At 37.8% G+C, this 230,686-nt stretch carries 212 protein-coding genes, 3 tRNA genes and 2 riboswitches (2 of these 217 cut by a window edge); of the genes, 117 read left to right on the top strand and 98 right to left on the bottom strand.

Annotation, left to right across the window (positions count from 1 at the left end; translation table 11 throughout):
- The 5 genes from N0B48_RS14920 to N0B48_RS14900 all read right to left on the bottom strand — a co-directional run.
- Nucleotides 1–81, bottom strand: partial view of an MFS transporter gene (locus N0B48_RS14920; RefSeq protein WP_259839555.1) — the beginning only. The gene continues 1,155 nt to the left of window position 1, outside the view; only the first 81 of its 1,236 coding nucleotides appear in the window; the start codon lies at nt 79–81; its stop codon lies off the left edge, out of view.
- Nucleotides 82–174: 93 nt separating this feature from the next.
- Nucleotides 175–537, bottom strand: a complete 363-nt coding sequence (locus N0B48_RS14915; RefSeq protein ID WP_259839554.1) for a hypothetical protein — start codon at nt 535–537, stop codon at nt 175–177.
- A gap of 69 nt (nt 538–606) precedes the next feature.
- Entirely contained in the window at nt 607–2,106 is a 1,500-nt protein-coding gene (locus N0B48_RS14910; RefSeq protein WP_259839553.1) for a GH3 auxin-responsive promoter family protein, read from the bottom strand.
- 128 nt (nt 2,107–2,234) lie between these two features.
- Nucleotides 2,235–2,516 carry a hypothetical protein gene (locus N0B48_RS14905; RefSeq protein WP_259839552.1) on the bottom strand — a complete coding sequence of 94 codons (282 nt, stop codon included), beginning with the start codon at nt 2,514–2,516 and terminating at the stop codon, nt 2,235–2,237.
- 182 nt (nt 2,517–2,698) lie between these two features.
- Nucleotides 2,699–3,091, bottom strand: coding sequence for a hypothetical protein (locus N0B48_RS14900; protein ID WP_259839551.1), 393 nt, complete (start codon nt 3,089–3,091; stop codon nt 2,699–2,701).
- 256 nt (nt 3,092–3,347) lie between these two features.
- Here N0B48_RS14900 and mfd point away from each other — a divergent pair, with 256 nt between their 5' ends.
- The 7 genes from mfd to pth all read left to right on the top strand — a co-directional run bounded on the left by mfd (nt 3,348) and on the right by pth (nt 12,707).
- Nucleotides 3,348–6,716 (top strand): transcription-repair coupling factor, encoded by a 3,369-nt coding sequence (mfd, locus tag N0B48_RS14895; RefSeq protein WP_259839550.1) that lies wholly within the window; start codon nt 3,348–3,350, stop codon nt 6,714–6,716.
- Nucleotides 6,717–7,409: 693 nt separating this feature from the next.
- Nucleotides 7,410–8,231, top strand: a complete 822-nt coding sequence (locus tag N0B48_RS14890; RefSeq protein WP_259839549.1) for a hypothetical protein — start codon at nt 7,410–7,412, stop codon at nt 8,229–8,231.
- A gap of 3 nt (nt 8,232–8,234) precedes the next feature.
- A complete protein-coding gene (locus tag N0B48_RS14885; protein WP_259839548.1) occupies nt 8,235–9,050 on the top strand; it encodes a hypothetical protein in 816 nt (271 codons plus the stop codon).
- A gap of 7 nt (nt 9,051–9,057) precedes the next feature.
- Nucleotides 9,058–9,801, top strand: coding sequence for a hypothetical protein (locus N0B48_RS14880; protein ID WP_259839547.1), 744 nt, complete (start codon nt 9,058–9,060; stop codon nt 9,799–9,801).
- 350 nt (nt 9,802–10,151) lie between these two features.
- Nucleotides 10,152–11,027 (top strand): hypothetical protein, encoded by an 876-nt coding sequence (locus tag N0B48_RS14875; protein WP_259839546.1) that lies wholly within the window; start codon nt 10,152–10,154, stop codon nt 11,025–11,027.
- Between the two features lie 98 nt (nt 11,028–11,125).
- Nucleotides 11,126–12,058: a hypothetical protein gene (locus N0B48_RS14870; RefSeq protein WP_259839545.1), complete on the top strand. Its 933-nt coding sequence runs from the start codon at nt 11,126–11,128 to the stop codon at nt 12,056–12,058.
- An 85-nt stretch (nt 12,059–12,143) separates the two neighbouring features.
- Complete coding sequence (pth, locus tag N0B48_RS14865) at nt 12,144–12,707, top strand: aminoacyl-tRNA hydrolase (protein WP_259839544.1); 564 nt, start codon at nt 12,144–12,146, stop codon at nt 12,705–12,707.
- 131 nt (nt 12,708–12,838) lie between these two features.
- Here pth and N0B48_RS14860 read toward each other — a convergent pair whose 3' ends face one another.
- The 8 genes from N0B48_RS14860 to N0B48_RS14825 all read right to left on the bottom strand — a co-directional run bounded on the left by N0B48_RS14860 (nt 12,839) and on the right by N0B48_RS14825 (nt 24,297).
- Nucleotides 12,839–13,474, bottom strand: coding sequence for a carbonic anhydrase (locus N0B48_RS14860; protein ID WP_259839543.1), 636 nt, complete (start codon nt 13,472–13,474; stop codon nt 12,839–12,841).
- Between the two features lie 48 nt (nt 13,475–13,522).
- Complete coding sequence (locus tag N0B48_RS14855) at nt 13,523–15,115, bottom strand: SulP family inorganic anion transporter (RefSeq protein WP_259839542.1); 1,593 nt, start codon at nt 15,113–15,115, stop codon at nt 13,523–13,525.
- 146 nt (nt 15,116–15,261) lie between these two features.
- Complete coding sequence (locus N0B48_RS14850) at nt 15,262–15,561, bottom strand: hypothetical protein (protein WP_259839541.1); 300 nt, start codon at nt 15,559–15,561, stop codon at nt 15,262–15,264.
- Between the two features lie 22 nt (nt 15,562–15,583).
- The gene (locus tag N0B48_RS14845) at nt 15,584–16,252 is read right to left on the bottom strand and encodes a carbonic anhydrase (protein WP_259839540.1); all 669 of its coding nucleotides are present in this window, start codon (nt 16,250–16,252) and stop codon (nt 15,584–15,586) included.
- Nucleotides 16,253–16,593: 341 nt separating this feature from the next.
- Nucleotides 16,594–21,558 carry a T9SS type A sorting domain-containing protein gene (locus N0B48_RS14840; RefSeq protein WP_259839539.1) on the bottom strand — a complete coding sequence of 1,655 codons (4,965 nt, stop codon included), beginning with the start codon at nt 21,556–21,558 and terminating at the stop codon, nt 16,594–16,596.
- 461 nt (nt 21,559–22,019) lie between these two features.
- Entirely contained in the window at nt 22,020–22,571 is a 552-nt protein-coding gene (locus N0B48_RS14835; RefSeq protein ID WP_259839537.1) for a serine O-acetyltransferase, read from the bottom strand.
- A gap of 11 nt (nt 22,572–22,582) precedes the next feature.
- Nucleotides 22,583–23,734, bottom strand: coding sequence for a glycosyltransferase (locus tag N0B48_RS14830; protein WP_259839536.1), 1,152 nt, complete (start codon nt 23,732–23,734; stop codon nt 22,583–22,585).
- The gene (locus tag N0B48_RS14825) at nt 23,734–24,297 is read right to left on the bottom strand and encodes an acyltransferase (protein ID WP_259839535.1); all 564 of its coding nucleotides are present in this window, start codon (nt 24,295–24,297) and stop codon (nt 23,734–23,736) included. Before N0B48_RS14825 ends, N0B48_RS14830 begins: the two co-directional genes overlap by 1 nt.
- Before the next feature lie 50 nt (nt 24,298–24,347).
- On the opposite strand from N0B48_RS14825, the gene N0B48_RS14820 reads away from it, so the two are divergent.
- The 3 genes from N0B48_RS14820 (at nt 24,348) to N0B48_RS14810 (ending at nt 26,552) form a co-directional block, all read left to right on the top strand.
- Nucleotides 24,348–25,322: a 3-oxoacyl-ACP synthase III family protein gene (locus N0B48_RS14820; RefSeq protein WP_259839534.1), complete on the top strand. Its 975-nt coding sequence runs from the start codon at nt 24,348–24,350 to the stop codon at nt 25,320–25,322.
- 238 nt (nt 25,323–25,560) lie between these two features.
- Complete coding sequence (locus N0B48_RS14815) at nt 25,561–25,794, top strand: phosphopantetheine-binding protein (protein WP_259839533.1); 234 nt, start codon at nt 25,561–25,563, stop codon at nt 25,792–25,794.
- Nucleotides 25,794–26,552 carry an SDR family NAD(P)-dependent oxidoreductase gene (locus N0B48_RS14810; RefSeq protein WP_259839532.1) on the top strand — a complete coding sequence of 253 codons (759 nt, stop codon included), beginning with the start codon at nt 25,794–25,796 and terminating at the stop codon, nt 26,550–26,552. The genes N0B48_RS14815 and N0B48_RS14810 overlap by 1 nt, the downstream gene beginning before the upstream one ends.
- Here N0B48_RS14810 and N0B48_RS14805 read toward each other — a convergent pair.
- Both N0B48_RS14805 and N0B48_RS14800 read right to left on the bottom strand, forming a co-directional pair.
- Complete coding sequence (locus tag N0B48_RS14805; RefSeq protein WP_259839531.1) at nt 26,549–27,709, bottom strand: glycosyltransferase; 1,161 nt, start codon at nt 27,707–27,709, stop codon at nt 26,549–26,551. The two genes, N0B48_RS14810 and N0B48_RS14805, sit on opposite strands and share 4 nt — an antisense overlap.
- A 2-nt stretch (nt 27,710–27,711) precedes the next feature.
- Complete coding sequence (locus tag N0B48_RS14800) at nt 27,712–28,551, bottom strand: glycosyltransferase family 2 protein (RefSeq protein WP_259839530.1); 840 nt, start codon at nt 28,549–28,551, stop codon at nt 27,712–27,714.
- A gap of 97 nt (nt 28,552–28,648) precedes the next feature.
- Between N0B48_RS14800 and N0B48_RS14795 the strand changes: the two genes are divergently transcribed.
- From N0B48_RS14795 to N0B48_RS14750, 10 genes are all read left to right on the top strand, one after another.
- Nucleotides 28,649–29,419, top strand: coding sequence for a class I SAM-dependent methyltransferase (locus N0B48_RS14795; protein WP_259839529.1), 771 nt, complete (start codon nt 28,649–28,651; stop codon nt 29,417–29,419).
- Between the two features lie 31 nt (nt 29,420–29,450).
- Nucleotides 29,451–30,884, top strand: coding sequence for an MBOAT family O-acyltransferase (locus tag N0B48_RS14790; RefSeq protein WP_259839528.1), 1,434 nt, complete (start codon nt 29,451–29,453; stop codon nt 30,882–30,884).
- Nucleotides 30,885–31,850 (top strand): hypothetical protein, encoded by a 966-nt coding sequence (locus tag N0B48_RS14785; RefSeq protein ID WP_259839527.1) that lies wholly within the window; start codon nt 30,885–30,887, stop codon nt 31,848–31,850. It abuts the gene before it with no gap.
- A 38-nt stretch (nt 31,851–31,888) separates the two neighbouring features.
- The gene (locus tag N0B48_RS14780) at nt 31,889–32,917 is read left to right on the top strand and encodes an acyltransferase family protein (RefSeq protein WP_259839526.1); all 1,029 of its coding nucleotides are present in this window, start codon (nt 31,889–31,891) and stop codon (nt 32,915–32,917) included.
- Nucleotides 32,918–33,084: 167 nt separating this feature from the next.
- The gene (locus N0B48_RS14775; RefSeq protein WP_259839525.1) at nt 33,085–34,812 is read left to right on the top strand and encodes an HAD-IIIC family phosphatase; all 1,728 of its coding nucleotides are present in this window, start codon (nt 33,085–33,087) and stop codon (nt 34,810–34,812) included.
- Complete coding sequence (locus tag N0B48_RS14770; protein WP_259839524.1) at nt 34,809–35,714, top strand: class I SAM-dependent methyltransferase; 906 nt, start codon at nt 34,809–34,811, stop codon at nt 35,712–35,714. Before N0B48_RS14775 ends, N0B48_RS14770 begins: the two co-directional genes overlap by 4 nt.
- Before the next feature lie 5 nt (nt 35,715–35,719).
- Nucleotides 35,720–35,959 carry an acyl carrier protein gene (locus N0B48_RS14765; protein WP_047450687.1) on the top strand — a complete coding sequence of 80 codons (240 nt, stop codon included), beginning with the start codon at nt 35,720–35,722 and terminating at the stop codon, nt 35,957–35,959.
- Entirely contained in the window at nt 35,959–36,339 is a 381-nt protein-coding gene (locus N0B48_RS14760; RefSeq protein WP_259839523.1) for a VOC family protein, read from the top strand. Before N0B48_RS14765 ends, N0B48_RS14760 begins: the two co-directional genes overlap by 1 nt.
- A 2-nt stretch (nt 36,340–36,341) precedes the next feature.
- On the top strand, nt 36,342–37,754 hold the full coding sequence (locus N0B48_RS14755) for an MBOAT family O-acyltransferase (protein ID WP_259839522.1): 1,413 nt from the start codon (nt 36,342–36,344) through the stop codon (nt 37,752–37,754).
- Nucleotide 37,755: 1 nt separating this feature from the next.
- Nucleotides 37,756–38,679, top strand: coding sequence for a hypothetical protein (locus N0B48_RS14750; protein ID WP_259839521.1), 924 nt, complete (start codon nt 37,756–37,758; stop codon nt 38,677–38,679).
- On the opposite strand, the gene N0B48_RS14745 is transcribed toward N0B48_RS14750, so the two are convergent.
- From N0B48_RS14745 to N0B48_RS14610, 28 genes are all read right to left on the bottom strand, one after another.
- Nucleotides 38,671–39,612 (bottom strand): glycosyltransferase family 2 protein, encoded by a 942-nt coding sequence (locus N0B48_RS14745; RefSeq protein WP_259839520.1) that lies wholly within the window; start codon nt 39,610–39,612, stop codon nt 38,671–38,673. The genes N0B48_RS14750 and N0B48_RS14745 overlap by 9 nt on opposite strands.
- A gap of 87 nt (nt 39,613–39,699) precedes the next feature.
- Complete coding sequence (locus tag N0B48_RS14740; RefSeq protein WP_259839519.1) at nt 39,700–40,644, bottom strand: glycosyltransferase family 2 protein; 945 nt, start codon at nt 40,642–40,644, stop codon at nt 39,700–39,702.
- A 48-nt stretch (nt 40,645–40,692) separates the two neighbouring features.
- Nucleotides 40,693–41,691, bottom strand: a complete 999-nt coding sequence (locus tag N0B48_RS14735; RefSeq protein WP_259839518.1) for an acyltransferase family protein — start codon at nt 41,689–41,691, stop codon at nt 40,693–40,695.
- Entirely contained in the window at nt 41,678–42,622 is a 945-nt protein-coding gene (locus tag N0B48_RS14730) for a glycosyltransferase family 2 protein (protein ID WP_259839517.1), read from the bottom strand. Before N0B48_RS14730 ends, N0B48_RS14735 begins: the two co-directional genes overlap by 14 nt.
- Before the next feature lie 2 nt (nt 42,623–42,624).
- Nucleotides 42,625–43,563, bottom strand: coding sequence for a glycosyltransferase family 2 protein (locus N0B48_RS14725; protein ID WP_259839516.1), 939 nt, complete (start codon nt 43,561–43,563; stop codon nt 42,625–42,627).
- A gap of 8 nt (nt 43,564–43,571) precedes the next feature.
- Entirely contained in the window at nt 43,572–45,368 is a 1,797-nt protein-coding gene (asnB, locus tag N0B48_RS14720; protein WP_259839515.1) for an asparagine synthase (glutamine-hydrolyzing), read from the bottom strand.
- Between the two features lie 47 nt (nt 45,369–45,415).
- On the bottom strand, nt 45,416–46,345 hold the full coding sequence (locus N0B48_RS14715) for a glycosyltransferase family 2 protein (protein ID WP_259839514.1): 930 nt from the start codon (nt 46,343–46,345) through the stop codon (nt 45,416–45,418).
- A 7-nt stretch (nt 46,346–46,352) separates the two neighbouring features.
- On the bottom strand, nt 46,353–47,492 hold the full coding sequence (locus N0B48_RS14710; protein ID WP_259839513.1) for a hypothetical protein: 1,140 nt from the start codon (nt 47,490–47,492) through the stop codon (nt 46,353–46,355).
- Complete coding sequence (locus N0B48_RS14705; RefSeq protein WP_259839512.1) at nt 47,489–48,622, bottom strand: hypothetical protein; 1,134 nt, start codon at nt 48,620–48,622, stop codon at nt 47,489–47,491. The genes N0B48_RS14710 and N0B48_RS14705 overlap by 4 nt, the downstream gene beginning before the upstream one ends.
- Nucleotides 48,623–48,625: 3 nt before the next feature.
- A complete protein-coding gene (locus N0B48_RS14700) occupies nt 48,626–49,588 on the bottom strand; it encodes a glycosyltransferase family protein (RefSeq protein WP_259839511.1) in 963 nt (320 codons plus the stop codon).
- 10 nt (nt 49,589–49,598) lie between these two features.
- Nucleotides 49,599–50,387, bottom strand: coding sequence for a glycosyltransferase family 2 protein (locus tag N0B48_RS14695; RefSeq protein WP_259839510.1), 789 nt, complete (start codon nt 50,385–50,387; stop codon nt 49,599–49,601).
- A gap of 9 nt (nt 50,388–50,396) precedes the next feature.
- Nucleotides 50,397–51,347, bottom strand: coding sequence for a glycosyltransferase family 2 protein (locus N0B48_RS14690; RefSeq protein ID WP_259839509.1), 951 nt, complete (start codon nt 51,345–51,347; stop codon nt 50,397–50,399).
- A gap of 7 nt (nt 51,348–51,354) precedes the next feature.
- The gene (locus N0B48_RS14685; RefSeq protein ID WP_259839508.1) at nt 51,355–52,023 is read right to left on the bottom strand and encodes an NAD-dependent epimerase/dehydratase family protein; all 669 of its coding nucleotides are present in this window, start codon (nt 52,021–52,023) and stop codon (nt 51,355–51,357) included.
- A 5-nt stretch (nt 52,024–52,028) separates the two neighbouring features.
- Complete coding sequence (locus N0B48_RS14680) at nt 52,029–52,907, bottom strand: glycosyltransferase (RefSeq protein WP_259839507.1); 879 nt, start codon at nt 52,905–52,907, stop codon at nt 52,029–52,031.
- Between the two features lies 1 nt (nt 52,908).
- The gene (locus tag N0B48_RS14675; RefSeq protein WP_259839506.1) at nt 52,909–53,730 is read right to left on the bottom strand and encodes a glycosyltransferase family 2 protein; all 822 of its coding nucleotides are present in this window, start codon (nt 53,728–53,730) and stop codon (nt 52,909–52,911) included.
- Nucleotide 53,731: 1 nt separating this feature from the next.
- Nucleotides 53,732–54,628, bottom strand: coding sequence for a glycosyltransferase family 2 protein (locus N0B48_RS14670; RefSeq protein ID WP_259839505.1), 897 nt, complete (start codon nt 54,626–54,628; stop codon nt 53,732–53,734).
- A 16-nt stretch (nt 54,629–54,644) separates the two neighbouring features.
- Entirely contained in the window at nt 54,645–55,622 is a 978-nt protein-coding gene (locus tag N0B48_RS14665; RefSeq protein WP_259839504.1) for a hypothetical protein, read from the bottom strand.
- Between the two features lie 52 nt (nt 55,623–55,674).
- The gene (locus N0B48_RS14660) at nt 55,675–56,931 is read right to left on the bottom strand and encodes an ABC transporter ATP-binding protein (RefSeq protein ID WP_259839503.1); all 1,257 of its coding nucleotides are present in this window, start codon (nt 56,929–56,931) and stop codon (nt 55,675–55,677) included.
- A gap of 15 nt (nt 56,932–56,946) precedes the next feature.
- On the bottom strand, nt 56,947–57,795 hold the full coding sequence (locus N0B48_RS14655; RefSeq protein ID WP_259839502.1) for an ABC transporter permease: 849 nt from the start codon (nt 57,793–57,795) through the stop codon (nt 56,947–56,949).
- Between the two features lie 266 nt (nt 57,796–58,061).
- Nucleotides 58,062–59,162, bottom strand: a complete 1,101-nt coding sequence (locus tag N0B48_RS14650) for a DegT/DnrJ/EryC1/StrS family aminotransferase (protein ID WP_259839501.1) — start codon at nt 59,160–59,162, stop codon at nt 58,062–58,064.
- Nucleotides 59,163–59,186: 24 nt separating this feature from the next.
- Nucleotides 59,187–60,155: a ketoacyl-ACP synthase III gene (locus N0B48_RS14645; RefSeq protein WP_259839500.1), complete on the bottom strand. Its 969-nt coding sequence runs from the start codon at nt 60,153–60,155 to the stop codon at nt 59,187–59,189.
- Between the two features lie 10 nt (nt 60,156–60,165).
- On the bottom strand, nt 60,166–60,396 hold the full coding sequence (locus N0B48_RS14640) for an acyl carrier protein (RefSeq protein ID WP_259839499.1): 231 nt from the start codon (nt 60,394–60,396) through the stop codon (nt 60,166–60,168).
- Nucleotides 60,397–60,400: 4 nt separating this feature from the next.
- Nucleotides 60,401–60,928: a GNAT family N-acetyltransferase gene (locus tag N0B48_RS14635; protein WP_259839497.1), complete on the bottom strand. Its 528-nt coding sequence runs from the start codon at nt 60,926–60,928 to the stop codon at nt 60,401–60,403.
- Nucleotides 60,929–60,984: 56 nt separating this feature from the next.
- The gene (locus tag N0B48_RS14630; protein WP_259839496.1) at nt 60,985–61,398 is read right to left on the bottom strand and encodes a sugar 3,4-ketoisomerase; all 414 of its coding nucleotides are present in this window, start codon (nt 61,396–61,398) and stop codon (nt 60,985–60,987) included.
- A gap of 204 nt (nt 61,399–61,602) precedes the next feature.
- Entirely contained in the window at nt 61,603–62,466 is an 864-nt protein-coding gene (rfbA, locus tag N0B48_RS14625) for a glucose-1-phosphate thymidylyltransferase RfbA (protein WP_259839495.1), read from the bottom strand.
- Between the two features lie 3 nt (nt 62,467–62,469).
- Nucleotides 62,470–62,922, bottom strand: coding sequence for a hypothetical protein (locus N0B48_RS14620; protein ID WP_259839493.1), 453 nt, complete (start codon nt 62,920–62,922; stop codon nt 62,470–62,472).
- 7 nt (nt 62,923–62,929) lie between these two features.
- A complete protein-coding gene (gene rfbB / locus N0B48_RS14615; RefSeq protein WP_259839492.1) occupies nt 62,930–64,009 on the bottom strand; it encodes a dTDP-glucose 4,6-dehydratase in 1,080 nt (359 codons plus the stop codon).
- Nucleotides 64,010–65,326 carry a UDP-glucose dehydrogenase family protein gene (locus N0B48_RS14610; RefSeq protein WP_259839491.1) on the bottom strand — a complete coding sequence of 439 codons (1,317 nt, stop codon included), beginning with the start codon at nt 65,324–65,326 and terminating at the stop codon, nt 64,010–64,012.
- Nucleotides 65,327–65,892: 566 nt separating this feature from the next.
- Between N0B48_RS14610 and rimP the strand changes: the two genes are divergently transcribed.
- The 12 genes from rimP (at nt 65,893) to pckA (ending at nt 85,590) form a co-directional block, all read left to right on the top strand.
- Entirely contained in the window at nt 65,893–66,360 is a 468-nt protein-coding gene (gene rimP / locus N0B48_RS14605; RefSeq protein ID WP_090025090.1) for a ribosome assembly cofactor RimP, read from the top strand.
- A gap of 15 nt (nt 66,361–66,375) precedes the next feature.
- On the top strand, nt 66,376–67,611 hold the full coding sequence (nusA, locus tag N0B48_RS14600) for a transcription termination factor NusA (protein ID WP_034723922.1): 1,236 nt from the start codon (nt 66,376–66,378) through the stop codon (nt 67,609–67,611).
- 80 nt (nt 67,612–67,691) lie between these two features.
- The gene (gene infB, locus N0B48_RS14595; protein ID WP_259839489.1) at nt 67,692–70,664 is read left to right on the top strand and encodes a translation initiation factor IF-2; all 2,973 of its coding nucleotides are present in this window, start codon (nt 67,692–67,694) and stop codon (nt 70,662–70,664) included.
- A 656-nt stretch (nt 70,665–71,320) separates the two neighbouring features.
- Complete coding sequence (locus tag N0B48_RS14590) at nt 71,321–74,158, top strand: SusC/RagA family TonB-linked outer membrane protein (protein WP_259839487.1); 2,838 nt, start codon at nt 71,321–71,323, stop codon at nt 74,156–74,158.
- A 37-nt stretch (nt 74,159–74,195) separates the two neighbouring features.
- Nucleotides 74,196–75,587, top strand: coding sequence for a RagB/SusD family nutrient uptake outer membrane protein (locus N0B48_RS14585; RefSeq protein WP_259839486.1), 1,392 nt, complete (start codon nt 74,196–74,198; stop codon nt 75,585–75,587).
- A 64-nt stretch (nt 75,588–75,651) separates the two neighbouring features.
- Nucleotides 75,652–76,329, top strand: coding sequence for a hypothetical protein (locus N0B48_RS14580; RefSeq protein WP_259839485.1), 678 nt, complete (start codon nt 75,652–75,654; stop codon nt 76,327–76,329).
- A gap of 126 nt (nt 76,330–76,455) precedes the next feature.
- Nucleotides 76,456–78,393 carry a putative porin gene (locus N0B48_RS14575; RefSeq protein WP_259839484.1) on the top strand — a complete coding sequence of 646 codons (1,938 nt, stop codon included), beginning with the start codon at nt 76,456–76,458 and terminating at the stop codon, nt 78,391–78,393.
- Nucleotides 78,394–78,406: 13 nt separating this feature from the next.
- Nucleotides 78,407–79,993: a bacillithiol biosynthesis cysteine-adding enzyme BshC gene (gene bshC / locus N0B48_RS14570; protein ID WP_259839482.1), complete on the top strand. Its 1,587-nt coding sequence runs from the start codon at nt 78,407–78,409 to the stop codon at nt 79,991–79,993.
- Between the two features lie 38 nt (nt 79,994–80,031).
- A complete protein-coding gene (locus N0B48_RS14565) occupies nt 80,032–81,984 on the top strand; it encodes a LysM peptidoglycan-binding domain-containing protein (RefSeq protein ID WP_259839481.1) in 1,953 nt (650 codons plus the stop codon).
- Between the two features lie 70 nt (nt 81,985–82,054).
- Nucleotides 82,055–82,930, top strand: a complete 876-nt coding sequence (gene fabD / locus N0B48_RS14560; protein WP_259839480.1) for an ACP S-malonyltransferase — start codon at nt 82,055–82,057, stop codon at nt 82,928–82,930.
- 10 nt (nt 82,931–82,940) lie between these two features.
- On the top strand, nt 82,941–83,846 hold the full coding sequence (locus N0B48_RS14555) for a GYDIA family GHMP kinase (protein WP_259839479.1): 906 nt from the start codon (nt 82,941–82,943) through the stop codon (nt 83,844–83,846).
- Nucleotides 83,847–83,973: 127 nt separating this feature from the next.
- Nucleotides 83,974–85,590 carry a phosphoenolpyruvate carboxykinase (ATP) gene (pckA, locus tag N0B48_RS14550; RefSeq protein ID WP_259839478.1) on the top strand — a complete coding sequence of 539 codons (1,617 nt, stop codon included), beginning with the start codon at nt 83,974–83,976 and terminating at the stop codon, nt 85,588–85,590.
- Between the two features lie 334 nt (nt 85,591–85,924).
- Here pckA and N0B48_RS14545 read toward each other — a convergent pair whose 3' ends face one another.
- Nucleotides 85,925–86,332: a type II 3-dehydroquinate dehydratase gene (locus N0B48_RS14545; protein WP_259839477.1), complete on the bottom strand. Its 408-nt coding sequence runs from the start codon at nt 86,330–86,332 to the stop codon at nt 85,925–85,927.
- A gap of 234 nt (nt 86,333–86,566) precedes the next feature.
- Nucleotides 86,567–86,664, top strand: a riboswitch (SAM riboswitch).
- An 83-nt stretch (nt 86,665–86,747) separates the two neighbouring features.
- On the opposite strand from N0B48_RS14545, the gene N0B48_RS14540 reads away from it, so the two are divergent.
- A complete protein-coding gene (locus N0B48_RS14540; RefSeq protein WP_259839476.1) occupies nt 86,748–89,681 on the top strand; it encodes a SusC/RagA family TonB-linked outer membrane protein in 2,934 nt (977 codons plus the stop codon).
- Between the two features lie 18 nt (nt 89,682–89,699).
- Nucleotides 89,700–91,193, top strand: a complete 1,494-nt coding sequence (locus N0B48_RS14535) for a RagB/SusD family nutrient uptake outer membrane protein (protein ID WP_259839475.1) — start codon at nt 89,700–89,702, stop codon at nt 91,191–91,193.
- Nucleotides 91,194–91,460: 267 nt separating this feature from the next.
- Here the strand turns inward: N0B48_RS14535 and N0B48_RS14530 are convergent, their stop codons facing one another.
- From N0B48_RS14530 to N0B48_RS14500, 7 genes are all read right to left on the bottom strand, one after another.
- The gene (locus tag N0B48_RS14530; protein WP_259839474.1) at nt 91,461–91,751 is read right to left on the bottom strand and encodes a hypothetical protein; all 291 of its coding nucleotides are present in this window, start codon (nt 91,749–91,751) and stop codon (nt 91,461–91,463) included.
- A gap of 429 nt (nt 91,752–92,180) precedes the next feature.
- A complete protein-coding gene (locus tag N0B48_RS14525) occupies nt 92,181–99,011 on the bottom strand; it encodes an RHS repeat-associated core domain-containing protein (RefSeq protein WP_259839473.1) in 6,831 nt (2,276 codons plus the stop codon).
- 50 nt (nt 99,012–99,061) lie between these two features.
- The gene (locus N0B48_RS14520) at nt 99,062–99,532 is read right to left on the bottom strand and encodes a T9SS type A sorting domain-containing protein (protein ID WP_259839472.1); all 471 of its coding nucleotides are present in this window, start codon (nt 99,530–99,532) and stop codon (nt 99,062–99,064) included.
- Nucleotides 99,533–99,539: 7 nt separating this feature from the next.
- Nucleotides 99,540–100,463, bottom strand: a complete 924-nt coding sequence (locus N0B48_RS14515; RefSeq protein ID WP_259839471.1) for a hypothetical protein — start codon at nt 100,461–100,463, stop codon at nt 99,540–99,542.
- Between the two features lie 704 nt (nt 100,464–101,167).
- Nucleotides 101,168–101,584 carry a hypothetical protein gene (locus tag N0B48_RS14510; protein ID WP_259839470.1) on the bottom strand — a complete coding sequence of 139 codons (417 nt, stop codon included), beginning with the start codon at nt 101,582–101,584 and terminating at the stop codon, nt 101,168–101,170.
- Nucleotides 101,585–101,650: 66 nt separating this feature from the next.
- Complete coding sequence (locus tag N0B48_RS14505) at nt 101,651–102,142, bottom strand: hypothetical protein (RefSeq protein WP_259839469.1); 492 nt, start codon at nt 102,140–102,142, stop codon at nt 101,651–101,653.
- 2 nt (nt 102,143–102,144) lie between these two features.
- Nucleotides 102,145–102,621 (bottom strand): hypothetical protein, encoded by a 477-nt coding sequence (locus N0B48_RS14500; RefSeq protein ID WP_259839468.1) that lies wholly within the window; start codon nt 102,619–102,621, stop codon nt 102,145–102,147.
- Nucleotides 102,622–102,756: 135 nt separating this feature from the next.
- Between N0B48_RS14500 and N0B48_RS14495 the strand changes: the two genes are divergently transcribed.
- From N0B48_RS14495 to N0B48_RS14405, 19 genes are all read left to right on the top strand, one after another.
- Nucleotides 102,757–103,080, top strand: coding sequence for a DUF6660 family protein (locus N0B48_RS14495; protein WP_034723892.1), 324 nt, complete (start codon nt 102,757–102,759; stop codon nt 103,078–103,080).
- Nucleotides 103,081–103,215: 135 nt separating this feature from the next.
- On the top strand, nt 103,216–107,577 hold the full coding sequence (locus N0B48_RS14490) for a CusA/CzcA family heavy metal efflux RND transporter (RefSeq protein WP_259839467.1): 4,362 nt from the start codon (nt 103,216–103,218) through the stop codon (nt 107,575–107,577).
- Between the two features lies 1 nt (nt 107,578).
- Entirely contained in the window at nt 107,579–108,844 is a 1,266-nt protein-coding gene (locus N0B48_RS14485) for an efflux RND transporter periplasmic adaptor subunit (protein ID WP_259839466.1), read from the top strand.
- A gap of 130 nt (nt 108,845–108,974) precedes the next feature.
- Complete coding sequence (locus tag N0B48_RS14480; protein WP_259839644.1) at nt 108,975–109,856, top strand: bestrophin family protein; 882 nt, start codon at nt 108,975–108,977, stop codon at nt 109,854–109,856.
- Nucleotides 109,857–109,878: 22 nt separating this feature from the next.
- Nucleotides 109,879–110,775 carry a cation diffusion facilitator family transporter gene (locus N0B48_RS14475; RefSeq protein WP_259839465.1) on the top strand — a complete coding sequence of 299 codons (897 nt, stop codon included), beginning with the start codon at nt 109,879–109,881 and terminating at the stop codon, nt 110,773–110,775.
- 15 nt (nt 110,776–110,790) lie between these two features.
- On the top strand, nt 110,791–111,210 hold the full coding sequence (locus N0B48_RS14470; RefSeq protein ID WP_259839464.1) for a Fur family transcriptional regulator: 420 nt from the start codon (nt 110,791–110,793) through the stop codon (nt 111,208–111,210).
- Between the two features lie 44 nt (nt 111,211–111,254).
- Nucleotides 111,255–113,219 (top strand): heavy metal translocating P-type ATPase, encoded by a 1,965-nt coding sequence (locus N0B48_RS14465; RefSeq protein WP_259839463.1) that lies wholly within the window; start codon nt 111,255–111,257, stop codon nt 113,217–113,219.
- 679 nt (nt 113,220–113,898) lie between these two features.
- Nucleotides 113,899–114,261 carry a hypothetical protein gene (locus tag N0B48_RS14460; protein ID WP_259839462.1) on the top strand — a complete coding sequence of 121 codons (363 nt, stop codon included), beginning with the start codon at nt 113,899–113,901 and terminating at the stop codon, nt 114,259–114,261.
- A gap of 155 nt (nt 114,262–114,416) precedes the next feature.
- On the top strand, nt 114,417–114,692 hold the full coding sequence (locus tag N0B48_RS14455; RefSeq protein WP_259839461.1) for a YHS domain-containing protein: 276 nt from the start codon (nt 114,417–114,419) through the stop codon (nt 114,690–114,692).
- A complete protein-coding gene (locus N0B48_RS14450; RefSeq protein WP_259839460.1) occupies nt 114,679–115,362 on the top strand; it encodes an SCO family protein in 684 nt (227 codons plus the stop codon). The genes N0B48_RS14455 and N0B48_RS14450 overlap by 14 nt, the downstream gene beginning before the upstream one ends.
- A 281-nt stretch (nt 115,363–115,643) precedes the next feature.
- A complete protein-coding gene (locus tag N0B48_RS14445; RefSeq protein WP_259839459.1) occupies nt 115,644–116,318 on the top strand; it encodes a superoxide dismutase in 675 nt (224 codons plus the stop codon).
- A gap of 3 nt (nt 116,319–116,321) precedes the next feature.
- Nucleotides 116,322–116,690 carry a hypothetical protein gene (locus N0B48_RS14440; RefSeq protein WP_259839458.1) on the top strand — a complete coding sequence of 123 codons (369 nt, stop codon included), beginning with the start codon at nt 116,322–116,324 and terminating at the stop codon, nt 116,688–116,690.
- Between the two features lie 379 nt (nt 116,691–117,069).
- On the top strand, nt 117,070–117,897 hold the full coding sequence (locus tag N0B48_RS14435; RefSeq protein ID WP_259839457.1) for an MbnP family protein: 828 nt from the start codon (nt 117,070–117,072) through the stop codon (nt 117,895–117,897).
- Entirely contained in the window at nt 117,890–118,936 is a 1,047-nt protein-coding gene (locus N0B48_RS14430) for a cytochrome-c peroxidase (protein ID WP_259839456.1), read from the top strand. Before N0B48_RS14435 ends, N0B48_RS14430 begins: the two co-directional genes overlap by 8 nt.
- 11 nt (nt 118,937–118,947) lie before the next feature.
- Nucleotides 118,948–119,889 carry a transporter gene (locus tag N0B48_RS14425; protein WP_259839455.1) on the top strand — a complete coding sequence of 314 codons (942 nt, stop codon included), beginning with the start codon at nt 118,948–118,950 and terminating at the stop codon, nt 119,887–119,889.
- A gap of 269 nt (nt 119,890–120,158) precedes the next feature.
- A riboswitch (cobalamin riboswitch) is annotated at nt 120,159–120,343 on the top strand.
- Nucleotides 120,344–120,452: 109 nt separating this feature from the next.
- Nucleotides 120,453–122,483: a TonB-dependent receptor plug domain-containing protein gene (locus N0B48_RS14420; protein ID WP_259839454.1), complete on the top strand. Its 2,031-nt coding sequence runs from the start codon at nt 120,453–120,455 to the stop codon at nt 122,481–122,483.
- On the top strand, nt 122,480–123,613 hold the full coding sequence (locus N0B48_RS14415; RefSeq protein ID WP_259839453.1) for a YncE family protein: 1,134 nt from the start codon (nt 122,480–122,482) through the stop codon (nt 123,611–123,613). The genes N0B48_RS14420 and N0B48_RS14415 overlap by 4 nt, the downstream gene beginning before the upstream one ends.
- Before the next feature lie 14 nt (nt 123,614–123,627).
- Complete coding sequence (locus N0B48_RS14410) at nt 123,628–124,836, top strand: cell surface protein (protein ID WP_259839452.1); 1,209 nt, start codon at nt 123,628–123,630, stop codon at nt 124,834–124,836.
- A 39-nt stretch (nt 124,837–124,875) separates the two neighbouring features.
- The gene (locus tag N0B48_RS14405; protein WP_259839451.1) at nt 124,876–127,155 is read left to right on the top strand and encodes a DUF5074 domain-containing protein; all 2,280 of its coding nucleotides are present in this window, start codon (nt 124,876–124,878) and stop codon (nt 127,153–127,155) included.
- 128 nt (nt 127,156–127,283) lie between these two features.
- Here N0B48_RS14405 and N0B48_RS14400 read toward each other — a convergent pair whose 3' ends face one another.
- From N0B48_RS14400 to N0B48_RS14350, 11 genes are all read right to left on the bottom strand, one after another.
- Nucleotides 127,284–128,057 carry a T9SS type A sorting domain-containing protein gene (locus tag N0B48_RS14400; protein WP_259839450.1) on the bottom strand — a complete coding sequence of 258 codons (774 nt, stop codon included), beginning with the start codon at nt 128,055–128,057 and terminating at the stop codon, nt 127,284–127,286.
- A 189-nt stretch (nt 128,058–128,246) separates the two neighbouring features.
- Nucleotides 128,247–129,452 (bottom strand): MFS transporter, encoded by a 1,206-nt coding sequence (locus tag N0B48_RS14395; protein WP_259839449.1) that lies wholly within the window; start codon nt 129,450–129,452, stop codon nt 128,247–128,249.
- Nucleotides 129,453–129,507: 55 nt separating this feature from the next.
- On the bottom strand, nt 129,508–130,164 hold the full coding sequence (locus N0B48_RS14390) for a FadR/GntR family transcriptional regulator (protein WP_259839448.1): 657 nt from the start codon (nt 130,162–130,164) through the stop codon (nt 129,508–129,510).
- Nucleotides 130,165–130,352: 188 nt separating this feature from the next.
- Complete coding sequence (locus tag N0B48_RS14385) at nt 130,353–132,005, bottom strand: serine hydrolase domain-containing protein (RefSeq protein ID WP_259839447.1); 1,653 nt, start codon at nt 132,003–132,005, stop codon at nt 130,353–130,355.
- A gap of 120 nt (nt 132,006–132,125) precedes the next feature.
- A complete protein-coding gene (locus tag N0B48_RS14380) occupies nt 132,126–133,163 on the bottom strand; it encodes a helix-turn-helix domain-containing protein (protein WP_259839446.1) in 1,038 nt (345 codons plus the stop codon).
- A 274-nt stretch (nt 133,164–133,437) separates the two neighbouring features.
- A tRNA-Glu gene (locus N0B48_RS14375) sits at nt 133,438–133,509 on the bottom strand.
- A 100-nt stretch (nt 133,510–133,609) separates the two neighbouring features.
- Nucleotides 133,610–133,681: transfer RNA gene (locus N0B48_RS14370), tRNA-Glu, on the bottom strand.
- 10 nt (nt 133,682–133,691) lie between these two features.
- The gene (gene rpsT, locus N0B48_RS14365) at nt 133,692–133,946 is read right to left on the bottom strand and encodes a 30S ribosomal protein S20 (protein ID WP_034738887.1); all 255 of its coding nucleotides are present in this window, start codon (nt 133,944–133,946) and stop codon (nt 133,692–133,694) included.
- Between the two features lie 67 nt (nt 133,947–134,013).
- Entirely contained in the window at nt 134,014–134,334 is a 321-nt protein-coding gene (locus N0B48_RS14360; RefSeq protein WP_047454243.1) for a hypothetical protein, read from the bottom strand.
- A gap of 11 nt (nt 134,335–134,345) precedes the next feature.
- Nucleotides 134,346–134,420 (bottom strand) — tRNA-Glu (locus N0B48_RS14355).
- A 58-nt stretch (nt 134,421–134,478) separates the two neighbouring features.
- Nucleotides 134,479–135,765 (bottom strand): N-acetylmuramoyl-L-alanine amidase family protein, encoded by a 1,287-nt coding sequence (locus N0B48_RS14350; RefSeq protein ID WP_259839445.1) that lies wholly within the window; start codon nt 135,763–135,765, stop codon nt 134,479–134,481.
- 54 nt (nt 135,766–135,819) lie between these two features.
- Between N0B48_RS14350 and N0B48_RS14345 the strand changes: the two genes are divergently transcribed.
- The 3 genes from N0B48_RS14345 (at nt 135,820) to N0B48_RS14335 (ending at nt 139,382) form a co-directional block, all read left to right on the top strand.
- The gene (locus N0B48_RS14345) at nt 135,820–138,405 is read left to right on the top strand and encodes a putative LPS assembly protein LptD (protein ID WP_371830621.1); all 2,586 of its coding nucleotides are present in this window, start codon (nt 135,820–135,822) and stop codon (nt 138,403–138,405) included.
- A gap of 141 nt (nt 138,406–138,546) precedes the next feature.
- On the top strand, nt 138,547–138,927 hold the full coding sequence (locus N0B48_RS14340) for a RidA family protein (protein WP_099764939.1): 381 nt from the start codon (nt 138,547–138,549) through the stop codon (nt 138,925–138,927).
- A complete protein-coding gene (locus N0B48_RS14335; protein ID WP_034726085.1) occupies nt 138,927–139,382 on the top strand; it encodes a hypothetical protein in 456 nt (151 codons plus the stop codon). The genes N0B48_RS14340 and N0B48_RS14335 overlap by 1 nt, the downstream gene beginning before the upstream one ends.
- A 62-nt stretch (nt 139,383–139,444) precedes the next feature.
- Here N0B48_RS14335 and N0B48_RS14330 read toward each other — a convergent pair whose 3' ends face one another.
- A complete protein-coding gene (locus N0B48_RS14330; RefSeq protein ID WP_259839442.1) occupies nt 139,445–140,971 on the bottom strand; it encodes a trypsin-like peptidase domain-containing protein in 1,527 nt (508 codons plus the stop codon).
- A gap of 391 nt (nt 140,972–141,362) precedes the next feature.
- On the opposite strand from N0B48_RS14330, the gene trhO reads away from it, so the two are divergent.
- Nucleotides 141,363–142,733, top strand: a complete 1,371-nt coding sequence (gene trhO, locus N0B48_RS14325) for an oxygen-dependent tRNA uridine(34) hydroxylase TrhO (protein WP_259839441.1) — start codon at nt 141,363–141,365, stop codon at nt 142,731–142,733.
- Between the two features lie 12 nt (nt 142,734–142,745).
- Complete coding sequence (locus N0B48_RS14320; protein ID WP_259839439.1) at nt 142,746–143,321, top strand: 5-formyltetrahydrofolate cyclo-ligase; 576 nt, start codon at nt 142,746–142,748, stop codon at nt 143,319–143,321.
- On the opposite strand, the gene N0B48_RS14315 is transcribed toward N0B48_RS14320, so the two are convergent.
- Together N0B48_RS14315 and N0B48_RS14310 are read right to left on the bottom strand one after the other, a co-directional pair.
- Nucleotides 143,270–143,851 carry a hypothetical protein gene (locus N0B48_RS14315; protein WP_223608866.1) on the bottom strand — a complete coding sequence of 194 codons (582 nt, stop codon included), beginning with the start codon at nt 143,849–143,851 and terminating at the stop codon, nt 143,270–143,272. The genes N0B48_RS14320 and N0B48_RS14315 overlap by 52 nt on opposite strands.
- Nucleotides 143,835–145,016: a hypothetical protein gene (locus N0B48_RS14310; RefSeq protein WP_259839438.1), complete on the bottom strand. Its 1,182-nt coding sequence runs from the start codon at nt 145,014–145,016 to the stop codon at nt 143,835–143,837. Before N0B48_RS14310 ends, N0B48_RS14315 begins: the two co-directional genes overlap by 17 nt.
- Before the next feature lie 182 nt (nt 145,017–145,198).
- Here N0B48_RS14310 and N0B48_RS14305 point away from each other — a divergent pair, with 182 nt between their 5' ends.
- Nucleotides 145,199–145,540 (top strand): hypothetical protein, encoded by a 342-nt coding sequence (locus N0B48_RS14305; protein WP_223608864.1) that lies wholly within the window; start codon nt 145,199–145,201, stop codon nt 145,538–145,540.
- Nucleotides 145,541–145,659: 119 nt separating this feature from the next.
- Here N0B48_RS14305 and N0B48_RS14300 read toward each other — a convergent pair whose 3' ends face one another.
- From N0B48_RS14300 to N0B48_RS14240, 13 genes are all read right to left on the bottom strand, one after another.
- Complete coding sequence (locus tag N0B48_RS14300; RefSeq protein WP_259839437.1) at nt 145,660–146,427, bottom strand: TrmH family RNA methyltransferase; 768 nt, start codon at nt 146,425–146,427, stop codon at nt 145,660–145,662.
- 26 nt (nt 146,428–146,453) lie between these two features.
- Nucleotides 146,454–147,239 carry a CPBP family intramembrane glutamic endopeptidase gene (locus N0B48_RS14295; protein ID WP_259839436.1) on the bottom strand — a complete coding sequence of 262 codons (786 nt, stop codon included), beginning with the start codon at nt 147,237–147,239 and terminating at the stop codon, nt 146,454–146,456.
- 91 nt (nt 147,240–147,330) lie between these two features.
- Nucleotides 147,331–148,179, bottom strand: coding sequence for a LytTR family DNA-binding domain-containing protein (locus tag N0B48_RS14290; protein ID WP_259839435.1), 849 nt, complete (start codon nt 148,177–148,179; stop codon nt 147,331–147,333).
- 18 nt (nt 148,180–148,197) lie between these two features.
- Entirely contained in the window at nt 148,198–148,623 is a 426-nt protein-coding gene (locus tag N0B48_RS14285) for a hypothetical protein (RefSeq protein WP_259839434.1), read from the bottom strand.
- A gap of 4 nt (nt 148,624–148,627) precedes the next feature.
- Nucleotides 148,628–150,124, bottom strand: coding sequence for a DNA recombination protein RmuC (locus tag N0B48_RS14280; RefSeq protein ID WP_259839433.1), 1,497 nt, complete (start codon nt 150,122–150,124; stop codon nt 148,628–148,630).
- Between the two features lie 134 nt (nt 150,125–150,258).
- Nucleotides 150,259–151,014 (bottom strand): DUF5995 family protein, encoded by a 756-nt coding sequence (locus tag N0B48_RS14275; protein WP_259839432.1) that lies wholly within the window; start codon nt 151,012–151,014, stop codon nt 150,259–150,261.
- A 130-nt stretch (nt 151,015–151,144) separates the two neighbouring features.
- Nucleotides 151,145–151,381 carry a hypothetical protein gene (locus N0B48_RS14270; protein ID WP_259839431.1) on the bottom strand — a complete coding sequence of 79 codons (237 nt, stop codon included), beginning with the start codon at nt 151,379–151,381 and terminating at the stop codon, nt 151,145–151,147.
- Between the two features lie 138 nt (nt 151,382–151,519).
- Nucleotides 151,520–152,086, bottom strand: coding sequence for a cysteine hydrolase family protein (locus N0B48_RS14265; RefSeq protein ID WP_259839430.1), 567 nt, complete (start codon nt 152,084–152,086; stop codon nt 151,520–151,522).
- Between the two features lie 51 nt (nt 152,087–152,137).
- Complete coding sequence (locus tag N0B48_RS14260; RefSeq protein WP_259839429.1) at nt 152,138–152,602, bottom strand: hypothetical protein; 465 nt, start codon at nt 152,600–152,602, stop codon at nt 152,138–152,140.
- 30 nt (nt 152,603–152,632) lie between these two features.
- Nucleotides 152,633–153,229, bottom strand: coding sequence for a hypothetical protein (locus tag N0B48_RS14255; RefSeq protein WP_259839428.1), 597 nt, complete (start codon nt 153,227–153,229; stop codon nt 152,633–152,635).
- Between the two features lie 2 nt (nt 153,230–153,231).
- Nucleotides 153,232–153,702, bottom strand: a complete 471-nt coding sequence (locus tag N0B48_RS14250; RefSeq protein WP_259839427.1) for a YciI family protein — start codon at nt 153,700–153,702, stop codon at nt 153,232–153,234.
- Nucleotides 153,703–153,779: 77 nt separating this feature from the next.
- Entirely contained in the window at nt 153,780–154,958 is a 1,179-nt protein-coding gene (gene pncB / locus N0B48_RS14245; RefSeq protein ID WP_259839426.1) for a nicotinate phosphoribosyltransferase, read from the bottom strand.
- A gap of 93 nt (nt 154,959–155,051) precedes the next feature.
- Complete coding sequence (locus tag N0B48_RS14240; RefSeq protein ID WP_259839425.1) at nt 155,052–155,528, bottom strand: Dps family protein; 477 nt, start codon at nt 155,526–155,528, stop codon at nt 155,052–155,054.
- Nucleotides 155,529–155,993: 465 nt separating this feature from the next.
- On the opposite strand from N0B48_RS14240, the gene rpsL reads away from it, so the two are divergent.
- The 8 genes from rpsL (at nt 155,994) to N0B48_RS14200 (ending at nt 164,870) form a co-directional block, all read left to right on the top strand.
- The gene (gene rpsL / locus N0B48_RS14235) at nt 155,994–156,407 is read left to right on the top strand and encodes a 30S ribosomal protein S12 (RefSeq protein WP_002983146.1); all 414 of its coding nucleotides are present in this window, start codon (nt 155,994–155,996) and stop codon (nt 156,405–156,407) included.
- A 23-nt stretch (nt 156,408–156,430) separates the two neighbouring features.
- The gene (gene rpsG / locus N0B48_RS14230) at nt 156,431–156,907 is read left to right on the top strand and encodes a 30S ribosomal protein S7 (RefSeq protein WP_034726018.1); all 477 of its coding nucleotides are present in this window, start codon (nt 156,431–156,433) and stop codon (nt 156,905–156,907) included.
- Between the two features lie 6 nt (nt 156,908–156,913).
- Nucleotides 156,914–159,031 (top strand): elongation factor G, encoded by a 2,118-nt coding sequence (gene fusA / locus N0B48_RS14225; protein ID WP_259839424.1) that lies wholly within the window; start codon nt 156,914–156,916, stop codon nt 159,029–159,031.
- 16 nt (nt 159,032–159,047) lie between these two features.
- The gene (gene rpsJ / locus N0B48_RS14220; protein WP_002661363.1) at nt 159,048–159,353 is read left to right on the top strand and encodes a 30S ribosomal protein S10; all 306 of its coding nucleotides are present in this window, start codon (nt 159,048–159,050) and stop codon (nt 159,351–159,353) included.
- 472 nt (nt 159,354–159,825) lie between these two features.
- A complete protein-coding gene (locus N0B48_RS14215; protein ID WP_259839423.1) occupies nt 159,826–162,000 on the top strand; it encodes a TonB-dependent siderophore receptor in 2,175 nt (724 codons plus the stop codon).
- 18 nt (nt 162,001–162,018) lie between these two features.
- A complete protein-coding gene (locus tag N0B48_RS14210; protein WP_259839422.1) occupies nt 162,019–162,636 on the top strand; it encodes a hypothetical protein in 618 nt (205 codons plus the stop codon).
- 321 nt (nt 162,637–162,957) lie between these two features.
- Nucleotides 162,958–164,172, top strand: coding sequence for a PepSY-associated TM helix domain-containing protein (locus N0B48_RS14205; RefSeq protein ID WP_259839421.1), 1,215 nt, complete (start codon nt 162,958–162,960; stop codon nt 164,170–164,172).
- A gap of 200 nt (nt 164,173–164,372) precedes the next feature.
- Nucleotides 164,373–164,870: a low affinity iron permease family protein gene (locus N0B48_RS14200; protein ID WP_259839420.1), complete on the top strand. Its 498-nt coding sequence runs from the start codon at nt 164,373–164,375 to the stop codon at nt 164,868–164,870.
- 244 nt (nt 164,871–165,114) lie between these two features.
- Here the strand turns inward: N0B48_RS14200 and N0B48_RS14195 are convergent, their stop codons facing one another.
- From N0B48_RS14195 to N0B48_RS14160, 8 genes are all read right to left on the bottom strand, one after another.
- Nucleotides 165,115–165,573: a hypothetical protein gene (locus tag N0B48_RS14195; protein WP_259839419.1), complete on the bottom strand. Its 459-nt coding sequence runs from the start codon at nt 165,571–165,573 to the stop codon at nt 165,115–165,117.
- Between the two features lie 95 nt (nt 165,574–165,668).
- Entirely contained in the window at nt 165,669–168,401 is a 2,733-nt protein-coding gene (locus tag N0B48_RS14190) for a hypothetical protein (protein ID WP_259839418.1), read from the bottom strand.
- 112 nt (nt 168,402–168,513) lie between these two features.
- Nucleotides 168,514–169,485 (bottom strand): hypothetical protein, encoded by a 972-nt coding sequence (locus N0B48_RS14185; RefSeq protein WP_259839417.1) that lies wholly within the window; start codon nt 169,483–169,485, stop codon nt 168,514–168,516.
- Nucleotides 169,482–169,901: a hypothetical protein gene (locus N0B48_RS14180; protein ID WP_259839416.1), complete on the bottom strand. Its 420-nt coding sequence runs from the start codon at nt 169,899–169,901 to the stop codon at nt 169,482–169,484. Before N0B48_RS14180 ends, N0B48_RS14185 begins: the two co-directional genes overlap by 4 nt.
- Before the next feature lie 520 nt (nt 169,902–170,421).
- Nucleotides 170,422–171,222: a hypothetical protein gene (locus N0B48_RS14175; RefSeq protein ID WP_072924834.1), complete on the bottom strand. Its 801-nt coding sequence runs from the start codon at nt 171,220–171,222 to the stop codon at nt 170,422–170,424.
- A gap of 8 nt (nt 171,223–171,230) precedes the next feature.
- On the bottom strand, nt 171,231–171,962 hold the full coding sequence (locus N0B48_RS14170) for an MIP/aquaporin family protein (protein ID WP_259839415.1): 732 nt from the start codon (nt 171,960–171,962) through the stop codon (nt 171,231–171,233).
- A gap of 24 nt (nt 171,963–171,986) precedes the next feature.
- Nucleotides 171,987–173,483: a glycerol kinase GlpK gene (gene glpK, locus N0B48_RS14165; protein WP_259839414.1), complete on the bottom strand. Its 1,497-nt coding sequence runs from the start codon at nt 173,481–173,483 to the stop codon at nt 171,987–171,989.
- Between the two features lie 11 nt (nt 173,484–173,494).
- Entirely contained in the window at nt 173,495–175,093 is a 1,599-nt protein-coding gene (locus tag N0B48_RS14160; protein WP_259839413.1) for a glycerol-3-phosphate dehydrogenase/oxidase, read from the bottom strand.
- Between the two features lie 117 nt (nt 175,094–175,210).
- Between N0B48_RS14160 and N0B48_RS14155 the strand changes: the two genes are divergently transcribed.
- From N0B48_RS14155 to rplQ, 29 genes are all read left to right on the top strand, one after another.
- Nucleotides 175,211–175,975 carry a DeoR/GlpR family DNA-binding transcription regulator gene (locus N0B48_RS14155; RefSeq protein ID WP_259839412.1) on the top strand — a complete coding sequence of 255 codons (765 nt, stop codon included), beginning with the start codon at nt 175,211–175,213 and terminating at the stop codon, nt 175,973–175,975.
- A gap of 247 nt (nt 175,976–176,222) precedes the next feature.
- Nucleotides 176,223–176,849: a 50S ribosomal protein L3 gene (gene rplC, locus N0B48_RS14150; RefSeq protein WP_034725991.1), complete on the top strand. Its 627-nt coding sequence runs from the start codon at nt 176,223–176,225 to the stop codon at nt 176,847–176,849.
- On the top strand, nt 176,840–177,469 hold the full coding sequence (gene rplD / locus N0B48_RS14145) for a 50S ribosomal protein L4 (protein WP_047454297.1): 630 nt from the start codon (nt 176,840–176,842) through the stop codon (nt 177,467–177,469). Before rplC ends, rplD begins: the two co-directional genes overlap by 10 nt.
- A gap of 3 nt (nt 177,470–177,472) precedes the next feature.
- On the top strand, nt 177,473–177,763 hold the full coding sequence (gene rplW, locus N0B48_RS14140) for a 50S ribosomal protein L23 (RefSeq protein ID WP_034702844.1): 291 nt from the start codon (nt 177,473–177,475) through the stop codon (nt 177,761–177,763).
- 22 nt (nt 177,764–177,785) lie between these two features.
- Entirely contained in the window at nt 177,786–178,607 is an 822-nt protein-coding gene (gene rplB / locus N0B48_RS14135) for a 50S ribosomal protein L2 (RefSeq protein ID WP_034702846.1), read from the top strand.
- A gap of 2 nt (nt 178,608–178,609) precedes the next feature.
- Nucleotides 178,610–178,888, top strand: coding sequence for a 30S ribosomal protein S19 (gene rpsS / locus N0B48_RS14130; RefSeq protein ID WP_034702850.1), 279 nt, complete (start codon nt 178,610–178,612; stop codon nt 178,886–178,888).
- 2 nt (nt 178,889–178,890) lie between these two features.
- On the top strand, nt 178,891–179,289 hold the full coding sequence (rplV, locus tag N0B48_RS14125; RefSeq protein WP_034702853.1) for a 50S ribosomal protein L22: 399 nt from the start codon (nt 178,891–178,893) through the stop codon (nt 179,287–179,289).
- A gap of 7 nt (nt 179,290–179,296) precedes the next feature.
- Nucleotides 179,297–180,049 (top strand): 30S ribosomal protein S3, encoded by a 753-nt coding sequence (gene rpsC / locus N0B48_RS14120; protein WP_034702856.1) that lies wholly within the window; start codon nt 179,297–179,299, stop codon nt 180,047–180,049.
- A gap of 98 nt (nt 180,050–180,147) precedes the next feature.
- Nucleotides 180,148–180,573, top strand: coding sequence for a 50S ribosomal protein L16 (gene rplP / locus N0B48_RS14115; RefSeq protein WP_047454300.1), 426 nt, complete (start codon nt 180,148–180,150; stop codon nt 180,571–180,573).
- A gap of 11 nt (nt 180,574–180,584) precedes the next feature.
- Entirely contained in the window at nt 180,585–180,773 is a 189-nt protein-coding gene (gene rpmC / locus N0B48_RS14110) for a 50S ribosomal protein L29 (protein ID WP_034725985.1), read from the top strand.
- 11 nt (nt 180,774–180,784) lie between these two features.
- Entirely contained in the window at nt 180,785–181,042 is a 258-nt protein-coding gene (rpsQ, locus tag N0B48_RS14105) for a 30S ribosomal protein S17 (RefSeq protein WP_053073319.1), read from the top strand.
- A gap of 2 nt (nt 181,043–181,044) precedes the next feature.
- The gene (rplN, locus tag N0B48_RS14100; RefSeq protein WP_007839504.1) at nt 181,045–181,413 is read left to right on the top strand and encodes a 50S ribosomal protein L14; all 369 of its coding nucleotides are present in this window, start codon (nt 181,045–181,047) and stop codon (nt 181,411–181,413) included.
- A 22-nt stretch (nt 181,414–181,435) separates the two neighbouring features.
- The gene (gene rplX / locus N0B48_RS14095) at nt 181,436–181,762 is read left to right on the top strand and encodes a 50S ribosomal protein L24 (RefSeq protein ID WP_047454302.1); all 327 of its coding nucleotides are present in this window, start codon (nt 181,436–181,438) and stop codon (nt 181,760–181,762) included.
- 13 nt (nt 181,763–181,775) lie between these two features.
- A complete protein-coding gene (rplE, locus tag N0B48_RS14090) occupies nt 181,776–182,327 on the top strand; it encodes a 50S ribosomal protein L5 (RefSeq protein ID WP_047454303.1) in 552 nt (183 codons plus the stop codon).
- A 3-nt stretch (nt 182,328–182,330) separates the two neighbouring features.
- Entirely contained in the window at nt 182,331–182,600 is a 270-nt protein-coding gene (gene rpsN / locus N0B48_RS14085) for a 30S ribosomal protein S14 (RefSeq protein WP_034702868.1), read from the top strand.
- Nucleotides 182,601–182,744: 144 nt separating this feature from the next.
- Nucleotides 182,745–183,143 carry a 30S ribosomal protein S8 gene (rpsH, locus tag N0B48_RS14080; protein WP_034725979.1) on the top strand — a complete coding sequence of 133 codons (399 nt, stop codon included), beginning with the start codon at nt 182,745–182,747 and terminating at the stop codon, nt 183,141–183,143.
- A gap of 17 nt (nt 183,144–183,160) precedes the next feature.
- On the top strand, nt 183,161–183,706 hold the full coding sequence (gene rplF / locus N0B48_RS14075) for a 50S ribosomal protein L6 (RefSeq protein WP_259839411.1): 546 nt from the start codon (nt 183,161–183,163) through the stop codon (nt 183,704–183,706).
- A gap of 15 nt (nt 183,707–183,721) precedes the next feature.
- Complete coding sequence (gene rplR, locus N0B48_RS14070) at nt 183,722–184,075, top strand: 50S ribosomal protein L18 (RefSeq protein ID WP_047454305.1); 354 nt, start codon at nt 183,722–183,724, stop codon at nt 184,073–184,075.
- 19 nt (nt 184,076–184,094) lie between these two features.
- Nucleotides 184,095–184,616 carry a 30S ribosomal protein S5 gene (rpsE, locus tag N0B48_RS14065; RefSeq protein WP_034703137.1) on the top strand — a complete coding sequence of 174 codons (522 nt, stop codon included), beginning with the start codon at nt 184,095–184,097 and terminating at the stop codon, nt 184,614–184,616.
- Between the two features lie 10 nt (nt 184,617–184,626).
- A complete protein-coding gene (gene rpmD, locus N0B48_RS14060; RefSeq protein WP_007839493.1) occupies nt 184,627–184,803 on the top strand; it encodes a 50S ribosomal protein L30 in 177 nt (58 codons plus the stop codon).
- A gap of 19 nt (nt 184,804–184,822) precedes the next feature.
- Nucleotides 184,823–185,272 (top strand): 50S ribosomal protein L15, encoded by a 450-nt coding sequence (gene rplO / locus N0B48_RS14055; RefSeq protein ID WP_259839410.1) that lies wholly within the window; start codon nt 184,823–184,825, stop codon nt 185,270–185,272.
- A 9-nt stretch (nt 185,273–185,281) separates the two neighbouring features.
- Nucleotides 185,282–186,661 (top strand): preprotein translocase subunit SecY, encoded by a 1,380-nt coding sequence (gene secY / locus N0B48_RS14050; protein ID WP_034725974.1) that lies wholly within the window; start codon nt 185,282–185,284, stop codon nt 186,659–186,661.
- Nucleotides 186,662–186,664: 3 nt separating this feature from the next.
- Complete coding sequence (infA, locus tag N0B48_RS14045) at nt 186,665–186,880, top strand: translation initiation factor IF-1 (RefSeq protein ID WP_027381317.1); 216 nt, start codon at nt 186,665–186,667, stop codon at nt 186,878–186,880.
- A 63-nt stretch (nt 186,881–186,943) separates the two neighbouring features.
- Complete coding sequence (rpmJ, locus tag N0B48_RS14040; RefSeq protein ID WP_007839480.1) at nt 186,944–187,060, top strand: 50S ribosomal protein L36; 117 nt, start codon at nt 186,944–186,946, stop codon at nt 187,058–187,060.
- 9 nt (nt 187,061–187,069) lie between these two features.
- Nucleotides 187,070–187,447: a 30S ribosomal protein S13 gene (gene rpsM, locus N0B48_RS14035; protein WP_034738759.1), complete on the top strand. Its 378-nt coding sequence runs from the start codon at nt 187,070–187,072 to the stop codon at nt 187,445–187,447.
- Between the two features lie 12 nt (nt 187,448–187,459).
- Nucleotides 187,460–187,849: a 30S ribosomal protein S11 gene (rpsK, locus tag N0B48_RS14030; RefSeq protein WP_034702879.1), complete on the top strand. Its 390-nt coding sequence runs from the start codon at nt 187,460–187,462 to the stop codon at nt 187,847–187,849.
- A gap of 19 nt (nt 187,850–187,868) precedes the next feature.
- Nucleotides 187,869–188,477 (top strand): 30S ribosomal protein S4, encoded by a 609-nt coding sequence (rpsD, locus tag N0B48_RS14025; RefSeq protein ID WP_259839409.1) that lies wholly within the window; start codon nt 187,869–187,871, stop codon nt 188,475–188,477.
- Nucleotides 188,478–188,510: 33 nt separating this feature from the next.
- Nucleotides 188,511–189,506 (top strand): DNA-directed RNA polymerase subunit alpha, encoded by a 996-nt coding sequence (locus tag N0B48_RS14020; RefSeq protein ID WP_034725969.1) that lies wholly within the window; start codon nt 188,511–188,513, stop codon nt 189,504–189,506.
- 6 nt (nt 189,507–189,512) lie between these two features.
- Nucleotides 189,513–190,040: a 50S ribosomal protein L17 gene (gene rplQ / locus N0B48_RS14015; RefSeq protein ID WP_223608834.1), complete on the top strand. Its 528-nt coding sequence runs from the start codon at nt 189,513–189,515 to the stop codon at nt 190,038–190,040.
- Between the two features lie 108 nt (nt 190,041–190,148).
- Here the strand turns inward: rplQ and N0B48_RS14010 are convergent, their stop codons facing one another.
- Nucleotides 190,149–190,583: a hypothetical protein gene (locus N0B48_RS14010; RefSeq protein ID WP_259839408.1), complete on the bottom strand. Its 435-nt coding sequence runs from the start codon at nt 190,581–190,583 to the stop codon at nt 190,149–190,151.
- Nucleotides 190,584–190,760: 177 nt separating this feature from the next.
- On the opposite strand from N0B48_RS14010, the gene N0B48_RS14005 reads away from it, so the two are divergent.
- From N0B48_RS14005 to N0B48_RS13965, 9 genes are all read left to right on the top strand, one after another.
- The gene (locus N0B48_RS14005) at nt 190,761–191,393 is read left to right on the top strand and encodes a response regulator (RefSeq protein WP_223608832.1); all 633 of its coding nucleotides are present in this window, start codon (nt 190,761–190,763) and stop codon (nt 191,391–191,393) included.
- Between the two features lie 5 nt (nt 191,394–191,398).
- Nucleotides 191,399–192,121 carry a hypothetical protein gene (locus N0B48_RS14000; protein ID WP_259839407.1) on the top strand — a complete coding sequence of 241 codons (723 nt, stop codon included), beginning with the start codon at nt 191,399–191,401 and terminating at the stop codon, nt 192,119–192,121.
- Nucleotides 192,122–192,754: 633 nt separating this feature from the next.
- Nucleotides 192,755–193,534: a sensor histidine kinase gene (locus tag N0B48_RS13995; RefSeq protein WP_259839406.1), complete on the top strand. Its 780-nt coding sequence runs from the start codon at nt 192,755–192,757 to the stop codon at nt 193,532–193,534.
- Nucleotides 193,535–193,631: 97 nt separating this feature from the next.
- Nucleotides 193,632–194,486 (top strand): trypsin-like serine peptidase, encoded by an 855-nt coding sequence (locus N0B48_RS13990; protein WP_259839405.1) that lies wholly within the window; start codon nt 193,632–193,634, stop codon nt 194,484–194,486.
- 79 nt (nt 194,487–194,565) lie between these two features.
- The gene (locus N0B48_RS13985; protein ID WP_259839404.1) at nt 194,566–195,621 is read left to right on the top strand and encodes a YEATS-associated helix-containing protein; all 1,056 of its coding nucleotides are present in this window, start codon (nt 194,566–194,568) and stop codon (nt 195,619–195,621) included.
- Between the two features lie 192 nt (nt 195,622–195,813).
- Nucleotides 195,814–197,106 (top strand): phosphopyruvate hydratase, encoded by a 1,293-nt coding sequence (gene eno / locus N0B48_RS13980; RefSeq protein WP_259839403.1) that lies wholly within the window; start codon nt 195,814–195,816, stop codon nt 197,104–197,106.
- A gap of 85 nt (nt 197,107–197,191) precedes the next feature.
- Nucleotides 197,192–198,478, top strand: a complete 1,287-nt coding sequence (locus tag N0B48_RS13975; protein ID WP_169236356.1) for a citrate synthase — start codon at nt 197,192–197,194, stop codon at nt 198,476–198,478.
- Between the two features lie 266 nt (nt 198,479–198,744).
- Nucleotides 198,745–199,806, top strand: coding sequence for a helix-turn-helix domain-containing protein (locus tag N0B48_RS13970; RefSeq protein ID WP_259839402.1), 1,062 nt, complete (start codon nt 198,745–198,747; stop codon nt 199,804–199,806).
- Between the two features lie 80 nt (nt 199,807–199,886).
- Nucleotides 199,887–202,250, top strand: a complete 2,364-nt coding sequence (locus N0B48_RS13965; protein ID WP_259839401.1) for a TonB-dependent receptor domain-containing protein — start codon at nt 199,887–199,889, stop codon at nt 202,248–202,250.
- 42 nt (nt 202,251–202,292) lie between these two features.
- Here N0B48_RS13965 and N0B48_RS13960 read toward each other — a convergent pair whose 3' ends face one another.
- Nucleotides 202,293–202,460, bottom strand: coding sequence for a hypothetical protein (locus tag N0B48_RS13960; protein WP_153397679.1), 168 nt, complete (start codon nt 202,458–202,460; stop codon nt 202,293–202,295).
- A gap of 314 nt (nt 202,461–202,774) precedes the next feature.
- Between N0B48_RS13960 and N0B48_RS13955 the strand changes: the two genes are divergently transcribed.
- The 4 genes from N0B48_RS13955 (at nt 202,775) to N0B48_RS13940 (ending at nt 207,035) form a co-directional block, all read left to right on the top strand.
- Entirely contained in the window at nt 202,775–203,689 is a 915-nt protein-coding gene (locus N0B48_RS13955; RefSeq protein ID WP_259839400.1) for a dimethylarginine dimethylaminohydrolase family protein, read from the top strand.
- 68 nt (nt 203,690–203,757) lie between these two features.
- Nucleotides 203,758–204,174, top strand: coding sequence for a four helix bundle protein (locus tag N0B48_RS13950; RefSeq protein WP_259839398.1), 417 nt, complete (start codon nt 203,758–203,760; stop codon nt 204,172–204,174).
- A 46-nt stretch (nt 204,175–204,220) separates the two neighbouring features.
- Nucleotides 204,221–205,144 carry a citrulline utilization hydrolase CtlX gene (gene ctlX, locus N0B48_RS13945; RefSeq protein ID WP_259839397.1) on the top strand — a complete coding sequence of 308 codons (924 nt, stop codon included), beginning with the start codon at nt 204,221–204,223 and terminating at the stop codon, nt 205,142–205,144.
- A 136-nt stretch (nt 205,145–205,280) separates the two neighbouring features.
- Nucleotides 205,281–207,035, top strand: coding sequence for a discoidin domain-containing protein (locus N0B48_RS13940; RefSeq protein WP_259839396.1), 1,755 nt, complete (start codon nt 205,281–205,283; stop codon nt 207,033–207,035).
- 452 nt (nt 207,036–207,487) lie between these two features.
- Here the strand turns inward: N0B48_RS13940 and N0B48_RS13935 are convergent, their stop codons facing one another.
- Nucleotides 207,488–208,159 carry a hypothetical protein gene (locus N0B48_RS13935; protein WP_259839395.1) on the bottom strand — a complete coding sequence of 224 codons (672 nt, stop codon included), beginning with the start codon at nt 208,157–208,159 and terminating at the stop codon, nt 207,488–207,490.
- Nucleotides 208,160–208,489: 330 nt separating this feature from the next.
- A complete protein-coding gene (locus tag N0B48_RS13930; RefSeq protein WP_259839394.1) occupies nt 208,490–209,350 on the bottom strand; it encodes an alpha/beta hydrolase in 861 nt (286 codons plus the stop codon).
- A 229-nt stretch (nt 209,351–209,579) separates the two neighbouring features.
- Here N0B48_RS13930 and N0B48_RS13925 point away from each other — a divergent pair, with 229 nt between their 5' ends.
- The gene (locus N0B48_RS13925) at nt 209,580–211,913 is read left to right on the top strand and encodes a TonB-dependent siderophore receptor (RefSeq protein ID WP_259839393.1); all 2,334 of its coding nucleotides are present in this window, start codon (nt 209,580–209,582) and stop codon (nt 211,911–211,913) included.
- Nucleotides 211,914–212,458: 545 nt separating this feature from the next.
- On the opposite strand, the gene N0B48_RS13920 is transcribed toward N0B48_RS13925, so the two are convergent.
- On the bottom strand, nt 212,459–214,714 hold the full coding sequence (locus N0B48_RS13920; protein ID WP_259839392.1) for a TonB-dependent receptor domain-containing protein: 2,256 nt from the start codon (nt 214,712–214,714) through the stop codon (nt 212,459–212,461).
- Between the two features lie 72 nt (nt 214,715–214,786).
- Complete coding sequence (locus N0B48_RS13915; RefSeq protein ID WP_259839391.1) at nt 214,787–217,042, bottom strand: outer membrane beta-barrel family protein; 2,256 nt, start codon at nt 217,040–217,042, stop codon at nt 214,787–214,789.
- A gap of 326 nt (nt 217,043–217,368) precedes the next feature.
- Here N0B48_RS13915 and N0B48_RS13910 point away from each other — a divergent pair, with 326 nt between their 5' ends.
- Nucleotides 217,369–219,147 carry a carboxypeptidase-like regulatory domain-containing protein gene (locus N0B48_RS13910; protein ID WP_259839390.1) on the top strand — a complete coding sequence of 593 codons (1,779 nt, stop codon included), beginning with the start codon at nt 217,369–217,371 and terminating at the stop codon, nt 219,145–219,147.
- 59 nt (nt 219,148–219,206) lie between these two features.
- On the opposite strand, the gene N0B48_RS13905 is transcribed toward N0B48_RS13910, so the two are convergent.
- From N0B48_RS13905 to recJ, 3 genes are all read right to left on the bottom strand, one after another.
- Nucleotides 219,207–219,545 (bottom strand): DUF3817 domain-containing protein, encoded by a 339-nt coding sequence (locus N0B48_RS13905; RefSeq protein ID WP_259839389.1) that lies wholly within the window; start codon nt 219,543–219,545, stop codon nt 219,207–219,209.
- An 83-nt stretch (nt 219,546–219,628) separates the two neighbouring features.
- A complete protein-coding gene (gene nadD, locus N0B48_RS13900; RefSeq protein ID WP_259839387.1) occupies nt 219,629–220,213 on the bottom strand; it encodes a nicotinate (nicotinamide) nucleotide adenylyltransferase in 585 nt (194 codons plus the stop codon).
- Nucleotides 220,214–220,264: 51 nt separating this feature from the next.
- Nucleotides 220,265–221,977 (bottom strand): single-stranded-DNA-specific exonuclease RecJ, encoded by a 1,713-nt coding sequence (gene recJ / locus N0B48_RS13895; RefSeq protein WP_259839385.1) that lies wholly within the window; start codon nt 221,975–221,977, stop codon nt 220,265–220,267.
- Between the two features lie 110 nt (nt 221,978–222,087).
- Between recJ and N0B48_RS13890 the strand changes: the two genes are divergently transcribed.
- Complete coding sequence (locus N0B48_RS13890) at nt 222,088–222,900, top strand: M48 family metallopeptidase (protein WP_259839383.1); 813 nt, start codon at nt 222,088–222,090, stop codon at nt 222,898–222,900.
- Nucleotides 222,901–222,983: 83 nt separating this feature from the next.
- Here N0B48_RS13890 and N0B48_RS13885 read toward each other — a convergent pair whose 3' ends face one another.
- Nucleotides 222,984–224,606, bottom strand: coding sequence for an ABC-F family ATP-binding cassette domain-containing protein (locus N0B48_RS13885; RefSeq protein WP_259839381.1), 1,623 nt, complete (start codon nt 224,604–224,606; stop codon nt 222,984–222,986).
- A gap of 222 nt (nt 224,607–224,828) precedes the next feature.
- On the opposite strand from N0B48_RS13885, the gene smpB reads away from it, so the two are divergent.
- The 5 genes from smpB (at nt 224,829) to N0B48_RS13860 (ending at nt 229,559) form a co-directional block, all read left to right on the top strand.
- A complete protein-coding gene (gene smpB / locus N0B48_RS13880) occupies nt 224,829–225,287 on the top strand; it encodes an SsrA-binding protein SmpB (protein WP_034725913.1) in 459 nt (152 codons plus the stop codon).
- Nucleotides 225,288–225,364: 77 nt separating this feature from the next.
- Nucleotides 225,365–226,867 (top strand): OmpA family protein, encoded by a 1,503-nt coding sequence (locus N0B48_RS13875; protein WP_259839380.1) that lies wholly within the window; start codon nt 225,365–225,367, stop codon nt 226,865–226,867.
- A gap of 94 nt (nt 226,868–226,961) precedes the next feature.
- Nucleotides 226,962–227,702 (top strand): YebC/PmpR family DNA-binding transcriptional regulator, encoded by a 741-nt coding sequence (locus N0B48_RS13870; protein ID WP_259839379.1) that lies wholly within the window; start codon nt 226,962–226,964, stop codon nt 227,700–227,702.
- Nucleotides 227,703–227,759: 57 nt separating this feature from the next.
- Complete coding sequence (locus N0B48_RS13865) at nt 227,760–228,587, top strand: UDP-2,3-diacylglucosamine diphosphatase (RefSeq protein WP_223608800.1); 828 nt, start codon at nt 227,760–227,762, stop codon at nt 228,585–228,587.
- Entirely contained in the window at nt 228,588–229,559 is a 972-nt protein-coding gene (locus N0B48_RS13860) for a glycosyltransferase family protein (RefSeq protein WP_259839378.1), read from the top strand.
- Here the strand turns inward: N0B48_RS13860 and N0B48_RS13855 are convergent.
- Nucleotides 229,548–229,838: a GNAT family N-acetyltransferase gene (locus N0B48_RS13855; RefSeq protein WP_090025208.1), complete on the bottom strand. Its 291-nt coding sequence runs from the start codon at nt 229,836–229,838 to the stop codon at nt 229,548–229,550. The two genes, N0B48_RS13860 and N0B48_RS13855, sit on opposite strands and share 12 nt — an antisense overlap.
- Before the next feature lie 334 nt (nt 229,839–230,172).
- On the bottom strand, nt 230,173–230,686 hold the 3' portion of the coding sequence (locus tag N0B48_RS13850) for an RDD family protein (RefSeq protein WP_259839377.1). 236 nt of this gene lie beyond the right edge of the window; only the last 514 of its 750 coding nucleotides appear in the window; its start codon lies off the right edge, out of view — the gene reads right to left on this strand; the stop codon is at nt 230,173–230,175.

The raw sequence follows: 230,686 nt of genomic DNA, 5'->3' as shown, positions 1-230,686 counted from the left end.
TAAAACAATAAAAAATCTTCCCGTAAGAAGATTCCTGAATTCAATATTTTGCAATGTTTTTAACGGGGTAAAGGAAATCATGCACAAAAATAGCCCTAAATATTTATTTAAGGCTGTTTATATGCTGTTTTTTTAAATGATAAATCAAATAGGTCCCGAAAGATAAAATCTATTTTAGTCCGCTCTCAGTGAACTGATAACGATGGCTGCAACACCCGCTGCTCCAATCACGGTAGCACCCGCTGTCACTCTTGCTTTGCTTCTGTCTTTTACCGCAGCAACATTAGATTTAGGAATGATCACCTCTGTACTGTCCTTTTTACCGGCAGTTCCGATAAGGTTTTCAGCATCAGTGTTTCGGAATAGCATCTTCTGTTTTTTGGAACCATCTTTCATGGTAACAACATAAACTTTTCCAGCTTGAAGATTAGAATAATTATTTTTTGAAATGTCCTCGCTGTACTTTGTCGTAGCGCAGGATGAAATCACAAATAAAGATGTTAGTAAAGATGATTTTAAAAGTACAGATGCTCTCATTATTATTTTTTATTTTTCCAAATTTATAATTTTTTTCGAATATATGTTTTTTGAATTGAAAAAATATCTTTAAAGTTTGTAAATTTCCAATAGATCTGCAATTTTTCTGTCATTGGCCAGTCTTGGTGTTTTGTTCTGCCCGCCGAGTTTACCCTGAGATTTTGCATATTCATGGAACGCATTTTTTTTCAGCAGACGAATATGGAGCGGCTGAAGAATATTTCCGGTAATAAGATCATCGTAGTACGTATTTCGCTTCCGGAGCTCAGTATCCAATTGATTTCTGAATAATTCTAAATGATCCGGTTCTTTTTCAAACTCAATCAGCCATTCGTGATAAGGAAGTCCCTCGGCAGGATTTACCTGTGGAGCAAGATGAAACTCCGTGATCTGGGCAGGATGTTTTTCCAAAGCAGCTTTCATAGCTTCCTCCACCTCAAATGCGATCACGTGTTCCCCGAAAGCAGAAGTGAAATGTTTCGTTCGTCCGCTTACCAGAATTCTGTACGGATCCTTATCGATAAATCTTACCACATCACCTATTGAATACGCCCATAAACCTGAATTGGTCGTTAGGATCAGTGCATAATCCTTATTAAGTTCAATCTCTTTAAGCGTTAATCTTCTGGCATTCGGTTTACCATATTCTTCCAATGGAATAAATTCATAGAAAATCCCATGATTGGTTAAAAGAAGCAGCCCTTCTTTGGTGTAGTCGTCCTGAAAAGCAAAAAAACCTTCAGAGGCAGGAAATGTCTGAATAATATCTACTTTTCCGCCCAGCAGATCCTCCATTTTATCGCGGTAAGGTTCATAATTGACGCCTCCCGTCACCAGAAGCTGCAGATTAGGGAAAAGCTGTTTGATCTTTTTACCGTGTTTTTCGCTAAGTTTTTCAAAATACATGATCAGCCAGGGTGGAATTCCTGAGATCAAGGTCATGTTTTCATGTTCCGTTTCTTCAATGATCTTGTCTACTTTCGCTTCCCAGTCTTCCATGATATTCGTGTTCCAGCTTGGTAAACGGTTTTTCTGAAGATAGGTCGGGATGTGATGGGCGACAATTCCTGAAAGTCTTCCGGTTTTTATACCGAAAACTTCTTCCATTTCGGGACTTCCCTGAAGAAAAATCATTTTTCCATTCACGAAATCGGCGTTGTCTTTCTGTGCGATATAATGGAAAAGCGCGCTTTGGGCACCGGCAATCTGAAATGGCATTCCTTCTTTTGAAATAGGAATGTATTTTGAGCCTGAAGTGGTTCCCGAGGTTTTTGCAAAATATTCCGGAGTGTCTGTCCAGAGGATATTAGCCTGTCCTTTTTTTACCCTTTCGATATATGGTTTAAGATCTTCATAGTCGGCAACAGGAACTTTTTCCTGAAATTCCCGGATGGAGTGGATATTCTCAAAATCATGTTCCCTTCCGAAAAGAGTTTTCTGAGCCGTCTTTACAAGAGACAGTAAAAGAACTTCCTGATTTTTCTCTGAGTTTTTTTTGAATTCCCCGGTTTTCTGAACATGCTTTTTTGCCCAGACAAGTGCCGCGTTTTTCTTGAAGAAATTTAACATGCCTCAAATTTATAAATAAGTATAGAATATGAAATCATTTTCATACGATATAGCATAAAAAAACCGGCGAATGAGTTTCACCGGTTCTTCGAAATTTGATTATGAAAATAACAACTATATGTTAAAGTTTACTTGTTGGCTTTGTACCTCTTATCCGGAGTGCCGTCTTTTTTAAGGTTTTTGTTTTCTTTATACCTTTTGTCCGGCGTTCCATCTTTTTTCATTTTAGCTGCAGGTTGAGCAGGTTGAGCTGGTTTGGCCGTTGCTGCTGGCTGAGCTGTTTTAGCTGCCGGAGCTTTTACGGTTTTAGTTGTGTGATGTGGAGCTGCGGTAGTGGCAGGAGCCGTTTGCTGTGCGGTTGCAAATCCTAGTCCTAGTGCTAGTGACATTGCTGTTAATAATTTTTTCATGAGGGTGTATTGTTTATTTTTCTTGAGTAAAGATATACAAAAAACGGGCTGGAAAAACTGCGATTCAGAACCTTAACTAAAGTTTATTACTGCTTAAAAAAAACTTAAAGTAGTCGTTTTAAACATAAAATAAGCCTGCTTTCATGACGAAAACAGGCTCAATTGTAAATATGAATGTTGATTTATCGTGTACAGTTGGCAGTCCAGGTTTTACCATCCTTGATATACAAGATTTTCAATTCATTATTGTCAATTCTTATATAAGAAGTAGCATTGGCTCCCACCATCACAAGGGTATGATCACCCGACTGTTGGAATTCCACTCCGTTAAGATCCGGAATACCATTCGAGAATCCGAAATTATACTTTGTACCACTGGCGATTTTTGTTACAAAAACACTTCCGTTATCGGTACTGTTGTTAGTTGATCCATCATTATAAGAGATGCTTCCCTTATAAGTTCCTGCGAAGAAATCATTGTTTACAGGATCGTCGTCACTGCTGCAAGAGGCAAAAGATAATGTAGCCACAAATACCAGCATAAACACGCCTAAGATTCTGATTGCTTTTTTCATAATATTATTTCTTTAAGAGTTTGATAAGATGAAAAGGCCAAACACCATGCCATGCAACAAAACATGGTTTTTTTTAACTTTTTATTAGACAAGTTTGTAAAAAATTAAGATTTGGGTATGTATTTTATGATTTTAATTCAGTTTTAGAAATTCTTTCGTGGTCATCTGAAGAAAAAATTATCCTTACCTTTGTGAAGTATAAACGGTTTCGGAACACTCCCGAAATCGCTTTTGTCGTTTTATACCATTACTATTTATGCAGCTAAAACCTATTCACGAAAAATTTCTTCCCGACCTTCTTCAGAAAGAATTTGGAAAAGAAATCTTTACTCAGCTAGAAAGCAGCCAGCATATTTCCGTGAAGGGAAGTGCAGGTTCATCGGTTTCTATTTTTGTTGCCGAACTTTTTTTAACGCAGAAGAAAACCGTTCTCTATCTGGTAGATGACAAAGAAGATGCCCTGTACGCCAATACGGAAATGGAGGATCTGCTTGGAAAAGAAAAGGTTTTGTATTTTCCGGCAACCCATCTTGAACCTTATCAGGTGGAGAAAACGCAGAATGCCAATCTCGTCCTTAGAACAGAGGTTTTAAATAAAATCAATTCCGGGAGATCACCCAAAGTGATTGTGGCTTACGCAGGAGCATTATCTGAAAAGGTATTAAAGAAAGAAGATTTTAAAGCAATCTCGCATCATATAAAAGTAGGAGACCAGCTGGACTTTGATTTTGTGGATGAACTGCTAAATCATTACAACTTCCAGCAGGCGGATTTCGTTTCCGAACCTGGAGAATTTTCTGTAAGAGGTGGAATCGTCGATGTATTTTCTTATTCATATGAAAAGCCGTACCGTCTTACCTTCTTTGGAAATGAAGTGGAAAATATCAAGACCTTTGATATTGAAACTCAACTGTCCATAGATAAGGTGAAAGATTTTCAGTTGGTTTCCAATATGAATTTTTCCGTGACGGGAACCAGAGTTTCGCTGCTTCAGCTGCTGCATGAAGAAAGTTTTGTGGTATGCAAAAACGGAGCGGTTGGTATGCAGAAGATCAGGACGTTTTACGAGAGATCACTGGAAAAATATGAAACATTAAATAAAGATATTGCCCACAGAAGGCCTCAGGAGCTTTTTATTTCAGATCAGGAATTTCTGTTCGATTTTAAAAAATTTAAAACCATTGATTTCGCAAGTATTTCTATGGAAGGAATTAAAGAGATCACTGAGATAAAAGTGGAACAGATTCCGCAGCCTTCTTTCCATAAAAACTTTGAACTCCTGATTGATGATCTGGAAGAAAAGCAGAACGAAGGTTTTGATACCTGGATCTCTTTTTCCACTGAAAAGCAAAAAGAAAGACTGGAGTCCATATTTGAAGAACTGGAAAATGAACTTCCTTTTAAAAGCTTCAGATCAGAACTGCATGAAGGTTTTGTAGATCATGTACACAAAATTCTGGTGTATACCGATCACCAGATTTTTGACCGTTACCAGAGATATAAAGCCAAAAATACCTTTGCAAAATCCGAGCAGCTTACCCTGAAAGATCTCATGTCCCTGAAAATCGGAGATTATATTGCTCACATCGATCATGGAATCGGAAAATTCATGGGACTGGTTAAGGTAAATAATGACGGGAAGATTCAGGAATGTTTTAAGCTGACCTATAAAAACGGGGACTTATTATATGTAAGTATTCATTCACTTCATAAGATTTCAAAATATAATGGTCCGGACGGAAAAGAAATTGTTCTGAGCAAACTTGGTTCGCCAGCCTGGAAATCATTAAAACAGAAAACAAAAGCCAAAGTAAAACAGATTGCTTTTGACCTTATAAGACTGTACGCCGAAAGAAAAACGGCAAAAGGTTTTTCATATACTCCCGATTCTTACCTGCAGAATGAACTGGAGGCCAGCTTTATTTATGAAGATACTCCGGATCAGGAAAAGGCAACCATTGACGTAAAAAGAGACATGGAAGCGGATACGGTGATGGACCGGTTGGTCTGTGGAGACGTTGGTTTCGGTAAGACCGAGGTGGCGATTCGTGCAGCATTTAAAGCGGCAACAGACGGAAAGCAAGTTGCAGTGCTGGTTCCAACGACCATTCTGGCGTTCCAGCATTTCAGAAGTTTCAAAGAAAGACTGAAAGATTTTCCGGTGAATGTGGCTTATGTCAACAGATTTAGAACAGCCAAGCAGAAAACAGAAGCTTTAGACGGGCTTAAAAACGGAAAAGTAGATATCATTATAGGAACCCATCAATTAGTAAGCAGCTCTGTTAAGTTTAAAGACCTTGGATTGTTGATTATTGATGAGGAACATAAATTCGGTGTATCTGTGAAAGATAAACTGAAAACACTGAAAAATAATGTAGATACACTTACCTTAACGGCTACCCCGATTCCGAGAACGCTTCAGTTTTCACTCATGGCGGCGAGAGATCTTTCGGTGATCAAAACACCACCACCGAACAGGCAGCCTGTAGACACACAACTGATCGGATTTAGTGAAGAAATTCTGAGAGATGCTGTTTCTTATGAGCTTCAGAGAGACGGACAGGTTTATTTTATCAATAACAGGGTGGAGAACCTTAAAGATATAGCAGGACTTATCCAGAGACTGGTTCCGGATGCCAGAGTGATTACGGGCCACGGACAGATGGAAGGCAGGCAGCTGGAAAAAAATGTCCTTGATTTCATGGAAGGAAAATATGACGTTCTTGTGGCTACCACCATTGTTGAAAGTGGTGTAGACGTTCCCAATGCCAATACCATATTTATCAATGATGCCCAAAGATTCGGGATGGCAGATCTTCACCAGATGAGAGGAAGGGTAGGACGAAGCAACAGAAAAGCATTCTGTTACCTGATCACGCCTCCGTATGATATGATCACTTCTGATGCAAGAAAACGTCTCGAAGCTATCGAGCAGTTTTCTGATCTCGGAAGCGGTTTCCAGATTGCGATGAAGGATCTTGAGATCCGTGGTGCAGGAGATCTTCTGGGTGCGGAGCAAAGTGGATTTATCAATGAGATGGGCTTTGAAACGTATCAGAAACTAATGCAGGAAGCTCTTGAGGAATTAAAAGATGATGCAGACTTTGAAAACCTGTTCGATAATGAAGAAGACAGGCAAAAGCTATTCAAATCTGTAAAAGATGTGAATATTGATACTGATCTGGAGCTGATGCTTCCTGATTTCTATATTTCAAATACAGAAGAAAGGCTTTTACTGTATCAGAAAATTGCAGAAATTGATAATGAGAAGGATCTTTATCAATTCGAACTTGAACTGATCGACCGATTTGGGGCACTGCCGAAAGAGGCTGTCAATTTATTAAAAAGTGTTGCCCTGAAATGGCTGGCTTCAGAAATAGGATTTGAGAAGATCGTCATGAAGAATGGGGTCTTTTTAGGATATTTCCCGGCTAATCCTCAGGATAAATTTTATCAGACGGACAGATTCAGACATATAATCAATTATTTAACGCAAAATCCTGCAGAAGCCCAGCTGAAAGAAAAAATCGGGAAAGAAGGAAACCTATTGATGATGAGAAAAGAAAAAGTAAAAAATGTAGATGAGGTGAATGCTCTTTTAAAGACCATTATCGGACATCAGTAAGCAAAGATTTGGGTTGTGGGTTTGAAGGTCGGAGAGTTTCAGGGTTTGAGAGTTTCGAGTTTCGAGGTGCGGGTTTATGGAATTCGGGGTTGTGGGTTTGAAGGTCGGAGAGTTTCAGGGTTTGAGAGTTTCGCGATTCGAGGTACGGGTTTACGGAATTCGGGGTTGAGCGTTTGAGAGTAGGGGATTAAGGATTTGATTGTTCTCTAATAATCATCTTAATCTCAGTCTGAATCTTTCTCTCAGCCTCATGTCTAAAATCTACCCCAAAATTCACCATTCACTTGCGAAGCAAAATTCACCATTCATATTTCTTCATCTGAAATCTAAGGTTAATTAGAACAAACGGACCACATTTTTTACCGATCCATTAAAAAGAGATCTGAAATTGAATTTTTCAGGTCTTTTTTTCAAAAAAAGTTTGACTTAAAGACCATAAAAAATAGGGGAGCAGGCATGTTTTAATGCAATTTAAAATCACAATATAATGATAAAAAATAGAGCTGTATCTACCATTGTTACGGACTTTGGGGAAGACGGGTCTTTTAAAAGATAAAAAAAAGTGCTGCTTTGTAGTAATAATTCTACTTTTATGTGCGATTAATTCTACATCGTAATCGCTTTATTTCTACATGTTTATGATGGAGTAAATGGTTTTTTATGAATTAAATTCATACCTTTGCAGCCCATATTATGAAAAAAATTATCTATTGTTGCGCAACCGTGCTTTTATCGGTTTGTGTCAACGCGCAGGTGGGAATTGGGACAACTTCTCCTAAATCTACTCTCGATGTCAACGGGAAGATCACCTTAAGAAAAGAACTTAGAGTAGGCGGCACTTCAAGTCAGGCAGGAAATGCAGGATTGAACGGCCAGGTTTTGGTTTCACAGGGAGAAGGTTTATCTCCTGTCTGGAAATCATTGAATGTTTCCTTCATGGAGGAAGGTCAGTACAAATTGATTAATTCGTACTTGTCATCAGATCAAACGGGTATTACAGCACTTTCAAACGGTATCGCAGCAGATGATGTTTACAAAAACAATGTAGGCGATGACATCACCGATGTGTCAAAAGGGAAGTGGTCTAAAATAGCCGGCCTTGAAAATAATTTTATCATTAAAAACGGGAGAAACAGGCTTACTTACCAGTTTCAGACGGGTATAGAGATGAAAGCTCCGGCTTCGGATGTTTCTCAGTCTGTCACCTTCACCTGTGGTGTTTTCAGAAACGGAAAACTGGTGGCGGTACGTCCGGATAAGGTTGTTTCAAACAATAATACAGAGAAATCCGGTATTCAGGATTATATTTTTACATTAAACTATACCGAGCAGAATGTTCCTGTAGGAGCACAGAAGCTTGAGGTGGCGTGTAGAAAGATCAACTCCTCCAATTCAAACTCACAGTTTACCGTCGGACGTAATGTTTCCGATACCAATACGGTTTCCAATGCATTTACCCTTGAGTCTATCATGAAAATAGATGTGATTGAATACGTTACTTATAAAAGCAATTAATTGATGAAAAATATTATATCAATCCTGTTTCTTATAGCAGGACTGTCTCTTTCTGCCCAGGTGGGAGTCAATACAGGCTCGCCGAAATCCAAACTGGACGTCAATGGTGATGTCAATTTAAGAAATAAAATCGTAGTTCTGAATGCTCCGGACAATACGCTTTCTCATGGGAATAATGACCAGATCCTTGTTTCTCAGGGTGAAGGCTATCCACCGATCTGGAAAAGTCTCCGTATTCCGGAATACGAACCGAATAAATTCTATCTGATATTCAATAACTCCTTTTCAGACAGAACCGGAGTGAAGTTTACCAGTTCAGAACAATCTGCTATTGCTGCAAAGAATACAGCTTTCACGAAAGGAGCTGATATTTCCAGTCTTCCGGGATTTAAGAAGATCTCAGGTCTGTCACAGCCTATCAGTGTATTCAGTACGGACAGCAAGACTTATTTTCAGTTTGAAACCGTAGTACAGGCCAATCTTCCTTCCAATGGAACGACAGATATTTCTATAGATTACGCATGTGGTATTTTTGTGGATGACAAGCTGGTAAATCTCAGACAGAGAAACCTGAAAGCAAGTAGCGCAAGCAGTACTTTCATTACTCATAATCAGATTGGGGTTGTTGCTAATCTTTCCAAAGGACAGCATACGGTAAGTGTTGCCTGTTCAAGATTAGGATCTTACAGAACGACAAGTGATGTTGTATTGGCTATAGGAATCAATGCAGAAACGAACATTAACAGCTTTATTGCACAGTCTTCCCTAAAAGTGGATGTGTACGAGATTCCTCAGGTATTTAACCCTATTATAAATTAATCCAGTCATGAAAAAAATTATTATCGTAAAATCTTTGTTATGGGCTGTTTTGGCTAATGCGCAGGTGGGAATTAACACCCCAAACCCTGTTAATATGCTGGATGTAAACGGGGATATCAATGTAAGAAAAGAGTTCAGAACCGGAGGAACGAATCTGTTGAGAGGATCAGCAGGAGCGGCCGGAACCATTCTTCATAACAATTCTGAAATGAATGCAAATGACTGGAAAAGTATAAAAATAGCAGACGGACAGGGAAGTATGTCAGTATTCTCATTGAATACGGTGGCGGATCAGAGCGGTGCTGTATTTTCTTCTCCAAACGGAGCTACCACTCCTTATACGGAAGGGACGACCATCACAAGTGCATGGACTGTTCTTCCCGGAACCAGTGATACTTTTTCCATCACCAATGCTGTAAATAAAGTAGCTTTTACTTTCCAGACTACAGCACAGAAAACCGGAAATACGAATGCTTCTTCGGGTTTTGCATGTGGTATTTTTGTAGATAATACCCTGCGAGCAGTAAGAACGGATGTGTTAATCGGTTCTGATGGCAGTTATAAGATTTTTAATCTGAATGCTACCCTTACCAATCTTACGCCCAAAAACAATTATGCTGTAAAGGTGGCCTGTACAAAGAGGAATCTGAATTCAGGGACGCTGGGAATCGGAACGGCGGTAAACACGGAATTTCTAAATAATGAAATGTCACAGTCTGTTTTAACCACTTCGGTACTGCAGCCTTATTAATACAATAAAAATAAATACCTGAATTCGGAACAGGTTGGAGGAGGTCAGGAATTCTGACGTCGCAAAGAGAAGTCATGAGGTAAGAAGGATCAGCTGCAATTGTATTTCGTCAAATTTTACAATCTGCAATCAATTGGGAAGTCAATTATAACTTCCAAAGTCGATTTTTCATCTTTCTGGCTTTTCACTTTAATTTTCTTAATCCGGACTCAGATCAGATAACACCTAAAAACATCATGTTTTTAGGTTTTTTTTGAAAAAAGATATAGATTATTACGGATTTGTTGAATAAGTAAATGTTTTCATCGAAAAAATGAATTATATTTGTAAACTCACTAAAATATTTTTTCATGGGAAAAAACTATCTTTTTAAAGTTATTACCGGAGTGTTTTTCGGACTTCTGGTTTCATGTGACAACTCTTCTTCAGACCAATTCGAACCGAGTGCGAATAATGGAGGAAATAACGGGAATACAACACCGCCGCCTGCCAGAGTACTGGAAAAGATCACTTCTAACTCTACCATTCTGGAAGAATATACCATGAATGGGACTGCTTTTCAGAAAGGAATGCTAAAAGACGGAAGTACTAATAATTATTATACAGGTACCGCAACCTACATCAATAACAAGATCGGGAAAATAAAATTTATCGGAAGCATTACCGGCAGTATGGTGTATGACTTCAGTGTAAGTGAAAACAGCAAGGGCAATGTGTATAGTGCTACATGTACTGCTACCGCTGCTGTGGCCCTGGATTCTTTTATAAGTGATTATATTTTTACTTACGATGCAGACGGTAAGAAACTTGTGAAAATCCTGGAGAAAAGAAAAGTAGCCGGAAATTCAGCGTACAGCTTATTTACAGAAAGTACTTTTACCTATATAGGAGACAATATCTTCAAGGCAGATTGTGCGAAAGGAACGCTTACAGGAACAGGAGATCCCAATATGGTTACGGCTAAGAGAACGGTTTACAGCTACCAGAACTATGATTCAAAGATCAATCCGTACTCTACGCTTCCAAAATCATTCTTTACGGCATGGAGTCTGATTCGTCCTGAGAACTTCTACAGAATCTCTCCGAATAACCCTACATCGGTATTTGTAATGCCTCCGGCTCCCGCGCCTGGTGTAGATACTCCGATGACGTATCTGTATGATGCATTTAATTATCCTGTGTCTGATAAGAATCAGGTGCTTAAATATGCGTACAGAACTTTATAAACCGTATTTGATTATCGGTTTTATTTGAATATAAATAAAAACATAACTTTTATTCAGAAAAAAGTTATATTTGTCAAAAAATAAACAATCACCTGGAAATGAAACGACTTTTCTACTTTATTTTATTAATAGCAGGGTTTTCTTCAATACATTCCTGCAAAGACATGTTAGACGAAGACGGAGATCCATTATTGGATCTGAATGATACTGGAGGATTAAATGGTCCAAGAGCATTATACAGAGAAATTACAAATAAAGATACATTAGCGGAATATCACTACAGTGGACTTTTGGTAACGAAAGTGATCACAGACAGTGCTTCCATCACGGATATCGCATACAGCGGAAACAAAGTAAGCCAGGTTACATTCAACGGATTTTTGGATCTTGATGCTAACGGAAAACTGGATAAAGACAGTGTGTCTTACAGCCAGTTATTTACTTACGGACCTAATGACAGACTGGAAACAGTTTCTGAAAACAGAACGGTTTTCAGAAGACCTCCGCCTGTACCGCCTGCAACCAATCCTGGACCTCAGACGCTTTTAAGAAAAACAAAGACCCTTTACAATATAAAGTATAGCGCGTCTACTGCCAAGATGGATTCCATCATTATGAGAAACGGTCCTGATGTGTCAGGAACACCTTTCGCTTACACAGATTATTCCAAAACAGGATATACCTACCTTGGAGACAATGTTTCTAAAGTGGTAAGACATTACGGACCTATTGCCGGAGGTGCGTTTGGAAGACCGATTAATAAATATGCTTACGAGTTCTTTAATTATGATACCGAGATCAGTCCATTTACACTGCTTCCTTCAGTATACAAAATTTCAAGACTTTTATCAACGGAAATCAATGACAGAGAAAGTCATATCTTATCTCCGAACAACCCTAAAAAAGCATCTGTAACAGATCTTTTACCTCCGATACCTTCACCGGTTATCAGAACAACCAATTACAACTACGATCCTCAGACGTATATGACAAGAGGGTTTGGTGTAAACTACATTTATAAGCCTTTCTAAAAGAATCTTTATAATATACAGGCCCAATCTTCACAAGATTGGGCTTTTTTATTTTTTATCTCTTAATTTTGCAAAAAATTTCTCAATGAAATATTTAATAGTCGGTCTAGGAAACAAAGGCCCGGAATATGAAAATACACGCCACAATATAGGATTCAAAGTAGCGGAGAAAATAGCGGAAACGCTGGGAACTTCATTTAATACCACCAATTTCGGATGGATGGCAGAAGGAAAGTACAAAGGAAGAAAAGTGTTGATTCTGAAGCCGGATACCTACATGAATCTTTCCGGAAATGCCGTGAGATTCTGGATGCAGAAAGAGAATATTCCCTTGGAAAATGTGCTGATCATTACCGATGATCTTGTCCTTCCGTTCGGTACTCTGAGAATGAAAATGAAAGGTTCTGATGCGGGTCATAACGGATTGAAAAGCATCAATGAAATGCTGCAGACCCAGAATTATGCAAGACTTCGTTTCGGAATCTCTGCCGATTTTTCAGAAGGTCGTCAGGCAGATTATGTGTTGGGAACATGGAATGAAGAAGAAAATGAAAAGCTGGGCGAAAGAATTGAAAAGTTCTCTAAAGCCAGCCTGTCATTTGTTTTTGCCGGAATCGGGAATACGATGTCTGCGTTTAATGGAAAATAATTACATACCAGTATAAAGCAAAGACCACCGATATTCCGGTGGTCTTTTTGTGCTTAAAAAATCAATTTCCAATCTAACTATAACATGATTTTTTTATGTATGTGTAATAAAAATGTGTAAACTGATAGCTCTTATAACCAGGTTACAGCTCCGGTTTCAACATTATAATTGGCTCCAACGATTTTAATCTTACCTTCGTCTTCCAGCTTTTTAAGGGTTGAGCTTTGTGTACGGATATCTTCAATGGCACTTTTTACGTTTTGCTGATTCAATCTTTCCAAAAGCGCCCCGTTTTTTGATGAACGTTCTTCGCCTTCTTCGATGATTTCGTTGATGATCGGGTCGAAATGATTGATCAGATGATTAAGATTATCCATTCCCATACCCTGAATTTGTGCTGCGTCCAGACCACCTTTTAATGCACCGCATTTTGTGTGTCCTAAAACGACAACAAGTTTGGAACCTGCAACGTTACAGCCAAATTCCATTGAACCTAAAATATCCTGATTTACAAAATTACCGGCAATTCTAATACTGAAAACATCTCCTAATCCCTGATCGAAGATTAATTCTGCAGAAGTACGGCTGTCTATACAGCTTAGCACTACTGCAAAAGGCCATTGACCTTCACGTGTTGCGTTGACTTGTTCTAAAAGATCTCTGTTTGCCTTTAGATTATTGACAAATCTTTGGTTTCCGTCTTTTAAAAAAGTTAATGCTTTTTCAGGGGTGATCGTAGATTGAGTTTCGTGTGTATGTGCTTTCATATGATTGATTTATTCTTGTTAAAATTAAAAAAAATAATTGTAATGAGCTTACATGGCTCGTCTGTGCGTGATCAGGATGTGAGAATCTTCATCAGTTTCGTAGTCTTTGTACGAAGTTTTGAAGCCTAATAGTTCTACATTAATGTCTTCTTCTTTTGCTCTGATGTTAGCGAAATCCTGGATCATCTCCAGTACGTCGGTGGCAATATATGAAGTTCCTCTCGCATCAATGGTCACGGTAGAGTTAGATTTGATGTTTTTCAATGTCTTTTTGATCGCTGCCTTATTTAAGAAAGAAACTTCCTCGGCAAGCTTAATATTAATTCCGTCAGCATCATCCAGTTTTTCTCTGCTTAGATAATAAGCCCGTTTCATATTTCCCTGAAGGATATAGAATACAGAGATCGCCAGACCGATACCTACCCCTTTCAGAAGGTCAGTTGCTACTACAGCTACTACAGTCGCAACAAACGGAATGAACTGGAATTTGCCCAAATGCCAGAAATGCTTGAAGGTCGCTGGTTTTGCCAGTTTATAACCTACAAGAATCAGTACTGCGGCAAGGGTAGCCAATGGTATAAGATTAAGTATAAATGGAATAGTCAGAACGCAGACCAATAGAAGTACTCCATGGATCATCGCAGAAAGCTTTGAAGTCGCTCCAGCGTTAGCATTGGCAGAACTTCTTACCACTACAGAAGTCATTGGCAGTCCTCCAATAAATGAGCTGATCAGGTTTCCGATTCCCTGTGCTTTAAGCTCAAGGTTGGTATCTGTAATTCTTCTCTGCTTATCCAGTCGGTCGGAAGCTTCGATACAAAGCAGGGTTTCAATAGAAGCTACAATGGCAATTGTTGCTCCTACTATCCATACTTTAGGATTAGTGAATCCTCCAAAATCAGGCATCGTAACAAGATTTTTGAAGTCATCCAATGATTTGGGCACGGGTAGTGAAACCAGATGCTGTGTACCGATTGCCAATGAACTTCCGGACAGTTTGAACAGTTCATTAAGAAGTATTCCTGCTGCTACTGCCACCAGGGCTCCCGGAAGCATTTTCATTCTTTTTAAAGCCGGAATTTTATCCCAGGCAATAAGAATACCTACCGAAACCAGTGTTACCACAATAGCTCCCGTATGTATTGCTCCGAATAATTCTGTAAAATATCCGAAATTCAGTCCGTTGTCAAATATAGATTCATGCCCTTCGTAATCCTTATCGAATCCCATGGCATGAGGAATTTGTTTTAAAATAATGATGATACCAATGGCGGCAAGCATTCCCTCGATGACGTTGTTCGGGAAATAATTGGATATACTTCCTGCTCTGACAAATCCTAAAATTAACTGGATAAGTCCCGCAATGATTCCTGCGCAAAGGAAAAGTTCGAAAGCGCCAAGATCTGTGATCGCTGTTAAAACGATAGCGGTAAGACCGGCTGCCGGACCTGATACTGATATATTTGAGTTACTTAGAAACCCTACGACTAATCCTCCTACGATACCGGAGATTACTCCAGATAAGGGCGGTGCTCCTGATGCTAAAGCGATTCCGAGACATAATGGAAGCGCGACTAAGAATACAACGAGTCCGGAAGGGAAATTCTCCTTGATTCCTCCTATGAATGATGTTTTTTTCATAATGTTTATTGAAAAATACTATAACTGGCTGATCTGTAATTAGATAATCAGTTATGAAAGATTGGAAATTTAAATTTAAAAGCACGCGTATCCGATATCAGTTTTTGATATGAATACTATTAAAAAAATCTAACTATACTTTAAATTTAAGCTTCCGGAGGCGGAGAAAATATGGTAAGTAAAGGCGACAGATGAAAGGAATCATCTATCAGTTCAAAAGATACGCCCTGAAGATCAGGCTCGGAAAACTTCACGTAGTCGAATACGTCCAGAGTTTTCGGAAGCGTCTTTTCATAAACAATAAAAGTTGATGGGTGAGAATGTGGTTCTTCTTCATTGATGATTACATTGGTCCTTACGAGATCCCAACCAGCTATCGCAGCAATGCCAGGCAGTGCTGTGAAGTTGAGAAAGAAGGTCAATACAATAATACTCCAGAATTTCATCTTACATTCATTTTTAGAAAAACTATGTCGTTTTTCTACTCATTACCCAATCAGAACTTGTAAGGTTGTATATTTTTTGGATGTCTTTCAGAATTTTCTCGAAATCTATATCCAAATCTATAATTTTACCGGTTCTAAGGTCAAAAACCCAGCCGTGAACAGTAGGATACTCTTCTAAAATATATCTTTCCTGTACGCAAGCCATTTTGATCACGTTGATGCACTGCTCCTGAACATTAAGTTCAACAAGTCGGTCATAGCGTTTTCCCTGATCTTCAATAGAATCTAATTCAGCCTGGTGAATTCTGTAAACATCACGAATGTTTCTCAACCATGGATTCAGTAATCCTAAATCCTGAGGAGTCATCGCTGCTTTTACGCCACCGCAGTTGTAATGTCCGCATACGATAATGTGTTTTACTTTAAGATGTTCTACGGCATATTGAATAACCGCTGTGGAACTCATGTCTAAAGTGTTGACTACATTAGCAATATTTCTGTGGACAAAAACATCTCCCGGCTTTGCTCCCATGATTTCTTCCGCTGTAACCCTGCTATCCGAACATCCTATATAAAGATAATCGGGGTTTTGAGTTTTTGAAAGCTCATGGAAAAATTCAGGATCTTTTGAAATTTTAGATTCTACCCATTGTCTGTTGTTTTCGAAAATATCTTTATACGATTGTGACATAATTTTAAATACTAAAGGTGTATAATTATTTATTTCGTTTAAATTATTTTCAAATTCAATAGATCAAATCAATAATCATGCAAAAATATAATTTTTACGGAAAATGCAATCACTTTTAACAATATTTAATATTAAAATATGCTTAAAATCATGTTTAAAACGACTGATACATGCAGTTTCCGGATGAATTGACCTGAAAAATTAATAATCTAAACTCAAAAATGCTATATAAATTTACAAACTATAAACGATAAAATTAAAAATGTAGATTAAAATATTATTAATTCTACAAAAAAACCGCCTCAAAAACTGAGACGGTTCAAATTTTACTTTGTTTTATATTATTCCTTGATAATTTTCACTATCGTTTCAGAATTGTTGATTCTTACTAGATAAGCGCCCGATATCAAAGAAGAGAGATCCGTACGGTCATTTTCAAACTTCCCGGACTTCACAAGCTGGCCGGACAGGTTATAAATCTGATAGTAATAGTCTTTTGCTCTGTCATTTCCTTTGATATACAAAACACTTTTCACAGGATTAGGGAAGAACTCAAGCTTGTTCTGAGCTACTTTTTCCTCAATCACTGCTTTTGCAAGGACGCCTTTTGCTTTTGCCAAAGCATTTTTAGGAACCGGAATAGCGAAAGGTTCATATCTTCCGATCTCGTTTCCATTGGCGTCATACTTGATTTCTGCACAACGGCATGACATCGCTGCCTGCGGACGAAAACCGAATGTTGGTGTTAAATAATACAATTTATCCGTAGCCCCAACAGTTTGGGTGATCACTGCATTAAAGAACATTCCTAAAGAAGAACCGGCACCACCCTGATTGGCGGCAGTCCAGATTCCGGACTTCATAAAGGTATCCGGATTTCCTCCCAGTTTGGAAGCGTCTAACGTATTTCCTCCGTTAAATCCTCTTATTCCGTTGTTCGGGAATGTTCCGATATTGTATTCAGGTCTGTTTAAAATAAATCCATATCTGAATGAGCCTGTACCTGCGGCATTTCCATACACAAAACCGCCCAGATAATTCATTTTATTGATGTCATAAGCCTCATTGCTTACATAGGTATTATCCTTACCCGGATCAATCCCGTAAGAATTCGTGAATTTTGCATTGTAAAACCACGGCGTATTTCCTTTTGAAATAAGGTTTCCAAGGATGACACCGGTAGATACACTTTCCATATCCACGATTCTCCAGCCTGCCGGACAAGGATCATAAGCCGATTTTTCAGTGGCATGTCCCCATCTTTCAGGCATATTGCCGTTTTCGTCTGAAACCCAGTCTGTTTTTGTACCATCAGACTGATACAGATAACTTAAAGGATTGGTAACGGAATACTTCACGACTTTCTTCAGTTTATCAGCTTTAGAATCCGATGGTGAAACATTTGCTGTTGCAGAATAAGTGGCGTAAGGTTGGGTATAGCTCGTTAAATACTCAGGTTCCAGCATATTATTCGCATACGGAATAGCTCCTGTAGTAGCATTGGCAGGATTATTCTGTCTGTACACAAAATAGTCATTGAATGGTCTTTTACCGCTCACGAAATGATTATAAAACATTCCCGGATTATAAAATACAGGCAACGGATCTTTTCTTCCCCATTGGAAATGAAGGCCACCGCTGTCATGCATTTGATCCAATCTGGCCACTGCAGCCGGATTATTATTGTTGTAAGAACCTAACGGACCTGTATAAGCTGCTGTATTGTATCCGTAAATATGCTCACTGATAAAAGGGAGTTTTGCTCCTAAATCCCTGTCCATAAAGGTAGTTTTCATAGGAACACCCGCACTGGTCATTGGGTCTACAAACTGATCATTGGCAGGAATAACTCCGCCGTTGGTCGCATTTTCCGGATCAAATGTGTAGGTTTCAATAACTGATCTTGGCGCCCAAATATGCCAACTCCATAATACCGGATCATTGTGCTTATTAGCTGTCCATGTGCCGCTGCCTACGTGAAGAGCAACCACGGCATTCCCTGTAGCATTAGGATTTAAAGTAACCTTTAAGATGGCAGTGTCTATCGGGCCATCTACAATTTCCATCTTTTGGATCAGGCTCGTATTGCTGGTCCAAACCACAGAAGAAGACTTTGTGCTTTCTGCCGGGAAAGAAAAATCGGTGCTTAAATGCAGCTTGTGCATAGCGTAAGCTTTTCTTATTGGAATTTCAATAATTCTGTCATTATCCTTATTGGAATCTACTTTATTTCCATTCGGATTAGGAGTTACCAAAGCAGGATTGGTATATTCTACATAGCTGTTGGGTAGTTTAGTCCATGATTCTACAGTTTCCGGAGAATAGGTTTCCGTAGTGGAAGCGACAAATTCCGTTTCAAAAGCTGCCGGCATAAAAGCACTGTTAGGATCGTATATACAACGGACACCACCGCTGCTGGTGTAAGCACTTGTTGAGAATCTGTGCCATCCCGGTTTTGGCTTGGAACCGCTTAACGGATCTGAAATTAAAGTTAAACCTGCAGCACCAAATGAAGGATATCTTACCTGGTTGATCACTTCAGTTGCCGTCATAAATGTAGCCGTTAATAGCCCTCCATCTGCACTCTGATCCTGGAAATTGACCACAGGAGTGATCCATCCTGTTCCGTATTTTAACGGACTTGTACCATTTGGATAGTTTTCATAATTTCCGTTGATAGGGAATTTACCCAGATTCATTCCGGATACGCCTGAAAAATCAAATCCGAACTGAGGATAAACCTTGATCCCCGGATAATCACCATTTAAAGCCGTAGCATTGAATTCAGGATCAACCGTATTTCCCGTGTGTTTTCCCCATGGGCTGTATCTGTTTTCATTAGGCATTGGAGTGCCGGAATTTCTTCCTCCTGAAAAATAACTTGAAGGAACTCTCCAGTTACAAGGACAAGGGTCATACGGAGATTTCAAAGCGTATCTTGAACTGGCTTCTCCCACCACAGCATCATCAATATCTGAATAATTCCCCTGACGTGTATCTCCCCAAAGATCCCACGCTGCTATATTTTCGCGGTAAGGAGGAAGGTATTTCTTGTATTTTTCTTTTGAAAACCACGTGGTGATACCGACCTGTGTCCAGCTGTTGTTGTCATTCTGTTTTAAGAAATCTTCACCGTCATTTGATAGAGCTTCGCCTTTTTTAGCGACAAATACCGGTGTTGCAATAAAGTTAATTGGGTTTTGTATCGAAAATCTGATATTTCCGTTTGGCGTATCTGTCCCCGTATTGACTTGAGCAGAATACTTATTTCCCCTTACTTTTATAAATTTAGACTGAAAAGCAGGATCTGTGTAAGACAAATTGATCTCCCCATTGATCGGGTAGAGGCTTAAGTCCTTGAGACCAAACGATGGGAACGGGTCTTTTCTTCCCCACTGGTATTGAAGCCCGGCAGATTTATGCCAGTCATTGCCTACAAAATTCGCGCTGGTGGCACCCAGGTTTCTGTCCATCCATTTCCAGTTGGTAACAGGATTGCCGTCTTTATCTTTTTCGAAACCGTGATGGTAAGTGCTTCCGTTTACAGACGGATCATCTGTTGCCCATACGTGCCATGTCCAGTAGATCTGATCATTGACTTTGTAGGATACTACAGCGTTACCTTCTTTTATTTTATTGATCAGAACTTTAATCTTAGCATTTTCTCCGGTTCCTTCCAGAGTAACGGATTTGATAAGCCCCGGCTCATCTTCCCAGTATAATCCTGCTTTAGCGATGCCATCAGGGATTTTGGTGTAAGTTCCGTTATCATTCTTCATGAAATCACCACCTTTAGCCCACATTTCGTATGCTTTTTTAACAGGGATATACAAACCGTCTACCTGACTTCCGTTTTTATCCTTTCCTGTGAAAACATAACTGTTTGGCGCTTTGGTCCAATCTGTAACAAGCGTTGGCTGTGCTCCCGGATTAATGGTATAGCAGTTGACAGAGCATTCCGATGCTTCATTTTGATACGCTGTAGTATTTCCAAAAATACCGGTATACTTAATGAACTTTGAAATCTCCCTTTCGATATCCTGTAATGATCTTTTGGTTTGATAGGAGATATTCACATCATTTCTTAGTGCTCCTACGCCATACAATGTCATTTCAGAGGTGTCGGAAATCATTAAATTTTCAGATCCAGGCCCTCTGCGAATTCCCAAACCATTGGTATAGCCAAAATAAGGACCGCCATAATTGCTGGTTGTATTTGGATTTAAGTCAATATAGGTTCCATCATTTTTATAAACTCTTAAACCTGTCGCAAGACTTGATACAATCACTACTGGCTCCTGATCAGGAATGATTTCAGATAAGTTCTTCCATGTTCTGTTATAAAGATTGAAATATCTGCTTTCTAAACGAGTCGGATCTTTGAAATTGAAATATCCCGGACCGTCAGCATCTCCCGGCCATTGACTGAATTTCATGAAAAATCCATTGGCTGAAAATTTACCGGCAAAAATATACACCGGATCATCATAGCTGTACAGATATGGAATCGGGTGTCCGGCTGCTTCATTGTAGATAAATTCGGGAGTAGATCCTAGCGCGTTGGTAATGGCTCCTGTATTAATCAGTTTTACAGATTTGGTATCACTGGCTTCCGTTATAATGTCTGAGGGATTGGTTGGAGAAAAAACAACATCGTTTTTTTTATTATCCATTAAAACATTACTCAGTTTATTCCAGGAATAGGCTGAAGTTACCCTGTCTTTGATTCCTGTAACTTTTCCATTAACATCGGTGATTAATGTGCCTGCTTTTTTAGGGGTTAAAAGCATGGTGTATTCATTTTCGTCCAGCTCACAATTGCCAATAGCATAATCTCCCTGCTTGTAATGGTTTACTGTTTTTCCCCAGACTACACTGCTGAAATTGGCCGTACCTGAATCAGAGCTTAGTTCAACCTTTACATTGTAATTAGGATTTACCGAAGCGGGCAATTCAAAAGTGGCTTTTAAATTTTCGTTATACTGGTTGTACGAGTATAATGTTTTACACCAAACGGTCACCCATTCTCCCTGAGTATTCTGATACATAATCGAAAGGAGGATATTACTGTCGGTAAAGGGTTTGGAGAGCTGGCCGTTCATGACGACCAGTCCTTTTTCATTCACATTTTGTGAAATGATTAGGAGTGGATCCAGATCATAAATGCTGGGTGGTGTTGGCGTTTTAAGTCTGGACCCACTGGGTTTCTCATCAGGTTTCGGGATAGGGATAGTCCTCGAAAATGCATGAGACGATGCAATACAAAAGACTGCAGCAAAAATCTTAAATGTTGATTTTTTTTTCATACGTATTAAAATTAAAAGTGTTTTTACGGAAAGTAAGGCACTGTAAATAGTTAACAATCAGTAGATAAAAAGCAGTAAAAATTTCTATAATCAATATTGGTTTTAATCCCAACCTGAGTAATGGAAGATGGAAATTTTACAACTAAAAAGCTATTGCTGTTTCTTAAATTAAAATAAATCAGTGACTTGATGGGATTTCTGAAATAGTGATGTTTCCAGTATTGAGGGAAAAGGAGGCATCATAGAAGAATGCGTGATCCTTAGGAAGTAATCTTTTTTTCATGGGATGTGTTTTTAAGTTATTGTGTTTTGTTTTTAAATGATTAAAAATTTTAACCAGAAAGTTTAATTTTCAAAAATTCTCTAACAAAAATCGACAAAAAAACTTTTTCCCACAATAGGGACATTGATTTTTTAAGTGAAAAATTACCTATATCGATATAAATCTATAGAAAGATGTTTTAGACCTTATGATTGATATAAGCTTCTGTAGCTCTTTCGTTTGGATAAATAGTTCCAGGATTTCCCATGACTACAGAATTGGCAGGGACATCAAAATTTACGTATGAATTGGGGGCAATCAACACATTGCTTCCGACTGTAATTCCACCTACAATAACAGCATTGGCGCCAATCCAGACTTCATCACCGATGGTCGGAATGCCCTGAAGTTTACCACGGTTCTGCTGCCCGATAGTTACCCCTTGAGCAATATTGCAGTTTTTCCCGATTTTAACCTTAGGATTGATGACCAGGCTTCCCCAATGTCCCAAATAAAAACCTTCCCCGATTTCAGTTTCAGGATAGATCTGGTACCCGTATTTAATTTGATAATGTCTGAGAACCAATTTCCAGAATATTCCCAAAACAGGCTTGTTGTGATATTTCTGGGCTTTTCTTAAAACATATACAAAATGCAGATTGGGATTGATACATTTCTTCCAGATCTCAAATGAAGAGAGCCATTTTCCGCTTTCCCTGTAAAAATCTTTTTGTATAAGTGTATAACCCATTCTTAAGCTATTTATAATTCATCAATAATTTCCTGAAGCTGTGCCACAGACTTCTCCAGTACAAAAGGCAGATCTGCTGCTTTAATTTCGTTTTCGTAACGGCTGACAAGTTCCCTGTCTATAAGAAACTTCTTCATCCCCTCGTAGATTCCGTCCTCCGAATTAGGGCTGATCAATCCTAATTTTCCATCTTGCAAGAGATCTTTAATTCCGGAAACGTCGGTAGATACCACCGGTTTATTCAGGATCAGTGCTTCAGCAATGATGGTAGGAAAACCTTCATGTCGGGAGGACATCACATAAAAATCAGCCTTTTTTAAATAAGGATAAGGATTGCTTCTGAATCCCAGCATTTTTACCGTTTCCTGAAGTCCGAGCTCGTTGAGCTGGGTTTGGGTTTTCTCATATTCAAAACCGTCACCAATGATGATGATCTGATGTTTCAATCCTTCATCGATCAGTTTTTTATGAACATCCAAAAGTCTGTCGTAGCCTTTCTGTGGATAAACCGTTCCAATGGTGATAAACGTGGGAATATCATTGGAAAAAGGATAATCATCAATGGCAGTATTTGCCTTTTTTAATGTGTCCTGTTTATCAATCGGATTGAAGATTTTCACAACAGCATGCTTCTCTCTGTCGTTTTGTGCGACTTTCTGCATTTCTTCTTTCAGTTTATTGGAAATAACCAGTATTCTGTCGAATTGAAAAAGCTGTCGGATGACATCAGGAGTATATTCTTTAAGATTGAAAATGTCATTTTGAATCCATATAATTTTCTTCGAATCCTTCTGCGGGCTGGATAACAGTTCTCTGTACATCCCGTGGATGGCACCAATTTCTACGTCGTATTTTTTATCTTTTAGAACAAATTTATAAAGCAGTGAAGGAAACCAGAGAAACATTTTCTGATACAATACCCTGAATGCTTTCACCGGAATTTCGTGAGGCTTGTTCGTGGTAATCATTTCGCCTTTCAAAAGATAATGAAGTTTCACCCATGACGGAACTTCTTTGATGTACATGCCTGTATAAAGGTTGATCAGTAAATCAACTTCGTATTTATCTTCCGGAAGGTTTTTGAGAAAATTGATCAAAACTTTTTCTGCACCACCATGTCGGAGTGAACCGATGCGTATTAGGATTTTCTTTTTTGCAGCCATTATCTTACAGGTTTATAACTGTGTGGAAGATGTTCCCTGATGTAGGCCTCCAATTTTGGACGGTCTAATTCAAGTTCCCGCGGATACATGACATTATTTTTAAGGGCCTTGTCCCCATATTCTTCAATAGTACAGATGAATTTTGCAGGAACTCCCGCAAAAACAGAGCCTGCAGGCATAGAATTGGTCAGGATAGAACCAGCACCTAAAACACAGTTATCACCCATTTCCACGCCTAGCATAATAATTGTATCTGCCCCAATTAAGCATTGCTTGCCGATTTTTATTCTTCCAAACGCTCTTACATCTTTATATTTTTCAAAAAAATGAAGGGCGTTGTAACCTCCGTCATGATTAATAAATCTCACATTATTTGAAAATGTGGTTTCGTCACCTATTTCAATTAAAAAAGGTTCGGTTCCGAATTCCGGGACATCTACAAAACGTACATTTTTTCCTACTTTCAATCCTTTTGCAATATTGAGTTTAAGGTAGATTTTTTGTATCATCAGCTGATAAGTAGTGTGGATTTTTAATATAATCCGGAATAGGAAAATCATCATTTGAGTAATCTGCTTTTTTATTTTTACTTTTACAAAGAAAAAGAATTTCTATGATAAAAGTTTCCAAAATAGAATATTATTTGCCGGACAATGTTCTGACCAATGAGGATCTTGAAAAAGAATTTCCGGAATGGAGCTCCGATAGAATTCATGAAAAAATAGGGATTAAACAGCGCCATATTTCCTCAGATAGCGAGACCGTACTGGAGCTTGCTGTAAAGTCTTCCGAAAAGCTTTTCGAAAATTACGACAGAAGCAAAGTAGATTTTATTCTGTTCTGTACCCAAAGTCCGGATTATTTCCTTCCTACGACTGCCTGTATTCTGCAGGACCGGTTGGGACTCAGAAGGAATATCGGAGCTACAGATTTTAATTTAGGGTGCTCCGGATTCGTTTATGGACTGGCTTTTGCTAAAGGATTAATCATGTCCGGGATTGCGAAAAGTATTTTACTGATCACGTCGGAAACGTATTCGAAGCACATCAACCCGAAAGATAAAGCGAACCGGAGCATATTCGGGGACGCATCGGCCTCTGTGATTGTAGAGAAAGATGAAAATGCCAGGGAGTATCAGTTTTGTCTTGGAACAGACGGAAGCGGTGCCGAGAATCTTATTGTAAAGAAAGGAGCTTTCAAAACAGATTTTGAACTGAATCCTGAAAATGAGTTTGAACCTGAAAATCTGTACATGAACGGACCGGAAATTTTTAATTTCACGATTGAAAATATTCCCGGGCTGGTAAAAGAAACTCTGGAAAAGAATGGTTTAACCATGGACGATATCGATCATTTTGTTTTTCATCAGGCTAATTCTTTTATGCTGAATTACTTAAGGAAAAAGATTAAAATTCCGGCAGAAAAGTTTTACATTGATATGGAAAACACAGGGAATACGGTATCTGCAACCATTCCGATCGCATTGAAAAATATGATGGATAAAGGGATGCTGAAAGAAGGAGACCGCGTATTAATGGCCGGTTTTGGAGTAGGCTATTCATGGGGAGCCACTGTGCTGGACATTTGATTTATGGGTTTGGGATACGAGTTACAGGTTTTAGCGTCGGAGAGTTTGAGGGTTTGAGAATTTCGGGATGTGAGTTTGAGGTAGGAGACTTATAGAGTTGATGGCCGTGAATAAAGAAATATTCAATAAACGACAAGTATCTGGTGGCTGAGGCACTCGAAGCCACCAGTAACGATATCACTGGTTTATCTCGCTTTCAATTTAATAAATAATATAAAAGCCATAAAATAAAAGAGATATGAAGACATCCGTTTTTTTAGAGAAATTACAGGAAGAATTAGAAGAAGATGAAACGCTTACAGTGGACACCAATTTAAAGAGTCTGGAAAGCTATGACTCCATAAGTCTGCTTTCAGTGATTGCATTTGTTGATGAAAATTTCGATAAGAAAATCGATACGAGACACTTTAAAGATATAGAAACCGTTTCTGATCTTATGAATGTAATTGGTAAAGAAAATTTTGCGAATTAATGAATCAGTTTTCTTTAAAAGATAAAACAATTCTTATTACAGGGGCTTCTTCCGGAATCGGGAGAAGCTGTTCTGTAGAATGCAGCAGGAGCGGAGCCAGTCTTATTCTTGTGGCAAGAAACGAAGACGAACTTCAGAAAACAGTATCTATGCTGAATCCTGATACCAAAGCAGAAACCATTATTGCCGATATCACCACAGCTGAAAACCTTGAAGAGCTGATCGCTGAAAAAGTGGCTGTTTTAGGAAAGATCTCTGGATTTATTCATTGCGCAGGCATAGAAAAGACATTGCCGTTGAAAAAGCATACTCCTCAGCTGTACAACGATATTTTTGCAGTCAATGTGATTTCAGGTTTTGAAATTGCTAAGATTTTATCCCTTAAAAAATATAAAACCGAAACTTCCAGTTTTGTCTTTATTTCCTCAGTAGCAGGAATGGTGGGCGAAATAGGAAAAGCAGCTTATTCAGCGAGTAAAGGAGCCGTAGTTTCAGGCGCACGTTCTCTGGCTATGGAACTTTCAAGAAGTGGAATCAGGGTGAACAGTGTGAGCCCGGCCATGGTCAATACACCGATCCTGGAAAAAATGTTTGAAAACATTGGAGAAGAAGCTGCCGAAGAAATCCTTAAAAAACATCCGCTCGGAATCGGGCAGCCTGAAGATGTGGCCAATGCATGCATTTTCCTGCTTTCAGATGGAGCTAAGTGGATTACGGGATCTAATCTTGTGGTAGACGGAGGATATTCCGCCCATTAATTTTTTTGGTAAAGGTCTTCCAGAATTCCTTCCACCGCATCAAATATTTTCTGATTGTCAAACTGGTCCTCTATGGTTTCCAGGTTTTTTCTGATTCTTGCAATAAGCTCAGGATCCGTAAGAAAAGTTTTCATAGCAGAATACATTTCCTCCGTTTCATAATTGATGAGGTAACCGGTTTCGCGGTCTTTGATCATCACTCCTACATCTCCCGTATCGGTAGCAATAATAGGTTTCTGAAGGATTAATGCTTCAGCGATGACCAGTGGCCAGGCTTCAGATTCAGAAGGGAGAATGAAATAATCAGCATTTTTAACATACGGATAAGGATTCATTTTGTTACCGGCTAAAATAAAGGTCTCCTGAACATTATTCTGACGGATCTGTTCGGTAAGGTTTTTCAGTTCTTCACCGCTTCCTAAAATCATAATCGTGTGGTGGAACCCTTCATCAATCAGTTTTTTGTGGGCATCAATCAGTTTGTGGTATCCTTTTCTGTCGTGAAGACGTCCCACAGAAACGAAAACCGGCCCCTCAGGAAGAGCTTCTATTTTTTCCTCTGCTTTTCTTTTGATCTCGTCAATAGGGATAGCATTGATCACTACACTTTCCTGTGGATAGTTTAGTTTAGGGTAATATTGATGCATCATATCCTTGATTTTCTGAGAACAGTAGATCATATGATCAAATTGTGGAAAATTTTTAAGGATATCCGGAACCAGTGGCTGTAATTTAGGAACATTGATTTCAGAGTGAAACCAGCCTATTTTTTTGGAAGCAGCATTGCTTGAATTGATAACAGATGAAAATGTCGAATAGCTGGGAGCAATTTCAATATCAAATTTTTTATTTCCTAAAAGACGGTCAGAAATCTTATGGTCTTTCTGGGCACGGGAAAGCTTAAGTCTCCTGCGTAACAGCTGCAGTTTATGGATCAGAGGATTTTTAGAAAAATCTTCTTTACCATCTGTGATATAAACTTTTTTAATGTGCTTCGGGAATTCGTTTCTCAGCTCACCCTGATTCAGATTCAGACAAACTGTAATGTCAAATTTTTCAGGATTGAGATTATTGAGGATACTGAGAATTACTTTTTCCACGCCACCCATCTCCATGGAACGGTGTCTGAAAAGGACATTGATTTTATTATTCTTCATCGTTAACTAAAGATTTGTTGTGCAAATATTTTTAGCTTTTTCTTTATCCTGAAAGATATAGAACTCTGATATTCCAGTAAACTATAAATTTCGGCAGAGTTGTGATACTCAGTCGGAACAGGCTTCCCATTTACCGTTTTAAGATTTCTGCGATGCATGGCATTGAAAATAACCTTTGCAAAATACTCACGGGATTTCGGTCTGTTTTCATTCTGAGAAATTCCTCCGGAATGGGTTCTGTAAAGATAGTTGGCTTCATTGATAAATTGGACTTTACCTTTTTCGTACATTTTTAAGTACAGATCCTGATCTTCGGCAATTCTCATTACCGTATTGATCTTTTCAGTCTGCTCATAAACGCTTTTTCTGAAGCTGACAAAATGGACAATATGAACGGGACAATTAAAAAAATAAGGATCATGGTTCGGAACACTCATAGTCAACTTGGGAATGTCTATCGGAACAAGGTTTTCGTCACATTTTACGAATTTAGAATAGGTAAGGACTACCTCTTTGTTTTTTTCGAAAATCTCAATGCTTGAGAGCAGCGCATTGGGAGTAATGGCATCATCGGGATCTACAAAACCACAGATATCTCCGGTGGCGAACTCAATAAGTTTGCTTTTTGTAACCCCTACACCGCTGTTTTCTACGTTCTCGTATATTTTGAAGCGGGAATCATTTCCTATGATCGTTTTTATGACTTCCAGAGAATCGTCAGCAGAGGAATCATCAAGAATGACAGCTTCCCAATTGTCATAAGTTTGTGCAATAATGGAATCATAACAGGTTTTGAAAAATTTACCATTATTGTAATTGGCAATCAGGATAGAAAACTTCATTGGACATATTGGTGTTTTTTGATAAATAAATTTTCACAAAGATAAAAATTAAACATTACAGAAAAATAATTATTTTTGTGAACTAAACTTTAACACAGTGAGTGAAATAGCAAGAGTTCTCAAAACTTTTATCGGGTATCTGAAAAGGCCTGATCTCTATCCGGAGCTTGGCCGGAAAATCATCAAAAACACAATAAACAGAAGCAATTCTTTTAAAGGAAAAGATAAAACCAACTCATGGGCTGCAGCAAGGTCTGTCTCCCAAAAGGAAGCCGTTTCAAAGCTGTTCGATCTTGAAATAGACGAGTTCCGTAAGGACTACGCAGATGTTCTGAAAACGTCTGAACAAAAAGAAAAAGCATGTCCTGTAAAAATGGGCGGTCCCGGAGCTCTGGAACTCATGTATTATGCATGTGAATTTACCAATGCGCAAAACGTTGTAGAAACTGGTGTGGCTTATGGATGGTCTTCACTGGCTTCTTTGTTGTCTCTGTCAAAAAGAGACGGAACACTGTACAGTTCAGATATGCCATATCTGGCACAGGACGGTGATCAGTATGTAGGTTATGTAGTGCCGGAAAGTTTGAAACCCAACTGGAAATTATACCGTTTTGCGGATAAAGAATCTTTGCCGAAGATTTTTGCTGAAAATTCAGTTTTTGATGTTCTGCATTATGATTCGGATAAGAGTTACAACGGAAGGATGTGGGCATACAATGAGTTGTACAAACATCTTAAAAAAGGAGGCGTATTCATCAGTGATGATATTGGTGATAACTCTGCTTATCAGGATTTCTGTGAAAAAAATACTATAGAAACAACAGTAGTGGAGTATGAAGGAAAATACATTGGAGTTTTTATAAAGTAATTTCTGTACTTATTCCATTAAAGAAAACTCTATGCTCTTTAATTCTATTGCCTTTCTCATTTTTCTACCCATAATTTTTATTTTATACTGGTGTGTATTTAATAAGAATTATAAATTTCAGAATATGCTTTTACTGGCAGCCAGTTTTTATTTTTACGGCTGTTGGGACTGGCGCTTTCTGTTTCTTCTCGTGTTTTCCATTTTGTTGGATTATTTTTCAGGAATTCAGATTGAAAACAGTAAAACTAAAAAGCAGGCCACCTTCTGGCTTGTCTTAAGTATCGGGATCAATCTCGGATTTCTGGGATTCTTTAAATATTACAATTTCTTCATTGAGAATTTTGCTGAATTATTGAAAACATTCGGGTTCGGGGTCAATATGTGGATGCTAAAAGTGATTTTACCGGTGGGTATTTCCTTCTATACATTCCATGGCTTGTCTTACGTTATTGATGTGTATAAAAAAAGAATTCCTGCAGAGAGAAACTATGTAGATTATGCGGTTTTTGTAAGCTATTTCCCGTTATTGGTTGCTGGACCTATTGAAAGGGCCACACACCTTCTTCCCCAGATCCAGCGTAAAAGATCTTTTGATTATGAAAGAGCAAAAGACGGGATGGCGCAGATTCTTTGGGGATTTTTTAAGAAGATGGTGATTGCTGATAACTGTGCTCCGATTGTCAACGAAATATTTACCAATTACCATACGGAAAGTGCCAGCAATCTTGTGCTGGGAGCGGTTCTTTTTGCATTCCAGATTTATGGGGATTTCTCTGGATATTCAGATATTGCGTTGGGAACCTCCAGATTATTTGGTATTGAATTATTAAAAAACTTTTCTTATCCGTATTTTTCGAGAGACATTGCGGAGTTCTGGAGAAGATGGCATATTTCACTTTCTTCATGGTTCAGAGATTATCTGTATATCCCTTTAGGAGGAAGCAAGGGTGGATTGTGGATGAAGATCAGAAATACTTTTATCATCTTTCTCGTAAGCGGTTTCTGGCATGGCGCCAACTGGACTTTCATTATTTGGGGCGGTTTGAACGCTCTGTTTTTCCTTCCGTTACTGATAGCTGAAAAAAACAGACATCATCTGGAAGTAGTAGCGATGGGTAAGATCATTCCCTCGTTCAGGGAGGTTTTCAGCATTCTGATCACTTTTGCACTGACCTGCTTTGCCTGGATTTTCTTCCGCGCAGCCAGTGTTTCGGACGCGATAGGATATATTAAAGGAATTTTCAGTCAAAGTTTATTTTCGTTTCCCACTGCATTTCACCCTGTTTTAGCAGGATTGATTATTTTTATGCTTGGAATGGAATGGATGAACCGAACCCACGATTACGGATTGAAAATTCAGGAAAGGAAATGGTGGATTCAGGCGGTTATTTATATTGTAGTAGCCTATCTTACTTTGAATTTTGCCAATTTCGGGAGTAATGAATTTATATATTTTCAGTTTTAAATGAAAAGATTTCTTTCCATATTGTCTTTGTTTGTCGCCATACTATTTGTTATTGGCCTGATAAAGCTTGCTCTGAGCCCAAACAGCAATTATTCCTATCCGTTTTTAAACGCGAAAAAAGAATATTTAAAAAAACATCCGGAATACAATCTTTATTTCATCGGAAGCTCAAAGATCAATAACCAGATCGACTGCCAGTTGATTGATGAACACATTCAAGGTTTAAAATCCTACAATTTAGGCGCTAATGCAAGCTTCAATCTGGAAAATTTCCAAACCCTTACATCTGTACTTGAAGATCCTTCTTTTAAACCGAAATATATTGTTCTTGAACTTCAGGATAAAATCAATATCACCAAGCTGAATCTGAAAACAGAACGGAGTTTTGGTGCTTTTAATTATGAAAATACTCTTTTTGCAGCTCAATTTCAGGCAGACAATGGCAACTACAAACAGGTGGGTCTGGCGTGGGCTTCATTTGTTCTGAATGTTTTTCGTTTTAATAAGCATTGTGACGAAAAAGCTGTTGAGGACAACTACAATAGCTCTATCTACAAAAACCAGGGTTTTTCAGCATTGGAATACAGTAAAGTTCCAAGAACAGAAGAAAAGACACTTAAAAACGTCATTAAAGACAGATTGAATCGCTATTATGCAGATGATAAAAAACACAGCCCGAATAAAGCTTTGGTTGAAAAAATCAATGAACTTGCCGATCAGTGTACAAAAAGAAATATTGAGCTGATCATGTTGATTCCCGGACCAGCGGAACCTGATGCTAAAAAGCTTCTGGCCTACCGGAACGCATTCAAAGTTCCAGTTATAAGTCTTGTCGATCCGGAAGAATACCCTGAGTTTTATCTGTATGAAAACCGATGGGATTATGGACATTTAAATGAAAAAGGATCAAAAATTCTTTCAACGGAATTAGTTCCTCTTCTGAAAAATGTGTTGGAAAAAAAATAGAAGCTAAAACGATAAACGCTGTTGAACAGCTTTGATGAATGAAGATCAACCAGATTACCTTTACCCGATTTCTTGCAGCCATCGCCATTGTTATTTCTCATTTTAACAAAGATATGTTCGTTTATAAAACAGACTATATCGCAGATATCTTTTTGAAAGCGAATGTGGGGGTAAGTTACTTTTTTATCCTTTCGGGATTTATCATGATTGTGGCTTATCACAAGAAAGAAAAGATCGGTTATCTTGAGTATTACAGAAATAGATTTGCGCGGATCTATCCGCTCTATGTGCTGGGATTGCTGCTTTATCTGGTGACCAGATATTCAAATTTCAGTATCGACAAAGGCTTTCTGTATCTGTTCGGCCTGCAAAGCTGGATTCCAGGGAAAGCGATGATCTTAAATTTTCCGGGATGGTCTATCTCTGTAGAGTTTCTGTTTTATCTGATCTTTCCGTTGCTTTATAATTATTTCTATTCCAAAAAAAATAAAAGTATCTGGGTGGCTGGTATTGCTTTATGGATCCTTACGCAGGTATTTTCCCATCTTTATGTCGGTTCACCTTCTTATAAAGGACCTCACACAGAAAGCCACGAGTTTCTGTATTATTTCCCGCTGATGCATGTGAGTGAATTTTTAGTAGGAAACCTTGCCGGACTGTTTTTTGTGAAGCGTTTTAAGCAGAAAAACTACGACATTCCGGTGATTCTGATCTTTGCAGCCATCATGTTCGCCCTGATCTTTGTTCCTCTTTTTTATCACAACGGATTGATGGCAGTACTGTTTATTCCGCTTATTATTTTACTTTCATGGAATAACGGATTGGTGACCCGGCTGTTTTCATTAAAACCGCTGGAATATTTGGGCGAAGCGAGCTATGCAGTTTATATTACCCATATTCCTGTCCTGTATATCCTCAGAGAAGTTCTTAAAGGGCAGAATTATAAGTTGGATATTAACAGCGTATTCTGGATTTATCTGGTCGTTTTGATTATTACTTCGATGGTGTTTTATCAATTTATCGAAAAACCGCTCAGAGATTATCTTAAAAAAGTAAATATCAGATAAAATCTTTATTTTTGTAACCAAACAACACAAAGAAAAAATGACAAACGTTCCCACTACTTATAGAGACAGTGAAAATCCCGGACTTCGGGAGACCTGTAAAACGAACAATAAACAACTGACAGAATTGGAAGGCGGTACATTCATATTTTAATAAAATAAAAGAATCTATGTACAAAACGTTTTCGGAACTGAAAAAAGTACTCCGCAGAGAAATTCCTCAGCTTAAGAAGATCAAAATCGCATTACTGGGCGACACCGCCACACAGTTTCTCAATGTAGCTTTGAGAGGAACCGCTGTGCATGAAGGTTTTGAATTTGAAATTTTTGAGGCAGATTTCGGACAAATTTCAAGACAGATCTTAGATCCTTCCTCAGAGTATTATGAGTTCAATGCAGATTATACCATCGTCTTTGAATCTACTCATAAATTATTAAGTCAATATTATAAATCATACGATTCACAGATTGCTTTCGCAGAACAGAAAATCTCCTATATTGAGGATCTGTACCGCACGATTCAAAACAGAACCAAAAGTAGAGTGGTCTACTGTAATTTTCCGGGAATAGACAATCAGGTTTTTGGAAACTTTGCCTGTAAGGTAGAATCTTCCTTTGTTTTCCAACTGAATAAACTGAATTATCTGCTTTCTTCACAGATTGCTGTTCATCATGATAATTTCTTTATTGCAGATCTGCTTTCGATTCAAAATAAATGGGGACGGGACTTTATGTTCTCACCAAGTATCTATGTGAACACCGAAATGGTGCTTTCACTGGACGCACTACCGATTGTAGCGCATCATGTTACCGGAATTATTTCCTCTCTGGAAGGGAAATTTAAGAAATGTCTGATCCTGGATCTGGACAATACCACCTGGGGTGGAATCATCGGGGATGACGGACTGGAAAAAATACAGATAGGAAGCCTGGGCATTGGAAAAGCATTTACTGAGTTTCAGTACTGGATCAAGGCTCTTCAGAAAAGAGGTGTGATTCTTGCCGTGTGCAGTAAAAATGATGAAGATAAAGCCAGAGAGCCATTCGAAAAACATCCGGATATGGTTCTTAAAATGGATGATATTGCTGTTTTCGTGGCCAATTGGGATAACAAAGCGGATAATATCAGAAAAATCCAAAGCATCCTGAATATAGGATTTGATTCTATGGTTTTTCTGGATGACAACCCGTTTGAAAGAAATATTGTAAGAGAAAACCTTCCTGAGGTTTGCGTTCCTGAATTACCGGAAGATCCGGCCGGATATCTCGAGTATTTATATGGTTTGAATCTTTTCGAAACAGCAAGTTTCTCAGAAAATGATGCCGAAAGAACGAAACAATACCAGGTAGAAGCACAAAGAGCAGTGGATCTGGACAGTTTTACCAATGTGGAAGATTTTCTGAAGAGCATGAATATGACTTCTGATGTAAAAGCATTCGACAATTTTTCAAAACCAAGAGTTTCACAGCTGACCCAGCGTTCCAACCAGTTTAATCTGAGAACAATTAGATATACGGAACAGGATGTAGACCATGTGATCCATTCAGATGACCATTATACCATCTCATTCACCCTGAAAGATAAATATGGAGACAACGGCCTGATCTGCGTGATCGTTCTGGAAAAGAAAACTCCGGAAACTCTGTTTATCGATACATGGCTGATGAGCTGTCGGGTCCTGAAAAGAGGAATGGAAGACTTTACCCTGAACACGATCGTAGAAACAGCGAGAAAAAACGGGTATCAATATGTAGTTGGAGAATATCTCCCGACCGCCAAAAACCAGATGGTAAAAGATCATTATGAAAGACTGGGGTTTTCAGCTAAGGAAGATCAATGGATTTTAAACGTAAATGACTATCAAACTAAAGAGGTTTTTATACATCCCAACCTATGAAAATAGAACAGCTAATTGAAGAAATTGCAGCTAAAAATGCCATTCATGGTAAAAAGCTTCAAAAGAACTTTTCTTTACTGAAAGAAGAAGAAAATTATATATCCGACTATACTGTTTTTATCAATAAGTATAAAGGCATTCTTGAAAAAGAAAACCTCACTTTTGATGATTCTATCAATTATTATCTTAAAATGATTGGTGATTTCAATGAAGAAATGCTGGATTTCGTGAGAACCGGAAAGTATAGAAACACCTCATTTGATGATGTAAATAAGGCCATGTACAACAATCCTGATGTGATGGTTTCTCATATGCACGGGCTATTGCTTTCACAATTCCTTTGGAGACATCATTATGCCGTTTATCAGTATTTTAAAAACAATATTCGAAAGTATACGCCCATAAAAACATATCTTGAAATCGGTGCTGGACACGGTTTGTATTTTGAGGCAGCGATGGAAAATATTGGGGACGACTGTACTTTTGAAGCACTGGATATCAGTGAATCTTCACTTGCCCTTACCAAAAGTCTTATAAAAAGCGATAAAGTTCTTTATCATCTTAAAAATGTATTCGATTATAATGATGATGAAAAGAAGGATTTTATTACGATGGGTGAGGTTTTGGAGCATGTAGAAGATCCTTTATCATTACTAAAGAAAATCAAAAACTTAATAAAACCGGAAGGAACGATCTTTATTACAACGCCTACCAATGCTCCTTCAATGGATCATATCTATCTGTTTAACACTATTCAGGAAATCAGAGATTTGATTGATGAAGCAGGTTTGGAGATCGTTAGTGAAAGCTATTTTGTAAGTGAAGATGTCGATCTGGAAAAAGCAGAAAAAAGAAAGATTGCAACGATGTATGCATCATTTTTAAAAATAAAAAATATTTAAGCACTATGAATAAGAACGAAATTTTATCAAAACTGTCAGAAATTTTCCGTGAAGAATTAGACAACGAAGAAATTACTTTAACTGCTGAAACTACAGCCAATGATGTGGAAGAATGGGATTCACTTTCTCATATCCAACTCATTGTAGCCGTGGAAAGAGCTTTTGGAATTCGTTTCACTTCTTCTGAAATCCAGACCTGGAATAATGTAGGAGAAATGGCAGACTCTGTTGCTGCAAAGCTGTAATGAAGTTTCACCACATTGGAGTGGCCTGTAAGGATATACAGGCAGAACTCCAGAATATCAGAAAGCTGCACACGATCATAGAAGAAACTCCGGTTGTTTTTGACCCGAAGCAGGAAGCGGAATTATGCATGATTACGGTTGAAGACGGTCTTAATATTGAGCTTGTTTCCGGAAAACCGGTAGAAAATCTTTTGAAAAAAAGAATTTCATACTACCACATCTGTTATGAAGTGGAAGATATTGAAGCCACAATAGAAGACCTTACGGAAAAAGGAGGAATGCTGATCTCACCGCCTAAAGAAGCCATACTTTTCAATAACAGAAAGGTCGCTTTTTTAATGCTTTCTTATGGAATTATTGAACTTTTAAACAGTAACTGACGATGCAGTTTACCTCATTAATATTTGTGCTTTTCTTCTCACTTTTTTTCGCCATGTATTGGTGGGTTTTAGGGAAAAATCTTAAAGCACAAAATATATTTCTGTTGCTGGCAAGCTATATCTTTTATGCGTACTGGGACTGGAGATTTCTCGCACTTTTGATAGGAAGTTCTGCTATCGTTTATTTTCTGGGATTAAAAATTGCTGAAAAAGGGCCTAAGACAAAGCTTTGGGTCAATCTCGGTTTAATTTTTTCTGTCGGAACATTGTTATATTTTAAATATTTTAATTTCTTTATTGAATCTTTTACCGACCTGTTTGGAATTGAAAATGATCTGACATTAAAAATCATTCTGCCGCTGGGGATCAGTTTTTATACGTTCAGAATGATAAGCTATCTCATTGATATCAAGAATAATAAACTGAAAGCTGAGACCGATGCTTTGGCGTTCTTTAATTACATTTCTTTTTTTCCAAGCATGACCTCCGGACCTATTGATAAAGGTGGATTACTGCTTCCCCAGCTTAAAAAAGAAAGAGTTTTTACGTTAGAAAACGGCTCGGATGCAGCAAGACAAATTTTATTGGGAGCCTTTAAAAAATTAGTTGTTTCCAATACAATTGCTCCTATAACTCAAAATATTTTTGCCAATTACGAATATCTTTCCGGGAGTACTGTTGCTTTTGGGGCTATACTTTTCCTTTTTCAGATGTATGCGGATTTTTCAGGATATTCAGATATGGCCATAGGTTTTGCCAAACTTTTAGGTTTCAAAACGACCAAAAACTTTGCCTTCCCTCTTTTTGCTCAGAATATCGCTGACTACTGGAGAAAATGGCATATTTCTCTGACCTCATGGCTTACGGAATATGTATTTACCCCTTTGGTCATTGCTTTTCGTGATTACGATAAAAAGGGGTTGCTGCTCGCTGTATTTCTCAATTTTGTCATCATAGGGTTCTGGCATGGTGCCAACTGGACGTTTATCTGCTATGGCGCACTACAAGGGTTGTATTATATTCCTTTGGTCGTTAATAATCAGATTAATAAAAAGAAAAAATTATCTAAAACTATTCCGACATTCAAAGAATTAGGTAATATTCTATATACCATGGCTTTGGTATGTTTTGCTTTAATTTTATTTGTAGCTCCCAATCTAAAGGAGGCTTTTGGGATGTATGGAAAGATCTTCAGTTTATCGCTTTTTTCAATCCCACAATTCATTAAAATTAAGATTTTAGGTTTAATAGCCATCGTTATTTTATTTGACTGGATCAACAAAGACCAGGAACACGGGCTTGATATCAAAAGACTGAATCCTTTGGTGAGAAGAGCCATGTATGTTTTTCTGATCTTCCTGATCATGTATTACGGAGTATTTTCCAACGGTAGCTTTATTTACGAACAGTTTTAATATGGGAAAATTTTTATTTAAAATATCATTCTATATCATCGGAATTATGGCTGTGCTGATGCTTTTGGCTTCTTATGCAGACGGCAATACGGATGATAACTATATGCACTTTGCGGTAGAGAAACCGAAGAATATTATTTTAGGGGATTCCAGAAGTGTACAGGGAATTGTCCCAGAAGTTTTGAAAAATAAACTTTCCACTCCTTTTGACAATTTCTCACTGAACATTGCCCAGTCTCCTTATGGTGAGATCTATCTCAATGCTTTGAAAAGAAAACTGGACCCCAATACCAAAAACGGAATTTTTATTCTCACCGTAAATCCATGGAATCTGTCCTTGAAAAATGATGTATTCACTAAAGCAGATTATCCTGAAGAGAAATCGCCATTTAAAAGCATGTACTTTTATAACATGTCTCCCAATTATGAATACCTTCTTAAAAATTTAAATAAGAGCTGGTTTAGAATATACCTCGATAGGGAAGCGGTAGTAAGGTCCAAATCATTCCTTCATAAAGACGGGTGGATGGAAGTAACTGTTGATATGAATAAAGATTCTGTAAACGCCAGAATAGCTAAGAAAACGCAGGAATATCAACTTATGCTGAAGGATTACAAGCTGTCTGAGGTACGTATGAAAGCGCTTAATGAGATCATAGACTATTTGCAACCAAAAGGAACTGTGTATCTGGTTCGGATTCCGGCTACTCAAAATATTATGAATCTTGAAAACCAGAGGTTCCCGGAATTTAGTGGACTGATGAGAGATCTCTCCAGGAAGAAGGATGTTAAATTTTACGACTTTTCCGCACGCTGTGATGATTTTGTTTATACAGACGGAAATCATATGTATAAAGAATCCAGCAAGGTGCTTACTGCTCAGATCGCAGATTCTATCAAATCAGAACGGAGAAAATTAAAATAAGCGGTCCCTGAAATTAATATTATAAAGTCCTGAACGGATGCTTTTGTAATCGGTTACCAGATATTTCAGGATCATGCCCCATTTATTGACGGTGGATGCATTCGCAATCTGGAAGCTGCGATGCATTCTGCTGATGTGCTGTTTGACATTGTCCGGCATTCCTTTTTCACCGGCGGCCCAGTTTTCAACTTCTTTCCATAAAATAACCCTTGTGCTTGCCGGATTTATTTTCTTTGAATCTACCAGAGTGATGCGGTTATTTTCATGCACGCCTCTTACGGCTACAGCCTCATCCAGAATTCCCGGATAGAGGTCAAGGTAGAAAGAGAGACGGAAAAGAAAATCAGTGTCCTGGTGAAGCCTTAAAGTCGTTCGGAATAAGACCTCCATTTTTCTCATCATCGGTTCCCTACGGATGGTAAGCGCATCAATGCTGAAAAGTCCAAAGCTTCCCAACATATGGATCTGGCCGAGAAAAACATCTTTCGGGGGGTGTCTTTTGTAAACCGTGGCAAGCTTATCTTCAAACAACGAATAATACTGTTCTTTAGCTTTTTCGGTATAATAATGTACTCCGAGAGCTCCATAAACACCTTCTACATCAGGGTTTTTAAAAAGTTCCTTTTCTGCATCGAAACGGTTCGGGAGAAAGTAGTCATCGGCATCAAGGAACGCAATGAAATCTCCGGTAGATTTTTCTATTCCCAGATTTCTGCTGGGTCCCGCTCCATGGTTGCCTTTGTCCGGATGCTGGTAAAGACGCACCCTGTCATGCTTTTCAGCAAGCTGCTGACATACCTCCAGGGCATTGTCAGGAGATTGATCCTCTACCAGAATAACTTCATACACATCATCGAACTGAAGCGCAGATTCTACGGCTTGGGAAACAAATCTTTCAGCATTATAAACAGGCACGATTACTGAGATTTTCATGTTTTTAAAATAAGCAACAACAAATATAGTGAAGTCTGAAATTTTATAGGTGTTTTAATTCCATGCAGTTACGGAATTTTTATTATGTTAAGAAATTAGAGAGCGTTTGAAGTTGATATTATATAGCCCCGATCTGATACTTCTGTAATCGGTGACCAGATATTTAGCGACCATTCCCCATTTTTTTAATCTGGGAGCTTTGGCTATTTCAAAACTTCGGTGCATTCTTCTGATGTGAGTGACTGCTTTTTCGGGAACCGTATCTTCTGCTTGAGCCCACTGGTAGATTTCATTCCATAATAAAGCCCTGGAAATAGCAGGATCTATGACTCGCGTATCTACTTTAGTGATTCTGTTATGTTCGTGTACGCCCCGTATAGCAACTGCTTTGTCAATGCTTCCGGGATACAGATCAAGGTAGTATGACAGGCGGAAAAGAAACTCGGTATCTTCATGAAGTCTTAAATGGCTTTTGAAAAGCACCTCCATTTTTTTCATTAAAGGTTCCCTACGGAGGGTCAAAGTATCAATGCTGAACAGGCCAAATGTTCCCAGCATATGGAGTTGTCCGAAAAACAGATCTTTCGGGGGGTGTTTCTTGTAAACCGTAGTTAGTTTGTCCCTGAATATCCTGTAATATTGTTCCTTGGCTTTTTCAGAATAATAGTGTACTCCCAGAGCACCATAAACACCTTCCACTTTGGGATTTTTGAAAAGTTCTTTTTCCGCATCGAAACGGTTGGGAAGGTAATAGTCATCAGCATCTAAAAAAGCGATGAAATCTCCGGTAGCTTTTTCGATACCTAAATTTCTGCTGCTTGAGGCACCATGATTACGTTTGTCCGGATGTTGATAAAGCTTGACTCTTTCGTGTTTTTCAGCCAGTTGTTGGCAGACCTGCAATGCGTTGTCGGGAGATTGGTCCTCAATCAGGATAACTTCATCAACTTCTTCAAACTGAAGTGCCGATTCTACAGCATGAGACACAAATTTCTCCGCATTGTATACGGGAATAATTACTGATACTTTCATTGGGAACAGTTAAAATAAAATTTGTGTTTTTTGGGATATTACTTGATGCTAAGCTTTTAGTTTAAGCTTTAAATACTCAGTTATTTTTTTCTCTACAAAATAATAAAAAAATGCGGCAACGCCGATGACAACAATCAATTTTAATACAAAATAGGGGATATTGAGATATCCTTCTACCTTAAATCGTCTGAAAAACAGCTCTACAAAAGGGTGTGAAAGATACAGGGAATAGGAAATATCACCTAAAAAAATAAGCAATCTGTTCCCTTTGAAGTGGAGCGTGTAATCCAACAGTAAAAACGATAACACGAATAAAGATACAACAAATAATACCAATACACTGTCTGATATGGCTATAAAATCAAAGAAGAATGCTGAAAATAAAAGGATACCCCCGGTACACAATACCAGAGCCCACATTTTACTGATAGAAATTTTATCCAGTAAAAGGGCAAACAGAATTCCCACCACAAAATATAAGTTGAGGTGACTGGAAACCATCTTCAGATAAGCATTTTCAGTGGGGAATAAAAGTCCTGCTATATAGGTGGCGATGAAGAATAGGGAAATAAAAATATATCTGTTTTTTTTGAAGAACAGGGATAGACCGAATATCAGGTAAAAAAACATTTCATAATTCAGGGACCATCCCAGGTAGAGTACAGGGAACGTGTCCTTTTGGGGAAGAAATAAAACGGAATGGATAAACCTTTTTAGACCTTCACCATGAAAATAGTACATCAGCGTTCCTCCAATGACCATCCATCCTGCTGAGAGCAGAAAATAAAGGGGTACAATCCTGATGATTCTTCGTTTGTAGAATAACTTGATTTCCTTTGAAGTATTGATACTGAAATCTTTTTTTAAGGTGGTAAACGCCATGATAAACCCGCTGATCACAAAAAAGATACTCACCCCAATACTTCCTTTTCTGAACAGAATATCACCAAGGGGAAAATCTTCAAAATTGATATATTCTCTGAAGTGAAAACAGCACACCAGCAGAGCAGATATGCCTCTTAATATTTGTAAATTATTGAGTTTCATGATTCGTGTAAGTAAATCTGTATTTGGTTTTCAGAATGTTGGGATCTTTAAAAATGGCGGCAAAAAGAGTCTTCGCTTTGGAAAATCCTTTTTTTACAGAAAGCTCAAAAGCTTTTTTTTGCAGGCTGATATGTTGTTTTGCATCCTGGTCCAATGCGTTGACCTGAGACCACTGATAAAGCGAGTTCCAGAAAAGAAACTGTCTCTGATTATACTGCGGTGAATATTTTTTGATCTTGGTAATCCTGTTGTCATCATGAATACCTCTTATCGCGACAGCTTTATCTATAGTTCCGGCTTTTAAATAGCAGTGATAGGCCAGCTTGATAATAAAATCCGAATCCTGATGAACACGTAAATCTTCGTTGAATTTTAAACCGCTTTTCTCAAGGGCAGACGCTCTCACCGTAAGGGCATCCAGCGTGAAAAAGGTGCCGAATACTTTTGGAGTCTGGCCCAATAATCCTTTAAAAACTTCAGGACCTTCCGCAGGATAATTGACGGTCAGCAGATAGGTGTCATTGATATTGGATAGAAATTCTTCTTTGCCTTTATCTGTTAAAAATTCAGTACCGATGGCATTGAATATACCTTCTACTTTAGGGTCGTTAAAAAGTTCTCCCTCCACATTGAACCTGTTGGGAAGAAAATAATCATCGGCATCCAGGAATGCAATGAAATCACCGGTCGCTTTTTCAATACCAAGGTTTCTGCTGGCTCCTGCACCATGGTTGCCTTTGTCCGGATGCTGGAAAAGTTTTACCCTTTCATATTGCTGAGCAAGTTCCCGGCATACTGAAAGCGCATTGTCCGGAGACTGGTCCTCAATAAGGATCACTTCCTTTACTTCCTCCAGCTGCAGGGCGGACTCCACGGCTTTGGAAATGTATTTTTCCGCGTTGTATACAGGAATGATTACTGAGATTTCCATGGTTATCTGTTGTAGTAAGTGAAGCGGTATTTCGTCTTTAGTATGTCCGGGTTTTTTAATGTTTCCAGAAAAATGCTTCCATATTTGGCCAGTCCTTTTTTCAAAGACAAGTCAAATGATTTATAAATTAAATAAATTCTCTTTCTGTATTCAGGAGCGATCTGTTGAGAAACAGCCCAGTCATTCATGGATTTCCAGAAAAGCAACTGTCTCTGGTTATATTGAGGGGTGTATTTTATGATTTTTGTAATTCTGTTGTCATCATGAATTCCCCTTATGGCAATAGCTTTATCGATAATGCCGGTTTTCAGGTGGCAATGATAAGCCAACCTGATGATCAGCTCCGAATCCTGATGAACACGGAGAGATTCATTAAAGCGGATAGTATTGCGCTTCAGAGAATCTGTTCTGACAGTAAGTGAATTCAGGTGGAATGATGTACCGAAAGTTTTAGGTGTTAAACTTAAAAGTCCCCTGAAAACCTCTTCTCCTTCCGCCGGATATTCCACCGTACTTAAAGAAATTTCCTTGAATTTAGACTCGAATTCCTGTTTCCCTTTTTCGGTTAAATATTCTGTACCGATCGCGCCAAAAACGCCTTCAGTTTTTGGATCCTTGAAAAGCTCTTTTTCCGCTTCAAATCTATTGGGAAGGTAATAATCATCAGCATCGAGGAATGCTATAAATTCAGAGGTAGCATGATCGATACCCAGATTTCTTGAGGCACCGGCACCACGATTTTCTCCATTAGGATGCTGAAAGAGTTTTACTTTAGAGATTTCCGCAGCCAGCCTTCTGCAGATTTCTAATGAATGATCTGTAGATTGGTCTTCAGCCAGAATGATTTCTTTTACTTCGTCAAATTGTGAGGCAGAATGAACGGCCTTTTCCAAAAATTCGGCAGCGTTGTAAACAGGTATGATAACAGAGATTTCAATCATTGTAAATATTATAAAACAGATTGATTATTATCCGCCCAAAGGGCAAGCTGCAAAAGGTTCCAGTGTTTTTCATCCTTATTCAGGAATTGCTGGGTGGCTTTATAATCAATGAAATTAAACACTTTATGATTGGGGTTATGAAGCAGATCGTTGGAAAGATTCATCAGGTTTTCTTCTGCAAACCAATTTTTTACTCCTAATCCAAATCCCTGTTTATGACGTTTTCTGATGGTTTCCGTCCAGTAAGATCCCATGGCTTCACGAAGAATGATTTTGTCATTTTTCTCGTCCAGTTTGAGTTGATCCGGAAGTTGGATACAGAATTCTGCAAAATCCAGGTCCAGAAACGGCGTTCTTACTTCCAGTGAATTGGCCATCGCCATTCTGTCTGATTTTACCATCATATTGGCGGGAACATAATTTTCCAGATCCACTCTCATGATGTCATTAAGAGAATCAGAATCAGGGGTAAAACTGTATTCCTGAAGATAATTGGCTTTAACCCCCAGAAGATCGCGTTCTTTTTTGTTAAATGCATTTCTCACTTCATTCAGGTGAAAGTCCATGATTGAGGGATGCTGTAAGTTTTTCTGTGTCAGATAGGACGTCTGTCTTAGTTTTTGATAAAGATTCAGACCAAACTGAGCCACTATATTTTTATAACTGAAATGCTTTTTTAATTTATTTTCAACGGTATAGAAATGGTATCCACCGAAGAGTTCATCGCCTACATCTCCTGATAAAACCACGGTCAGATTTTGTCTGGCGTATTTACAGATTTCGTAATGCGGGATAAATGAGGCATCGGCAAAAGGTTCATCAAAAAACGGTGAGATCTTCAGCAGAGAGGCAACAAGGTCTTCTTTTTTTTCGTGAACTTCTATATGGTTGGTATGGTATTTATCGGCAATTTCTTTGGCATATTTCAGCTCATTGTCTTTATGGTCATATCCAAAGCTGATCGTTGTCTGATGAGGCAGAAATTCGTCTACCAAAGCGACTATCGATGAAGAATCCAGGCCTCCGCTCAGGAAACTTCCGACTTCTACATCGGCAATAAGCTGTTTTTTTACTGCATTTTTCAGCAGATACTGAAATTCTTCTTTAGCATCAGAAAGACTTAAGGTTCTGTCTTTTGCCGGAAGACTGTAGTAGCGGGAAACCGTAATTTTTCCATCTTTCCAGACCAGCTGGTGAGCAGGCGGAAGGGTGAAAATATTACTGTAAATACTCTGGTAGGTGCTTACATATCCGTACTGAAGATAGTGGGAGAGGGCTTCGGAACTTACTTTAGGCTGTATTAATCCTGAGGCCAGAATAGCTTTGATTTCTGATGCAAAAATAAATTCATTATTGTTTCCTATTGCATAATAAAACGGTTTTTCTCCGAATCGGTCTCTGGCGCAGAAAAGTTGTTGTTGCTGATTATCCCAGATGGCAAAAGCAAACATTCCCGGAAGATCATGGATGAGGTTTTCCTTCTTTCTCTGGTACATGGCCAGGATAACTTCGGTGTCTGAACCTCCGTGAAAAGGATATTCCCCGTATTTTTTCTTGATATCCTGATAACCGTAGATCTCACCGTTCAGGACAATACATTCATTTTTGGTGCTTGAGAACATGGGCTGTTTTCCATTTTCAGAAAGATCGATAATGGAAAGTCTGCGGTGGCCCAAAGCTGCATGGTCATAAAATTCATAATGCGAAGAATCGGGACCGCGATGTATCATAGAATCAGTCATTTTCCGGATTTCCTCCTGATAGTTTCTGGCGTTACTGCTTATGATTCCTGCTATTCCACACATAATATTCTATTTTTCATCATTTATTTTTCGTTTATGTTCAGGCTAATTTACGACAGATTAAGAAAAGCCGGACCTTTCTGCATTACCTGATTTCTGAAACTGCTTAATTTTGCACTGTCCGAAGAGATTTTCTTATACTTTTTTGACAACTTTTTATAGGTGTCAAAGTTTCCGGTGATGATATTTTTAAGCATGCTCTGTTTAAGAGATTTTTTTTCAAGCTGAAGACCATTGGGAAGGTTGGGATTCATAGCATTGATCTCTATTCTTACATCTTCAAACTTTGTAAAATCTATTTTATGAAGCAGTTGAACACCGTCGTGCACTACTTTACTGCCGGGAACCAAAATCACTTTCATGTTGTGAAAATGCACCCGGTTGACATATTCGTCATCTTCTCCGTAATGGAAAAAATAGGGATTGAATCCACCTACAGATTCTATTGTCTTTCTTGGGAGAAGCCAGTGTGCAGCATTGATGAAATTAATCTCATACCAGGGCTTCAGCGTCTGAAAATACAGATCTGAGATCATCCTGGTCTTTTCGTAGTTCTTAGCAATATACTGATCCAGGAAAATATCCAGGTATTTTTCTGTGCCGTCTATATGGACGGGGCTTATGATTCCCACTTCTTCCTGATGGGGATGGTTGTGGAATACTTCCAGCATTTTTTCCATACTGTCTTCATACAGCCAAGCGTCCTGATTCATCAGGTAAAAGAAATCTGCTTCGTTTTTGTATGCTTTTTCGATGCCTATATTATTGGCTTTTCCAAAACCCATATTGGTTTCAGACTGGGTGAAATCTACTTCAGGAAAATTATTTCTGATGTATTCCTGAGTGCCATCCACAGATCCGTTATCTACCACGATGCATTTTACAGGAACCGAAGATTTTCTTAGGCTCGTAAAGCAGCGTTCTGCCCATTTCATGGCATTGTAGGTGACGATGATGATATGGATTTCAGGTATTTTCATACAGGCATTAATTGATAAATATATTATGAATTTTGTAGTATATAAAATAATAGACTTTCTTAAGTAAAGCGTCAAGAGCTGGGAATGTTAAAAAGCCTTCGGTCTTCAGCATCATCGTCCACGAAAGATTAAAAAGGATCAACAGGAAGGTCATGATTTCCTGTTTCCGGGTAAGGATCGATTTCTGGTCGGTAACAATAAATATAGTCAGCAGGGAAAAGAAGATATTGATCCATCTTCCCCAATCCAGAGCAAGATAAAATAAGGGAATTAAAAAAGCGGTTTGTATCACTATAAACAGAGCGCTGATCTTCACTTTATTCAGTCTGCAGTAGACATAAAAAGTAAAGGCAGCAATCAGTATGCTAATTATATAGGTCTGATAACTGTATATATTTTGTTTGTAAAAATCTAAAACATTATAATTTGTATCGTACTCATAAATGCCCAATTCATCCAGGATCAATCCGTGGTTCTTTAAAAATAATACGGAATTTTCTGTATTGATACTGATCCCGAATTGATAAAGAATGAGCATGACAATGGTCGCTGGAATCAGTTGATAAAAGGCTATTTTTTTGATCTTATCCACTAATAAACCATTAGTCTTCACAAGATAAGTGAAGCTTACAAAAGGGATATAAAAGTAGGCCGCTTCATGGGTTAAAATAGCAATAAGAATAAACAGGGTGATGATAAAATCCTTCACAACGATTTTGGATCGAAGACAAAGAATGTACATCAGGTAGAAAAGAAAGAATATAATTTCTTTTTTTGATGCAATGGAAGGATCTTTGACCATCATGCCGAAACCTGCGGGAAGCAGCATAAGCGCAAGAACTAGAAGATTGTTTTTTTCTTTCCAGAACAGCTTGAACAGTAAATAAAAGAATAGGGTATAGACTATGAACAAAAAGGCGAATATGATGTGCTCCAGATTAATTTTAGTGATCTCATTAACTGCGATAAACAGGGAACCGAAAAAGCCTCTTCGCTTGAATCCTCCATCCTGATAGTTGATCAGCCATTCTCCAAGATACCAGCCTCCTTTATTCACTACAATAAGGGAATAGGTGGTTTTTATACTAACAAAATAATAGATTGCTAATACGATGCTGATTATATAAGTAACTGGTTTTGGTTTCATCCGCGAAATAGATTAAAATATAAAAAATAGTACACTTTCTTTATCATAACATCAAGCAGTGTAAAGCTTGAGAACCCCTGATAAAACGCCATCATCTTCCAAAAAGAATTAAAGATAATTAATAATACCGCAATAAGGTCCTTTTTCCAATTACTGACTAATTGCTTTTCTCCAATCATAAAAAGAGTCAGCAAAGAAAAGAAAATATTGATCCATCTGCCCCAATCGAAGCCTTTAACAAATAATGGGATCAGGAAAATAATCTGGATGATCAGGAAAACGGGACTGATTTTAATCTTATTCATCCTGCAGTAGATGAATAAAGTAACGGTACTCAGGAGTATACTGATGCTGTAGGTCACATAGCCATACAGGTGGGTTTTATAGATTTCCGAGACATTAAAATCTGATTCATAATAATCATAGATTTTTAATTCTTTTAACAAATAGCCATGGTCTTTCAAAAATAATACGGTGTTGTCTGTTTTGATGTTGAGCCCGAATTGGTACAGCAGAAACATGGCAAGCGTCGCGGGAAGTAACTGGTAAAAGAAGATCTTTTTTATTTTGTGAACCGTTGGCTCATTCGTTTTTACAAAATAGGCAAGGCTTACAAAAGGCAGATAAAAAAATGCCGCTTCATGGATGAGCAGAGCCATAAGTATAAACAAAGTGATCACATAATCTTTGATCACCATTTTAGACCGTAGGCAAAGAAGATACATGAGATAAAAGAGAAAAAATATAATCTCTTTTTTAGGAATAATGGTGTAATCCTTTAAAACCATTCCCAAACCTGTGGGGAGCAGTAAAAGGCTGATCATTAATAGGGTATTCTTATTCTGCCAAAGGAATTTGATGAGAAGAATAAAGAAAAGCGTGTAAATGATGAACAGGAAAACAAAAACCACATTGGCCAGGTGAACTCCGGTGAGTTCATTGATGAAGACAAATGCACTTCCGAGGAGCCCTCTTCGTTTAAATCCTCCATCCTGATAATTGATCAGCCATTCTCCAAGATGCCAGTCATTTTTATTAACGACCAGCTGCAAATAAGTATTTTGCAGATATACGCAATAATAAATGGCTAATAATAAACCAATGAAATAGTTAATTATTTTCGTTTTCATACATTAATCAATAAAAACCTCCTTAAAGGTATCCATCACGGGATGCGGCAGGAATTTCCGAAATAATTCTTCCGCAGATACACTCAGATCCGCCTCTAATAGAATATCTCTAAGCTCTTTTTCATTACGGTAATAATAGGCCTGATCTCCAAGATGGCTGATATGGGCTTTCTCAGGAGGATCTGCAAAAGCAACCACCGGTTTTCCCTTAATGGCAAATTCTGCAACCGTAATTCCAAAAGTTTCTCCTCTTTCACGGGCATGAAGCAAAGCATTACAGGTATTGATGAATTTTTGTTTCATGATAATATCCGAGCTTGGTGGCAGGAAAATAATGTTCGAAGGAGCAGATTTCCACCATCTTTTTTTCACAAACGAATCTACGCCCATAAAAATAAAGTAAACATCCTTATATTTTGAGGCTATTTTTTCGATCGTCTGCTGCGCAAATAGGATGTTAAAGCTGGCATGACCGCCATAGTAACCGAATACTTTTGCATGCGGAGGAATATTCAGGTCTTTTCTGAGATCCTGATTGGTTCCTTCTTCAAAATTAACCATATGCGGAACAAAAGGATACTTTGAACCAGTCATTTCGTGGCTCAGCCATTCGGAAACGTAGGCATATACATCTCCATGAGGTTCAAAATGCTTGAAAACGCTGTGGATGCATGTTTTGCATTCTTTGGTCTCTATATGATCGATATCGCCGTTTTTAATGGCATAAAACAGGTCTATATTATTTTTATTGATGAGGTCATCTACTTCTTTAAAGTCAGAATAGCCAATCACATTAAAGCGTTTGGAAAATTTCTCGATACCCAGCGGATGGTTGGTTGTCGAAGTTTTATCATATACAATCAATGATTCGTTTCCCAGATATCGTTCATTGAAATCTGCATAATCATATAATGCGATGGAAGTCCCTCGGTAATTGAGTTCGTTCTCATGGAAAAGAATTTTCATTCTGTACGGTTTATTTAAATTTATTTTTCAATTTACTAAGTATTTTCCGAATGATGCTTTTCTTCGGATACTTCGTAAGATCATTGTGTTTGAAAAGGCCTTCACCCTGTGCAATTTTGAAATCCTGTTTTACCCACCACGCGGCAATATTCCTCTCAAGTGATGCGGTTTCCCCTGAAAAAGGAATGATGGTACCGAGCAGAAAATCTTTTCGGACGAGATAAGGGTTATTCGTCCAGTTGGCCCAGCGGGAAGTCGTTACAAAATAATCTCCCTGCTTCTGTATTTTGTCCGGAAATTCTTGGGCAGGATCCAGCCAGTGCAGCGATTCCAGAAGGTGGGGCGAGGTACATTCATGCCAGTCGTCATAGTAGTCAAGCTCGTTGCCTTTATGTCTGATGGAGATCAGCGGATATCCGGGTGTTTTCCTGTTCCGGTAGCGTATAACATCAAATCCCTGATCAAGAAGTTGTATGCCGCTTTTAAGCTGTGAAAGGGTGGTGGTCTGATCCTCAATAAGCTCCCAGTCGTGTTCCAGGAACAGAATGTTTTCAGACGAAGCGTTTTCAGCCAGTAATTTCATTCCTTTCCCGATCCCGATATTTTCATCCAGTCCTATGTACCGGATTCCATACTTTCCGGCCGTCTTTTTATCCTGCTCACTTACTTCCTGAAAAAGGATGAGAATATCATCCGTCATCTCAAGAAGACCGTGTTTTTTATAAGATTTCAAGGTGTTTTTCAGCGTTTCTCCGGTTTTCCAGGAGAGGATGCAGATGCTAATTGGTAATTTTTCCATAGGAATGCCTTAAAGATTGAGAAAAGGATGTTGGCCCGTCATTGAAATCTTTCTTGCCGCTTCGATCTCTTTAAATTTTTTTGAAAAGTACTGATACTGTTCCAGATAAAATTTAGATTCGTTGATATTTCCTTTAGCACTTAATTTTAAAATATAGGAAAGGATCGCTGTTTTTTCTCTTTTGATATTATAATCATAATTGGGATCCAGATACTTCGTTTCCCGCTGCATTCTCATGGAAAGACGGGTATTGGCCAATAATTCAGCTTTATCTTTCGGCTGTTTTTTATGGAAAGACTGTACGGCATCGTGTACGACTTTACTTTTTGTACAGACCATTATCTTTAATCCGAAATAAGTAATCCTGTTCACATACTCATAATCTTCGGCACCGTAAAAGAAGTAAGGATTGAATCCTCCTATCTTTTCAATGATATTTCTTGGAATAAACCAATGGGCAGCATTTACAAAACTGATTTCATAAGAAGGTTTGGCTTCCCCGAAATAAACATCGGAAAACATTCTGTTGTTCCTGACATCCTTAGCCAGATAATTCTCAAAATGGATGTCAAATTTTTTCTCGCTGCCATCCAGATGCATTGGGCTTAAAATACCGATTTTGCTCCTGTCCGGAGCATTATTATAAACATCCAGCATATGCTGGAAACTGTCCGGAAAAATCCAGGCATCCTGGTTCATCAGATAAAAGAAATCTGCCCCTTCCTGATAGGCTTTTTCTATTCCTAAATTATTGGCTTTTCCAAAACCCAGATTCTCGCCAGATTCTATCAGATCAATTTCAGGAAAATGGGTTTTAATATATTCCTGGCTTCCGTCCGTAGATCCGTTGTCGATCACCATGCACTTTACAGGAACCGAAGAATGTCTTAAACTGGTAAAACATCTTTCTGCCCATTTCATAGCATTGTAGGTAACGATGATAACGTGAATAGTAGACATTCTCATCTTAAATATACTTTTGGGTTAAGGTTTTCAAATAATCTTCCGGCTGTATTCCGGAGAAAAACGTTTCTATTGATTCATCAAAGCCGACCTTATAAAAATCGCCTTCTTCCACTTCAGAAAAATGGGCCTTCTTCTGAGTCTTTTCTTCAATAGCATTGATGATTTCTTTCAAATCATAATAATACGGGAAAGCCAGATTGAGGGTTTTGTTTTTCATATCCAGGCAGTGTGAACCCAGGAATTTTGAAATATCGTCAATATCCAAAAGCAGTCTTCTTGCCTTTAAATGGAGTGTGAATTCATTATTTCCGGAGATCTGGGCCGAAAGGAAATTAAAAAGGGTATTGGGATTTCCTCCTTTTCCCACGATATTGCCTATGCGCAGAATAAGAAATTGATCACATCTGTTTTTGATATGGTCTTCGAGAGCCTTTTTATGCAGCACGTACGGGCTGTTCTGTTTAGATTGGTCATGAATGCTCAGTGTAGAAAAATAGATCAGTTTTCTTTCCTTATTTTCTTCAATCATCGTTTTCAAAAGAGAATATTCTCTTTCAAATTCTGAATTCCTGGTTTCGAGGGAGTTTGAAACACCGGAAGCAAAGAATAATAAGTCTTCTGAATCTATATTTTTTAATGAGTTTGCGATAAGACCGTTTCCTACAATCATTTGTGTTATTTTGTAGTGTTTAGCTTTTTATTAATCTCTGAAGCATACCTCAGATAATGATAATATTTTTTTGCGATTAAAAAATGATCTTTAAAATTAATCCTTTTAAACGGATAAAATTTCATCGTAAAGAGGATATTTTTTTGATCAACGGGATAATACTGAAAGTAATTATATAAAAAGCTTAAAAATATTTTTTTTTCTGTTTCGGGGTCCGGTATTTTCTGAAAATCGGAACCTTGTTTTTGTTTTATGAGAATGTTGGCATCAAGCCATTTCTGATCTAAATTTCCCTGCGAAAAATGTTCAATAAGGATATCATCAATAATATAGTTTTGGAATGTTCTTGAAACTCTTAAACTGAAATCGAGATCATACCCGTGAAACCCTTTGAGAAGTTCTTCATTAAATTTAAATGCATTGAAAACTTCTTTTTTTACAGCGATAAAAACGCCGTCTACGGCATATACTTTATGGAGGTGTTCTTTGGTGGTATTGATCAGTGTGGATGATGATTTTTCTTTATTTCCCTGAAGAATATGTACAAAATTATATTGCTCGGAAACCGTCCAGCTGCTGGGTGCCACAGGGACATAAGAAGATCCCGCCAAACCGATAATACCGACGTTGGGCTGGTTAAGATGAGCCATTAATTTCTTTCCCCAATCGTTGGTGTGAAACAGAATATCTTCATGAATAAATAAAAGATTCCCATAAACGGATTGTTCTGCTCCCTGATTGTAGGCTTGTGTAATCCCCATCAGATTAGGATTCCATATTTGAATAATCTCATACTGAAAACCATCACCGATTGTTTCGCTAATATTCTTAACGAGATCATCATAGTAGGTTTTCTGGTAGGATGAAATTATAATGGACAGCATTTTACGACAGTTTGTTAATTAATTTAAATAAAAATTGGGTCATCTTATTTTTATGAACGGCTTCATTATAAAAATTAAGATTGACGCCAAGCGTTTTCTGCTGATGGTAATATTCAATAGCATTTAAATTCCTGGGAATGTATTTATTCAAATGTTTTTTATAGATATAATTTAAGGTGAAATCTTTTTTAGCCTTGTTCTGATTGATCTCAACATCCATGGATTCTAATTTTCTGCGGTAAAAGAACCCTAAATAATCCAGACGGTGAACCTTCTTTTTTTCGTCTAAAACGGATAACCAGAAATCCCAGTCTTCTTTCCCGTGAATTAAGTTGATATCATATCCTGAAGCCTTTTCCCACTCACTTTTTTCAAAAAATGCTGAGCAGAAAATAAGGTTTTCCACTAAAAGCTGTTCGTAATTGTAATCATTCAGATTCCACGGCTCTATGGTGGTCCCGAAGAATTCTGCTTTACAGTAAATAACCGTATACCCGTCATTGAATTTTTCTTCGGCAAGTTTCAGATACTCCTCACCGATTCTGTCATCACAATCCAAAGGCAATATCCAAGTCCCCTTAGCATTTTCTATTCCAGTGTTTCTTGCAGCGGACAAGCCTCCGTTTTTCTTATCAATATATTTGAAACGTTCATCTTTCCGGGTCCATTGCAGGGCTATTTCCCCGGTATGGTCTGTAGAACCGTCGTTGACAATGATGCACTCCCAGTTTTGATACGTCTGATTCAGGACAGATCCAAGGCATTCCTCCAGATAGACGGCTTGATTGTAGCAAGGGACGATGATGGAAATTTTGGGATTCATCTTAAATCATTTTATTTAAAAGTTTGTACAGGAGAACAGGCAGCCTTTTATTAAGGGCAAAACTTAATCTTTTAATATGAAAAGGATATTTGCTGTAGACCAGACGATATTCCGGTGACAGCGTTTTTCCAGTCAGGTAAAATTTCTGAGTCTGTCCGTTGATTCTTTCTCTTGCGACTCCTTCTTTATCAAACATCATTTGAAGAAGGATGGTTTCTATCTGTATTTTTTCTTCTTTTACTTTTGAAATATTTTCCGGATGTAAACGGTAATAGGCCAATTTTTCCGGAACATAAGCGGTGAGATAATTCTCGTTGATCTTCAGCCAGCGGTAATAATCTTCTACTGTCAATCGGGAATCGTAAGCTCCGGTTTCTCTTAAAACATCCGTCCTCTGTAAAACCGTCAAAGCAGCAATCCGGTTGCCTTTTATAAGCTCTTTTCTGAAAACATAAGGATCTATATTTCCTAAGGCATCATAATCAGCCATATCTTCCATGATCTGACTGTCGTTATTGATGGTGTGGGTATGCGTAAAAACCATACCGTAGGAATCGCCTAAACTTTCCAGCTTTGAAACAGATTTTTCAATAGCTTCAGGATGAAGAAAATCATCAGCTGCGATAAGTTTGATATATTTTCCTTTTGCAAGAGCAACACATTCATTGAGCATGGTAGCCAGGCCTGTATTTTTGGTGTGGATGTTTTTTTCTGCAGAATAATTGTTTTCTGTCAGCCATTGATCAATAACATCCGCCGAATTGTCGGGAGAGGCATCATCACCTACAATCAACTGGATGTTGCTGTAGGTCTGATTTTTTATGCTGTCCAGGTTTTCCTTAACAAACTTTGAATGGTTATAGGAAACGACAACGACTGTTACTAACGGTTGCTCCATTGCTATTGCACATTATTTATTCTAATTGTTCTTTCGATCCTTCAATACCCAGAAGTCCCTGTACTTTTTTTCCCTGTTCATCCATTGAATAGATCAGTTCACGTACCCCATCTTTTACCAGATAAATTTCGGAAGGAACGATGTTGGAGTTGTCAATATGCTCCGGAATCACGAGATCCAGGGTATATCCTTCAAGGAATTTTTCATTAAGAAAATCCGGCTGGATATGAAGCGTGGGGTTAAGGCTGTCTACAGAAACTCTGTTCAGCTTGGTAGCCAATAATTGCGAGTGAATAGGGCTCATTCCGATACCGAAAAGTTTGCGGTATCTGATATAACTGAAACCTCTGTCTTCAAGGGTAACCGGGTTGTGATAGCTCAGTGGCTTCAGGTGCTTGAGAAGTCCTTCAGAATGATAGATGGTGCCATCTACAGCAAAAGGATAAGACCAGTGATGCACCTCGGTATCTGTATAATAATCCCATTGATAGTAATCTCCTTTTTTCTCCAGATAGTCAGGGTGTCCTTCAAGATTGTCTCCGACATATAATCTGTAAGAAGCATTTTCAGGATTATTTCTTATGATATCTAATACTTCATCCGGAATATGAACGTCTTTAAAGAAAATACTGTCATCCGTACAGAACATGACGAATTCACAGCCACTGTTTTTGATGATTTTCTGAAGAGCTCCTTTAAAGTTATCTCCGTTTTTCTTGAATAGATTTTTTTCTTTAAAAAATTCCCAGTCTCTTTCCGTATTCAGGGCATGAATGTAAGAGAAGTCAAAAAAGACATGTTTTCTTTCAACGAAAGATATATGCTGATATCCGGCGTATTTTTTTTTCAACAGCTCATAGCCTTGTTGATGAACGCCGGTGGTATGGTAGAGGATCACAAGCTTAGCATCTGCTTTAAAATGTCTCAGAGAAGACTGAAGCAGATAGTCAAGCTGTACAGCGCGGTTGTAAGAAAATATTACATTAAGTATCATAAGTGATAAGCGTTTAAGGTGTAGATATAGATGATGCCAGTAAAGAAAATCGTTATAATTTCTCTATTGAATGGGTGATTTTTGGAAACAGAATACCCGGAGATTTTACAATTTCTCCAAATTCATTCTGTATTCCGTGGATCTCAAAACCAAATGCCTCGGTTCTGTATGCCACATTCGTTCTGTTGATTCCCCAAAACAAATCGAAATAATAAGAATCTTCATTAATGGTATATGGCGGAATTTCGAAGCTCGCCGTATAGTCTCTTTTTTCTATGTTTTTATCCTCGCTGATCATCATACCGGTACTCATGATCGTAAGATCGTGGCTATTTCTGAGATAAAATGACATATCGAGATCTACCCCGACCATTTTGGATGTAAAGGTTACCGTTACCCGAATACCGGATTTAACGGTGATAATGTCTCCGTTTATAGGTTCAGCTTTGTAGGATTTTACCAGAATATTCTCATTTTCGAATACTGCGGGATCATCCATATAGTTGTAAAACAGTTTTGTATCAGCATTTTTCTGATAGTCGATGATGCATTTGTTCACATCGCCCTGACTGACCAGTCGGCCTTTATCCAGCAATAGCCCTGTATTGCATAATTCTTTGATTGCCGTGATGTTATGGCTTACAAAAAGAACGGTTCTCCCTTCTCCTTTGGTAACATTGCCCATTTTTCCAAGGCATTTCTTCTGAAATTCTGCGTCTCCTACTGCAAGTACTTCATCTATAATAAGGATTTCAGATTCCAGATGGGCTGCTACAGCAAAAGCCAAACGTACATACATTCCTGAAGAATATCTTTTCACAGGAGTATCAATATATCTTTCTACTCCTGAAAAATCTACTATTTCATCAAATTTTCTAGTGATTTCTTTTCTTGTCATCCCCAGAATTGCTCCGTTGAGGTAGACATTTTCGCGTCCTGTCATTTCAGGATGGAAACCTGTTCCCACCTCCAGCAGTGATGCAATTCTTCCGTTGGTATGAATTTTACCGGTAGTAGGTTTTGTAACCTTGCTTAAAAGCTTAAGCAGGGTAGATTTTCCGGCCCCGTTTCTTCCTATAATCCCCAGTGCATCACCCTGAGCGATCTCGAAATTGATGTCCTGTAGTGACCATACATATTCCGATTCCCCTTTTGTGGTTCTGTCATTGGATTCCCCGATCTTGAGATAAGGGTCTTCTTTTCCTCTTACTTTATACCAGAATCTATTTAAATCATGGGAAAGAGTTCCTGTTCCCACTTGTCCTAAACGGTATTGTTTTGATATGTTTTCTCCTTTTAAAGCCAGCATTTTTTTAAGTTTAAATTATACAGTATCCATAAATGTTTTTTCAACTTTATTGAAAATAACAAGGCCTATTGCGAAAAGTACAAGAATAATCGCGGTGCTTATTCCCAGCATCAGCGGAGAAAAATCTCCGGAGCCAAGCCATCCGTATTTGAAGCATTCAAATATACCGGTTAAAGGATTGTAGTAAGCCAGCTTTTTGAAAGGACCTACCAACGCGGATACGGGATAAATAACCGGCGTAGCATACATATATAAACTTATACCAAAACCTAACAGCATTCCAAGGTCTTTGTATTTTGTGGTAAGGGAAGAAAAAATCATTCCTACCCCTAGGGCGAAAATTACCATAAGGATAATGAGCAGAGGAGTCGCCAGGACCCATATATTGGGGTGAATTTCACCTTCTGCCAGATAATACGCCCAGACTATCAGAAATAATAAAATCTGTACGCCGAGACGCATTAAATTGGATATGACAATGGAAATAGGAGTGACAAGTCTTGGAAAATAAACCTTTCCAAATATATTGGCATTCCCTACAAAGGTGTTGGAAGTGGCCGTAAGTGAGCCTGAAAAATAATTCCAGAGAGTAACTCCTAAAAGATAAAACAGTATAGGTGGAGCCCCGTCTGTAGGGAGTTTGGCTATTTTGCCAAATACAACGAGGTATACAATTGTCGTAAAAATAGGATTAATGAAAAACCAGACAGGACCTAAAATAGTTTGCTTAAAACTTGAAATAAAGTCTCTTTTTACAAACATGTATATTAAATCCTTGTATTTCCAGACTTCTTTAAGTCTTAAATCAAATAAAGAATGGTCGGCATCAATCGTTTCTGTCCACTTCTGTTGTGGTTCATTCATTTGTGTGGGTTTTTGCAAATTTAAAATATTTAATTCTTATCCAACTTTCCTGATGAGTGAATAATTATTCACATAAAACGGAAAATAACAACTAATATATTACTATTTGTTAGTATGAGCAAAGAACTATCGGCTATAAAGCCAATAGCCCTTAAAATTTATAATAATAATTCTTATTTAATAACGGGGAATTAATGATATTGGGCATAGCTGTTCTCCGGGATTGGAACATGGGATTTCAGCCGGCTTACTTTCGATTTTTTTAACTAAAACCCGTTTACAGCATCGATGATCACCTGAATTTCTTCTTCTTCCAAAACTGAAGAGATCGGAAGACTCAGTACTTCTTCATGCATTTTTTCGGTAATAGGGAACGAAAGGTCATTGTATTCCTTGTATGCTTCCTGCTTGTGAGGCGGGATAGGATAGTGGATGATGGTACTGATCCCTTTTTCCGTTAAATAGGCCTGAAGTTCATCTCTTTTTTCAGTTCGGACTACAAAAACGTGCCATACATGCTCATTTTCGTCAGCCGGATTTTCAGGAAGGATGATTTTGGGATTGTTGATCTCAGAGATAAACCTTTTAGCGATTTCTCTTCTGGTTCCGTTTTCGTGACCGATGTATTTCAGCTTTATGTCTAAAACGGCAGCCTGAATTTCATCCAGTCTTGAATTTAATCCCTTATAGATGTTGATATATTTCTGATTTGAACCGTAATTGGCTATAGCACGGATGGCTTCAAAGACTTCTTTATCATTAGTCGTTACAGCGCCTGCATCACCTAAAGCGCCTAGGTTTTTCCCGGGATAGAAACTGAAACCGGCAGCATCACCGAGGTTTCCGGATTTGATACCATTCCATTCTGCTCCGATGGCCTGTGCATTGTCTTCTACGATTTTAAGATTGTGCTTTTTCGCTATATTTTTAAGCTCTTCGGAAAAAACAATTCTTCCCTGAAGGTGAACGATCAGGATAGCCTTTGTTTTCGGGCTTATTTTTTCTTCAATTTTGGCGATGTCAATATTATAGGTATTGGCATCCGGTTCTACAAATACAGGAACCAATCCGTTGTCTGATAAAGCCAGAACGGAAGCGATATACGTATTAGCGGGAACAAGAACTTCGTCGCCGGCTTTCATGAAGCCTAATTCAATATAGGCACGGAAGATCAGACGCAGCGCATCCAGTCCGTTGGCTACGCCCAGAGCATATTCTGAACCGATGTATGATGCCAGATTGGTTTCGAAATTTTTAAGCTCACTGCCCTGTAGGTACCACCCACTGCGGAAAACACTGATAAGTTTGTTTTCAATCTCTTCCTGATACTGTAAATTGACCTTTTGAAGATCAAGAAATTTTATCATAATACTATTATTTTAAACGCTCAATTATTTTTTTCTTAAACAAACTGCTCCCCAGGAATAGCCCACACCAAAACCAACAAGCATTACATTTTTGGAATCTCTTGTTGCAAATGAATTTTTAAAGGCAATAGGAATGGTAGAGGATACGGTATTCCCATAGTCTAGCATATCGATGACGAAATTTTCCTGTGGGATATTGATTCTTTTTCTTAAGAAATCGAGCATGAAGGTGTTGGCTTGGTGAAAGATATAGGTGTCAATATCACTTTTTTCAAAGCCGTTTATTTTCAGGTTTTGTTCTACAAGTCCGGGAATGGCTTTTGAGGTAAAATCAAAGATCTTCGGGCCGTTCATGTGAAGATAGTTGTCTTTGTCTTGCGTGTCGTCCGTTTTTTTGTTTCTTACGGCACCGTTTTTAACGATCAGGTTTTTAGCACCTTCTCCATCTGTACCTACAGAAAACTTCAGGATTTCAAAATCGCCGTCTTCAGAGATCAGGGTTGCCGCTGCGGCATCTCCGAAAAGGCTGATATTTCCTTTATCGTTCTCGTGAATATGTTTTGAATATGTTTCTGCGGTGATCAAAACAACATTCTTCATCATTTTAGAATCAACAAGAGCATTGGCCAGAGATAATCCATAAATATAGCCCGAACATCCCTGATTGATGTCTATCGCTCCACAACTGGTATTTAACCCGGCTTGTGCCTGAACGATACAGGCTGTTGCAGGAAGGAAATAATCAGGACTTTGGGTACAGACGATCAGATAATCTATCGAAGATTTATCGATCTGGTATTCTTCAACGAGTTTATTGAGCGCTTTTACAGCAATATCTGAAGTAAACTCATCATCTCCGGTAATGTTCCTGTTTCTGATGCCTATTTTTTCAAGGATCTTATCACTTTCCCAGTCCGGAAACTTTTTTGAAATCTCCTCATTGGAAATAACCTTCTCAGGAATATAGGTTGAAATATGTTTTATAAAAGCCATTGTTTAATATTTACTGTTTTTTCTCAACAATAAAAGAATAAAGTTCGTTGATATCTTTGAACGAAGTGATCTGCTCCGGCTCGATATCTAACCCGTACTCATCTTCGATCATTACTTTGATCACCATAGCGGTAAGCGAATCCCAGTAGCTTTCCTGGCTGTATACAGTTTCAGGTTCTATTACGGTATCTGTGTTTTCCAGTTGAGACTGAAAATTTTTGATAAATTCATTGATTGACATAAGCTTATATTTTAAATTTTTTGAGAATATCCGGAATTACCGTATTGAAAGTGTCTTTTGTTAATAGATAATAGTTGTTTTCATCGTCGCTTCTGATGAGCTCCGGCTTAAACATTTTGTGATAGCTGTTGACGGATGTATTCTGCTTTCTTACTTCAAACTGAATCGTGTCGAAATTCAATTCGTTCAGAACGAAATCTTTCACAGCCATATCCACTTTTACTGAGTTTTTGACGTTTGAATACTCAGGTTTGGAAACCCAGCTTCCTATTTCAGGAAGTCCGGAATCTATTTTGTAAACTCTGTACGTGGCAAAGTCTTCATTGTTTTCATCAAAGGCAATAAAATAGTATTCCTTCTGTTGCTGTTCACGTTCTTTATAACTTTGTATCCATTGCTTTTGAGCGTCTACATCAGGAGAAGTCTTTGAAATAAACCTCGACTTTTTTTCATTATTTCTGATCGATATTATAAATGAAGCATCATCAGTCTCAACAAATCTCAGTTTAATTCCTTTGTATTCAATTGTCATCTTTTGTTATTTATATTAGTATCTTCTTTACCAGAGTGAAGTTCAGGTGCGAAAATTTATTTTTTATCGATTGCTTCTTTAAAGCTTTCAAAATCTCTGAAATAGTCTTCCTCATCATATATTTCCGAAGCCAGGCACAAGAGCACAGCATTATGAGAAAACTGAATATCTCTCCATACCAGTTTTGGGATATACAAACCTTTGGTAGGATGATCTAAGGTGAAAGTTTCTTTATTTCCGTCCTTATCTTCCGTATTAAAGACAATGGTTCCGGAAACAGCAAATATCATCTGCTGCAGTTCTTTATGGGCATGTCCGCCTCTTGTCACATCGTGAGGAGTGTAGTAGGTCCAGTAGACACGTTGTATCTCAAAAGGAACATTCTTCTGGGTTTCCGCTATGGTGATATAACCCAGCTGTGATGATCCTATCTTATCGAATGTGATGATTTGTGGTTTATTGTATTCCATTAATGTTTCTAAATAGTTCTTTAAAGTCCTCAAAGTTAATTATAAAATTACTATCGGAAAGAAGCCTGTTATTATTATGTAACTGCCAATAAAAATCTGCATCCAATTATATACTTCAGATTGAGGAAAAGGACCAGATGGTTTTGCATTAAAAAAACTATCGGCAGTAAAGTCAATAGTTATGTTATTTACATTAATATTTGATTACTTTTTTACAAGTTGCTTCAGGTATTCACCATAGCCACTTTTGCCGTATTTTTCAGCTGTTTCAAGAAGCTTTTCTTCGTTGATGAATTTATTTCTGAACGCGATTTCCTCAATACATCCTATTTTGAAACCCTGTCTTTTTTCGATAACGCTTACAAATTCAGAAGCGTCATTCAGAGAATCAAAAGTTCCCGTATCAAGCCATGCTGTTCCTCTGTCCAGAACACCCACTTCAAGTTTTCCTTTGCTTAAGTAAACATTGTTGACATCCGTAATTTCAAGTTCTCCTCTTGCAGAAGGCTTAATGTTCTTGGCAATATTCACGACTTCATTATCGTAAAAATAGAGTCCGGGAACCGCATAATTTGATTTAGGTTTTAAAGGTTTCTCTTCAATGGAAACGGCTTTAAAATCATCATCAAATTCTACCACACCATATCTTTCAGGATCAGAAACGTGATAAGCGAAAACAACTCCGCCGTCGGGATTGGTTTTGTTTTTCAATAAGGTACCCATTTCAGAGCCATAGAAAATATTATCTCCTAAGACTAATGCAACGGGATCACTGCCAATAAAGGCATCTCCTAAAATAAAGGCTTGTGCCAGTCCGTCCGGGCTTGGCTGTACCACATACTCGATATTGCATCCGATTTGGGAACCGTCGCCTAAAAGTTTGATAAATCCAGGCTGGTCGTGGGGTGTTGTGATAATCAGAATGTCTTTGATTCCTGCCAGAAGCAGTGTTGAAAGAGGGTAGTAGATCATCGGTTTGTCGTAAACAGGCATCAGCTGCTTACTTACGGCGATGGTAAGAGGGTAAAGTCTGGTTCCGGATCCTCCGGCCAATATAATTCCTTTCATCAGTTATTTTTTTATGTTTTCTATGGCGTAATCTATTTGATTTTTGATATTCAGATCAATAATCGGAGTCATTAAAAGAGCAGAATTTCCTCTGGACAAGCTACCTCCGATAGTTTTATGAAATTTAATCAGTTCTTTTAGGTTTTCTTCCGGGATTAAAGAAAATGAACTGTACATTGAAACTTTAAAGCCGTCAAAATCAAAATTCTTAATGATACTTCGGGCCTGATCTTTAGTCAGCAATTCCTTGGGAGGATCTACATCATAATCAAACATTTTAAGTTCAATATATTCTTTGGCATAATTGATCAGTGCTTCCTTGTAATGTGAAACTTCTATAAATTCGTCGATAAGACGTTTTTGGGCTACATTGGCCATAGCCGGAGGCGGAAGGAGGGTCTGAGCTCCTGCCAGAGAAGAAATCGCAATCGAAAACAGCAGAATAATTGGCTTCATGATAGTTTTAATCATATTGTTTTTCGTAATACTTCTGGTAGTCTCCACTGGTTACATTTTCAAGCCATTCCTTGTTTTCAAGATACCAATCGATGGTTTTTCCTAAACCTTCCTCGAAAGTTACAGATGGTTTCCAGCCTAAGTTTTTATTCAGCTTATCTGCATCGATCGCATAGCGTTTATCGTGTCCAGGTCTGTCTTTTACAAAGGTGATCAGTTTTTCAGAATAGCCTTCCGGTTTGCCCAGTTTATCATCCATCTGTTTGATCAGTTCTTTCACAAGATCAATATTCTGCCACTCGTTGAAACCTCCGATATTGTACGTTTCTCCGGTTTTAGCTTCATTGAATATCTGATGGATCGCTCTGGCATGGTCTATTACATACAGCCAGTCTCTGGTATATTTTCCGTCACCGTAAATCGGCAATGGTCTTTCGTTGATGATATTTGAAATACAAAGCGGGATCAGTTTCTCAGGGAAATGATTTGGTCCGTAGTTGTTGGAACAGTTGGATACAATGAACGGCATTCCGTACGTATTTCCGTATGCTCTTACCAAATGGTCAGAAGCTGCTTTTGAAGCAGAATATGGAGATTGCGGATCATAAGCCGTAGTTTCCAGGAAGAATCCTGTTTCACCAAGACTTCCGTATACTTCATCTGTAGAAACGTGGTAGAATAAATGGGCTCTTTTTTCGTCCGGGAACCTTCCATGGGTATGATCAGGATTCAGGGTCCAGAATTCTTTACACAAGTTAAGAAGATTGGCAGTTCCGTTGACATTGGTATTAATGAATGCCATCGGATCGGTAATACTTCTGTCTACATGACTTTCTGCTGCAAGATGCACGATTGCATCCGGATTATATTTTTCGAAGACCTTTCTTAATTCTTCCGGTTTTGTAATATCTGCTTTTTCGAAAACATAATTAGGCTCATTTTCAATGTCCTTAAGGTTTTCCAGGTTTCCTGCGTAAGTAAGGGCATCAAGATTAATGATCGTAGTATCCGGATTGTTTTTCACGAATTCTCTAACGACATGTGAGCCTATAAATCCGGCCCCTCCGGTAATAATTATGTTTTTCATCTATTTATTTTCTATGGTCTTTCTACCTATACTTTTATAATGGAATCCATTCTGTTCAGGGATTTCCAGTGGATACATATTTCTTCCGTCAAAAATGACTTTGTTTTTCATTTTCTTAGCCATCAGTTCAAAATTAGGATTTTTAAACTCAGGCCATTCTGTAGCGATGAATAAAGCATCTGCACCTTCAAGGGCATCATACATTCCTTTTGCGTACTGTATTTTGTCACCGAGAAGTCTCGTTACGTTATTTTCTGCTACTGCGTCATAGGCAGCAATTTCTGCGCCTTTCTCTAATAGCAGAGCGATATTGTCCAAAGATGATGCTTCACGGATGTCGTCTGTGTTAGCTTTAAAAGCAAGTCCCCACATCGCAATTTTCTTTCCTTTGATGCTTCCACCGAAATATTTCTCAATCTCTGAAACCAGAATGACTTTTTGAGTCGTGTTTACCCTTTCTGTCGCTTCAAGGATCTGGAAATTGAAATCTTCCTGGATTCCGGATTTGATGAGCGCTTTTACATCTTTCGGGAAACAGCTTCCACCATACCCGATTCCAGGGAACAGGAATCTGTGTCCGATTCTGTCATCACTACCCATTCCAAGTCTTACTTTGTCTACATCTGCACCTACTTTTTCACAGTAATTGGCGATCTCATTCATGAACGTAATTTTTACGGCAAGGAATGAATTGGCTGCGTATTTCGTAAGTTCCGATGATTTCTCATCCATAAAGATGATCGGGATTCCGGTATTGGTAAATGGCTGGTAAATTTTAGCCATGATGCTTTTTGCTTTTTCAGAACTGGCGCCTACCACCACTCTTGAAGGATTCATCGAGTCTTCCACGGCAAAACCTTCTCTTAAGAATTCCGGGTTGGAAACCACATCAAAAGGAATGTCTGTTTTAGAAGCGATTACTTCTCTTACTTTGTCAGCAGTACCTACGGGAACGGTACTTTTATTGACGATGACCTTATACTCAGTCATCATTTCTCCAATATTGTTGGCTACCTGAATGACATACGAAAGATCTGCAGAGCCGTCTTCACCCGGAGGTGTAGGCAGTGCCAGATAAATCACTTCGCTTTTGTCTAAAGCTTCTTTCAGATTTGTGGTGAAAAATAATCTCTCGGATTGAATGTTTCTTAAGAACATCTCTTCAAGGTTCGGCTCATAGATGGGAACTATGCCGTTTTTCAAACCTTCTACTTTTTTTTCATCAATGTCAACACAGTATACTGAATTGCCAAGTTCTGCCAGGGTAGTACCTGTAACCAGCCCTACATAACCCGTTCCTACAATTGTTATATTCAAAATGTCTGTTTTTAAATTTTAAGACAAAAATAATAAAAATACTTTCACCTGCTTCTTTAATTTACTTTAACCTGAGTTTGGGATAAGAGACAAGATTTCAGATGCAAGATTTCAGACATCAGACATGAGGCTTTAGACCGAGGCTGAGATTGAGATTAAGAAAGGTGAATGGTGAATTTTGCTTTGCAAGAGGGAAGAACAAAGAATAAAGAACAAAGAACAAGGAGAAAAGAGTAAAGAATTTGATTTCAGATTTCAGAATGAGGATGTGGCAAAGATTCAGACTGGGATTAAAATGATTATTTGAGAATAATAAAATTCTTAAACTCTCCTACACTCAAACACTCTTACCCTCAAACGCTGAAACTCTCTGACTCTCAAACGCTGAAACTCTCCAACCCATATCTCGTAACTTTAACGAAAAATTGTAAGGTATTTACTTGATAACTAAGTAGATTTTGCTTTTTTAGAAAAAATGCGTATATTTGCAGTGGATTTACAGGAAAAAATGGGAAGGCTTCGGAAGAAAGCCTTTTTTCGTACTGGTAAATCAAGATATTTAATGTATGGAGTTTAGAAAAAGAATTGAAGAATTATTAAACGAATTCCTTGATAGCAGAGAGGATTTGTTTCTTGTGGATCTTAAATTTTCTACAGGAGATGATATTACTGTAATCCTGGATGGTGATAATGGAGTGACTCTTCAGGACTGCCTTGATGCAAGCCGTGCGATAGAGTTTAATATGGACCGTGAAGAGCATGACTTCAGCCTTCAGGTAATGTCTGCAGGACTGAGCGAGCCACTTTCGGCTCCCAGACAGTTCAAGAAAAATTTTGGAAGAGAGATCGAGGTATTGCTGAATGATGCTACCAAAATAGAAGGTGAACTGGCCAAAGTAGACGATGAGAAGATCACACTTATTTTACGCTACCGGAAACCGAAAGAGATCGGAAAAGGGAAAGTGGATGTGGAGGAGGAAAAAGAAATTCCTTACTCTGAGATAAAAAAAGCGTTAGTAGTAATTAAATTTTAAAAGAAAAAAGAATAGATGGATAATATAGCGTTGATTGAATCCTTTGGTGATTTTAAAGACGAAAAAGGGATCAGTAAGATTGATCTTATGGCAATTATTGAAGATTCACTGAAGACCCTTTTGAGAAAAAGATTCGATTCAGATGACCATTTTGATGTAATTGTGAACCCTGATAAAGGAGATTTTCAGATATTTTTAAATAAAACGATTGTAGAGGACGAGATGTCTGAAGATGATGATCTGGAAATCGAACTTTCTGAAGCTAAAAAAATTGACCCTACTTTTGAAGTGGGTGAAGATTTTACCATGGAAATTCCTGTGGCCCAATTGGGAAGAAGAAATATCCTTACTTTAAAGCAGATCCTGGCTACAAAACTTCAGGAGCATAACAATGCGATGCTTTATGAGCAGTTCAGAGACAAGATCGGGGAGATTGTAATTGGAGAAATTCACCACATCCGTCACAAGCATGTGATCTTATTGGATGATGAAGGGAATGAATTCATTTTGCCAAAAGAAAACCAGATCCCGTCCGACTTCTTTAAAAAGGGCGAAAATATCAGAGCTATTGTTGAAACAGTAGATTTTAAAGGTTCAAAGCCACAAATTATTATTTCCAGAACTGCACCTAAATTCTTAGAGAAGTTATTAGAGCTGGAAATTCCTGAGATCCAGGATGGAACGATTATGCTTAAAAAAGTAGTGAGAATTCCTGGTGAGAAGGCGAAGATTGCAGTAGATGCTTACGATGACAGAATAGATCCTGTAGGAGCCTGTGTGGGTGTGAAGGGATCAAGAATTCACGGAGTGGTAAGAGAGTTGAGAAATGAAAACATCGATGTTATTCAGTGGTCTAAAAACGCTGAAATTTTGGTAAAGAGAGCTTTAGGAAATGTTACCATCAACAAAATTGACATCAACGAGGATTCAAACTATGCTTTAGTTTATACACCGGTTGAAGAGATTTCTAAAGTAATCGGAAAGCAAGGTCAGAATATCAGACTGGCTTCTTGGTTGACAGGATATGAAATTGATGTATATAGAGAAGCTAGCGAGGATGACGACGTTGATTTGAGAGAATTTAACGATGATATCGAGCAGTGGATTTTGGATGAATTTAAGAAAGTAGGTCTTACTACTGCGAAATCAGTACTGGATAAGGATACAGAGAGTCTTTTAAATATGGTGGATCTTGAAGAGGAAACTATTGAAGATGTTAAACGTATTCTAAGAGAAGAATTTGAAGATTAAGATTTTTAAATAAATTTTAATAAACAGTAAAAAAGAAATACTTTAATTTTAAGAATTAAAAAAAATAGTAAATAATATAGATGCCAAAAATAAGATTAAATAAAGCGGTTAAGGAATTCAATATTTCGATGTCCAGATTAGTAGAATTTTTACAGTCAAAGGATTTCGAAGTTGAAAACAATCCTAACGCTCAATTAGAAGAAGCGGCATATTCTGCATTGGAGGCTGAGTTTGCCAAAGACGGTGAACAAAGAAAAGCTTCCCATGAGGTGGTGATCACCAAAGTTCCGGAAGAAAAACTGGAAATTGAGGAAAAGAAAACCCCTGAAGTAATAAGAGCTAAAGCAAACAAACCAGAAACTAAGATTTTAGGTAAAATAGATCTTGAACCTAAAGCCCCTGAAGTGGAAGAAGTGCCTGTTGCACCTGTAGCAGCACCCGTACCTGTGGCAGCACCGGTAGAAGAGAAGAAAGAAGAAGTTGTGGCTGAACCGGAAGTAAAAGCTGCTCCTGAAAAGCAGGAATTCAAAGTTCTGGATAAAATTGATCTGTCCCAAATAGAATCCAGAAATAGACCTGTAAAAAAAGATAAACCCAAAATGGAGGAGAAAAAAGAAGAGGAAAAACCGGCAGAACCTGTGAAAGAAACTCCAAAGCAGCCAGAGCCTGCTGCTGAAAAGAAAGCAGAGCCTCAAAAACCAGCTGAGCCTGAATCTCAGGAACCTCAGAAAATAGAAACCGTTTATCAGAAACTTGATGGTCCTAAGATCGTAGGTGAAAAGATAGACTTAACGCAATTTGCACCAAAACCTGGTTCAGGCGCTAAAAAGAAAAGAAAGAGAATTGAAAAACCGGGTGGTCCGAATCAACAGGGCCAGGGGAATAATCAAAACTCAGGAAATAATAACAATAACCAGGGAGGCCCAGGAGGCAACCGTCCACCAGGACAAGGTGGCCCAGGAGGTAACCGTCCACCAGGACAAGGTGGCCCGGGAGGCAACCGTCCACCGGGACAAGGAGGTCCGGGAGGAAACCGTTTTGGAAATAACCAGGGAAATCGTCCACCAGGTCAGGGAGGCGGATTCAAGAAAGGTCCAGGCGGAGGAAACAACAACAGACCAGGGCAAAGAACCATGCCTGTTGAGCTTACCGACGAGCAGGTTAAAAACCAGATCAAGGAAACTCTTGAGAAACTTACCAACAAAGGAGGTAAATCTAAATCTGCTAAACACAGAAAAGACAAGAGAACGTACCGTAGAGAACAGGATGAACGTCAGCAGGAGATTGATGCTCAGGACAGAACATTAAAAGTAACTGAATTCATCACAGTAGGTGAATTGGCAAGTTTAATGAACGTTTCTCCTACAGAAGTTATCTCTGCTTGTTTCTCCCTTGGAGTAATGGTAACAATGAACCAAAGACTGGAAGCTGATACCTTATTATTGGTTGCCGATGAATTTGGTTTTAAAATTGAATTCTCAGATGCTGATTTAGAAGAAGTCGAGTCTGAAGAAGATATGGATACTGAGGAAGATCTTTCTTCCAGAGCACCAATTGTAACCGTAATGGGTCATGTTGACCACGGTAAAACGTCCCTACTTGACTACGTCAGAAAGACCAACGTTATTGCTGGTGAATCAGGAGGTATTACACAGCACATTGGAGCATACAATGTAAAATTAGAAAACGGACAGAGAATTACATTCTTAGATACACCGGGTCACGAAGCGTTTACCGCGATGAGAGCCAGAGGTGCTCAGATCACCGATATTGCCATTATTGTAATTGCAGCGGATGATGATGTAATGCCACAAACGAGAGAAGCTATTTCTCACGCACAGGCTGCAGGAGTACCAATGATTATTGCCTTAAACAAAGTGGACAGACCAAGTGCTAATCCTGATAATATCCGTCAACAGCTTTCCGGGATGAATATCCTTGTAGAAGAGTGGGGTGGAAACGTTCAGGCGCAGGAGATTTCTGCGAAGTTCGGTAACAATATGGATGTTCTATTGGAAAAAGTATTACTTCAGGCAGAGATGCTTGATCTTAAAGCTAATCCGGATAGAGCCGCTCAAGGTGTTGTGATTGAAGCTTCATTAGATAAAGGAAGAGGATATGTTGCTACCATGTTGGTACAGACAGGTACTTTAAAAGTAGGAGACTATGTAGTGGCTGGTAAAAACCACGGTAAGGTCAAAGCAATGCTTGATGAAAGAGGAAGAAATCTTAAAGAAGCTGGTCCTTCAATTCCTGTTACGATTCTAGGTTTAGATGGAGCACCTACAGCAGGTGATAAGTTCAAAGTATATGCAGATGAAGGGGAGGCTAAAACAATTGCCAATAAGAGAGAACAACTACAGAGAGAACTTTCCATCAGAACTAAGAAGCATACTACGCTTGAAGAACTTGGAAGAAGAATCGCGTTAGGAGAATTCAAGGAATTGAATATTATCCTTAAAGGTGACGTGGATGGTTCCGTAGAAGCATTATCTGATCAGTTACAGAGATTATCTACAGCAGAGATCAATGTAAACATCCTTCACAAAGGAGTTGGACAGATCACTGAATCTGACGTTAACTTAGCGACTGCTTCTGATGCTATTATCATCGGATTTAACGTAAGAGCTGGTGCTAATGCTAAAGAACTTGCAGATAAAGAAGAAATCGAGATCAGAACTTACTCAGTAATTTATGCTGCAATTGATGAGGTGAAAGAAGCCATGGAAGGTATGCTTTCTCCGGAGATCAAAGAACAGGTGATGGGTAACGTGGAGATCAGAGAAGTGTTCAAAATCTCTAAAGTAGGAACTATTGCAGGTTGTATGGTTCTTTCAGGAAAAGTAGCGAGAAGCTCGAAAGTAAGAGTACTGAGAGACGGTATCGTGAAATTCGATGGAGAGCTGGAAAGCTTGAAACGTTTCAAAGATGATGTAAGAGAAGTAACGAAAGGTTACGAATGTGGTCTGAACCTGAAAGGATACAACGATATTGAGATCGGAGATATTCTTGAGGTTTACGAACAAGTTGCCGTTAAGAAGAAACTGAAATAATAGTTTTTTAACTATAAATACAAAACCACTTTTTTAGGAAAGTGGTTTTTTTTTGTTCTATTTATTTAATTTTTAGTAATACCTCATCCTGTTTTTCATATTGATAATTTGAGACAATAAAGAGTTGTTAATTGATGCAACTTAAATGTTAAAATATAAGAAGCTTAATAGCAAAATGAATAAACCGATAGCTTGTAAAATTTTAGAAGGAATGAAGTAAAGGAAATGTTTTTGGAACTAAGATGAAAACGAGGGCTAATCCAAAAAGCCCATGTTTGTATTAAAGCCGAAGATCATCTGTAAGGTGATTGGAAAGCATCTTTATAAAAGGAATTGGGATATTGATGTTTTAGTTATAAATACATGAAAACCACTTTTTTATAGGATATATTTTTGTTAAAAAATATTTTAATGTAATTTGTATTGATTCTAAATAATATTTTTCCTAATGGTAATAATTTGTTAAAAAAAATAACTATAGTGAAAAAAAAATATTTATACAAATAAAGCTGGATATATTGCTTAATCTTTATTATTTCACGTATTAGTTAAAAACAATATATAAAAAAAACATTCTGCTTACAGATGTGTAATACTTGTGAATGTTAATATTTATTAACATATTTGCGAATTAAAATATATTAAAATTTGTTAATATGAATGTTAAACTACGTGTATTAAGTGCTGGAGCATTGTTCTTCTTGGGACAAGTTGCTTTTGCGCAAACAACGAAAAAAGACACAGTTGCTACTGAGATTGAAGAAGTAGTAATGGTTGGATTCGGACAGAAGAAGACGGTGCAAGAATTAACCGGATCTGTAGGTACAATGAAGAGTGACGCGATCAAGGATGTTCCTGTAGCGTCAGTTGATAAAATGCTTCAAGGTAGGGTTTCCGGTGTTCAGACAGGAAATGCTTCCGGGCAGCCTGGAGGTTTTGCATCAGTGCGTGTAAGAGGTATCGCTTCTGTAAATGGTGGTGTAAACCCTATTTATGTGGTTGATGGTATCAGGGTAATGAGTGGAGATTTAACAAGTGGTGCTACAACTGCCAACATCTTAGCTAACTTAAACAGTGATGATATTGAAAGTGTAACCGTACTTAAGGATGCTGCTTCAACGGCAGTATATGGAGCGGATGCAGGTGCTGGGGTAATTGTTATTACCACAAAATCAGGAAAGAAAGGGAGACCTAAAATTTCATTAAACTTCGAATCAGGGACAAATACCCGCGCTATTGAAGGACTGAAAGGCTTAAATACATCACAGTACAGATATTTATTAGCCAATGCTTTTGCTAATTCAGACGGAGTTACTCCTGAACAGGTGTATGCAGACATGGTAGCTGGTGAGTACGGAGCTACTCCAAAGCAGATATTTACAACTACTAATGATACTAACTGGAGAGATGTAACGAGCAAAGCCGGATATCAAAACTCGGTAAACGCGTCCATCAGTGGTGGAAATGATAAAATTACTTATTATAACTCTGCGAACTACTTCCTACAAGAAAGTGAAATAAAAGGATCTGACTTTAAGCGTGTAGGTTTCACGACAAAAGTGGATTACAAAGCGACAGATAAGTTCAAGTTTGGAACAGATGTTCAGCTTTCATACAGTAGAATTAATACACTTCCAAACGGAGGTGGATTTGCAAACCCGATCTTATTTGAATTATTTGCAAGACCTACGGATCAGGCTTACAATCCGGACGGAACTTATTATTTAGGAAACAGCGGAAGATTAAGTAATAACCTATTTAACTCAGGTTATTTACAGGAACATAACTATTTCAGAGCTTCTACTGCAAGAGTTTTCGGTAACGTTTACGGAGAATATCAAATCTTAAAGAACTTATCATACAGAGTAGTTTTTGGATCTGAATTCAACAACATCGAAAATGATACATATTATAACCCTGTTCACGGAGACGGATATCAGGTGAATGGTAGAAAAACTGAAACGACTGCGAGATACTTCAACTGGAACTTACAGAACATTGTTAACTATAACTTTAAGTTAGGTGACAAAAACAGATTCAATATCTCAGCTATTCAGGAAGCTTACCAAAGAAACTACAGAAATGTTGCAGCACAAGGGGTGAACGTAGGTTCTCCAACGCTGGAAACATTGACGAACTTCATCAAACCTATCTATGCACAAGGAGATAGATCTACAAGTTCAAGAAACGGTTATGCTGCTGTATTGAACTATGACTATGATAAATTGATCTTAATTGATGCTTCCGTAAGAAGAGATGCATTATCAAACTTTGTACCTGGTCAGAAATGGGGAACTTTCTATTCAATCGGGGCTGGAGTTGATTTAGCAAGACTTCAATTCGTTAAAGAATGGGACAAGATTTCTCAGTTTAAATTCAGAGGATCTTACGGTAAAGTAGGTAACACTATTTCAAGTATTCCATATTCTTTATACCAATATACAGGGAACTATAATGATCAGCCTGCTGCTGCTCCAAGATATACTTATAACCCGGATCTGAGATGGGAAACTGTTAAGCCTTTGAGTTTTGGTCTTGATATGGGCTTCTTCAAAAACAGACTTACCATTACAGCAGAATATTATAACAAGAAGACTGAAGACTTAGTATTCAGTGTACCTTTACAATTATCTCAGGGATTACCTGCTGAAGCTACTCCAACATATCCGTTCAAAGATATTAACGTAGGATCATTGGTAAACAAAGGATTCGAATTTACTGTGAACTATGATGTAATCAGAAAAGAAGATTTCAACCTTAGCATTGGAGGTAACTTAAGTACTCTGAAAAACGAAATTACTTCATTGTATGGTGGACAGGATGTTATTTCTGGTTCTACCATTCTTAGAGAAGGTGAAGGAATCGGAACTTTCTATATCAGAAAATGGGCGGGTGTAGATCCTACAAACGGAGATCCATTATGGTATAAAAACGGTATGGACGGAGAAACGACCAACAAATATGCTGATGCAGCACTTGCCGTACAAGGAAGAGCTTACTCAAATGTATTCGGTGGGGTAAACCTTAATGTTTCTTACAAAAACTTTACTCTATCTGCTTTAGGAACATTCGGATTTGGAGGTAGAGTACTTAACGATTGGGGTGCATATACTCAGTCTGACGGGCAGTATACTTATGCTCAGCCAGGTTCAACAGATGCGCTTGATTTCTGGACACCTTCCAATCCAAACGCAGCCAATCCAAAACCGATATATAATAACGCAACGAACTCAAACAGAAATTCAACAAGGTTCTTGGCGAAAACGGATTATTTAAGACTAAGCAACATCAGAGTTGGATATAAATTTGATGCTAAAATGTTAAAGGGAACAGGTCTTCAAGGGTTTGAGGTATATGCTCAAGGAAATAATATCCTGACGCACCGTTACGATAAAAACCTTAGGTTTGACCCTGAAAACAACTTAAACACAACTAATAACCTTAACTTGCCGGTTCAAAAGACTTATTCACTAGGGTTTAATATTCAATTTTAATTAGTAAAAAATGAAAAAATATATTTTAAAATATGGAATGTTAGCAGCTTTTTCAGCTGTAACGTTAACGTCATGTGGTGATGACTTCATTGAAACTGAATTCTTTCAGCAGGTTCAGCAGTCACCATTAAATACCATTGAAGAATTAGATGCTTTTGTAAAAGGACAGTATTTTTCAATGAGAAATGCCTCTTATTATGGATGTGATTTCCTACTGATCGGAGAAGTTAGAAGTAACAATATGTATTCTGATTTTGCTAACGGTGCAGGTTGGTTTACAACAGTTGCTTCATATTCTATGACTGCAGGAGATGCTTATTCTTCGGGGCCATACGCGGAAATGTATAAAGTAATTGCAAAAGCTAATATTGTAATTAACAATGTACCTTCAGGACAATTGACATGGAAAGCATCTCAGGATCCGGCAGCAATTCAAACAAAGGCTAACTTTTTAAAAGGTCAGTCTTATGCTTCAAGAGCATTAGCTTTATTTGACGTATTGAGAATGTATGGACAAGAGTACTCTGGAGGGACTACAGGAGTAGTTGTTCCTACAATTTACAATCCTGAAGCTAAACAAGCCCGTTCTACAGTAGCTGAAACAAGAGCTCAGATTGAAGCTGATTTTGATAAGGCACTTTCTCTAATGGGACCTGCAAGTGCTGCAGCTACTACAAACAGAGTTGAAATGAACGTATATACAGTAAAGGCATTAATGTCTAGATACTATTTATACAAAGGTGATTTTGCAAAAGTAAGAGCTTTGGTTGCTGAAATTTATGCAGCAAACAAATATGCTGTTATTCCTTCAACTGATTTTTCTGCAAGTTTCTCTAAACCAAACTCTGCAGTTAATTCAATTTTCGAAATTGCTGTAGGTGCTACAAACGACTTAGGAACAACTTCTATTTCTAACAAGCTAAACCTTGCTCCAAACGGATACGGAAATATGAAAGTTCTTCCTACTTTAAAAGCTCTTTATACTGCTAATGATGTTAGAGGAACTACTACACTTATTTCTGGAAATGTTCTTAGAGGGAAGTATGTAACAGGATATGATAATATTCACGTTTTGAGATACGAAGAAATATTGTTGAATGGTGCAGAAGCTGAGCTTCAGGGAGGGTCTGCTACAATAGCGGAAACTTATTTCAATCTTATCCAGACTAACCGTGGATTAACTGCCGTAGGACCAGGAACACTTATACCAGATATGGTAGTTAAAGAAAGACAGAGAGAGCTTGTAGGAGAAGGATTTGGATATTGGGATTTACTAAGAAGAAATCAACCGATTATCCAAAGAAGCTCTAGCGGTGCTGATGGTACTGTAAGAAACGTTGGAAATCCATTATTAACATTCCCTATCCCTAGAAACGAAATTAATGTTCCTGGAACATTAGTAACGCCTAACCCAGGGTTTGGTGCTTAATAATAAATAAATAATAAAAAAGCCGCTCTAGAGCGGCTTTTTTAATCTTAAGACCAATATTGATATGAAAAAAATACTTTTTATTACTGGAGTGCTTTTAGCGCAGAGCCTTTTTTCTCAGGAAACCGATATTCTTAATGTTGTGACGACACCAGATGGTTTCTATAGCAAACCAGGGAGAGTACGTAAAGAAGATCGCAAAATTGATGGTTCACCATACGTTAATGGTGATAAATTTGAAAAAGTAATGATAAAGGATTACAGTAAAAATGTACAGGATCTCCGATACAATGCTTACCGTGATGAAATGGAATTCGAGATAGGAAATGAATTGTATAACGCGAATAAAACAGAAGGCCTTAAAGTCAACTTTCCGTCACTGAAAAAAACGTATGAGTCTATTAACTATTCTTATGATAGCAAAACAAACTCCGGGTATCTGGTATTGCTGGTAGACAGTCCTAAATTTTCTTTGTACAAAAGAGAAAAAATGGAACTGATGGCAGGAACCAGAAGTAACAATGGCTTTACAAAAGATGCCAACGACTATTATGAAAGAGATAAAGACCTTTATCTTGTAGCGAAGAATAAGAAATTTTCCAAATTTCCAAAGAACGTATCAGAAGCATCAGAATTTTTTTCAGTAGATAAAAAAGAGCTGGAAACCTTTGTGAAATCCAATAAAATCAATTTCAACAAAGAACCGGATATGATAAAACTGGTAGAATTTATAAACAAGTAAACATCATAATATAAACCCCTGCATTTCGCAGGGTTTTTTGTTTCCTTTTATTTCTTATTTTTGCTGTACAAAATGAACAATGAAGCCCACGGGTGCAATATTTCTTTTGAACATATAAATAAACGCATGAAGTACATCCTTTTTATCATAATCTTTTTCGGTTTTGTCTCGAAGGCTCAAGTTGTTAATAAAACAGATATCAAGAGTCCGCAGAAAGAAGAAGACACCCTTGTTGTAGACAATGGGAAAAAAGATTCCCTGAAAATTTTTAAACCTACCATTAATGATTATCTGTATCAGACCCAGTTTTCTGAAAAGAAGATTTTTGATACCGTGATGACTTTTGACAAGACACATATCTATTCACAATATAATAATACAGACAACTTCGGGAAAGCCCAGGTTGCCAATATAGGAGCCGGATTCAATCCTTTGGTATATGAAGTCAATCCGGAACAGAACCTGTCTCTATTGCCTTCCAATAAATCGTATATGATCATCGGTGCCAATGATGTGAAATACTACGATGTAAAAACACCTACAGCCACTTTCATCTATCATACAGCGATGAAAAACGGGGCTGCTTTGAACTCTACGTATACGCAGAATATCGGAAAAAGATTCAATTTTGCCATTAACTATATGGGTCTTCGTTCCCAGGGGTTTTACAGGAATTCATTAGCATCCAATAACAATACTTTGTTTTCAGGACACTATGTTTCCAAGAGTGGGAATTATGAATTATTTGCCCACTATCTTCACCAGAATGTCAACAACCAGGAAAGTGGAGGAATCACAGAAGATGATTTGTTCCAAAACGGCGACAGCAACTACAAGAACAGACAGAATGCCCAGGTTAATCTGGCATCATCAAGTTCTCAGTATTCCTACAGGAGGTATTATCTGAGCCATCAGTTTACGCCGTTCAATGCGGAGAAATTTCCTTTCAGCATCAGACATACCCTATCTCATCAGGGGAATAAGTATTATTATAACCAGGGAGCTGTAGAACCGTACTGGTACGGCAATGTTTCAGAACTGACGAGTGGTTTTCCACTTACCACAAAAAAATATTCAGACAACTTCAGCAATACGGTAAGCCTTGTTTTTAATAATGAAAAATTCAAGCTTGATGGAGGAGTACGTTATCAGATGATTAAATTTGGAGTGAGAGATCTTGCCACGGTTAATGGAACAGCACTTCCGGGTGAGCTTAAAGAAAACAGGATCGGAGCTGTTGGAAACTTACAGGTTAAACTTTGGGACAAGTTTCAGTTGAAATCATTTTTAGAATTTTCAAATGGAAGCCAGTTTGGAAGCTATCTTAGAACAGCCAACAGCATCAAGTTTGAGCCGATAAAAGATTATTTCGTAAACGCGAAAGTGAATTTCCAGAGTGCATATCCTTCATTTAATTATCTTTTAAATACTTCCGTTTACAATAAATACAACTATTATCTGGAAAATGCCAAAAACCAGACCGTGACGGAAATCGGGGGAAGTGTTAATCTGAAATGGTTCAAGACCGAAATTTTTGCTAATTATTTCAGAATAGATAATTACACTTATTTCAGTGCAGAGGGAGCGCCGCAACAGAGCAGCACCTCGCTGAACATTTCTCAGATCGGAGGAGATGCCACTTTCAGTTTCGGAAAATTCCATCTTAATACAAGACTTCATTTCCAGAATGCATTGACGAATAAAGAACTTCTTCCCATGCCAAGTTTCATCGGAAGAGCCAATTTCTTCTTCCAGAGCAAAGCCTTTAAAGACGCGGCGGAGCTTCAGATGGGAGTGAAAGTATATTATTTCTCAAAATTTGCATCAAGAGATTACTTCCCGATTCTCAACGAATATATTTTGCCCAGAGCAGATTCATTCTCTATCGGAGGACAGCCTATTGCCGATCTTTATATCAATATGAAGGTTAAAAAAATGTTCTTTTACGTAGAAGGACAACAGATAGGAACATTTATTTCCAATAATAAAGCATACGCATTTGCCCATTATCCGGTTTATGATTTTAGATTAAACATTGGGATTGTGTGGTATTTGTTCAACTAAAAGCCAAACAAAGTTGAAAACAATAAATAAAATATCATTTAACGATATAGAAAGCATTCCTCAGCTGGTAAAAGATTTTCTGAACCAACAGATTGAGGGCTTTGAAAACAATACCTTTTCTTTAGATCACTTTAAAGATCAGATTCATCTCAAGCAGAATTCCTTTACACCGGATCAAAGGCAGATCTTGTCTGATGTACTGGATAAGCAGCATTCAGGTCTTAGACTTTCCTCAAAGCAGAAAGAAAACCTTGAAAATCTGAGACAGTCAAATACCTTTACAATAACTACCGGACATCAGTTAAACCTGTTCTCCGGACCCGTTTTCTTTGTCTATAAAATTTTACAGACCATTAAAACCTGTACCTATCTGAAGGAGAATTTTCCCGATTTTAATTTCGTTCCGGTATATTGGATGGCATCGGAAGATCATGATTTTGCAGAGATCAATCATTTTAAGACAGAGAATAATTATTATGAGATCAATGAAAAATCTGGCGGTCCGGTAGGAAGAATTACCATCAGCGATACCTTTTTCATCTCAGAATTTGAAAAGGAGTTTAAAGATTCCGTATTCGGGACAGAATTGATCCTGATGATGAAGGAAGCTTATAAAGTAGGAAATACATTGACCGAGGCTATCAAAACTTTAGTGAACAGGCTTTTCTCTGAATTCGGGCTGCTCATTATGGATGGCGATTCAAAAGAGCTAAAAAACCAGATTAAAGATATTTTCAGAGACGAATTGCTTCATTTCAGTTTACAGAAAAACTCAAAAGAAAAAGTAGATTTTCTGACAAAGAAATATGGAAAAGTTCAGGTGAATCCAAGGGATATCAATCTTTTCTACCTTTCCGAAACCAGAGACAGAATCGACTTTGACGGCGAAAAATATATTGCAGTCGATACAGACAAAAGATTTACACAGGAAGAAATCCTTCAGGAGTTAGAAAATCATCCCGAAAGATTCAGCCCGAATGCTTTGATGCGTCCGGTATATCAGGAAAAAGTACTTCCCAACTTAGCGTACATCGGCGGAAATGCAGAAATCATGTACTGGCTGGAGCTTAAAGATTATTTCGTAGCAGTCGATATTCCGTTCCCTGTTTTGATTCCGAGAAACTCTATGCTTTTCATTAAAGAAAAAACGGTAGGGAAAATCGAAAAACTAAATCTGAGTATCGAAGACTTCTTTGGAAACTTTACGGCGATTACCAACCAGAAACTTTTAAAAGACAGCAGCGTATTAGCGTTGCTTGAAGAAAAAGAAATACTTTTGGAAAAAGGCTTCTCCGAACTGAAAGCTATAGCGGAAACTACAGAACTTTCTTTCGGAAATATGGTGAAGGCGGAAGAAGTAAGACAGCTTAAATCATTTAAAAGAATGAAAAAGCGCTTGCTGCACGCAGAAAAAATAAAACAAGGCGAGTTGCTCGAAAGACTGGAGAAACTATTTTTAGATGTTCACCCTTCCAAAACATGGCAGGAAAGAGTCTACAACTTCAGTGTATTCTTTTCGGACTACGGCTATTCATGGCTTGAAAATTGTTGGGAAGAAATGGTGGTTCAAGAATCCAAATTAATAATTGTTGCCATTTAATTTTAAAGAAGTATTTTTGTAAATTATAATTATCGAGTATGATAAAGAGGTTTTTTATTTTGTCCAGTTTATGTATGGTTTTGGGAGTATCTGCCCAGAACTCACACACCGTTGTAAAAGGAGACAATCCTTATAATATTGCAAAAAAATACGGGATAACTGTAGATGAATTGTTAAAGCTGAACCCAAAATTCAAAGACGGTAAGCTGGCCATAGGAGACGTTGTTACAGTGAAAGCTGAAAAACAAGCCGCTCCGGTGTCTAAGCCTGTAGTGGTTGAAAAAGCAAAACCAAGTCATTCAAATGGGCAGGTTGGAAAAATTATCCTTCAGCCTAAACAGACGATTTACGGAATTACAAAACAGTACCGTATCTCTGAAACAGACCTGAGAAAGCTGAATCCTGAACTCGACATCCATATGAAAATAGGGGACGAGATTACTTTACCGCTCGACAGCATTAAAAAATATGGCGGAGACCAACAGGTAGCTCCTGCTGTAACTATAGATCCTAAACCTACAGAACCGCATAGCGGAATTCCTGCTACAGCAACTGTAGGCGGAGCAATATATGTTATTCAGGCCAAAGATAATTACTACAGAATTACAAAACAGTTTGGAATCAGCCAGCAGGAATTGTATGCCTTAAATCCAGGATTGGAAGAAAAAGGACTGAAGCCGGGCGAAACCATCATCGTAAAAAATGTAAAAACGGATACCACTTCAGTCACTGAGCCTGTAAATCCGAAAACCAAAATAGATTCAGGAAACGAGAAATCTACAACATCAACTGTAACTCCTGCAGCTTCAGCTGATGACTACGTTACTTATACCGTTCAACAGGGAGACACTGTGTTCTCCATCGTGAATAAATTCGGAATCTCGATTGATGAACTGATCGCCCTGAACCCGGATCTTTCAAAAGGTCTGAAATCAGGAATGATCTTAAAGATCAAAAAACAGGATCCGGCTTATGTAAAGAAAAGCGGTGATGCATTGAGCGTTGTTTTGATGCTTCCTTTCGGATACAGTACCAACGAAACTCAGTACAGAGGAATGGCGCTGGATTTCCTTACCGGAGCTAAATTAGCCATCGAAAGAAATGCAAGAGGCGGACAGAAACTTGATATCAAAATTGTAGATTCAGGAAACGAAGCTTCATTTAAAAACTCTATGTCCCAGATCAATCCTGATAATACGGATCTGATCATTGGCCCGTTCTTCAAATCAAACGTAATTGATGTTCTTGATTTTACCAAAAATCAGAAAATCCCGGTTGTAGCACCTTTTGCCAACTCTCCGGAACTGTATAATTACAGCAACCTGATCATTGTGGAAACCAATGACCAGACGTACGCAGATAAAATCGTTGAAGAAGTAAAAGGAGTTTATTCAGATCAGAAAATTTATGTCGTAGCAGACAGCAAAAAAGAAATTGCAGGCTACATCAAAGGAGGTTTGGAAAAAGCTGTTAAAAATCCAAATGTAATTATCGTGAACTCTCCTGCAGAAATTCAGCTGGACCAGAACATGATGACAGGACAATCTGCTCCGGTTATCGCTATTCTTGCCAGTGACAATGATGCTGCCGGTGATGCATTCGCCAATAAAATCATAGCGCTTTCCAAAGAAGTGCAGGGTGTAAAAGCCTTCAGCATGTACTATTCTCCGGTATTCGAGAAAAAAGTAGATGAGTTGAGCCAGGCTAGCCTTGTTTATCTGATGGACAGAAAGATCAATGCAGACGGGAATTTTGAAAAAGAGATCTTAGCAGCCTATAAAAGTAAATACTGCAAAACACCTCCAAAATATGCAATCGTTGGTTTTGATGTCGTGAATGATATGCTGACGAGAGAAAATAAAAAAGGAGAGATTTTTAAGCAGATGAACAAAGTACAGACCCAGCTTGCTACCAAGTTTGAGTTTGTAAAATCAAAAGCAAACGGAGCTTATGTAAACACCGGATACCGTGTGATTAGATTAGTTCCTTAACTGATTTGTGCCTTTTTAAAGGGATATTTTTAACATTATCTTTATATTTGCATAATATTTAATTCATTACATGAAAGCACTTGTATTTCCTGGGCAGGGTTCTCAGTTCGTAGGAATGGGAAAAGAATTGTACGATTCTAGAAAAGACATTAAGGACTTAATGGAATCTGCCAATGAAATTTTAGGTTTCGATATTCTTTCGTTGATGTTCAACGGGACAGATGGAGATCTTAAGAAAACAGAGGTTACCCAGCCTTCTATATTTATACATTCAGTAGCTGCCTTAAAAGCAGTGAACGGTCTTGGAGCCGAAATGGTAGCAGGACATTCTTTAGGAGAATTTTCAGCTTTAGTTGCCAATGGCGTTTTATCTTTTGACGACGGTCTGAAATTAGTATCCGAAAGAGCAAAAGCAATGCAGGAAGCCTGTGATGCCAATCCAAGCTCTATGGCTGCAATCTTAGGTCTTGAAGACGCAAAAGTTGAAGAGATCTGTGCACAGATCAGCGGTATTGTAGTTCCGGCTAACTACAACTGTCCTGGCCAATTGGTTATTTCAGGAGAAACAGCTGCAGTAGAAGAGGCTTGCATAAAGCTTAAAGAAGCGGGAGCAAAAAGAGCGTTGTTACTTCCTGTAAACGGAGCGTTCCACTCACCGTTGATGCAGCCTGCACAGGTAAGACTGGCAGCAGCAATCGAAAATACAAAATTCAGAAAAGCAACCATTCCGGTATACCAGAATATCACCACTACAGCAGTGACCAACCCTGAAGAGATCAAACAAAACCTGATCGCTCAGCTTACAGGTCCTGTAAAATGGACGCAGTCTGTTCAGAATATGATCAAAGACGGAGCGTTTAATTTCGTAGAAGTAGGTCCTGGAAAAACACTTCAGGGGCTGATCAAGAAAATTGATCCGTCTGTGGAAGTTGCTTCTGCTATCTAATAAAAAAAATATGAGCGTAATATTTTCACCGGGCAAGCTTATGCTTACTTCTGAATATTTCGCAATAGACGGAGCTCTTGTCCTGGCGGTACCTACCAAGCTTGGACAAGAGTTTTTTTTTGAAGAAAAAGAAGATGAAAAATCCCTGATCTTTTGGGAGGCCTATCATCAAGACAAATTATGGTTTAAGGCTGTCATAGAATACAAGAACTGGCAGATTCTGGAAGCCAATATTCCTTCAAGCGCTGACTTTATTCTTAAAACCTTAAAGAACGTTCAGCAGCTTTCTCAAACTAAATTCAAAAATAATTCTACTTATCATCTGAAGACCAATCTTCAGTTTCCTGCGGATTATGGGCTCGGAAGCAGTTCAACACTGATGAACAACCTTGCAGAATGGGCAGCTATTGATCCTTTTCATTTAAACAGCATCAGTTTAGGCGGAAGCGGGTACGATATTGCTGTTGCCAAAGAAAAATCAGCCATCCTGTTCAGAAGTAAACCTGAGATCTTTTATGAAAAGACAGATTTCAACCCTCCGTTCAAAAATGAATTGATCTTTATTCATCTAAATCAGAAACAGGACAGCAGGGAAGGAATCAATTTTTACAAGTCGAAACCGAAGTCTCAAATACTCGTTGAAGAATTTTCGGATATCACAAAGAAAGTTTTGTTATGCAGTGAATTGGAAACTTTTTCGCAGCTGATGATGATTCATGAACAAAAAATCTCAAAATTCCTTGAAATTCCTACAGTTAAAGAGAAGTTTTTCGCAGACTGTCCGGTTTTTGTCAAAAGTTTAGGAGCTTGGGGCGGAGATTTTGTGATGAGTGCTAAATTTGACGGCTATGAGGACTATTTTTGGGGAAAAGGTTTTAATGCCGTTTTTCAATGGTCTGATATAATTAATTTATAATCAATAAATTACAATCCATTTTTTTTATTTGTCATTCTGACTTATATCATTATATTTAAACCACCTTTAACAAATAATTAATATTAATTTTGTTGAACCCAATAAAGAAATAGAAAATATAAGTAAAATGAAACACGCTAAAATCATCCAGGATTTAGAAAAATTAGGGATTAAAGGAAATTATGAAGTAGTCTATAACCCGTCTTACGAAGAGTTATATCAGGCTGAAGTGGCTTCTGATAATCAAGGCTTTGAGCAAGCTGAACTTACGGAATCCGGTGCAGTATCAGTAAAAACTGGAATTTTCACAGGTCGTTCACCTAAAGACAGATACATAGTTCAGGATGATGTTACAAGAGATACAATTTTCTGGGATGGGAAAGTAAACCTTCCTACTACAGCGGAAAATTTTGATTCTTGTAAAGGATTAGTGCTGAACCAGCTTTCTGAGGCTAAGAAAATTTATGTAGTGGATGCTTTTTGTGGCACCAATACAGATACGAGGCTAAAAGTAAGGTTCATCGTTGAGGTAGCGTGGCAGGCGCATTTCGTTACTAATATGTTTATCCGTCCGTCTCACTACGAGCTTGAAAACTTCGGAGAGCCGGATTTCACAGTGATCAACGGTTCTAAAACAACCAACCCGAACTGGGAAGCTCAGGGATTAAATTCTGAGAACTTCATCATGTTCAATCTTACTGAAAAACTACAGATCATCGGAGGTACCTGGTACGGAGGTGAAATGAAAAAAGGAATGTTTGCGATGATGAACTATTACCTTCCATTGAAGGGGATGGCTTCTATGCACTGTTCTGCAAACGTAGGTGAAGAAGGAGATGTTGCTCTTTTCTTCGGTCTTTCCGGAACTGGAAAAACAACTTTATCTGCAGATCCGAAAAGATTCCTGATTGGTGACGATGAGCACGGTTGGGACAACAATGGTGTATTCAACTACGAAGGTGGATGTTATGCTAAAGTGATTGACCTTTCTGAAGAGAAAGAACCGGATATTTTCAGAGCGATCAAAAGAGATGCGCTTCTTGAAAATGTAGTGGTACACAACGGAGTTGCTGACTATACTGACGGATCTATCACTGAAAATACAAGAGTATCTTACCCAATTTATCATATCAACAAGATTGTTCTTCCTTCCAAGGCAGGACATGCTAAGAAGATCGTTTATCTTTCTGCTGATGCATTCGGGGTATTGCCTCCGGTTTCTATCTTAGATGAAAATCAAGCTCAGTACCACTTCCTTTGCGGATATACTTCCAAACTGGCAGGTACCGAAAGAGGAATTACTGAACCGGAACCATCTTTCTCTCCTGCATTCGGAGAAGCTTTCCTTACCCTTCACCCAACCATGTATTCTAAAACACTGATCGGAAAAATGAAGGAGCACGGAGCTAAAGCTTATTTAGTCAATACAGGATGGAACGGAACAGGAAAGAGAATTTCTCTGAAAGATACAAGAGCTATTATCGATGCCATCATTGACGGTTCTATCGAAAACGCTCCTAAAACTCAGGTTCCGATCATGAACCTTGAGATTCCAACTCAGCTTCCAAATGTTTCTGAAGGTATCCTAGATCCAAGAGAAACGTACAGCAATGCTGCAGAATGGGAAGAAAAAGCAAAAGATCTTGCTGCAAGATATATCAAAAACTTTGAACAGTACTGCGATACTGAGGAAGGAAGAAAGTTAATCGCTTCCGGACCTCAGCTACAACAGCAGACTACTTAATACAACAAAAGCCTCATCATCGATGAGGCTTTTTTTATGATCATTTTTCAGTGTCTGTTTAAAATTGATCTTAATTTCCTTAATCAGAATAAACTTAGTTTATTTTCTAATTTAAACATTAAGGATTTAAGCAGTACGCTTATTGTTACTAGTGAAGAAATCAATAAATTGATTTTTTTAAGCTCTTTAAGCATCCAACCTTTTAAGATCTTAATTTCTTAATGTTAAAAAAAACAGTTAGAATTCTATAGTATTTATTTCATTAAACTGATTTCTCTTTCAAATAAAACGCAATCATCCGTGTAAATCTGTGTAATCAGTGGTTAATAAACTTTTATCTTAAACTCAATAAAGCCAATCTGTATCCATCCATTCCAAAACCTGACAAAACAGCATCTGTATTTGCGGCCGTTACAGATTTCTGACGGAATTCTTCCCTTTTGTAAATATTACTGATGTGAACCTCGATTTTAGGTTTCCTGATATTCTTTAAACAGTCTGCAATAGCATATGAATAATGCGTATACGCTCCGGGATTAATCACCAGCGCATCAAAATTATCCTCCTGAAGCCTGTTTATAATTTCCCCTTCAATATTGGACTGGTAATAGTCCAGGTCATAAGATGTAAATTCAGATCTCAGTTTTTCGAGGCAGGATTCCATGGATGTGCTGCCGTATATTTCAGGTTCTCTTGTGCCCAAAAGATTCAGATTGGGGCCGTTTACAATTAAAACTTTCATTCTATAAATTTAAATAGTTTCGCTCTATTTTCGAACTTTTTTTTATAGTTTTGGTTAATTACATTATGTGTAATGATATTTATCATGTTTGGTTATTTCGCAATCCTGTAACTGTTTACTGTAGCGGGCTTTGATGAATAATTAAGTTAATTTTTGAAAATATTTCATAATAAATTTTAAAGTCTACTTGTTTTGTAGACTAATTGTTTTTAGATTTGCAAACATATTTCGATCGGCTTATAAAGAAAGATGGAGGGAACTGACCCTGTGAAATCTTAACAACCTGCCCCTGAGCAAGGTGTTGCATTCAGCCTATAAAGGAAAAATAAGCATTTGGTTAATCGTATGTATCGATGCCCTTTGCTGACTTTTCTGCAAAGGGTTAATTTTTAATATTTGACAAATAAAATTGATTATGATTAGTAAAAATTTAATTAATTCTAAAATTTGGATTCCACCTATCGCTGTATTTTTCTTAGGAATGATGAGTGTACAGGCTCAGGAAGCCAAGTTGAAAAAAGATACAATCAAAGAGAAGGAAATTGATGAAGTGGTAGTGATCGCTTATGGTAAGGCCAAAAGAAACAGCTATACCGGTTCAGTAGCCACCATCTCCAGCGATAAGATTAATAACAGACCTGTTACCAATATAACCAAAGTTCTGGAGGGGCAGGTTCCTGGAGTACAGGCGGTAAGTGCATCGGGACAGCCAGGCGCTACAGCTTCTGTACGTATACGAGGAATCGGTTCCATCAGTGCTTCCAGTGATCCTCTGTACGTGGTAGATGGAATTCCTTTTGACGGAAATATCAATTCCATCAGCCCAAATGATATAGAATCCATCAGTGTTTTGAAAGATGCTACGGCAAGTTCGTTATACGGATCGAGAGGTGCTAACGGAATCATCATCATTACAACGAAATCCGGGAAAAAAGGAGAATCAAGGGTGAATTTTAATATCAGCCAGGGATTTTCCAGCAGAGCGGTAAATGATTATAAGCAGGTAAGTACAGATCAGTATTTCCAGCTGTATTGGGAAGCCTTGAGAAACGGTTACAAATCCAGTCAGATTTCTTCACAGCAGGCCGGTCAGATGGCCAGTGACAACCTTGTGACTGCTCTTGGAATCAATCCTTACGGAGCCGGATATCCACAGCCTGTAGGACCGGACGGAAAACTTCTTCCCGGAGCAAAACCTTTATGGAATGACGATTGGAGAGATATTCTTCAAAGGACAGCTTCCAGAAATCAGGTGGATTTTGATATCAGCGGAGGAAGCGAGAAGAGTAATTATTTCTTTTCATTAGGCTATCTGGATGATAAAGGAATTGCCATCGAATCTGGCTTTCAAAAATTTGCAACCAGACTGAAGGTAAATACTGAAGTGAAGAAATGGCTGAATGCAGGAGTGAATTTAAGCTACACCAACAGTATCCAGAATGCACCGCCTTCTTCAGACTCCAGACAGGACAATATTATTCTGGCTGCGAGGGTAGTTCCTTCTTTTTACCCTTATTACGAAAGGAATGCCGATGGAACCTACAGATTGGATGCTGAAGGAAACAGAATCTATGATTTCGGTAAATACAGACCTACCAATGCATTGCAGAACCAGAATGCTGCTGCAACGCTGCCTTTGGATAAAAATGAAAATAAAGAGGATAACTTCTCAGGAAAAGGATTTCTGGAATTTACTTTCCTTCCGGAATTGAAATTTAAGAGCAGCTTTTCTGTTGATTTAGTGAATTACAACGGACATTATTACTCGAATCCACTTATCGGGGAGGGAAGTGAGATCGGTGGTTCTGTGACGAGATCCAACAGCAGAACGTTTTCTTATACCACCAGTAATATTCTGACGTACGATAAGAAATTCGGGAAACATCACATCAATGTTTTAGGAGGTCAGGAATTTTACAAATATGATTTTCAAACGATTTCAGGTTCCAGAAGCCAGTTTTCACTTCCTTATTACTATGAGCCGGATGCGGCTGCTTTGTTGGGGAGTTTCGGTGGAAACAGTGATAAATTCTCTCTGTTGAGTTTCCTGGGAAGAGCGGAATATGATTTTAACAATACTTACTTCTTATCTGTATCAGGAAGAGCAGATGGTTCTTCAAGATTCTTTGCGGATAACCGATGGGGTAAATTCTGGTCAGTGGGAGGTTCATGGAAAGTTTCGAATGAAAATTTTATTAAAGATCTGAGTTTCTTCAACCAGCTGACATTACGTGCGAGTTACGGTGGACAGGGAAATGATAAATTAAGGAGACCTAACGGATCTTCACTTTATTACGCTTATCAGGAATTATACAAGTTTTATAATAACCTTGGTGAGGCGGGAACTGTTCTGGAAAAAATACAGACCAATGATGTGAAATGGGAGACCAATCTTAATTTAAACGTAGGTCTGGAGTTCGCTATTCTTAATAACAGGGTTAAAGGGAATGTAGAATATTTTAAACGTAAAAGCCAGGATCTTTTGTTTAATATGCCGGTTGCGCCATCCCTTGGGATCAGTGACTTCCCTTTTAACGTCGGAACATTGCAGAATACCGGTTTTGAATTCTCATTATTCACAACACCGATCAAGAATGATAACTTCCAGTGGAACGTGGATGTGAATCTGAGTACTTTACGTAATAAAATCACCAAGCTGCCAAAAGGAGCTGTGATATCCGGAACGAAACGTCTGGAAGTAGGTGGGTCTGTTTATGATTTTTATCTTCAGGAATGGAAAGGAGTAGATCCTTCGAACGGAAAACCTTTATGGAGATACATCTATCAGGATGCGAACGGGAATACCGTAGACGGAACCACTTCTGAATATGCAAAAGCGACAAGAACCCTTCAGGGATCGGCACTGCCTAAAGTAACAGGTGGGATCAGCACAAGTGTGGCTTATAAAAATTTCGACTTTTCAGGATTGCTGACCTTCAGTATCGGAGGAAAGATTCTGGATACGGATTATACATCATTGATGTCCAACGGAAACTCTGCAGGACGCTCATGGAGTGCGGAAATGCTGAACAGATGGACTCCGGACAATCCTAACACGGATGTTCCTGGATTGAGCACCACGACGAATAACTGGAATTCTTCTTCTTCAAGATTTTTATACTCTGGAACATATGCAAGACTTAAAAATGTGAGTCTGGGATATACGCTGCCTTCTGATTATTTTGAAAAACTGGGACTGAAGAAATTCAGAATCTATGTTCAGGCTGAAAACCTTCTGACATTCTACAAGCATAAAGGAATGGACCCGGAACAGGCTCTGGACGGAACTACGTATTACAGATATCCTGCGATGAGAACGATAACTTTCGGTCTTCAGGCAACTCTTTAACCTTTTAAAATCGAAACAATGAAAAAATTAAAATATATATCTTTTGCCCTGATTGCTTTATGGTCACTGACAAGCTGTGAAAGCGAGCTGGAAACGGCTCCTACGGATCAGGCCAACGGTGCAGAGGTTTTTAAAACAGCGGAAAGTGCAGAAACCGTGATTAATGGAGCCTGGGCTAAACTTAATGATGACGGCCCGAACTACGCGAATAGCGGATATTCAACCGTTTTGAGAACGAGTGATGCGATGGGAAGTGATGTGGCGGTTCTGACCAACAAATATGGTTTCCCGTCTGCGTACGCTTTTACAGAGTTAATCAACAATACCCTCTCTCGTCCGCAGTTTATATGGACTACACTTTATTCCACAATTAACAATATGAATAATGTGATTGCCCGTATTGATCAGACAGAAGGAAGCCAGACGAAAAAAGATCAGGTCAAAGGTCAGGCCAAAGCATTGCGTGCTTTCTGTTATCTGAATCTGGCGAGTTTTTACCAGTTCAGTTATCTGAAAGACAAAACGGCGCTCACGGCTCCGATCTATACGGAACCATCTACAATCAGTTCTGTACCGAAGAAAAAAGCAAGTCTCGAAGAAATTTATACGCTGATCAAAAGTGATCTTACGGAAGCGGATAATCTTTTGACCGATTATACGAGAAATAATAAAGACAAAATCAACAAAGCTGTTGTCAACGGACTTTTAGCGAGAACCTACCTGAATACCGGTGAGTGGAGCAAAGCTGCATCTGCAGCCAAAATAGCCAGAACAGGATATCCTTTAATGATCGCTGAAAAATACAAAGAAGGTTTCAATGACATCAATAACGGTGAATGGATCTGGGGACACGGGCAAACTCAGGAACAGTCGGGAGCGAGCTATGCTTTCCATTTTCTGGATGTGTCTTCTTCCGGAAGTTATTACTATAGCTTTATGGCAGATCCGTTTTTCAAAGATCTTTTCGATACCAATGATACCAGATCTCAGCTATTTCAGTGGGATGGTCTTCCGGGAAGAGAAGGTCTGCTAAGATATTCTAAGTTTAAATTTAAAACCGGACTTATTGCAGATATCGTATTAATGAGAGCGGCAGAAATGTACCTGATCGAAGCTGAAGCTGAAGCAAGAAACGGAAATGTTGCCAATGCGGTTACAGTATTAAACCAATTGAAAGCGGCCAGAAATGCCAATCCTTACACAGGATCTCTTGCTCAGAATGATGTCATCAAAGAAATCCTGATTGAGAGAAGAAAAGAACTTTTCGGGGAAGGATTCTCCCTTTCAGATATTATCAGAACGCAGGGAACCGTGGTAAGAAAACCATTCGTAGATACCAGCGGACAGCCTATAAAAGTTCAGGTAACTACTCCTGACGGAACCGTAAAAACAGTGAACGGAAGAGGGCATACAGTTTTCTCATTCCCGGAACAGGTGCCATTTGCACCCAACAACAAGTATTTGTTATTCAGTATTCCTCAGAAGGAGCTGGATAATAATCCGAACCTGTAATTTATTTAGATTTGATTTTTTTTGCCATCGTGTAGTACGGTGGCTTTTTTGTTGAAAAAGAGACTAGAGACTATTTTGAACTATCGGTTGATTTTATAAAAAAAACCTGCCCCATTATTGTGGCTAGATTCTTTTCATTAGAGGATTTGTTTGCTTACAAGAGCAATATTATAGCGTTTTTTTGCACATAGATGTAATGTAAGTTTCTGCAACAGTTCGGAGCGTTGTACAAGAAAAAGTCCCGAACTGTTTGTTCAGGACTTTAATTCAGCGGGACTTAAAGTGTTTTATAATCAAATAACTTCCGGGAATACACATTAATAAAAAAAATATGTAGAACCCAACTCCTAAATCCACAATAGCAGAAATTATTAAACTTAAAGAAGGAAGAGTCAAAAGCAAGATTCCATGTACTAAATGATTTGTTTTTTTTATAAAAAAAGGTGTTTTATTTCTAAATCTATATTCATCACTATACTTGCGGGAATGCCAATCCTCAAAATCATCTATGAAATTATTCTCTTTTTCTTTGTTTTCTTCAAAATCTTTTTTACTCATTTGATAATTTTTTGGCTATCGTGTTGGAAAAAAGAAGTAAAAATACGGAAATAATCAAAGATGTTACTTTCTCTATCATAGTGAAATCAACATTAAAAGTGGAAAACATATTATGTATAAGAGAAAAGCCCGTAGTTATAATAATATAATAAGAGCAAATAATGATTGCAATCCAAATAACTGATGAAAGATTTGCATCATCAATTAAATAGTTCTTCTTTTTTGAAAAAATATAATTTACCAAATAATTGTTAAATCTAAATAGTAAAAAAGTTACTGAAAGATTTAAGCAAAGATATAGTAATACGTTAGTCATCCAGTTTCCGGTCATAGAGGATTCGTAGATTCTTTCTGGAATTTGAGATACGCAATCTACAAATAGTTTTACAGTAATAAAGTAGATGCTTATTTTTAATAAATCTTTGTATATCATTTATATATAGGGTATTGATTGAGTCCTGCTGAGCTTCCAAAACTATAGTCATAGTTAGTTGTTCTTGGGAAAGGTGTTCCAACTCCATAGCCGGATAAATTAAAAGTATATCCAGCCTTAATTCGAACATTTACATTACTGGTTCCTCTAGGAAGAATATATTTCGCTGTTCCTATTTCTTTATAGCCGGATTCTATAATCCTAGAACCATAGGATCTGTATAAAGGCATTGTAACATTAAATGTGGATAATCCATAAGGACTACTTCCAACGATATTAACTTCTCCAAAAAAATAAGGATTAATTTGAGTATTTATATTAGAACCAATAGCTGATATTGTTAATTCATTACCAACGAGAGATATGGTGCCTTTTATGGTATATAAATCAGTGTCCAATGTACTTTTAGAATCTTTTTGAATAAATAAGGCTGCGCCTTGTTCTACTTCAAAGTTAACTGTTTTTCTTGGTATTTTGAAAGTTGCTCCTTGCTTTTTTGGTTTGGGCTTGTCAAGCCAACTGGATAGTTCATGCATTGTATGATTTAATCCAGCTACGATACCCCCGATAACAGCTCCATCCCAAAAATTACCCCCTGTTAGTTCTGATCCGACTCCACCTGCTAAGGCACCAAATAAAATGTTACCTACTCCTGTATTTCCTGCAACAGCTCCAAAAGCAGAAGCGCCTAAGCTACCCAATGCTCCGGAAGCAAATGCCTGTTCAAAACTATTCCCGCCCTGCATTAGAGATATTGCCCCTTGGGCAAAGCCATGTACCACTGCTTGTGCGGTACTTAATCCTGTTTTTGCTAAGAAACCAGCTAATCCTGTTGCTTTTATAGTTTCATAGGCTGTCGAAAAGGCGGTACCTATGCCAAATGTAATAGCTCCAGATACTGCTCCAATGGTTGTGGCTTTAAGGAAGCTCCCGATATTCCAATAATCTCCTGAAATTAAAACGCCTACCGAGTACGTTGCTGCTCCAACAACAGCAGCAATGATCACAGCAGTTAAAAATTCACCTAGCCCAAACAATTCACCGGTAGGATCATTGAACATGAGAGGGTTGTTCATTACATACCCATACTTATTATAGTTTTGAGTATTGGTAGGTTCCTGTATATTCTCATCTGCATTTAAGAACCTTCTTAGTAATGGATCGTATAATCTTCCGTTCATATGGATAATACCTACTTCTGGAAAATGCTCATGACTGGTATATCCTCTTTCTACTAATAACGGAGTTGTGTCAATTATATTTTTATCTGTGATTATCGATCCGTTTCCAATCTGAAGATGGGTAAAATTACCCCACGCATCAAAATGTCTCTGTTCCAGTTTATTTCCTGCTTCATCACTAATAGCTAAGATACTGCCTAAATAATCTTTATGCAAAAATTTGTAAGATGCATTGGTATCTTCAAAATTTTTAATATAAATAATATTACTTTCATAAGGTGTCCCTCCAATATAAATTAAATGTTTTTCTTTCCCAGTAATATTGTCTTTAACTATCTCAAAACTGCCATCCTCACTGTAGAATTTTGTAAATTTACCTTCCTGATCAGGATCAAAATTCCCGCCATAACTTACCCTTTGCCTCATGCCGGTCAAGCCGTATTGAAAAGCAACATCACCTTTCTCCCCATCAATAAATACGGGATCATTATTCTCATTATAAGCAATACTTTGTATCAGATCATTGTTATAATTTTGAGTTCCGGCAGCATTCAGAGTCATTCCTGTCGGCTGATATATTTTGTTGGAATTTTCAAATTTTATCTTTCCTACTTGGTCATTTTCAAGAATTCTGCCCTTTGCATCATAAACATTAAGTTTGGCATCCTGTATCTTGACTCCTGTCACTGGATTTGTCCAGTTTACCAGTCTATTGTTGTCATCATAATCAAAGGACTCTGAAATATTGAAATCTCCTCCTGTAACTCTGCTTTTTAGTTCATTCCTTATGGCATCAAATTGATATTGAATGTGTAAAAGGCTAGGCTTTAAAGTTGAGCTATGTTTGATTTCTTTAAGAAAACCATTGCTCATGTCATAATCATTGATGATATCTACCAGACCTAGCTTTGCTTTAAGGACCTGACCTTTTTGATTGATTTGATTAATTTCCCATAATACCTTTCCTGAAGTTTTATCCTTTACCTGATAGAGCTTTCCATTCCACGTGTTGTAAATATTTTCTATCTGTACTTTGGTGAAGACACCGGAAGAATATAGCTGCTTTTCATAAGAAGTTACTCTTGCTTTATCATCATAAGTGACACCCTTTTGGATGAAATATTTACCATTACTGCTTTCAGATGTTGATAACAGTCTACCCTGTGGGTCGTAGGATATGTTAGAACTGTAGGCCTTTCCTTTAGATGTTCCAGATTTTGAAGTTATTCTACCCTTATTGTCATAGGTGTAAGAAATTGTTTTATTTGTTGCCTGTCCACCATCGGTAGTAGAAATTTCCTTTTGAAGGATAAGTTGTCCCAGTGAATTATAAATATATTCTTTTATTCCTTTTGGACTGATAATCTTTTTGGGTTGTCCAAATCCATTATATTCATATGTATAGGTACCATTAGAAGGGTCATTAAATTCTGATTTTCTTCCCCAGGCATCATATTGAGTTGTTACAACGTTTTCGGCATATTTAGCCTGAATCTGCTCTCCCGCCGCATTGTATGAGAAATTGATTGTACCTCCTTTATCGGTGGTAGATATAGTATTTCCTAAAGCATCAGTTGTTTTGGATGTGGTTCTTTGGTAGCCATTTATTTCTTTTAGAGTAGTAGTGGTCCCTGAAATCGTTGCTACAGTTTCTTTCAGATTAAACAACACCATTTTTACTTTGGCAGGGAATACCGTATCGTCATATTCTGTGACATTCCATTGGTCAGCAGTCTGCCCCTCAAAGTAAGATTCACTTTCTTTGATTTTTCTTCCCAATATATCATACTGTATTTCTTTTGAGATATATTCTCCCTGTCCAAAAGCTTTAGTTGATGTTTTATATTCCTGACCTAACTTATTAATGAATTTTTTTGAAATATTGCCATCCGGATCGTACTGGGACATAATAACATTATAGTTGTCATCTTTTTCGTAACGATAAGTTGTTGTTCCGCTGAGATTATTTTTTGAGGTCAGTAGCTTGCCCCATTTATCATATGTGTTTTTAATGTTATTTCCTAATGGATCTGTTTGAGTAAGAATTTGCCCCAGATTATTATAAGTAATATTGCTCTCTAAACCTAAATTATCTATTTTCTTTTCCACAAATCTACCTTTGGATTCATACTTAGCTATTGTAGTTTGTGTTTGCGAATCAATGCTATTACTGGTAATCTTTTGAGTCACATTTCCAAAACCGTCATAATCGTATGTCTCCTGTAAATATCCAGTATTATTTCTGTTCCAGCTTTTAAGTGTTTTAAGGAGATTGTTTTCATAGATATATTCTTCTTTGGCGGATTTTGTATCTCCATATGCTTGTACAACATCAATTTTAGACTTAGGACGGCCAGTGTAATAATCAGCACCTGAACCTGATGGATTATGAGTATATTCAAGAGTAGAAGTTGTTATTGCGTAACCATTGTTGATGTTGGATACAGTCTGTACGGGAAAATAATAGTCCCCATAAGTTATCGTATTTTTGGTGATAGTATTTGTAAGGAAATCTTTGCTTAAAGATGATACAGGAGTAATAGCTGTTACAATTTTTGACTTATCAGAATTTTGTACATTGGTAATGATCTGTCCATTTAATAATTCGTCAATCTTGTAAACATTGGATTTGAACGAAAGAAGTTGTGTATTGTTTTCCGAAATGTCATTAGGAAAAACTTTAGATTCATCGCTTGTTCTAATTGACCATTCTTTGATAGGAGTGGCACCATTTATTGGATCTATCTGAGCTCCTGCCCATATTTTTGTGTTTTCTAAACCTTCCTTATACCATGACGAACGGGCGCTTTGTGTAAACCCAAGGATACCACGGCCTTGGAAATGGACAGCAAGATCTCGGTATCTGAAATCTTGTTTTTTCCCATTTTGGGTAAGCTGAGTTACTACTGTTTTAGAAGGCAGATTTTTTAGATTTGCATAAGGATAAAGAATATTTTCATTATTGGATTGATAAAAATTTGATGTATTGCTGTTACCTGAATCTAAATCATTGTATGAAATGACAGTTGTTGTATTTCCTTGTAAAATGCTGCTGATGGCATATTTTTGAGAAAGATTGAAATAATCGTATGTAAACAGAGAGGTATTTCCATGCTTCATCATAATAAATCGGTCAATATTATAAATTCTTGCTGAAATATTGATTGGTGTAAAATGAGCATCACTGGAAGACTCAATATTATCCTCAAAGCCTTGTATAAATACCAGATTTCCATTACTATCACTACCATTATTAATAATAGTTTTTAAACTATATTTTGAATCTCTGTTTGCGCCTAAGTCATGTTTTCTAAATGTTTCAGACTGTATACTGATGAAATCATCTTTTCCGTCACCATTAACATCTTTGACAATATTAAAATTGATAATTTGTCTTCTTTTTCCTGTATTACTACTGTAAGGGACTTTTCTATAAGTGGCGAAGTCAGGCATGTTTTGCTCCTTAAAAGCGTCATTTCCCATATTGGTGTACAATCTCCAGTTTCTGGTTTCTTCAACATCTTTTTCAGGAACTGCAAAGTCAATTTTCCCATCACCATTGAAGTCACCATACATTAAACCTTCTTTCTCACCATTGAAATTAACTAAAGCGCTACCACCAGATAGATTTCCTCCTTTTGCGAGTATATAAAAATATCCATTTCCTTTATCTATAAAATCCGTCGTGCCATCTCCATCAATATCTATCAGATCTATATTATTAATACTTTTTCCAATGTTTAGTTCGGTTAGCTGATTAGAAGATGGTGCATCCGAAAATAGATCAATGACATAATTACGGTAATATTCATCACAAGTGGTCTCCTGAACTGGAATCTGAGCAACATCACCGTTGTATATAAAACTGGTAGTACATCTTCTATTTTCGGCGGAGAAAACAAGTTCAGAAACTTTATCTCCGTTGATATCAGACTCTTTAAAAGATCCCAAATGAGTGCTGACTTCTTGGTAACCTTCAAACAAACCTGGGTTTGTAGGGTAAGTACCGGTTTGGTCATAAAGACTTGTAAGAATTTCTTTCTGTTTAACAAGAGTTAAGATATTATTCTTTAAAATATATGCCTTAAGGATAAGCTTTTTAGAAGGCAATGGATCATTTGTTTCTTTATAAGTTATAATTCCTTGACTGGTTGCCAGTTTATGATCATTATCTAGAATTCCTCCGACTATAATTCCGGTGCTTAAATTTTCATCAGAAACTTTTACAGGGGTAAAACCTCCGTCTAATTTATTGAAGATAATATAAGTACCGCTTGATGTTGGCTCTATATAATTTCCTTGATTTTGACAGTTGCCATAATCGTCAGTTTCTAAACATTCATAATATCCTGCACTTCCTGCACTGTAATATAATAGATCAACTCTACCGTCTCCATTAAAGTCTCCTAATTTTTGGTCTTGTGAAATTAAGTTGCTATTAAGTTCAAGTTTGTCAGCTACTGGAGCTATTGGCGAGCTAAAAAATTTTACAGGAGTTGCAAATTGGTCTTCATCTACCTGCTCAGTTATACTTTCTACAAATTGATAACTTGAAATAGAAGGGTCTATGGAATAGTTAATATTGTATTTCTTAAACAAATTATTGTTAGTATTTACGGCAATATTATTAAGGAGTTTTCCTTGAATGAAATGTTGGCCGTTAACATAGAATGTTTCCGAAAGTTGGCGAGCCTCGTATGTAAATTTTATTTCGTTGAAATGCGTTGTGTTTAATAATTCATTCGCTCCCCATATTATTGAGGAAATAAGAGCAACGTTATTATTCTGGATATACGTGTAAGTGATATAATTCCCTTTTATATCTTTCCATTTAACAATGTTATATTCTATAGGAGTGGTTGCATTACTTTCTCCAGAAGCTGTTGCTCCATACCAGGCCTGTGAGCCGTCTTCAAAGGTTACTTCCCAATATTCGGGACCGCTCCATGGTTTGCCACTGATGCTTCCAGTTGACTTAATTTTTATATTAGAATATTTTTCTGTAACATATTCAGCTCCATTTTTTCCATATTCCCCAGATTTTAAAATTAACCTCTGGCCGTTAAAACTGTAATAATCTGAATAATCTAGCTGAATTCCTTTGGGTTCGCCATCTTGTTCAATGTTTTTGCCAATTCTTGCAATAGCAGTTACACCTGAAATGTTCCATCCATAACCTACAATTCCATTTCCAGAACCACTTGTATACACTAGGTTTATCTGTGGGGCTACACTTTTTACACCAGGAGGCAATGCAATAGGAAGTGAAAATTGTAGTTGTCCACTTCCAGAAACTTCTATATCCCCTTTGGTATCATGAAATTTTTGATTCTCCGGAACAGACGTTCCACTTGGGTTATTCGCTCCTGCATTGGAATCCACAGGCCCACCTCCCGGATTTCCTGTACCGGGCCCTATTTTAGCAACAAAAGGATTAGCTACTGTGGAAGAAGCATGAAACCCTTGAGCAAGCACCACGGTCTGTGGATCCTGAACTGTCCGTGATGTATTTTCTGTCTGGTAAAGTATGGTCTGTGAAAAGCCCAGTACTGAACACAAGGACAGTATAAATGATAAAATAAATTTCATTTCTATAATATAATTATAAGTGATAATTGTTGATTGATAAAGAAAAAGTAGTAGCATTGGAAAATTTTATAATCTTTCAATGCTTCAATTTTTCAATCCAAAAAAATCTATCTTTTCGTAACATTTCTACCGAAGACCCTTCCGTCCTTCAATGTAAAGCGTAGAATATAAACTCCCCAGTCATATCCGGTCATATTGATCTTCAGCTGACGGTTCAGCCCCGGGATATTCTGTTGCTGGAATTTCCAGTGTACTGTACTGTGCTGATAGAGCGAGACGGATTCTATAAGATTATCTGCTTCTTCAGTCCAGTCGATGGTAAGAACATCATTGACAGGTACCGGATACAGTCTGATCTGTTTCCAAAATGTTTTTTCATCCATTGCAGCCGGCTGTTGCAAAGAAGTAGCGGTTGTAGTTTCTTTTTTTGCTGTTTCAGCGGGAGCAGTTTTTCCTGCAGCATTTGGCCCTCTGTATCTTTGGTTTCCGGCTTCGTCATATTTGAAATAGACCTCAGTTTGAGAAAACCCGAAAAAGCCTATAAACAAAGAAAATATCGAAAGTAATTTTGTTTTCATAAGTGTTTTATTTTTTTTCAGAAAGTAGTTTTTCCAGTTGTCTCTCTATCTTTTCAGATTGAGCTTTTAGAAGCACATTTTCTTTTTGAAGATTTTTTATTTGTTTGTTTTGCTCAATAGAATAGAGAGTAAGTTCTTCAATTTTTTGTAATAACTTAATTTGAAATTCACCCACATTGACGCCTTCTTTTTCCATTACATTAGCTGAAGCGATTTCAGGAAGATGTTTTTTCTCTTTAATGTGTTTTTCTACATCCTCTAGCTTTGGAAGATCATATTTCTCATCAAAAACAAAATCTGCTGTTGGTGTAAGAGTTACTTTAATCTCTTTTGCTTCAAATTTACCTTGAAGCGAGGCATTTCCATTAGGCATAATGGCCATTTGTATTTTCTTATTGGAAACAAAATTAATGGCTCCTAAACTTGCGCTATTATTATCATTTTCGATATTAAAATCACCATAGTTTCCATATCTGAATCCGCTGCCTGTATATCCGGAATTCAGTTCCAGATTGGCAGTAGTATGATATCCTAGACTAATCATTGCGCTACCTCCAGTTGAACCTGAAGCTACAAATTTACCAATGACTACATTTTGATTATTTGTATTCTCTTTAACGACATGTAGTTTTGCATTGGGATCACTGGTTCCTATTCCAGTATTTCCATTGTCAAAAATGGTAAGTTTAGGATCAGTATGATCCCCTTTGGAAACAATCCATTGGCTGCCATGCAAGTCTCCAAAAAACCAAGCTTTATCTCCATTCAGAGATTGAGTTTGAATTCCACGGGTAAAGCCTCCATCATTGGTATTTCTTTTCAAAAATAAGGTGGGCGAATAGCTCTGTATAGTAACATCTGAAAATGTTTGCTGTTGTCCAAAAGCAAGAACTGATGCTAATAAAGCGAATGATAATAATTTAATTTTCATTTGTTTAGGATATTAAAGTTGTTTTATAGGTTTGTTCAATTAAATAAATTTTAGGTACGTTTCCCTTTTGCTAGGCTTCTTTCACCAATATTTTTTCGGGGAATTTTGTAGTGACAGTACTAAAATTTTGGATTGGTACTGTTGATTTCATTAGTCCATCCTTACGGAAAGGATTTGATTTGTATATCCTTTATATTTTAAAGGTTATTTCTATAAGTTTGTTCGACGGGGGGAATGCTTTAATTGGCTGTTTCCTTGCTTTCTTCAAAAAAAGAAGAAGCCGAAATGTTTAGAATAAATAGTAAAGACTGTTTCATAATTTCTATCAGTATAGTAGTTGGTCAAAAATGTTTAATGGAAATTTGCTGTAAGAGAAATGTTAAGTATACAGTTTGCTTTTTTCACTTACTGAGGAGATTTGCGTTTTTTTTTGCAAAAGTAAATAATATCTGCATTAAATCCATCTAACCTTGATACATATCATCTAAAAGAAATCTATTGGGTTTTAAGATGAAGAAAAAAAGAAAATATTTAATTAAATATTCCGATTGGATGAAAAATATACCATGGAAAAAGGCTTGTAATAATCCGAACCTGTAATTTATTTAGATTTGATTTTTTTTTTTTTGGCCATCGTGTAGTGCGGTGGTTTTTTTATTGGAAGAGAGAGAATTTAATTTAATTGGAGTGGAAAACCTGCCTGATTATTCAGAATGGTTTCTTAATTGTTCAATCTTAAATTGCTTCTTCTCCGGCGGAACTACCTTTATGACAACCTGCTGCTGATCTTTTAATTCCCCTTTTTTATATTCATCAGAACCAAACGCATACTGGGGACCGAAAGTCATAAAACTATATCTCTCTTTTTTGTCAAGAGTCATGGATACTGTTCCCAAACTATCTGTAAAATATTGTCCGACTTCTACATATCTTCTGGTTGGAAATCCCCACGCTCCCATTCTCACCTCAACTCTGTCATTTACCCTGGGTTTCTGAGTATAGGAATCAACGACCTTGATGGTGACCTTAATTTCATTTTCTTTTGTAGAATTACTACAACCGATTAATAAAAATAATACGCTTACCAATAAAACTGTCTTTTTTACAGCTACTTTATTCATTATTGACATATTCGTTTAATAAAAATATTCTGCCAAGATATTACAGAATAAATAGTTTAACCTCAGCTACCGTTTTTCAATTCTATAATAAATCAACGAATCAAAAGTTCTCATAAACCTTTTTAGTTTTTTACTTTTATCCGGGTCTATTTTATCTTTTTCGCCGATAAAATAATGGTAATTAATAGACAGTTTTCTTTTGTTGGTTTTAATGCTGATCGTCTTAGGAAGAGACATGGAAGTTGTGCTTTCCCCTATGTCAGAATCGTCATTTAATGTATAGATCTGATTTTTATCAAAGCTTTTTCTCAGAATATCCCAATCATGGTTGGAAAATCGAATTTTAAAGGTGTCAGACTTTGATTCTTCTGTAAAACTGTTGCTCTCATACACCACAATTCCTTTAGCTGTAGAAACAAAAGTATTCTCCCTTGAAAGAGAAATATCTCTGCCCTCCAGCCGTTCCTTTTCTGAACAGGAAGACAGCACTGCAAGAGACAGGCTGATCACTGTTTTTTTTATTTTAGATACATTAAATAAAGGCTCAATATTTTCCATTCTTATTTCTTCTGAACAAAATAAACAACCTTCTCATTTTTATTTCGGTCTTTAAAACCAATCTTTATGCTGTCCAGACTTTCTCTTTTACTGATGTCATCATAGTATAATGCAATATTATCAGTATCTAAACCGGCACACATATCACAATAAAAATTAATGAATTTTGTATAATCGAATGCTTCTGCTTCAGACAAAAACTCTTCATTTGTTTCTAAATTCTTTAGTTTTACAATAAATGCAAAAAAACTTTTATTGATCGTCTGATCACGCTTAGAATTATATTTAAAAGTGGTGAAAGATTCTAAAATTAAATATTTTGTCTGATTTATTATCACCTCTCTTTTACTCGGATCGTAGTCTTTTATTAAAAGATTTCTCTTTCGGGCTTCTAAAATAGTCTGGGGCAGAAATTCTGTATCAGAGCCTACACAGGCGAACAGAGTTAAAAATAAAGAAATTAAAAAAAGTTTTTTCATAAGCTGTATCAGGCAGATCCTACTCCAAAAATAAAGAAAATATATCTTCCTTTCAAAAAACACTACAATGTCAGGAATATATTAAATAGCCCATATAAATCTCCTGTTTTAGAAAAAAGCTTTACCTTTGTCTATATGAACCTGTTAAGATGGATACTTGCATTCTATTTCATGGCATTGTCACTGATGCCTTGCGAAGATGTGCACCGTCCTGCAGGGCCTTCAGAAATTAAACTTTCATTCAATATTCAGGAATCCCATTCAAAAGATAAAGGAGATATCTGCTCACCATTGTGTACTTGCAGCTGCTGTCAAATGACGGTGTCTTCTTTCAAAATGGATCCTTTGTTTGAAATTCCGAGCCATGTTCAGGCTTACTTTTCAAAGAAAATTCTTTTCCAGAAAAACAATTTCGCTTACCAGATGTACGATCATATCTGGCAACCTCCTAAGATTTAATTTTTATTGATTATTAGAAAGTTAAGCTTTCTATCTATTGAACTTTGCAATACCATTGCAGAGGTCTTCGTGATATTTTTGCAACGGCATTATCGCCGTATGCAGTTATTACCAATAAAAAATTAAATACAGATCGTGTTAGATAAAATCATAAAATTCAGTATCAAAAACAAGGTGGTCGTTGGTATCATGACCCTCCTTCTCATTATCTGGGGCGTATGGAGTGCTACAAAACTTCCTATAGATGCTGTTCCTGATATTACCAACAATCAGGTGCAGATTATCACGGCTTGTCCTACACTCGCAGGGCAGGAAGTAGAGCAGCTTGTTACCTTTCCTATAGAACAGAGTATTGCCAATGTTCCGGATATCCAGGAAACCAGAAGTATTTCAAGATTCGGACTTTCCGTGATCACTGTGGTATTCAAAGAAAATGTAGACGTTTATTTTGCCAGACAGCTGATCAATGAGCAGTTGAAGCTGGCTGTTGAAGAAATCCCCAAAGGAGTAGGAACTCCCGAGCTTGCCCCGGTAAGTACAGGTCTTGGGGAAGTGTATCAGTATATTCTCCATCCGAAAAAAGGCAGCGAAAAGAAATATTCCGCCAAAGAACTCCGTACCATGCAGGACTGGATTGTCCGCAGACAGCTGAACGGAACGCCGGGTGTAGCAGAAATCAACAGTTTCGGAGGAGAATTGAAACAGTATGAAGTAGGAGTAAATCCAGACCGCCTTAAAGCAATGGGCGTAAGCATTTCTGACATTTTTACAGCCTTAGAAAAAAACAACCAGAACACCGGTGGAGCATATATAGACAAAAAACCGAATGCCTATTTTATTCGTGGAATTGGCTTTGTCACCTCATTGGAAGACATTAAAAATATTTCCGTTAAAAACGAAACAGGAAGCGTTCCCATTTTTATAAAAGACGTTGCAGATGTTCGTTTCGGAAGCGCTGTACGTTATGGAGCACTGACCTACAATGGAAAAGTAGATGCCGTAGGAGGTGTCGTCATGATGCTTAAAGGAGCCAACAGTAACGATGTGGTCAGCCTGATTAAAGCTAAAATTCCAACCATTCAGAAATCCCTTCCCGATGACGTGGTGATAGAACCCTTCTTAGACAGAACAGATCTTGTCGGAAGAGCCATCAATACCGTTGAGAAAAACCTGATAGAAGGTGCCCTGATCGTTATTTTTGTCCTTGTGGTTTTCCTTGGAAACCTGAGAGCCGGACTTATTGTTGCTTCTGCCATTCCATTATCCCTTCTTTTTGCTTTGGGAATGATGAATGTTTTCGGAGTCAGTGCCAATTTGATGAGCCTTGGAGCCATAGATTTCGGATTGATTGTGGATGGCGCCGTAATCATTGTTGAAGCCACCTTGCATCATTTAGGCGTAAGGAAATCGGTACGGAATCTTACCCAAAGCGAAATGGACGAGGAAGTTTTCCTTTCTGCGTCAAAAATCAGAAGCAGTGCGGCTTTTGGAGAAATTATTATCCTTATCGTTTATATCCCGATCCTTACATTAGCCGGAGTAGAAGGGAAAATGTTTACGCCAATGGCTAAGACAGTAGGATTTGCCATTTTAGGAGCATTGATCCTTTCACTGACCTATATTCCGATGATGAGCGCCTTATTCCTGTCCAAAAAGATTTCGCATAAAGAAACTTTTTCAGATAAGATGATGAACTTCCTGCAGAAGATCTATCAGCCGATGTTGCATAAAGCGGTTAAAGTAAAATACATCATTGTTTCGGCCACGATTTTCATTTTTATTGTGAGTGCGTTTATTTTCAAAAATATGGGTGGCGAATTTATTCCGCAGCTGCAGGAAGGGGATTATGCATTCCATTGTATTCTGCCACAGGGAAGTTCACTCAGTCAGAGTATCGAAACTTCCATGCAGGCTTCAAGAATTATCAAACAGTTTGATGAAGTGAAAATGGTTGTAGGAAAAACCGGTTCCGCTGAGGTTCCTACCGATCCGATGCCTCCGGAAGCCACCGACCTGATTGTCGTTTTAAAACCACAAAGCGAATGGAAATCAAAAAAATCATATACAGAACTCGCCGATGAGATCAGTGAGAAATTAGAAACCATTCCCGGGGTGTTTTTTGAAAAGAACCAGCCGATTCAGATGCGTTTCAATGAGCTGATGACAGGGATCAGACAGGATGTTGCCGTTAAAATTTTCGGAGAAAATCTGGATTCGCTGTCTATTTATGCAGATAAAGTAGGAAAGATCATCCAGACCGTTGATGGTGCGACGCCTCCTCAAATCGAAAGGATAAGCGGACTCCCCCAGATCAACGTAGAATACGACAGAACGAGAATGGCCAATTATGGTTTAAATATAGAAGACGTAAACAACGCCGTGAGTACAGCCTTTGCCGGAAAATCAGCCGGTCAGGTTTTTGAAAATGAAAGACGTTTTGATCTTGTAGTGCGTCTCGACAGTCTTCACAGAACGAATATCGATGATGTGAATAATTTAATGATCTCGACAGGGACAGGAGCACAGATTCCGCTTTCCCAGGTGGCCAATGTCAGCTATAAACTGGGTCCTGCACAGATCAGCCGTGAAGAAGGAAAAAGAAGAATCGTAATTGGATTCAATGTGAAAGGCCGTGATGTACAGAGTGTCGTAAAGGATATTCAGGCCAAACTGGATAAACAAATCAAGTTACCTTCCGGATATTACTTTACCTATGGTGGCCAGTTTGAAAATCTGCAGGAAGCCAGCAAGCGTCTGATGATCGCTGTTCCGGTTTCACTGTTTCTGATTTTTATGCTGCTTTATTTCACCTTTCACTCATTTAAGCAGGCTGCATTGATCTTTACAGCCATTCCAATGAGTGCCATCGGAGGAGTATTTGCTCTTCTTTTAAGAGATATGCCGTTCAGTATCAGTGCCGGAATCGGGTTTATCGCGCTTTTCGGTGTTGCAGTTCTTAACGGAATTGTTTTGATAGGAACCTTTAACCAACTGGAAAAAGATGGCGAAAAAGATGTATTGAAAAGAGTCTACGAAGGAACAAAAACCAGATTAAGACCCGTTCTGATGACCGCGACAGTAGCTTCATTAGGATTTCTGCCGATGGCGATTTCTACAGGAGCCGGAGCTGAGGTACAGAAACCTTTGGCAACCGTAGTCATCGGCGGATTGGTAACCGCTACATTCCTTACTTTATTTGTTCTGCCGATGCTTTATATTATTTTTAATTCAAAGATTCCACGAAAGATGAATAGAATTAAGCCCATCACAACAGTTATTGTTCTTGGATTTCTGATGTTCGGACAGACGTTCAAGGCACAGACCAGACAGATTTCCGTAGATCAGGCAGTAGAAATGGCCGCTGAAAACAATTTGGTTTTAAAATCAAAAGATCTGAATATAAAATCAGCAGAAGCTTTGAAAGGGACAGCAAAAGAGCTTCCCAAATTAAATTTTGAAGCACAGCTTGGACAGTACAACAGTCCGAAATTCGACCAGTCATTTGCCATTTCGCAGAGTATTCCTTTTCCTACGCTGTTCAAGGCGAGGAGAGAATTGATCACTGAAAATATAAAAAGCAGGCAGATCGATAAAGAAGTTTCGGCGAATGAACTTACAAAACAGGTAAGAACCTATTATTATCAGATCGAATATCTTCAGTACAATAAATTTAAACTGAAAGATCTTGACAGTCTTTATCAGGATTTTATCAGGATTGCAACGGTAAGATTTAAAGCAGGAGATATCAAGAAGATTGAAATTAATACAGCAGAAACCCAAAAAGGAGAAATCAATCTGCTGCTGAAACAGAATGAAGTGTATTTAAACAATGCCTATAAAAATCTAAAGACATTACTGAATACTTCCGAGAATTTCGAAGTTCCGTTTAAAAGTGATTACGAACCTTTGAGAACAGAAAATATTCTGGACAGCTCATCAATAGCCAACAATCCTACGGTCAAAGCTTTTTATCATGAAATGGAAATTGCTGACAAGAATAAAAATGTGGAAAAATCACAGGGACTTCCTGAATTCAGCCTTGGTCTGACGAGCCAGTCATTAATAGGTTTGCATACCAAAAACGGACAGGAGAAATTCTATAATGCCGGAGACCGTTTCAATTCGTTTTCTGTAGGTGTTGCCATTCCATTGACGTTTGGAGCGACAAAAGCGAGAATGCAATCTCTGGAATATGAAAAATATGCCGCTGAAACCAATGCGAAGATGCAGCAGAAACAACTTTCTACACAGCTTGAAAATGCTTTCGGACAGTATCAGCAGGATATACAGCAGTATGAATATTATGTAAGTCAGGCCATTCCGAACGCGGAAAAAATTGTCAAAGCAGCCCAGTTAGGGTACAAAACAGGAGAAATCTCTTACGTAGAATATCTTTTTGCCCTGCAGACCGCCACTAATATTCAGTTGAAATATTTAGAATCCATTCAGCAGGTCAACCAATCTGTAGTTACTATTAATTCAATCATCAATAAATAACATGAAAATAAAGCACAATATCATATCTCTGACTTTCATCACGGCACTCTTACTTACGAGCTGCGGGAAAAAAGAAACGCCGGCAGAAAAACCAGAAGTGAAAACTGAAAAAGCTGAAGCCGGTCATGAAGAAGCGCCACAGACTATTGCTTCACTAACGGAAGAACAAATCAAATCGGTCGGGATATCTTTAGGTCCTGTGGAAATGAAAGAACTTACTTCCACCGTCAAAGCAAACGGTCTTCTGAGAGTTCCCAATAATAATAAAGCTACTATCACCTCTCTATACGGAGGAGTGATCAAAACCCTGAATGTCCAGGTAGGAAGCATTGTAAAAAAAGGACAAGTGATTGCAACTATCGCGAATCCTGAATTTATCCAGTTACAGGAAGAATATCTGACGACGAACAGCAGAATTACCTATGCAGAGCAGGAATACAGAAGACAGCGCGAGCTTTTTGACAATGACGCAGGCGCAAAGAAAAACCTGCAGAGTTCAGATGCTGAACTTAAAACCCTGAGAACGAAAAAAGCTTCCCTTTTGAGACAGCTTCAGATGATGGGAATCAGTCCGGGAAAAGTGAATAATGGCAATATGAGATCAGGGTTGGTGATTACTGCCCCAATCAGCGGAACTGTAAGCAGTATTTCAGCACAGATCGGAAGTTATGTAGATGTTTCGTCACCTGTGGCTGAGGTTATCGACAATAATTCGATTCACCTTGATCTGCAGGTTTTTGAAAAAGATCTTCCTAAAATGAGAGTAGGGCAGATTGTGCATTTCAAGCTGACCAATAATCCTGAAACTGAATATGACGCTATGGTGTACAGTGTAGGATCTTCTTTTGAAAACGAAAGCAAGACGGTTTCAGTACATGGCACAGTAACCGGAAATAAAGCAGGTCTCATCGATGGAATGAATATTACAGGAATTGTCAGCCTGGATAAAAATACAACACCTGCTGTTCCAAACGAAGCCATTGTAGAAGCAGACGGAAAATACTATGTCTTCATCCGTACCGATAAAAAACAGGAGGAACATGAGGAGGAAGAAGGTGGAGACGATCACAAAAATGAAAAAGGAGAACCTGCGGAACATAAAAAGACGTTGAATTTTGAAAAAGTAGAAGTGATAAAAGGTACCTCAGATATGGGCTATACGGCCATTACAGCTATAAAGGGAATTCCTGCTGATGCCAGAATTGTAGTGAAAGGAGCTTTTTTCGTTAATGCTAAACTTTCCAATTCGGGCGGGCATGAACATTAAAATAAGGAAATGATAACCGATTTATAGAAACAGGCCGGAAGAACTACCGATTTTTATGCCTAAATTAGAGGTGTTTACGGTACATGTTCAGAGTCAGAATACAAGAAACATTCTAATACATCATTCAGTTATGCTGCTAAACAAGAAAATATCCATCTGGTATTTCATCCGTGAAATAAAAACCCAGATCCTGTATATGGGCATATTTGCTGTGTCCATAGGATTATTAGACCTTCTCCCATGGTTCCGGAAAATCTCACTTCCCCTTAATATTCCTGCTCTTTTGGGAACGGCTGTATCATTGCTGCTGGCGTTCCGTACTTCCCAATCCTACGAAAGATGGTGGGAAGCCCGAACAGTCTGGGGCGCGATAGTGAATGATTCAAGAACGCTGATGAGATTGGTCATCCAGTTTTTCCCTGCAGGAGAAGATAAGATCATCAAGGAATTTGCAGAAAGACAGATCATCTGGACCTATGCACTTGGTGAATCTCTGAGAAGACAGCCTTTTTCGGACAGAGTTCAGAATTATCTGAATGAACATCAGATCAAAGCGACCAATGTTCCGAATGCACTTCTGGATGAGCATTCCCAACGGCTCAGAGAGATAGCTTCTTCAAAAGGTTTGACGGATTTTCAACAGATGCAGCTGAATGACATTATCACCAGGCTCTGCGACAGTATGGGAAAATGTGAAAGGCTGAAAAACACAGTATTTCCGAGGTCGTACAGTATTTTGTTGCATACCTTAATTTATGTTTTTGCAGCCATCCTTCCTTTTGGATTGGATGATGGACAGCTTGCTGTTGAGATTATCGTTACTTTCCTTATTCCGGTTATGTTTCTTGCCATCGAAAAAACATCCATTATTATGCAGGATCCTTTTGAAAACGGACCTGTAGATACGCCTGTGACTTCATTGGCGCAGACCATCGAAATTAATATTAAACAGATGACAGGAGATCAGAATGTTCCTGCCAAAAAAGATAATTCTTTGTATTACGAAATGTGATCAACTAAAATTTCAGAAAAACATGGAAGAAATAAAAACACAAACAGGTTCACCGGCCAGCAGACATAAAAAGAACCTGCTTTTTGTCTTGTTGCTGAGTGGAACCTACATGATCGCTGAGGTGATCGGCGGTCTCGTTACCCAAAGTCTTGCACTGATGGCTGATGCCGCACATATGCTGACAGATGTGGTGGGATTGTTTTTGGCATTTATCGCCATCAAAATAGGAGAGCGGAAAGCAGATGCATCTAAAACATTCGGGTATTACCGGACAGAAATATTGGCAGCCGTAATCAACGCTGTCGTATTACTGGGTATTTCCCTGTATGTATTGTATGAAGCTTACCAAAGATTTCAGAATCCTCCGGCAGTCCAGAGTAAAACAATGTTGATTGTAGCGGGAATAGGACTTGTAGTCAACATTATCGGGATGATGATTCTGAGAAAAGATTCAGAAGGAAGTCTGAATATGAAAGGTGCTTATTTTGAAGTGCTTTCTGATATGCTTACCTCCATCGGAGTCATGATCGCAGGGGTTATTATGCTGACAACAGGTTGGTATTATGCAGATCCAATTATTTCTGCATTGATTGGTCTTTTGATTTTCCCGAGAACCTGGCGTTTATTGAAAGAAGCAGTGAATGTATTGCTGGAAGGAACTCCGAAAGACGTGGATATTCATCAACTGCGTCAATCACTGGAAGAAGTTCCTGGCGTGAAAAATGTCCATGATCTTCATGTATGGTCATTGACATCAAGCGTAAATGCCATGAGCGCGCACATTGTCAGAGATACCGGAACGGCTCAGAATCCATTGCTGAAAACTTTGACGGAAGTTACCACTGCGAATTTTAAAATCAGTCATACGACTTTTCAGATTGAAGAGGAAGGCTATGAAGAACAGGAAATGCATCTTTAAAAATTAATTGTAAAAATGAAAAAAGATATAGAAACCAAACTCATCGATAAAAATACCAAGCCTACCAGCATGCGGATTCTGGTGTATGATTTTTTGAGTACACAGGAAGCTGCACTATCCCTTTCAGAGGTGGAAAATCATTTTGACAATGCAGATAGGACCACCATTTACCGGACACTGAAAACGTTCGAAGAAAAAGGAATTGTCCATAGTATCCAGGAAAATACGACTACAAAATATAAATTATGCGATGACGGCTGCGATGAGAAAACCCACAAAGACTGGCATCTCCATTTTTACTGCAAAATATGTAAGCAGACGACCTGCAGAGAAGATATTTCCTTTCCTCAAAATGTTCAGGGCAATTTCAGAATCGATGAAATAAGACTTTTTGCCAAAGGAATCTGCGAAAACTGTCTTGAAAGTTTGCAATAGTATTGCATCGAGTATAACCCTAATTTTACATCAAAATAGTATTTATGGAAGAATGTTGCAGTACAAAACCCAAAAAGAAAGAACAGCATACACACGATCATTCAGAAGGAGACGGACATGATCACTCTCACGATACAGGAGACAAAACACCTTTCCAGATGTTTCTTCCTGCCATCATCTCTTTCGTGCTGTTGCTGATAGGAATAGCATTAGACAATTATATAAAAACAGAATGGTTCACAGGTTGGGTACGGTTAGTATGGTATCTGGCAGCTTATGCTCCCGTAGGTCTTCCGGTTTTAAAGGAAGCGTATGAAAGCATTATCAAGGGAGATGTATTCTCTGAATTTTTCCTGATGGGAATCGCCACAGTAGGAGCATTTGTGATCGGGGAATATCCAGAAGGTGTTGCCGTAATGCTTTTTTATTCCGTAGGAGAAGTATTCCAGGGAATGGCGGTTTCAAGAGCAAAGGGAAACATCAAAGCCTTATTGGATCAGCGTCCTGATGAGGTAACGATCATTGAAGCCAGCCAGCCAAAGACCATTAAAGCCAAAGAAACCAAGATAGGAGACATCATTCAATTGAAACCCGGAGAAAAACTAGCCCTTGACGGTGAACTGATGACTGAATCAGCTTCGTTCAATACCGCAGCGCTCACAGGTGAAAGCAAACCGGATACTAAGACAAAAGGGGAAGCCGTACTGGCAGGGATGATCAATATGAACAGTATTGCTCTCGTAAAAGTGAATACCGCTTACGAAGACAGCAAGCTGAGTAAAATTCTGGAACTGGTTCAAAACGCCACCGCACAGAAAGCCCCGACCGAATTATTCATCAGAAAATTTGCAAAAGTATATACCCCGATTGTTGTATTTCTTGCCATAGGAATCTGTCTTCTGCCGTATTTCTTTGTGAATGATTATCAGTTCAGAGACTGGTTATACAGAGCATTGATCTTTCTGGTGATCTCATGTCCTTGTGCATTGGTGATCTCTATTCCGTTGGGGTATTTTGGAGGAATCGGAGCTGCGAGCAGAAACGGGATCTTATTTAAAGGAAGTAATTTCTTAGACAGTATCGCAGAAATCCAGAATGTGGTGATGGATAAAACCGGAACCATGACGGAAGGTGTATTCAAAGTACAGGAAGTAATCATTCAGCCTGAATTCAATAAAGACGAAATCCTGAAACTGGTTAATGTGCTCGAAAGTAAAAGTACCCATCCGGTAGCCACAGCAATCCATAATTATGCAGGAGAGATTGATCATTCTATTCCTCTGGAAAACGTGGAAGAAATTGCAGGACATGGTTTGAAAGCGTCAGTCAATGGAAAAGAATTACTAGTTGGTAATTTTAAGTTAATGGATAAGTTCAGTATCAGCTACGATACCAACCACGCTAATATTGTATACACGCTTATTGCCATAGCTTATGATAAAAAGTTTGCAGGCTACATCACCATTGCAGACAGTATAAAAAGCGATGCCAAAGAAACCGTTGACAACCTACACAGAATGGGCGTAAAAGCCACCATGCTCAGTGGTGATAAAAGTACCGTTGTCAAGTATGTAGCCGACCAACTGGGCATCGACAGCGCTTTCGGCGATCTCTTACCGGAAGATAAAGTGAATAAAGTAAAAGAAATTAAAGCGAAAAATCAAACCGTAGCCTTTGTTGGCGATGGCGTGAATGATGCTCCGGTAGTTGCGCTAAGCGACGTAGGAATTGCCATGGGCGGACTCGGAAGCGATGCAACGATTGAAACCGCAGATGTCGTTATCCAGGACGATAAACCAAGCAAAATCCCAATGGCGATCAATATCGGTAAGCAAACCAAAAAGATTGTATGGCAGAATATTATTTTAGCCTTCGCGGTAAAAGCAGTTGTCCTAGCCCTTGGAGCCGGAGGTCTGGCAACCATGTGGGAAGCCGTATTCGCAGATGTGGGAGTAGCAATGCTGGCGATATTAAATGCAGTGAGAATCCAGAGGATGAAGTTTAATTAGGAAGCAGGGGTTAGGTAGCAGATGGTAGGTTGCAGGTAGCAGGTGTCAAGTAATAGCTTCTAGGATAAAGCGACCCATTATTAGCGTTATAAAATTTTATCGGAGATAAAATCCTTGCGCCTTAAAGCATCCTTTTTGTGATATTCTTCGCGCCTTTGCTATAAAAACACAACATCATCCATTTAAAAATAAAAACACCCAAACCTTATAGGTTTTCAAAACCTATAAGGTTTTTTTACACAAAAACTGTAAAACTGAATAATAATAAAAGCTGATAGATAGCAGGCAGGTGCCAAACAATAGCTTTTAGGATGAAGCGACCCATTATTAGGATTATAAAATTTTATCGGAGATAAAATCCTTGCGCCTTAAAGCATCCTTTTTGTGATATTCTTCGCGCCTTTGCGATAAAAAACACTACATCATCCATTTAAAAATAAAAACACCCAAACCTTATAGATTTCCAAAATCTATAAGGTTTTTTATACACAAAAAAAGAATCTGCAAAATCTCCACAATCCACGCGAAAAAGAATAATAATATTAAAAGCTTTATTCCATAATTCAAAACCTCGCATCCCGTAACCCGTATCCGCTCACCGAAAAATAATCAATGACATTCATCATAAATAATCCATAAACCCAATTTGAGTAGTATATTTGTACAACAGAACTGATCATTGAGACTTTTTATATCCATATTCATCATTTTCACCATTGCATTACGCCCCGTTTTGCCATTGGTGAACTATGCCGTGAACTATGATTATATTGTGAAAAATCTCTGTGAGAACAGGAATATTCCTCAGTCTACGTGTAAAGGGAAGTGCTACGTCAGCAAAGAACTGGCAAAAACGGAAAAGCAGTCCAATAATTCCCAGGTCATCAAAATATCTGTACTGGATGTTTTTGTTTCCCACGATACACTTTCATTTTTAGGACTGAAAGAATCTGATGCTGAAGATGAAGCCATACATTCACGTTATGCTGTTGACGATACTTCGGAATACTTTTCCAGGATATTTCATCCTCCTTTAGCTTAATTTCAACTATTCTTTTAGTTTTTTCTCAAAGTGCCCTCGTTTGTTATGACCGGATATTGTTTTTTAAAGCAATGGATGGTAAAAGCGGTGCTTACCTTTGTGTTAAAAATTAATTTACATATTCACAATACTATCAATTTCAATTTACCATTAAAATGAAATCAAAAATTATTTTGACTGCATTATTGTCAGTTTCATTATTCGCCTGTGGTCAGGAAACCCCTAAAGTAAAGCATAAAAAGAGCGCTGCCTCTTCAAAATCGACCGCTAAAAAAGTAAAATTTGCCAATGCAGAAGATCCTATTTGTCACATGAAAACGGAAGATGATATGAAAGATACGGCAGTCTATAAAAATAAAACGTACGGTTTTTGCAGTAGCCTATGTAAGGACGAGTTCAAAAAAAATCCTGAGAAATATGTCCAAAAATAATAAAACCAAAACCGGAGCAAAGAGAAAAGTGATTATTCCGATTGCAATTTTCGCTCTTCTGTTTCTGGGAATAGGGGTAGGAATGGGATATTTCAAGAAGAACCTGTACACGGTAATGAAGGTTCCCGATTTTGAACTCACCGACCAGAACAATAAAAAAATCACCAATAAAGATATGCTGGGAAAAGTATATCTGGTAGAGTTTTTCTTTAGCAGATGTCCTACGATTTGTCCTGTGATGAACCGGAATATGAGGTTTATCGAAGATGAGGTAAACAGTCCTGAATTCGGGATTATTTCAATAAGTATAGATCCGGAAAACGATACACCCGCTGCATTGAAAGAACATGCTAAAAGTGTAGGCGCAAAATCTCCGGACTGGCATTTTCTTACCGGAAACAGAGATTATATCGGAAAGCTGGCAGACCAGTTCAACATCTATGTGGGAGATAAGGAAGACGACAGCGAAAGCCTTAACCACAGCGGAATGATCGCTTTGGTAGATAAAGAAGGAAATATCCGTTGCAGATACAATAAAGATAAAATGCCGATCCTGTATTACTCCGGATTGAATTATGAAGATCTGGAAGGGAAAACTCCCAAACTTAACGGAAAGTATCATCCTGACAGAGAAATATTGATCGAGGATATTAAGAAATTATTGAAATAGAGTAGGGAAAGGAAGATAGAAGAATGAAGCTGGAAGTTTAATGATGAGGATAATGAGGAATGATAGTCATCAATGTAAAGGCTTAAAAGACTGAATGAAATTGAGATCATGGAGTAGAGGAGTCTTAATGCAGAAGCTAATGACGGGGAGAATGATTGGTAGGACTCATGAATGCGGATGATTAAAAAGATGAGATGAAGAAGTATCAATGAAGGATAATCATCTTCCTGCCTCCCTTCTATAAATGAAAAAATATTGTTAAACCATAAAAACAAAACGTTATGAAGATTTTGAAAGTAGCAGCTTTAAGTGCCGTATTTGCCGCACAGTTTGCTTTTGCGCAGTTTAAGCAGACGCCGCTTCCATATGCATACAATGCACTGGAGGGTTCGGTAGATGCACAGACGATGGAAATTCACTATTCAAAGCATGCTGCAGCCTATGTTGCCAATTTGAATAAAGCGATTGCCGGAACACCACAGGAAAAACAAACGCTTTTCCAGATCCTTTCAGGAGTTTCTAAACTTACGCCAGCAGTAAGAAACAATGCAGGTGGACATTACAACCACGAGCTTTTCTGGACAGTGCTTACGCCCGTAAAAAATACACAGCCTTCTGAGAAACTGGCTAAAGCGATTACGGAAACTTTCGGAAGTATGGATGCATTCAAAGAAAAAATCAGTAAAGCAGGTGCAGACCGTTTCGGTTCAGGATGGGCATGGCTTTCTGTAGATAAGAGCGGGAAATTATTTGTGTCTTCTACAGGAAATCAGGATAATCCTTTGATGGATGTTGTGGAAGAAAAAGGAACTCCAATCTTAGGAATTGACGTTTGGGAACACGCTTATTACCTGAAATACCAGAACAAGAGAGCAGACTATCTTGCTGCCATCTGGAATGTGCTTAACTGGAAAGAGGTGAGCAGAAGATATGATGAAGCCGTAAGCAAGAAATAACAGATGAATTTAATTTGCAGCATATTCCTCACTCTTTATATGGTGTTCAGACCTCTGATCCCATTGATGGAGTATGCTGTAAATTATGATTATATCTCCACCGTTCTCTGTATCAATAAAAGCAAACCGGAGCTTCACTGTAACGGAAAATGCTACCTGAGCAAAGAACTTGCAAAGACGAATGATTCCGATTCTTCGCCTTTAAACAAAACTAAAAATTCAGGACAGAAAGTTCTTGATATCTGTACACTCCCTGAAATTACGGGAATCAATAAAGCGGAAAGTTTCCTTTCTGTAAACTTCAATTTTCTCTACGAAACAGCCTATTCTTTTCTGTTTCTCAAACATATTTTCAAACCACCGGTTTTTTAAGTTCAATTTTAATCTTTACCGACCACAAAGAAGATAAAGACTTTTCTTAAGCAGTTTCTCGTACTATTTTAGAAAGCTTAAGTGTTCTTCTATGCAGTTTTTCAATACACTTTAAATTACTGAAGTGTCAAAAAACTTTTGTGCCTTTTGTGGTTATTTTTCACCACAGATTGCACAAATTTTCACAGATGTTTATGCATATCATTCAAGATGAAAATCTTTGATTTTATTAAACTTAAGTGATCTTCTTATTCAAAAGTATTTCAACTTCAAGTAACTAAAGTGTCAAAAAACTTTTGCGCCTTTTGTGGTTAAAAAAAATGAATGTTCACGCATTCAAAAGCATTTCTATTTTAAAAATTCAACTTAAAAAATCAAAATGAAAATTTATAAATTTTTATCATTATTCTTTATTGCCTTTAATTTATTCACTTTATCATCATGCCGAAACAACGATGATGACGATCCGCAGGATACTTCAACCGGAAATCTTCAGATAAAATTTGAAAACGGATTCAATAATCTGGGGGATATCGTACTGAACCAAACTGTGCAGACCTCTGCCGCCGGGCAAAAACACAAATTTTCGACCCTAAAATATATCATCAGTAATATCACTCTGATTGATGAGGGAGGAAATGAATTCAAATACAATGAAAATAATCCCGATAAAGGAGCTTTCATCGTAGATCAAGCCGATGCAGTTGCCGGAGTTATCTATCTTAATCTGAACGGAATTCCGAAAAACAACTACAAAAAAGTAAAATTCGGACTCGGAATCAACCCAAAAGCTTATTTCCTGGGGCAGGATGGGCAGGCAGAATTCTGGGCGAAAGCCAAGCAGAAAGGAATGTCCTGGTCATGGGCAGCCGGTTATGTATTTGTTAAACTGGAAGGGAAATATGGAACCGCTTCCGCAGATACAGAATTTATGAATCATGCCGGAAACATGGGAAACATAACAGCCAATGATATGCCTGATCTTTACCGGGAAATTACGTTGAGCCTTCCTACAACCGCTAGAGTAACTGCAGAGATAAGACCTTCCATTCACATTCTTGCAGATCTTAATCAGTTTCTGAGTGGAACTAAAACCCTTTCTCTTACCACAGGAAATAATATGATGATGGGCTCAGGTCAGCATCTGGTGGATGTCACTAATAATCTTACAACGATGTTTAAAGTAGATCATGTTCATAATGATTAGGATTTTATTAAAAACAATAGTGGTGGTCATTACATTTCTGAGCTGTTTATCCTGTTCAAATGAGGTGATGCAGCCGCTTGAAAAAGATGAGGCCTATTCATTGCAGTTCCCATCTTACTTTCCAGAAATGACTTTCGATGCATCCGGGAATCCGGTGACGAAAAACGGAGTAGAACTGGGTAGAAAATTATTTTACGAAGGAAGGCTTTCCAGAAACAATACCATATCGTGCGGCTTCTGCCATATTCAGGAAAATGCTTTTACACACCACGGTCATAACGTAAGCCATGGCGTAGATGACAGGATTGGAATCCGTAATGCACCACCCATTCAAAATATGGCCTTTCTGAAAAGATATATGTGGGACGGTGTGATTCATAATCTGAACGAACAGCCCATCATTCCGATCACAGATGCGAATGAAATGGACAGCTCAATGCCGGAAGTACTTTCTAAATTAAAAGATGACCCGAAGTATAAAAAACTCTTCATGGCCGCTTATGGTGACGAGAGTATAACCGGAGAAAGAATATTGAAGGCTCTGTCGCAGTTTATGGTCAGCATGATTTCCGCGGATTCGAAATATGACAGGGTTAAACAGGGAAAAGAAAATTTCACTTCTGATGAATCTCAGGGAATGGCTCTTTTTAATCAGAAATGTGCTTCCTGTCACAATGGTGAATTATTTACTGATGAGAGTTTCAGGAATACAGGAATGTATTACAATACCCAGTTCAAAGATGCGGGACGTCATCGCGTAACTCTTGATCAGAAAGACTGGATGAAATTTCGTGTGCCGAGCCTGAGAAATGTAGAATATACTGCGCCTTATATGCATGACGGGAGATTTTACACGTTAGGAGCAGTTCTTAATTTCTATTCAGATAATGTGGAGGATAATCCCAATCTGGATCCGCAGCTGAAACAGAACGGACATATCGGAATTGCGATGAATACTCAGGAAAAGGATTTTATCATCGCCTTTTTGAAAACCTTATCTGATAAAAACTTTATTTCTAATCCAAAATTTGCAGAATGAGCATCATGAACATGAAAAAAATAATTTTTATACTGAGCCTGACATTATCATGGGTCTGTCAGGCTAAAACAATCAAAGACAGTCTGTATATCGCAGATCCAATAAGCAGGATTGTATTGGATGATTGTGATGCTTGCGGCTGTGCAGCAGGAAACGGATCTTCCGGTTTTGAGTCTTTACTGAATCCTCAGTTTATTGGAATCAAATATTTTGCTCAGCATTATAAGGCCAAAGAAAACCTTTTTGTAAAAGATCTCACACAGGATCAGTATTTCAACACCCTGCAGGTTTGGGGAAAAATTCCATTGACAGAAAAACTGAGTGTATACGCCAGCCTGCCCTTTCATTTTCATGAGAAGAAAACCATGCAGGGCGATATCAACATTAATGGAATCGGAGATCTGAACCTGATGGGAATCTACCGGATCATCAGTTCCAAAGATAATTTTCATCAGCTTAACGGAGGTTTGGGCGTGAAAATTCCTTTGGGGAAATTTGATGAAAAAGGAGCTTCGGGTGTCAATCCAAGTTTTCAATTGGGAACGGGAAGCTGGGACTATCAGGCTGCTTTGAACTACAAGTTTCAAAAGAATAAACTGGCTGTACTGGTCAATACAGATTACACCGTAAAAACGGAAAACAAAAAGAACTACCGTTTCGGAAATCAGTGGAATTATGCAGTAACAAGTTTTTATCAGCTTGCAGGAAATGAAAAGACCACTTTCTCTGCCAAAGCTGGACTTCAGGGCGAAGTCTATGATAAAAACAAACAGTTTGACGAGGTATTGCCCAAAACAGCCGGAAGCGCTTTATATGGAAAACTCGGTTTCGAAGCTTCCTATAAAAAGTTCAGTCTGGGTGGTGAAGTCATGCTGCCTGCTTATTCCAATCTGGCAAGTGGCGACATTGAAGCAAAATCCAGATTCAGTGTTTTTATCAATTTTGGAATTTAATCTTGTGGTAACCGGAATCTTGGTGGCTGAGGACCTCGAAGCCACCAAGCACAGGTTATTCCATCTTCAGTAGTATAATTTCTAAACCCCCCGGTGGCTGAGAATCTCGAAGCCACCGGTTTTTATACAATCCCTTCTTTATACGTTTACTTTTTTCCATTAAAAAAAGAGTTTTTAAGATTTTTAATCATAAATAATGTTGTTTAAGACGTTTTTATAGTGCTGATAGTTAATTTATTATGTGATGTATTGCATCTGTTAATTATTTTCTATCTTTGCCGAAATCTGGTGCGCTGTAAAAAGCACTTAAAAGGGAATCCGGTGAAAATCCGGAACAGACCCGCTGCTGTAAGCTCCACATCAAAGTTTTTGAAAATTATATCCACTGTTTTTTAATGGGAAGGATTTCAAAAACGGAGTAAGTCAGAAGACCTGCCAGAAGATAAACGTTTGATGCTTTCGTGGAATAAAGCTTAGGACAACATTGATTCTGTGCAGTAACAGCTGCGCTTTATCTTTGCTATCTTATATCCATTAGCGTCAACAATATTCTCAATGAGCTAATGGTCAGAACATGTATTGCTTCACAGTTTAAAAAAGGCGTTATCACATTATTTGTGGCAGCATCTCAACTTATATTCTCACAATCCGGAGACACCATCAGGGAGAAAACCATTCTTCCTATCCAGCTTTACAAAAAAGATTTTAAAGAAATTCTTCCCGCACAGGTACTTTCCGGAGAGCAGCTTGAAAGACTGAACAGTCAGTCGGTGGCTGATGCTTTACGCTATTTTTCAGGAGTTCAGATCAAAGATTATGGCGGGATGGGCGGCATGAAAACGGTGAATATCCGGAGTATGGGAAGCCAGCATGTGGGTGTTTTCTATGATGGTATTCAGCTGGGAAATGTTCAGAACGGAATCGTGGATCTTGGAAAGTTTTCACTGGATGATCTTGAAGCCATTTCTTTATACAACGGCCAGAAAAGTGAAGTTTTTCAGCCGGCAAAGGACTTCGGATCTTCGGGATCTATTTATCTTCAGCCTAAAATACCTGTTTTTAAAGGAGATCAGAAAACCAACTTAACGGTGAAGCTGAAATTAGGTTCGATCAGTTTGTTTAATCCTTCTTTCCGTCTGGAGCAGAAGCTTTCAGACAGAGTTTCGGCAAGTTTCAGTTCGGAATTTGTACAGAGTGATGGATTGTATAAGTTTAAATACGAAAAGAAAAATTCTGACGGATCTGTTGCCAATGATACCATTGCGAGAAGATATGATTCCTATATCCGTGCGAAGCGTTTTGAAGGGGCTTTAAACGGAACCATTAATGATGGAAGCTGGAGTGTACGTGGATTTGGTTATATTTCCGATCGTGGAGTTCCCACAGCCATTGTTAATAATAATTTCATACCTAAAGGTCAGCAGATGCTGGATGAAAATTATTTTGTCCAGGCCAGTTTTCGTAAAAAATTATTTCCAAAATTTGAAACGCAGATTAAAGCTAAATTTGCCTATGACTACACCCGGTTTTTAGATACGGTGAATATAGCCAACACAGCGCTGCCAATCGATAATTCTTATGTTCAGAGAGAGCTCTATTTTTCCAATTCAAATATTTATTCTATTAATAAAAACTGGGATGTAAGTGCAAGTTTTGACTTTCAGTATAATAATCTCAATGCCAGTCTGAGGGATTTTTCATATCCTACCCGTTATACTTCACTCGTTGCTTTTGCCACGACCTATCAGTGGAACCGTTTTAAATTTTTGGGAAGCGTTCTCGGAACTTTTGTCCACGAAGAAGTGAAAATGAATGCAAAATCTCCTGATAAAACAGAATGGACTCCTTCTGCCTTCCTTAGCTATCAGCCTTTTGAATCAAAAGATTTAACCTTAAGAGCTTTCTACAAAAGAATTTTCAGGATGCCTACTTTCAATGATCTGTATTACACGATGATTGGAAATGTGATGCTGAAACCTGAATATACGAACCAGTACGATGTAGGTTTTACTTATCAGAAACTCTACGATCATCAATTTTTTAAAGGCATCTATGTGAAAGTGGATGGCTATTATAATGAAGTAGAGAACAAGATTATCGCTGTTCCTACCACCAATCTTTTCAGATGGATGATGGTGAATCTGGGTGAAGTGAAAATCATTGGGGCGGACGTGAATGTTCAGGCGGAATTTGATATTAATAAATTGAAACTGAAACCTTTGGTAAGCTATACCTATCAGCGTGCCGGAGATTATACCGATAAAAGTGACGACTATTACGGTGACCAGATTTCCTATGTGCCTTGGCATGCGCTAACCTTTACCATGATGGCGGATTATAAAGACTGGAGTTTCAATTACAGTTTTATGTATACCGGAGAGCGTTATGATGCTCAGCTGAATAATATCAAAGCCAATTATCTTCAGCCATGGTACACGCACGATTTATCTGTTCAGAAAAAATTCAACTGGCATTCTCATCAGATTAAAGCCGGTTTTGAGGTCAATAACGTCCTTAATCAATACTATGACGTGGTCAGGAATTATCCGATGCCCGGAAGAAACTTTAAACTTATTGTAAGCTTTACATTATGAAAAAACTAAACTTTTGCCTGCTGGCTTTTACTCTTTTCTTTCTGTTCTCGTGTAGGACGGATGACAATATAGTTCCTTCGGAAACAAAAGAGGTAAGCACCGGTGAAGATCTGCCTATTAAAGGTTTTTATCTTTTGAACGAAGGAAATATGGGGAGCAATAAATGTACGCTCGATTATTTCGATTATGCGACAGGAACATACCGCAAGAATATTTACGGGGAAACCAATCCTTCTGTGGTAAAAGAGCTGGGTGATGTGGGAAATCATATCATGATCTACGGTAGCAAAATGTATGTGGTAGTGAATGTTTCCAATAAAATTGAAGTACTTGAAGCGAAAACTGCCAAACGAATCAAGACTATACAGCTGCAGAACTGCCGTTATCTGGCTTTTAAAGGCAATAAAGTCTATGCCAGCAGCTACGCAGGTCCCGTTGATCTGAATCCGAACGCTCCTCCGGGAAAAGTAGTGGAAATTGATACTACATCACTAAACATCGAAAGACAGGTGGTTGTAGGGTATCAGCCGGAAGAAATAGAAGTGATGGGCGATCAGCTTTTTGTGGCGAATTCCGGGGGATATATGTTCCCGAATTATGATAAAACCGTTTCCGTCATTGACCTGAATAGCTTTACACAAACTAAGAAAATTGACGTAGCGATTAATCTCCACCGTATTAGAAAGGACAATTATGGAGATCTGTATGTGAGCTCAAGAGGTGATTACTATAACATTCCATCCAGTCTTTTCCTTTTGGATGCTGCTACAGGAACCGTGAAAAAAGACTTTCATGTCGCCGTCAGCGGAATGACAATCGTGAATGACAAGCTGTATTATTATGGTAATGAATTTAACTATAATACCCATACTTATGTCAAGACCTTCGGGATTATTGATGTAAAAACAGAGCAGATCATTTCCAATAAAATTATCGACCAGCAATATGTGGACGAGATCAAAGCTCCTTACGGAATTGCAGTAAATCCTTATACGGAAGACATTTATCTAACGGATGCGAAAAACTACGTGACTACCGGATATGTGTACTGTTTCGACAAGAGCGGAAAATTCAAGTGGAAAACAGAAGGCGGGAATATTCCTGCTCACTTTGCTTTTTTGTATAAATAATCAGATCAGAAAAAATGGAAAGAAAAACGAAACATATTTTAAAGATCCTACTTCTCTCTTTAGTACTGCTGGGCATTGCAGCTTGCAAAAGCGATAGTGAGGAAGTCATAGAAGAAGTCACTTTTCCTACAGAAGTTCTTAAAGAATCATATACTATAGACAGACTTAAGCTTCTGAGTATAGATCCAGAAATTAAAGGTAAGCTGACGTGGAGCATTAATGATGCTGTGATTTCAGATCAGCAGCAGCTGGATTTTGTGAGTGCTACAGTACAGACTTATCCTTTGACATTAAAGGTAGAAATGAAAGGAGCTGTGAAGATCTATAAGTCGACGATTATTGTTAATAAAGAGCTTACGCCTTACAGCAAATATATTTCAGATGTCTTTGAATTCCGTCCGGCTGTAGGCCAGTTTATCAATGAGAATCCGGAATATTTGAACGGAAATACAGAGGCCGATATGATTAAAACAGCAAAAGGAGTATTGGTAGGAGGTAATTCTATGTTCGTTACACTAGGTGGTTTTGGCGGCTACGTTGCTTTTGGTTTTGACCATACTATTCCGAATCTTGAAGGAAGAGATTTCAAAATTTTGGGCAATTCTTTTTGGGGAAATGAGGCTGCTGCCGTTAGAACAGGATCTTGCGAACCCGGAATTATCATGGTTGGCTACGATAAAAATAAAAATGGTAAGCCTGATGAAGATGAATGGTATGAGATCGCCGGCAGCGAATATTTTAAAAATACAACAACTAAGAATTACAGCATAACATACTTAAAGCCTAATGAAAATAAACCTCCCATTTTCGGAAGTGAGCCTTGGCAGACTGATGTGGAGTACATCAAATGGCAGGATAATATGGGGAATTCCGGATTTAAAACAAAAAATGCTTTCCATTCACAAAGTTATTATCCTTTATGGCTATCAAGTGCTTCTTACAGCCTAACGGGAACCAGACTTAAGGATAATTATTACGACCAAAGCGGAGTGGGAAATTACTGGGTGGGAAGGTCTTATGATTATGGGTATGCCGATAATGCCCCGAACAACGATGAAGCCTCAAACATAGATATTTCCTGGGCAGTAGATAAGAACGGAAACTATGTAAAGCTTCCAGGCATCGATTTTATAAAAGTGTATACAGGAATCAATCAGGAAGCGGGCTGGCTTGGAGAAGTTTCTACGGAAGTAGGAGGAGCTTATGACCTGCATCTCAATTAGTAATACGGAAAACAAAATCTAATATATATAATTCAAAAAATGAAAAAGTTTTATCTTTTTACCGTACTGTTTCTGTTTGCGTTCTTTGCGAATGCGCAGATAAAAGTACAGGGCGTACCCAGAAATGATATTCAGGGTACCAGCAGCAATCAGCTGAATACGACAGTAACCACCAATATCAGTTTTTCTGATATTCAGTATTGGGTGGGAAGCGGTACCAACGAAGCGGCTTTCGTGGTACAGTGGAATGACAGCAAAAATCCTGATGCTTTGGTATGGGGATTCAGATGGAACGGAAACGCTACCGGAGAAGACATGATGAAAGCCATCGCGAAGGCAGATCACAGATTTTTTACATTGCTTTATCCGGGAACACAATTCGGAACGGCAATCGGTGGAATGGGCTTTGACCTGAACGGACAGAACAGCAATGCGCTTTACAAAAGCGGAAATATAACCTATCCTTATTATCCTGTAAATGGTATCGTTAATACAGCTGCTTATGATTTTGATGATTATACTGCAGCAGATGCTGCGGATCATTGGGGATCAGGATGGTACAACAGCTACTGGTCATATTGGGTAAAAGATCCTGCAGATGCCGCTTTCGGATATTCAGGAGTGGGTGCTACATCCCGTGTGCTTCAGAATGGGTCATATGATGTGTGGAATTTTAATGCAGGAATGGAGAGTTTCCCCATTTCTTCAACGTTGACGCCGGTATCTCCTTATGTGGCATCAACCAATTTTGCGAATGGATATTTCATGGTGAATGAAGAATGGTTCGGACACACCAATGGTTCTGTGAACTTTATTGACAGTAACGGACAGATCAATTACCGTGTGTATAGCAACGCTAATAACAACCAGGCTTTTGGTGCTACAACGCAATATGGAACAATCTACGGAGATAAATTCTATTTTATTTCAAAGCAGGCTGCAGACGGTGGCGATACACAATATACGCCTGGAGGAAGACTGGTAGTAGCGAATGCACAAACGATGCAGAAAATTGCTGGATTTAATAACATCGGCGGAGGTGATGGAAGGTCATTCGTTGGTGTTAATGAAAATAAAGGATACATCGGAGCTTCGAACGGTATTTTTGTATTTGATATCGCGAATATGCAGGTGGGAAGCCTGATAACCGGAACAGGCGGTGGCGGACAATATGCGGGACAGATAGGAAATATGGTCCGTTCTTCGAAATATGTATTTGCCGTAAAGCAGTCTGCTGGAATTTTAGTGATTGACCCGGCAACTGATACGGTGGTGAGTACCATTCCGGGAGCTTTCCACTCAATTGTTCAGGCAAAAGACGGAAGCATCTGGGCTATTCAGGATCAGAAAGTGGTGAATATTAATACAACGACATTTGTAACGACTCCATATAACATCCCTACAACTAAATATTTAGGATCTTGGGGAGCATGGAATGCAGGAAGCTTTACAGCAAGTAGTAAGCAGAATGTTTTATACTGGAATAACTCAGTAAACAGTTTTGTATCAGGAGCACAAATTGTAAAATTTGATGTAACGACAAAAGCATTTAACGAAAGCTTTGTAACAATTCCCGGTCAGACAGGTACCTATAAGCAAATTCCTTATGGCGCCGGACTTCGTATGAATCCTATAACGGATGAGTTAATCTTAAATACTACAGAAAGTGGCTACGGTGCACACTACCAGAAAAACTGGATCCATACTTTTGATGCAACCGGAGCATTGATCAATACAAAAACGCTTAATGATTATTATTGGTTCCCTGCAGTAGCCGTATTCCCGGATAATACACTTCCTACAGTTAGCAATACATTCCCTTCACAGGTTAATGTGAATAGTGCATCCGTGATTGATCTGAAAACAATCGTTTCTGATGAAGATAATCTTTCATCAGCTATTGTAAAAACAATTAAATCGAACTCAAATCCAGCAGCTGTTTCTGCCGTAATCAACGAAAATGATGAACTTGTTCTGACACCGATTGCTTCAGGAAATGCTGATATCAAGATCGCCTTTAATTCAAACGGTAAAGTAGTTGAGAAAACCCTTACCGTAAACAGTACAGTTTCTGTTTTAGCAACAGCTGAAGTGAAGAAAATTGAGTTCAGTATCTATCCGAATCCGGTGACCGATATTCTTACCATCAAAACTCAGGAGAAAATCCTAAACGTTTCCGTTTATGATACTTCCGGAAAAGTGGTGAATACGCAGCTTAACAATGGCCAGATCAATGTAAGCATGCTTCCGAACGGAGTCTATATTCTGAAGGCTGTAACTGATAAAGCAGTATACCAACAGAAATTAATCAAAAAATAGTTTTCACAGTCTATTTTATTTCAAGGAATCGGCGGCCCGGAGGGCCGCCGATTTTTTTTGCCTACAAGAAGGCAAAAAAAAACTCCAGCAGGCTGAAAGCCTGCCGGAGTTTTAATAAGTCCTGTTTCTTAGTTCGTAATTCTGATCTTACGGGTGTAAGTCTTTTTATCTTTTGCTTCCACCGTCAGGATGTAAATACCTTCTGGTTGTGGAGTAGACAGTTCAAAAGTATTTGATTTCAGGGTAGAGCGATGTACTTCTTTTCCTGAAGTATTTCTTAGGGTAACTTGGGCCCCTTCTAATGGAACGGTCCCACCCAGAGTAACCTGTCCGGCTTTGCTGTAAGCCATGATCGTAGAAAGGGGATCCTGGTAAGCATAATACACTCTGAATCCACCACCAAGACTTAATACACCACCGCTCAGTCTGATTTTAACGGCGTTATATGAGCTGGCAGGAGTAAGTTCAATCGTTGCTCTGTTTGGAGTGTCTGCTAGCTTCAGTAAACTGGCGGATATCATTTGGCTGTCATTGTTGGCTGTCGTTCCACTCATCGTTTCTATGTACACACCGCTTAACAGCTGAACTGTCAGAGGAATGTTATTCGTTCCGATACCGATGACCAATTTAGTGTTGATTCTCACTTCAGGGAATCTTAGGGTCTGTTCAACGCCTCCTAATAAAACGGTACCCATGACCATGGTAGAATAGTTGTCTTCGTTGTCTCCCACGGCATTCAGGGGATTCTGTACGCCACATCCCAGACATACTCCATATACATTGGAGTGCTGATCGTTGGCGTAGATTCTGCTTTGTGCCTGTGAATTATTCGATTGGAATAAAAAGGCTAAAAATAATGCGGCCTGAAAAAGGCGGCTCTTGGAAAGTAGAATAGATTTCATACTATAGAGATTTAAGGTTAATGTTTTAACCAAATTTAAGCATAAAAGTATATGTATACAATATTATCTCTATAAAATGTGAAATATATAATGATTCCTTAATCTTTGGTTTATTGCTCGCTGAAAAATACGAGGATCAGGAACGGGTAAAATACGATTATGTTAATCCCTTGTAGTTTTATTTTGAGTCTATTTTTTTCGCCCTTTAATATTAGGTAAGAAAGCTGTGATAATACCGATAAGAGGTAAAAATGCACAAATTCTGAATACATATTCGATTCCCGTATCATCTGCTACAGCTCCTAGCACAGCAGAACCGATTCCGCCCATTCCAAACATAAACCCGAAAAATAGTCCGGCGACCAATCCAATTTTATTAGGCATAAGATCGGTAGCATAGACAAGAATGGCAGAAAATGCTGATGCGATAATTAATCCTATCAAAACAGCAAATGTGATAGTCCATCCCAGTGAAAGGTAAGGAAGACAAAGGGTAAAAGGTGCTGCTCCAAGAATAGAAGCCCAAATGATTTTTTTTCTTCCATATTTATCCCCCAATTTTCCACCTAGGATAGTTCCTATGGCCACAGCGGCAAGAAACATGAATAAATACAGCTGAGAATCCTGTACGGAAATATGAAATTTATCAATCAGGAAGAACGTAAAATAGTTCGTCATGGATGCCAGATAAATGTATTTGGAAAATACCAAAGCCAACAGAATGGTGATAGAAAATAGAACCTTTTTTCGGGAAAGCTGTATCTCAATAATGTTATCCGGATGTTTGGTTGATTTCTTAAGTGATAATCTTTCTGCATACCAGTTTCCGATTCTCCACAAGACGATGATTCCTATAAAAGCAGCAATCGCAAAAAGAGCGACATAACCCTGTCCCAAGGGAAGTATAATTAATGCAACCAATAAAGGCCCGATAGCACTTCCCGAATTTCCGCCTACCTGAAAAATAGATTGAGCCAATCCTTTTTGTCCGCCGGATGCCAGTTGGGCAACTCTCGAAGCTTCAGGATGAAAAATAGACGATCCCATCCCAATCAATCCAACGGCAATCAGAATCACATAATATTGATGGGCTGCGGCCAGAAGTAATAAACCGGCCATTGACAGTCCCATTCCTATGGCTAAAGATCTGGGATTGGGCTTTTTATCCGTATAAATTCCGACAAACGGCTGTAAAATAGAAGCCGTAAGTTGGAAGACCAGCGTAATGATTCCGATTTGAGCAAACGATAAGTGGAATTCACCTTTCAGAATAGGATATAATGAAGGAATAGTCGATTGAATCAGATCATTCAGCAAATGTGAAAAGCTGATCATAAATAAAATAGGATAAACAATTTTAGTGGTATCAATGGTTTGTGTCTGTACCTTTTCCATAATGTAGTCTTTAATTCATCAGGTCATCTGATGAATTTTGTTATAAATTTAATGTTTAGTATACTTTTTCAACAATGAGCTGAGCAATGCGTGCAGCTGTGTCGGAATCTTTATTTTCAATAGCGTTATAAAGATCAGTATGTATTTTTTGAGAAAGTTTAAAAGAGTCTGTATTGTTATTGTGACTGCTTTCAAAAGTTCTTAGGATATGTTTGCTTGCAATTCTGTAAATTTCTTTCAAAAGAGTATTCCCACAAGCTTCAGCAATGGATATATGGAAATTAATGTCTGCCTGATAGCATTCCAGTGCCTGGTTTTCTTTTGCGAATTGATCTCTGAGATCCAGATGCATTTTGATAGTCTCCAATTCCTTCTCACTTCGGTTAGCCGCCGCTTTCGCTGCAATCTTTGAATCTAAGAGCGAACGAACCTCATACACTTCATTGAATTCAGCATTACTGATCTGATCTTCCAGTGATTCCTGGATATTCTTAGAAGTTACAAAGGTACCTACACCTTGTTGCACACTCAGAACTCCCTTTATCGATAAAATTTTTATAGCCTCACGGATGCTGGATCGGCCGACACCATATATTTTCATCAATTCCGGTTCAATCGGAAGTTTATCACCTACAGCGTACTCTTCATTGGTGATCCCCTGAATTAATCTTTCTGCGACTTCCTGAGCTAATGATTTTCTTTGAATTTGCATATACATCTTATCATCTGATGAATGCAAAGGTATGACTTTTTTAAAATATTTAACTATAAATTTTAAAAGGATGTATTGAGCTTGAAAAAAGGATAAGATGGATGAGTAGCTCAGCAAACCCTGTCAAGGTTCAAAACCTTGACAGGGTTAAACACTGGAAATAACCTAAGTAACTAAAGAAGATAAAACTATTTTATTTTTTTAAATTCAATATTAAAAAGATTTGATCCGGATAATATAAACTTCGTGACTTCATTATTTTGATCATACTTAAAATCAAGTTGCCCGAAATAATCAGCTGTGGAGTAGAAGCTTTTATTGTTTAACGGATACAGTTCAATATCACCATTCAAAGGGTGTTTTGCGATAAGTTTATTGTTTTCAATGACGAGCTGATACGTTGTATTAAATTCCTCATTCCTGTAGAAACCAACTAATTTGTTCAAAGCGATTTTCTCTGCTTTAGGAAGATTCAGGTTCACCTTTTTTGCAGTGTAGGTAAAATCTGCTATTCTAAGGACAACCGAACCGCTATGAAAGGTTAAACTTGCTGTTGGAATAGAGGTAATCTTAAATTTGCTGTCCCCAATGATCTGAAGCGGTTCCTTGCCTTTTCGGTTATAGGTTCCCACAGAAAGATCTTTCCCTTCCGTCGATATTTCAAGAAAGTTTCCAGGACTAAATTCATAAACTCCCTCAAATTTTTTAAGCTCAGCTGGAGTGTAAGTTGTTTTTTGCGGAAGGGGAGGAAGTATCTCCTGATCTTTGAGAAAAAAGTCTAACAATTGATAAACAATCTGCAAACCTTCAAATCCTTGCTTATTGCCTAACATGACGATAGAAAACTGTTGAGAAGGAACGTGTAAAATATAAGAACGATAGCCGACAGTGCCACCACCGTGAAATACTAAGTCCAGACCTTTGTATTTTTCGGTTTGCAGTCCCAATCCATATTCTATGGTTTTGCCGTTACTGAGCACGGTACTCTTTTGCATGGTATGATAAAGCTCGCGGCTTCCCTGTATTGGATGTTGAAAATTAATTGCCCATTGACACAAGTCATTCAGTGTCGTATAAATATTGGATGAGCCATCCACCATTTGCGCAATAGGAAACTTAAAAAAAGTATTCCCCTTTGGCCGGTAGGATTCTGCTGCGTTTGGAATGATTTTATCAGGGTCATCTAATGCCAAGGTGTTTTTCATGTGCAAAGGATTAAAAATGTATTCCTTTGCGATTTGGTTAAAATCCTTTTTGTAAATCCTGTGGAGAATTTCAGCGAGAAGCGTAAAACCGGTATTATTATATTGGTATTTTTCTCCGGGAGGGAAGTTGGTGCTTTTAATTCCCAAAAGAGTATGTACTCCTTCTTCATTGGTTACTTTAAATTCATCTCCAAAACCCTGCAGTTTTTTTATTTCCGAAAAATTGGGTAATCCATGGGTATGATTAGCCAATTGACGGATCGTAATTTTATAAGGCAGATGCTTCAGTTCCGGCAGATAGGTTCTGATATCATCATCTAACGATAACTTTCCTTCCTTCTCAGCCAAAAGAGCAATAAAGGCGGTAAACTGTTTGGAAACGGAGGCTATATTAAAAGCCGTAGAATCTGTGATCGGAGTTTTATTTTCCAGATTGGCCAGTCCGTAGGTTTTCTTATAAATGACTTTTCCGTCTTTTATAATGGCAACGGCCATACCCGGCGCGTTTTCCCGTTTATAGATATTCAGCAGAGAGTCTGTTCTCGTGATCGGATCTTTTTGTTTGAATTGGGCGGAGCATAGTCCGGAACTTAATAAAGTGAAAAGGATCAGTGTCCATTGGATTGGTAGCTTCATTTGATTTAATTTTTAAATGATGAAGCAAATCTGAAAATTTACAGTGGGATAAATATCCGACTATCGGAAACCGGACTGATTTTAAATCATAAAAACAGTCCGAATTAAAATCGGACACGCCTAAATGGTTGATTTTCTGTAATCTGTAGGGGTTAAGTTAGTTTCCTTTTTAAAAGCAGTATAAAATGAAGATTTCGAGTTGAAGCCTACTTCATACAATACTTCCAGTACGGTTAGCTGCGATTGTTCCTTCAGAAGAGTTTTTGCATCGTTAATTCGGAATTCATTGATAAAGTCGAAAAAATGCTTTCCGGTATGTTGATTGATCAGCAGGGATAATTGCTTTTCGGGTAGATGAATTTGTTCAGCCAGTTTCTGCAACGTCAGTTTGTCATCCAAATAAGGCTTTTCAGTTTCCATGAATTGGAGAAGACTTTTCAATTGCTCCGGTTGTTTCTTTACTTCATTTTCCGATTGTACAGGAGTCAGATCTTTGTTGATCCCGGCAAACAGATTTGGTCGGTATAGAGCATTCAGCACAAACCAGGTGATCACAGATAAGACAAACACGGAGGTGAGCGTAAATAAGTAGTTATAGACAGGACTATCGTTGTCAACAAAACCTCTGATAAGAACGAAGATATTTCCAATGACAAAAAGGACAGTGGTTTGCATCAGCCATTTGTAGGTAAGATGATGATTGCTGGAATAATTTTCCTGATATAGTTTTCTGAAGTTTCTCAACACCAGAAATACAGCAATGATGTAAAAGTAATACTGAACGACAGAGATCACATCAAATATCTTGTAATCCTGTTCTGAAATTCCTGTTATGCTGAAGAAGCAAAAAACGAATAAAAACGGGAGCCCATGCAAAAGATGTTTTTTATGAAGCTTGAAATTATAATAACAGGCTGAGTTGACGTATAAATAATATAAAGGCATCTGCAGCAGAACGCTGGCCAGTTTCCCTCCTTTGATTATTCTGGAATCAGGCGGTGATAGGAAAAGCCCGGAAAAATCTATCACAGATACCAGGAGAAAAGCAGCAAATAGATAATCAGGTAATTTTCTTTCGGATTTTGCGGTGATCAGGAAAATACTTAACAGTAAAAACAAAAAAACAATAATCTTACCTAAATCGTTAATGAATGCCATGTTTTTATTTTGAATACTACAAAACTACAAATTATACTTTCTCTTCTGAGAATAAATATGCAGATCAATGGCTATAGCCCATTTTTTAAACCCGATGTGCCAGGTATTGATGAATTTCGTTTACTGAAATGATGACTGAAGTTGAAACCAAGCCGGAATTTAAAAAAATACAATAGGTTTTGGACAAGACCATGTATGAATAATTTCAAGAAAATCCGAAGTCGTAAAGCACAAAAAAACTCTGATAAAAATACCAGAGTTTTTTGTTGTTAAGTAGCCCGTAGGGGAGTCGAACCCCTCTTACCAGAATGAAAATCTGAGGTCCTAACCGATAGACGAACGGGCCATCTACCAAACTGTAAATAAAATACCTACAGGGTTAGTTTTTTGTTTTTATAAGTTTCAACTCTTAGTATAACCACCCGGTTAGTAGTGATTAAGTTTTGTAGCCCGTAGGGGAGTCGAACCCCTCTTACCAGAATGAAAATCTGAGGTCCTAACCGATAGACGAACGGGCCTACTATGCTGTTACGCTAATTTATTAACGTGCTTTGCCAATTTGCTTTTCAAGTTAGCAGCTTTGTTCTTGTGGATGATATTTTTCTTAGCTAATCTATCCAACAAAGCGATAACTTTTGGAAGTTGCTCCGTAGCTGCAGCTTTATCTTCCTCATTTCTCAAAACTTTGATTGCTGTTCTAGCAGTTTTGTGGTAGTATCTGTTACGAACTTTTCTAACTTCGTTTTGTCTAATTCTCTTTAGTGCTGATTTATGATTTGCCATATCGTTCAAATGTGAGTGCAAAACTATAAACTTTTTTTTAATCTGCCAAATTTATTTTTAAAATTTTTCAATTTTCTTCTGACAGGTATTTTCTGAGTTTATCTATTGCTTGTTCTATTTTTAAATTCTCTTGTTCTCGTTCTATTTTCTTGATTGTGCTACTTAACATAATCATTGCGTTGTTCCATTCTCCAGTGGTGTTGGTGAAGGTAAGTCCATCAATTGTTACTTCAAAGGCGACCCTTTCTCCAGTCCTGTAAAGTCTGAAACTTATTTTATCATCCCTGCCTGTAATCCCGTCTTCATTGATTTGTAAATCGTAACTTTTTGGGTTAGAGTGGATTTTCTTAAAAAGAAGTTTTGCTTCTTGTATTTTTAAATCCGGCATGATATCAAATTTGGTAGCCTATAGGAGAATCGAACTCCTGTTGCAAGGATGAAAACCTTGAGTCCTAACCACTAGACGAATAGGCCAAATTTTGAGGTTGCAAAAGTAATGATTAACTTTTTAACTTCAAAATTATTTTATAAATTATTTAAAAACTTTTTGAATAATCGTATTCTTGATTCCCTTGGTTTCAAGGTCTTTTTGGAGCTTTACAGCATCCTCCAAAGTGAATACTTTTCCATACGTATAGTAGAAAACTCCGTTCTCTTTGTTGCGTTCTACATCCTTCAGTGTCTGTAAGATAAATGAGTTTCCGTTTAGCTTTTCGCCCGTATAAACCTCAATAGTATAGTAGCCAGAAAGCAGTTTTTGATTAGGCATAAATCCTACCGCATAGGCATTTCTGAACCCTGCATCTTTGGCTGTTTTTAAATTGATGTCTTTTACCGAAGCCATGTTTGTAACCCCATAATAATATTTGTACTGTCCGTTATCTTTAAGAGGAAGAATGTAATTCAGACCTTTTAAAGCCGGATCTCCGTCGTTGTATTTCGTAGGTGAACTAAGCAGTAAAATTCTGAAATCATTTTTCAGAGGAGACTCTGCAGGCTTCTCAGGTTCAGGTTTTTTCACTGAAATTGATCCTCCTGTTTTTCGGTCAATGGCTTTTTTATAATCGATGATGGCGTTATAGATACTTTCTGAGATTTCGCTCTGACCCTTTTCAGAGGCCAGATAGTGGCTTTCCTCAGGATGGTTGATGAATCCTGTTTCTATCAGTACGGAAGGCATCGCATTCATACGGAGAACGTGAAGGTTCTTCTGAAAAACACCTCTTGAAAATCTTTTATCTTTATTCACGAAATTATCTTCCACCAATCCGCCAAGCAGTAAGCTGGACTCCAGATATTTATTTTGCTGCAGTTTCAGGGCGATAAGAGATTCCGGTGAACTTGGATTATAAGAACCGAAGGTCTGTTTGTCTTTTTCATCCAGAAAGATCACGTCATTCTCTCTTTTTGCCACTTCCAGGTTTTCGTCATTCTGATTCGGTCCCTGTACATAGGTTTCAGTTCCGTAAGCGGTAGGTCGCTGCGAAGAGTTACAGTGAATAGAGACAAAAAGATCAGCTTTACTTCTGTTCGCCAGGTTGGTTCTGTCCGAAAGAGAAGGATATTCGTCAAATTTACGGGTGTATATTACTTTGAAATCTCTGTTTTTCTCCAACATTGACCCAACTTTTAGGGTAACGGCTAGCGTAACATCTTTTTCTGCGACCCTTCCAATGTCTGCATAAGATCGGTTCGCTCCATGGTCACTTCCCCCATGCCCAGCATCTAAAACGATCGTAAACTTCTTTTGCGAAAAGATTAAAGTGCTCGAGAAAATAAGGAGAAATGATAAAATTATTTTAAAATTTTGTTTGTGCATCTTACAGTTTTAAAAATTATATTAATTTTGAGCCTTAATTATATAGAACAAAAATTGGCCAAAACCGTCCTCAAAAATATATTACAAATTTTAATTATCCTAATTTTTAACAATTTTTTAGCACAAAAAACACCTGAAAAATTGCCTAAAAATGTGGTTAATGATACTATTTCCAAAAAGGATACCATTGTTGTAAAAAAGGAATCTTTAGATGATATTCTCCACACAAAAGCGGATGATCAGCGAAGAGATGTCCCAAAAAAGATGACATTCCTCAACAAAAATGCCCAGGTAAAATACCAGGATATGCAGATTGATGCGGATTATATTTCTATCGACGACAATAAAAATCTCATCTATGCCCGTGGAAAACAGGACTCCCTTGGGAAGATTATTGAACCCGTAATTACCACTCAGGCGGGGAAAAAATATGAAACCAATGAGTTCAGCTACAATACCAAAACAAAACAGGCTATCGCATTTAATGCGAGAACTGAAGAAAACGAAGGGGTAATCACGGCGCAGAAAACCAAAAAGTATAACGATTCTGTTTTCGCCATGAAGAATGCCGATTACACGACCGATGAATATTACATCAAGAAAAAAGATACCGCATCAGATTATTTCATGCGTGCCTCCAATATCAAGCTGATCAAGACTAAAAATAAATCACAGATCGTTACCGGACCTATCCAGATGTATATCGAGAAGGTTCCGACTCCTCTGATTCTGCCGTTTGCGATCCTTCCGTTTTCAGACAAGAGGGCAGCCGGTATCCTGATCCCGAGTTTCGGGGAAAGGGAAGATGTAGGGTTTTTCCTCAACGGGCTGGGGTACTATCAGCCTATAGGGGAGCATTTTGACCTTAAGGTACTTGCCGATATTTATACCAAAGGAAGCTGGAACATACGGCCACAGATGAACTATCTGAAAAAATACAGGTATTCCGGGACATTTACAGCAGATGTCGGAACGATGGTACGTGGAATAAAAGGGCTGGATGATTATAACAAAAACAGTACATACAGAATTGCATGGACACATACTCAGGATTCTAAATCCAATCCTTTTCTGACTTTCAGTGCTTCAGTGGATATCGTAAGTACGAAGTTTTACAACAATAACCTGAACAATAATTATATTTTCAACCAGAACGTCCTGAACACGCAACAGAATTCAGCGGTAACGATAACCAAAAGGTTTTTGAAACTGCCGATTACGATTACAGGATCTGCGTCATACGCTCAAAACTTTGCAACCGGACTGGCCGATCTTCGTCTTCCCCAGATGAACGTAGCGATCAATCAGTTTTATCTGTTTAAATCTAAAACAGGCGTAAGACAGGGACTTCTTGAGAATATTACAGTGAATACAGGTTTCAACCTGACCAATTTTGCAAGCACTCAGGAAAATGAGCTTTTTACAAAGGCGATGTGGGACAAAATGCAAACAGGACTTAAGAATAATATTGCCTTAGGAACCAATACAACGGTAGCGAAATATTTCACATTCAGCTTAAGTGCCAATATTGATAACGCATTAACGACCAAAACACTTAAAAGACGTTATGATCCTATAAAAACGGTTGATGTGGATGAAATTCAAAAGAATATTGCAGGATATTCTACCTTCTCTACTTCTGCCAGTCTTCAGACTACGCTTTACGGAATGCTGAAATTCAAAAAAGGATCTGCTGTAGAAGCGATAAGACACATGATGACGCCGAGTCTTAGCTTTACGTATTCACCGGATTTCTCCAGTCCTGGTTTCGGATATTATAAAAACTATTATAATGCGGAAGGTGCTTTGACTCCTTATTCTATTTTTGATAAAGGAATTGTAGGAAGCCCGTCAAGTGGAGTAGTAGGAGCTTTAGGTTTCAATATCGGGAACAATATTGAAATGAAAGTGAAGTCTAAAAGTGATTCTACAGGAGTGAAAAAAATTAAGATCTTCGAATCACTTAGCTTATCAGGGAATTATAACTTTGCCGCAAAAGATCACCCGTGGTCTGTATTCAGTATCAACGGGCAGTCCTCTTTCTTCAATAATAAATTAAGCGTAAACACCAGTCTTTCACTGGATCCTTATAGAATTGATTTTGCTCCGGGTGCTACGCAGGGAATAAGAACGGAAGAGTTCGGTCATTTCAGTGTACAGGGATTCAACGTACAGCTTTCTTATCCTTTGAGCAGCGAGATATTCGGCGAGAAAACAGATTATGCTAAAAAGTATCCTGCAAAAGGAGAAGTGAGAAATGAGAATTATTATTTTGATGATGATAATTACGCTCATTTCGATCAGGCCTGGACTTTAAATATCAATGCAAACTACGCTTATTCAAAAGGGACATCCTTACTTGGAACCAAAATTGCTTCTGTAGGTCTGGACGGTAGTATTAAGCTGACTCCTTACTGGAATATCAACGGAAGTACGCATTTTGACCTTGTGACGAAAGATCTGGCTTATACCAGAATCGGATTCTCAAGAGACCAGCGAAGTTTTACGATCAACTTTAACTGGGTGCCTTTCGGACAGTATAAGGTATATGACTTCTTTATCGGGATCAAAGCCAACATCTTAAGTGATGCACTGAAGTACAAAGACAGAAGTTTTACACAGCCTAACGCACCTTTCTAATATCAGATTGACTATTGTAAATATAAATTTTATATTTGCAACCAAAATAAATTCAATGAATCACTGTTAACAAAATTGGTTAGCAAACGAATACACGACATAGTGATTGCATATGACTTTTGAAAAAATAAATACCCATATATGAAACAAATAATCAATACAGTTAATGCACCTGCAGCCATCGGGCCTTATTCACAAGCTAATATGGCGAACGGAATTTTATATATTTCCGGACAGATTCCTGTAGATCCTGCAACTGGTAAATTGGTAGAGGGAATTGAAAAGGAAACACATCAGGTGATGAAAAACCTTGAAGCTGTCCTTACTGAAGCTGGAATGACTTTCAAAAACGTAGTAAAAGCAACCATCTTCCTTAAAAGTATGGATGATTTTGCGGTAATGAATGATATTTATGCTTCATATCTTGATGCAGACAGCTATCCGGCCCGTGAAACTGTACAGGTTTCTTGTCTGCCAAAGAATGTTGATATTGAAATTTCTATGATTGCACATCAGGATTAATGAATTTTATTAGAAATACAGTTGCGGTTCTGGTAGGTCTTGGTATAGCGGGGCTTATTATCACTCTTGGTATAAGGGTGTTTCCGCAATGGATCACTTTCGAAGCTTTTGCCCCTTTTGAGCACTGGCAGAGATTTCTTTTCAGCATGAAAAATGATAATGCATTTTTTGGGTTTCTGCTGTTTATTTCCGGGCTTGGATCTACGATTGGGGGAGTAGCTACTGCTCTTATCGTGAAGTACGCTAAAGTGGCTTATGCTATTCTTATCGGCTTCATTATGCTTTTCATTGCCATGCTGGATGTTATTATATTTCCATACCATCCTACGTTTTATAAGATTTCTATTTTCCTTACATTTTTCCCGTTCTCGTGGATAGGAGGAAAGATTGTAGAAGTTATTTATGAGCGGAACAAGAAAAAAAGGATCGCTGAGAAAATGAATAAAACCAAATAAAAAAAACGCTGCAGATTCTGCAGCGTTTTTTTTGATATGAAAAGACTATTGTCTGTAATTTATTAAGGCATTTTGAAACCTTTGGTATAGATTCTTCCGTAGTCATCCACAAACTTCACCTGTACATTACCCTGGTATTTATCCAGTACCTTTTCTACATCTTTCTGTGAATTCACCGGTTTACCATTGATCTCGATAATGATGTAGTTGTCTACGATTCCGATCTTAGCCATTTCGCTTCCTTCGCTTACGTTTTTAGCAACTACACCGCTGTTCAGTCCGTATTCCGTTTTGAACTTTTCAGTAAGCGGATCAAAGTCAGCTCCTATTTTTTCAGTTACGCTCAGATCAGCTTTTGTTCTGGTGGTCGTTCCTCCTTTCTGGTCTTTAAGCGTTACCGTAGTCGTACTTTCTTTCCCATTTCTTGAATAAGTTACCTGAACTTTATCACCTGGACGTTTGCTTCCGATAGACATGGAAAGATCCGCAAAATCTGTAATGTCGTACGTGTCAATTTTAGTGATGATATCTCCTTTTTTCAGACCTGCATCTTCTGCGCCACTGTTATCTCCAAATCCTGTCACATAAACTCCTGAACCTACTTTAAGAGTGGTTTTAAACTGCTTATTGTATGCTGTTACCTGCTGATCGCTGGAAAGGTCTAATGATGAAACGCCTAAGAAGCCTCTTTGTACGATTCCGAATTTCTTGATGTCCTCAACGATTTTTCTTGCTAAGTTAGCAGGAACCGCAAATCCATATCCCTGATAGTATCCCGTCGTAGACTGGATCGCAGAGTTGATCCCGATCAGATCACCATTAACGTTTACCAGCGCTCCTCCTGAGTTACCCGGGTTAATTGCTGCATCGGTCTGAATAAAGCTTTCAATTGGGTTGGTCGCTTTCCCCTGACCTCCTAAGATCCCGATTCCTCTTCCTTTAGCTGAAACAATACCTGCGGTTACTGTAGAATTTAATCCAAGTGGATTTCCTACGGCAAGTACCCATTGTCCAACTTCAATATTGTCTGAATTGGCAAAATTTAAATAAGGAAGCCCTTTTTCTTCGATCTTAAGTAAAGAAATATCGGTGTTCGGGTCAGTACCTACAAGCGTTGCGATATAAGATTTCTTGTTGCTTAAAACAACTTCCAGTTTATTCGCTCCTGCTACCACGTGGTTGTTGGAGATGATATATCCGTCCGGTGAGATGATCACCCCGGATCCCATTCCCGATGGCATATTATCGGGAGCTTGCTGCTTCTGTCTCTGCTGTCCTCTTCCTCCGAAAGGATCTCCGAAGAAGTAATCAAAGAGATCCTGTTCCGAAGCTCTGTTCGTTGATCTGCTCTGATAGTTTTTAATCGTTACTACGGCTGGAACAGTCGTTTTTGAAGCCTTTACGAAATCATCACCCACAGTTCCGGTGTTCATTCCTACGAATGATGCATTAGGTGCTGCTGTGGTGAAGTAAGACTGGTCGCCATTGTTGGAATGCTGACCGAAATATTGTAATGTCCCAACGGTAGTAGCTCCGGAGACAATTCCCACTACTGCAAATGGTAATAGTTTTTTTAAAGTACTCTTCATTGTATATCTTTCTTTTTTTATTTATTGATTTTTTTTGTTTTAACGTAAACAAATTTAATGCTAAATAAGTAAGCAATTAGCATACTGTGTTTCAATTTTAACTAAAATTTAACGGCTATTATGTCATTTTATGCATTATGTCATAATTACGAATAATGTATTAACAAAACTTAAAAAAATATTAAAGCCAAAATGTGACATTTTGTAAGCTGGAGAAGGATAAAATGTCATGATTAAGGTACGAAAATTTATCTGAAAGTCTTTCATTCATCATCATCCGGTAACTCATTCATCATTACTTCCTGTTCATGACTCATATCATGACAAAGTCATTCAATTGAAAAATCATTATATTTGCAAAAATATTTTTCTCACTTAAAACGTTTATAGCATGCAACTGTATAACACCTTAAGCGCAGAAGAAAGAGCTCAACTTATTGATGAAGCTGGTAAGGAACGCCTTACATTGTCTTTCTATGCGTATGCCAAAATTAAAGATCCCAAACAATTTCGCGACGAATTATTTATAGCCTGGAATGCCCTTGATGCACTTGGCCGTATCTATGTTGCTCATGAAGGAATTAATGCTCAGATGAGTGTTCCTGCGGATCAGTTTGAGGCGTTTCGTGATACACTGGAAGTATATGATTTTATGAAAGGAATCCGTCTGAATGTAGCGGTTGACCAGGATGATTATTCTTTTTTAAAGCTGACCATCAAAGTGAGACATAAAATCGTTGCCGATGGTTTGAATGACGATTCTTTTGATGTAACCAATAAAGGAATTCACTTAAAAGCACAGGAATTTAATAATTTACTTGAAGATCCCAATACGATTGTCGTAGATTTCAGAAATCACTACGAAAGTGAAGTAGGGCATTTCGAAGGAGCTATTACTCCTGATGTGGAAAATTTCAGAGAAAGTTTACCAATTATCAACGAGCAGTTACAGGATTTTAAAGAAGATAAAAATCTATTGATGTACTGCACCGGCGGAATTCGTTGTGAAAAAGCCAGTGCCTATTTCAAACACCAGGGCTTTAAAAATGTGTACCAACTGGAAGGCGGAATTATTGAATATACCCGTCAGATCAAAGAAGAAGGTATTGAAAGTAAATTTATCGGAAAGAACTTTGTGTTTGATCACCGATTAGGGGAACGAATTACAGAAGATATTATTTCGCAGTGTCATCAGTGTGGGAAACCTTGTGACAACCATACCAACTGTTCCAATGATGCCTGTCATTTATTGTTTATTCAATGTGACGAATGTAAAGAAGCCATGGAAAACTGTTGTTCTACAGAATGTCTGGATATCAGTCATTTACCTTTAGCTGAACAGTTAGAACTAAGAAAAGGAGTACAGGTTGGAAATAAGGTTTTCAGAAAAGGAAAATCTGATGCTCTGAAATTTAAAAATTCAGGAGATTTACCTGATAAACCTTTAGCGAAAGTTGAAGCCAAAAATATCCGCCAGAAAATAGCCATTAAAAAAGTACTGGTTGGAAAGGCAGAACATTATTATACAAAATCGAAAATCGGACAGTTTTTAATTGAAAACAAAGAACTTTCAATAGGCGACAAAGTCTTGATTTCAGGACCGACAACCGGTGAGCAGGAACTTACCATTACTGAAATTCATGTAAATGGAGGTCCTTGTGAAACGGCTAAAAAAGGAGATCAGATCACTTTTGAAATTCCGTTCAGAGTCCGTTTGTCTGATAAATTGTATAAAATTATACAGCCCTCTGAAAACGTATAAAACGATTGAGTCATGCTAAAAGCTGAGCTTAGAAAAAAATATATGGAGAAAAGAAAAGCCTTGTCAGTTGATGAGGCTTTCTTGTTATCCGGGAAAATATTAAATCATTTTCTAGATTATTTCAGGCCTGAAAAAGGGCAGAAGGTACATGTATTTATGCCAATCAAAAAGTTCAATGAAATAGATACAGAAATCTTTATTAATGCTTTTTTAGCGAAGGGTATCCGTGTTTTCGTTCCTAAAGTTGTGGCAGATGATCTTATCTCCGTAGAAATTACTGAAGATACTGTATTTGAAACCAGCAGGTGGGGCATTTCCGAGCCCGTTTCCAATAAAGATTCCGGAGAACTTCATTTTGATTTTGTAATCACACCTTTATTGTATTGCGATCATAAAGGAAATAGAGTAGGCTATGGAAAAGGCTTTTACGACGGATTTTTCCAAAGTATTTCTGCGGCATCCAAAAAAATTGGTGCTAATTATTTCGGTCCGGATGAATCTATTGATGATGTCTGGGAAAATGATATTCCCCTAGATTATTTGGTAACTCCCACTGAGGTGCTGTCTTTCTTCAATGGAGCAGAATAGAAATCTAAGAAATAAAATTTAAATTCTTTTTTAATCATCGGGGTGGAAAGTAAAATGTATTGGGCGTTTTTTTCAAAAGTTCCCAAAGATTTATTTTTTGCATCAAAATATTCCAGATTGAATTTAGCGTAATCCAATGTATCCTTTTTATAGAATTCTTTGTAAACATTCAGGCTGTTTACCTTCACAGATTTTACTTTCAGACTGTCCAGTTCTCTTAAAAGCTTTTTAAACGTAAGAGAGTCGGGTTTGTGAAAATAACTTTCCATCTGTGAAAAAATCACGGTATCAATCTCTGTATTTCTGTTGCCGGACAAATATAAAGTAGACAGGTCAAGAAGTTCCTGTACTTTTTGTTTTGTTATGGAATTAATGGCTTGCATGCTGTCCATCTGTACTGCCGGATAGCTTTTTACATTGGTGCTGTTTCTCAGTTTATCCAGATCGCTTACTTCAGTCTTTTTATTATTGCAGGAAACAAATGCTAAAAAAAGTACTGCGAAAATTAAAAACTTATTTATTCTCTTCATCTGTGGATGCAATTTTAAATTTAATAGATACTATTTTTCCTTTACTGTCTTTCTTCATCTCTATGACATTAAGGTTTTTCAGAGATGTAGTAGGGGTTGTTACCAAGGTAATGTATCTTTGTTTATCAAGTCTTTCTATACCGTAGGTTTTGTTGTCGTATACCTGGTAAATAATGGCACTGTTACTGATCAGATTCTCCAGTTGATTTCTTTTCTGCTTGATCAGAGCGATCTGTTCTTCAGGATTTCCTCCTTTTACATCCTTAATGGAGAAGTAGTAGGCTGCCATTTTATAATCATCCGGTTTCAGCTCGATCATTTCTTCAGCAGGAGCATTTTCAAGGTTTCGGTTGACTTCCAGATACTCATAGAACGGAGCACTGATCTGCATTTTTATATTTTTATCCTTAGTAGAATAATAAAAACATTCTCCCGGTTTGATTTTAAAGAAAAGTGGAGATTCATTTTCCTTAATCACTCTTATTTCAAGAGTATTGATAACGGAAACGCCACGATCTTTGTCCGTAAAACAATATTTATAAGTTTTTGAAAATATTTCGTCCTTGAAACCAAGAATTCCGGTAAGGGTAATTAAAATAGAAGTAATGATAGCCCAGGCATTCTTTTTAAAGAAATTCTTTCTAATTACTACAGGTTGTATTTCTACATTGTTTGTTGGTGCTGTTTTTTGTGTAATTATTTGATTTTCAGTATTTGATTTTTGTAAATCAACGTTTTCCTGAGGCAGATGTTCTATTTTTTTTGCTGGAATCTCACTTTTTGGAAGATCAGGCGCTGCAGCAACTGTTTTTTCTAATTCTTCGATTTCTTCTTCCTCAAGATCTTCATTTTCAAGCAGTAATTCACCTGCAAAAAGATGCTGTTTTTTGAAGTCGTACCATGATTCGTATCCCGCATAAATACTCAATAAATTGAGCATGTCAATTCTTGGTAATTTGGTAACCGGTGAAGTTTTGAAATAGGTGTAAAATGACTTTTCACTGATGTTGCCTTTGGCTTTTTTGCGAAGGTCTTCCTGGAAATATATAATATCTATCCCCTTCCATTTTGAAATATCATCATGGGAAGGGGTGGATTTTTTTAAATATTCGGTCTGAACGTCTTTTTTTAGCTGTTCAAAATGCAATAGATCTAAATCTGTCAATTTTTATAAAATAATTAAATTGTTGATTATCAGCTTTGTTTGTTTGTAAAACTATTTTACAAATGTATTACAATTATTTTTCATAAACAACTTTCTTATCTGGTCTACCTTTGTCTTGTTCAAATAACAGAACAGAAGAAAATTTATAAAAACAATATTAACAAAATTAAATTTAATTTATTATGAAAAAGTCATTATTCGTAGCTGCTATCGCTGCAATCTCTCTAGTTGCTTGTAAAAAAACTGAAGCTACTTCTACTGAAGGAGCAACTGATTCTGCTGCTGCTAACGTAGCTGATTCTGCTGCTGTAGTTTCTGATTCTGCTGCTAAAGTAATCGATTCTGCTGCAACTACTGCTGTTAACGCAACTAAAGATGCTGCTGCTGCAACTACTGCTGCTGGTGCTGATGCTGCTAAAGACGTAGCTAAAGGAGCTGCTGATGCTGCTAAAGGTGCTGCTGATGCTGCTAAAGACGCTTCTAAAGAAGCTGCTAAAGAAGTTAAAGACGCTGCTAAGAAATAATTTTAGCTTAAGCTTAACAATAAAAGAACCGTTTCACCTGGTGAGACGGTTTTTTTATGCTTTATGCAGTAGAAGATTCAAAAGATCAATAACTTTCAGAATCTTCCCCTTCCAACCATCTATCCTTTTTTCTGCTTCAATGATTCATAGCATGTGATAGCCACCGCATTACTTAAATTCAATGAATCAATACTTCCCGCCATCGGTATCAGTGTATTTTTTCCTTTTCCAATCCAGAAATCACTTAAGCCTGAATGCTCGGTTCCGAATAATACCGCAGAACGTTGCCTGAAATCTCTTTTATATAGGTCTTCCGCAGTCTCATCCATAAGAGTTGTATAAATGTTGAAGTTGTTTTTCTGCAAAAACTCAAGAGTTTCTTCATTTTCAGCATCATAAACTTCCATTCCGAACAGGCATCCTACACTTGATCGTATGACATTTGGGTTATAAAAGTCTGCTTTTCCATCCGCAACGATCAGAGCATCAACTCCAAAAGCCTCGCAGCTTCTCAGAATGGCACCCAGATTTCCAGGTTTTTCAACACCTTCTACAATAATTACCGTTGAATTTTCTTTAGGAACAAACGATGAAAGCACATTGTCTTTGGTGTTATAAATTCCGATGATCCCTTCCGAATTCCCTCGGTACGCGATTTTTTCGTATACTTTCTCGCTTACATGGTGAATCCTGCCTTCAGGAAGGACTCCCTTAAAGATATTTTCACAGACAAAAAACTCTACAGGTTCAAAATCATACTGTAGAGCTCTTTCATTTTCCTGCTGTCCTTCGACCACAAAAACTTTTGATTTTTTACGAAACCGATTGTCTGCCAGAAGTTTGGTGACATTTTTTATTTTATCGTTTTGAAAACTTTCTATCAACATCCTGCAAAATTATGCAAAATTTGTGATTAGGCCGTTTTAGTTTTTGTGAAAAGGGTTTTTGGAGTGATCCGAAACAGAACTTTATTATTGTATTTTCTATAGATAATAATGGCTATAATCAACAGAATGGATAAAATTTTAAATGAATTCCCATACAGGTTTCCTGAAACATTTTCCGAAACATTAAAAATTTCCCAATATAAATTCATTAAAATATGAAGAAATATGGCCGCCCAAAGGTTAAAATCCATCTCAAAATAAACCCATGAGAAAAAAACGGATCCGAAAAAGGTGATCAGAAATATCTCAATAATTTCCGTTCCCGTGCTTCCCTGATATAAATGGACTTGCGCAAACAGAAATGATCCGAATAAAGCAGAAGTTATAAATCCCAGTCTGCTAAACCTGTACAGGATGCCGATAAGGAATGCTCTGAAAATAAGTTCTTCAAAAAATGCAGATGAAATCGTATTGATAAACAGAGATTGAATATCAATTCTATCAGTCAGGCTGAAATTGATTAAATACCCTGCAAGCATTGGAAGTGTCCCTATAAAAGCAAGATTGAAACCTTTTAAAACAGATTTGTTGATTGAAAAGAGATCAGCCATATTCTTTTTAGGGAATAAGATTTTTAAGGTAATGATGAGCGGTATCATAGTGACTGAATAGGCAGCAACGTGAGCGAGAGCTTTACTTCCGGACAATTCTCTAACAAAAGTCTGAATGGTTTTAAAATAAAAAAGATCAAGGAAATAATACACGAAAAACCCGAGTACAAAAAAGAAAAAGAAAGAAATGATTTTGTTCATTGTGGATAAATTTTGAACAAAATTGCAGTTTGCAATAAGCTTTACCAAATTAAAGTGATCAATGACAAAGAAATGTGACGAATTACAAATGTTAAGTTTTTAAATCTTTTAATCTGGGAATAATTAATGAGATAAAGCTTCTGGAAACAGGGATTTCAAAATCAATTTCTGAAAGAAAAAGTTTGTAGCCCTGTGCATTTCCTTTAAGACTTTTGACGTGATTTAAATTGAGAATATAAGACCGGTGACATCTTTTTATCTTATCTGTCTGTATCTGATTCAAAAGATCGGACAAACTGATTCTGATCAATACTTTTTTCACTATATGATCTTCTATAAAGTAAACCGAACAGTAGTTCTCCATTGACTGCGCGCAGATAAAATAATTCTCAGGGATCTGCAGATTAGTCTGGTTGGCAGCTATATTTAGTGTTGTATCGAATTTATGATCTGTTGGTTGGTGATAATCTGCCAGCTGCTTTGAAACCTGATCAGCTGTTCTTTCGTGAATGCTTTTTAAATAAATATACCTTGACAATACATAAATTGTGGAAATAGGAATTCCCAATGCCAGACAGTAGAGAAACATATAAAGAAAGTTGATGAAACTCAGTTTAACATGGCTGATTACTAAAGTATTATAAAAGTAAGATAGGATGGAAGCTAAAAAAATAATTCCGATCAGTTTCAGTAATTCGAAGCCGATGTTCCAGTCTTTGAAACGGATGATGCAGAAATCTGCAATAAAGAAAGAGGTACCAAAGATGAGGGAATAGGGGAAAAGCAGAAGATACTTATATTGATGATGGAAGTTTTCTGTTCCAAAAGGCTGGAAAACGATGAGAAATATATAGAATAAAAGGCCAGCAACCATTGACGAAACCAGAATCTCTTTATAAGAATCAGATTTGGGATACGGATAGGCTGCAAAGGATAACATACGGTGAGTTTTTGGAGTTTAATTTTTCAAACCGATCTGAGGATCAGGCTTAGATCGCAAGAGAAGCAAACTGCCGACAAACATGGTGACACAGCTTGCCAGCCACAGATAATATCCCGGTCCGTACGAAGTTATAGGAGATTTATGTCCTGCTTCATTAACGGTTATTTCGGTTTCCGTAAAATAATAAAGCGCTACGCCTACAGAAAATAAACCTAAAAAAGCCGCAATCTTAGGCTGCTTGACCAACAGGAAAATCCAGGAGAATAAAAGAATAGGATTTGCCAGCCATGAAGTTCCGTCTCCGGAAAGATCAGCCCATCCCAGCAGAAAAAGAGCCAAACCATACATCTCATTATCCTTTCCTGTAAAAACTGCGGGCAAAGCCAGGGAAATTACAAAAACAAGAATACTTACTATTAAGATGATGTGACTTTTTTTCATAAGATTAGTTTTCTTTATCTGGAAAATTACCATTGTCAATAAGACTTTGTGGTAAATCTTTTTTGTTTTTAATACCCAACGATTTCAGTTTCTGAGTTTGAATCACAAGGTTATCATTTCCGGTAGAAAGCTGTTTGTAGGCATCATTGTAAACATTTTTAGCCTGGTCCAGATTTTTCCCTACCTTCTCAAGGTTTTCCACAAAACCTACAAATTTATCATACAGCCTCGCCCCTCGGTCAGCAATCTCCATGGAGTTTTTGTTTTGGTATTCACGTTTCCAAAGATCTGCAATCAGTTTCAGGGAAGTGATCAGATTGCTCGGGTTTAGCAGAAGAATTCTTCTGTCATAAGCAAAATTCCAGAGGTTTTGGTCAGCCTGCATAGCTGCAATATAAGCCGGCTCACTCGGAATAAACATCATCACGAAATCCAGTGATTTTCCATAGTCGTCATATGCTTTCTGACTCAGTTGCAAAATATGATTTTTGATCGAACCTAAATGCTGACTAAGTTTTATGGCATATACATCCTGATCGGTCTCATCTACCAGTTCTGTGAAGGCAGTCAGCGAAACTTTGGAATCAATGATCACATTTCTTTCATCCGGATATTTTATAACGGCATCGGGACGCATTTTCTTTCCTGAAAATTCAGAAAAAAGGGCTTTATTGTCTTCGTCACGAAGCTCATGCTCAAGGAAATATTCTCTTCCTTTTACGAGTCCTGATTTTTCAAGAATGCTTTCAAGGATCATTTCACCCCAGTTTCCCTGGGTTTTGCTTTCTCCTTTCAAAGCTCTTGTCAGTTTTTTTGCGTCTTCGGAAATTTGCTGGTTCAGTTCTGCCAGTTCTTTTACTTTTTCTGCAAGTGAGAAACGTTCCTTATTTTCCTTTTCATAAGCTTCGTTCACCCTGTTTTTAAGGTCGGTAATTTTTTCCTGGAAAGGTTCCAGAATATTTTTTAAATTATTTTGATTTAAAGTGGTGAATTTCTCTGTTTTTTCTTCCAAGATTTTATTAGCCAGATTTTCAAACTGTAGTTTTGATTCATCCTGGATTTTGGTGATTTCTTCCTTCTGGGTATCAAGAGACTGCTGCATGCTGTCGTTTTTAGCAGAAAGTTCAGAATTTTTAGCAAAAATATGTTGTTTCTCGGAAACCAGGGTTTCTATTTGAGTGCCCTGTTTCAAATTGAGCTGCTTCTGTTCCAAAAACTGGGAATTCAACGAAGCGTGTTCTGCGGAAATTTTTGCGTATTCATTTTTCAGATCATTCAGAAGATCGGTCTGTAATTGATTTTGCTCTTTTTCTCTGCCGATATTTTGGGTCAGTTCCTGAACTTTCAGATGAAGATTTTCAAGATCCGATTGGTTTTTGATATACAGATTGTTCAGTTCATCATAAGAAATTCTTGAAACTGTAGACGATTTTAAGGCAAAATACAAAATAACGGCTCCAAGAACTCCGCCGGCAATACATCCGATAATTAAATAGGTCATCTCCATGTTTCAAAATTACAAAAAGAAAAATTAATTTATACTTTAAATGAGGGATTGGAAGATGGAGGAGGGAAGCGGGAAGTTACTGTGTTTTGCAGTTGTACTTTGCTCTTTCATTCTACATTTTCTACTCTCTAAACTACTTTCGTTCCGGATAAGATTTCAATATTCTTTACCACATCATTGCTCTCGCATTTTTTCAGTTCTTTAGTCAGAGCTGGAGTCAATATTTTAGGATTTAAAATCTGTGAGGCGACTTTTGCTGCGGCATAATCTACAATATGGATGACTGATTCTCTGAGAAAGTTGGGCGTGTTGGATGCAATAACTGCTGTGGCCCAGGAGGTTTGTCTTGCTTTGGAAATAGCGAAATCCAGAATGGCGTTATCTTTTCCGTTGGAAATTTTATCAATGAGATTGACGGGATAACATATGGTATTCAAAGAGTCCTGAACCTGTTGGTTGATTGAGGCGATGACCGTATTGATGTTTTCAAAATCTTTTTTAAGCGGATTTATTTTACGGTAAGGCATCACCGTTGCTGCAGAAATCCCGAGGTCGAGATTAATATGGGCATTCATTCCCAGAAAAATATGCTGTAAAATCAAAAGATTTTTATTTTTCGTCGCTTCAAAAGCTGTGTACCACGATTGGGTGCATTTTTTTCCTTTGCTGTAATTTTCCCAGGCTTCCAGATACCTTTGTGCAAAAGCGATATCGAGCAGGGTCATTCTCGGATTGTCTTCAAATTTTTTCTGTTGAATTCCTTTTAGTACCTGCGCGGTCATAATACGGTATGTACATGCGAAATATCCGGCCGGGCTTTGGTTTTCTTTGCACCAGATGATGATTTCATCCAGTTTTTTCAGTACTTCTTCGATCGTTTTCATAGCAGTTTTTGTTTATTTAAAGATAATAAAAACCTGTGATCAGTGGTGTATTGCTTTGAAAACGAGTAGAGTGATCTTTTTAATAATGAAAAAGTGAGCCGGAAAGCTCACTTTATTTTTGTTGATCAGATTATGGAGTGATCGTAATCGGATCTGGAAAAGGCTCAAGAACCAGTGGTTTGCACATTGCAGCCGGTTCGCATCTGTTCCCCATGCATATAAAATTAGTCATCGTGGTGGAGCCGTCAGGACATCTGATCATAGCCTCACCCGGGCATCCTCCGGGACATGGTGCCGGATACAGTGTTCCTCCGAATACTTCTTTCAGTTCTGTTCTCGATAGTTTGGATAGGTTCGTTTTTTTCATGGAATTAATTTTTTAATGGTTTTAATTTGTATATTTCTGAAAATGAAGTTCTAAGATACTGAAAAAATAAATCACTATGATGTTACATAATGATTTAATTGATTTTTATCGAATCTTTTTAAGTGAGACCCGAGTTTTCTATAATTCGTTTAATAATTTTTCTGAACTCCACACATTGGCAAATTCATCATTTAAATTGGCGAGACTGGTCAAATGTATTAATTCTGAATCATATTTTTCACCATGTATTCCTACTCTGTCAAAAGTTGCAGTGGCATCTGAAATGACATAGGTTTCATACCCGTAGTTTCCAGCCATTCTGGTGGTGGTAGAAACACAGTGATTGGTCGTTATTCCAATAATCACTAAAGAATTGATGTGCTGTTGATCAAGTTGCTCTTTTAAATTCGTTCCTATGAAAGCGCTATTTACATTTTTTGTAATAACAGGTTCAACATCTTTTGGAAGTACATAATCATTGAATTCAAATCCGGTATGGGTTTCATGAAGTTTTGAATCAGGATTAAGTGAGCTGTGTCTGATGTGGAATATGGGCAAGTTTAATTCTCTCCATCTTTCTAATATTTTTCCACTGATTTGTTCTGCTGTTTTGTTATTTCTGTTTCCGCCCCAATAGTGTTCGTCAAGAAATCCTTTTTGAATGTCAATTAAAAGTAAGGCTGGTTTTTTATTCCGAAGTTTCATGTTATGTGATTTTAATTAGATATCCTGCGAGGTAATGGAGCAGTAATTTGATTAGCTCCCTAAATACATAGAGTAGGTTGGTGTGTTATTCTCTTCTTGCCCGGCATCGTTCGGTGTGAGCCCTTCAAAAAAGATGTGATCTCCGAGGTCTTTTTGACTAACCTGATTTTGTAACTGATACAGTAAATCCAGAGCTGTAAAATTGACACCGTTGCTTGCTTTTAGTCTTGCAGAAAACTCTGCCTGAAACATACCAAAATCACTATTATCTTCACTTAATACATCATTTTCATCACCCAGTAATGTTTCGTTGGTCGCGATATCTTCTTTTCCTTTGATCCACGCTTCATAGAAAACGTTTATTTCAGGTGCATCTATCACGATCGTATAAGGTTCCCAGGATGTTTTTTCTTTTAAAATACGTGTCTGATAATCTGTGATTTCCGTATTGAAATCTTCGATGCTGTTATAGCTTTTTCTGTGAAATGCCCAAAGAATGTTTGATAATAGACCCATTTGTTTTTGTTTTTTTAGAGGATTATCTTATTAAGAATAATTAATAAGAAAAATAGAATACACACAATTAAGTAAAGTCGCTATAAATGTGGCAATAAATACGGCCAAATTATCACGTGTTTTTCCGGTAAATAATCCTATGATCCAATAATTAATGATATAAGCAGGTATAAGTAAACCAAAAGCGAAAACTGATAGAAATATAAATTTGTATAAAACGATCAAAATAACAATGGTACTGACAACGGAGGCTACGATAGTTCCAAAAATGCTGAACATTAAAGTATCCGAATCAACTTTTAAGTTCTCCACTTTCCGATGGATCTGATTGTATTTTGTGTTGACAAGGATTCCGATGGTTTTATCGGATAAGAAATCAGAGCTTAGTAATGACAAACATTCCTGCTTGGATAATTTGTTCATATAATGCCCATGAATCTCTCTTATCAGTCTGTTTTGTTCATTCAAAAACAAATGTTGACTTTTAATTTTATCCTGAAAATCTTCCAGAGAGCCTCTGCTTAAAATTTCGTTTATGATTTCCTGATCCGGTTTGCCCTGATAATCCAACTGATTCTTATAAGATTCAATCAGATCCTGTTCCGAAAATTTACTGTAAAAGCCCACTGCTATGGATTCGTTTTCGATATTTCCTCATGATGCTTCAGATATAAAGGCAACGCCGCAGATCCATACCACGGGAAAATTTCATAACTGAAGACGCCGGCCTGTACAGCGGGATCTGTTTTTACCCATTGCTCAGCTTCTTCCTTAGATTTTGTATTGAAGATAAACATACCACGGTAGTTTTCTTTGTTCTTTTCTAAAAATGGACCGGCCACCACTATTTTTCCTTCATCAGCTAGCTTTCCGATATTCGTCATATGGCCTTTCATTACTTCGCCCATTTTGGCTTTGTCTTCAATTTTTGTAGTGCCTGTGGTAAGCATCACAATGGTGTAGGCTTTCATTCCATACTGATCTGCACCGAGAGAGGTCGCCAGTTCCTGATTGAATGTTGCCTTTTCTGCTTTCTTTTCCTGGGCAAAAGATAAAATTGCCATTAAAAAAGAGATGGATACATAAATTTTTAATTTCATAGCAATGATTGTATTATAAGTCCAATATCTAACATCTTATGTCTGAAATCTGAAATCTGACGTCTGATATCTAAAATCTAATCTTTTATTCTCAAAAATTCCTTAGCCAATTCGATCATTTTCGGATCACCAGTGTATTTCCCGTGTTCGTCGGAAAGTTTTACTGTTGGAATCCATTCTTTGTTTGGAGCCTGTACACCAATTAGTTTCATGACGATATTCATTGGTTTTAAACCGACATCATTGGTAAGATTGGTGCCGATTCCAAATGAAACTCCAATCTTTCCTTTGCAGTAATTGGTGATTTCCTCTACCTTTTCAAGGTTCAAGGCATCGGAGAAGATGATGTATTTGAATAAAGGATTGATTCCGTTATTTTTATAATGAGCAATGGTCTTGTCTGCAAATTCCAGAGGATCACCGCTGTCGTGACGAACGCCGTCAAACAGTTTTGCGAACTTCTTATCAAACTGTTGGAAAAAAACATCCGTGGTATAAGTGTCTGAAAGGGCTACTCCAAGGTCTCCTCTGTAGACATCTACCCAATGTTCAAGAGCCATTTCATTGGCCATTTTGAATCCGTATTCAGCAGCATGGAACATAAACCATTCGTGCGCGTGCGTACCGATTGGTTTTACCCCGAACTTCATCGCAAAATGAACGTTGGAACTTCCGATGAATGTGGATTGTTTATTTTGTGTTAAAGCTTCCATGACCAGATTCTGTACTTTATAGGAGTGTCTTCTTCTGGTCCCGAATTCTGCGAAATTAACGCCAAGTCGGGCCAGAGAATCCGCTTTTTCCAAAGTTCTGTTCATCACAATATCATTGGAATCTCTTTCCATATGATTCATTTCGTAATGCAACTCACTGATCAAAGCAAGTAAAGGAACTTCCCACAGAATCGTTCTGTACCAAAGCCCTTCCACGGTTACGGAGAGCTCGCTTCCTTCCTGATGAATTTTCACTTCAGACGGATCGTAGTGATAGCCTTCAAGGAAATCAAGGTAGGGAAGGTCTATATAAGGACAGGTTCTGGCCATGAATTTCTTTTCATCTTTGGTCAGCTTCAGCTCTGCCATTTTATTGACGGCTTCTTTTAAAGCTGCATCAAAGCCTTCCGGAAACTGATGCTTTCCTCTGTTGATGAATTCGTATTTTACGATAGAGCTTGGAAATAATTTGACCACTGCATTCTGCATGGTGATTTTGTAGAAATCGTTATCCAGTATAGAGTTTAATCGAACGTCGTACATAATATGTGTAATTTTAACGCAAATATAGTCATTTAAAATAAAAACCGCCTAAATGTAAGGCGATTTTTTTATTTATCAGTGGATTTCTGCCGGTTACTTCCCTAAATAAGAATTGTACATCCATACTTCTTTTTCCTGTTCTGTGATGTAGTCGCTCATCTGGGAATTTGTTCCTTCATCTCCCGCTGCATCCGTAATGTCCAGAAGTTCTCTCTGTAAATCCAGGACTACTTTAAATGAACTTAAAATATTCTCAACACTCTTTGTACCGTCGGTTACTTCCTTGCTTTCCTTAATGGTAGATACTTTCAGATAGTCGGAGTAGTTGTGGGCAGGAGTTGCACCTAACGTCAGGATTCTTTCTGCGATCTCATCGATCTTTAATACCAGGCTGTTGTACAATTCCTCAAACTTCGGATGAAGGGTAAAGAACTGATCTCCTTTGATATTCCAGTGTGAGCCTCTTGTGTTCTGATAGAAGATGGAATAGTTGGCTAAAAGGATATTTAGTTTTTCCGAAATGTTTTTACAGTCGGTTTCTTTCAAGCCGATAATGCTTGCATTTTTCATAAGTTTATTTTTTATACTCACAAAATTAGAAAATATTGTGCCGAAAGGACTTCAATGTCAATAGAAGATAACTATAAGAAAATGTTTTAAAATAGTTTGGAAACATGATGAATATCCAATTTAAAGTGATGACGAAATGATACCATATAATAAGGTATAAATGAAATGCGGTTTGAGAATGTACCAAGATGTATTTTTCTTTAAAAGAATATAGAAAACTCAGAGGATGTGAAAAATTCGGAGCGCATAGGAGATTAAATAAATTTTACAATTATTTAATACAGAGTCTATAAGAAAAAATGACATTCTTTTTTTACATTTTCTCAATGGATATCGGTAGTCTGTTATTTGGTTGTTCACAGACAATGTCTTTTTGGTGTAAGTGTTTGATTTTAATTTTCATATAAGTTTTTGTAGATTGGAAAAATATTCCTATTTTTGCACCCTAAAATAAAAAGCAATTAAATGCCTACTATTCAACAATTAGTAAGAAAAGGAAGAGCCACGCTTGCCAAGAAGAGCAAATCGGCTGCCCTTGATTCTTGTCCACAAAGACGAGGTGTATGTACGAGAGTATATACTACCACTCCTAAGAAACCTAACTCTGCACTTAGAAAAGTTGCAAGGGTAAGACTTTCTAACGGGAAGGAAGTCAACGCCTACATCCCGGGCGAAGGACATAATCTTCAAGAGCACTCGATAGTATTGGTAAGAGGCGGAAGGGTGAAAGACCTACCGGGAGTACGTTACCACATCGTAAGAGGTGCTTTAGACACTGCAGGTGTAAATGGAAGAACACAGAGAAGATCGAAGTATGGAGCTAAGAGACCTAAGCCAGGTCAGGCAGCTGCTGCACCAGCAAAAGGAAAGAAAAAATAATCATTAAATAAGGTACAGAAGCAATGAGAAAGACAAAAGCGAAAAAAAGACCGTTGTTACCAGATCCGAAGTTTAATGATCAATTGGTAACTAGATTTGTAAACAACCTAATGCTTGACGGTAAGAAGTCAATCGCATTCAAAATTTTCTATGATGCTTTAGAGATCGTAGAAACTAAAAAAGGAGAAACTGAAAAGACTGCCCTTGAAATCTGGAAAGATGCATTAACTAACGTTATGCCTCACGTAGAAGTACGTTCTAGAAGAGTAGGTGGAGCTAACTTCCAGATCCCTATGCCAATCAGAGCTGATAGAAAAATTTCTATGGCAATGAAATGGTTAATTAGCTATTCTAAGAAAAGAAATGATAAGTCTATGGCTTTGAAATTAGCTAATGAAGTAGTAGCTGCTTCAAGAGAAGAAGGTGCTGCTTACAAGAAAAAATCTGATACTCACAAAATGGCGGAAGCTAACAAAGCTTTCTCACACTTTAAATTCTAATTAGAAATGAGTAGAGATCTTAAATTTACAAGAAATATTGGTATTGCTGCGCACATTGATGCTGGTAAAACTACTACTACAGAAAGAATCTTATTCTATACAGGAGTAAACCACAAAATTGGTGAAGTTCACGATGGTGCTTCTACAATGGACTGGATGGAGCAAGAAGCTGAAAGAGGTATTACCATTACTTCTGCAGCTACTACTTGTAACTGGAACTTCCCGACTGACCAGGGTAAAATTTTACCTGAAAGTAAGCCTTACCACTTCAACATCATCGATACACCGGGACACGTTGACTTCACAGTAGAAGTAAACAGATCTTTGAGAGTATTAGATGGTTTGGTATTCTTATTCTCTGCAGTAGATGGAGTAGAGCCTCAGTCTGAAACAAACTGGAGACTTGCTGACAACTACAAAGTAGCAAGAATGGGATTCGTAAACAAAATGGACAGACAAGGTGCTGACTTCCTTAACGTGGTAAACCAGGTTAAGACTATGTTAGGATCAAACGCAGTTCCAATCGTTTTACCAATCGGTGCTGAAGAAGATTTCAAAGGTGTAGTAGACTTAATTAAAAACAGAGCTATCGTTTGGGACGAAGCAGGACAAGGAGCTACTTTCGAAGTAGTGCCAATTCCTGAAGACATGAAGGCTGAAGTTCTGGAATACAGAGAGAAATTAGTTGAAGCTGTTGCTGATTATGATGATACTTTGATGGAGAAATTCTTCGAAGATCCAGATTCAATTTCAGAAGACGAAATCAACGAAGCTCTTAGAAAAGCTACTATCGATTTATCTATTATCCCAATGACTTGTGGTTCTTCATTCAAGAATAAAGGAGTACAGTTTATGTTGGATGCAGTATGTAAGTACTTGCCTTCTCCATTGGATAAAGATGATATCAAAGGTACTGACCCAAGAACAGATCTTGATATTACAAGAAAACCATCTGTAGACGAGCCTTTCGCAGCTTTAGCATTTAAGATTGCTACTGACCCATTCGTGGGAAGATTAGCATTCTTCAGAGCATACTCTGGAAGACTGGATGCAGGTTCTTATATCTTGAACACTCGTTCAGGAGATAAAGAAAGAATCTCTAGAATCTATCAGATGCACGCTAACAAGCAAAATCCTGTAGAATATATTGAAGCAGGAGATATTGGTGCAGCGGTAGGTTTTAAATCTATCAAAACTGGTGATACAATGTGTGATGAGAAACACCCAATCGTTCTTGAATCGATGGTTTTCCCTGATCCGGTAATTGGTATCGCTGTTGAGCCTAAAACTAAGGCTGACCAGGATAAAATGGGTAACGCTCTGGCTAAATTAGCTGAAGAAGATCCTACTTTCCAGGTTAAAACTGACGAAGCTTCTGGTCAAACGATTATCTCAGGAATGGGTGAACTTCACCTTGACATTCTTGTAGATCGTATGAGAAGAGAATTCAAAGTAGAAGTTAACCAAGGTCAACCTCAGGTAGAATACAAAGAAAATCTTACAAGAGTTGCTCAGCACAGAGAAGTTTACAAAAAACAATCTGGTGGTAAAGGTAAATTTGCTGATATTGTATTTGAACTAGGACCAGCTGACGAAGGTAAAATTGGTTTAGAATTCATCAATGAGATCAAAGGTGGTAACGTTCCTAGAGAATTTGTTCCTGCAATTGAAAAAGGCTTTAAAGCTGCAATGAAGAACGGTCCTTTGGCTGGTTTCGAAGTTGAAGGTATTAAAGTTATTCTTAAAGACGGATCTTTCCACGCGGTGGATTCTGATGCTCTTTCTTTTGAAATGGCAGCTAAATTAGGATTTAAAGAAGCGGGACGTGCTGCTAAGCCAGTAATTATGGAGCCTATTATGAAACTGGAAGTTGTAACTCCGGAAGAATATATGGGTAACATCATTGGTGACCTTAACAAAAGAAGAGGGACCATCAGTGGTCAGGAAGAGAAAAACGGAGCTGTTGTAATCAAAGGTTCTGTTCCACTTTCTGAAATGTTTGGATATGTAACGACTCTAAGAACACTTTCATCAGGAAGAGCTACTTCTTCTATGGAATTAGAGAAGTATCAAGCTACTCCACAAAACGTTGCTGAAGATATCATTGCTAAAGCAAAAGGTTAATTTTTAAATTAAAGAAATGTCACAAAGAATCAGAATAAAACTAAAATCTTACGATTACAACTTGGTAGACAAGTCTGCTGAGAAAATCGTAAAAACGGTAAAGGCTACTGGTGCTGTTGTAAACGGACCAATTCCATTGCCAACGAATAAGAGAATCTTCACGGTGTTAAGATCTCCGCACGTAAACAAGAAAGCAAGAGAGCAGTTCCAACTTTCGGCTCACAAGAGACTAATGGATATCTACTCTTCTTCTTCTAAAACTGTTGATGCTCTAATGAAATTAGAGTTACCAAGCGGTGTAGACGTTGAAATTAAAGTGTGATAACTGCATACTTTGCAATGATTATAGAATCCGTCCCTTTCAGGGACGGATTTTTTTGTTTATAAAGCATAAGAAAGATCAATTCATGGGTTGTAGTTGTTATTTTTGCTAAGTGAAACACCTTTGCTAACAATGCTGAAAACCTTGACACGGATAAACAACCAAAATGAACAAATTTCGTTTTCCCTTTTTCAATATTTCTATCTGCCAAAAATTCACCATTCACTTGCAAAGCAAAATTCACCATTCACATTTCTTACTATTCCACCTTTTTGCCATTTCTCCCTTTATACCCATAAGTCTACTTTTACCCGGCACCTTTAATGATGCTCAGGTATCGTTAAAGGATCTCTACTACATATGAAGGCTCATTTATAATCTGATAATGATTAGTCGTGTCGACGTGAGATATGTCACCTGTGTTTATTTATTTAGAATTATTAAAAATAATAATTTTGTAAAAAATTATCAGATGAATAAAGTAGTATCCTTTTCTCTGCTTGTATTAGGTGGGGTTTTTGTAAACGCACAGCAAGTGAATGATTCTATTAAAAAATCAAAGGAGATTGATGAAGTAGAACTATTTGGTGAAAAAAAGAAACAGCCGGTAGGCCTTGAAGCCATTACCAGACTTCCTTTGAAAACCAGAGACCAGATCCAGAGTATTTCCGTGATTTCCTATAAAGTAATTGAAGATCTTGGGGGGCTTACCGTAACAGATGTTGCTAAAAACATCCCTGGTGTTACCCAGTTCGGAAGCTATGGAGGGACAAGAGAAAGTATGTCTATCAGAGGGTACCGGGGAGTACCTGTTTTAAAGAATGGAGTTCAGATGGATTCTGATTTCCGTACCGGAGCTATGCTTACGGATATGCAGGGCGTAGAAAGTATTCAGGTGATTAAAGGTTCTGCAGCAGTAACGCAGGGAATTGGTGACGGGCTTGGTTCTGCTGGAGGTGTCATCAACGTAGTAACCAAGGTTCCTAAGTTTATTAATGAAACCAATGTTGGTTTCAGATACGGAAGCTGGGATTTTTACAGAGCTACAGCAGACTTCCAGAGAGTTCTGGATGCTCAGGGAAAAGTAGCCGTAAGATTGAATGCTGCTTACCAGGATAACAACAGTTTCAGAAGATTTATCAATACAGACCGTATTTATGTAAACCCATCTATTGCATTCCGTCCTGATGACAAGACTGAGATCGTAGTGGAGATGGATTATATGCACAATAATACCACACCGGACAGAGGAACGGTAAACCTTGCCAAAGGAGATGTGGAAGCCATATACAGAATGCCGGGAAGAAAGTTCCTTGGTTTTGCTTCGGATAATGCAAAAATTGAGACCTTCAATTTCTCTACAACGGTAACGAGAAAACTTACCGAAAAATTAAAGTTAAGAGCAGCTTACATGAGCTCTTCTTATCAGTCTGATATTATTGGTGCAGCTTTGGCGCCTCTAAATAGAAATAACCCGACTGAATTCCGTAATAGAACTTTAACCAGATCAGACAGAGAAGATTTAAATAAAGTCTTTCAGTTTGATTTTATTGGGGCAGATGTGAAGACTGGTTTTATGAAACATACTTTCCAGCTGGGATTCGATTGGAAAGAATCTACTGTGACCACGACTTCATACGATGCTACTAAAGTTATCGATAAGATCAATGTTCTTGAAGAAGTAAGTAATATTCTTCCTGCAGGAGTTAATATCGACCTTGCAACAGCCAAAGCTATTAACGCAGTAGCGCCTACCATGGGACTAATGGCGCAGGATGTCATCACTTTCAACAAATATATTAAAGCCCATTTAGGACTTCGTTACAGCAGATTAATCGGTTCAGATAAAGAAAAAGATTATGCATGGAACCCTTCATTAGGAATTATGATTTCTCCTATTGAAAATATGAACGTCTTTGGTTCATATACAAGTACCACAGCATTGAGAAGTTCTAATAACAGATTAGCTGGAGGTGGAACCGTGGGCGCTTCTACAACCAAACAATGGGAAGCCGGAATTAAATCTGACTGGCTGAACGAAAGATTAAGATTCAATGTGACATTCTTTGATATCAACACCGATAACTTGTCCTATGAACTTCTGAAAGACGGAAATAGTACGGGAATCTATGCAATGGCAGGTGAATTAAGAAGAAAAGGAATGGAGATCGAATTGATTGGAAAAATTCTTCCAAACCTTCAGGTGATGACCGGATGGGCGTATGTAGATGCTCAGTATAAGGATAGTCCGTCATTTGTAAATGGTTCAGCGCCTATCAATACTCCCAAACATTCTGCGAATGCATGGTTGAATTATAAATTTAGTGAAGGAGCTTTAACAGGACTTGATGTAGGAGCAGGAATTTATTATGTAGGAACCAGACCGGTTGATGACTTCAAGCAGGTTTATACCAATGCTGAAAATGGTCACGTCAACGGAACACAGCCTGGTGAAAAACCTTTCAACATGCCGGAATATACTACCGTAGATGCCCAGATTGGCTACACCTTCAAAAACGGATTGGGACTGAGAGGTTTCTTCAACAATATTTTTGATTCTGTAGGATACAACTCTTACTTCAGAGGCGGATACATCGATCAGATCCAACCGAGAAACTTTGCCGTACAGGTAAACTATAAATTCTAATCAGCAGAATTATTCATTATGAAAAGCGTAAAAACATTATTCTTAGCCTTTGCTCTTGCTGCAGCATCTGTTGCATGTTCAGGAGACAAAAAGAAAGGAATCGACTATAATCAGTTCAAAACTGAAGTACAGCTTACCCCGGATCAGGTGAAAAGCTTTGACGGGATTACGAAAAAATACCAGGACCTTCAGGAGCAGAACTTCCAGGCTGCAAAAGCGCAGGGTGGAAATATGGACCGCGTGGCATTGGGAATCAAAAATGAAGAACTGAGAGCACAGCAGTCTGTTGAAATGGCTAAAGTTCTTGATGCTCCTCAGATGGAGAAGTTCAACAAATTCGTTGATGAAAATTCAAGAAAAAGACCGAGATATGACAATGCACTTCTTGAAAGAATCAAAACTGAGGGTCAGCTTTCAGAAGATGAATTCAAAGTAGTGAATGCTGCCAACGATGCATTTGAAAAAGCATTCAATGATGCTCACGATGTCTATCACGGAAACAATGATCTTGCTAAAGAATACTGGGGAAAATTTGATGCCCAGAGAAAAGCAGCGATCAAGACCGCTCTTACCCCGGAACACTATACGAAATTCGAAGAGATCGTAAAAGACATCAAGTTCAAAGGAAGAAAATAATTAAGTTTTAAACTTAATGAAGGTCCGAAGACGGAAGAGGGAAGTCATAATGCTTCGTCCTTCTATTCTAATACCAAGAAACATTCATATCAAATTTTAACAGCAAAAACATTAAGGCAGTATTCCTGTCTTAATGTTTTTGCTGTTAAAGGGAATGTAGTCGGAAACTGAAATGTCAATAGTGAATTTTGCTTCGCAAGTGAAATGTGAAAGTCCCCAACCCCGCAACCCGAATCTCATAAACCCGCAACGCTAAAACTCTAAAACACTCTACTCTCAAACCCGAATCTCGAAACCCGAAACCCGCACCCAAAACTCCCAATGAAATCATTATTTAAAAGCCTTTACAGAAAACGGAGAAAAAATGAATCACTCATCAAATATCTGATGTGGATCGTCCATCTTTGGCTGGGGCTTCTTTCGAGTAGTGTTGTGTTTGTAATGTGTATTACCGGATGTCTGTATGCTTTCAAAAATCAGATCATAGACCTTTACAATAAAGATATGGTTTATATCACTGCTGGCTCACAGGTTTCCCAAACTCCGGATCAGATCCAGACCGGATTACTGAAAAACGGAAAAGAACTTACCGGACTTCTCATACCGGACAGCAAAAATAGAAGTTATGTTGTTTCCTATCGCGAAAACCAATTGGATAAAAGCTCATACTACAATCAATATACGGGTAAGATTCTGGGCCAAGCCGAAACAGGAGCCAACCAGTTTTTTGAAGTTGTTCTGGATATTCACCGAAACCTCATGATGGGAAATGCCGGACGACAAATTGTTGGGGCATCTGTCCTGATATTTTGTCTATTGTTAATTTCAGGATTGATTCTATGGCTTCCCAAAAAACTGAAGTTCCTGAAACAGGGACTCACCGTAAAACTCAAAGCTAAATTTCAGCGCGTGAATTACGACCTGCATAATACACTGGGTTTCTACACCTTTTTGATGCTTTTCTTCATTGCTGTTACAGGATTATATGTGACGTATCCATGGGTGAAAAATGGACTTATTGTAAGCTTAGGCGGTTCCTCAATTGATCGTATTGCCGAAGAGAAAAGCGGTGATGATCCTTTCGGAGGTCTCCTTAAAGATATGCTGCAGAAACAGGATGAAAAAAAGAACCTTAAAAATACAGCTTCAGCATCTATAGACAAGATCCTTGAGCTATCCAACAAGCAGCTTCCTTATACAGCGGTGACCAGCATCGAACTTCCCAACAAAGAAAATCCACGATACGTTGTCATCAAGACCAATACCCAAAATTTCCTGGGCATGATGCTTCCGGATGAAATCACTTTCGACAAAACCGGAGTTTTTAAAACCAAAGAATTATTTTCAGATAAACCATTGAATAAACAGTTCACCGCTTTAGCAAAACCTCTCCACACAGGAGAAATCATGGGACTGCCGAGTGTCATTCTCTATTTCATCGTTTCACTGATTGGGTGTTCATTACCTGTGACAGGATTTCTGATCTGGTGGCACAGGTTTAAGAAGGGAAGTGGGAAGATGGGAGCAGGAAGTTGACCAAAGTCAAAATAATATCCGCGTTGCCCCCATCTGCAAGAGAGATAGAAAACAAAACAAATCTGAACCGTTCTATCAAAAGACAGCTACAATTTCACCGTGAAATAGTACGTCCATCTTCAAACTTCCATCTTCCATCCCAAAAAACATCCCCGATTCAAGTTAATTCAATACATTTATTCATTAAAAGAATCGAAACCATGAGCCAGAAGAACAATAACCTTTTTGAAAAATTTTCAGATTGGGCAACTAAATTTACCGGAAGCTCCTATGCATTTATCGGAGCCGTGCTGGTAGTGGTGATATGGGCAGCTTCAGGACCTCTTTTTCACTATTCTGAAACCTGGCAGCTCGTGATCAATACCGGAACTACGATTATTACTTTTCTGATGGTTTTCTTAATTCAGAAAGCGCAGAACAAAGACTCCAAAGCCATACAGATCAAGCTGAATGAACTTCTCGCCGCCAATGAAAAAGCGAGCAACAGAATTGTAGATATTGAAGATCTGACCGAAAAAGAACTGGATCAGCTTCACTGTTATTACGAAAAACTCGCTGATTTTGCGGAAGAAGATGATGATATTCACACCTCACATTCTATAGATGCTGCCAAAAGAAATCAGAATTATAAGCACGATTTTTTTAAACATAAACATGAAGAATGGCTTCAGAAACAACAACAAAAAAAGGAATCGTAATGATTCCTTTTTTATAATGATTGTAAGATGTTTAAGGTATCAATTTAGTGCCTCATAAGGTTTCGGGATGCGGGTCATGGTTTAATCGATATACTTGATCAATTTCATTGATTCGATTAAGCGAATACCGATGGCTTCATCAGTGACGCGGTTACAGTCTTACCTTCCTCAAAATTAAACGTTAACAGGATGAAATCGTTGTGGCTTATTTGGTTTTTCTCAACGGAAAAATAAATGGATGCCCTTATTCTAAGTTCTGTTGATTGGGTTTTTGTTTTCTCCAGAAATAAGCTAGAACAATTCCTAAAATTGTACTTACTACATTGATTATTTTTAAAGTAGCACTCAGATCTCGGGTATTATACCTTTCTTGAGGAATAGTGAAAACTACAATGGCAGCGGCGATTAAAATAACAGATAAAATCGCCATTACGATTTTTCTCGCACCAGGTGCTGTTGCTGCGCCATAATAGACAAAAACCGCACTTGCAAGGGTATGAAAAACAAACGAAACGGTATATATAAACCAATCTGCAGATGATATTTTCATCGCCCAATTTGATAATCCGTTTGTTAATAAAAAAATGATGAGAGCTACGGGTAAAACCAATATCCATCGTAAAACCGACGGCCATGTCTGCATGAAAATAAAACCGTGATCTGCATCAAAACTTTCTTTCTTTGCTGAAGAATTGTTATCCATAATGTTTTTTTTAATAAAAGAAATTTCCTTTTTCCTTAACCCTAAAAATAAGAAAATTTCTTCTATTAAAATATTGTTATCTGTGTATCAGTAAATTATCTTTTCAGAAAATATCCGAAATAACTGCAGCTTCCTGACAGTCCTTTCAGTGTTTCCGTATCTGCATATTGGGATTTCAGCTGGGCAAAATACGTTCTGTATTTTTCATTTCTGATATTGTCCAGTTCAGTTTGATGAGCCTGTTCCTTTTCAGAGTATTTAGGATCTGAATAGTCAATGGTACTTACATTTTTCGCTTCATACTGATAATACTTTCCTTGCTCTGCACTGGCCATCTGGAAGAGAGCTCTTGCTCTTTGTTCCTTGTCTTTCGAAAGCTTCAGGGTCTTCTGATAATAATTGATCGCGAGGTCGAAATTATCAGGCTCAATATAAGTGGTATAAAGGAAATTCTTATAATAATACTTGTACGGATTCTTTCTGTCCGTGTTCCAGAAGTCATATTTTCCACCATTGGTGTTGTCGATATCCATCACAAATATTTGACGGTAGTAGCCTAAACTTGAAGTGTTGTACATTAGATTTCCGATAAGCTGGCTAGCTGCAGCTGCCTTTTCATCCGTTCCGCTGCTGATCTTTTTAAGCTGGATCAATGCATCTGCCAGTTCCAGTTTATTCATGCTGTTTTTAATGAAAGGGAACGCAGTATAATCTTCAGCCTCCATACTTTCAGTTTCAGCACTTCCGAAACTTTCCCATACATTATGTCCGAAGACCAGATTGGAAATATCTCTGAATCCATTGTATTCGCCGGCTGCATATTGTTTCGCAGTGATCTTTTCGCCTTTATCGGTCCAGTCATAATTCATTCTTGGAATTCCTGCAAAGCCTTGGGCTTTCTCGTAATATGATTTGGCCTTTTCAAAATCGGCCTGTTTCATAGCTCTATCTCCATAGATCATGCTGAAGAACGCATCAATATTTCCTACGTTGTCCATGTTTTTGGCAATGATTTGCTGTTCAAACTGGGTCTTGTTCGGTTTCTTGTAAAAGTCTTCAACACTTTTTACCAGACTTGAATTCGGGTTGTACTGAAGGTCGGACAGTTTATTGTTCATTAAGAATGATTTTCCATCCTCACCCTGTAAGAAGTAACGGTTCGCAAGAACATCTTTAAGAAAGTCTGCTGTAGACGGAGTTTCACCGTAATAGTCATAATCTGCAACGGCTGCGGTATCTTTCTTCACTTCTTTTTTAACGAAATAATCTGCATAGTCTTTCATCAGATGATCCTCGAATTCAGCATCAACCTTAGGATGCGAAACGATATCATTCAGGACTTTCATTCTTTTGATTTCTTCCAGATATTCCGGGTTGGTTGTTTTGATATCTTCCAGAATTTCGGAACTGGCTTTATAGTCTTTTTTCAAAAACTTAAGATAAGCATCGGCGATCTGCCAGTATTCATCCTTAGAGACCTTCTTGGTTTTCTCCGTGAATTTTTCCAGATTGTCCAGATAATCTTTCGTTTTTTCATCATAGCCATAACCTGATTTGGTGTAGAACGGTATTCTGTCCGGGTTGTTCAATAGCTCATCATCACTCTTATCATTTTTGCCACCATTCGCGCTGTCAGATTTTGAACCTCCGAAAAGATTTTTGAAAAACCTTACGATCTTCTGCCAGAATGAAAGCTTCTCTTCTTTTTTTACTTCTGCAGCTGCTGGTTCAGATTTTGTATCGGTGGAAACTTTGTCGTGATCATCTGCATTTCCTTTCTGCATATAAACATTATCTGAAGCATCAGAAGTATAGTAATATATCGGAAGGTAACTTCTTTCAAGCTCATTGATACTTCTCACCGCCATTACTTTCAGAATCTCAGAATCAGGATTGATATCGTACATTTTTTCCATGATCGGAATAGGGTCTGTGAAGCCTTCATAGCCCAACAGGAAATAAGCCATGTTCTTTTCATCGCTCGTCCCCGCTCTTTTCATAATATTACTGAAAGAAGCCGTATCCGAAAGCTTCATGGAAACGAAGGCAGATTCCTTACGGTCTTTGCTGTTCATAAAAACCTGGAAAAAGTTCCAGTTCGCATCACTGTTCATTTCCTTTCCTCTCTGAGCACCGGCAAGCTGATCAAGCGCCATGAAATACACGGTTCCTTTCTGTTTGATAGGTTCAATATAAGTTTTGAACGCTTCCAGAGTGGCATCATAATTTCTCGTGTAATGATTGAAACGCACCAGCTGATATCCGTAGCGCTGCTTGATCTCTGGATTTCTTGTGGCATTGTATAGAGAAGTCAATGCATTGACTGTTTTAGCGTAATCAACGGAAGTGGCATTGAGCTTTTTGGAGGGGCCGTAGTTGTAAAAAGAATCCGGGCTTTCAACATAATTGATGCTCATGTAAGGCTCCAGATATTTTGCTTCAATTAAATAATCGATGCCTTCCTTATACTTTTGGTAAAATCCTGTCCCCAGTTTCTGCAAAAGAGGATTACTTGGCGTTCCGTTTTTCAAAGCATTTAAATCATCCATGCTTATTTTGTACACCAGATTCTCTGTTTCCGAATAGTTGAGCTGGTTGTTGAAGAATTTCTTCCATGTCTCAATATTGTCGTCAGGAATCGTCATGTTTTTATAATCACCGTAGAACCTGTTGGAATACGTGAGCAAGAAAGGAAGATAAGATTTATCCTTGATGATGCTTTGCGTAAACAGGTTGAAGTATTCATAATCGGGGTCTGACCATGCGCAGGCGTCAGATTTAGTATAAAACAGCGATAGAACCGCCAGTGAAAGAATATACTTTTTCATATAGTTGAGGGTGTTTTTATTTTTATAATTAAATGTCAATAGAATTCAAAAGTTGTATGGTCAACAGGATTTAAGACCTGCTTAAAGTGCTCAATCTGCAGGAGATAAAATTTTAAAATTCCCGGTTACTTACAAATTTACTATCTAATTGATAATAAATTACATTAAAATCAGGTATTTTTTTCTCCAGAAAACGAACGACATCTTCCAGCTGTTCGTCAGAGATTTCTTCCACCTTTATCCTGAAGCCTTTGCTCAGAAAGCTTCCGAAATAGAAACCGTCTTTTGTAATTTCGACTTCATTATCGGAGATTTTTTTGAATCCCGGGTTTTCAAGATCTTTCCTGGACAGGGCATTGATTAGTTTATGCTTTTCAAGATGATTGGTAACAATTCCCCAGGAGTAGATCGGCAGCGCGACTTCTATTTTCTTTACAGGGTAATCTTCCAGTTTGGAAAGGTAACTTTTTAAAATCGTCACATCCAGAATAGAGTTCTTGTTGGAGTTTTCCAATGGCGAGGAAGTAGAGTAGCACATCAGGTAGACTTTTTCTACAGGTGGAACTCCAGTCTGGTTTTTATCTTTAACCTGATGAAGGCGTAAAGTACAGGTGATTTCTTTTCCGGAAACCTTTTTCAGTTCTTTTAAGAATTTAAAATAATCATTTCTGGTTCCAGCGGTCCAGTCGCAATCAATCTGAATTTCATTGCTGATCTTTAAACCATATTCTTTAGATTTCTTCTGAATCAGATTGTGAATATTTTTTGCCAGAAATCTGATCTCATCCGAAGAAATACGGTACATTGACTGATTGGTAATAAACACAGTCGGAACAATCTGTTTATCCGTCTGGAAACTTTTGTCTTTCGTAATCACGGCAACCGGCTGAAACTGTCCGCCGATTTTATCTATATCGAAAAATCTTGTGTACACATAAGGAACTGAAGCCTTGTCCAATGCTTTTTTCTCTTCCTGATCCAACTTAAGCTGAGTTTTCCAGTAATAAAAAGTATAAGGATGATTCTTTTTTCTGCCGCATGAAACAACGAGAAGGAGGATTAACAGGAACTTTAATGTTTTCATTTCTTGTACAGTTTGCTTTCGCAGGTACAGGTGTCGTTGGAAGCGCTTTCCATAGAAGAACAGCAGTCTTCAGATTTCTGGATGTTTCCTTCTTTATCGGTAAGGTAGATGTTGTCTTTGTCAAATTTCACATAGAAGTTTTCGCCATACTTTTTGAAAACTACCTTCATGACTTTGGGATTGTATTTTCCTGCATTCACTTCTTCTGTAGTTTCAGTTCTGTCTGCCTGATTGACCTGAACAAACCCGAAATAGACATCGCCGTTTTTCTTCACATCCAGGTAATAAGACGGAGTTCCCGATCCACTGAATCCTTCAACGATATTAAAACTTCTATGACCGATAAATGGTGCTTTTGTCTGGGCAAAAGATAAAATGCTGATGCATAAGATCACTAAGCTGAAAATCTTTTTCATATATTTTTTTTCAAAAGTAAAAATATTTAAGCAAAAATTAAACCGTAAAAACCCGGTGATTGGCTGTTGAAGGTAATTCTTAACTACAAAAAGCACAAAGCTTTTTTAACACTTAAGTTGTTTTAAAGTTACATACATTGTACATATAAAGTACACTTAAGTTTTATGAAAATCAAAGATTTTCTACTGATGTGATCTTAGTGTTTTCAGCATGATAAAACTTTTAAACTAAAGTGTGCTTAAGTGTTTAAATACATTAAAAATTTTGTGTTTAATAACTTGAACCATTAAGATGAATTAAGTTTTTAAGAATATTAAGTGAGCTTTGCTTTAAGATGTGCTGCTGAAAAAAAATCATTTGATTTTTCTTAATTTTCCTTACCTCCTTTATTGATCTTAATGTTTTAAAATTATTCAGATACAGCTATATCATCAGAAATCTATTTGAAGATGAGCACAAAAAACAAAATGACCACCCCGAATTGGAGTGGTCTTAGTATAAGTTAATTTAAAATTCAGATTAGAAAACAGTGGCGGCCAGCTGAATTCTTGCGTACTTATTCGAAGGATTCCACATGGCCATCATGGCAACCGGAAGACTGTAGTGTTCCGTGATTTTGACGGTCTTGCTGGCTTTTACACCAACGTTAACAATGTCAAAACTGTTTTTGCCGTTTCCATAGAGAAAATTTCTGTCGTTAAGCGCAAATCCTGCACCGATGAAAGCATCCAGATTGACTTTCTGTCCCGCAATAACGGGATAACTTGCCTGAACGTAGGTCGAATACTTATTCTTTTTATAGCTTCCGTCAGATTCCAAAACCACTTCTCCCGCATTAGCTCCTCCGTACAGCATGATGTCGGCTTCAATATTCAGAGGAAATGAAGGTCCGAACGTATAATTGGTTCTAAGGTCAATGATATGAGCCGTTCTTGTCCGCGAATAATGGAATATGTCTTCTGAAGCAACCGCGGTATTGATGTTTCTGGAATTAAAAAGATCCCAAAGCCCGATATAAAGTCTTCCGTCTGAATACTGGACGTAATAATTGATCTCTTTATAATGTGTTCCGTCTTTGTCATCCGTCAGGGAAGATGCACCCCAGATTCCGGCTTTCCATTTTTTTTCCGCATCGAAAGCGTACGATAGATTTCCCATCACCACAGGTTTATCGGTAATGATCAAGCCTCTCCACAGGTGATTATTCTGAATATTCGCAGTGAAATCAAGCCTGTTGCTTTCCTTAGGTTCAGTGTTTTCCTGAGACCATAGTTTTCCTGTGCCCAAAATAATCAGGCATGCTATTTTTAAAACTTTCATGGATGTATTTATTTTAAGATTCCATATAGAACTGCTGCGATAATACAGCCCAGGATAGGGCCTGCAACAGGAATCCAGGCATATCCCCAATCACTGCTGCCTTTTACGGGAAGTATGGCGTGCATGATTCTGGGACCTAAATCTCTGGCGGGATTAATGGCATAACCGGTGGTTCCACCTAAAGATAAACCGATAGCCCAAACCAGTAAGGTAACAGGAAGTGCTCCCACAGAGCCAAGTCCTACTTTAGCGGTTGGATCTGCATTCAGAGCGATGCTGGGATCCGAAAAATGAAAGATAACAAATACGAGGACAAACGTTCCGATGATCTCACTGATGAGATTGGAGAACGTATTCCTGATCGCTGGACCGGTACTGAAACAGGCCAGTTTAGCACCTCCGTCTTCGGTAATGGCGAAATGGTCTTTATTAAAAAGCCATACAAGAAAAGCTCCAAGCATTGCGCCGAGTAGCTGTGCTGCAATATAAGTGGGAACCAGATCCCATGAGAATTTTCCTGCAACAGCCAGCCCGATGGATACAGCCGGATTCAGGTGAGCACCACTTACCGGTCCTGCCACGGTGACCCCTACAAAAACGGCCAGTGCCCATGCCGTTGTAATGACGATCCATCCTGAATTATTTCCTTTGGTATCTTTTAAGACAACATTTGCTACAACGCCGTTGCCTAATAATATCATAAGCATGGTGCCTATGAGTTCTGCGGTAAATGGGTTCATGAGTAGTTTTTTTAAGTTAAGGATTTAATCTTCGATCCAGCTTTGAGAACGCTTTACAGCTTTGTTCCAGAAATGGATCATATTATCTGCTTTTTCCTTGTCCACTTTCGGATGGAAATCTTCGTCCACAATCCATTGGGATTGAATCTCGTTGATGTCCTTCCAGTATCCTACTGCCAATCCTGCAAGATACGCTGCTCCTAAGGCTGTTGTTTCAAGGGTTTTCGGTCTTGTGATTTTGAACCCGAAAAGGTCAGACTGGATCTGCATCAGAAGGTCACTTGCAGAAGCACCGCCGTCTACTCTAAGCTCAAGACTTGGTCTTCCGGAATCTGCTTCCATGGATTTTACAATATCATACACCTGGAATGCAATTCCTTCCAAAGTCGCTCTCGCGATATGTCCATTGGTCGTTCCGCGGGTTACCCCTACAATCGTTCCTCTGGCATATTGGTCCCAATAAGGAGCTCCCAATCCTGTAAGTGCAGGGACAAAGTAAACCCCTCCGTTATCTTCAACGCTTGCTGCCAGATCATTTACTTCTTCAGATGTACGGATCAGTTTCAGCCCGTCTCTCAGCCACTGTATGGCTGCTCCGCCTACAAAGACACTTCCTTCCAGTGCATAATTTACTTCTCCATTAATCTTCCATGCTACAGTAGTCAACAGGTTATTTTTAGAAGAAACAGCTTCTTTTCCTGTATTCATTAGTAAGAAGCATCCTGTTCCGTAGGTGTTTTTTACCATTCCGGGTGTAATGCACATCTGTCCGAATAAAGCAGCCTGCTGATCTCCCGCAATTCCTGCAATTGGAATTTTAGTGGAAAATAGAGTAGTTGCAGTTTCGCCGTAAATTTCACTGCTCTGTTTTACTTCAGGAAGAACAGATCTTGGAATGTCAAATAAATCCAGCAATTCCTGATCCCATTCTAAAGTGTGAATGTTCAGAAGCATGGTTCTGCTCGCATTGGAAACATCGGTGATGAACATTTTTCCGCGGGTAAGTTTCCACACCAACCATGTGTCAACGGTTCCGAAACATAATTTTCCTTCTGCTGCTTTTTCTCTTGCGCCTTCTACGTTATCCAGAATCCATTTAAGTTTGGTTGCAGAAAAATAAGCATCCAGAACAAGTCCGGTTTTTTCTTTGATGGTTTCGGCGTGGCCCTGTTCTTTTAATTCATCGCAATATTTGGAAGTCCTTCTGTCCTGCCAGACAATCGCGTTGTAAATAGGTTCGCCGGTTTCTTTATCCCAGACAATGGTTGTTTCACGCTGATTGGTGATTCCAATGGCAGCGACTTCCAGTCCGGAAATGCCTGCTTTGGCGATAATCTCTGCGGCAACGGATATCTGGGAAGACCAGATTTCGTTGGGATCATGCTCTACCCATCCCGGAGTAGGGTAGATCTGTTCAAAATTTTTCTGGGAGATGTATTCTATTTCTCCGCTGTGGTTGAATAAAATGGCTCTGGAGGATGTTGTCCCCTGGTCCAGAGCGAGAATCAGTTTTTCCTTCATACTGCAAATTTTTAGTTATGAGTAATAGTTTTGGGAGAGTAAGGCGTTAATAAATACCCTTGTGCTAATTCAATAAATTCTTTTTCCTGATCATTTGCCCATTCCTGAGAATATCCTTTTTCTTTGGCAATAAGCTGTGCAATCGTGTGGGCACTGTCGATGGCGGCTCTTGCATCTAAGAATAAGAGTCGGACTCTTCTGGCGAGAATGTCTTCTATGGTTTCTGCCATTTCATGTCGTATAGCCCAAACTGCTTCTGCTATCGTGAAATCATGATCCGGATGTATTTTTTTTGAATACTGAGGATCGCTGCTTTGCAATGCTTTTATAGCTGGGATATCAGATCCGTATACATACAGATGGCTGGTACGGTCAACAAGTTCTGCTTTTATGTTCCCGTGAATAGACATGTTTTCTGTTTGGGAAGGTCCTCCGTTTAAATGAAGAATCTCCACAGCTTTATCCACAGTGTCCTGTGCCATTTTACGGTACGTGGTCCATTTTCCACCGATGATGGAAACCAATCCTGTATCTGAAGTAATGACTTTGTGGCTTCGGGAAACTTCTTTTGTGTTTTTACCTCCTTCTTTTGGTGCGGCAAGCGGTCTCAATCCGGCGAACATAGATTTTACGTCTTCTCTCGTCGGTTTTTTGGCTAAATATTGTCTGGCTGTATTCAGAACGAAATTAATCTCAGATTCCAAAGCGTGCGGTTCAAAGCTCGGGCTTTCAAGAAGGGTGTCCGTAGTTCCTACCAATGCTCTGTCGTGCCAAGGGACTACAAAAAGAACTCTGCCGTCCGATGTTTTAGGAATCATGATGGCATCATCACTCTTAAGGAAAGATTTATCCAATACCAAATGGATACCTTGACTTGGAACGACAAATTTACCATGCTTAGGATTATTCATATTCAGAATATCATTCGTGAATACTCCTGTAGCATTAATCACAGCTTTTGCACGAAGCTCATACTGCTGGTTTGAAAACTGGTCTTCTGCTTTTACACCGTTTATTTTTCCGGAATCATTTTTGAGAAGGCCGGTCACTTTCATATAATTAACTGCACTTCCTCCTTTTTCTATAAGAGTCTGGGAAAGGTTGATCGCTAATCTTGCATCATCAAACTGTCCGTCCTGATACACCACACCACTTGCGAGGTTATGCTGCTCAATCGTTGGTAGTTTTTCAATGGTTTTGGCTTTGCTGATGTATTTTGTTTTTCCAAGGCTAAGCTTTCCGGCAAGGAAATCATAAACAGACAATCCTATCTTATAGTAAATGCCTCCCCACCATGTGTAGTTGGGAATAATAAATGACTGGTTTTTGACTACGTGTGCCGCATTTTGGGCAAGCAGTCCTCTTTCTTTCAGGGCTTCCTTCACAAGTCCTACATCTCCCTGGGCAAGATATCTTACCCCGCCGTGTACCAATTTGGTGCTTCGGCTGGATGTTGCTTTTGCAAAATCGTGGGACTCAAGGAGCAGGGTTTTAAATCCTCTGCTGGCTGCATCTAATGCTGAGCCCAGACCACTGGCTCCACCTCCGATGACAATAAAGTCCCATTCCTGCACACTGGTCAGTTTACTAAGTTCTTCGTTTCGTTTCATAAATGTTTCGTTTATGTTTCGTTTTCAAATGTATAAATTAAAAACGAAACTAAAAAGAAAATAAATGAAATTTTATCGGTCTCGGAAAAAAATGGTATTTTTGATGAAAGAATCAGAATGGAAAAGTTAATACCAAGGCACGATGATATATTAAAGGAACTCAATGAAAAAGGGCATGTTCTGGTACAGGATTTATGTGAGAAGCTGAATGTTTCGTCGGTTACGGTTCGAAAGGATCTGAATTATCTCGAAAGTCTGGGATTGCTTTTTCGAAACCATGGGGGAGCGAGTAAGCATGTGCGTTATGCCTATGAAAGGAATGTGGATGAGAAAGAAAACATCAATGTAGAAGCGAAACAAAATATAGCGAAGGCGGCTTTGCAGCTTATTCAGGAGAATGATTGTATTATTCTGGCTTCGGGAACTACGATGCACTATCTGGCGAGGATGCTGGTGAATTTCGGTCCGCTTACGGTTCTTACTTCTTCATTACGGGTTGCGTTGGAGCTTTGCAATAATCCTAATATTAATATCATACAATTAGGTGGGGAGGTGAGAAAGAGCTCTACTTCTATTGTAGGATCTATTTCAGAAACGATTCTCAGACAGTTTTCCTGTAATAAACTCTTCCTTGGGGTAGATGGGATTGATATGGAATTCGGGATCAGTACTTCGAATGCTGCAGAAGCTCATCTGAATCAACTTATGATAGAATGTTCTGAAAAAGTGGTGATTCTTGGTGATTCTTCGAAACTGAATAAAAAAGGTTTCGGGAAGATCGCTCCTTTGGATAAAATAGATTATCTGATCACGGATGATGGGATTTGTGATGAGGATAAGGTTGCCCTGGAAGAAATAGGGGTTTCGGTTATTGTAAAATAAATTTCTTTTTCATTTCTTTTTTAAGGACAAAATAATTTCTCTGAAAATTTCATCCGGATTTTTTCAAAATGATCTAAATGATTAAAAATCAAAATATTTTACACAAAATATTTGCCAGTTATAAAAATATTCATAAATTTGCACACTCCATTTTAGGGGCGTAGTATGCCTATATCAAAAGTAGAAATTACTTCAGACCTCCTAAGAGATGGGAAATTAAAAAGATAAATTTTATTTAATATAAACAATGTCAGGTATTATTGGTAAAAAAATCGGTATGACGTCTTTGTTTAACGAAGAAGGAAAAAACATTCCTTGTACAGTTATTCAGGCTGGTCCATGCTCGGTTTTACAGGTCAGAACCATAGAAAAGGACGGCTACAAGTCAGTTCAGTTAGGTTTCGATGACAAGAGTGAAAAGAACGTAGGTAAAGCGTTAGCTGGCCATTTCAAAAAGGCTGGTTCTGCTCCAAAAGCTAAGTTGGTAGAATTCTACAGAGAATTCGTAGACGAAGTAAAAGTAGGAGAAGAAGTAAAAGTTAACTTATTCGCTGAAGGTGAATTTGTTGACGTAACAGGAACTTCAAAAGGTAAAGGTTTCCAAGGTGTTGTTAAAAGACATGGCTTTGGAGGTGTAATGCAAGCTACTCATGGTCAGCACAACAGACTTAGAGCTCCAGGTTCTATCGGTGCTGGATCGGATCCTTCAAGAGTATTCAAAGGAATGAGAATGGCGGGTAGAATGGGAGGTAAGCAGGTAACTGTTCAAAACCTTCAAGTATTAAAAGTGGATCAAGAACAAAATCTTTTAGTAGTAAAAGGTGCTGTTCCGGGAGCTAAAAATTCTTATGTAATTATCAGAAAATGGAACTAGTAGTATTAAATACATCAGGAAAAGAGACCGGAAGAAAAGTAACTCTAGACGAATCAGTATTCGGAATTGAGCCAAATCAGCACGCGGTTTACTTAGAAGTTAAACAGTACCTTGCCGCACAGAGACAAGGGACTCATAAATCAAAGGAAAGAAGCGAAATTACTGCTTCTACTAAAAAACTTAAGAAGCAAAAAGGATCTGGTTCTGCTAGATATGGTGATATCAAATCTCCAACTTTCAGAGGTGGAGGTAGAGTATTTGGACCAAAACCAAGAGACTACAGATTCAAATTGAACAAAGCTCTTAAGAGATTAGCTAAAAAATCTGTTTTATCTCAGAAAATGAGAGACAACAGCATCAGAGTAATGGAAGATATGAGCTTAAGCGCTCCTAAAACTAAAGATTTCATCTCTATCTTAAATGCATTGGCATTGAACGATAAGAAATCTCTATTCGTTCTTCCTGAAGCTAACAAGAATGTGTATTTGTCTTCAAGAAACTTACCTAAAACTAAAGTAATGAACTTCAACGAAATTAGTTCATATGACTTGATGAATGCAGGTGAGATCGTATTCTTAGAAGGTGCAGTTGAAAAATTCCAGGAAAATTTAAAGAAATAAATCATGTCACTTATTATTAAACCAGTTATCTCAGAAAAGGCTAATTACCTTACAGATTTAAGAGGTTCTTATTCTTTCTTAGTAGATCCTAAGGCTAATAAGATCCAGATTAAAAAAGCTGTTGAAGCAGCTTACGGTGTAAAAGTAGCAGACGTTAATACAATGATTTATGCTCCGAAGGTTTCTTCGAAATACACTAAAAAGGGTCTTCAAGTAGGAAAGACAAACAAATTAAAAAAGGCGGTAATCAAGCTTGTTGAAGGTGAGGTTATCGATATTTTTGCTGTAAATTAATTATTAATTATAAATAATAGTAATGTCTGTTAGAAAATTAAAACCTATCACCCCAGGACAGAGATTCAGAATTGTTAACAATTTTGAGGAAATTACTACCAACAAACCAGAGAAATCTCTAACAGTTGGTATTAGTAAGTCAGGTGGACGTAACCAAACTGGTAAAATGACCATGCGTTACACCGGAGGTGGACACAAAAAGAAATACAGAATTATCGACTTCAAAAGAAACAAGCATGATGTTGAAGCAACGGTAAAAACTGTAGAATATGATCCAAACAGAACTGCATTTATCGCTTTATTAGAGTACGCAGACGGAGAGAAGAGATATATCATCGCTCCAAACGGTATCAAAGTAGATCAGAAGGTAGTTTCAGGAGAAAGCGTAGAACCGAATATCGGTAACGCAATGAAATTGAAAAACATTCCATTGGGTACTGTTATTTCTTGTGTTGAAATGAAACCTGGACAAGGTGCTATTTTAGCAAGAAGTGCTGGTTCTTCAGCTCAATTAACTTCAAGAGACGGAAAATATGCAATCATCAAGTTGCCTTCAGGAGAATCAAGAATGATCCTTACTGAGTGTTATGCAATGATTGGATCTGTTTCTAACTCTGATCATCAGTTAACTGTTTCAGGTAAGGCTGGTAGAAGCAGATGGTTAGGTAGAAGACCTAGAACTAGACCAGTTGTAATGAACCCTGTAGATCACCCAATGGGAGGTGGTGAAGGTCGTTCTTCAGGAGGTCACCCAAGATCTAGAAATGGTATGCCTGCTAAAGGTTACAAAACCAGAAAGAAAAACAAAGCGTCTAACCGTCATATCATATCTAAACGTAAATAATTATGGCAAGATCACTTAAAAAAGGACCATTCATTCATCATACTTTAGATAAGAAGGTTCAGACAAACATAGAGTCTGGTAAGAAGACAGTTATCAAAACTTGGTCTAGAGCGTCTATGATCTCTCCAGACTTCGTAGGACAAACTATTGCTGTACACAACGGGAAATCTTTTATCCCTGTTTATGTTACAGAAAACATGGTTGGTCACAAGTTAGGCGAATTTTCTCCAACAAGATCTTTCAGAGGTCATGGTGGTAATAAAAACAAAGGAAGTAGATAATCATGGGATCAAGAAAAAGAGAAAGTGCATTAGCACGTAAGTTAACAAATCAAGATGTAGTAAAAGCATTACATAACGATTGCCCTTCTTCTCCAAGAAAGATGAGATTAGTAGCTGATATCATCAGAGGCGTAGAAGTAGACAAAGCTTTATACATCCTAAAATATTCAAAGAAAGACGCTTCTAATAAATTAGAAAAAGTCTTACTTTCAGCAATGGCCAACTGGCAAGCTAAAAACGAAGGTGCTGATATCGAAGAAGCTAATCTTATCGTTAAAGAAATTTTTGTAGACAGTGCAAGACAATTGAAGAGACTAAGACCAGCTCCACAAGGTAGAGGGTATAGAATCAGAAAAAGATCAAACCACATTACATTAATCTTAGGTAATAAAGAAAATTAATCAAGGTATGGGACAGAAGACAAATCCAATTGGTAACAGATTAGGTATCATCAGAGGATGGGATTCAAACTGGTTTGGTGGTAAAGATTATGGAGACAGAATCGCTGAAGACTACAAAATCAGAAGATACCTTGAAGCTAGATTATCTAAAGGTGGTATTTCAAAAATTTATATTGAAAGAACTTTAAAATTAGTTACAGTAACTATTACTACTGCTAGACCGGGACTTATCATCGGTAAAGGAGGTCAGGAAGTTGATAAATTAAAAGAAGAATTGAAGAAACTTACAGGTAAGGATATTCAAATCAACATTTTCGAAATCAAAAGACCTGAACTTGACGCAGTACTAGTAGCAGACAGCATCTCTAAGCAGATTGAAAACAGAATTTCTTACAGAAGAGCTGTTAAAATGGCGATGGCAAGTACAATGAGAATGGGTGCTGAAGGTATCAAAGTTCAAATCTCTGGTAGATTGAACGGTGCTGAAATGGCAAGAAGCGAATCTTTCAAAGACGGAAGAATTCCTTTGTCTACTTTCAGAGCTGATATCGATTACCACTGGGCTGAAGCTCACACTACTTACGGTAGACTAGGAGTGAAAGTTTGGATCATGAAAGGAGAGGTTTACGGTAAAAGAGACCTTTCTCCACTAGTGGGACAACAGAAGAAAGGAGGTCCTTCAGGAGGTGGAAACAGAGGTGGAGACCGAGATAACAGAAGACCTAGAAAGAATAATAACAATAATAACAATAATAATTAAAAATTTTAGGTTAGAAATTTTGAATTTTAAATTACCGTTACTTTTTTAAAATATAAAAAATCTAAAATCTAAAATCTAAAATCTAAAATTTAGAAATTATGTTACAACCAAAAAGAACCAAATTCCGTAGAGTTCACAAGATGAAGATGAAGGGGATTGCTCAAAGAGGTAATCAACTGGCATACGGAACATTTGGAATCAAAGCTATAGAAGGTGCTTGGATTACTGCAAGACAAATCGAAGCTGCTCGTATCGCTGCGACTAGATATATGAAGAGAGAAGGTCAGCTGTGGATCAAAATATTCCCGGATAAGCCTATTACTAAGAAACCAGCCGAAGTAAGGATGGGTAAAGGTAAAGGTGCTGTGGAATATTGGGTAGCTGTAGTAAAACCAGGTAAAATCATGTTCGAAATCGGAGGAGTATCTTACGAGATCGCTAAGGAAGCTTTAAGACTTGCTGCACAGAAATTACCGGTAATTACTAAATTCGTAGTTGCTAACGATTTTGTTAAACCTCTATAATCTTTGATACAATGAAACAAGCTGATATTAAAAATTTAAGCGCGGGTGATATTCAAGCAAAACTTGCTGAATTGAAAACTCAATATTCAAAACTGAAATTGGCTCACAAGATCAGTCCAATTGAAAACCCGATTCAAATCAGAGATTTGAGAAGATCAATCGCTAGACTAAACACTGAGTTAACCACTAAACAACAATAAGATTTTCATACATTATGGAAAGAAACTTAAGAAAAGAAAGAATCGGAATAGTTTCCAGCAATAAAATGGAAAAGACCATTGTTGTAAGTGAGACTACGAGAGTGAAACACCCGATGTACGGTAAATTCGTTTTGAAAACGAAAAAATATACTGCACACGACGAGAACAACGAATGCACAGAGGGAGATACAGTTCTTATCCAAGAAACTAGACCTTTGAGCAAGAGCAAGAGATGGAGATTAGTAAGAATCATTGAAAAAGCTAAGTAATAATGTTACAAACAGAATCAAGATTAAAAGTTGCTGATAACACAGGTGCCAAAGAGGTATTGGTTATCAGAGTTCTGGGAGGAACCAGAAGAAGATATGCTTCAGTTGGTGATAAAATCGTTGTTACTATCAAAGATTCTACGCCATCAGGAAACGCTAAAAAAGGTCAGGTATCTAAAGCTGTAGTAGTAAGAACTAAAAAAGCAGTTAGAAGAAAAGATGGTTCATACATCAAATTCGAAGACAATGCTTGTGTATTACTAAACGCAGCAGGAGAAATGAGAGGAACGCGTGTTTTCGGACCAGTTGCTCGTGAGTTGAGAGACAAAGAATATATGAAAATCATTTCATTAGCTCCTGAAGTACTTTAATTTTTAAAATTTTTAAAAGAAAATGTCAAAGTTAAAAATAAAAAGAGGAGATAACGTCATCATTACTACTGGTAAGAAAGATATCAAAGGTAAGACAGGTGAAGTTATTGAAGTGATCAAAAAAGAAGGAAAAGATCCTAGAGTTATCGTTGCAGGTCTTAACATCGTTAAAAAACACGTTAAGCCTTCAGCTTCTAACCCTCAAGGTGGAATCACTGAAAAAGAAGCTTCTATTCATATCTCAAACATCGCTCTAGTTGGTAAAGACGGCAAAGCGGTAAGAGTTGGTTATAAAATCGACGGAGATAAGAAAGTAAGAATCGATAAAAAAACGGGTGAAACTTTATAATTTGAATTAACACATGGAATTTATAGCAAGACCCAAAAATATATACAGAGAGAAAATTGTTCCTGCAATGATGGAAGAATTTGGGTACAAATCTGTAATGCAGGTACCTAAATTGGAAAAAATCATCCTATCTCAAGGATTAGGTGATGCCACTGCAGACAAAAAAATCATTGATTACGCTGTAGAAGAATTAACAATGATTACTGGCCAGAAAGCAGTAGGTACCATCTCTAAGAAAGACGAAGCGGCTTTCAAATTGAGAAAAGGTATGCCTGTAGGTGCTAAAGTAACATTGAGAGCTCATAAAATGTATGAATTCTTAGACAGACTTACTGCTTCTGCTTTACCACGTATCAGAGATTTCTCTGGTATCAAAGCAGACGGGTTCGATGGTAGAGGTAATTATAACTTAGGTATTACTGAGCAGATTATCTTCCCTGAAATCGTAATTGACAAAGTGAAAAAAATCCAAGGGATGGACATCACTTTCGTAACAAGCGCGAAAACAGATAAAGAAGCGAAAGCATTATTAACTCACTTCGGTTTACCATTTAAAAAGAACTAAGAAATGGCTAAAGAATCAATGAAAGCGCGTGAGCGCAAAAGAGAAGCACTAGTTGCTAAATACGCTGACAAGAGAAAAGCTTTAAAAGAAGCTGGTGACTATGAAGGTCTTCAGAAATTACCTAAAAATGCTTCTCCTGTAAGATTACACAACAGATGTAAACTAACAGGTAGACCAAGAGGGTACATGAGAACTTTCGGTCTTTCTAGAGTAACGTTCCGTGAAATGGCCAACAACGGTCTTATCCCGGGAGTGAAAAAAGCTAGTTGGTAGTAATTACTAATTAATCGGGACAATTAAGTTGTCTGGATACTAAAGAACAAAAATATCAGACCCAAGTTTTTCTGAAGTCTGATATTTTAATCTTCAAGTCCCTTCAATACTGATTGTCTTTAACCAATAATTTAAAATAGAAAAATGGTAACAGATCCAATTTCAGATTTCCTAACAAGAGTAAGGAACGCACAAAGCGCAGGCCACAAAGTGGTGGAGATTCCTGCATCGAAAATCAAAAAGGAGATTACTAAGATCTTATTTGACCAGGGTTATATCTTAAACTTTAAGTTTGAAGAAAGCGCTGTTCAAGGTACGATCAAAATCGCTTTAAAGTATGACAAGCAAACTAACAAGCCGGCTATTAAATCTATCCAGAGAGCTTCTAGACCAGGTTTAAGACAGTACAAAGGTTCTACAGAACTTCCAAGAGTACTGAACGGTTTGGGAATAGCTGTTATCTCTACTTCTAAAGGAGTAATGACTGACAAGAAGGCTAGAGAAGAAAAAGTAGGCGGTGAAGTAATCTGCTATGTTTATTAATTTTTAATCAGAGGAAAATGTCAAGAATTGGTAAAGCAATTATAACAATTCCAGCTGGAATTACAGTCACTGAAAATAACAGTATTGTAACGGTAAAAGGTCCTAAAGGAGAACTTTCTCAGGAGCTTACAGCAGGAATTACTTTAGAACAGAACGATGGCGTGCTTACAGTAAGCAGACCGTCTGATTCTAAACAACACAAAGCGCTTCACGGTTTATACAGAGCGTTGATCAACAACATGATTGTTGGTGTTGAAAAAGGTTTCGAAAAGAAACTAGAACTAGTAGGGGTAGGATACAGAGCTTCACACACAGGTCAAAAACTTGAGTTAGCTTTAGGATTCTCTCACGGTATCGTATTGGAACTTCCAAACGAAGTAAAATTAGATACATTGACTGAAAAAGGTAAAAACCCAATTATTACTTTAGCGTCTCATGACAACCAACTTCTAGGAATGGTAGCTGCAAAGATCCGTTCTTTCAGAAAGCCTGAGCCTTACAAAGGAAAAGGTGTAAGATTCCTGGGAGAAATTGTTAGACGTAAAGCTGGTAAATCTGCTTAATAAATTATAAGTATTATGGCATTAAGTAAATTAGAAAAAAGAATAAGAATCAAAAGAAGAGTAAGAGGAAAAATCTCTGGATCTTCTGAATTGCCAAGATTATCTGTATATAAAAGTAATAAGGAAATTTACGCTCAGTTAATCGATGATAAAAATGGTACAACATTAGCCTCCGCTTCTTCTAGAGAGAAGGGTGTAGATGCTAACGGTACTAAGACTGAAGTTTCTGCTGCTGTTGGTAAAGCTATCGCTGCTAAAGCTATCGCTGCAGGAATCGAAAGTATTGTATTTGACAGAAACGGTTTCGTTTACCACGGAAGAGTGAAAGCTCTTGCTGATGGAGCGAGAGAAGGAGGACTTAAATTCTAATCATAAAAATTTCGGAAATATGTTAGGACTAGATAATATAGAAAGAGTAAAACCGGGAGGATTAGAATTAAAAGATCGTCTCGTAGCTGTTAACAGAGTAACAAAAGTAACAAAAGGAGGTAGAGCTTTCGGATTTTCTGCTATTGTAGTAGTAGGTAACGAAGACGGAGTAATCGGTCACGGTCTAGGAAAATCTAAAGAAGTAGCTTCTGCAATTGCTAAAGCTGTTGAAGATGCTAAGAAAAACCTAGTGAAAGTTCCTGTAATGAACCACACTATTCCTCACCAGACTACTGCCAGATACGGTGGTGCAGATATCTTCTTAAGACCTGCTTCTCACGGTACAGGACTTATCGCCGGTGGTGCGGTAAGAGCGGTACTTGAGTCTGCTGGTATTCACGATATCCTTTCAAAATCTAAAGGATCTTCTAACCCTCACAACGTAGTGAAAGCTACTTTCAAAGCGTTATTAGATATCAGAAGACCTGAAGAGATCGCTAGAATGAGAGGAGTTTCTCTAAGTAAAGTGTTTAACGGTTAATATTAGAACAATGGCAACAATCAAAGTAAAGCAAGTAAGAAGCGCTATTGGAAGAACAAAAACCCAAAAGAGAACGCTTGAAGCATTAGGATTTAAGAAACTTCACCAAGTTGTAGAACACGAAGCTACGCCTTCTATTTTAGGAATGATAGCTGCAGTTAGTCATTTACTTGAAGTTCAAAAATAATTTTAAAACAAAAATTAAAATGAATTTAAACAACATAAGACCTGCTGCAGGTGCTACTCACAACTCTAAAAGAATTGGTAGAGGGCAAGGTACAGGAAAAGGAGGTACTGCTACGAAAGGACATAAAGGTCAGAAAGCTAGAGCTGGTTATTCTCAGAAAATCGGTTTCGAAGGTGGACAGATGCCTTTACAAAGGAGATTACCTAAATTCGGATTCAAAAACGTAAACAGAAAAGAGTTTAGAGGCGTAAACCTTGATACTATTCAAATCTTAATCGAGAACAAATCCATCACTGGAGAGATCACGAAAGAAGTTTTAGTAGAAAACGGGATCGTTTCTAAAAACGAATTAGTGAAAATTATGGGTAGAGGAGAATTGAAATCTGCGGTTTCAATCTCTGCTGACAAGTTCACTAAATCTGCTGAAGAGCTTATTGCTAAAGCAGGTGGAAAAGCAATTACCTTATAATACTTACTAATGAAAGAATTTATACAAACCCTTAAGAATATTTGGAGCCTAAAGGAATTAAGAGATAAAATTCTCTTTACGTTAGGTATTATCCTTGTGTATAGATTCGCATCTTATATCTCACTTCCTGCAATTAACCTTGCAGAGGTGGGAGATCTCTTAGAGCATTATAAAAATCAAGGCGGTAACAAGCAAGGAGCAGGTCTCCTTGGCTTGCTTTCGTCGTTTACGGGGGGAGCTTTCAGCCACGCTTCCGTAATGGCGTTGGGTATCATGCCTTATATTTCTGCTTCTATTATTGTTCAGTTGATGGGAATGGCTATTCCTTATCTTCAGAAACTTCAGAAGGATGGAGAGTCAGGTAGAAATACATTGAATCAAATTACTAGATGGTTAACGATTGGTGTTTGTCTTGTACAGGCTCCTTCTTATTTAACTTCTATTACTCAATTGTTTTTACCATATGCTCAGTTCTCTTCTGCATACTATGTAGAGCCAAATTCTATCATGTTCTGGTTACCAAGTATTGTAATCTTGGTTGCTGGTTCAGTATTCGCAATGTGGTTAGGTGAGAAAATCACCGACAAAGGTATCGGAAACGGTATTTCCATCCTTATTATGGTGGGGATCCTTTCAAGATTACCGGAAGCATTCGTTCAGGAAATGGCCGTGCAGAACGGAAAAGGAGGAATGGGATCTATTATGATCCTTATTGAAGTAATATTCTGGATGCTGGTAGTTCTTTTGGCAGTCGTATTATCGGTTGCTGTCAGAAAAATCCCAATTCAGTATGTAAGCAGAGCTCAAGCAAGAGGAGGTGTAAACAGAAATCTTATGCAGGGAGCAAGACAGTGGATCCCATTGAAAGTAAATGCTGCTGGTGTAATGCCGATTATCTTTGCTCAGGCATTGATGTTCGTACCAGGATTATTAACGAAATTCGATGAGTCCAATACTTTTCTCGCAGGTTTCAAGAATGTTTTTAGCTGGCAGTACAACGTATTGTTCGCGCTATTAATTATTATATTCTCATTTTTCTATACTGCAATTACAATTCCGGTGAACCAAATGGCTGATGATTTGAAGAGAAATGGAGGTTTAGTACCGAAAGTAAGACCCGGTAAAGAGACAGCTGACTATTTAGATGATATTTTATCAAAAATTACCTTGCCAGGTGCAATATTTTTGTCTATCTTTGCAGTCCTTCCAGCAATAGTGCATGGAAGCTTTGTTCAGACAGATGCGTTCGCCCTATTTTTCGGGGGAACATCACTATTGATTATGGTTGGAGTTATTTTAGATACCGTTCAACAGATTAATACATATCTGCTGAACCATCACTATGATGGCTTAATGCAGTCTAAATTGTCAAGAACGACTGGATATTAATTTATGGCAAAACAAAAACATATTGAACAAGACGGCGTTATCACGGAAGCACTTTCGAACGCCCAGTTCCGTGTAGAGCTGGAGAATGGGCATATACTTATCGCTCATATTTCCGGTAAAATGAGAATGCATTATATTAAACTTTTACCTGGAGACAAGGTAAAACTAGAAATGTCTCCCTATGATTTATCGAAAGGGAGGATCACATTTAGATATTAAAAACAGCTGCCAAATGGAATGTATGTTCCATTTGGCTCTTGTTGAAAAATAAATACTATCAAAATGAAAGTTAGAGCATCAATTAAAAAAAGAAGCGCTGATTGCAAGATTGTACGCAGAAAAGGTGTACTATTCGTAATCAACAAGAAGAACCCAAAATTTAAACAAAGACAAGGCTAACATTAAATTATGGCGAGAATTGCAGGTATTGATTTACCAAAAAACAAAAGAGGTGTTATCGGTTTAACTTACATCTACGGAGTTGGAAGAAATACTTCTTCTGAAATCCTTAAAGCTGCCGGTATCAGCGAAGACAAGAAAGTCAACGAATGGAATGACGATGAATTGGCTGCAATCAGAACATATATCTCTGAAAACGTAAAAGTAGAAGGAGAATTAAGATCTGAAGTGCAATTGAACATCAAGAGATTGATGGACATAGGATGCCAACGAGGAATACGTCACAGACTAGGACTACCTTTAAGAGGCCAGAGAACGAAAAACAACTCTAGAACCCGTAAAGGAAAGAGAAAAACAGTTGCTAACAAGAAAAAAGCAAGTAAATAATCGTTAGGAATTATGGCAAAACAAAGTAAAGTAGTTAAAAAAAGAAAAGTAAAAGTTGAGGCTATTGGAGAAGCGCATATTCAAGCGTCTTTCAATAACATCATCATTTCTTTAACAAATAAAAGCGGAGAAGTTATCTCTTGGGCTTCTGCCGGTAAAATGGGATTCAGAGGTTCTAAAAAGAACACTCCTTTTGCTGCTCAAATGGCAGCTGAAAATTGCTCTAACGTAGCTCATGAAGCTGGATTAAGAAGAGTAAAGGTGTATGTGAAAGGTCCTGGTGCAGGTAGAGAATCTGCGATCAGAACGATCCACAATTCAGGTATTGAAGTTAGCGAAATTATTGACGTTACCCCTATGCCACACAATGGATGTAGACCACCGAAAAGAAGAAGAGTTTAATTTTTAGAATTTACCCATTATGGCAAGATATATTGGACCTAAAACTAAGATTGCTAGAAAGTTTGGTGCTGCAATCTACGGAGATGACAAAAACTTCGAAAGAAGAAAAAACCAACCGCCAGGACAACACGGTCCTAACAAAAGAAGAGGTGCTAAGAAATCAGAATATGCAGTTCAGCTAGCTGAAAAGCAAAAAGCTAAATATACTTACGGTATTTTAGAAAAGCAGTTTGCTAACTTATTTGAAAAAGCACACAGAAGTAAAGGTGTAACAGGTGAAGTTCTATTACAGCTTTGTGAATCAAGATTGGATAACGTAGTATTCAGATTAGGTTTTGCTAAAACAAGATCTGCTGCTAGACAGTTAACTTCTCACAGACACATTACTGTGAATGGGGAGATCCTTAACATTCCTTCTTATTTAGTAAAAGCAGGTGATGTGATCGCTGTAAGAGAGAAATCTAAATCTCTTGAGGTTGTTACTGATTCATTAGCTACTAAAGCTAATTATGAGTGGTTACAATTCAACGATGAGAAGAAAGAAGGTACTTTCGTTTCTGCTCCTGAAAGAATCCAGATTCCGGAGGACATCAAGGAACAGCTTATCGTCGAACTTTACTCTAAATAATTTTTTAATCAAATTTTTGCTCAACCCAATAATATGGCAATTTTACAATTCATAAAACCCGATAAAGTAATTTTACTTAACTCTGATGAATTTAAAGGTCAATTCGAATTCAGACCATTAGAACCAGGTTTCGGGCTTACAATCGGTAATGCTTTGAGAAGAGTGTTGCTTTCTTCTCTGGAAGGATATGCTATTTCATCTATCAAAATAGAAGGTGTAGAGCACGAATTTTCAACTATTCCAGGAGTAATCGAAGATGTTACCGAAATTATTCTTAACCTTAAGCAGGTAAGATTAAAAGCTTCAGCAGAAGGCCAGGCCAACGAGCAGGTAATTGCTAAAGTATCAGGTCAGACGGTTATTACTGCTGGTGATTTAGGTAAGTCTATCAACGGATTTGAGGTGCTGAACCCGGATCTTTTGATTTGCAACCTGAACAGTGATGTAACTTTCGAAATTACTTTCAATATTGAAAAAGGAAGAGGGTATGTTCCTTCAGAACAAAATAAGTCAAACAATGCTCCTGTAGGAACTATTGCTATTGACTCTATTTTCACGCCAATTAAGAAAGTACAATACAGCATTGAAAATTATCGTGTAGAGCAAAAAACAGACTACGAAAAACTTGTATTAGATATAGAAACTGATGGATCTATCAGTCCTCAAAATGCTTTAACAGAAGCTTCTAAGATATTAATTTATCACTTCATGTTATTCTCTGATGAGAGAATCACGCTTGAAACAGAAGCCGTAAAAGCATCTATCCAATATGATGAAGAAACACTTCACACAAGACAATTACTTAAGTCTAAATTAGCAGATATGGATCTTTCTGTAAGAGCCCTAAACTGTCTGAAAGCAGCTGAAGTAGAAACTCTTGGAGAGCTTGTTTCTTACAGTAAGTCTGATTTGATGAAATTCAGAAATTTTGGTAAAAAATCTTTGACAGAACTAGAAGAATTAGTGCATTCAAAAGGTCTTAACTTCGGTTTCGACGTTGCAAAATATAAGTTAGACGCTGATAAATAATTAATAATGAGACACGGTAAAAAATTCAATCACTTAGGAAGAACAGCTTCTCATAGAAGTGCTTTACTTTCTAATATGGCTTGTTCTCTAATTGAGCATAAAAGAATCAACACTACTGTAGCTAAAGCTAAAGCTTTAAGAGTATATGTTGAACCTCTATTAACAAAGGCAAAAGAAGATACTACACACAATAGAAGAATTGTTTTTTCATATCTTCAAAGTAAAGAAGCAGTTACTGAACTTTTCAGATCAGTAGCTCCTAAAATCGCAGAAAGAAACGGTGGATATACAAGAATCATCAAGACTGGATTCAGACAAGGTGATGCTGCTGACATGGCTCTTATCGAGCTAGTTGATTTCAACGAACTTTACAATCCTAATGCTGAGGAGAAAAAAGCTACAAGAAGAAGCAGAAGATCTGCAACTGCAAAAAAAGTTGAAGCTGTAGTAGCTGAAGCTCCAAAAGCAGAAGAGAAAGTTGAAGAGCCTAAGGCTGAAGCAACTGACTCTGCAGAAGAGAAAACTGAAGAATAATATTCATTCAGATATAAATGAAAAGCCATCCGGAATCCGGATGGCTTTTTTATTTTGGTCCCTCTAATCATAAATCTCGGGCCCCTAAACTCGTATCGCGAAAGAGAATTAAATCTTCGTTCTCTTCAGTTCAATCACATTATTCCCTTGTTCAAGATGTAAGCTGTCTCCTTTTACTCTTGCGGTCATATCATCTTTTTCATAGATGGTTTCCCCGTTTTTAGTTCCAGTTTTAGGAAGGGTAAACGTTTTTTTATTGCTGGTAATCGCAACTGTGCTTTCTTTAGGATCATTCTTGAAAACTACTTTAACCAAGGCTCCGTCTGTTGCTTTGTACACAAAATCTGTTTTTTCTGTTTTCTGGCTGTTCACTTCAATAGTGGAAGAACTTTGGGTTACAGAATCTATTTTCCCGTTGTTGTCTGTGATTACAGTTGAAGAACTGTCCATTTTGATCACACTTTTGTTTCCGCTTTCATTTTTTTTGCAGCTCGTTAATAGTAATGCTACAGCTGAAACGGCTATTAAAAGACTTTTTCTCATGATATTTATTTTTTTAATGTAGGCTAATGAATTGTTTTTCTATCGTAACAGAAATTTAAGTAAATTTAGTAGAACAAAAAACAAACCAATAACCCTGAACTCAAGTCTCAAAATTACACAAAAGTGTAATTGATTCCACCTTGTTTTCTTACGAAATTTGTCTTAAACAAAAAAACAATGAGCATTTCCATCGCCATAGTAGAAGACGAAAAGAACTACAACAATGCGTTGAAGAAAGTCATCAATTACCAGGATGATATGAAGGTGGCCGCCCAGTTCTTCGACGGGAATGATGCCCTGAAAAATCTCCCAGATATTGCTCCGGATGTGGTGATGATGGATATCCAGCTGCAGGATATGCTCGGCATTGAAATCATCGAAAAGCTCAGAAAAGAAATGCCTGAAACGCAGTTCATCATGTGTACCAGTTTCGAAGATGATGAAAAGATTTTCAATTCTTTAAAAGCCGGTGCGATGGGCTATCTCATCAAAGGAGAAAGCATGGATAAAATATTATCCTCCATCCGCGATGTCTACAATGGTGGTGCACCCATGAGCCTGTCTATTGCCCGAAGAGTTTTAAGCCACTTCGAAAAAAAACTTCCTGAAACTAAAGAATTTGATGATCTCACCGAGCGAGAAAAGGAAATTCTTGAACTTCTTTCACAGGGACTTTTATATAAAGAAATTGCAGACCAGAAGTTCATCAGCATTGACACGGTAAAAAAACATGTAGGAAACATCTACCGAAAGCTGCATGTCAGCAATAAGGTAGAAGCCATTAATAAATTTAACCATTTTAAAAACTAAGAATTATGAAAACCAGATTATCAGAGATTTTTTTTCAAAGTAAACTAATAGACAAGAAGAAAACATTACTTGAAGCGTTTGCCGTAACGCCTATACCTGAAAGTGATTTTATAGAGTTGACAAATGAATTTAGCAAATTAAAAAGTAAAGATGATGTTTCTTTTAATAGTCATCTATTGGTTGATGGAGGACTTATTGATATTCTTTTAAGATCTCGAAAGAAATATGCTAATTTTTACTTTGTCGAGCGAAAAAAAAATATTTCTCTATTACTTCATTTATCAAATAATATTTCGTCTTTAGATTCTGATGATAAGGTATTTACATTTGATGAAAATCAGATCAATGGGATGACCATTTATACTTTAACTGAGCTAAGTGACACATTTAGCCTTCTTGTGGAGAAAACAAATTATGAAGAAGGACTTGGAGATTATATTAATCAAGTAACAAATAAGATTAATACTCGAATTGTATCATATGAAAAAGAAGATATTAGCTTGTTTCACCATACAACGTTTAAAGACTATCCTGATATGGAACAGTATTTTAAATATATAAAGATTAGTTTTATTGTCTTTAAAGGAATTAAAGGTTCTGTTCTTAATTCTGAATATAAGAAAAGATTAGGAAGAATTTCAATTGCCCTGCAGTATTATTTTGAGATGCCGGATGATAAAGTTATTTCTCTTAGTAGCCCATCTGATATAACAAGCTTATGGCCTTAACCATATTTTATTACATTTATTGTTTTGGTTTGCTAACTCTTACAATATTGTTTTTTACTTTGGGAATAAAAAAGAAATTTTATTCCCAAAGTTTCTTTTTTGTATACCTCATCACTACATTATTAGTAGATGTAGTAATCGGTTTTGCTGAAAAAATGCTAAATGTAGATCAACCGAATGCGGTGAGATTTAATTTCTATATCATATTCTGCATATTGTATTTTTCTTATTTATTTTGGGGCCAATTTTGGTGGAATTTTTTTTTAATAATTCTTTCATTATTATCTGTCTTATGTGTTTTTTTAATGAAAATAGATTTACTTAGTAATATTTTTGACATAAGATTAGGTTTTGTCATTTCATTCTATTACATAATTATTTCGCTTGCCTGGTTACTGAAGAAGAACTATTATTTTGATGGCGAAAAGATTATTAATAACCCATTATATTGGATAAGCCTATCTCAAATCGTATGGGCAAGTTTTTTTATACTAAGAACCGTTCCCATGTACTACTTCAACGAATCAAACAAAAGTATTCTAAATTTCAGTAAAATACTTTTTATTGCAGGCAATTATTTTTGTTTGATATTATACAGTTTTGCTTATTTTCAATGGAAAAAAATGAACAGCGATGCCAGATAAAATTAAGCTTACAATATTATTAGTAGGTGTAATTATTATTTTTATAGTTATAAGTTTAGCTTTCACTACCTACCTGTTTAATAAGAAAAGATTGCTTTTTATTCAGCAACAACAGCTCAAAGAAGCAGAATACCAAAACCAGCTCCTCCAGAAAGAACTCGAAAAGCAAAAATCAATAGAACAGGAGCGGGAACGCATCTCCCATGATATGCATGACGATCTCGGAGCGGGTATTTCAGCACTGAAACTTCAGGCAGAATTCCTGAAACAGAAAGCCGAAGATGATGATCTGCAGAATGACATCGATGAACTTCTGAAAACCTCCGAAGAAATGAATCTTTCCATGAGGGAAATGCTTTGGAGCCTGAATTCAGGAAATGATACCCTGGGAAGCTTTATAGATTATGCTAATCAATACGCGGATAACTTCCTGAAAAAAACAAAAATCAAATTGTGGTCAGAAAGTGTGGATGTCCTGTCAAAAACTCCGATTTCTACAGAGCTGAGGAGGAATATGTTTTTATGCTTAAAAGAAGCCATCAATAATGCCTACAAACACAGCCTTGCGAATACATTGAAACTGTCTTTCTCACAGGTAAATAATGTCTTTTCCATGAAGATTTCAGATGACGGATCCGGAATTCCTGACTCACATCCCGAAGGGAATGGATTAAGAAATATGAAACGAAGAATGCAGGAGCAAAACGGAGAATGCCATATTTTAAAAGACGGACCCGGAACTCAAATACTTTTCAGAGTTACCATATAAATTTGTATACATGTCTATTATTACTTTAATCACCCTTTTGTGTAATTGACATGAGGAATTTTTAAGCTGAACTTTACTGAAATAAAAACTAATTACAATGGATAATATTTTTTTTTCAGTATCAAATACAGGTGAACTGGTAGAGTTTGAAAACAAAACGCTACCATCACCTTTTTCTCAGGTGGAAGGGCTTGATAACAATACTCTGGAAGAAGTTCAGGGATTTAAATTACGCAACGCAGACTGGCTTGAAGCCCTGTCAGATGATATTGTGAATCTTCAGCACATTGATTCGTTCATGCCTGAAAGTACATGTGGAAATGATGACAGGGTATTGGTCAATCCTCAGAATGTGCCGTACAGATACATATGCAGTCTGATTATTACCGCAAACAATGGGACGCAATACATAGGGACCGGCTTTTTTATCAATAAAAGATGCATTATTACGAGTGGCCACTGCGTTTTTCTAAAAGATGCCGGAGGTTGGGCCCGGTCCGTTCAGGTTATTCCCGGGAGGGACGGAGGAAACGCACCGTTTGGATCACAGGTCAGTACCAATTTCAGAACTATGGAAGACTTTATCAGGAATGGGAATTCGGACTTTGATCACGGCGCTATTATTCTTCCGGACAATACGCTTTTTAACAGAGTCGGCGGCTATTTTGGCTACTCCGAATTGAAAACATCTACCATTCTGAATAATTCTGGGTATCCCAAAGATAAACCCCGCGGAACCCAGTGGTTTAATGCAGGGGCACCTACTAATGTGACAGATTACAAGCTTGAGTATATGTTGGATACAGAAGGAGGGCAAAGTGGAAGCCCTGTTTATGTGAATGCTCCGGTTCGTTCAGTAGTAGGCGTTCATGGCTATGGAGGCTGCCCGAATAAAGCTGTAAGAGTGAGAGATTACTTTTTTCAAAGATGGGCTGAATGGTCAAGACTGTAATTATATTGACCGTCTGGCAATGGAATTTCGTCTACAATAAGATATAAGCTAATACCAATAACCATAAAAACTAATCACCATGTCATTGTATTATATCGCGATCATTATGGCTGCAACAGGTGTTTTTGGAGGAATTGTCAATTTCTATTCAGATGCCAATGCACAAAGAGAAGCTGAAAGTACTACCATAATAAAATTACGGTCTATAGGAGTCTGTGTCCTTTTTGGATTGGCTGCGACCGTCCTCGTTCCCTTATTTCTGAAATTTGCAGACAGTAAGCTTTTGCAGGAAATTTATATTCCGGTAAAGGTACCTCCAATAGAGATCAAGCCATCAGGAAAGCCTGTTCCCAAAACCGCAAATTACAGTTTGGTAAAAAAAGATTCTATACAGACTACGCCATCTAATAATAACACAGGAGTTCAACCCGGTTCTACACAGCCTGATGATGATAAAAAAACGGAAGAAAAAGAAAAATCTGTTGCCACAGATTATCTGATCTGGACGGCGTATTGTCTGCTTGCTGCGTGTGCAGGAATGAGGTTTATAGACCTTCTGATGTCGAAGATTATCAGTAAAGAAACGATGAATCAGAAAAATACTGAGATACAGGAACTAAGTAAGGAAGTTAAAGGGAAGGAAAAAGAAATGACGACCTCTCTGAATAATTATAAAGTAAGTGAATCTATTCAGCTTAAAGATGCCGTGGAAAGCAGTAGTGTGGCCGAGAGTGGAATCAATGCACTGGATCAAAGTACATTATTACTCTCATGGCTGCCACCAATTACTCATTCCAATGACCCGCAGAAAGGAAGGTTCGGAGGAAGGAGCAGTACCAATGGTAAAACGCTTTCCGTAGATTATAGCCAGTCCAATCTTCCAGGTGTCCTGAATCTCACCATAAAGGTTTCTTCTGCAGAAGTAGATTTAAACAGCGATGTTTATTTATTTCTGCATAATTCTTTTGCTAAATCCATCATTCATCTTGACGGAAACGGAAAGAAAGAAGTGGAGTATAAAATTCCTGCGTACGGAGCATTTACCATAGGAGCAATGGCAGATAACGGGAATACCCTCTTGGAACTGGATTTGTCAGAATTGAAAAACTTTCCGGAAGATTTTAGAAACAGATAAAGTTAAAAGAAATTATCTCCAGATTTTTAATACCCATTCTCCAATCAATAAGGTTGGAGAATTTTTGGATTATTACCAAATATTAAAGCCTACTTTTTTCATCAGGTTAGTTTTTTCATTAAATTTGTGATCAAGTATAATTATTAATAAAAACAGCCTGAAGCATGTGCCGATGGTTTAAAACTAAACAATATGAGTGCAATTTCTTTCATAGAAGCGAGACAAATTTTGGATTCCAGAGGTAATCCTACCATTGAAGTAGATGTATTTACGGAAAGCGGTGCCATGGGACGTGCTGCAGTACCTTCAGGAGCATCTACGGGTGAACATGAGGCAGTGGAATTACGTGACGGCGGTTCAGATTATATGGGTAAAGGCGTCCTGAAAGCTGTTGAAAATGTAAAAGAAGTCATTGCAGAAAACTTAATCGGACAACCAGTTTTTGAGCAGAACTTTATCGACCAGATCATGATTGATCTTGATGGAACTGCCAACAAAGGAAATCTTGGTGCTAATGCAATTTTAGGAGTTTCTCTGGCGGTAGCAAAAGCGGCTGCCGCTGAATTGAGAATTCCTTTATACAAATATGTAGGAGGTGTTAATGCCAACACACTTCCTGTTCCTATGATGAATGTAATCAACGGTGGATCTCACTCTGATGCGCCTATCGCATTCCAGGAATTCATGATCATGCCGGTAAAAGCAGAATCTTTCTCTGATTCATTGAGAAAAGGAACTGAAATTTTCCATAACCTGAAGGCTATTCTTCATTCAAGAGGTCTTTCTACTGCGGTAGGTGACGAAGGAGGTTTTGCCCCTACGTTCAAAGGAACTGAAGATGCTTTGGATACATTGCTTCAGGCGATCGAAAAAGCAGGTTACAAGCCTGGTGACGATATCATGCTGGCACTGGATTGTGCGGCTTCAGAATTCTACAAAGACGGAATCTACGATTACAGAAAATTCCAGACTCCGGATGCAGCTCAGTTCTCAAGCAGCGAGCAGGTTTCTTACCTTGCTGAATTAGCAGCGAAATACCCGATTATCTCTATCGAAGACGGTATGCAGGAAAACGACTGGGAAGGTTGGAAAATGCTTACAGATAAAATCGGTGACAGAGTACAGCTTGTGGGAGACGATTTATTCGTAACCAACGTAGAAAGACTGTCAAGAGGAGTGAAAGAAGGTATTGCCAACTCTATCCTTGTAAAAGTAAACCAGATCGGTTCTCTTTCCGAAACTATGGATGCAGTACAAATGGCTCAGAACAACAGGTTCACTTCTGTAATGTCTCACAGATCAGGAGAAACTGAAGATGCTACGATTGCTGACCTTGCAGTAGCTATGAACTGCGGACAGATCAAAACAGGATCTGCTTCAAGATCAGACAGAATGGCGAAGTACAACCAGCTGTTGAGAATTGAAGAAGCATTGGGTGATACGGCCTATTTCCCTGGTTTAGATGCATTCAAAATTAAAAGATAATTGAATTTATAAATGACGGCAAGCGATAATTTTTGTTTGCCGTATTTTGTAATAAGTAGTATATTTAGAAAAAAAAATAAAATAAATGTCAGACAACAAAGTAATATTGAATTACGACGGTAATTCATATGAATATCCAATCGTGGATAGTACTATCGGAGACAGAGGAATTGATATTTCAAAATTAAGAGACCAGACAGGTTTAATCACTCTGGATTTAGGGTACAAGAACACCGGAGCTACTCTTAGCGACATCACTTACTTAGACGGAGATAAAGGAGAATTATTCTACAGAGGTTATCCAATCGAGCAGATTGCTGAGAAATCTAACTTCACAGAAGTAATGTACCTTTTATTAAATGGTGAATTACCTAATCAGGATCAGTTCAGTTCTTTCAACAACAATATTAAAAAATATAACTTCATAGCAGAGGAGATGAAAAAAATCATCGATGCTTTCCCTCGTTCTGCACACCCTATGGGAGTTTTATCTTCTTTAACTTCCGCTTTGACCGCTTTTAATCCTAAAGCCGTTAACGTAAACTCTAAAGAAGAAATGGACCACGCTGCAGAATTGATGATTGCTAAATTCTCTCACCTTTGCGCATGGACCTACAGAAAAACTCAGGGTCTTCCACTTAATCATGGAGACAACAACCTGAACTACGTAGAAAACTTCTACAAAATGGCATTCAGATTACCAAACGAGGATTTCGAAGTAAACCCAGTAATTGTAGATGCTCTTGATAAATTATTAATCCTTCACGCTGACCACGAGCAAAACTGTTCTACTTCTACAGTAAGAATGGTAGGTTCTGCTCACACAGGTCTTTTCGCTTCTATTTCTGCGGGTGTTTCTGCACTTTGGGGTCCTCTTCACGGAGGGGCTAACCAGGCTGTAATCGAAATGCTTGAATTGATCGAAAAAGATGGTGGAGACGTTAACAAATGGGTAGCAAAAGCTAAAGATAAAAATGATAACTTCCGTCTAATGGGCTTTGGACACAGAGTATACAAAAACTTTGACCCAAGAGCGAAGATCATTAAAAAAGCAGCTGATGATATCCTTAGTGCATTAGGTATTCAGGATAAAGCGCTTGATATTGCAATGCAGTTGGAAAAAGTAGCTCTTGAAGACGAATACTTCGTAGAAAGAAAGCTATATCCAAACGTAGATTTCTATTCAGGTATCATCTACAGAGCGTTAGGAATTCCTACAGAAATGTTCACCGTAATGTTTGCATTAGGAAGACTACCGGGATGGATTTCTCAGTGGAAAGAAATGAGAATGAAAGGAGATCCTATCGGAAGACCAAGACAGGTTTACCAAGGTGCTCAACAAAGAGATTACATCGATATTACAAACAGATAATCACTGTTTTTATCATAATAAAAATCCCAAAGCTTGCTTTGGGATTTTTTATTTTGGATTGTTGTCTCTTTTTATAAAATTGGAATTGATAATTTCATTAAATTTACTTCCATAAGTTAATCAATGTCAATAGGTTTTGGCTAAAGCCAAATGATGAGGTTTTATTGTTAAACGGACTAAAGTCCGTTCCTATTGAAAATCACCCGTACAGATTGATGAAACCAGTTATTGATCATCTTTATATCAAAAAATAAAAAACAAATACAATGACTTTCGGACAGCAGATGTTATTTTTCTTCAGTGCAGTAGGAGCCTTTAATGGGTTGCTGCTCGGGATCTATCTTCTGTTTGTCAAAAAGCTCAAATATCTTCCGGATTTCTTCCTAGGTCTGATTTTATTGACTTTAAGCATCAGAGTTGGGATTTCCGTCTGCATTTATTTTTATCCGGACTTACCGAGAATTATTCCCCATTTTGGAATGGCGGCGTTGTTTTTTACTGGACCAGCTTTATATTATTATATCAGATCATCATTTTTAAGGGAAAAATTTGATTTAAAACAGTGCCGAACTTCTTTCGGTATTCTTACGTTGCTCCTTGGAGCCGTTGGATTGGTGTATTTATTCTTTCCGGTTACTTGGGACAGATATTTCGGAACCTTTATTTATACCGTTTGGTCAGTATTTGTCGTGTTAGCGGTATACCAATATTATATTTTTTCAAAACGGACGACTCAAAATCCCAATAAATTTATCCTTCCGGTAATGATCAGCAATGTGATTATTTTTCTGGCTTATCAGCTAATTTCTACAGGTTGGGTTCAAATCTACTGTGCAGGAGGAAGTCTTGTGTTTTCCTTTGTGCTGTATGCTAATTTTTTAATTCTGTTCAGTAAAAAGAATGAGCAGGAGTATGTAAAGGAAGCTCCAAAATATACCAATAAAAAGATTTCAGAAGAATTGGCAGATGGTTTTGTTTCAAAACTTGAACGGCTGATGAATTCCGAAGAATTGTACAAAAATCCAAATCTGAAATTAAGCGATCTGGCCACTAAAATGAATATGTCTGCCCATCAGCTTTCCCAACTGCTGAATGATAATTTGGGCAAAAGCTTTTCAACCTACATCAATGAATACAGGATCAGCGAAGCTTGTGACAAAATAGAAAACGGTTCCTTTCTGAAGATTGAAGAGATTGGTTATGAAGTTGGATTTAATTCCAAGTCTACATTCTTTTCTACATTCAAAAAAATCAAAAATACAACACCTCTTCTGTACAAACAGTCTCAAATTCCTTCTGAGGCTAGGTTTCAGAGTTCAGAATTATAATTTCGTACTGCGGAATTTAAACTTCAAAACCTTATTTTTCCTTCATCCCGCTACTTTTGGTTTCATAAAATTTAAAATTTATGAATATCAGATTATGGCTTTTCCTGTCGCTCTTATTTATTTTCTGTTTTGGAAAAGCTCAGGAAACAATCAAAGGAAAAGTTTTGGATTCAGAGACGAAAGCACCGGTTTTTCAGGCTGAAGTTTCTCTGTTCAATACATCAGACCGACGAATCATTCAAAAAGTTATCACAGATTCCTTAGGATTTTTCCAGCTGAATAACAGAGGTGATGATTCCTATGTTGTCATTCGAAAAGACGGGTACGAGGCCAAAGAATTGGATAAGGCGGGAGATTTTTCTTTGATTGAATTGAAACCGGCAGTCGGAAATATTTCTGAAGTAGTCATCCGTTCAGCAGCTAGAAATATCAAGCTGAGTGATGGAAATATCGTGATGAGCGTTTCCGGAAATAAAGACTTTAAAACATCGGCTAATCTTCTTGAAGTTTTAAGGAAAACTCCCGGCGTTTCCATAGATCAGGAAGAAGGCATTTTTATAGGGGGAAGAATTACGCCCGCGATATTTATTGATGGGAAACCCGTTGCCATGAGCAGTCAGGAATTGCAATCCTATCTTCGTTCGTTACCACCGGAAATGGTAGAATCTCTTGAAGTGAACGCCAATCCCTCTTCAAAATATGATGCGGAATTTAAAGGCATTATCGATATCAGACTGAAAAGAAACGGAAATCTCGGCTGGAAAGGAAATTACAATGGAAATAACTATGCAAATAAGTTCAGCTACAGGGAAAATTCTTTAAATCTTTCCTACAATACAGAGAAAACAGCGTACAGTCTGCAGGCCAACTATAATAACGGAATTTCCACCTACCGTTATAATGCGTTGCAAAAGCTTGCCAATACCAATATTATGCGAACCAATACGTATCAGGAAGATGAAGGGACGGTGTACGGTATTCAGACCGGAGCAGATTTCAGGATGAATGATAAAAACAGACTCGGTATCAACTTAAGAGGAAATTTCAGACAAAGTGACCGGTTCCGTTTAGGATCGCTTTATACGACCAACAGGGATGAATCGCAGCTGATCTTTAATACCCAAAGCGAAAATCCGACAGAGTATTCCCAGAAAAATTATGGGATCACCGCTGATTATGCATTCCAAAACAAAGGTTTTAAGCTGAACTTTTTAGGAAATTATCTTTCCGTTGAAAATAAACAGAATGATGATTTTATTAACAGGGACCAACCAACCTCTCAACTTTTATCCTATTGGAAATCTGATCTGCTTAATAAAATTGACATTCAGACCGTGCAGATTGATGCTTCTCAAAAAATAGGTAATGCAGATCTTGAGGCCGGGATGAAATACAGCCGTTCAGATACAGATAATAATATCCGATATGATACATTGTCTGTAAATAACCGTTTTGTCTTTGATCCTGAACGTAGCAATATGTTTTCTTATAAAGAGAAAATTTGGGCCGGTTATGTATCTTACAGACAGAAATTCGGAAAGCTTCAGGTGAATGCAGGGTTACGGTTTGAGAATACACAGAGTATTTCAGATGCTGTTACCAGAGATTCCATCGTGTCAAGAAATTATCTGGAGTGGCTGCCGTCTTTCAGTACGTCTTATGCATTTAATAAATCTAATGAATTGTCTCTATCCTACAGCAGGAAGATGACAAGGCCTGTCTTTTCACAGCTCAATCCGTTCCGGGTTTATTTCAGTCCGCTGAATTATTGGATCGGGAATCCTTATCTGCAGCCATCTTTCACCAGTCAGATCAGACTTACATACCGTCATAGGAATTGGGTGACCAGTTTTACAGCAGGAAAAGAAAAAGATGTGATGACGCGTTATCCCCTTTACAATCCGAAAACCAATGTTCTGGAATATCTGGGCACGAATCTTCCGTACAGAAAATTTGCATCCATAGAAACCAGTTTTCCAGTAAAACTAACGAAATGGTGGAATATCACCAGCCAGATCACCGGATACTACAATGATGAATTCAGACCGTATCTCGATGAGGTATTTGCTTTAAAAGTATATAATTATGAACTCAGGGTAAACCAGGTCTTTTCTTTACCAAAAGGATATACCGTTAATCTATTTGCCAATTATGAATCCAAAACAGGCAACAGTCTCTACATCATAAAGCCAAGATATACGGTGGATCTGTCCTTGCAGAAATCATGGTTTGACAATACCCTTAATACAAAGATCAGCTACAACAATATTTTTGATTCTTATGATCAAGATCTTGAGTTCAGACATAAACAAATCATGGATAACCGTCTAAACCATTGGTGGGACAGTAGTCGTCTTATTGTTTCTGTGGGGTACAGCTTTGGAAGTTCAAAGTATCAGGCAAAGGAGCTCCAGAAGAGCGAAGAAGAAAACAGAGCCCGATAAAAAGAAAACCTGCTTGTTTGATCAGGCAGGTTCTTATTCATTTTATGGACACATACATCTGTCACAAGTCCAGATATAGCATTTTCCTGTAACATCATCCCATTCGCAGCATCTTCTGTTTCCTGGTGGAATAGCTCCTCCCATAACGGATTTCTGTTGCTCTCTTCCTAATTTTTGTGCATTTTTCAGCACCGGATTTTTCTTGTTCATGATTTTGATTTTTTGGTGTTAATAATTAAAGTTTTAAAATGATAATTCCATTGAAATTATATCACTAATATAGGAACTTATTTTGTAGAATTTACATTTTTTTGTTTCTTATGTAGATGAAAAATAGCCAGTTGTAGATAGATGTTGAACAATAAATAATGGGACCCGATAGTCCGGTGTGAAATTTTATACTAAAATATAGGGTTCAAGATTGAAAGGTATGCTGCATTAAAATCAAATTTGATGCATAAAACAAATCAAAAGTTTCGCAGATAGAGACCTTTACTTATATTTGTAGTATTGCATAAATCTTTATGAGACTAAACATTAAAAACGAAACGGGCAGGCTGAAATCAGTAGTTCTAGGTCAGCCTAATTCAATGGGAGCTGTTCCCACACTAGAGGAGAGTTATGACGCCAAGTCATATTACTCCATCGAACACAATATGTATCCTAAGGAAGTGGATATCATCAACGAAATGAATGCTTTCGAAGCAGTACTAAAAAAATATGATGTGGAGGTCCTTCGCCCGAGCATTATCAAAGATTATAATCAGGTTTTTTCAAGAGACGTAGCATTTGTGATCGACGATAAAATGATCATCTCAAACGTGATCGCAGACAGAGCTGACGAGCAGGAGGCCTACAAAAAAGTTTTTGAAAAAGTAGCCTGGAGAAAAATTATCAATCTTCCGGAAACGGCACACATCGAAGGGGGAGACGTTATTGTATGGGACGATTTCCTTTTTATTGGAACATGCTTCAGTGAAGATTACAGAAACTATAAAACGGCAAGAACGAACGAATACGCTATTGAAATTTTAAAAGAATATTTTCCGAAGAAAAGAATCATTGATCTTGAATTAAAGAAAAACGATAAAATTCCATTCGAAGGCATTCTGCATCTGGATTGTACCTTCAATCCGGTAGGAAAAGATAAATGTCTTATTTATAAAAACGGATTTGTAGATGAAAGCGATTACCGCCTGATCATCGATATTTTCGGGGAAGAAAACTGTTTCCATCTCAATGATGATGAAATGTTTGAAATGTTCCCGAATATTTTCTCCATTTCTCCGGACATTGTGGTATCAGACAAAACATTCACCAGAATGAACAATCATCTGAGAAACGAGTGGGGAATGACCGTAGAAGAAATTCCTTATAGAGAAATCTCTAAAATGGGAGGATTGCTGAGATGTTCTACAATGCCTCTTGTAAGGGAGTAGGAGTGTATTAGGGTTTTAGAGTAGGAGCGTGGGAGTGTTTTGTTTTACGTTTTAAATAAACTATAAATATGTCTACAGTCAGGTTTCATAAGGAATTAAAAGTTTTTCAAAGGTCCTTTGAAATGGCTATGCAAATTTATGAACTCTCAAAATCCTTTCCAAAAGAAGAACTCTATTCTCTTACGGACCAGATCAGAAGATCATCAAGATCAGTCTCAGCTAATATTAGCGAGGCGTGGGGAAAAAGAAAATATGAAAAATCCTTTATTGCTAAGCTAACAGATTCTGAAGGTGAAGCAAGAGAAACCCAAACATGGTTGCAGTTTGCTCTGGCTTGCGAGTATATCAATGCTGAACAGTTTGGAAAATTACATAATGAGTATAATCAAATCATCGGAATGTTAGTTACTATGATAGGGCAATCAGAAAAATGGTGTTCATTTTCATCACTCAATAAAGAGGATGATAATTTGTATCACGACTGATATACTCAAAAACTCTCGTACACTAACACCCTCAAACTTATAAACAATGCAAACAACAGATACAGTATTAATGATAGAGCCGATTGCATTCGGCTACAACGCTGAAACGGCGAAAAACAATTACTTTCAGGTAGAACAGAAAGGTTCTGATATTCAATCCAAGGCTTTGGAGGAATTCAACAGTTTTGTTGGAAAGCTGAGAAGCAAAGGAGTGAATGTCATTACCATAAAAGATACACTGGATCCTCACACACCGGATTCTATTTTCCCGAATAACTGGGTAAGTTTCCATAAAGACGGAAAAGTAGTTCTATATCCGATGTTCGCTTCCAACAGAAGAGTGGAAAGAAGAGAAGATATTCTTGAAACGATAAAAAGTCAGGGATTTGAATTGACGGAAATTGATGACTGGTCTTTACCGGAAACTCAGGGGCATTTCCTCGAAGGAACAGGAAGTATGATCTTCGATCATGACAAAAAAATCGCTTACGGTTCTGTTTCCTTAAGACTTGATGAAAAATTATTCAGAGAATTCTGTGAGAAATACGGATTTACACCGATTGTTTTTCATTCTTATCAGACTGTAGGAACGGAAAGACTTCCTATTTATCACACCAATGTTATGATGTGTGTAGCAGACCAATTTGTCGTAATCTGTTTAGACTGTATCGATGATGAACTGGAAAGAGAAAAGGTGATTGAAACCATCAAAAACTCAGGAAAAGAAATTATTGAAATTTCAGAAGAGCAAATGCAGCAATTTGCGGGAAATATGCTTCAGGTTCAGAATAAAGACGGACAGAAATTCCTGGTGATGAGCCAGACTGCCTATCAGTCTTTGACCTCTGAGCAGGTAGCCGCTATTGAAAAATACTGTGAGATCATTTACTCAGATCTGAATACGATTGAAGTGAATGGTGGAGGAAGCGCAAGATGTATGCTTGCTGAGGTTTTCCTTCCGAAAAAATAGTTGAACAAGATTCTATTAAAATATATTTCCGGCCTTGTCTCAGGGCCGGAATTTTTTTGACCCGTTTCATTTATTCAAATTGAGACAAAAGACAAAAAAGTTGCCTAAATTTGTTCATTAAGCAAAAATTATGAAGATGCAGCAGTATTTTTTAGCATTCGCTGTTCTGTTCGGGATGTTTGTGGGCGCCCAGCAGAAAACGTTCTGTAACCCGATTAACATCGATTATGGCTATACACCTTTCGAAGTTTTTTCAAAACAGGGGAAACACCGTGCAACAGCAGATCCTGTGATCGTTAATTTTAAAAATAAATTATTCCTGTTCTCCACCAACCAGGAAGGATACTGGTACAGCGATGATATGCTGGACTGGAAATTTGTGAAAAGAAAATTCCTCAGAGACAATAAATACATCCATGACCTGAATGCTCCGGCAGTCTGGGCGATGAAAGATACGCTCTATGTGTACGGATCTACCTGGGAACAGGATTTCCCGATCTGGAAAAGTACCAATCCTACCAAAGACGACTGGAAAATTGCAGTGGATACTTTAAAAGTGGGAGCGTGGGATCCGGCTTTCCATTATGATGAAGATAAAAATAAATTATACCTGTACTGGGGATCCAGCAACGAATGGCCGTTACTGGGAACTGAAGTGAAAGTGAAAACCCTGCAGTCCGAAGGTTTTACAAAGCCCATTATCAGGCTGAAACCGGAAGATCACGGTTGGGAAAGATTCGGGGAATATAATGATAATGTTTTCCTTCAGCCTTTTGTAGAAGGAGCGTGGATGACGAAGCATAATGGGAAATATTATATGCAGTACGGTGCTCCCGCTACTGAATTCAGTGGATATTCCGATGGAGTTTATGTAAGTAAAAATCCACTGGAAGGTTTTGAATACCAGCAGCACAATCCTTTTTCCTACAAGCCCGGTGGTTTTGCGAGAGGGGCGGGACATGGGGCTACATTTGAAGACAATTACAAAAACTGGTGGCATATTTCAACAATTTTTATTTCCACTAAAAATAATTTTGAAAGAAGACTGGGGATCTGGCCTGCTGGATTTGATAAAGATGATGTGATGTACACCAATACGGCTTACGGAGATTATCCGACCTTCCTTCCGCAGTTTGCTCAGGGAAAAGATTTTTCAAAAGGACTTTTTGCAGGATGGATGCTCTTAAATTATAATAAACCCGTTCAGGTTTCCTCTACATTAGGAGGTTATCAGCCGAACTTAGCGGTAGATGAAGATATCAAGACGTATTGGAGTGCAAAAACAGGAAATTCAGGAGAATGGTTTCAGACTGACCTTGGAGAAGTTTCCACGATCAATGCGATTCAGATCAATTATGCCGATCAGGATGCTGAATTTATGGGGAAAACGCTGGGAAAAATGCATCAGTACAAAATCTATGGTTCCAATGACGGTAAAAAATGGAATATGGTTGTGGATAAAAGTAAAAATACCAAAGATGTTCCCCACGATTATGTAGAACTGGAAAAACCGGCACAGGCCAGATTCCTGAAAATGGAAAACCTGAAAATGCCTACCGGAAAATTTGCATTAAGCGGGTTCAGGGTATTTGGAAAAGGTGCAGGAGAAAAGCCAAAGAAGGTGGAAGGATTTGTTCCTTTAAGATCCGAACCTAAAAAATTCGGTGAAAGAAGAAGCATCTGGATGAAGTGGCAGCAGAACCAGGATGCAGACGGATATGTGATCTATTGGGGAAAATCTCCCGATAAATTGTACGGAAGCATCATGGTATACGGAAAGAACGAATATTTCTTCACCGGAGCCGATAGAGCCGACTCTTACTATTTCCAGATCGAAGCTTTCAATGCGAATGGAGTTTCTGAGAGAACGGATGTTGTAAAATCTGAATGAGAACAAAGAATAAAGAATAAAGAATAAAGAATAAAGAATAAAGAGTAAAGAGTAAAGAGTAAAGAGTAAAGAGTAAAGAGTAAAGATTCCAATTATACACTAGATTGGGATAAGAAAATTCAGATGATAAGACTGAAAAATACAGCTTAGAATTATTTTTTTCCTTTAATAAGGTTCAAGACATTAATAAACTGACAGGTATTTCTAGATGGCTTCCTCTATATTCAATAGCAGCGGGCTTCAGCCCGCTTACAAGATATACGCATTGATAAAGGCTTTAGCCAAAACTTTTGCACTAGAATTTTCCAATAATTAATATCTCAAATCTTTGAAGTGATTTATTATACTTCACAAACTTAATAGAATGCCCTTACAAAGTAATATGCTTTTTAAGGGCATTTTTATGGAAAATCAAAATACCATTCAGCTGTTTCAAAATTGCATCAATAATTTTATTGCTCCTTGAATTTTTCAGTTAAAACCTTTTTATAGTAGTCTTGGCCGGGATCATTGATGTGCTCAAGATAATCGTATTCTTTTTGAAAATACAATCTTTGACAGTTTTGAGGCATATATTGGTTGATAGCATCTGAATCTGTATGCTCAACAATAGGATAAGTTGGGAACTCAACTTGTAGCAACTCTTTATTTTTCGCTAATATTTCGATGACATTATACTGATAAGCACTGTTACAGCTGTACTGTGCAATATCTGATTCTATATATTTTTTATAGTAATAGTTAAGGGCTTGCTGGGTAAATGCTTTGTCCTTCCGGGAATTCACGGTGGTAAGTAGGGTATAAAGCCAATTGTATTTTATATGATTTTTTAATTTTTTGGTGGAACTCTTATCCTCAGGAGAAACAAGTACAGCAGACAATTTTACTTTCTTCAAAATACTCGAAAGAAATATTTCTGAAGTGTTTTTTAATTCTCCGATATTCTTCTTGTTAATAGTGTTTAGATAGTCTCTCATTTTCCCGAAAGTTTCCACGTTCAGTTTTTGATTAAGGTATTCATGGGTGTCGGCCTGGTCTCCAGAATAAGAAATGATATTGCCCTGTTTTAGGGTGATGGTGAGCTTTTCCGTTGGTTCGAGGAATATCAGTATGGATCTGTTCATATTTTGAGAGCCTGTAACTGATATTCTGTTTGCTATATTTGAAAACTCCTTTTTGTCCCCATCGTTTATTATCACTGCTTTTTTACCATTCTGTACAGTAAAAGGTTCAGTGGTATTATTAACGAGGGTAAGCTTTTGAGCAGATAATGCTGAAAAACAAAAAAAGAGGATGTAAAATATCCCCTGAGTTAAAAATGAATGCTTCATATTTTTACTATAAACCTATGTGGAAATTCTGAGATTTTATTTAATCATTACATTGATTAAACAATAATAATGGTTAAAAAAGGTCTGTAAATATAGAAATATAATTCATAAGTGCGGGAGTTTTTATAATGTAACAGACTGTTTGAGAAAAACAGCAATTTTATCAATCAAAAACTGATCATTAGGCGCTTTGTCCCAATCCAGATGCCCGCCGTTAAATTCATAGCTTTCGTGGCTTACCTTGTTTTGAGTGAAAACAGAATCCAGTCTTCTCTTTTGAGATAAAGGAATAACCTGATCTCTGTTTCCATAATAGGAGAGCGTAGGAACAGAAGCAGAATCCACCCAGTTGATCGGACTTGCAAAAGAGGTTGCAGACATCCCGGGAGCAACTGCTTTGGGATTGACCAGATAGTTTTTGACAAATGAATAATCCACATATTTTTCAAAGCCCGGATCTGATAAATCAGAGGGTCCTACAATATTCACCACAGCTTTTACTCTTTTTTTAGCATCAAAATGATAAGCATACAACATTGATAAATGAGCACCGGCACTGTTTCCAAGCAGGATGAACTTAGGATGATACTTCAGTTTTTTCTCTATATATTGGACTGCATTTTCAATATCATTCGTTTGGTTGGGAATCCCGGAACTTGTAGCGGTTGCGAGTCTGTAATTGAGATTGACGAAAATATAATCCGGAAATTTTTTCATCATCGAAAGGGTAAAGAAGGTCAGTTGTGACTTATCTCCACCGCGCCAGCCTCCGCCATGAATAATGATGAAAACATCTTTCCTTTTTGAAGGTTCCTGATGAGGTAAATAAAGGTCCATCACCTGCTCGCGATCATTTCCGTAATAAACGTTTTCCTCTTTCTGGAAACTGATGTTTTTTCCCAGCTTCACTGTCTTTTCTTTACAGCTGAAAATAAGAAGTACAATGACCAGGCATTTCACAATAGGGATCATATAATTTTTCATCAATTGAAAAAAGGTTAAAGATTAGACATTTCTGAATTTAAGATATGAAATATAAACGATAATTTTCATACTGTGTGTGAGTTATATTTTGAATGGAAGTCAAGTGATAAAATCGAAATTTTAGAGTTATCCTGATTTATCTTTCATATGATTTTAATCAATAAAGGGAATTATTATTTTTACTTAGTATAAATAAAGCGATAGATTTGCATCTGAAAAAATTTACTGAATGAAATTTATAGTTACTATAGTCTTCCTTTTCGGAGGTTTAGGATGGGCCCTTGCCCAGAACTCGGGGAATATATCCGGGGTTCTGAAACAACACAACGGGGAAGTGCTCCGTGAAGCAACGGTGGAACTGGTGGAGATCAATAAGCACACACTTACCGATCAGGACGGAAAATTCAGCTTTGAACATCTTACCAACGGTGATTATCACATTAGAATCCAGGTGATTGGTTCAGCAGAAAAAACTATTGAAGTAAAGGTCGTACAAAATGAACCTGCTGTGGTGAATTATCAACTCGAAAAAGAAAATATCTCCGCGATACAGGAAATTACATTGTCTACTGTTACTAACAAGTTTTCTAAAAAGGAAAGCCCTTATGTATCGAAGCTTCCTTTAAAAAATATAGAAACTCCTCAGGTTTATATCAGCGTTCCTAAAGAACTGATCCAGGAACAGATTGCAGTGAATCTGGGAAGCATTTCCAAAAATATTCCTGGTGCTGGTATTCCAATGCTGGCTAATCAAGGGCGTGTGACGTTTCTTTCCCGCGGATTTACTACAGAGCCTATGGTGAGAAACGGAATTTCAGGATTTGCTTATACGACAATCGATCCGGCCAATCTTGAAAAAATTGAGGCTATCAAAGGACCTTCTGCTACATTATTCGGTTCCAATCTTTCTACGTATGGAGGTTTATTTAACAGGGTGACGAAAAAACCATACAACGGTTTTGGAGGGGAAGTATCTTTCACAGCCGGAAACTGGAATTATAACAGGTTTACAGTGGATGTAAACACACCCGTGAATAAGGATAAAACAGTTCTTTTCAGATTAAACGGAGCGACTACTTTTCAAAAGAGTTTCCAGGATCTGGGTTTCAGCAACGCGATTTCTATTGCTCCCTCTATTTCGTATCAGATCAATGACAGACTTTCTCTTTTATTCGATATTGAATACGGTCATGAAAAAGCGACATCTGTAGTAAGATTCAATCCTTTCCTTGGAAGTAATAAAGTACAGTCCATCGCAGATATGGGATTCCCATACAACAGACTTTTCGGAAGCAACGGCATTCCGTATGAAACAGAAATGATGAACATTTTTGCTCAGATGAACTATAAAATCTCTGACAGCTGGACTTCACAGACTCTTGTATCGCGTGCAAAATCTACCATCGATGGCTATATTACCGCTATTAATGGAACTTCAGATACCATGGCAAGATTACAGGTAATGAAAGGAAATACCAATTTCATTGCCACCAACATCCAGCAGAACTTTATCGGAGATTTCCAGATTTTAGGACACCGAAACAGAATGATCGTTGGTTTGGACTATTACAACAACGCCAACAGTTTTGACAGAGTAACCATCAACGGGGCTCCTTTTGATTTTACAGGAACTGCGCCTTATGCTGTTAATCAGGATGCCATTAATAATCTAGCAGCATCAGGAACTCCGAGGATTGAAAAGAACGGAGATAACAGCTATGCCGTTTATGTATCGGATGTTTTCAATATTACAGACCGTTTTCTGGCGATGGTAAGCTTAAGAGCAGACCGTTATCAGAATATGGGCGTGACCAATATTGCTCAGAATATAACGACCGGAGATTATTGGCAGACGAACTTTTCTCCCAAATTCGGATTAGTGTATGAAGTGATCAAGGATAAAGTTTCGGTTTTCGGAAATTATATGAACGGATTTACGAATAAAGGCGGATCTGATATTTCCGGAAATACTTTTAAACCTGAACAAGCCAATCAGAAGGAATTTGGAGTGAAAGGAGACTTATTTGGGCACAGACTTGTAGGAACGATCAGTTATTATGATATTGATGTTAAAAATATGGTGCGTCAGGATCCTGTGAATTCTTTGTTTTCTATTCAGGACGGAGGTCAGAGAAGCAAAGGTTTCGAAGTGGAATTTACAGCCAATCCTGTAAAAGGGTTTAATATCATCGCGGGATATGCATACAACGACAGCAAAATGATAAAAGCTGATGCAAAGGTAGACGGGCTGCGTCCTGCACTTTCAGGGCCTTCCAATTTATATAACCTTTGGATGAGCTATCAGATGATGAGCGGACAGCTGAAAGGCTTGGGAATTGGTTTCGGTGGAAATAAAGGAAATCATTCTTTCCAAACCAATACTACGACGGCAAAAGTGATCATACCTGCATACACCACTTTGGATGCTACTTTATTTTATGATCACAAAAATTTCAGAGCAGGAATTAAAGTGAATAATTTAACGAATGAAAAAACCTGGTCTGTAAGATTGACGCCACAAAATCCTACACAGGTTCTGGGAAGCATTGCTTATAAATTTTAAAAATATAATTAATCTGAGTTCGTGATAAGAAAATTAAGATTGAGGTACCGAAAGTTACGGAGTACGGGTTTGAGCGAATTATGAGTTTTAAATGATGAGTTATAAGTTTCAAGGGTAAGAAATACGGAATTTGGGATTTGAAATTATATGGTATCACCTGCAAAACTTAGGGAAGCTTTTTTTTTCCCACGTAAAGCTTCATTTTGTTAACGTTTAGTTTTGAGGAAGGCAAAGACTGCGACTGCGTCACTGGTAAAGCTATCAGCATAAAACATCCGCTTAATCGAATCAATGAAATTGATTCCGCCTTTGCTTCCCCTAATCAATAGGATAATCAATTTCTTTGCGTCAAAAAAGTTTACCTCTCCCAAAGTTATGAGCTGCTAAAATTCACAAAAAAAGTCTCATATCTGAAATCTGATGTCTGAAATCTAAAACAAATGTCTTATCCCGAACTCAGGTTAATAGATTAATCATCAGTAAAAACCCGCCTGAAATACCGGCGGGTTACCACAAAAATAGTTAATATGAAGAAAGATAGTCTCTTATCTTGTTCTGCTTTTAATGGCATCTGATGCCCCTTCGATGTCTCTTACTTTTTTCACTTTCTGATTTCCGAAGTTGTACACAATACTGAATGTCATTCCACGTCTGAACTGATCGTTTTTCACATAATTATAGTTCCCTGATGACTGATAATCTTCAATTTCTACAACATTGGTTCTTAAAACGTCTGTTACATTAAGAGAGAAAGTCCAGTCGTTCCAGTTTTTCTTGATGCTCAGATCTAAACTCATCAGGTTTTTCAACATTCCCAGCTCGATCTGCTGTTTGTCTACGTAGAAATAGTTGACCCCCAGAAACCACGTTTTCTTTTTGTCCAGACGGATCGTGTTGTTCGATTGAATCACCATACTGGTAGATTTGGTTTTATTGATATAGGTATCAAAAACCTGTCCTGTCGTTGGATCCGTATTCAATGTTCCGTTATTGATATTATGCTGAACACCGATATTAAAGTTCGTTGTCAGATACTGCTTGAAAAATGTTTTCTGCATTCCCAGCATGGCAGACATTTCCTGCTTGTCACCGAAGTTGGTTCTGATATAAGCTAATTGTCTGTAGGCAACACCATCTCTTACGATCTCTCTCTGTAAAGGAACCTGAGTAATAATGTCCTTGAAATACGAGTGGTTTAAGATTAAAAAGTATGAACTTTTAAACATATACGTTAGCTCCTGATTATATGTAGAAGATGACTTTACAAATGGATTATTCTGAGTGTAATTATCCTGAGTAAGGATGTTCTTTACCGGATTTAATTCCCAGAAGCTCGGTCTGCGCATTCTGCTTGAAAAGGCGTATGAGATGTTATTCTTGTCATTAATGGTATAATTGAAGCTTAAATAAGGCAGGAAGTTATTGTAATTTCTTTCAATCTCCTGATATGGGGCTTCTGTGTTCTGTGGATTGTCAGATGTTCCTAAGCTTTTGGTGATTTCATATCTTGCACCTACTTTTCCTGAAAGTTTATCGGAAAACTTTTTTTCAAGAGTTAAATACACCCCATAAATACTTTCATCATAGATAAAGTGATTGAAATCGGGTTTTGTAGCAATAAGATTTCCGTTTCCATTGTAGGAATAGCTATAATTTTTGGTATCATTATCTGTTTTCGTTTTATTGAAATTCCCGCCTAGAGAAGCAGTGAAATCATTTTTAAACTTCTGAATATAATCTACCGTCCCTGAAAAGTTATTGATGACCTGAGGAATGTCCTGGGTAATTTTTTGACGTAATAATGAAAAGTCATTTAAAGTTCCCGGAACTAAAGTCCTGTTATCGGAAAACTGAAATCTTCTGTAGTTCAGATAAGCTGCATTCACATTCAATTTACTGCCCAGAGAGTCTGTTTTTAATTCATAGTTTAAGTTCAGGGAATTGTTGTAATAATGCGCATCTTCTCTATTTTGAGACTTATTTTGTTCACTTGATTTAAAACTTCCGTCAGCATTATAGTTACTTAATGTATTCAGTAAATCTACCGTTGAGTCATTACTTTTGTTGTACCATGAATTCCAAGTAAGCGCTAAATTACTGTTATCCGTTAATTGATAATCGAAATTTAAATATCCCCCAAGATTTTTATTTGGGTCATTGATGTCACCAACGGATTCATTGGAAATTAAACTGGTTCCGTTTCTTAAAACATACGATTGAGCCTGAATGTTTTCTCCCGTAAAAATATTTCCGCTGATTCCCAGTTTATCCTTTCTGTAATTCAGAGAAAGTGAAGCGCTGGAACCATTGAATTTATTCTGCATATTACTCATCCTCATGTTTCCGTTCAGACCGTCGCTCAGTTTTTTCTTCATCACGATGTTGATGATTCCATCTGAAGATTCTACCTGATATTCACTGCCAGGAACGGTGATAACTTCAATTTTCTGAATGTTTTCTGCCGGGGTACTTTTCAGTAGCTGTACCAGAGATTCTGCATCCATATTGGTTTTTCTTCCGTTGATATAGATCAGAGCATTGTTTTTTCCTGCAATCTTCAGTGTTTTATCGTCTGTTGAAGAAAGTAGGGGAGTCTGTTTCAACAGGTCGAAAGTGGTATTTCCTTTGGCCACCGGTGAAGCGGCAACATCATAGACAAAACGGTCGCTCTGCTTTTTGAAAACCTGCTTCGTAAGTGTGATTCCTTCGATAGATTTTGCTTTTACCGTATCGGATTTCTTTTCCTGAGCAAAAACGATGCTTCCTGATATAGCTGCTGCCAGTATAATGATCTTTTTCATGATTATTCTTATTTAAGTGCCGTTGTGGAACGGATGTGGTTTGTGGTTGTTTTTATTTTTGCGGTCGACTGATTAAGTCCTTGATTTTATAGCATCGTTGGCAGATTTTATTTCTCTTGCCTTTTTCAGTTTCTGGTTCCCAAAATTGTAGGTCACTCCGATGTTCAGAATTCTTGGATATTCGAAGTTGATCACGTTATTGTAACTTCCGTTAGGCTGTATCCCCTGAATGCTGTTATAATTTTGATTAAAGACATCATATACTTCTGCTACAAATGTCCAGTTGCCCATGATTTTCTTTAAGCTCACATCAAAGCTCTGTCTTACACCCAATGTTCCGCTTTCAATTTTCACTTTACTGCCGTAATAGTAATTCACTCCCAGGAACCAGTCTTTATTGGAAGAAAGACGGATGTTGTTGTTAATATTCCCTGAGATGTTGAAGTTTTTGAAATTGATTACATAAGGTTCAACGACTTCCGTATAAAGCGGATCCGGAACTGTAGTAGGGTCTTCCGACACCTTTCCGCTGTAGATATTGTATCCTAAATTCACAGAATAATTGGTCGTCCAGATTTCTTTGAACCATGATTTGTTCATTCCTAAGGTCAGTCCAAACTGTTTGTTATTACCATAATTGGTTCTGATATATCTCAAGAATTTTGTGGTGGCTATTTCTGCGTGTCCACTAGAATCATATACAATATCTCCGTTTTCATCTTTTTTAGGTCCGGTTACACTTCCCTGAAGCGGAATCTGGTTCGATGCATCTTCTACATAATTGAAACTCAGGTTGGCAAAAAATGCATTTTTGTACATATAGCTGATTTCCTGGTTGTAAAACTTAGAAGCCAGTACGAATGGATTGTTCTGCGTATAATTATTAGGCGTGAAATAAGTTCTAGACGGATTCAGTTCCCAGAACCTTGGTCTTCTGATTCTGCTGGAGAAACTATAAGTAAGATTATGATCAGAACTGATGGCGTAGTTCAGGTTAAGATAAGGCAATAGGTTGTTGTAATTTCTGTCAAAACCAGTCTTTCCAAGAATCTCACCATTACTTCTGGTCATCTCATAGCGCGTTCCTATTTTTCCTGAAAATTTATCACTTAGTTTTCTTTCATACGTAATATAAGCGCCTAGGATTCTTTCCTTATAAATGAAGTGATTGGTCTGATTGGCGTCATTGATGATTGCATTGTTAATGATCTTGTCCTGTCTCGTGTCATTATCCGTATTCGTGTGGTTGTAGCTTACTCCCATTAACCATGTGCTGCCTTTAGCCGTTTTTTTCAGATAGTCGATATTCGCGGCATAATTATTAATGATCTGTGGAACAGATTGCTGTAATGCACTGTATTTATTGTCAGGATCAGTATTTAATGGAAAACTTTCGTTGGTACTCATTTTATCCCTGTTGAACCATAAATAAGAAACGTTAGAGGTAAGTTTGCTTCCGATAGAATCTGTTTTTATTTCGTAATTTAAATTGAAAGAGTGGTTTCTTGTCTGTGCATTTTCATTGTTTACAGTCCTGTTGGTAAGCGCTCCGTTTTGCCAGTTTGTAACATCAAGAATTGAATTAAAACTTTTATTATATCGCATGTTGTAGGTAAATCCTAAACTGTGATTTTTATTAAGCTCATAATCAATATTCACGCTTCCACCCACATTTTTATTAGGATCAGAATTGAATCCGAAAGACTCATTTCTGAAAGTGGAATCTCCATTGGATAAAGTATATCTTTCTCTGTCTGTCCAGCTTCCCGTATTGAAGTTTGAATTCACAGACCATTTATTTTTTCTGAAATTGAAAGAAGCTCCGGCAGAAGGATTGTTGTAGTACGCCTGCTCATTATTCATTTTCAATGTTCCGTTGTAGCCGTCATTTTTCTTCTTTTTCATCACAATATTGATAACCCCTTCATTGGATTCTACCTGATATTCACTTCCTGGAGTTGTGATCACTTCTATTTTCTGGATATCTTCAGATGGAGTTCCTTTCAGCATTTCGATCAATGCTTCAGCATCCATATTGGATTTTTTATTGTTGATGTAAATGACCACATCAGATTTTCCCATGATCTTCAGAGATTTTCCGTCGATGCTGGAAATCATTGGAGTCTGTTTCAAAAGATTGAATGTATTCGTTCCCTTTGCAATCGGGGAAGAAGCTACATCATAAACGAAACGGTCACTTTGTTTTTTGAAAACCTGTTTCTTAATATTGACAGCTTCAATATTTTTTACTTTCAGAGTGTCTTTTGCTTGTTGGGCAGCTGCGAGTCCGCTGAAAAATAAGGCGGCAATTAGAATCTGAGTTTTCATAATTATTTTGTTTTAGTTGTTTAATAGCTTGTATGGATGATTATTTAACATTACAAAGATATGTAATAAAAACAGTATCATGCAATACAAAGTACTTAAAATGTTTTTAAATTATATTTAACTATCTGTTTATCAGGTGTTAAAATTTCAAATTAAAAATTCAACTTGTTTTTACTTTCTACATAATTAGACAATTCAATATGAAATTTTGTTACATCAAAGATTGAAAATTCATCAGATTTAAAAAATTTAGAATGAAAAATTGAATAAAAGCCAGATGTATCCTTTTTATGATTAATTTAGTGTAAACCAAAAATTAATAACATATGAGAAAATTTTATCCTCTATTGTTGTTATTATTGTTAATATTTTCATGTAAAAGTGAAACATATTTAGACATTGATGACAACAACTCCACCCCTGAATCTAATTTCAATTTTGGAAACACAGTACAAAGAAACTTTCAGGGAATAGTACTTGATACCAGCGGAAATCCTGTAATCGGAGCCACCGTAACCATCGGAACAAGTACAGCTCAAACCAATTTCAAAGGTTTTTTTACTTTTAAAAACACAGATGTAAAGGAAAACTTTGCCCTTGTGAAAGTGACAAAGTCAGGATTTGTAGACGGTTCAAGAGTAATGGTTCCTACAAGTGGAATCAACCGTGTGAATATTATGATGATCCCTGCAACCACCACCGCAAGTATCAATTCAGGAGCAACTTCTACGGTTTCCTTACCTAACGGAACAAAAGTAAAATTCGACGGAAGTTTCAAAGATGCAAGCGGAACTACCTACAGCGGAAGTGTCAATGTCGCACTGTATAATTTAACATCATCCAATCAGTATCTCACAGAATTAATGCCCGGTTCTCTTCTGGCATCCAACTCAGGTGGAAACGCAAGAATCATGGAAACCTTTGGAATGGTACATGTTCAGCTAACGGGAAGCTCAGGACAAAAATTACAGATTGCAAACGGACATACCGCCGAAATGACGGTTCCAATTGATGCTTCACAAACTTCAACGTCTCCGAATACAATTCCGCTTTGGTCATATGATGAAAATACGGGAATGTGGAAGGAAGAAGGCTCCGCAACGAAGGTTGGGAATACGTATGTAGGAACCGTAAGTCATTTCTCCTGGTGGAATTGTGATGTTCAGTTTCCGCAGGCCATCCTGAAAGTAACGGTGAAAAATCCTGCAGGCTTACCAATGGTCAATACAAAGGTGAGTTTAAAGAGAAGCAGCCAGGCCTATGAAATCTATGGAATCACAGATAATCTGGGTACCGTTTCAGGGATTATTCCAGCCAACGAAACACTTGTTCTTAAAGTATATGACGTGTGTAATACCGTGATTTATACTTCAAATGTAGCCCCTGTGGCAGTGGGAACTACCATGGTATTACCTGATATTACAGTAACCCCGACGGGGAATCAGTATGTCATACAGGGGAATCTGAAAACCTGTGCCAATACGGATGTTACGGGTGGTTATGTGCTTTTAAGACCTGTTGTAGTTGCAAATTATTTTCAGTACACATCAGTTCCGGTAAGCAGTACAGGTAATTTCTCATTTAATGTGTATTCATGTACCGCTAATCCACAATTTATTTTGGAAGGATATGATTATACCAATTTGCAGACTTCAGGAGAAATTCCTTTCACAGCCAATTTACCGGTGATGAATTTTACCAATCTTTCGGTTTGTAATTCAGTGAGTGAATTTATCAGTTATAAAATTGATAATCAAAATGTGAGATATGTTTTGGGAGGGATGTATGCTCAATGGACCGGCCTTACTTCAACGTCTCCCAATATCATTGCAAAGCAATTACGAATTAGTTCTACATCACCTGCAGGAAATTTTTTCATTATGACTCAAAATAATATGCTTGGAGTTCCGGGAAGTTTTACTACGGATTATACTTTTGAGTTTTCCGGAGGATTTTTCACATCTACTACAGGAAATGTCGTAGTTCAGGTGACCAGCTTCAGTGCGGTAGGAGCGTATATTGATTTTACAGTAAACGGAACGTATACAGATACGAACGGAAACCATACTTTTACAGCCAATGGGCATGTACTCAGAGATCTTTAATCTTTATAAATAGCTAAAATAAAAAAGGGCCATTTCGGTCCTTTTTTTATTTCATATTGTTATTCTCTGTCGAAGCGGGCTAATTTTTTGTCTATCCAAATCGTGGCAAAAGGAAAAAATGCTGAAATTAAAGCGAAAACACTGTCTTCGTCATCCCAGGTAAATATTTTTCTTATCGCAGGGAGAAAGATTAAGTAAAGCGTAAAAAATAATCCGTGAATACTGCCAATAGTACTGATATATACAATCGGGACAATACCTTCCGGATCAACGCGTATCCAGATCATTGCTGTGAATAGGAAAAACCATGAAACAGCTTCTGCCAAACAAACCTGCTTAAACCATTTAATTACTTTTTCCTGAGGATATTTTGAGAAAATTTTTTCGAGAAATTCCATGTCTTGATATATAAATTGAAAAATAGCAGGCCGTATTGGAATCTAACTTCTAATTTCTAGCTTCTAATTTCTGATTTGCAAAATTACTTATAAAAACTGCTTCCGTCCAAATATTCAAAGACTTCCGGTGGAAGCATAGGACGTACATTTTTCCCTTCTTTGATCATATTCCTGATCTCTGTAGCAGAAAGTTCAATAACGGGCGCTTTGATCATGGAAATGTTCTCATGCTGCAGATATTCCGAATCTTTCTTCTCCCCATCAAAAACTCTTGGGTACACAATGATATGATGATTCTTGATCAGCAATTCGTAGTTTTTCCATTTATGAAGACTGCTCAGATTATCTTCACCCATAATCAGACTGAAAGAATAATCCGGATATTTTTCATGAAGATAAGTTAGTGTATCAATCGTATAACTTGGCTTGGGAAGTGAAAACTCTACGTTGGAAGCTCTCATTTTAGGATAGCTTTCTACGGCGACCTGAACCATATCCAGCCTGTTATGATCTTTAAGAAGTGATTTTTTATCTTTAAAAGGGTTCTGTGGGCTTACTACAAACCATAACTCATCCATGTCGGTATGCTCCAGAATGTAATTAGCCAGAATTAAATGTCCGATGTGGATCGGATTGAAAGAACCGAAAAATAAGCCGATTTTTTTCATGAGTTGGTAGGTAGCAGATGGCAGGTAAAAGGTTGCAGCTAACAGCAGCTCCTAATCCCTGAATTTAACATCTCTAATATTCAAATAATGGGTTACATTTCCTTTCCAGTGGTTTTCCTCTAAGGTGAAAGCAAGGTCGAAGTTTTTGTTTTTAAAATCTTCCGCATGCTGTCCGAGTTTGAAGCCCACACATTCTATATTTCTTCCGGTAGATTCCTGTTTGATATAAAACTTCAGGTGATTGTTGTCTTTCCCCATTGTTTTCACATAACCGGAAAGCCTCTGGTTTGTGAGCGTAAGGATAGGTTTCATATTGTGAGGTCCGAAAGGTGCCAGTTTTCTGTGGAAATTGATAAACTCACGGTTGATCTCATCCACCTTAATCTCGGAATCAATGGTAACGGAAGGTTCCTGCTGATGTTCCTGGATTTTTTCTGAAACGATCTGTTCAAACTTTATTTTAAAAGCTTCAAACTTATCCTTTTCCATGGAAAGTCCTGCAGCAGCATGGTGTCCACCGAATTTAAGGAAGTATTCAGAACACATATCAAGCGCTTCATGAACATCAAAATCAGAAACAGATCTGGCCGAAGCCACCATTTCTCCATTGTTCCCGTCTGTGAATACCAAAGTCGGTTTATAATAGGTTTCGATAAGCCTTGAGGCCACGATACCAATCACGCCCTTGTTCCAGTCCGGATGGTAAACGATTGTGGAATGTTTGCTCTGTTGCTGCGATTCAATGATCTGGTTTAATGCCGAAAGCGTGGAGTTCATATCGAGCTCACGTCTTTCATCATTCAGATTCATAATGTCACCAACAATCTGATTTGCATGTTTCAGGTTGTCAGAAACCATAAGTTCTACAGCAGCTTTTCCGTGAGAAATTCTTCCCGCCGCATTGATTTTCGGAGCAATTTCAAAAACAATATTTGAAATTTCGAAGTGCGACAGTTTATCTTCCGGAATTAATAATCTTAATCCAAGGTTTCTTGTTTTTCTGAGAACTTTCAGCCCCATTTTAGCAAATACCCTGTTTTCGCCGGTCATTGAAACAATATCCGCAGCAATGGAAATAGCCAGAAGATCGGTAAGCTCAAATAATTCGGCCTCCGGAATTTTATAGATGGTATTCAGTCCCTGGCACAGCTTAAAGCCGACACCACATCCTGAAAGTTCTTTAAAAGGATATCTGCAGTCAATTCTCTTCGGATCTAGAACAGCCGCAGCATCCGGGATCTCGTCACCCGGTAGGTGATGGTCGCAGATGATAAAATCAATGTCTTTTTCTTTGGCGTAGTTGATCATGTCGATAGCCTTGATACCACAGTCTAAAGCAATGATCAGTGAAAAGCCGTTTTCTTTGGCAAAATCAATACCTTCGGTAGAAATTCCGTATCCTTCAGAATTTCTGTCAGGGATGTAATAATCTAAGTATTTTTTCTCAACAATTTTGCTGAGGTAAAGGTACATGACGGCAACAGCAGTAGTTCCATCTACATCATAATCTCCGTAAACCAATATTTTTTCTCCGTTTTCAATGGCGGTGGCAATGCGCTCTACAGCTTTCTGCATATCTGCCATTAAGAACGGACTGTGTATATCGTTGAGGTTAGGTTTGAAGAATTCTCTGGCCTTTTGATAATTGTCAATTCCCCTTAAAACGAGGAGTTTAGATTCAAAAGTACCAAAACCAAGTGACGAACTTAATCTGTCCACAACTTCCTCATCGGGTTCGGGCTTGTAAATCCATTTCTGACTCATTTCACAAAAATAAGGAAAAAAAACAGCATTTTGAAATGATTAAGGATGAACTTGACTTACTGATTGTTAAAAAAAATTATCTATCTTCGCGGTCCAAATTAAAAATGATTATGAAAAAATTAACACTATGCCTTTTATTCTTAGGGGCCATGAATGCTGTATCAGCACAGAAAATCAATCTTGGAAAAGCTGCAGGTATTGTTTCGAAAGGAGCAAAAGCCCTTACTTTTACCAATGAAGACGCAGTGAAACTGTCGAAGGAATCTGTCGATTGGATGGACAAAAACAACGAGGTTGCAGGTCCAAAAGATCCTTATACTGTAAGACTGAACAAACTTTTCGGAAAGCACAAATCTCAGGACGGACTTGCTCTGAACTACAAGGTTTATAAAGTGAAGGATATCAATGCTTTTGCTTGTGCAGACGGAAGTGTACGTGTTTTTTCTTCGTTAATGGATATCATGACGGATGAAGAACTGTTGGCAGTAATCGGACATGAGATCGGGCACGTGAAGAACCAGGACACTAAAGATGCTATTAAATCTGCTTATTTAAAGGCAGCGGCATTGGATGCTGCATCATCAGCTTCTGGAACGGTAGCAGCACTTAGTGAAAGCCAGGTAGGAAAAATGGCCAACGAATTTCTGGATGCTTCTCACAGCAAAAAACAGGAATCTGAAGCAGATACGTATTCTTATGACTTTATGAAAGCGAACAGCTATAACGTGGTAGGAGCGTACTCAGCATTCAAGAAACTGGCTTTGCTTTCTGAAGGAAGCACTCAGACCGGTTTTCAAAAAATGTTCAACTCTCACCCTGATAGCGAAAAAAGAGCTCAGGCTATTAAGAAGAGAGCAGAAAAAGACGGCTTATGGAAAGATCCGGGAACGGTGGCACTTCCTAAAACGAAGCTTACGAAATAATTCAATCTTCATTTAAATAAAAATTCCTCAAAGTTGTCTTTGAGGAATTTTTATTATTGGGAGTTGAATGTAATCTCAATAAATTAAGAATACATTTTTTCTCTGATTTCTTTTACTTTTTTGTCAGCAAGATATTCATCGTAAGTCATTTCTCTGTCGATGATTCCTCCAGGAGTCAACTCGATGATTCTGTTACAGACAGTCTGAAGCATTTCGTGGTCATGAGAAGCTAACAGAAGATTTCCTTTGAAGTTAGACAATGAGTTGTTCAACGTTGTGATACTTTCAAGGTCTAAGTGGTTGGTAGGTTCGTCTAATAAAAGAACGTTGGCTTTCTGAAGCATCATTCTGCTGAACATACATCTCATTTTTTCACCTCCTGAAAGTACTTTACAAGATTTTAGAGCCTCATCACCTGAGAAAAGCATTCTTCCTAAGAATCCTCTTACGAACTCCTCATGACGCTCTTCGTCGTTTTTAGTGAATTGTCTCAACCAATCTACCAGGCTGATATCATCTTGGAAGAATTTTGTATTATCCAAAGGCATATGAGATTGGTTTGTAGTCACTCCCCAAGCCACTGTTCCCTGATCTGCCTGAACATTTCCTGCAAGAATTTCGAAAAATTCTGTGATAGCTAAAGAGCTTTTAGAAAGAACCGCAACTTTATCTCCTTTTTTAAGGTTTAAGTCGATGTTTGAGAATAACAATTCTCCGTCTTTTGTTTTTTCAAGACCTTTTACATCTAAGATCTGATCTCCGGCTTCTCTTTCCATTTCGAAAATAATAGCAGGGTATCTTCTTGAAGATGGCTTAATATCATCGATGTTTAATTTATCGATCATTTTCTTTCTTGCTGTAGCCTGTTTAGCTTTTGCAACGTTGGAGCTGAATCTTGCGATGAAGTCCTGAAGTTCTTTCTTCTTTTCCTCTGCTTTTTTATTAGCCTGAGCTCTTTGTCTTGTTGCAAGCTGAGAAGCCTGATACCAGAAAGTATAGTTACCGGTATAAAGGTTAAGTTTCGCGTAATCTAAATCTCCGACGTGCGTACAAACCGTATCTAAGAAGTGACGGTCGTGAGAAACCACGATTACTGTGTTTTCATAATCTGCAAGGAAATTTTCTAACCAGGCGATCGTTTCAATATCAAGGTCATTCGTAGGTTCATCCAGAATCAATACATCAGGATTTCCAAAAAGAGCCTGTGCCAAAAGAACTTTTACTTTGTCCTGATTTTCAAGCTCGCTCATCATCTGCCAGTGCATGCCATCTTTTACCCCAACATTTGAAAGCATCGTCTGTGCATCAGATTCTGCAGTCCATCCGCCCATTTCATCATAGATTACACCAAGCTCACCCGCTTTAATTCCATCTTCATCAGAGAAGTCTTCTTTAGCATATAAAGAATCCATCTCTTCTTTTATTTCGTATAATTTTTTATTACCTCTTAAAACAGCCTCAAGAACAGTAAATTGATCGTAAGCAAAGTGATCCTGCTCCAAAACTGACATTCTTTTCCCCGGCTCCAAAGATACATGCCCCGTAGTTGGATCCTGCTTTCCTGTTAATATTTTAAGGAATGTAGATTTCCCCGCACCGTTTGCTCCGATAATCCCGTAGCAGTTTCCTTTGGTAAACATAATATTTACCTCGTCAAAAAGAATTCTTTTCCCGAATTGTAAAGATAAGTTAGATACTGTTAACATATAGTTTTGTAAATTTGGCGCAAAATTACGAAAAGAATTTGGGTATTTCGTAATAATGTAATAGTCAAGTTTTTAAATATGAGGTATTTTTTCTATATTTCATTAATGAAATAATACAGAACAGTCCCAAAGGAACGATTTAATGAAGAATGGGTATAAACCCGATGAATTAATCACGTAATATATTATACAAATATATCACGGTAACTACGAATTTTTAAAATGAAGATCGAGAAAACAGTCAGTATATTAAACAGAAGAGCCCGTTTTGAATATGAAATCCTTGAAGAATATGAAGCCGGGATGGTTTTGACGGGTACGGAAATAAAATCTTTACGTTCATCCAAGGCGTCTATCACAGAATCCTTTTGTCAGTTTATTGATGGGGAGTTATACATTATTAATATGATGATTGATGAGTATAAACTGGGAACTTTTTACAATCACAAAACAAAAAGGGAACGGAAATTGCTGTTGCACAAAAAAGAATTGCAGAAGCTTGAGAAAAAGTTAAAGGATGCAGGGAACACAGTTATACCTCTTAAGTTATATATCACAGATAAGGGGAAAGCAAAAGTCTTGATTTCGCTTGCCAGAGGGAAAAAGCTCTTTGATAAAAGGGAAGCGATAAAAGATAGAGAAAATAAACGTAACCTAGATAGAATACTAAAGAAAAGTTAAAAATCATTCAAAAAACTTTGTATATAAAGAAAAATTATATTTATTTTGCATTATCAATTATTTAATCATTTAATTCTATGAAAAATCTAAAATTAGGAATTTCAGCATTGGCGCTTACTGTTGCCTCTACTGTCTTCGCGCAGACTACCAACAATCCGTGGTTGATCGGGGTTGGTGCTCATGCGGAAAACCACAAGGCAGTACAGACAGAATTTAGTAATACGTTCTCTGCTAATAATTTAACGAAGACGATGTTCAATGTGAACAACTTCTCTATTACACCTCCATTATCTAAATTAACAGTTGCTAGAAACATCGGTAAAGGTTTGGTTATCGACTGGCAGACTTCCGTAGGTAATGTAGATAACAAGAGATTCAACATGGGGAAAGAGTTTTTCCTTATGACAGGTCTTGGTTTCCAAGCTAAAGCAGCTGGTCTTTTATGGAATGAAGAATCTTGGTTCGATCCATATTTAAGAGTTGGTGCTAACTACTTGAGACATGACTACACTGCACTTACTTTCCCTAGAAACGATTACAGAGGTAATTCTGTTCTTAACGGAGACGGTGGTAACGAAAACGGTAAAGCTAACCACTTTACAGTATCTACAGGTGCTGGTGTTAACTTCTGGGTAACTAAGAACTTCGGTCTTGGTGTACAAGGTGACTATGTGTCAACTCCAGGTGATAAATCTACAGTTGCTAACTTCTGGCAAGCTTCTGCATCGATCTTATTCAGATTCGGTAACAGAGACAGAGATAAGGATGGTATCCTAGATAAAGACGATCTTTGTCCAGATACTCCAGGTCTTCCAGAATTCCAAGGATGTCCTGATACTGACGGTGACGGAGTTCCAGATAAAGACGATCAATGTCCAGAAGTAGCTGGTCCAGTTGAAAACAACGGTTGTCCTTGGCCAGATACAGATGGTGATGGTGTTATCGACAAAGATGATGCTTGTCCTACAGTTGCAGGTCCTGCAGAAAACAACGGTTGTCCTTGGCCAGATACAGACGGTGACGGAATCTTAGATAAAGACGACGCTTGTCCTACAGTTCCAGGTCTTCCAGAATACAACGGATGTCCTAAACCTAAAGACGTTACAGCTACTGAAGTTGAAGCTAAATTGAAAAGCGTTTATTTCGATTTCAACAAAGCTACAATCAGACCTGAATCTAAAGGTGCACTAGATGCAGCTTCTGAAATCATTAAGAAAGATGGTGGTAACTATCTATTAGAAGGTAGAACTGATGCTAAAGGTGCTGAAGCTTACAACTTGAAATTATCTAGAGAAAGAGCTGCTTCTGTAGTTGCTGCTTTAGATGCTAGAGGTGTAGACGCTAACTCTCTTAAATCAATTGGTGTTGGTGAAGCTAAAGCTACAGTTTCTGAAAAAGCTTCTGATGCTGAAAGACAAGCTGATAGAAAAGTTGTTGTAAAAGCTATTGCTGATGCTAACGAGTGGAATGCAATCTCTAAGAAAGATTACACTGATGCTCCAGTTGTTAAAAAAGCGACTAAGAAAGCAACAAAAAAAGCTCCAGCTAAGAAAAAAGCTGCTGCTAAAAAGAAAAAATAATTAATTTTTCTAAATAATAAATACCTCCAATTTTTTGGGGGTATTTTTTTTTTGTAGACTTTTAGTTAATTTTGTTGAAAATTTAAAAATTAAAATGGGAAGAGCATTTGAATATAGAAAAGCTTCTAAGATGGCCAGATGGGATAAAATGGCCAAAACTTTCTCTAAAATCGGTAAAGACATTGCACTGGCAGTAAAAGCCGGAGGAACAGATCCTGAGGCCAACCCGGCTTTAAGAAGATGTATCCAGAATGCAAAGGGTGCCAATATGCCTAAAGACAACGTAGAAAGAGCCATCAAAAAAGCAGGTGGTGCTGATGCTGAAAACTATGAAGAAATTACGTACGAAGGATACGGACAGGGTGGTGTAGCATTCTTTGTGGAATGTACAACCAATAACCCGACGAGAACCGTAGCGAACGTAAGAGCGATCTTCAATAAATTCGATGGAAATCTTGGGAAGAATGGAGAGCTTGCTTTTATCTTCGACAGAAAAGGTATTTTCAACCTTGATTTATCTCAGATCAAAATGGATTGGGATGATTTTGAAATGGAAATGATTGATGGAGGTGCAGAAGATGTGGAAAAAGATGACGAGGAAGTAATGATTACAACGGCTTTCGAAGATTTCGGTTCATTGTCTCATAAATTAGATGAATTGAAAATTGAAGCAAAAAGCGCAGAACTTCAGAGAATTCCAAACAATATCAAAGAAGTGAATGCAGAACAGTTCAAAGCCAATATGAAAATGCTGGAGCGTTTCGAAGACGATGATGATGTACAGAACGTGTATCACAACATGGAAATCACAGAAGAGTTGATGAACTCGCTGTAAAACATAATATAGCATTCATATACAGTTAACTTTCAATTAGTTTCTTTGTATAAAACTATGAAAAGAAACGTTGAGTTGGTTGTCATATCGGATGTTCATTTGGGAACTTATGGATGTAAGGCTAAAGAGCTGTTACGGTATCTCAATTCTATCCAGCCTAAAACATTAGTTTTGAACGGTGATATTATCGATATCTGGCAGTTTAAAAAGTCTTACTTCCCTAAACCTCATTTGAAAGTGATTAAGAAGATCCTTTCATTTGCTACCAATAAAAATACACAGGTCTACTACATTACGGGCAATCATGATGAGATGTTCCGGAAGTTTACGGATTTCGAATTGGGGAAACTGAAGGTTTGTAATAAGATTTGTCTTGATATTGATCAGAAGAAAACCTGGATATTTCACGGCGATGTTTTCGATGCATCGGTACAGCATTCAAAATGGATCGCAAAGCTGGGAGGAAAAGGCTATGATTTGTTAATTGTCATTAATAATGTGGTCAATTGGTTTCTGGAGAAGATGGGCAGAGAAAAATATTCATTTTCAAAGAAAATCAAAAACAATGTAAAGAAGGCAGTGAAATACATAGGAGACTTTGAACTGACTGCTTCCGAACTAGCCATCGACAATCATTATGATTATGTGATCTGCGGGCACATTCATCAGCCTCAGATCCGTGAAGTTATCAATAAAAAAGGATCATGTACCTATCTGAATTCCGGAGACTGGATAGAAAACCTTTCGGCTCTTGAATACCATGATAAGGAATGGAAAATCTTTTATTATGACGACCACAAAGATTCACTTAAAGACGACGAAGCAGAAGAGATCCAGGACATGGACAGTTCTGAGCTTCTGAAAATAGTAACTAATTTTTCTTAAATGAAGGTTTTGTATGCATTTCAAGGGACAGGGAACGGGCATGTTGCCAGAGCACAGGAAATTATTCCTCTTCTCAAAAAATATGCTTCGGTCGATACATTGATCAGTGGTCATCAGTCACAGTTAAAGGCCGATTTTGACATTAATTATCAATACAGAGGTATTTCTCTTCTTTACAACAAAACAGGCGGTTTATCCTATCGCAAAACGTTTACCGAAAATAAATTTCTTGAAGCAGCAAAAACAATCAGAGAACTGGAGCTTTCACAGTATGATCTAATTATTAATGATTATGAGCCTCTCACCGGTTGGGCTGGCAAATTGAAGAAGCTGCCAATGATTGAGCTGAGCCATCAGGCTTCCATGAGTTTTGCCGAAACACCAAAGCCGAAACATAAAGATTTTCTGGGTGAACTGATCCTGAAGTACTACGTTCCGAGCCAAAGAAAAATAGGTTTCCATTTTGAAAATTACCACCCACAGATTAAAAAACCTGTCATCAGACATAAGATCCGAAATCTTAATCCCGATAAAAAAGGTTATTATCTCGTTTATCTTCCAAGTTTTGCCGACGAAAATATCATCAAGGTTCTGAAACAGATTCCTGTACAATGGAAAGTGTTTTCAAAACACAGCAAGGTACAGGTAAAGGTGAAAAATGTAGAGATTTTTCCTATCGACGAGATGCAGTATCTGAAATATTTTGAAAGCTGTGACGGAATCCTCTGCAATGCAGGCTTTGAAACTCCTGCGGAAGCACTTTTCATGGATAAAAAACTCTTTGTGATCCCGATTCATAACCAGTACGAGCAGGAATGTAATGCCTGTGCTCTGGATTTGATGGGAATTCCGAATTCCAAAGTATTAAAACTTCAGGAAATTATGGAATGGGTCGCCTCAGATCATCACTTAAAAGTAGATTATCCCAACGATATTGAGGAGATTCTGGTAAAAGATGTTTTAGCTCTTTAGAAAAATATCATCCACATCGCTCATTCTGGTCATCACAGCTCTTGCATAAGAACAGTGAGGGTAAACTTTCCAGTTATTTTCTCTGGCAAATTTTATGGCTTCCTCAACCAGATATTTTCCCATTCCACGTCCTTCGAACTCAGGGTGCACGAGTACGAATGAAATAATAAATTTACTGTCCTCAGGGAAAATAGTGTATGTCAGTCTTCCTACTTCTTTGGTTTCGTTGTTCAGTGTAAGGACGCCACCATTTCCTGATTTATTGTTCTCAAATTTCATAATGCTAAGCTTTGATATTTAAAGATACAAAAATTGCACCGACGGAGATGATGGGCAATGAGTAATAGGTAATGAGTAATGCGGAAATGTCAATTGTGAATTGTGAATTTGCTTCGCAGTCAATTTTGTAATACGATTAAACTTGAAAAATAATTTTTCTGCTTTATAATTAATTGACCATTCACTTGCGCAGCAAAATTGACCATTGACAGTATCAATCATTATTCGTCAATTGTGAATTTGCTTCGCAGTCAGTTTTTTAACTCGATTAAGTTTGAGGATTATTAATCAATTGACCATTCACTTGCGCAGCAAAATTGACCATTGACATCTATCAATTCTCCTTCCCCGTATAGTAGTTGTAATCCTTGATCACCACATTAATAAACTGTCTTTCTGTCATCTTCCTCGAATCAATTTCCAGTTTTAAAATACTTTTGATTTTATCTGAAAGTTTGCTGATGATCTGTCGGTCGTCTACTTTCAGGGCTTTCGTATAATTATCTTTGATGATTCTCATATCATTGTCGCTTAAGGCGATGACCTGAGGGAACGACGGAATATAATCTTCGTTAATATTTTCCAGGATGGTGTGGGAAATATTGATGTTGTTTTTTAAAGAAATTACGGCGGTACCGGAAGCGATATCACCCAGACGCTGGTTGTTTTTGGAGACAATCATGGAGATTAAACCTACGACACCGGCAGCAGTTGTATCGATCAGACGGAACATCCATCGGATCAGATAGTCACCGAAGCTGGCCTGATAGCCGTCAATTTTTACAACGCGTATCTTCATCAGTTTTTTTCCGGGAGTCTGTCCTTCCATAAGACTTTCAAGGACTACG

The organism is Chryseobacterium herbae, from assembly GCF_025154075.1.
GTDB classification, from domain to species: domain Bacteria; phylum Bacteroidota; class Bacteroidia; order Flavobacteriales; family Weeksellaceae; genus Chryseobacterium; species Chryseobacterium herbae.
Note: the sequence above shows the minus strand (reverse complement) of the source record. Positions and strands in the feature narration are given on the sequence as shown.

Coding starts and splice junctions, on each gene's coding strand:
- N0B48_RS14390 (WP_259839448.1), bottom strand. CDS start 130,164: ATGCAAATTCAAAGAAAATCATTAGCTCAGGAAGTCGCAGAAAGATTA.
- N0B48_RS13940 (WP_259839396.1), top strand. CDS start 205,281: ATGCAGCAGTATTTTTTAGCATTCGCTGTTCTGTTCGGGATGTTTGTG.
- N0B48_RS14010 (WP_259839408.1), bottom strand. CDS start 190,583: ATGAGAAAAAGTCTTTTAATAGCCGTTTCAGCTGTAGCATTACTATTA.
- N0B48_RS14590 (WP_259839487.1), top strand. CDS start 71,321: ATGAATGTTAAACTACGTGTATTAAGTGCTGGAGCATTGTTCTTCTTG.
- N0B48_RS14445 (WP_259839459.1), top strand. CDS start 115,644: ATGAAGATTTTGAAAGTAGCAGCTTTAAGTGCCGTATTTGCCGCACAG.
- N0B48_RS14510 (WP_259839470.1), bottom strand. CDS start 101,584: ATGAATAAAGTAGCTGTAAAAAAGACAGTTTTATTGGTAAGCGTATTA.
- N0B48_RS14505 (WP_259839469.1), bottom strand. CDS start 102,142: ATGGAAAATATTGAGCCTTTATTTAATGTATCTAAAATAAAAAAAACA.
- nadD (WP_259839387.1), bottom strand. CDS start 220,213: ATGAAAAAAATCGGCTTATTTTTCGGTTCTTTCAATCCGATCCACATC.
- N0B48_RS14910 (WP_259839553.1), bottom strand. CDS start 2,106: ATGTTAAATTTCTTCAAGAAAAACGCGGCACTTGTCTGGGCAAAAAAG.
- N0B48_RS13995 (WP_259839406.1), top strand. CDS start 192,755: ATGCCAGATAAAATTAAGCTTACAATATTATTAGTAGGTGTAATTATT.
- N0B48_RS13985 (WP_259839404.1), top strand. CDS start 194,566: ATGTCATTGTATTATATCGCGATCATTATGGCTGCAACAGGTGTTTTT.
- N0B48_RS14410 (WP_259839452.1), top strand. CDS start 123,628: ATGGAAAGAAAAACGAAACATATTTTAAAGATCCTACTTCTCTCTTTA.
- N0B48_RS14580 (WP_259839485.1), top strand. CDS start 75,652: ATGAAAAAAATACTTTTTATTACTGGAGTGCTTTTAGCGCAGAGCCTT.
- N0B48_RS13870 (WP_259839379.1), top strand. CDS start 226,962: ATGGGAAGAGCATTTGAATATAGAAAAGCTTCTAAGATGGCCAGATGG.
- N0B48_RS14585 (WP_259839486.1), top strand. CDS start 74,196: ATGTTAGCAGCTTTTTCAGCTGTAACGTTAACGTCATGTGGTGATGAC.
- rplD (WP_047454297.1), top strand. CDS start 176,840: ATGGAACTAGTAGTATTAAATACATCAGGAAAAGAGACCGGAAGAAAA.
- N0B48_RS14195 (WP_259839419.1), bottom strand. CDS start 165,573: ATGGATAACAATTCTTCAGCAAAGAAAGAAAGTTTTGATGCAGATCAC.
- N0B48_RS14240 (WP_259839425.1), bottom strand. CDS start 155,528: ATGAAAAATGCAAGCATTATCGGCTTGAAAGAAACCGACTGTAAAAAC.
- N0B48_RS13925 (WP_259839393.1), top strand. CDS start 209,580: ATGAAATTTATAGTTACTATAGTCTTCCTTTTCGGAGGTTTAGGATGG.
- N0B48_RS14860 (WP_259839543.1), bottom strand. CDS start 13,474: ATGAAAGCACATACACACGAAACTCAATCTACGATCACCCCTGAAAAA.
- N0B48_RS13905 (WP_259839389.1), bottom strand. CDS start 219,545: ATGGAATTTCTCGAAAAAATTTTCTCAAAATATCCTCAGGAAAAAGTA.
- N0B48_RS14755 (WP_259839522.1), top strand. CDS start 36,342: ATGCAGTTTACCTCATTAATATTTGTGCTTTTCTTCTCACTTTTTTTC.
- asnB (WP_259839515.1), bottom strand. CDS start 45,368: ATGTGTGGAATAGCAGGAATCATAAGCAGTAACGCCAGAAACTATCAG.
- N0B48_RS14730 (WP_259839517.1), bottom strand. CDS start 42,622: ATGGAAATCTCAGTAATCATTCCTGTATACAACGCGGAAAAATACATT.
- N0B48_RS14815 (WP_259839533.1), top strand. CDS start 25,561: ATGAAGACATCCGTTTTTTTAGAGAAATTACAGGAAGAATTAGAAGAA.
- N0B48_RS14800 (WP_259839530.1), bottom strand. CDS start 28,551: ATGAAGTTTTCTATCCTGATTGCCAATTACAATAATGGTAAATTTTTC.
- N0B48_RS14660 (WP_259839503.1), bottom strand. CDS start 56,931: ATGCTGGCTTTAAAAGGAGAAAACATATCAAAACAATACCGTTTAGGA.
- N0B48_RS13875 (WP_259839380.1), top strand. CDS start 225,365: ATGAAAAATCTAAAATTAGGAATTTCAGCATTGGCGCTTACTGTTGCC.
- rpsG (WP_034726018.1), top strand. CDS start 156,431: ATGAGAAAGACAAAAGCGAAAAAAAGACCGTTGTTACCAGATCCGAAG.
- rpsK (WP_034702879.1), top strand. CDS start 187,460: ATGGCAAAACAAAGTAAAGTAGTTAAAAAAAGAAAAGTAAAAGTTGAG.
- rplP (WP_047454300.1), top strand. CDS start 180,148: ATGTTACAACCAAAAAGAACCAAATTCCGTAGAGTTCACAAGATGAAG.
- N0B48_RS14340 (WP_099764939.1), top strand. CDS start 138,547: ATGAAACAAATAATCAATACAGTTAATGCACCTGCAGCCATCGGGCCT.
- N0B48_RS14870 (WP_259839545.1), top strand. CDS start 11,126: ATGAAACGACTTTTCTACTTTATTTTATTAATAGCAGGGTTTTCTTCA.
- N0B48_RS13890 (WP_259839383.1), top strand. CDS start 222,088: ATGAAAAAATTAACACTATGCCTTTTATTCTTAGGGGCCATGAATGCT.
- N0B48_RS14770 (WP_259839524.1), top strand. CDS start 34,809: ATGAAAATAGAACAGCTAATTGAAGAAATTGCAGCTAAAAATGCCATT.
- N0B48_RS14790 (WP_259839528.1), top strand. CDS start 29,451: ATGCTCTTTAATTCTATTGCCTTTCTCATTTTTCTACCCATAATTTTT.
- pth (WP_259839544.1), top strand. CDS start 12,144: ATGAAATATTTAATAGTCGGTCTAGGAAACAAAGGCCCGGAATATGAA.
- N0B48_RS14765 (WP_047450687.1), top strand. CDS start 35,720: ATGAATAAGAACGAAATTTTATCAAAACTGTCAGAAATTTTCCGTGAA.
- rfbA (WP_259839495.1), bottom strand. CDS start 62,466: ATGAAAGGAATTATATTGGCCGGAGGATCCGGAACCAGACTTTACCCT.
- smpB (WP_034725913.1), top strand. CDS start 224,829: ATGAAGATCGAGAAAACAGTCAGTATATTAAACAGAAGAGCCCGTTTT.
- rpmD (WP_007839493.1), top strand. CDS start 184,627: ATGGCAACAATCAAAGTAAAGCAAGTAAGAAGCGCTATTGGAAGAACA.
- rplC (WP_034725991.1), top strand. CDS start 176,223: ATGTCAGGTATTATTGGTAAAAAAATCGGTATGACGTCTTTGTTTAAC.
- rplO (WP_259839410.1), top strand. CDS start 184,823: ATGAATTTAAACAACATAAGACCTGCTGCAGGTGCTACTCACAACTCT.
- rpsH (WP_034725979.1), top strand. CDS start 182,745: ATGGTAACAGATCCAATTTCAGATTTCCTAACAAGAGTAAGGAACGCA.
- N0B48_RS14715 (WP_259839514.1), bottom strand. CDS start 46,345: ATGAAAATACCTGAAATCCATATCATCATCGTCACCTACAATGCCATG.
- secY (WP_034725974.1), top strand. CDS start 185,282: ATGAAAGAATTTATACAAACCCTTAAGAATATTTGGAGCCTAAAGGAA.
- N0B48_RS14005 (WP_223608832.1), top strand. CDS start 190,761: ATGAGCATTTCCATCGCCATAGTAGAAGACGAAAAGAACTACAACAAT.
- N0B48_RS14330 (WP_259839442.1), bottom strand. CDS start 140,971: ATGAAGAGTACTTTAAAAAAACTATTACCATTTGCAGTAGTGGGAATT.
- N0B48_RS14250 (WP_259839427.1), bottom strand. CDS start 153,702: ATGAAATTAAAAATTTATGTATCCATCTCTTTTTTAATGGCAATTTTA.
- N0B48_RS14850 (WP_259839541.1), bottom strand. CDS start 15,561: ATGAAATTCTGGAGTATTATTGTATTGACCTTCTTTCTCAACTTCACA.
- N0B48_RS13860 (WP_259839378.1), top strand. CDS start 228,588: ATGAAGGTTTTGTATGCATTTCAAGGGACAGGGAACGGGCATGTTGCC.
- N0B48_RS14260 (WP_259839429.1), bottom strand. CDS start 152,602: ATGGGTCTATTATCAAACATTCTTTGGGCATTTCACAGAAAAAGCTAT.
- N0B48_RS14575 (WP_259839484.1), top strand. CDS start 76,456: ATGAAGTACATCCTTTTTATCATAATCTTTTTCGGTTTTGTCTCGAAG.
- N0B48_RS14265 (WP_259839430.1), bottom strand. CDS start 152,086: ATGAAACTTCGGAATAAAAAACCAGCCTTACTTTTAATTGACATTCAA.
- N0B48_RS14215 (WP_259839423.1), top strand. CDS start 159,826: ATGAATAAAGTAGTATCCTTTTCTCTGCTTGTATTAGGTGGGGTTTTT.
- N0B48_RS14665 (WP_259839504.1), bottom strand. CDS start 55,622: ATGATACTTAATGTAATATTTTCTTACAACCGCGCTGTACAGCTTGAC.
- rplB (WP_034702846.1), top strand. CDS start 177,786: ATGTCTGTTAGAAAATTAAAACCTATCACCCCAGGACAGAGATTCAGA.
- rpsC (WP_034702856.1), top strand. CDS start 179,297: ATGGGACAGAAGACAAATCCAATTGGTAACAGATTAGGTATCATCAGA.
- N0B48_RS14810 (WP_259839532.1), top strand. CDS start 25,794: ATGAATCAGTTTTCTTTAAAAGATAAAACAATTCTTATTACAGGGGCT.
- N0B48_RS14645 (WP_259839500.1), bottom strand. CDS start 60,155: ATGGCTTTTATAAAACATATTTCAACCTATATTCCTGAGAAGGTTATT.
- N0B48_RS14760 (WP_259839523.1), top strand. CDS start 35,959: ATGAAGTTTCACCACATTGGAGTGGCCTGTAAGGATATACAGGCAGAA.
- N0B48_RS14380 (WP_259839446.1), bottom strand. CDS start 133,163: ATGGCATTCATTAACGATTTAGGTAAGATTATTGTTTTTTTGTTTTTA.
- N0B48_RS13855 (WP_090025208.1), bottom strand. CDS start 229,838: ATGAAATTTGAGAACAATAAATCAGGAAATGGTGGCGTCCTTACACTG.
- ctlX (WP_259839397.1), top strand. CDS start 204,221: ATGCAAACAACAGATACAGTATTAATGATAGAGCCGATTGCATTCGGC.
- N0B48_RS14465 (WP_259839463.1), top strand. CDS start 111,255: ATGGAAGAATGTTGCAGTACAAAACCCAAAAAGAAAGAACAGCATACA.
- N0B48_RS13970 (WP_259839402.1), top strand. CDS start 198,745: ATGACTTTCGGACAGCAGATGTTATTTTTCTTCAGTGCAGTAGGAGCC.
- N0B48_RS14675 (WP_259839506.1), bottom strand. CDS start 53,730: ATGAATCCCAAAATTTCCATCATCGTCCCTTGCTACAATCAAGCCGTC.
- N0B48_RS14480 (WP_259839644.1), top strand. CDS start 108,975: ATGCTGCTAAACAAGAAAATATCCATCTGGTATTTCATCCGTGAAATA.
- N0B48_RS14555 (WP_259839479.1), top strand. CDS start 82,941: ATGAGCGTAATATTTTCACCGGGCAAGCTTATGCTTACTTCTGAATAT.
- N0B48_RS14690 (WP_259839509.1), bottom strand. CDS start 51,347: ATGTCTACTATTCACGTTATCATCGTTACCTACAATGCTATGAAATGG.
- rpsT (WP_034738887.1), bottom strand. CDS start 133,946: ATGGCAAATCATAAATCAGCACTAAAGAGAATTAGACAAAACGAAGTT.
- N0B48_RS14160 (WP_259839413.1), bottom strand. CDS start 175,093: ATGAAACGAAACGAAGAACTTAGTAAACTGACCAGTGTGCAGGAATGG.
- N0B48_RS13865 (WP_223608800.1), top strand. CDS start 227,760: ATGAAAAGAAACGTTGAGTTGGTTGTCATATCGGATGTTCATTTGGGA.
- N0B48_RS14495 (WP_034723892.1), top strand. CDS start 102,757: ATGAACCTGTTAAGATGGATACTTGCATTCTATTTCATGGCATTGTCA.
- N0B48_RS14300 (WP_259839437.1), bottom strand. CDS start 146,427: ATGTTGATAGAAAGTTTTCAAAACGATAAAATAAAAAATGTCACCAAA.
- N0B48_RS14350 (WP_259839445.1), bottom strand. CDS start 135,765: ATGCACAAACAAAATTTTAAAATAATTTTATCATTTCTCCTTATTTTC.
- N0B48_RS14525 (WP_259839473.1), bottom strand. CDS start 99,011: ATGCTACTACTTTTTCTTTATCAATCAACAATTATCACTTATAATTAT.
- rplQ (WP_223608834.1), top strand. CDS start 189,513: ATGAGACACGGTAAAAAATTCAATCACTTAGGAAGAACAGCTTCTCAT.
- N0B48_RS14655 (WP_259839502.1), bottom strand. CDS start 57,795: ATGAATGAACCACAACAGAAGTGGACAGAAACGATTGATGCCGACCAT.
- N0B48_RS14335 (WP_034726085.1), top strand. CDS start 138,927: ATGAATTTTATTAGAAATACAGTTGCGGTTCTGGTAGGTCTTGGTATA.
- N0B48_RS14845 (WP_259839540.1), bottom strand. CDS start 16,252: ATGTCACAATCGTATAAAGATATTTTCGAAAACAACAGACAATGGGTA.
- trhO (WP_259839441.1), top strand. CDS start 141,363: ATGCAACTGTATAACACCTTAAGCGCAGAAGAAAGAGCTCAACTTATT.
- rplR (WP_047454305.1), top strand. CDS start 183,722: ATGGCATTAAGTAAATTAGAAAAAAGAATAAGAATCAAAAGAAGAGTA.
- rplE (WP_047454303.1), top strand. CDS start 181,776: ATGGAATTTATAGCAAGACCCAAAAATATATACAGAGAGAAAATTGTT.
- N0B48_RS14175 (WP_072924834.1), bottom strand. CDS start 171,222: ATGAAAGTTTTAAAAATAGCATGCCTGATTATTTTGGGCACAGGAAAA.
- N0B48_RS14775 (WP_259839525.1), top strand. CDS start 33,085: ATGTACAAAACGTTTTCGGAACTGAAAAAAGTACTCCGCAGAGAAATT.
- recJ (WP_259839385.1), bottom strand. CDS start 221,977: ATGAGTCAGAAATGGATTTACAAGCCCGAACCCGATGAGGAAGTTGTG.
- N0B48_RS13990 (WP_259839405.1), top strand. CDS start 193,632: ATGGATAATATTTTTTTTTCAGTATCAAATACAGGTGAACTGGTAGAG.
- N0B48_RS13910 (WP_259839390.1), top strand. CDS start 217,369: ATGAGAAAATTTTATCCTCTATTGTTGTTATTATTGTTAATATTTTCA.
- N0B48_RS14700 (WP_259839511.1), bottom strand. CDS start 49,588: ATGAAAATTCTTTTCCATGAGAACGAACTCAATTACCGAGGGACTTCC.
- rimP (WP_090025090.1), top strand. CDS start 65,893: ATGGAGTTTAGAAAAAGAATTGAAGAATTATTAAACGAATTCCTTGAT.
- N0B48_RS14415 (WP_259839453.1), top strand. CDS start 122,480: ATGAAAAAACTAAACTTTTGCCTGCTGGCTTTTACTCTTTTCTTTCTG.
- glpK (WP_259839414.1), bottom strand. CDS start 173,483: ATGAAGGAAAAACTGATTCTCGCTCTGGACCAGGGGACAACATCCTCC.
- N0B48_RS14400 (WP_259839450.1), bottom strand. CDS start 128,057: ATGAAATCTATTCTACTTTCCAAGAGCCGCCTTTTTCAGGCCGCATTA.
- pncB (WP_259839426.1), bottom strand. CDS start 154,958: ATGTACGACGTTCGATTAAACTCTATACTGGATAACGATTTCTACAAA.
- N0B48_RS13920 (WP_259839392.1), bottom strand. CDS start 214,714: ATGAAAAAGATCATTATACTGGCAGCAGCTATATCAGGAAGCATCGTT.
- N0B48_RS14825 (WP_259839535.1), bottom strand. CDS start 24,297: ATGATGATTTTCCTATTCCGGATTATATTAAAAATCCACACTACTTAT.
- N0B48_RS14780 (WP_259839526.1), top strand. CDS start 31,889: ATGAAGATCAACCAGATTACCTTTACCCGATTTCTTGCAGCCATCGCC.
- N0B48_RS14155 (WP_259839412.1), top strand. CDS start 175,211: ATGGAAAAGTTAATACCAAGGCACGATGATATATTAAAGGAACTCAAT.
- N0B48_RS14735 (WP_259839518.1), bottom strand. CDS start 41,691: ATGAAACTCAATAATTTACAAATATTAAGAGGCATATCTGCTCTGCTG.
- N0B48_RS14875 (WP_259839546.1), top strand. CDS start 10,152: ATGGGAAAAAACTATCTTTTTAAAGTTATTACCGGAGTGTTTTTCGGA.
- N0B48_RS14630 (WP_259839496.1), bottom strand. CDS start 61,398: ATGGAATACAATAAACCACAAATCATCACATTCGATAAGATAGGATCA.
- N0B48_RS14745 (WP_259839520.1), bottom strand. CDS start 39,612: ATGAAAATCTCAGTAATCGTGCCTGTTTATAATGCTGAAAGATTTGTT.
- N0B48_RS14565 (WP_259839481.1), top strand. CDS start 80,032: ATGATAAAGAGGTTTTTTATTTTGTCCAGTTTATGTATGGTTTTGGGA.
- nusA (WP_034723922.1), top strand. CDS start 66,376: ATGGATAATATAGCGTTGATTGAATCCTTTGGTGATTTTAAAGACGAA.
- N0B48_RS14725 (WP_259839516.1), bottom strand. CDS start 43,563: ATGATTGAAATCTCTGTTATCATACCTGTTTACAACGCTGCCGAATTT.
- N0B48_RS14840 (WP_259839539.1), bottom strand. CDS start 21,558: ATGAAAAAAAAATCAACATTTAAGATTTTTGCTGCAGTCTTTTGTATT.
- N0B48_RS13935 (WP_259839395.1), bottom strand. CDS start 208,159: ATGAACAGATCCATACTGATATTCCTCGAACCAACGGAAAAGCTCACC.
- rpsD (WP_259839409.1), top strand. CDS start 187,869: ATGGCAAGATATATTGGACCTAAAACTAAGATTGCTAGAAAGTTTGGT.
- N0B48_RS14440 (WP_259839458.1), top strand. CDS start 116,322: ATGAATTTAATTTGCAGCATATTCCTCACTCTTTATATGGTGTTCAGA.
- rpsN (WP_034702868.1), top strand. CDS start 182,331: ATGGCTAAAGAATCAATGAAAGCGCGTGAGCGCAAAAGAGAAGCACTA.
- N0B48_RS14650 (WP_259839501.1), bottom strand. CDS start 59,162: ATGATAAAATTTCTTGATCTTCAAAAGGTCAATTTACAGTATCAGGAA.
- N0B48_RS14295 (WP_259839436.1), bottom strand. CDS start 147,239: ATGAACAAAATCATTTCTTTCTTTTTCTTTTTTGTACTCGGGTTTTTC.
- N0B48_RS14905 (WP_259839552.1), bottom strand. CDS start 2,516: ATGAAAAAATTATTAACAGCAATGTCACTAGCACTAGGACTAGGATTT.
- N0B48_RS14855 (WP_259839542.1), bottom strand. CDS start 15,115: ATGAAAAAAACATCATTCATAGGAGGAATCAAGGAGAATTTCCCTTCC.
- N0B48_RS14685 (WP_259839508.1), bottom strand. CDS start 52,023: ATGATTGTAGGAAACGGTCTTATCGCAAACTCATTAAAAAATATAGAT.
- mfd (WP_259839550.1), top strand. CDS start 3,348: ATGCAGCTAAAACCTATTCACGAAAAATTTCTTCCCGACCTTCTTCAG.
- rpmJ (WP_007839480.1), top strand. CDS start 186,944: ATGAAAGTTAGAGCATCAATTAAAAAAAGAAGCGCTGATTGCAAGATT.
- N0B48_RS14485 (WP_259839466.1), top strand. CDS start 107,579: ATGAAAATAAAGCACAATATCATATCTCTGACTTTCATCACGGCACTC.
- N0B48_RS14210 (WP_259839422.1), top strand. CDS start 162,019: ATGAAAAGCGTAAAAACATTATTCTTAGCCTTTGCTCTTGCTGCAGCA.
- N0B48_RS14750 (WP_259839521.1), top strand. CDS start 37,756: ATGGGAAAATTTTTATTTAAAATATCATTCTATATCATCGGAATTATG.
- fusA (WP_259839424.1), top strand. CDS start 156,914: ATGAGTAGAGATCTTAAATTTACAAGAAATATTGGTATTGCTGCGCAC.
- N0B48_RS14280 (WP_259839433.1), bottom strand. CDS start 150,124: ATGACCTATTTAATTATCGGATGTATTGCCGGCGGAGTTCTTGGAGCC.
- N0B48_RS14785 (WP_259839527.1), top strand. CDS start 30,885: ATGAAAAGATTTCTTTCCATATTGTCTTTGTTTGTCGCCATACTATTT.
- N0B48_RS14430 (WP_259839456.1), top strand. CDS start 117,890: ATGATTAGGATTTTATTAAAAACAATAGTGGTGGTCATTACATTTCTG.
- N0B48_RS14885 (WP_259839548.1), top strand. CDS start 8,235: ATGAAAAATATTATATCAATCCTGTTTCTTATAGCAGGACTGTCTCTT.
- N0B48_RS14695 (WP_259839510.1), bottom strand. CDS start 50,387: ATGGAAAAATTACCAATTAGCATCTGCATCCTCTCCTGGAAAACCGGA.
- N0B48_RS14915 (WP_259839554.1), bottom strand. CDS start 537: ATGAGAGCATCTGTACTTTTAAAATCATCTTTACTAACATCTTTATTT.
- N0B48_RS14320 (WP_259839439.1), top strand. CDS start 142,746: ATGCTAAAAGCTGAGCTTAGAAAAAAATATATGGAGAAAAGAAAAGCC.
- N0B48_RS14705 (WP_259839512.1), bottom strand. CDS start 48,622: ATGAAAACGAAAATAATTAACTATTTCATTGGTTTATTATTAGCCATT.
- N0B48_RS13960 (WP_153397679.1), bottom strand. CDS start 202,460: ATGAACAAGAAAAATCCGGTGCTGAAAAATGCACAAAAATTAGGAAGA.
- N0B48_RS14305 (WP_223608864.1), top strand. CDS start 145,199: ATGAAAAAGTCATTATTCGTAGCTGCTATCGCTGCAATCTCTCTAGTT.
- N0B48_RS14020 (WP_034725969.1), top strand. CDS start 188,511: ATGGCAATTTTACAATTCATAAAACCCGATAAAGTAATTTTACTTAAC.
- N0B48_RS14200 (WP_259839420.1), top strand. CDS start 164,373: ATGAGCCAGAAGAACAATAACCTTTTTGAAAAATTTTCAGATTGGGCA.
- N0B48_RS14000 (WP_259839407.1), top strand. CDS start 191,399: ATGAAAACCAGATTATCAGAGATTTTTTTTCAAAGTAAACTAATAGAC.
- N0B48_RS14635 (WP_259839497.1), bottom strand. CDS start 60,928: ATGACAATTGAATACAAAGGAATTAAACTGAGATTTGTTGAGACTGAT.
- N0B48_RS14710 (WP_259839513.1), bottom strand. CDS start 47,492: ATGAAACCAAAACCAGTTACTTATATAATCAGCATCGTATTAGCAATC.
- N0B48_RS14360 (WP_047454243.1), bottom strand. CDS start 134,334: ATGCCGGATTTAAAAATACAAGAAGCAAAACTTCTTTTTAAGAAAATC.
- rfbB (WP_259839492.1), bottom strand. CDS start 64,009: ATGAAAAACATAATTATTACCGGAGGGGCCGGATTTATAGGCTCACAT.
- N0B48_RS14805 (WP_259839531.1), bottom strand. CDS start 27,709: ATGAAGAATAATAAAATCAATGTCCTTTTCAGACACCGTTCCATGGAG.
- eno (WP_259839403.1), top strand. CDS start 195,814: ATGAGTGCAATTTCTTTCATAGAAGCGAGACAAATTTTGGATTCCAGA.
- N0B48_RS14890 (WP_259839549.1), top strand. CDS start 7,410: ATGAAAAAAATTATCTATTGTTGCGCAACCGTGCTTTTATCGGTTTGT.
- N0B48_RS14450 (WP_259839460.1), top strand. CDS start 114,679: ATGTCCAAAAATAATAAAACCAAAACCGGAGCAAAGAGAAAAGTGATT.
- N0B48_RS14670 (WP_259839505.1), bottom strand. CDS start 54,628: ATGGAGCAACCGTTAGTAACAGTCGTTGTCGTTTCCTATAACCATTCA.
- rpsJ (WP_002661363.1), top strand. CDS start 159,048: ATGTCACAAAGAATCAGAATAAAACTAAAATCTTACGATTACAACTTG.
- rpsE (WP_034703137.1), top strand. CDS start 184,095: ATGTTAGGACTAGATAATATAGAAAGAGTAAAACCGGGAGGATTAGAA.
- rpmC (WP_034725985.1), top strand. CDS start 180,585: ATGAAACAAGCTGATATTAAAAATTTAAGCGCGGGTGATATTCAAGCA.
- N0B48_RS13955 (WP_259839400.1), top strand. CDS start 202,775: ATGAGACTAAACATTAAAAACGAAACGGGCAGGCTGAAATCAGTAGTT.
- rplW (WP_034702844.1), top strand. CDS start 177,473: ATGTCACTTATTATTAAACCAGTTATCTCAGAAAAGGCTAATTACCTT.
- N0B48_RS14500 (WP_259839468.1), bottom strand. CDS start 102,621: ATGAAAAAACTTTTTTTAATTTCTTTATTTTTAACTCTGTTCGCCTGT.
- N0B48_RS14170 (WP_259839415.1), bottom strand. CDS start 171,962: ATGAACCCATTTACCGCAGAACTCATAGGCACCATGCTTATGATATTA.
- N0B48_RS14740 (WP_259839519.1), bottom strand. CDS start 40,644: ATGAAAGTATCAGTAATTATTCCCGTATACAATGCGGAGAAATTTGTG.
- N0B48_RS14425 (WP_259839455.1), top strand. CDS start 118,948: ATGAAAAAAATAATTTTTATACTGAGCCTGACATTATCATGGGTCTGT.
- N0B48_RS14385 (WP_259839447.1), bottom strand. CDS start 132,005: ATGAAGCTACCAATCCAATGGACACTGATCCTTTTCACTTTATTAAGT.
- N0B48_RS14830 (WP_259839536.1), bottom strand. CDS start 23,734: ATGGCTGCAAAAAAGAAAATCCTAATACGCATCGGTTCACTCCGACAT.
- N0B48_RS14520 (WP_259839472.1), bottom strand. CDS start 99,532: ATGAAAACAAAATTACTTTCGATATTTTCTTTGTTTATAGGCTTTTTC.
- N0B48_RS14290 (WP_259839435.1), bottom strand. CDS start 148,179: ATGTTATCCTTTGCAGCCTATCCGTATCCCAAATCTGATTCTTATAAA.
- rpsS (WP_034702850.1), top strand. CDS start 178,610: ATGGCAAGATCACTTAAAAAAGGACCATTCATTCATCATACTTTAGAT.
- N0B48_RS14395 (WP_259839449.1), bottom strand. CDS start 129,452: ATGGAAAAGGTACAGACACAAACCATTGATACCACTAAAATTGTTTAT.
- N0B48_RS14515 (WP_259839471.1), bottom strand. CDS start 100,463: ATGAAAATTAAATTATTATCATTCGCTTTATTAGCATCAGTTCTTGCT.
- N0B48_RS14190 (WP_259839418.1), bottom strand. CDS start 168,401: ATGAAAAAGTATATTCTTTCACTGGCGGTTCTATCGCTGTTTTATACT.
- N0B48_RS14315 (WP_223608866.1), bottom strand. CDS start 143,851: ATGAAGAGAATAAATAAGTTTTTAATTTTCGCAGTACTTTTTTTAGCA.
- N0B48_RS14640 (WP_259839499.1), bottom strand. CDS start 60,396: ATGTCAATCAATGAATTTATCAAAAATTTTCAGTCTCAACTGGAAAAC.
- N0B48_RS14270 (WP_259839431.1), bottom strand. CDS start 151,381: ATGAAAAAAACGAACCTATCCAAACTATCGAGAACAGAACTGAAAGAA.
- N0B48_RS13930 (WP_259839394.1), bottom strand. CDS start 209,350: ATGAAAAATTATATGATCCCTATTGTGAAATGCCTGGTCATTGTACTT.
- N0B48_RS14475 (WP_259839465.1), top strand. CDS start 109,879: ATGGAAGAAATAAAAACACAAACAGGTTCACCGGCCAGCAGACATAAA.
- infB (WP_259839489.1), top strand. CDS start 67,692: ATGCCAAAAATAAGATTAAATAAAGCGGTTAAGGAATTCAATATTTCG.
- N0B48_RS14820 (WP_259839534.1), top strand. CDS start 24,348: ATGATAAAAGTTTCCAAAATAGAATATTATTTGCCGGACAATGTTCTG.
- rpsM (WP_034738759.1), top strand. CDS start 187,070: ATGGCGAGAATTGCAGGTATTGATTTACCAAAAAACAAAAGAGGTGTT.
- N0B48_RS14180 (WP_259839416.1), bottom strand. CDS start 169,901: ATGAAAAAGATTTTCAGCTTAGTGATCTTATGCATCAGCATTTTATCT.
- N0B48_RS14185 (WP_259839417.1), bottom strand. CDS start 169,485: ATGAAAACATTAAAGTTCCTGTTAATCCTCCTTCTCGTTGTTTCATGC.
- N0B48_RS14535 (WP_259839475.1), top strand. CDS start 89,700: ATGAAAAAATTAAAATATATATCTTTTGCCCTGATTGCTTTATGGTCA.
- rpsL (WP_002983146.1), top strand. CDS start 155,994: ATGCCTACTATTCAACAATTAGTAAGAAAAGGAAGAGCCACGCTTGCC.
- N0B48_RS14545 (WP_259839477.1), bottom strand. CDS start 86,332: ATGAAAGTTTTAATTGTAAACGGCCCCAATCTGAATCTTTTGGGCACA.
- pckA (WP_259839478.1), top strand. CDS start 83,974: ATGAAACACGCTAAAATCATCCAGGATTTAGAAAAATTAGGGATTAAA.
- N0B48_RS14275 (WP_259839432.1), bottom strand. CDS start 151,014: ATGAAAACGATCGAAGAAGTACTGAAAAAACTGGATGAAATCATCATC.
- N0B48_RS14835 (WP_259839537.1), bottom strand. CDS start 22,571: ATGGGTTATACACTTATACAAAAAGATTTTTACAGGGAAAGCGGAAAA.
- N0B48_RS14530 (WP_259839474.1), bottom strand. CDS start 91,751: ATGAGTAAAAAAGATTTTGAAGAAAACAAAGAAAAAGAGAATAATTTC.
- N0B48_RS13965 (WP_259839401.1), top strand. CDS start 199,887: ATGAATATCAGATTATGGCTTTTCCTGTCGCTCTTATTTATTTTCTGT.
- N0B48_RS14470 (WP_259839464.1), top strand. CDS start 110,791: ATGAAAAAAGATATAGAAACCAAACTCATCGATAAAAATACCAAGCCT.
- N0B48_RS13915 (WP_259839391.1), bottom strand. CDS start 217,042: ATGAAAACTCAGATTCTAATTGCCGCCTTATTTTTCAGCGGACTCGCA.
- N0B48_RS14680 (WP_259839507.1), bottom strand. CDS start 52,907: ATGCTGTCCATTATAATTTCATCCTACCAGAAAACCTACTATGATGAT.
- rplF (WP_259839411.1), top strand. CDS start 183,161: ATGTCAAGAATTGGTAAAGCAATTATAACAATTCCAGCTGGAATTACA.
- N0B48_RS14880 (WP_259839547.1), top strand. CDS start 9,058: ATGAAAAAAATTATTATCGTAAAATCTTTGTTATGGGCTGTTTTGGCT.
- N0B48_RS13885 (WP_259839381.1), bottom strand. CDS start 224,606: ATGTTAACAGTATCTAACTTATCTTTACAATTCGGGAAAAGAATTCTT.
- rplX (WP_047454302.1), top strand. CDS start 181,436: ATGTCAAAGTTAAAAATAAAAAGAGGAGATAACGTCATCATTACTACT.
- N0B48_RS14620 (WP_259839493.1), bottom strand. CDS start 62,922: ATGAAGCCAATTATTCTGCTGTTTTCGATTGCGATTTCTTCTCTGGCA.
- rplN (WP_007839504.1), top strand. CDS start 181,045: ATGTTACAAACAGAATCAAGATTAAAAGTTGCTGATAACACAGGTGCC.
- N0B48_RS14405 (WP_259839451.1), top strand. CDS start 124,876: ATGAAAAAGTTTTATCTTTTTACCGTACTGTTTCTGTTTGCGTTCTTT.
- N0B48_RS13950 (WP_259839398.1), top strand. CDS start 203,758: ATGTCTACAGTCAGGTTTCATAAGGAATTAAAAGTTTTTCAAAGGTCC.
- fabD (WP_259839480.1), top strand. CDS start 82,055: ATGAAAGCACTTGTATTTCCTGGGCAGGGTTCTCAGTTCGTAGGAATG.
- N0B48_RS14455 (WP_259839461.1), top strand. CDS start 114,417: ATGAAATCAAAAATTATTTTGACTGCATTATTGTCAGTTTCATTATTC.
- N0B48_RS14285 (WP_259839434.1), bottom strand. CDS start 148,623: ATGAAAAAAAGTCACATCATCTTAATAGTAAGTATTCTTGTTTTTGTA.
- N0B48_RS14900 (WP_259839551.1), bottom strand. CDS start 3,091: ATGAAAAAAGCAATCAGAATCTTAGGCGTGTTTATGCTGGTATTTGTG.
- N0B48_RS13975 (WP_169236356.1), top strand. CDS start 197,192: ATGTCAGACAACAAAGTAATATTGAATTACGACGGTAATTCATATGAA.
- N0B48_RS14420 (WP_259839454.1), top strand. CDS start 120,453: ATGGTCAGAACATGTATTGCTTCACAGTTTAAAAAAGGCGTTATCACA.
- rplV (WP_034702853.1), top strand. CDS start 178,891: ATGGGATCAAGAAAAAGAGAAAGTGCATTAGCACGTAAGTTAACAAAT.
- N0B48_RS14205 (WP_259839421.1), top strand. CDS start 162,958: ATGAAATCATTATTTAAAAGCCTTTACAGAAAACGGAGAAAAAATGAA.
- infA (WP_027381317.1), top strand. CDS start 186,665: ATGGCAAAACAAAAACATATTGAACAAGACGGCGTTATCACGGAAGCA.
- N0B48_RS14435 (WP_259839457.1), top strand. CDS start 117,070: ATGAAAATTTATAAATTTTTATCATTATTCTTTATTGCCTTTAATTTA.
- N0B48_RS14540 (WP_259839476.1), top strand. CDS start 86,748: ATGATTAGTAAAAATTTAATTAATTCTAAAATTTGGATTCCACCTATC.